The following is a 175,511-nucleotide window of genomic DNA, read 5'->3' as shown; positions in this document are numbered from 1 at the left end:
TCGTTGACGCCGTCTCCGGTCATGGCCACAAGTTTTCCTTGCCCCTGAACCTCCTTCACCTTATCGGCTTTTTCATCCGGAAGTACTTCAGCAAACACCTGATCAATGCCTAGTTCTCCAGCTACATAATCGGCCGTTTGTTGATTATCGCCCGTCAGCATGATGCACTCAATACCCATCTTGTGCAGTGCATGAATCGCATTCTTAGACGACTCTCGAATTTGATCTCCCAAAGCAATGGCTCCGGTCAATTGATCTTCAATGATCACAAAAACGACCGTTTTTCCCTGGGATGATACTTTTTCAACTTCAGCTGTTGGGTATTCCATTTCCTGCTCCCGAACATATCCGGGGCTTACTACTTTCACTGACTTTCCATTTACCTTGCCTTCAATTCCCATTCCGGTAATGGAATTAAACTCATCCGGCTCCCAGGTTTCGCCGGCTTTTTCGAGGATTCCTTTTGCAAGTGGATGTTCAGAGTTTTTCTCCAGCGAAGCTGCATATTTAAGTATCTCTTCATCGGAGTGATCATCCCCAAAATTCAGAATATTGGTTACCGTAAAGGTTCCTTCGGTTAGCGTACCGGTTTTATCGAAGATAATGGAATCCAAGTTTCTTGCCTGCTCAAAAGCAGACCGATTGCGTATAAGAAATCCATTGGTCGCAGCAATACTGGTTGAGCGGGAAACCACCAATGGAATGGCCAGACCTAACGCGTGTGGACAGGTAATCACCATGACCGCTACGGTTCGGTTCATCGCAAAGTCAAAGCTTTGTCCCGTAAAAAAGATCCAGGCTCCAAAGGTTATCAGGCCGGCTGTAATAGCAACGATGGTCAACCAAAAAGCAGCCCGATTGGCTAAATCCTGTGTACGAGACTTACTTTCCTGAGCTTCTCTTACCAGGTTAATAACCTGAGATAAGAATGAATCGTCCCCGGTTTTAGAAATTTGTATAGTAAGAGAGCCTTTTTCATTTACAGAACCGCCAATTACCTCATCATCTTTTTGTTTACTAACCGGCTTGGATTCTCCGGTAAGCATGGCTTCATTCACACTGGACTCACCTTTAACCACAATTCCATCTGCCGGAATTTTTTCTCCCGGCTTGATGAGGACTTTGTCACCCTGTTGTAATTCTTCCACAGGGATGTCTTCCGTTGATCCATCCTCATGTACACGATGGGCTTCACCCGGTATCAAAGCAGCTAACTCTTCCAACGCTGACGAGGCGCTCATCACAGAACGCATTTCTATCCAATGCCCCAGCAGCATGATTCCGACCAGGGTTGAAAGCTCCCAGTAGAGCAGGTCGCCTTCAAAGCCAAAGACCACAGCCGTGCTATAGAGATAGGCGATAGAAATAGCAAGGCCGATGAGCGTCATCATCCCCGGCTGCTTTTTCTTGAGCTCATCAATCAGACCGGTGAGAAATGGCCATCCGCCAAAGAAGTAAACGACGGTTGATAACGCAGCTAAAATCCAGCTGTCACCGGTGAATCTCCAATCCACACCCAGAAAATCCTGAATCATGGGTGATAGGGCCATGATCGGAATCGTGAGTGCAAGCACCCACCAAAATCGAAATTTAAAGTCCTGAACCATCATTTTGTGATGCTCATGATGGGAGTGCCCTTCATGCCCACCGTGATCCTGATTGTGTTTCTGATCGTGGTTATGCTCTTTATTTTGGTGACCATTGTGGTTATGGTCTTCGTGATTGTGATGTTCGTGGTTCATGTTTTACTCCGTTTTCATTAAATCGTTTGTTGCTTATCGGGATGACCAGTGAATGGCTGCGATTTTCCAATCCGAACCTGCTTTTTTCAATACAGCCAGTTCAAGTGAGGTCAGGTCAATTTTTCTCTCAGAATACGTTCCTTTCATTGAGCTAACCGTGCTTACCCATGCTGTATTCCCTTCAATACTGATTTTTTGAGTTAGTATTTTACGGTTAATGGCACTCAAAAATTTACCATCAGAGTGAAAGTGATGGGAAAGATATTCTTCCTTCGTTTCCATTCCGCTGCCTTCCAGTATCAAGGCATCATCAGCCATTACTTTCGATGCGGCCTCAGAATCATTATCAATAATGGCGGTTTTAAAGGTGTCAAGTGTTTCTAAAACCTTGGTTTCTTTTTGATTTGTTTGAGCCATCACCGTTCCCGATAAGAAAACAAGAACAGTAAATATTTTAATAAGTGATTTCATTGACATAGCTTTTTAGAGTTGCGTCATTTCAATTTTAGATATGAGCACGGATCCCTGGCCTTGTATTTTTAGCCCCACGCTTCCGCTTTTCGGAGCATCTCCGTGGCCGTGAACTTTCATCTCTCTGTTAATATATCCGCGAAAGTGCGTCTCATCTGCCACTACACGTAGAAATAACAGACCCTCGGTTTCATAGGTGCCTTCTTCGAAAATGGTTGTTTCCCCGTTTTGGATTCTGCCTTGACGAATAATCCCATCCGAATTCAGTGAAACAAAATCATAGTTATCGGCATCCTGCAGGTGATGAATGAGTTCTATTTCTCCATCTAAATCATCCAGATTGAGGTAGTAATCAACTTGTATGTTTTGGTATGATTGATGGGTTACAAATAGATTTGCTTGCCCGGAAGCCTGAAGCTGTAGTAGCGGATTGCCACTTGAAATGATAGTTTGCTTTAATGCCTGTAAAGAACCGTTCACCCAGTGAAAATTAGTGATCAGGTCACTTACTGAATTTGAGTTGATCTCCCAGGTCCAGTCTCCATTATCTTTAGTAATAAAAGAGGATGGAACAGTAGTACTGTCGGTGACTTCAGATGGGGCTGGTTCTTCTTGTTGTAATAATTGACCGGTTCCGGCTCCATATCCATATACCATTTTACCACCATACTCAGCCGTTTCATATACCATAAATAATCCAGGGAGTACTGTTATGAATGCAATGATTTTAAATGCTTTCTTTTCAAAAAGATCAAACCAATGAAAGGCGATTCTCAATAGAGCGTATATTACAAAGAACCATAGTAGATACTCTGCCCAGTCAGCATGTTCACTTAATACAGATTGAGCTTCTGTAGGTAAAAAGACGCTATCTGCAGCTAATGTACCACTGTAATAGGTGACACCGGCGAAAAGTGCTCCTGCTACATAAAGGATGGTATTCTTTGTTTCATCCCACCATTTTTCTTGAATAAAAAGGGATACAAAATTAGCCAATGCAGCCGTCACTAATAGCGCAATGGGAAAATGAACGATCAGTGGATGAATGTTGGGGGCCCATTCAGGAGTTAGTAAGGATTCCATAATTAGTTATCCAAAGTTTTAAATAATTGAGTTCAGAAATTAATTGTTGTGTCCAAAAGGTTATATAATCTCCAGATTAGCCATCATTCCGTTGTCTTCGTGTTCCAGGTTATGGCAGTGAAAAACGTACAGGCCTTTTGGCGCATTGAAATTCATGATAACCCTAACAGTCTCGCCGGGCATGACAAGTACCGTGTCCTTCCAGCCTGTTTCGGTAGGTGTTAATCCCCTGTTTCCACTTCTATCAAGAACTTTAAACTGAACGGCATGCACGTGCATGGGGTGAGGTACGTTTGAGTTATTGATAAACTCCCAAATTTCAGTACTTCCTTGCTCTACACGTTCATCGATTCGCTCCATCTCAAACTGACGCCCATTAATGGTATGGCCGTTCATCATTTGCATGTCCAACCGAATGGAGCGGGTGCGATCAGCAGATGAAGCTTCAGGAAAGGTCGATTCAGACAGCTGACCGGGAAGGCCCATCGATTCTTGCTTAGATTCTCCATCAATCCTGAATTCCATAAGATCAAAACCGGTGCCTTGTTCGGGACCGGAGCTACCCATCATATTTTGCATTCCCATCATACCGCCGCCGGAAGGCACATCAAATGGTTTACTGATAAGGTTAATACTATTTTTCTTCAATCCAGAGAAGTCTATCAGTATGTCTGCTCTTTCCCCGGGGGCCATTAGTAATTCATTCGTCTCAATAGCTTCAGGTAGAAGGCCTCCATCGGTGCCGATGACCATCAAGGAAAGATCATCTTGAAACGCTACATTATAAATTCGGGCATTTGAGCCATTTAGGACTCTTAATCGATACACACCCGGCTCAACTTCATGGTAAGGAGATGGTGCTCCGTTAATTAAGATTGTATCTCCCAAAAACCCGGTCATCATCCGTTCGGGCATAGACGGATTATATATTACCTCTCCTCTTTCGTTAACTCTCCGATCCTGAATAACGAGAGGTATCTCGTAGTTACCACCGGGTAAGTTGAGCGCTTTCTCCTCTTCATCTTCAATAATAAAAAAGCCTGCCAACCCCCGATAAACTTGTTCTCCGGTAATTCTGTGAGGGTGAGGATGATACCAATAGGTACCGGCTCTTTGATCAAGTTTGAAGTGATAATTGTAACTACCGCTTGATATAGCATCTATGGGATGCCCGTCCATTTCGGGGGGAACAATGAGTCCATGCCAATGAATAATGCTTTCCTGACCTATATTATTAGTAAACTTGATGTCAAGTTCCTGCCCCTTTACATGGCGAATTGTTGGACCGGGAACTGAGTTATTAAATTGAAAAGCAGCCAGACTTAGCGATTCTGGCAGCTCTATTTCTGCAGAAGAGGCAGATAAATTAAATGAAGGATCGGTTATTTGACCCGGTAAAGGCAATCTGTTTTTAAAAGAACCCTTCAACTCATCGTCAGAAAAAGTCAAGCAGGATGTTAACCAAGGTGATAGGGCTAATGCACCCGTTCCAAAACCTATCCTCCGTAAAAATTGTTTTCTTTTCATAAATTTGAAACTATAATGATTGTATTATTAAATACTTGATCACATCAGATCCTTTTTCCTCTTCTCGAATTCCTCTTGATCAATTTCTCCATCTGCATATCTTCGCTTAAGGATCTCAAGTGGAGTTTCATTATCAGATTCTTGTTGATTTGTCTTGAATAACGGCCTTGCCAAGACAATGACCAAAACAATTAGTAAGAACCACCAGAAGAACATCATCCAGCCACCTCCAAAAAATTGAAAATCATGCATAGTGCTATCATTTAAAGTTTTAGAATTCGGGGATGACTTTGAAGTGCATCCCCATTTAATTTTACTAATGATGGTTCATACCTTTATTATCGGTAGAATCTGATTTCATTTTCATTCCCGAATCCATCATATTCATCATTTTAGCGTGATCCATATCTCCATCCATCATAGATTGCATCATTTCCATATGCTTTTTCATGCGTTCTTTCATTTCAGGATTGTTCATCATGGAGTGCATATTTTCCATCATTTCAGAATGATCCATCTTTTGTGATTTCATCATTCTCTGCATCATCTTGGCACGCATTTCCGGGTTTTCCATCATATGATCCATCATCATGGATTGCATAGATGAGTCCTGCATCATGGTCATCATTTGCTGCTTTTTCTGCTCCATATTTTGTTGCTGAGCCACAGCAGTTATAGTTAGACCTAAACCTATTGCCAGTAACAGTGCGATTGATTTTATCTTTTTCATAATCTTATGGTTTTGTTAATGTTTGCTTTACTTAAAATATCATTTATCTAAGGGGTAAGCTTATACAATGATGATTAATACTTACCGTTTATTTAGTGTAAGCCTATTATTCTATTACTTTAGGTCCTTCCTCACCATCCCTGATTCTAATCATATTCTCAATAGGCATGACAAATATAATTCCATCTCCGCGCGAACCTGTTGAAGCAGTTTGTTGAATGATTTCAATAATAGAATTGACATCTTCGTCTACCGCTGCTATTTCTATTTTCACAACTTTGGAGTGCATCGCCGGGAATTGCAAAGAGCCATGGGCATAGTCAGGATCGGTATATTGACCTGCTCCTTCTCCTCTGAAAACCGTTATGCAACAATGGCCTTCAGAACGTAGCGCTTTATACACTTCTTCAAGTAGCATGGGGCGTATGTATGCTTTTACTAATTTCATGATACCTCTGTTTTTGATTTATACATTAATTCATCTGCTCAACTGTTTCTCCGCAGTTGTGCATTTGAGATCCATAAAAGGGGTTTTCAATATCTTCTTTGTCACTTATCCAGGTACTTCCTCCGCCGTACATAGGGCAATATTGCTTGAACAGTGCTCCTTCATATCCTTCTTCTTCAATTCGTGAAATAAGCGTTTCTGAAATGGATTTGAACTCGGCTCTGAGCTCTTCAATATCACTGAATGTATCCGTTGAGAACACTCGGACATGTTCTTTAGCCGTTTCAAAATCATCTTTGGACAGTGCCTCCCGAAGTTTCAAGTACTGGGGTACTACTACCTCAAGGCTTTTAACCATTTCATGATTTGAATGATCTTCAGTTGTATCCATAGTGGATTCATTCATATCACCGTTATTCATGTCCATAGCACCGTGATCGTGTGCCCCACGATTTGCTCCTGAGCCCGGTTCTCTATTCATCATACTGAGTTTATCGCTAAGCTGTGCGGCTGCGTCCACTTTAAATGTGCCGTTTGATACCACACGCTCACCAACTTCCAGTCCAGATTCAATTACATATTCGTTACCAGCCCTTTTGCCTAATACAACTTCCCTTGCTTCAAAAGCAGGAGTTTCAGCTGTGGAAACATCCACAAACACAATGGACCTTTCTCCGGTCCATAGCACGGCACTTCGGGGGACAAGAAGTTGCTGTTCTTGGTCTGATTGAGAAGAAATAACTCCTTCAGCAAACATGCCGGGTTTCATCTCATTTCTCGGATTATCCACAGTAATACGTATTTCTACTGTTCGAGATTTATCATTTAAAAAAGGCTGGATAAAGCTGACTTCCCCGGTATAGGTATACCCAGGAATGGAGCTCACCGTAAAATCAATTTTATCTCCGATTTTTAAATTATTGACTGACGATTCATACGCCTCAAATTCAATCCATACCTCAGAAAGCTTCGCGATCCGGTATAGCATTGAACCTTCCTGAATATGGTCTTCCCGAGAGATATTGATCTCTGATACATAGCCAGATACTGGTGAGAAAAAATCTAACTCTTCCATCACTTCTCCTGATTGTTCAATCTGGTTTATGGTCTCTTCCGGAAATTCCCAAAGCAATAGCTTTCGCCGGGCAGACTCATATAATCGAGGGTTTTGTTCTTTGAATCGGGCTGTTTCCAAAAGTTCACTCTGTGCCGTAATTAACTCCGAAGAATAAATAGAAACCAGTTTTTGCCCTTTACGAACGTAATCACCGGTATAATCTACATATAACTCCCGAACACGACCGGGGAAGTGAGCCGTCACATTCGATACCAAGTTCTGATTTACAGCCACTTTGCCAGGTAACCGGGTTTCAACCACTGGGACTCCTTTTCTAACCGGAGTGGTTTCAACCTCAGCAAGCGCAAGTGCGGCTTTCGAGAATGTAACAGCATTCGGGTTGAGCGATTCTGAGTCATTGTCATCAAGATCATTGGCCGGAATTAACTCCATGCCACAAATTGGACAATTTCCTGGCTCGCTTTCTCTTATCTGAGGATGCATACTGCACGTATAAACCACATTGCCTTCCTCATCAGTGTGGGTTTCTGATATATGCTCTTCAAGTGTTTGTGGTTCCGAAGTCCCTCCGAAAAAGAGGTAGCCGAGTAAGAGTCCACCCAGTATAAGTCCAGAGTAAATAAGTATGTTTTTTGTTTTCATAGTTGTAAGTATTGAGTTGTGAAATTAGAGTAGTGATTAGTTTTTCTCACTATTCATGGCTCAAATCACACGTCTATTTATTGTAGATTAATGTTGTGTTTGCCCGTCAGGTAATCGATGTAAGCCGATGAAACCTGCATATCCACCAAAGCCTGAATACGGTTGAGTTGATAACCCAAAAGCTTGCGCTGCATCCGTAGAATTTCTTCAAAATTGGAACTGTCGGTTGAATAGTTCTGTGTCATAATGCTCAGTGCCTGATTAACCCGTTGAATCTGCTTCTGGTCATACAAGTCAAACCGCCGCCGCGAATCATAATAGTCCCTCAATGAAGAGGATAAATCTGTTTCCAGCTTGTTTTCTTTGTCTGTTATTTGCGACTGTACTGATTGAATATTCAGCTCTGCTTGTTGAACCTTGGCATTGTATTTATTTCGGAACAGGGGAATTTTGAAACTGGCTCTGGCCATGATGGCATCTTTACCATTATCAGCTAGCGTTGGTACATCTGAGCGTTCTCCGGTGAAGATATAATCCAGACCTACGCCAAAGGATGGCTTTCCGTCTTTTGCTGCCAGCGTTTTCATTTCATGGGCGGAGTCCTTCTGGTATCTAAGGCGATTTAATGCCGGGTTTTGTTGAACCAATTTATTCAGTAGTTCCGGCTCGCTTTCTATACTCATTTCAGGCATTAACGTATCCGGCAAGGTGATCACCCGTTCTTGCTCAGCATTCAAAAGCTCATTCACTTTTTGAATTAACACGTTCCGATTGTCTTCAAGCAAAGCAATTTGCGTCTTCAGGTCTTCTTGCTCGATTTGAGCCCGTAACACATCCACCTGCGAAGCCTGATCTGTTTCATATCGGCTCAAACTTATCTCCACTAATGAGTTTAGGATGTCGAGGTTTTCGTTGGCAATCTCCAAGCTTTGGTCCAACTCATAAAGTTCAATAAGTGCTTTCTCGGTTTGATAAAACAGTCGATTTCGGGTCTCCTGAAACACTTCGTATTGTGCTTTAGCCTGCGATTCCGATATTGATCGTTTATCTGAGAGGCTCCCAAACCAGGGAAACATTTGGGTTAGTGAAATCCTTGCTTGTTGTGGTCCCAATCTGGTTTCAATCGGACTGATGAAATAGGCAAAAGCAACTTCCGGATCGGGCAAAGTACCAACAATAGGACTTTCTTCAAGAGCTGATAGATAGTGCTGATATTCAGCCTTCAACTCGGGATTATTCTTAGCTGCTTGTTGTTGGTATTCGGCAATAGTTTGAGCTTGCACGGTAAAAGGCAGTGCAATTATGCCAAGTAATACAATTAATAGCAGAGCGTGCAGATGTTTCGCAAAGAGTGCTGAAGACTTTCTTTCCATCCTGCTCAATATTGGATATTCAATGTTCCTTAATCGATTTTCTTCTTTCATGACAATTCTTTTTTCATTTTAAATTCTTTCCACATGTAATAAAGGACCGGTATAACCAGTAATGTGATGATTTGCAGGAACATGCCACCTACACTCGGGATTGCCATAGGCACCATAATATCCGAGCCTCTGCCAGTGGATGTTAGGACGGGTAACAAAGCAAGGATGGTGGTAGCTGTCGTCATGAGTGTCGGACGAATTCTGCGTGTACTTGCCTCTATCACCACTTCTCGTAATTCAGCCGATGTCTTCGGCTTCTTGCGATCAAACAATTGGTCGAGATAGGTTGCCATTACTACACCTCCGTCAGCCGCTATTCCAAATAAGGCGATGAAACCCACCCACACAGCCACACTTAAGTTTACGGTTCCCATTTGAAACAGATCCCGAAGATTTTGACCAAATAGATCAAAATTCAGAAACCATCCCTGACCGTAGAGCCAAACAAGTAGAAATCCCCCCGCCCAGGCCACAAAAATGCTACTGAAGATCATGGATGTAGTAGCCACAGACCGAAATTGGAAATACATGATCAGGAAGATAATGACTAGCGCAATAGGCAGAATAACGCTTAGCCGTTTCTCAGCTCGGACCTGATTCTCATAGTTGCCCGCGAATTCAAAATTGATACCTGCGGGAACCGCTATGTTACCGGAGTTCACACTCTCTTCAATAGCACGTCTGGCATTTTCTACCACTTCAATTTCAGCAAAGCCATCTAACTTATCGAAGATTACATAACCCACCAGGAACGTATCTTCGCTTTTGATAGCTTGTGGTCCTTGGCGGTATTTGATCTCAGCCAGTTGTGAAAGAGGTACTTGAACACCCGTCTTGGTGGGAACCAAAAGTTCATTTAAAGCCTCAGGGTTATCTCTTAACTCGCGGGCAAAACGAACACGAATAGGGTATCGCTCGCGCCCTTCAACGGAGGTTGAGACTGCCATCCCACCCACACCCATCGACATAAATTGCTGCACGTCTTGAACGGATAACCCGTAGCGGGCTAACTGTTCCCGGTTCCAATGAACTTCCAAATAGGGTTTACCAACAATACGTTCCGCAAATACCGATGAAGCTTTTACGCCTTCAGCATTCTTCAGGACATCTTCTAATTGTAAACCAAAATTTTCGATTTCTTGAAGATCACTTCCCTTTACTTTGACACCCATAGGGGCTCTCATGCCAGATTGCAGCATCACCAATCGTGTTTCAATGGGTTGAAGTTTTGGTGCCGAGGTAGTTCCGGGAATCCGTGCGGCGGCTACAATTTCATCCCAGATATCATCCGGGGAGTGAATATGATCGCGCCACTGGCGAAAATACTCACCGTTTTCATCCGGAATCAGTTCTCCATCTTCATCTCTTACAAACTCCCCTGAATCATTGACCTCGAATCGCATCCGTCGGCCATTTTCATCCGTTTTGTATTCCGATTTATATTGAATCACATTTTCGAACATGGAGATAGGTGCCGGGTCCAAAGCTGATTCAGCCCGGCCCATTTTTCCAACAACCATTTCAACTTCCGGTATGGAGTTAACAGACAGGTCTATTTTACGCATCACGTCTTCTGCCTCTTCTACACCGGCGTGAGGCATCGTAGTAGGCATTAAAAGGAAAGCTCCTTCATCCAGGGCGGGCATAAATTCTTCACCCAGTCCTGGAAAAGCTTCGGACGCTGAAGTCCAAACGGATGTTTCGCTTATATCAACCCCGACCGTATTAAAGCTTTTGGCTACAAATCCAAAGGTAGTTGCAAAGCCCAGCCAAATTACCACCCCAAAAATCACGAAAAAGGATGGAAGGGTTAGAAAAATCTTTTTATGATCCAGACACCAACTAATAATGGGTTGATAATATTTGATGATGAGCCAGAAGGTGGCAAGAATAAGGGCGATCACTAAAACGATAAAAAACAAATTACCTGCAAAAGAGACCGATGGCCCAAAAGGAAGCCAGTATTCTGTCAGTAGCCAGGTTACTACCACTACAGAAAGTACGTTGTTGAGAATTGGAATTCGTTTGTGATATTCTTCGCCTAAAAAGAATCCCCCGCCATTGATTAGTCCGAAGCCCATGATCAACAGACCACCCCAACCTGAAACAGTCAACATGGCAATGAATCCTCCGATCACCAGTAAACCGTTCCAGCTCAGTTTCAATTTCCGATTGTTGATCTTTAACCCAAAGAACCAATGGGCAAAGGGTGGGATCAGTGTGATTGTAATGATAATGGAAGCAATCAGCGCGAAGGTTTTAGTGTAAGCCAATGGTTTGAATAGTTTGCCTTCGGCAGCGATCATCGTAAAGACCGGGAGAAAACTCACAATGGTGGTGGTTATGGCCGTCAATACAGCCCCGGCTACTTCAACAGTAGCATTGTATATAACTTCCAGAAGTGATTCATCTTCCTCCATTTCTTCCAAATGCCGGAGCATATTCTCAGAAAGGATGACTCCCATATCCACAATGGTACCAATGGCAATAGCGATTCCGGAAAGGGCCACAATGTTAGCATCCACACCAAAATACTTCATGGCAATGAAGGTCATGAGTACAGCGATGGGGAGCATTGCAGAAATTAACACCGAAGTTCGCAGATTCAGTACCATTATAACGATCACGATAATGGTAATCAGTATTTGAAGCGTGAGGGCTTCTTCTAGCGTCCCCAAGGTTTCAGAGATCAGCGTTGAGCGATCATAAAATGGTACAATGGTGACTTGAGATTCGGTTCCGTCTTCAAGGGTTTTTACAGGCAGACCGGCAGAAATCTCTTTGATCTGTGCTTTTATATTATCAATTACCTGCTGGGGATTGGCACCTTGCCGGGCTACGACTACTCCACCAACGGCTTCTGCTCCGGCTTTATCCAGTACACCTCTTCGTGGAGCCGGCCCCATACTTACGAAGGCAACGTCCTGAATTCGAATGGGCGTATTATCCACTACTTTAACCACTGCCGATTCCAAATCTTCCAGATTCTCTATATATCCAATTCCCCGAACCAGATATTCCACGTTATTCATCTCAATAGTTCGGGCACCGGTCTCGGCATTGGTTTTCCGAACCGCATCAATCACTTCAGGCAGAGTAACCCCATACGTTTTTAGTTTGTTTGGGTCGATGTCGATCTGGTACTCTTTTACGTACCCTCCAATGGAGGCGACTTCTGCCACACCTTGAGCTCCTGATAGTCCGTATTTCACATAAAAGTCTTGTATAGACCGTAACTCCTGGGGGTCCCACCCACCTGCTGGCTCTCCACTTTGATCCCTGCCTTCCAGCGTGTACCAAAATATCTGTCCTAGTCCGGTAGCATCAGGACCAAGGGCGGGCTTTGCAGTTTGAGGGATAGTGCCGGCAGGAAGCGAGTTTAGTTTTTCAAGGATGCGAGAGCGGCTCCAATAGTAATCCACGTCTTCTTCGAAAATGATGTAAATGATGGAAAGACCTGTCATGGAATTACTTCGAACGGTTTTGATACCCGGTACCGTTAACAACTGAGTGGTTAGAGGATAGGTGACCTGGTCTTCTATATCTTGAGGTGATTGTCCTTCCCAGTCAGTGTAAACGATCTGTTGGTTCTCCCCAAGGTTGGGAATAGCATCCACAGGAACACGATCCCGAGGAAGAAAGTCAAGATTCCAATTAAAGGGAGCTACTGCAAGTCCCCAGCCTACTAAGACTAGCAAGAATAGTACAGCTACAAGTTTATTTTCCAGGAAAAACCGGATGGTTTTATTTAGCATGAGTTTATTATTGATGAATCGGTACAATTAAAAAAGCGGTCATCTCTCGATAGATATCTGAGACCTTGAAGCCTATTTTTTACAATAGATAGATAGTACAAGAATCAAGGTTCCTGACGTTACAGGAATGACTTTAGGGGAGAAAAGATATACCGATCCCTAAATCAGAAAGGACTCGTTGGCTAAAAAGATGGGTGGTTGTGAATAGGAATCCGAAGTTTGAATAGCGTGATAGTCGGATTCAGTTTGGTTCGTGTGATCTTCCGCAATTATCTGGACTACAGCCAGAACCTTGACTTTCACTTTTTGAAATAAAGGAGCTTCGGTCTTAACTGATAATTCCTCAACAGAGCAGGCACAAACAATACCAAGATCTTGATCTTCATTGGTTTCAGTATGATGTTGGTGTTCCGGTACTTCGGCAAACTCAACAGTCATTGGGCAATCTTCAGCATGTTCACTTTGAGCCTGCATATGGATTCCCATTTCCTGCAACTCTTCACATAGTTCATTTGACATAGCATGAAGTCCGGTTGGAACCGAAACCCCAATCAGGATACTCAGACTGAGCACCGATGCAATAAAGCGATATGTTAAAGAAATTTTCACGTTTCAAGTATATGTAATTAATTCTATCCATGAAAGATGGAACATAATTCGATAAACAAAATCCATAATTAGACAAATTTCAAATATTCTGTTGAACTAATTATGAGTCTAACCCAATTTTAAACGAAATTTATTGTCTTATCTCAAAAGTATCGTAAACGAATTATGTTATAAATCTATATCTAATCAACACTTTCAAAAATTCACTTATTGCCAAGGATGTTTTTATTTTCGCCTTCAAGAGCCTTTAAAATAGGACAGTCTCCTTTAGGTCCTTCCCCAGCACAAGAATCAATTAAATCTACCAGGGTATTCTTTATTCGTTGTAGGTCTTCGATCTTTTCCACCACATCTTGGTATTTTTCTTGCGCTTCACTTTTGATCTCTGAACAAGTGGTGTCCTCATCAATTCGTAGTTCCAGCAGTTCCTTGATTTCGCTCAGTGTAAACCCCAACTCTTGCGCCCGTTTGATAAATTTAATTTGATCAATGTGCCGCTGCGTAAATATACGGTAACCGGAACGCCTTCGGTCAGGTATGGGAATGAGACTGCGTTTTTCGTAGTAACGGACGGTTTCTTTATTAACTTTTGCACGGCGAGCTACTTCACCAATTTTGAAAGTGGTGATGCCTTGATACTTTTCATTCTGGTTTTCTCTCATCATTTCACTGACTTCTATTATACGTTCAACAAACCAATCAATTATTTAGAAAAGCCGGGCATAATACCCGGCTCATTAATTACTAATTATTATTCTTTCTTTTCCATAATTTTACCACAACAGCACGTTGGGTTTTGGTTACCACCACAACTGGGTGGTGCTCCTTTAGTTACTGTTACCTCGCATCCACAATTTTCATCTGGACATTTATAAACATCTCCTTTCTTAAATGGCATGATATTTCCTCTTTTTGATTCGAAACATAATTCAATACCAATATAAGACCTGGAGTATAGTACAGAGTCAAATTAAAAAATTGATAAATCAGGAGAGAGCTTTCATTTTATCCTTAAGTCTTTTCACAGTCAAATGGGTGTATTTTTCCGTTACTTTCTGGCTCGAATGTCCAGCCATATAACTCGCTTCAGCTGTATGAAAACCTTTTTCAATCCAGGTAGTAACCGCTTGGTGTCTCATCCCATGTAAAGTTCGAGAGGTTGGAATCCCAGCTTCTTTGCAGTAGCGCTTAAACTCCCGATACACTCTCATACCGCGAACCGGTTGGCCTTTTGTATTTCCACCTGTGTAAATAAATACATAGTCACTGGGACTTATCTTACCACGAACCTTTAAATGCGCATCCAGTTCTTTTTTCAATTCATTGATGATTGGAATCAACCGTTCTTTTCTGCCTTTAGTAGGTGGAAGTGAAATGTAGCTAAGCTCTCCATCTTCATAGATCAGATTTTCTCCTTTCAGTCCAGAGTAGGAAAGCTCCGGATCATAAGCAGCTTCATGTTTTCGGAGTCCGCCATAGAAATACAATGCCACAATCGGTTTGAACCAGTGTTGAACCAAATTTGGGTCAAATTCGGGTAATTCTTTCTTTCTGGCTAACTCTTCATCAAATTTCTTAAAAAGAATTCCAAGTTCTTCCTCAGAAATCATTTTTGGCCGGGTATTTTCTCTAATTCTCGGTAAATCCTGCTTAAGCATTGGAAAGTAATCCTTCTCCACAATGTTCTTTTTCAGAAGAAACTTCCACCATGATCGGAAATGTCGGAAATAGTAGTGCCTTGTAGCTGAAGTAATTCCTTTTTTGAAGATCACATTTTCAAAATGGTAGCTAAGAACATTGGTTGGGGGTACATCCGATAACTCATTTAATTCAACAAAATGATCTAAAGCTCGCTGGTAGGCTCCAATGGTTGCCGGAGAGAGGTGATTTTTTGATTTGTAAAATAATTCGATGGATTCACTGACCGTGTTGCAGTCAGTGGTTTCATTACTGGTTTTTCTTTGCAAAACCTTCTTGGGATTGAATCCTTTGGAGAAGGGATTGATCTTGCCTAATGAGTCCAGTTTTTCGAGTTCGGTTACCATTTTCTGAGCAACATCCTTGTGTCGGGTGCCCAATGATTTTCGAACATTCTTTTTACCCAGTTCTTCAGAGTAAAAATTTACATAGTAGTATTTGCCGCGTTTGATAAGAAATGCCATAGTAGGAGCCTTCTGAATTAAAGTTCGGTAAGCGAACTCTAAATTCAGCAGCCTTTGCGAACGGCCATCCCAAAATTGTACATAGTAGTGTACATAGTAGTTGGGAATGTAGGGGAATGAAAGTGTACACTTTCATTCCTTTGCGTTCGCTTACTTTGTGTAAGTAAGTAGGCTTTTTTTTGGCTTAGAAGGGAATTGAGAGGGTTTTTACACCCTCTCAATAATTGTGGGCCCGGCAGGACTTGAACCTGCGACCAATCGATTATGAGTCGACTGCTCTAACCAACTGAGCTACGGGCCCTTTTTGTATATGTCCGCAGTAAAACGAAATTGTTACGTGCGAGGCGCCAAAGATAAAAATCTTATTCTTCAGATTCGAATATTATTAATTCAATTTTTTAGAACGCATTGTGGGACACATCTGTTAAATTAACAGAAATAAAAATGAACACTAAACTAATTGCATTACAATGGAATACAGATTTTTAGGACGATCCGGACTCAAAGTTTCAGCTCTTTCTTTTGGCTCATGGGTCACTTTTGGTGAGCAGGTGGACACCGACCTCGCCTACAATCAAATGAAAACGGCCTACGATGCCGGAGTTAACTTTTTTGATAATGCCGAGGCTTACGAGAACGGAAAGTCTGAGACCATCATGGGAGAGGTAATACAGAAAGCAGGCTGGAAACGATCTGACATGGTTCTTTCTACCAAGATCTTTTGGGGTGGGGAAGGTCCGAATGATCAGGGACTTTCTTTCAAGCACATTAAAGAGGGAACCGAGGCGGCTCTCCAAAGAATGCAGACCGATTATGTGGATCTGATCTTTTGTCACCGTCCGGATATCCATACTCCGATCGAGGAAACCGTGTGGGCTATGAATCAGGTGATCAATGAAGGTAAGGCTCTGTACTGGGGAACCAGTGAGTGGAGTGCCGATCAAATTCGAAAAGCTTATGATTTTGCTAAAGAAAATCACCTGCGTCCACCGCTGATGGAACAACCGGAGTACAACATGTTCCGTCGGGACAAGGTAGAAAAAGAATTCAGTGCCCTGTATGAAGATATCGGACTGGGTACGACGATCTGGAGTCCGCTGGCCAGTGGATTGCTTACCGGGAAATACAACGATGGAATTCCTGAAGGGTCACGGCTTGATCTGGAAAAATACAGTTGGTTGCGCAAGCAATTGCTTGAAACCGAGGAAGGAAAAGAGAAGTTACGCAAGGTTGAGAAACTGGCTAAAGTTTCTGACGATCTTGGGGTTCCGATGCCACAGCTTGCTCTGATCTGGTGCCTGAAGAACCCGAATGTCAGTACGGTCATCACCGGTGCTTCTAATGTGAAGCAGGTGGAACAGAACATGAAGGCCATAGAGTTGGTCGATAAGGTGGATGATGCCGCCATGGAGAAGATCGAAGAGATCCTGGATAACAAACCGAAAACTGATATTGACTGGAGAAGAAACTAAGTCAGTTCTCGATTTAAACTCATTACATAAAAAAAGAGTCATTCAGTTTGTTCTGAGTGACTCTTTTTATTTTTTAAGATCTATCGTTCAGATCCGGTTCCTGATCAGGCTCTTTCTAAAACGGCAGATCATCATCCAGGTCTTGGTTGCCGTCCAGGGTTAGTCCCGGAGCACTTGGGGGTGGATCGGATACTTCACCGCCACCGGCGCCTTGCTCGATCTTCCAGGCTTTTACATCGGTGTACCAGTTTCCTTTGTACTCCCGGCTTTGAATGTCAATAAAGGCCGTGATCTCGTCACCTTCGTTCACTTTGTTTTGGTCGATATTATCTCCCCACTGTGTAATACAAACCTGTTTTGGATATTTGCCTTTGGTCTCAAGAATGAAATCCCGTTTTCTCCAGGGACCATTTTTCCCTTGTCCTGATTGTTCGTCTAAAAGTTTGGTGACTTTCCCTGCTATTTGAAGATCCATGTAAGTGTAGTGTGGTCAAATTGGTTTTAAATGTGTGAGGTGAATATAGGTATCCTGTCATTGAACTTCGAGTTGAGGATCTCTCTTCTTTATATTGTGATCCGATAATAATGCGACAGTTTATCCGGCCGATAAAGATTTGAGATCACTTTTGAATAACAAAAATAGTATTTTGTTTTGTTCATAAATGTGAAGACAAAATCAGGGTCTGAGCAGGTTTAAAGACAGTTATTTTGTGAATATGAAGATTTTCTTCACACAATCTTCATATTCGGGAGATACTTTCCTGACTCATGTGCCGGAAAATTTTAAGAAGTAATTTATGAGGTTTAGTGCAATAGGTATATCTCACTGGAAGAGTGAGGTTTCTATTCGTGAATTATTTTATTTGGACAATCATCGCAGGGAGCTCCTTGATTTTCATACCAGGGATATTCCCGGGGGTATCTTAATGCTGGATACCTGTAACCGCACCGAACTATACGCTTTTTGCGATCCCGATATTCTTATCTCCGCCCTGTGTAAATCCACCAATACGGACCGTAAGTTCTTTAAAGAGCATGGATATATTCATGTTCAGGATGATGCTTATGATCATTTGTATGAGGTGGGAACCGGGCTGGATTCACAGGTATTGGGCGATGTACAGATCATTCAACAGGTGAAACAGGCTTACAAGCAAGCCAAGAAAAAAGGACTTTCAGGTGAATTTCATCAGTTGATCCAATCCGTTTTCCGAGCACACAAACGGAGCCGTACTGAAACCGATTTTGGTAAAGGTACGGCCTCCGTCGGGTTTGCAGCTACTCAACTTGCCTTAGAGCATTTCAAGGATTTGAGTCAGGTTCGAATACTGCTGGTTGGAGCGGGTAAAATGGGAAAGGTATCAGCCAAGAATCTCATCTCAAATGGTGCAGAACACATATCGGTGGTGAACCGAACCATAGACCGGGCCAAGGAGCTGGCTTCTTCTTTTGATATCAAGGCCCATGCATTTTCAGATCTGGATGAAGAGATCAAAAAAGCTGATCTGGTGATCACCGCAACCGGGGCCAAAAACCCGATCCTGCATCCTCATCATTTTGAAGGAATAGAACACCATCAGCTGGTATTGGACCTGAGTGTTCCCCGAAATGTGGATCCGGATGTCAATAACGTGAATAACGTTACCCTGATCGATATGGATTCCATTCACGAAGCCAATCAGAAGGCGATCGAAAAGCGGGAAAGCTCCATTCCAAAAATCCGTGAGATCATTGATGAAGAGAAAAGTGATTTTATGAACCGGGTCAAGCGCTCCCGCTATTTGCTGCCCCGCATCAAGGAAATTGAACACCGTCTGAGTGACATTACGGATTCTGAATTAGACAGGGTGAAGCATAAAATGGATGAGGAATCTTATCATCAGATGGAAGAAGTAACCCGGCGCATCAAGAAAAAGATCATGGCTATTCACATCGACCGAATTGATAAGGAATTCGAGAAGGTGCAGAATGAAGCTTAGGATCGGCACCCGAAAAAGTACGCTTGCACTCTGGCAGGCACATAAAGTGGCTGAAGAACTAAGCTCGCACAATGTGGAATCAGAGCTTGTTGAGATCGAATCTTTTGGAGATAAAGTTCAGGATATTCCACTCGATAAACTGGGAGATAAAGGGGTTTTCACCAAAGCCCTGGATGAAGCCCTGCTTAATGGCGACATCGATCTTGCGGTTCACTCACTTAAAGATGTCCCTACAGTTTTGCCGGAAGGGTTGAAACTCATGGCCGTTCTTGAACGCGGTAATCCGATGGACGTGTTGGTCCAACCGGTTCAACCCCAAAAAACCGAAAAGAAAATTATTGCAACCGGAAGTATTCGCAGAAAAGCGTTTTGGTTGAACCGATTTCCGAATGATGAAGTGGTAGGGCTCCGTGGAAATGTGCCTACACGATTAAGGAAAGTGGATTCCAACGAATGGCACGGAGCTGTATTTGCATCGGCCGGTTTGGAGCGAATCGGTTATGATGACCGGATATCTGAAGTACTGGAATGGATGATCCCGGCACCATCTCAGGGAATTGTAGGCATTGTTTGTAAAGAGGGCAGTGAATTTGAGTCTGTTTTAGAGAAGATCGATCACCGGGAAACCCATTTATGTGGAGCTATAGAGCGAGCCTTTTTGAACGAATTGGAAGCCGGATGCTCGAGTCCGGTGGGCGCCCATGCAGAGGTTAAAAAAAACCTATTATGTTTTAAGGGAGCCGTATTATCGCTGGATGGACGTGAGAGACTGGATATCGAACGGTCAGTTTCTTTGGGTGATGCACATGCAGAGCTTGGAAGAGAGTGGGCGTTGATACTGAAACAGGAAGGAGCAGAAAAATTGCTGGAGCATCCTGAAAATGAGTAAGAAGCCCCGCATCTTATTTACAACCCAGCTTTCAGAACAAAAACGTATATTCCTCGAAAATGATGAGTTGCTGATCGAAAGCGAGCCCTTTATCACTTTCGAATATCTGATGCCGGCTTTATGGATGGATAAACTGCCGGATAAAGCAGACGCCTGGATATTCACGAGTAAAAAAGCGGTGAAGGCCTTTTCCCCTAAAATTCCGGAGCTCAAGATCCCGGATCATATATTTGCAGTAGGGGCTAAAACCGCTGAAAAACTGGAAGAACTGGGACTGGAGGTCTCTTTTCCGGAAGAGTATAATGCCTTGGCTCTTGCAGAAATGATGAAGAAGTTGGATTTCAAAAAAGTGGTCCATTTTTGTGGAAACCTGAAGGCAGCTGATCTAGGTAAACTGTTGGGTGAATCGGTTGAAGTGGTCAATATTGAAGTTTATCATACCGTTTTGACCCACCACAAGATGGATGACCTGAATGATTTTGACGCAGTCGTTTTTATGAGTCCAAGTGCGGTGGAATCTTTCAGTGAACTAAATTCGGTTTCTGAGGATCAGCAGGTTTTTTGCATTGGCCCTACCACAGAAGAGTCAGCCAGAGAATTTGGAATGAAGAACAGCATCACTCCGGAATATTTTACACTGGAATCGCTTATGGAATCTATTTCCCAATTCTACAACCTTCGTAGGGGTAATTCATGAATTACCCCTACGAAGGTTGAGGTAAATACCCCTGACTACAAATTTTTTTAATTAATATTGATCAATGTCATTTCCCGAATTAAAAAACAGATTACTACTAGACACACTGGAAGGCAAAGAAACCGAACGTCCACCGGTGTGGATGATGCGTCAGGCCGGCCGTTACCTGCCTGAGTATATGGAGATCAAGAAGAAGTATAGCTTTTTTGAGCGGGTCAAAACCCCTGAGCTGGCATCCGAGATCACCATTCAACCCATTGACATTGTTGGAACCGATGCGGCTATATTATTTTCGGATATCCTGGTGCTGATCGAATGCCTGGGTGTGGAAGTTCAGCTGAAACCGGGTTTTGGTCCTTATTTGCCTGATCCGATCCGAACTGTAGAACAGGTCAGTAACCTGAATATCACCCCGGCTGAGGAACAGCTCAGTTACGTGTACGATGCTCTGACTCTAACACGAAAGGAACTGGATGGGCGCGTGCCACTGATCGGATTTGCCGGTGCTCCGTGGACGTTGTTCTGTTATCTGGTGGAAGGGCAAGGCTCCAAAACGTTTTCAACAGCCAAGTCATTTTTGTTCTCCCAGCCTGAAGCAGCTCAGAAACTGCTGGAAGTGATGACAGACCAGACCATTGAGTATTTACATCATCAGGTGAAAGCAGGGGCACAGGCTCTTCAGGTGTTCGAATCGTGGGCTGCCGCACTTGGTCCGGATGATTTCAAGAAATTTGCATTACCACATTTGAAGCGTATTGCGAATGAGGATTACGGTGTACCACTGATCATGTTTTGCAAGGATGCAGAATGGAGCTATCCACTATTTGGTACCACAAACGTTTCAGGTTTTGGCATTGGCTGGGGATGCACTCCGGAATACGCCAGGCAGTTTGCCGGCGATAAAGTGGTGCAGGGAAATTTTGATCCCTCCAAATTATTGATGGAGCCGGCGCAGATCGAAGCGGAAGCAACGGAAATGTTGCAGCGGTTTGGTAAAGGGAATTACATTGCCAATTTGGGTCATGGTATTTTGCCTAATGTACCGGTCGAGAATGCCAAGGCTTTCGTTGATACCGTAAAGAATTTTAGATATTGAAACCATGCGGACCGGGTGGTCCGCCAATGCGTTCCAAACCGGGTGGTTGGGAACGAGCATAAAGCGCGAGTGCTATTGTAGGGGCGAATCGAATTCGATCGGTAAGACCATAATTCATTCACCGTAGGGGTAATTCATGAATTGCCCCTACGGTGAATAATAAATTTGATATGACAAATAGAAATTTCAGATCCATAAAACCACAATTCACACAATTTGTCTCTGATGTTCAACAACACATCTGTGATGAACTGGAGGCAGTGGAAGGTGCCCAAGAATTCCTGATAGAAAATTGGGAACGGGATGGGTTTGGAGGTGGCAGTACCCGCATTATTGCTGGCGGTGATGTTATCGAGAAGGGTGGAGTGAATGTGTCAACGGTGGGCGGACCTTTGCCTGAGGCCATGCAACACAAATTTGAAGTGCCCGAGTCTGAATTTTTTGCCACGGGTGTCTCACTGGTGATCCATCCCCGGAATCCATTTGCTCCTACGGTTCATGCGAACTACCGTTATTTTGAATTGTATGAAAAGGAGTCCGGAGAACTGAAAGATCAGTGGTTTGGCGGTGGAGCGGATATGACTCCGTATTATCTATTCTCTGAAGATGCCAAACATTTCCATGAGGTTCATAAGGATGTTTGCGATCGGTTCAACCCGAAATATTACCCGAATTTTAAAGCGGAGTGTGATGCCTATTTCTATAATCATCACCGGGAAGAGGCGCGTGGAATTGGTGGTTTATTCTTTGATTATCAGCGGCCGGACGAGCACCGCTCTGCGGATGACCTGTTTGAATTTGCCAGGGCCTGTGGATATGCATTTACCGATGCCTACATTCCCATTTTGAAGAAGCGGAAGGATATTGAGTACAATGATAAGCACCGGGAGTGGCAAGAAATCCGCCGCGGCCGATACGTAGAATTTAATTTGATACACGATCGCGGTACATTATTCGGACTTAAGACGAAAGGGCGGATCGAATCCATATTGATGAGTCTTCCGCCACAGGTGCGGTGGGTGTATGATCATCACCCTGAACAAGGCAGTCCGGAAGCGGAATTATTGGAACACCTGAAACCGATCGATTGGATTAATTATTAAAACCTGTAGGGACAAAAGATTTTGTGCCCTACTGGTTTTCAAAATTGACAGTTAAATTTTGACCATATGAAATACCCTACAACCCGTTTACGCCGAAATCGTCAGACATCTGCTATTCGAGAGATGGTGCTGGAAAACCGATTGCATCCATCTGATTTCATCGCACCGATCTTCATCATGGAAGGAGAAGATCAAAAAGAAGAGATCTCGAGCATGCCCGGATATTACCGGTATTCACTGGATCATTTGGGCGATGAGCTGGAAGAGTTGATCGACGTGGGAATACGGTCGGTGTTATTATTTGTGAAAGTGCCGGATTCCAAAAAGGACAATAAAGGTACCGAGGCCGTCAACGAAAAAGGGTTGATGCAGGAATCGGTTCGGTTCATTAAGAAGCAGTATCCGGACCTGTTTGTGATGACCGATGTGGCAATGGATCCATATTCCTCATATGGTCACGATGGCATCGTGGAAGATGGTGAGATCGTGAATGATCCCTCAGTGGAGGTATTGGCAGAGATGGCGGTAAGTCACGCCAAAGCCGGTGCCGATATGGTGGCTCCATCCGATATGATGGACGGACGTATTGGTGAGATGAGGAAGGCTCTGGATGAAGCAGGATTTATGACCACCGGAATTATGGCCTACAGTGCCAAATACGCATCTGCTTTTTATGGACCGTTCCGGGATGCACTGGATTCCGCCCCGGGATTTGGTGATAAAAAAACCTATCAAATGGATCCGGCCAATATTGATGAAGCCCTGCGTGAAGTAGAGCTCGATATTAATGAAGGAGCTGATATCGTGATGGTTAAGCCTGGCTTGCCATATCTGGATGTGGTCCGTGCCGTGAAGCAGAATTTCAATATCCCGGTTTCGGTATATAATGTGTCCGGCGAATATGCGATGATCAAGGCAGCAGCTGAAAAAGGCTGGCTAAATGAGGAAGAAGTCATGATGGAATCACTATTGGCTTTCAAACGAGCCGGCGCCGATCTGATCGCCACCTATTTTGCCAAGCAAGCGGCAAGGCTTTTAAAGACTTTGTAAATTAAATCGCTATCAGGTGGTCCGGGTGGTCCGGAGTGGCATTCTCCCGATTTGATCGGGATGGTTGGGAATGAGGGACAATACCGTAGTGGCGAATCGCATTCGCCCGTTGCTGATTCCAACGCAGAGCGTGGGGAACCAACAGATTAAATATTGAATATTCCGGCAGGCCATAGAGACACGATGCATCGTATCTCTTAATTCCATCACCATAGGGGCAATTCATGAATTGCCCCTATGGTGATGGAGATCAGAATTTGAATTTAAGGAATTATAATAATTGAGAAAATAAGGATATGAATACCCAAAACAGTAAAGACCTTTACGAACGAGCATCAAAAGTCATTCCCGGTGGAGTGAATTCTCCGGTTCGGGCCTTTAACAGTGTAGGTGGAACGCCCATCTTCATCAAGAAAGCCAATGGGGCTTATTTGTGGGATGAAGATGGAAATAAGTACATCGACTACATCAGTTCCTGGGGTCCTATGTTGTTGGGTCATGCGGAACCGGATGTGGTCAAGGCCGTTCAGGAAACCGCTGCAAATTCTACCTCTTTTGGGGCACCAACCCGACTTGAAGTGGAAATGGCCGAACTGATCACAAGTTCAGTTCCGGGAGTCGATAAGGTGCGTATGGTGAATTCAGGAACTGAAGCAACCATGAGTGCCATTCGTGTAGCCCGGGGTTACACAGGTAAGAATAAGATCATCAAGTTCAAGGGAAATTATCATGGTCATGGCGATTCATTCCTGATCGAAGCCGGAAGCGGTGCTTTGACCATGGGAGAACCCAGCAGTCCGGGAGTCACTGAGGGAACTGCCAAGGATACGCTCAATGCCAGGTACAACGACCTGGATTCTGTCAAGAAACTGGTGGAAGCCAATGGGGATGATATCGCGGCTATCATTCTGGAACCTGTTGCCGGAAACATGGGATGTATTCCTCCTAAGGAAGGTTTCCTGGAAGGTCTCCGGGAACTATGTGATAAGGAAGGTATCGTACTGATCCTGGATGAAGTGATGACCGGTTTTCGGGTTGATTTTCAGGGTGCACAAAAAGTATTCGGAGTAACTGCCGATATGGTGACGTATGGTAAGATCATCGGGGCAGGATTGCCGGTAGGAGCCTATGGTGGTAAAGAAGAGATCATGGATTATGTAGCGCCGACCGGTCCGGTGTATCAGGCGGGAACGTTATCAGGAAATCCCCTGGCGATGGCAGCAGGATATACGCTGCTCAAAAAGCTGAAGGATAATCCACAGGTGTATGAGGAGCTTGAGAAAAAGGCTTCGGTTCTGGCAAATGGGATCGGACAGATCCTCAGTGATCACGATATTCCCCATAGCATAAACCGAGTGGGCTCTATGGTGGGTGTATTCTATTGTGAAGGTCCGGTTGAGACCTTTGATGATGCCAACCGTACCGATAAAGAGTTGTTTGGTAAGATCTTCCACGGAATGCTGAACCGGGGAGTACATTTACCTCCATCACCATTTGAGGCTTTCTTTCTGAGTAATGCTTTGACCTCTGATGACATCAGTAATACCCTTACTGCGTTTGAAGAGACGATCAAGGAAATATCAGCTTAAGAAAGCAGTCAATTCAAGGTTTCAACAAATGGCTCTGGTTCTAATGCCAGCCTGATCATATCATCAAGATAGACACCGGGTTCAAAGGCTTGTGATTTCCACCCGGGAACCAACCGGTCAAGGATCTCAGACTGAGCCCAACCTGTGTAGTAAAAAATGGTATCGCTGAACCGGAAATCACTTTGAAGCTGTTTGATCTCCCGGTTATGGTTCTTTGATCCATTTTTGTAATAAGAGAAGTCTCCATCGTCTTTCATAGCGGATAGTGGTTCATATATGTCTGAATTTGAAGCCAGCATTAACGATTGGATCTCAGCGTATTTGGCAAGACCCTCCAGCCATTCACGTTCCCGTTCGTAATCAGTAAATTTGGAAGTGCTAAAGCTATTTCTTCGGCTTTCTCTTAGTACCAACCACTCTTTTGTGAGTTTTCGGAAGATTTGATCCTCAGTTGTTTTCAGGATCCTTCCCAAAAGTAATCGTTCATTCAGCCAGGTTTCCCTGAGATCCGGATCTTTCCATGGATAGGATCTTTCAAAGGTGTTTGAGGCTTCGGCTGAGTACACTCTTTCCGGAGCCTGTTCGGCCTGAAAAGCATGAAAGGACTCATGCATAATGGCAGATATATGCCAGTCGCTATCAAGTTTGTCGGTGATCAAAAAATAAGGAAATACAGGTTTAAAAAATGGAGGGAGATCATTCTTGATCATTTGTGTGAGCTGAATTTCAGTCCACTCTTTGGTGGTCATACTGGCGGCATAAGTGTCTCCTACTTTAACCGTAAATGCCTCCGGAATTTGTTCTGAAGAGATGATCGGTTGTCTGAAGTGCGGTGGTGTAGAATTAATGTAAGTCCAGGCACCACCCATTGGTTTATCAAAAGGCACCGTTTTCCAGCCGGCTTCGGGATTATTAATTCCGCTTAAAAAAACATAGGCTTCATTATACAGAATAACCGGGATGACCTGATCACTAAAGCCGGGCCAGATGAGTTCACCTACAGAAGCTCTTAAATGATCGATCTCCTGCAATCGGTCCAGCTCCGTAAAGCTTAGATTATCCAGGTGAACAGAACGGTTTGGTTTTTGATAATTTATGATCACTAAAGTGGAAAGGATAAGCCCCAGGATCAAAAATCCCCAAAGCATTCCTTTTTTAAATGAAGTGAGGCAGCCTTTTCTAAATGTATTCACAATACCTCCTTTCCCTTTTACTTATGTATTTAAAAAGAGGAAAATTTGTGAATAAATAATGAAACTGAGGGTTTTATATTTAAGTGGTTCACTCACTCATATTCGTTTCACCTTTGATCTTATTGTATTCCTCATCGTTGGGTTCCCACAGTTCGATCTTGACACCATCCGGATCCAGGATCCACCCGAATTTACCGTACTCAAGGTCTTCGATCTCGCCGACCACTTCAACGCCTTCCTTCCTGAGTTCCTTCAATAATGCTTCCAGGTCATCTACCCGATAATTGACCATAAATTCTTTGGTGCTCGGTTCGGTGTAAGTCGTGTGTTCATCAAAGATACTCCAGGCAGTAAATCCTTTTTTGTCTGGATCCTTTGCATGTCGCCATTCAAAAGTGCCGCCATATTTACCGTTCTCAATGCCCAAATGCTTTCTGTACCAGTTCCGGCTGCGTTCCGGATCTCTACTTTTGAAGAAAATTCCGCCTATGCCCGTTACTCTTTTCATGATCGTATGAATTGTTTAAAAATGACTTCAGTTATGTATTAAGGTAACAGCTTGAGTTAATTATTCTGAAAAATATTTATTCAGTTTATATATCCTTCATTTAGTTAGGTTATATAGAGGCACTCACTTACTCATTCAATGAACACATAACTCTCAATACAATGGGACAGCAAACTTTGGATCTATCCAAACAAAACATCACAGTAGAAAATATAATCAGGAATCCGAATCCTGCACGTTTTTATGAGGATGCCATAAAATTCGATTCCGGTTCAGCTATCAGCGATTCCGGGGCATTGGTCGTACGCTCCGGTAAAAGAACGGGACGAAGTCCGGCCGACAAAAGGGTGGTAGAGTCAGAAGGAATTAAGGATGATATCTGGTGGGGAAAGATCAACATCCCGCTGGATGAACGGACGTTCAAGATCAACTATCAGCGCGCAACTGATTACCTGAATACTCTTGATCGTTTATACGTCATTGATGGTTTCGCAGGATGGGACGAGAATTATCGTCTTAAGGTCAGGATCATAGCTGAGCGACCATATCATGGTTTGTTTATGCATAATATGCTGATCCGTCCTACCAAAGAAGAGCTGGAAAATTTTGGGGATCCGGATTTTGTGATCTATAACGCAGGTAAATTTCCCGCTAACAAATTTACGGAAGGCATGACGTCAGATGCGTCGGTTGATGTAAATTTCGAGACCAATGAAATGGTGATACTCGGAACGGAATATGCCGGTGAAATGAAGAAAGGGATCTTCACCGTCATGCATTATCTGATGCCGAAAAAAGATGTACTTTCCATGCACTGTTCAGCCAATGAAGGAGATAAAGACGATGATGTCGCTCTGTTCTTTGGCTTGTCAGGGACCGGTAAAACGACCTTATCTGCAGATAAGAATCGTAAACTGATCGGCGATGATGAACATTGCTGGAGTGATGATGGGGTGTTTAATATTGAAGGCGGTTGTTATGCCAAGACCATAGATCTCACGGAAGAGAAAGAGCCCGAGATCTTCAATGCCATAAAATATGGAACGGTCCTCGAAAACGTTGGGTATGACCCTGAAACACGAAAAGTGGATTTCAAGGATGTGTCCATCACTCAGAATACAAGAGCTTCCTACCCGATTGAATACATTGATAATGCCAAGATCCCATGTGTTGCGGGGCATCCGAAGAATATCATCTTCCTGACCTACGATGCATTTGGTGTGCTTCCTCCGGTCAGTAAACTCAGTCCGGAACAGGCAATGTATCACTTTATCAGTGGTTACACTGCGAAAGTTGCAGGAACCGAGGTAGGTGTTACCGAGCCTGAAGCCACATTTTCAGCATGCTTCGGAGCCGCATTTCTGGCCTGGCCACCGGCTAAATATGCTGAGATGCTGGCAGAGAAAATGCGTAAGCATAATGCCAAAGCCTGGTTGGTCAATACAGGACTTACCGGTGGTCCTTATGGTAAGGGGTCACGCATCGACCTGAAGAGCACAAGAGCCATTATTCAGGCTATTCATGATGGCAAGCTGGATGGTGTTGAAACGGTTAAAGACAATGTCTTTGGTTTTGATATCCCGACAGCCTGCCCTGAAGTTTCTTCTGAGATCCTTCAGCCTCGTAACACCTGGGGCGATGATGAGAAGTACGATGCCCAGGCTAAAAAACTGGGTCAGCTATTCGATAAGAACTTCGATCAGTATAAGGCTGACAGCAGCAAAGAGATCATTAACGCCGGTCCAAAATTCTGAATCGGTCAGTTATAAAACTCCAGATATAAGAAAGGCGGATCTAATATCCGCCTTTTTTTATGCACTTAATTTATCCTGAGATAGAATATCATTCGTTAGCTTCCACTACTTTTTCGTAAGCTGCTTTAACTTTGACACCGGCTATGGCCTCATTTACGTTAAAGATATGGTCACCGATCTTTTCCAATCGGTTCACGTAATCAAGAAATACAAACCCAACCTGATTGGAATAGGTTTTCTTTTCTAATTGACCATAGTAGTACTCAAGTAAGCCGTCACGACATTTGTTGATCCGGTTTTCGATCTCCATGGCGACACTCAGATCCGCTTCATCGTTATCCAGTTCCAGGTCCTGACGAACATGACGGATAGCCTCATGAATAAGATCAAGCAGGCTCTTGAGCTTCTCCATGGCCTCTTCAGGAAGGTGAGTTCCCTCATTTTCCATGCGCTCAAATGTTTTTGACATCTGGTAATAAATGTCTCCCACACGCTCCAGGTCGTTGATCATACTATGCATGCCGCGAATACGTCTGGTTGCATCTTCAGTGAGGTTATAACTGGATATTTTTGTCAAATATTCCGCGATCTCAAGCTCCAGATTATCTGTGATCTCTTCCCGTTTTTTGATCTTCTTCAGAAAGTGATCTCGCCTGTTTTGTTTGTTAAATAAAAGTCCTTCCATACTGTAATGCATTTTATCCACCAGCCGGGCAAACATCTCAATTTCCTTGTGTGCCTGTGTCATCGACAGCTCGGGAGATGACATCATACCGGAAGAGATATATTTGAGCCGATACTCATGATCTGTCTTGGATTTATCTTTTTGGTATTTCTCCACAAACTTCACGATACGGGGAACAAAGCCAACCATGAGGATCACATTGAGCACATTGAACGCAGAGTGAAAAAGAGATAACCCCAGTGTTGCATTACTTCTGCCGGCTTCATCGGTAATATTGAAAAGAGAGCCCACTTCCGGTGAAAAGTAACTCATGACCTGATCGATCATATTGAGGAAAGGATTCAGCAAGATGAGCATCCATATGACCCCAAACACGTTGAATACGAAGTGAAATCGTGCGGCTCGTTTGGCATACACATTTCCAACAATGGCCGCGATGTTTGCGGTAACCGTGGTTCCGATATTTTCACCCAATATCATAGCTGCAGCAATAGGAAAATCGATCCATCCCTGGAATAACATGACCAGGGTGATTGCAGTTGAAGCAGATGAGGATTGGGTAACGAGCGTTAACAAAGTTCCTGCCAAAACAAACAGCAAGATCGATAGGAATCCAAATTCTGTAAACTGATCCAGAAACATGAACATTTCCGGGTTTTCCTGAATGTTGGGTACTCCGTTCTTTATAAAATCGAGTCCAATGAAGAGGATACCAAAACCTATCATGGCCTCAGCCAGGTTTTTGAGTTTCTCCCGCCCAAAGAACATAAAGGGAAAGAAGATACCGATCAGCATAATGGCAATAGGAGTGATCTGCATCTTGAAACCAAAAATGGAAACCATCCAGGCCGTCACGGTGGTTCCGATATTAGCTCCCATGATCACACCGGTGGATTCAATGAATGTGATGAGTCCGGCATTTACGAAACTCACGACCATAACCGTGGTGGTAGAAGAGGACTGCGTGATAGTGGTAGTCGTGAATCCTGTGAGAATGCCTCTGAACCGAGTGGTGGTCATACCCTTCAGGATGGCGCGGAGTTTATTCCCGGCTACCTTCTGAAGTCCGTCACTGAACACCTTCATTCCATAGATAAAGATACACAGTGCACCAATTAGCTGGAGCAGGTCAAAAAATGAATACGTCATGTGCTGATCAATTAATTGTACGCTTTTATCTTAGCCGGGCTAATATAACAGATTTATATGTACTTATGATAAAGGAGCCTCAGGGAATGAGTTTCAGAGCCCGAGCTTTTTTGATGGCAACACTTCTGCGATTGACATCAAGCTTTGAGAAAAGATCCCGAACCTTGCTGTTAACTGTATTTACGGACATGGAGGTTTTGTTGGCGATCTCCTGATTGGAACAGCCGTCTGAAATATGAAATAAGATCTCGAGATCCTGTTGATTGAGCTCCAGATCCTTTACGACCTGTTTATTTCTCACAAATCGTTTTGTTTCGTTGCTGTTATCGTCCACATGCTTTTGAAAGGCGAACTTCTTCCAGATAAAAAAAGCGATGATGGCCAGGGCCACCAAAATGATCACAGAAATGAAAAAATTTGGCATCGATCTTTAAAGTTTCAGACTAAAATAGGTTCAACCTGAAATTAAGAAAGTGCACGGCTTTTTGGCATTAAATTACTCTTATATAGCCATGCACTTTCCAAAGGTTATTGATATCCATGAACCTTGATCAAAGCAGGTTTTCAGGATTCAGCCCTTTAAGCTCATCGGTTACAAATTTGCGTCCCTTTCGAACCAGTTCTCCATCCAGGTACACATCCGGGCCAATACAAACCAGATCCCAGTGAATGTTACTTGTGTTTCCGTTAGGGGCGATCTCATAATCCTTACCCAGAGTAAGATGGTTTGACCCGTAGATCTTTTCATCGAAGAGAATATCGTACATCGGGCTTTCGATCACGGGGTTTAGTCCGAAACTGAATTCACCGAAACGTCGGGCACCTTCATCTGTATCCAGGATATCTTTGAGGGCCTCGTTATTGGATGAGTCATAATCGACTACCACTCCGTCTTTGACCTCCAGTTTCACAAATTCAAAAGGCTTGCCCTGATAAACCGACGGGGCATAACTTATCACCCCATTTACGGAGTCAAGAATGGGAGAGGTGAACAGTTCACCATCCGGGATGTTTCTCTTGCCAAAGCATGGCACCCAGTTCTGTCCTTTTACAGAAAACTTGATATCGGTACCATCGCCTTTCAGGTGAATTTCATCTGTTGCTCTGAGTCGCTTTTCCAGCGGTTTCATGGCTTCCTCAAGGGCGGAATAATCGACGAGGCAGGCGTCGTAGTAAAACTCAGCAAACTTACGGGTAGGCATTTTGGCGTTCATGGCAAAAGCAGGAGATGGGTATCTCATAATGCACCAATTGGTATTATTGACCCTTTCGTCAAAATGTACCGGTTTCAGGAAATGTTCTGAATAGGCTTTGTTGGCTTCTTTGGATGCCAGGGAATTTTCGTAAATATTCTGCGAGGCCCGGATACCTACAAACGCATCCATCTGCTTCATCAGGGGCAGCTGATCAACCTGTGCCTGATTCTTCCAGAATGCTTCGTCACCGTTTTCTATCAGGATACGCTGTGTTTCAGCATCCTCGATCTTGATGAAAGGGTTTGCATCCTTGGCTCCGATCTGCTCAACCAGTGCCCGGAGTAGATCGATGCCATTCAATCCGATCAACTGAACCATCACATTGTGGCCTTTTTGTACTTCCGTGCTATGTTCTAAAATGAGTTGAGCCAGTTTCTGGTCTTGTTCTGAAATCATGCGTACGTCCGTTTAAATTTAATTTTTTAGAATTATTCGGATTAAAGGTACAGATCTGAAAAGCGAAGTAATAGGGTAAGCATGTAATTTTTAATTACAATAAGTTTTAAAAACCGCCTCATCACTTTATCACTACCCCGCTTCATCGATCCTCAAAACATCATCACAAAGAGAGATCTCATTCGGGTCGTTGGATGCAAGGAAAATAAGAGTGCCTTTTTCCGATTCTGTTTCAATAATACCTGATACCAAAGCGTGACCATCTTTATCGAGATTTGAGCCGGGTTCATCCAGCATCAGGATCTTTGGATCGTTGACGAGAGCGGCAGCAAGTTTGGCCCGCTGTTGTTGTCCGGTTGAGAGATTCCCAAAGAGCTGATCTTTGAGATGAGTGATCTGACATCGTTGTAACAAATGGTTAAGTGCTTCAGGTTCAGCCACTTTACCCCGGGCTTCCTTTAAAAAGCGAAGATTTTCAGCCACGGTGAGTTCAGCGTACAGATTTATATACGGAGCTGCATATCCCAGATAGGATTTGACTTCCTTTTGATCGAGTAAGTTACCCGATGCCATCCACTCTATGTTACCCGAGTTTGGGCGAAGCAAATAGGCCAGGCATTTCATTAAGGTTGATTTGCCGCTTCCATTATCTCCGGCAATACCAAATACACCAAGAGTATGCTCAAAACTGAGGCTCTGAAAGATGGTATTGGTGTTAAAATTCTTTGAAAGGTTTTCGACGCTGACTGATATCATGCCTCAAAGGTAGTAAGATTATCATTAAGAAGAATATTCAGCCGTTTTTTAAAGTTTTATAACAAAGGCCTATTTACTAAATCCTTAATTGTATTGCGACTCGGTAGGCTTTATTTTCAGTTTTAAGTTATATTTTGGGATATGCACGAATCGGTAGAACATATTATTGATAAACTGATGGGGGCGGTGAAAGCCGATAAACCCTATTATGTGCTCAAAGACCTGTTGGCTGCGGGTTTCCCATCTTTTATTGTTGAAAGAATTCGTATCGAGATCAATGAAAAGATCAAAAAAGAATACGAACTGAAAGAATCTGATTGGGTTGATACGGAAGAGATCCTGGTGGAAGATGCTTTCAATGATCTGCGGCATGCCCTGTTTGCAAACTCAAGGATCCCGAAGGATAAGCTTTACAAGCTGACCGGAGAGGTGATCACGGATATTGTTAAGGTATATCTGGAACCGCGTCACCACATGGCCGACTACATCTACAAAGGCGATGATGAACTTTCATTCAGGGAATTGATTGACCGCACAGAAAAGCTGACGATCTACAAACACTTTGGTCGTGCGATCCCGTTGTACATGCAAAAACGCGGTTTGCAAACCCTGGAAAAGAAACGTTGTAAACTGCTCATTCATAACCTGGATGCCAATCTGGTGGCCTCCTACACGGCCAAAGAGTGGGCACAGGTATTGGAGTTATTGTTCACGCTGTTTGGCGGTCAGATCGATGCCAAGCTGATACAGCTGTTTTTTGAAGACAAAGGGCTGTACCTGACGGCAAAGGCATTTAACGAACTGGATGAAGAGATTACCAAAGAGCGTTTTACTGAGATCCTATCCTATCCCGATCTGCTGGACGTCAAGTTGCAGGAGAAATTCCGGGATCAATTCCGGGAAGAACTGATCGCCCAAAAAAACCGATTCGATCAGCCCGACGAAGAAGAGATGGAGCAGATCGACGAAAAAGAGCAACGATTGCTGGACAGCTTTTTCGGGGATTATACCAGTGATGACCGGCAACTGACCGATCAGGAATCCTTTAACGAACTATTTAAGACCGAACAATCTGATAAATCTATATTCGAGGAATTCGAGGAAACTCCGGATGCTGAAAAGATCTCGAAATCCATCAAGGAAGGAAAATCATCCGATGAGATCCAAAAATTCCGTAAGAATCTGGTAACCGTTCTTGATCAGGCCGCTCATTCTTTCAAAAATCTATCCAGGGAAGAGGGGGAGGACGATGACGAATATGAAGAAGGCGAGGAAGACTCCCTCAATGATCTTATAGATGCCCCTGAAGAGTTACCCGAGCCTGTAGAAAATGAAAGTGAAGATCCGGAAATAGAAGAGGAAGAAGATACCTCAGGATCTGAAGTTTCAGATGATGAGGACGAACTGATCGATGAAAATGATGAAGCTGAAGCCGGTGACGGTGATGAACCGATGTGGAGACAATTCCTGAGACCTGACCAAATGGACGTATTGATGGGTGGGGGAAAAAATGAAGCAGAGGAAGAACTGCTGATCGATGAGGATACGCTCTTTGAAGAATCCTCTGATGATGGTTCTGATGAGTCCATTCCCGAGTTATCGGATTATATGATCGGTCAGGAAAAGCTATTCATAAAGAAAGTATTTGGGGGGAAAAAGAAAAAATATCACGACGCCCTCAGTTCCATTCAGGAGCTTGAAAGCTGGAATGAAGCAAGTGATTTTCTTCAGGAAGAAGTATTCAGAAAATATAATGTGGAAATGCTTTCAGATCCGGTGGTAGATTTTACAGATAAACTTCAATCCTATTTTGACGAATTCAAAAATCAATAATTAAATATTTATGGCATCCAACCCAAAAGTAGAACGACTCCAGAAATTAAGAGAAGAAGCATTAAAGGGTGGAGGTGAAGCCCGGATCAAAAAACAACATGATAAGGGAAAGCTCACAGCCCGCGAGCGTATCGACCTGTTGGTTGACAAAGGTTCATTCGAAGAGATCGACAAGTTTGTAACTCACCGCAGCTCAGCATTTGGGCTCGACAAGCAACAGTTTTTGGGTGATGGTGTTGTGACCGGAATGGGTAAGATCCATGGCAAGCCGGTCTATGTGTTCAGTCAGGATTTTACGGTTTTTGGAGGTTCACTTTCAGAGACCCATGCCGAAAAGATCTGTAAGATCATGGATCTGGCACTTAAAAACGGTGTTCCGATCATTGGTTTGAATGATTCAGGCGGTGCAAGAATTCAGGAAGGCGTTTCCTCATTGGGGGGCTATGCCGAAGTGTTCTGGAGAAATAGTATGGCATCGGGTGTGGTGCCTCAAATATCTGCGGTGATGGGTCCTTGCGCAGGCGGAGCGGTGTATAGTCCCGCTTTAACCGATTTTATCTTCATGGTAGAAAATACCAGTTACATGTTTGTAACCGGACCAAATGTGGTGAAAACCGTGACACACGAAGAAGTGACCTCAGAGGAACTGGGTGGAGCGTCCACGCACAGCACCAAATCAGGTGTGTCTCACTTTTCAAGTCCCAACGATGCCGTGTGTATTAACGACATTCGTGAGCTCATGAAGTATGTGCCTCAGAATTGTGAGGAAAAAGTGCCTATGATCGAATCCAAAGATCCGGATTCATCCAAAGCGAAAGCCCTTGATGAACTGGTGCCGTTGAATCCAAATAAACCCTATGATATCCATGATGTGATCAATGGGATTATGGATAAAGGGTCATTTTATGAGGTGCACAAAGATTATGCTGATAACATCGTGGTAGGTTTTGCCCGCCTGGGTGGACGCAGTGTTGGGGTGGTAGCCAATCAGCCGCTTTCTCTGGCCGGTGTTCTCGATATCGATGCCTCTCTGAAAGGGGCTCGTTTTGTGCGTTTTTGTGATGCATTCAATATTCCGCTGGTTGTATTTGAGGACGTGCCGGGCTTCTTGCCGGGAACCGATCAGGAGTGGAACGGTATCATCAAGCATGGTGCTAAGCTGTTATATGCATTCTGTGAGGCCACGGTGCCTAAAATGACGGTGATCACCCGTAAGGCTTACGGTGGTGCTTATGACGTGATGAACTCCAAACATATCCGGGCCGATTACAACGTGGCCTGGCCAACTGCCGAGATCGCTGTAATGGGAACCAAGGGAGCCGTTGAGATCATATTCCGTAAAGAGATCGCCAATGCTGATGACCCGGAAGCCAAGCAAAAGGAACTGGAAGATCAGTACAGTGAAAACTTTGCGCATCCATACCTTGCAGCCGGACGTGGTTTCATTGACGATGTCATTCTGCCATCCGAAACCCGCGACAAGCTGATCAAACAGCTTGAAGTGTGTGAAAACAAAGTGGATTCTGTGCCTAAGAAAAAGCACGACAACCTGCCGCTTTAGAACACCCACTCAACGCGAGATATTTTATACAGATGATGGTATCGGGAATACAATACTGAATATTCCCGATACCCTGTCATCTTGCTCTTCCCTAACTGCCCAAGCAATGGGTTTGTCTTTTGATACGAATTTTTTGCACCTTCCTTCATTCTGTGAATTCGGATGTTTTACGAACATCTTAGAGGCCTAACTTTTCGGGTAACATCCCACATTTTTTATGTACAAATAGATGAATCAGTACATCAACTTGTTTATTGGGATTTTGTTTGTATCTATCTCAGCAATTCTTCTTTTCCAGTTTTATAAGCTAAAAGGAGAGGGGTATGACAGAAATAGCCCTACGTATTTGATGGCTGTAGTTTTTTCGGGTTTGGGCTATACTTTACTGGTATTCGGTATAATAAATATCATATTATTTTTTGGCACAGTCCATTAAACGCTGGGGCGTTCTATCATCTCACCTAAAAGACTTGATAATATGTACGGAATGGCGTACGTTTATCAAAGAGTTAATTGAACAAAGTTATAGACTCATGAAAACACTAACAGCCACCCAGGCACGAAAAGATATCTATCGTTTGCTCGATGAAGCATCTGATACTCACGAGCCAATTCAAATTACGGGAAAACGCTCGAATGCCGTTTTGATCAGCGAAGATGATTGGCGGTCGATTCAGGAAACACTTTACCTGACTTCTATTCCTGGAATGCAAGAGTCTATTGTTGAAGGAATGAATACGCCTCTTGAAGAAACCGATGAAGAACTTGACTGGTGAGTACTTATAAACTTGTTTATACCAAACAAGCAAAAAAGGATGCCAAGAAAGCAGCTTCATCAGGCTTAAGATCAAAGATCGAAGATCTGCTGGAGATCATTGAAGAAAATCCTTTTGAGGAATATCCTCCCTATGAAAAATTGGTTGGTAATTTGGAAGGGGCTTATTCACGGAGAATTAATATCCAGCATCGCTTAGTGTATCAAGTCTACGAGAAAAAGAAAGTCGTAAAAGTAATTAGGATGTGGACACATTACGACTAGTATGGTAGCCTGCCACTAAATCTCGAAATGTTTGGTCCTACACTCCTAAAAATCCCGGATCAATCCTTTCACAAGCGAAGCGAATACTTCTTTCTTTTGGTCGGCGGCTTCTTTGACCTCATCGTGATCCAGTTTTTGGTTCACAACGCCCGCTGCGGCATTGGTAATAAGTGATATGGCTGCAGCTTTGACGCCAAGCTTGCCGGCTTCGGCCAGCTCCGGCGCGGTACTCATGCCAACGGCGTCTCCACCCATGTACCTGAATGCCCTTATCTCAGCTTTGGATTCATAACTGGGTCCTTTGGCAAACAGGTAGGTTCCCATCTGTGTGTCTATGCCCAGTCCGGTAGCGATCTCTTTGACCCGGGCAGCACTTTGTTCCAGGTCATACCGCCAGTTGTGGTCGGCCGGTTCAGAGATCATAAAGAATTGCTTGATGATACTGTCAATGATCATAAGATCCCCAACCTTGAAGCGTAAATTGATGCCACCGGCTGCATTGGAAATGATAAGTTTATCCACTTCAAAAGCTTTGGAAAGCTGCACCGGAAGGACGGTTTTGGCAAACGTATGCCCTTCGTAGTGATGGAATCTTCCCGAAAACGCCAGTACCGTTCGGCCTTCAATAGTTCCGAAGATCAGCGAACCTGAATGCCCTTCAACCGTTGAGACCGGAAAGGAGGGAATATCACCATAGGGGATGACAACCGGGTCTTCGATATGATCCCCAAAACTTCCCAGGCCTGAGCCAAGAATAACAGCGGCATCGATCTTGGCCGGAAGCCCTACTTCGGTAAGGTGTTCCTTGATTTCAGTAATATGTTCAGGCAGACTCATTGAGCTCGATGTTTTCGGTGGAATATCCGGTCTTATCATCAAAAGACGTCAGTTTATACATTGGATGCTTGTCTTCATGATAAGACATTATCACAAAACCTTCATCCAGGGCCAGTTTGGTGAGTTCTTCCCGGCGCTGTTGACTCACTTTGGGCTCAAAATCATATTTGGCCGCATACTTTCGGTTTACGGCACCCTTGGTTCCGATCACATCACCGGCCTGAAGGTATTTGTGCTCGCCGTCATCAAAAAGCAGTACCTGATGAAATTCAGTATGCCCGCCGATCTTTCTGACTTTGATCTCCGGGTAGGGCTGATCTTCTTCCTTCAGAAAATGCAGGTCTGCTTTGGCATCCAGGAAGGAGATGAACTCTGTCTTTTCTTCATCATAATACTCTTCTTTCTCTGTCACTTTCTTCCAGCCTTTTTCTGAAACCCAGATCTTTGCTTCGGGAAAGGTCAGTTCCCAATACCCATTTTCACGATGAGCCAATCCGCCTATGTGGTCATAATGAAGGTGACTCACAAAGATGTCCGTGATATCAAATTCTGTAAGGCCAAGCGCCTCAAGATTCTGCCGAACTATTTCGGGACCGGTATCTTCCCCGAACTCCCCAATGCCACAATCAAACAGGTAGTTTCTTTCAGGGGTGTGAATTAAAAATGGATTCAGAGATAACTTGAGAGCTCCTTTTGCCGGAGGATCATCCCGATCGATCCTTACAAATTTCTTATCAAGTCCGACGGAAAATGTCCCCTCATAAAGGGGGGTCGCGTAGGTTTTCATATCAACTAAACTAAATTTCTTTTGGTGAGGTTTGTTGGAAAAGTCGGTTATTTATCCTTCTTCTTGTCCTTGTCCTCAAATTTCTCATACGCTTTGATGATATCCCGCACGAGCTTATGGCGTACCACATCTTCTTCTCCCAGGTACACAAAATCGATGCCATCAATGTCCTGCAGGATCTTCTGAATTGAGATCAGACCGGAATGCTGACGACGGGGAAGATCCGTTTGAGTGATATCACCCGTGATAATAGCCCGGCTGTTAAACCCGATACGGGTCAGGAACATCTTCATTTGTGTATTGGTGGCATTCTGTGCCTCATCCAGGATCACAAAAGCATTGTTCAGGGTTCTTCCTCTCATGTAGGCCAGCGGAGCGATCTCGATCACATTTTTGGTGAGATTTAGATCCAAACGATCCCGATCGATCATGTCCTCAAGGGCATCATATAAAGGCCGAAGGTAGGGATCGATCTTTTCTTTCAGGTCACCCGGAAGGAAACCAAGGTTTTCACCGGCTTCTACAGCAGGCCGTGCAAGGATGATCTTCCGTACCTTTCGGTTCTTCAAAGCCCGGACAGCCAGTGCCACAGATGTGTATGTCTTTCCGGTACCGGCAGGTCCAATGGCGAATACAATATCATTTTTAGAAGTCGACTCCACGATCTGTCGCTGTCCCGGTGTTTTAGCGGAAATAGCTTCACCGTTATGCGTGTGAATGATCGTATCGCCCGTATCATCAAGGTCTCTGTATTCAGGTCGGTTTGCTGTGCTTTCTCCGGATTTCAGGTTGACCAGTGTGTTTACATCACCTTCAGCAACTTTACTTTTGCGGTCCAGGAGTTCCAGCATGCCTTCAATAACCTGAGTTGCTGTTTCAACTTCTTCAGCAGGTCCGGTTAATTTCAAGCGATTGCCGCGTGCATTGAACTTGGTTTCCGGGAATGCTTTATCTAAGGCAATGAGATTGTGGTCGTGCAATCCAAACAGAGCCATGGGGTCGGCTCCCTGTAATTCTATGACTTTATCGATAAGAGTTCTGTCGTCTTTTATGGCTTCAAAATTAAATTATTGGAGAAACCATAAGATAAGGATTTAACAGAAGAAATGAGATGGCCGGAATGATATCGAAATGTGATGATTTGGCCGTTTATTATTGAATTTTTTCAGTTAACTCCTGCACACGGGCGGTGATATCTTCTGCACTGAACACACTACTGCCTGCCACAAGGATATCGGCACCGGCTTTGGCTACTTTTTCAATATTTTTAAGATTCACTCCGCCATCTACCTGAATAAGAAAACCAAGATCTTTACTGTCTCTGAGGGCCGCCAGTTCCGAAAGTCGTTTGTAGCTCGACTCAATAAAGCTTTGCCCGCCAAAGCCCGGATTTACGCTCATGATCAATACCAGGTCAACATCTGCAAGAATAGGTTCAATAGAGCTGACAGGCGTGGCAGGATTAATGACCACTCCGGCCATCAAGCCATATTTCTTGATATTCTGAATGGACCGGTGGAGGTGGGGGCAAGTTTCGTAGTGAACAGAGATAAGGTCAGCTCCGGCTTCCACAAAATTTTCGACGTATTGATCCGGATTCTCGATCATCAAATGAACATCAAAAAATGCTTCAGGCGCTGCTTTCTTTGCCGCCTTCACAATACCGGGTCCATAGCTGATGTTGGGCACAAAATGCCCGTCCATAATATCACAATGGATCCATGAGGTTCCACCTTTCAATGCATCCTGAATATTTTCGCCCAGTTTAGTAAAGTCTGCTGCAAGGATAGAGGGTGCAAGGATCGGTAGTTCGAAGTTCATTTAACTTAGTTATTTGGATTAGATGGATTATTTAAAGAATCTGGTGGTGTGCTTGAGGACGTTCCGGTAGAATCGATAATGACGGCTCCGCCTTCACTTTCTTCTTCCACTTCAAATCGTTCTGAAATGGTAAGGTCCAGGGTTTCACCTTCCCTGAGTTGTTCCTGCTTAGGGCTAAAATCGAGTACAGTGTTTGGGAGGACATCACGGGTTGGCCTGAATTGAACTTCCCCCACATTTAAACCGGCTTCTCTTAATTTAACTTGTGCTTCAGAAAGACTTAATCCCACTATTTCAGGCAAGGTAACCATGCGGTCGCCCAGGCCATCACTGATCACGAGATCCACAACTGTCCCTTTTTCAACCGTGGCCCCGGCCGGGACAGATTGCCTCAATACCACATTCTTGAACCGGTTAGATTCGTAGGTCCGGCTTCCAACTTTAAGTCCGTAGTTCTGCAACTGTATCTCAGCGTTGCGGAGTGAGAAGTCGACTACTTTTGGAACCTGAACCTGTGGTTTTACTTCTGTATTTACGGTAAGATAGATCTTGCGGTTTGGCTTCACAATGATAGAGGCTTCCGGATTCTGATCGATCACATAATCGGCTGGGTAAGCGGCATTCGCACGGCGTTCAGCCACTTCAAAGCGAAGTCCATAGTCCGTTAACAATGTCTCAGCTTCTTCGAGAGAAACTTTGGTAACATCAGGTACTGTGATCCCTTCATTGTAATTTGTGTAAGAGGGAAGGATCCATTTATCGGCTATGAATATTGAGGCCGCTACAAACAGAACCAAACCAAAGATGCTGATATAGAAGTACTTATTTGTGAGAATAGTTTTTAGCATGTCCATAAAATACGGGAACTATTGGCAGGTTAAAAGTGCCAGGTTACTGAAAATTGTTCAAGCCGTAACAAGTTGGTGTTCGTTTCAATACGGCTGTTTGTTAACTGAACAGTGAAAAAGGCATCGAATGCCGACACCACATGATTTACCACGATCAGTTTCAGTATGTTCCCTGCAACGCGATAGTTCTCATTAAATTCTGCTGCGCGATCCCTTCCCTCATAAAAGAGCGAGAAAGGTTCATCGGTTCCATTCCAGAAATAACGGTACATGTCAACGGTCTGGGTGGGTGAAGTTGTTACCTGATCATACCAATCGCGCCAGCCGGGCTGAAACTGATAGTATTTACTGATCAATTCGTAATATTGCTGAGAGCCGTATGCCGGCAATAGGTGGGAAAAATTACTACCCACGCGGTCTTTAAAAATAAAGGGAGTGGAGGCTTCCACATTATGCAGTACGTTAAGAGGAACCTGATCCCAGTCTTCTCTGGTATCACTCCAGTTTGGGGTGTTTCCAGGGAGCTGTGCCTCTAACGATTGCCAGTTATTATCGAGTCCATGGATCTGTGAATAATTGACCAGCCATTCCGCATAGGCGACCACACTCCAGTTTTGATGGGTGAATTGCTCATAGGCCCGTTCCTGATCCCTGGCTCTGGCGTTCCGGTTCAAATGGTAGATCAAGCCAACGACCTCAACGGTAAAATAAACACCTGCTCTGACCCATTTCTTATTGGCAGCTTGTCCGGCACCGGGAATGATGGCCGAGGCCAGAAAGGCTGCTCCGGGATTAGTTTTAGGAAGATCGAGTAGGGAATTGGAACTCACGAACGACCTTTCTGATAAGGGTAACTCTTTTTCTGCTTTAATTTCCGTTGTTGGTTCTTTGAAGATCCCATTGGTGAAATTAGCTGTTTGTTGTGCCTTAACCGTTGTGGGGATCATTAAAAACATAGCACATGATATGTGGAGTAAAAGCGATCTCATAGCAGTTCAAAATCAAACGTTAAGCCGAAGTGAAAAAGAAGTTCCCTTCCATAGGTAACCTGATTTGAACCCGAGTTGGTAATGAAATCATCCGGAAGGGAAAGGGTAAACTGATCGAGCCCATAGGAACCACTGACAAAGAACTTGAGCGGAAAGAGGTAATAGCCATTCATCGCGATCCGCAGTTCAGCGCCCAGGCCGGATTTCAACTTTTGTCCGGTATCGAAGGGACTCTTCCATCCGTTTCCGGTCTCAAAGAAAAAGCGGGCGAATATTTTGTCGATCATGAAGGGCCCTTTTTGGGTATGAATACCCCGCCATAGTGGTGCAAACCACGACAGGGAACTGAAAGCCGTGGTGCTGCCGCCTAAAGCAAAATAAGGGTAGCTGCGCATGCCCATGAACCCGCCGATATAATCTGCATAAAATGAGTCATCCGGATCATTGAAATAGTGAAACCCTCTCACTCTGGCTTGGAAGGCCTGATCCCCAATCGTTTTAAATCCGTACCTGAGATGTAACTCTGTGGAGTGATTCTGTTGTTCGTTAAAAACGGGAGACAGCGTTCCGTCTTCGATCTCATACTCCTCAAGCAACTTTGAGGGTTGATACTGATATCTCAAATACCCTTTCAACCCAAGTGGGGCAATATCAGCATCGTTAGAATACAGGTAGTAATCGAAAGTGTAAGAAGCTGACAAAGTGGTTCCTTTAAAATACTCGGATGAACTTCCGCTCACTTGTTGCTGAAGTTCGCGGGAGTAAAATCCCTCAGTGGAAACCCTATACGGACTGTAAGAAACACCCAATTCAAGCATGCTTCGGCGATTGAGTTTACTTCTAAAAAAAATACCGGCTTCCCAGATATTATAGGCAATATCGGTATAGGTGGTGTCGGGCAGGCAGGAGGTACATGGAAATTCCTCAATAGACAGTCCGTCAGATACATTACGCCGCATATTGTAAACTTCAATGGCAACCGTTGGCGACCAGCTTTTTTCTATGAATGGAAGTCCCCGGTGTTCGGCGATCAAAAAGGCATCCCGGTCTAAACCAAATAATCGGTCGGGACGAAAGAATCCCCCAATGCTTTCAGCCGGTTGTGAGGCAGGTCCAACCATCAATCCACCAAAAATACTAAGCCGGTCGATCACATCTCTGGAGGAAAAATAGGTGCCCACCTTGGCATCTCTGAGTAAATTTTGCCCGACCTTTCCGACATATCCATTCTTTATGAGTGAGCCGTTACTGCCATATTCCTTGGAGTAGTTATCAAACCGAAGAACCGGAAAGAAACTAAAACCGGTGTAGGTGTTTTCATATTCACTGAACGTTCTCTCTTCGGTATCAGAAAGGTCTGTGAGAGTGAAAGTGTGACTTCCTGTATCAGCCATGGCCATTGCTCGGGTATCAAAGGGTCTTACATCAGAGTCGTTGAACTGATTGAGCTTTTGTATATAGGGATCCGGCATTTCGTAATCAGTCTCTTCTTCCGGATAGGGAAGATAGTATGAACCACTTTGATCATGTTGCAGTAGTTGTTTGAGATCAGCCGATCTGACCTGATATCCATTATCAGAGTATTCTGAAAAATACAGAGTGCCATCGTTACTGACTGAAGGCATAAAGGCTCCTCCGGTAACTGATGTCAGTTTTTGAAGATCCCGGCCATCCAAAGCACTTCTGTAAATGTTATGGATACCATCTGTGTTGGCTGAAAAGTAAAGGTATCTGCCCTCAGGACCGATGTGTGGATCCCTGAAATCGATATATTCATCTTCCAGAACCGGTACGGTTTCGGTTGTCTGAAGATCAATTTTGTAGATGTTTCTGTTACCGAGATCTGAACCGGCAAAATATATGGTGCTATCGTTGGGCGTCCAGGTTGGGGTAGAAACCGTCTCACCGGATCTAAAGTTGGTGATCTGTGTAATAGAGTCGGGGTGATCAGGGTAAAGTAATACCAGGTTTTGGGTTCCCCCTTTATTTTGAACAGCTGCAATGTGTTGACCATCATGACTCCAGGTAGGGAATTGTACACGGGCACTGTTCGTCAGCCGTTTCGATTGTTTGGTATCAAGGTCGTAGATGAACACGTCCCGGTAAAACTCACCCAGTGCATTCCGTTTGTTGGCTGCATATGCGATCTTCTTACCGGTTGGATCATACGAAATAGAGCTTTCAAGGAATAAAAGCCGGTTCTCCAGAAAACTCAGGTGCGACCGATCTGCATCACCCGCAAGTTCACTCACAAGAGCAATTTCTGTCCCCATATCGTCCTCATTTTTGATATACAGCGAGAGTATGCCGCTATCAAACCCCTTATTGGAGAGGTAAGCAACAGATCCATTAGCCGGGGATGGTTGAGGATAGAAATTGAAAAATCCGTGTTCCTCAATAATATCTGAAGGAGAGGGGGTGATCTCCTTAACCGCTTTCTCATAAAAGGTTTCCAGCTCATTGATCCATTTGGTATAGAGTTCATGGCCGGGAACACCGGTAGCGATCTCCATCGCCGTCGAGATATCGTAAACGCCTTTTTCTCCAAGCGCTTCCGTGATGTCACGCAGTATATCCTCCCCAAATGTATCAGCCAGATATATTACAAAAGCATAGCCCATATTATAAACCGTCTCCCGCTCCAGGCTGTTCTTGGAAGAAAAGGTACCCATTTCATCTAAGGTAAAAGGTGTACCGGTAAGAACACGTGAACGGAGGATCATGTCGCGATGGCTATCCCATGTATCGTAGAAAAGGCCATTGGTTTGATATTGAGCAGTTCCCTCTGCAAACCAGGCAGGCACATTGACCGTGGCAAATGGGTAGGTGATCAGTCCGTTTGGGAAACCGTACAATACATCGGGCCGTCGTACATCTTCATATGACAGCCACTGAAAATAAAAAGCAGGGATCTTTCTGGATCGCTTCATGCCTTTCTGAATCTGAACAATGTGTACAAACTCATGAGTGATCACATTACGAAGCCAGTTGTGAGTACCCCTGAGTGGAGAATCTAAAGCGGGTAACCAAATATCGATCTTGTTATCAAAGAAGTAAGCGGCTCCATTCGAATAGTCTTCGCGGTCCTTTAAAACTATGCTGACCTTTTCATCCGGTTCATGCCGGTACAGTTCTGTTAATGGGGTATATACTTCTTCAGCAATGCGCGAGACCACTTTTGCCGATCTACTATTCCCTTCCTGAAAATGCACGAGAAAATGGTCACTTTCCACGGTGTACCACTTAAGATGATTTTGAGGGTAATCGTATAGCCTGACATCGGTTTGAGCCCGTGCAAACTGTGCCGTTGCCATCAATAGGCAGGCTGTGATCCATATGTGAATTTTCAGTGATCTCAATGCACGATCCCGATCTTATAGGTCTTTGTGTCGGTTTTACCATTAACGGTCGCTTTGACCCTGGCAATATAACCACCGCTATTCCAATTGCCGGTATTGATCTCAATGTCTTCAGGGAATCCACCCGGTGAAGAAAAGGAGTTTTTATATATGACCTGACCTGCTGTAGTTATGATCGTGATCTCAATCGTGCCACCCGGAGGGGCGATCTGAAAACGCAGGTTTGTGAAGTCATCAGCCGGGTTCGGCCAGTTATAGGTTTCAGAATGGTTCAATACGCCAAACGAATTATCATTTTGATCTCCGTTATCCTGTAAGGTTACAGCATGCTGGTTGAAAATGAAATTACCGTACCTGGAGCCCCATTCTGTGCTATCAAGGTTCTTAAGTTTCCAGGACCTGAGGGTACCATCGTGTGAAATGCCAAAGATCTCATCGTTGTAAATAACCGGATGTATTGGGTGTAGTTCAGCACCAAGTGAAGCTCCCACATACAACGGAAAGCCTTCCACCAGGTCACCTTGTGAATTGTAGGCAAACAAGTTGATGGAGGTCTCATTTTGTCCGGTGACGATGAATATCTCTTCGTTTGAATTTGCGTTGGTCACAACGAGGAGAGTGCCAATAAACTTAACGCCTTCGGGAGCAGAGATCGGGGTGTTAGGTTCAATGCCGCCTAAACGGTTCAACCCAATGAGTTGGTTTTTCTGTCGGTCAACGAAAAAGAAACGGGTATTCTCTATAATTGCCGGCCACTCGATGTTGGAAGTCTCGTAAAGGTTTATAAAAGGATCGGTGGCATTTGGATCTATCAGGGAAAAGGAGTCGTCTTGAAATAAAGTAAACAGGACCTGATCATCGATCTGAATGGAACCGGTTTGTTCACGATAAGAATCGGGATCAAGTTGGATATTTATGGTTGATTCATTGGAAATGGTCAGCTCAGAATTAGTGATCTCAGAGTAAATGCCGTTGATGATAGATGAACGCTGAAACGGTTGGCTTTGAAGATTTTGCAAGCTCCCATCATTTAAATTGATTCCTGTGGTTGTATGTTCAGCATGCAAAAGTTGATCGGATTGAGAGCTCAAAAAACCCTTGTTTGCAGGTATTGTTGCTGTCCAGGTAGTATCAAATGTGTTGGTGGTTCCATTCCATGAATGTGCTGACACATTGATGTTTTGGGAGTTTATTTCAGGTTTCTCTCCTAAAATGAGTTGCTCTCCAATATAGGGTTGTTGAACCGGTACATCGGTCAGTTGATGAATGTTTTGATCCGGATCAGAAAGCTGAACGGAATATGTGCCTGATCTTGTGGGGACAACGAGAAAAGTATCATCCTGAGCTTCATAAAATGAAAGAGAAAGCGGAAAGTAGGTGTAGTAAGGATCGCTTGCGGTGAAGTAGTCTGTATCCGGATCCAGTTGCAGGTTCAATCCTGAAGTATATATGTCAGCATATGGCTCAGCCTTTCTAATGCTGAAGGTTGAAACAGGCAGGTTGTCTGAGAAATCATAGAGTTCGAAAAATGAGGGTGAACCGGAGTTGCTGTTATTATTGGGTTCAGTTTCAGGTCCGAACCGGTTTTCATAAAGGGTTATTTCTGAGCCGGTTTCAAGGATCACACGGTAATCATTACCTGACCACCAGAAATCGAAGGCGGTCCCAAAGCTTGCGTTGTTATTCAGGGCTCCGGGAATTTCAAAGCCGATATCCTGTGCTCCATCGGCTTCCTCAAGATCTATTCCTCTGAAATTGGGGTCAGCATTCACGGTTCCTGTTCTTAAATTCTCGCTGATCACCCGTTCATCTATATGCCAGATTAGTATTCCACCATTGAGGTACCGGCCGTTTTGGGAATTACCGGTGTCCAGATCTCCTTCACGGCCACCGGGCAAACTAAAATCGAAATTGGAGACATCGACCACAACCCCTGCTTCCAGTAATTGGTCGAAATTCTCTTGCTGAAAGACAAAATTCTCATCGTCATTGGAGAAGGTCTGTTGAACAAGGTCACCCGCCGGGGTTTGAATGGTGAGTGTAACTCCCTCTCCCTGCAGATCCCGATGCCGGTTCTCAATTAAAAAATACTCAGATCCGGATAAGGATACACGGGCGATACTGTTCCGATCATTTAATGCGGCTGCCGGCAGTTCTATGGGATTATCAGAGTCTGAATCCACTTCAAATGGGGTTTGCCACCCTAAGTAAGTTTTCTCCCATGCAGAGGGCTCGGGTGGGAAGAGTCCGTTATAGGAGAAGAACCCGGCTCCATCCATAAGACCAAATCGTCCGATGCCGGGTTCACCCGTTTCCGTATTAAACAGATCCGGCAGCCCGAGGTGATTGGCAATGGAGGCTACCAAGAGTCCATTGATCGATAGAGGCAAGACAAATTCGTTATCCTGAATATCGAGTCCGCGCCGACTTTCGGTTCTTGGGATGATCATTGAATTGGTTACCCTAAAGGTTCCGTTGTTTACAGGAAAGCCATTAAATGTAACTTCATTCAACAGGTTTCCAAGGTCATCCTTGCGAAGATAAATAGATGGAATATCGTATGGGGTGATATCCAGATTGGTTCCGGTTAGTTCAATATCGCGTCCTACCCCTGCGTGAAAGATGACGAAGGCGGTATTATCGGGGTCCAATCCTGAAACATTGAAATCGGGACCGTTTTCGACTTCATTCCAGGCATCCCGGGTTAAAGCCGCTAATTTTTCGAGCGTAAAGGTCTCTCCGGTCGGAGAATACTCAGACATTTGTTTTGGGAGTCGATAGATATCAGGTAATACCTGATAGTTGATGGTAAGCTGCCCGTCAGAAGTTTTTTCAAAATAGTTCTTGGCGAACTCAAGGTGTGCCACAAAATAGGTTCGATCGTGAGGCAAAGGCTCGATGCGAACGTCTTCAGCCCGTGATAAGTAAGGAAGGCCATCGCTACCATCAGGACCAAAGATCCCTGTGCCGGTGGTAAGCCGGTCGTCATCAGGTTGAAATTCAACCATGATGGCTACGATATTAAGGGTTCCTGTTGCATCAAGGGGTCGCAGGTCAGGGGTAGAGGAGTATTGGGCAGATATCGCATGGCTACGCTTAACAGGCGTATTCTGTGCCTGAAGGCTGGTAGCATATCCATAAAAAACAAAGAGCATGCTAAAATATAACATGCTCTTCATGAGATACCTTAATGGGTGCATGGATTAAAAATCGATGAGTAAACTAAATCGTAAGGTATTTGCAAGGGGGTGATCTGTTTCAAGTGTTTTGATATAACTGAAATCAACCCCAAGAATATTATACCGGATACCGGCTCCAAAAGTAATATACTCTCTGTCACCGTTTTGCGGATCTTCAAAATAATAACCGCCGCGTAGTGCAAACTGATCAGCATACCAATACTCAAGACCGGCACCGATCATGAATTGTTGCATCAAGCCAACTTCCACTAATTCATTACCATCAAGGCGCGTGTAGCTGCCCCATGAGTTGAATAAGGCCTTGATAGGGCCGGAAGCAACACTGGTGGTATCACCATTGCTGGTTTCAAGTTCAGTTCTGGCCATGATCTTGGAAATATCATTTGCAAAGGTAATTCGGTTGATGCCTTCGTCATCAAGATCGAGGTCAAAGGCCCATCCAAATCTCAGCAGGGTTGGCAGGGGATCTTTCTGTGCATTATCGGTGTACTGAATTCCCGGCCCCAGGTTCGATAAGTTAGTACCGAAGCTGAATTTAGCTTCGCGTCCACCAACAAGGAATGGATCTGTTTTATACATCAGGGCAAGGTCTAAGGCCACGCTGCTTCCCGGATTAACTTTCTGTGCACTGATGGAAGTTCCACTGGCCAAACTTGAGTAGATCAATCTAAGGCTGGTACCACCGGCAAAATTATCGGTGAATTTATACCCATAGGAAGCACCAAAGGCGATCTCATAACTGTTGAATCTGGAGATCGGCTCTGGACCGGTTTCGTCAGTTACAACCTGTTCACCCATATTCAGATAAGTCAGGTGGGTTCCTATGTTTCCAATGCCCGGGATATGGAATTTACCCACTACATTGTCGTAAAAAAGATCACTTACGTTGAAATTAGCCAGCCAGTTGGAGTGAGTAATACTTGCCTGATTATAATCTTCCTGAAAAGCTAAACCGGCCGGGTTCCAGAAAAATGCGGATGCATTGTCAGCGATGGCAACACCGGTATTACCCATACCCGCAGCCCTTGAATCCGGTTCGATCTGTAAGAATGGTACGGCGGTTATAGCAACCTGTGCCTGTGTAATGACCGGAATGGATAAAAATAATCCGGTAAAGAGTAATGATAATATCTTTTTCATAGGGATAAATTTTAAAATAAATATACGTGTTTTAGGATAAAGTTATGAGGTCACCGAATGATCACGAGTTTCTCAATTTTTTCTGTTCGTTGTCTTCCATTGGGGGTATCTGATGCCACCCGAAGCACATAAATATAAGTACCGTTACCCAAACGATCATTATCACGGTCACGGCCGTTCCATGTAATACTGGCATAAGAACTGTTTGTTATGATTTGATTTTGAAGATGCTGAACGGGCCGGCCGCTCAGTGTATATATTTGTATCGATATATCTAACGGATTTCCCGGCTGATTGTGCTCAAAATAAAATCGGGTGACATCATTCATCGGGTTCGGATAGTTGTAAACATGCCTGATCGTTAGATCATCCTGAGAGGCTACCTCAAAAAAGATCTCCTTTTCAGAGGGATTATTGTGAACATCCCAGGCTCGGACTTTCAGGGAATAACTACCTTCAGGTAGCTCATCTAAAGGAAATTCAATTTTTCCTTTGGTGTAGTTGTCAATATCACCTTCATAGTAATCATTGAGAACGTAAGTTTGTTCCGGGTTGGTATCAATTACTGCAAGGATCTCGTGCCCAATACCCGTGCCGGTCGTGTTGATACCGGATGGATCTTCAAGGTCAATGATCAAATTCGGGGAATCGTTGACGAGGGCTCCGTTCACAAATCTCTCATCATTCAGGTAAATATCCATGTCAGGACCGCGCCCGTCATTTACGGCATTTTCATTGATCCCGTTGAACCGGATATTCGTAAATGAACCGCTGGCTGCGTAGTTATCATTTTCGGCATAGATGATTATTCGTCCGGTACTGTCAGAAAACGAGATGTCTTTGGGAACAACAAATGTGGAGCTAAACATACCGTTGTGCACTTCTGCTTTTCCTTTAAAGAGCACGTCCTTTTCTACCGTGTATCTGCAATCATCCAGAAAACACCGCTCTTCCTGAACCCAATTCCGGTCAGCGGGGAGAGGCACACTTCGCTTGGCATCTAAGACGGACACGTCAGCAAGTCCGGTGAAATCATTGATCACATTCCCTGAAAAATCGGTCATTTGCCCGGTTAAGGTAATGGTATCGAGGCCCTTAATGGTGATCACGGAATCCTGCCCGGCTACATTGATATCATTGATCGCATTGATCTCGGACTTTTGCACCGGAAGCTGGAATTTCCCGGCGGGGTCACCCAGAAAAATGAATTTCTTACTGTTTCTTGAGGTAATAATGGGGGAACCGTTCAGCAGGGTGTTTTTAGTATTCACAAAAATATCTCCAAACCGCAGGGCTTCGTTATTTTGATCACGCTCAACCATTTTTTGAGATAAAGCCACATTCAATCCAAAGTTATTTCTGGATGAAATCCCCGCACCGGTATAAACCACCCGTGTTGTGGTAAATGCACCAATAACGCCTCCATTATCAGTGAAAAGCAATTGTTCGGCTCCTGACTGTGCATCGGTATCATCATAACGACCAAACTGACAGGTGGCGGTTACCAACACAGGAAGCCGGTTTTTATTGGTGAGATTAGGTATGCTTTCGGTTACGAATAGCTGTTCATCTGAAAGTGTCTGCTCGTTACCGTGGCCGGAGTAGTTAAGCACCAGTGATCCCTGATTAAAAGCGTTGATAAAATCTTGTGTGGCTCCGGGTATTCTGCGCCCGGCTCCGGTGATCTCTTCATTGTAGGCAAACTGATAGATCTTGTTTAAGCGCACACCCGGCTCATAGATGTCCATCAGGTTTGCTGTTTCATCGGCATTTAAGACATGGAGATCTCTGTTCAATTCCACATCCGGGAAATCATCATCGGCGGCAAAGGTAAACAGGTTTTGCCAGTTGCCGTGATTTGCAGGGTCTTCATATATTTTGATCTTTTGAACCGCGATGGAGGCCTCCTGAACAGTTTGAGCAGGAATTCTCCCAACCCCTGCATCAAGTAAATAATCAGATGGGGTGACTCCGCTTCCGTTCACATCCAAGTCACCTTCATTGTCATCCAGAAAACCAAAGAAATCATCGGTTGCGTACGACTCTGTGCGGTGAAGCGATTCCTCACTTTGATAAGTCATCACGTAATTCGTGTGGCCGCTATCTATGATCTTTTTGTAATCAAAGGTCGTATCCCCAAACAGCAGAATATATCTTGGGGGATTTTCGCCATCTGCCAAAGCCCGATCATAGAGAAATTTCAGGTAATTCCTAATCGCTGAAGGATCATTGACACCTCCGGAGAATTCATTAACGATCTGACTCTGCGTTACAACCACTGAAGCCAAACCATCTTCTTGTTCCCGATACTCTGCCAGTTCCTGCGCCTGTGATCCAAATTCTTCAGCAGTCACGATCACATAATCCGGGTAGATGTTAAGGCTTTTAAGATCCTGAGGAGGAAGGGGAGTGCCTGAGCCCGGAGTGTAAAACCCGGATTGGGCTAAAAAAGTCAGATCATCTCCCGAAGCATATTTAAATCGGTATTCATTATTTGTAGAGGAAAGGTCCATCATCTTAGGAGCCAACGGGTCTGATATCTCCAGAACTAATGGGATATCAGTGAATCCCGTCAGTCGGTACTCGGCAATCTCGTTGGCCTGTCCGTCTTCAGGTGAGCGAAACATCAGGTAGTCATCTTCAGCCTGAAGGGTTCGTGATGCTGTGATCCTTAACCAATCAAAAAATCCGGTTGAACCGGTAGCATTATGATCGTAGGCGGCATCAAACCTGAGTATCTCAGTCCCTGCCTGAACGGAGGCTGTGGTGCTGAATGAGGATGCAACCCCCGCACGCCCTTCACTGCTTGTATATGAACCGGATGCAGGTATGAACAAGGCCTGAATTGAACTTCCATTCATCCTGACGTTAAATGATGCAGATGACGTGGATCGGTTCACAAACTGTCCTTCAATCTCTATGGGTTCGGTGGCGATCAGCCCGGGCAGGGTATCAGAAAATATTTCCTGAAAAATTCCATCAGAAGTGGTTGAAAAACGTTGGCCAAGCCAGTTTCTGCCTGACTTTATGCGTTCCTCAGCTTTATACAATTCTTCTTCGATCCAGATAAAATCTCTGAATGAAGTTACCGTGCGATCCGGGCTATCTGGGATAACTACTTCATTCATTCGTTGTCCGGGTGTATTCCCGAAGGTCAGGAATACATAGTTTTCGTTGGAGTATGGGTGAACTGAGTGAGTGAATGAGTCATTTTCCTTAAGTATTCTGTGGGGCGAGTTTCCATAAAACAAGATGCGGTCGCTGGAGTCAAAGGTTCCGTCATTTCCCCCCTGAACCAGAATTGGAATTTGGGTCAATTCTGGTTTGGCAGCACTGTTAGATTCAGTTAGGGGATATCCCGGTGTAGTCCAGAGCTGTATGTTGGCCGGGTTGATAGATGAGGGAGTTATGCCCATAGTTTCCAGGTACTCAGTATCTATTTGGTAAATACCATTTTTTTGGACGGGTATTTTGAACCATTCACCCGAAGCAAAGATGCCTTCGTTCACAACAGCTGAAGAAATTCTACTTCGGCTATCAGTGGAAATTCTGCTTTTGTAAACCCTGATCTTAAGATATTCCGTGATCAGTAGTTCTTTCTCTGCATATCGCGTTAGATTGATACTGACAGGGAGGATGGTTTCTCCCGCTTTGGTGCCCGTTAGTCCGGTATCGATGAAGGGTGCATCGAGTTCTTGCAGATTTAAGACCAGAGCTCTTTCGGGGCTAATGGTTCTTTGAACCGTTACGATATTTTGTTCCAGAACCTCAAAGGCATTCGAATTCCCGTCGACAGAGATTGACATACCGATCGGGGGAATGATCTTATGATCCTTGTTTACAAACTCGTAATCTGTAAAAGTGCTTGTTTCTGCGACTACCTTAAGCTGCCGGGCTTGTGAGTTTCCGGTTAAAAGCAGGCATATCAAACCACTGAAAAATAGTAGTTTGTTGAACATATAGGTGTTTTGATGATTGTATTTACAATCGCTTAACGTTTTGTAGCGGTTTTCCTATATAAAGTAGTACTTCAGATTAAAAATTAGTTTGAGAGAGGTGATGTAGATCTCTGCAATAACTGATGAATTGTAATAGCTTTTGTATAGTGCAACCCAAATGTGCACGCATTCATTATATGTTGGTCTGGGAATAATGTCAATAAAAAAAGAGCCCGTCTGTAAACGGGCTCTTTTATAGAATCAAAATGATCCTTTAAAGCATTTCTATGACCATGGAAGAAGCTCCACCGCCACCGTTGCAAATACCGGCACACCCGTATTTACCTTTGGTTCTCTTAAGAGCATGGATCAGTGTCACTAATATTCGGGCTCCGGAACAACCAAGCGGATGACCTATACTGACCGCCCCACCGTGGATGTTTACTTTCTCAGGGTCCAGTTCCAGGATCTGATTGTTAGCAAGAGCCACAACTGAAAAGGCCTCATTGATCTCAAACAGATCAATTTCATTTTTAGTCAAGCCTGCTTTTTTAAGAGCTATTGGAATAGCGTCAGCCGGGGCTGTTGTAAACCATTCAGGGGCTTTGGCTGCACTGGCACTGCTTAATATCTTAGCCAATGGTTTTAGGCCCAGTTCCTTGGCTTTATCTGCACTCATTACCAACAAGGCTGCGGCTCCATCATTAATAGAGGAGGCATTTGCCGCTGTAACCGTTCCTTCCTTGTCGAAAACCGGTCGCAGTTGAGGGATCTTTTCAAATCTGACTTTCCCTAATTCTTCATCTTTATCTACTTCGGTGACATTCCCTTTACGGTCTTTCACTTTCATAGTGATCATTTCATCTTTGAAATAACCTTTTTCAGTAGCTTCAATGGCACGCTTGTAGGAAGTAATAGCGTATTCGTCCTGCTGTTCACGACTGATGTTGCACTCTCTGCCACAGAGGTCGCCGGCGTTACCCATCAGGTAGTCATTATAGACATCCCAGAGACCATCTTTCACAATTCCGTCTTCTACTTTAGAATGGCCGTATTTGGCTCCGAATCGCTCTTTTGGAAGATAGTAGGGAACATTACTCATACTTTCCATTCCACCGGCTACAATGATATCAGCCTCTCCGAGACGAATTTGATCTGCGGCGATCATAACTGATTTCATACCCGAAGCACATACTTTATTTACAGTGGTTGAGGGAGTTCGCTCATGGAGTCCGGCTTTCAGAGCGGCTTGTCGGGCGGGTGCCTGGCCAACACCGGCTGACAGTACATTACCCATTAAAACTTCCTGTACGTCTTCGGCTTTGATTCCTCCGGCTTTTACAGCCTCAAGAATGGCAGCGGCTCCTAATTCGGGGGCAGAAAAGGAAGCAAGACTTCCTCCAAAACCACCCATTGGGGTTCGTTTTGCTGATACTATTACTACTTCTCGCATGATCTAATAATTTAATTGTTTGTTCTGAAAGCGCTTTTTTGAGCAGACATAAAAAAATCTGCCTTACTAAATATTCGTGTTTAAAATGCCTGATCTAAGTCAGCGATCAGGTCTTCTGCATCTTCAATACCCACAGAAATTCGGATCAAGGAATCCTGAAGCCCGGCTTTTTCTCTCACCTCTTTCGGAATGGAGCCATGGGTCATAGAGGCCGGGTGACTGATAAGCGATTCAACCCCACCCAGGCTTTCGGCAAGGGTAAATATCTCGGTATTACTCATAAAGTTTACGGCCGCTTCAATGGAATCATCTTTTAGTGTAAATGAAAGCATCGCTCCAAAGTCATCCATTTGTCTGGATGCCAATTCATGCTGTGGGTGAGATGGTAAACCGGGGTAATTGACGGAACCAACCTTTGGGTGGTTGTCAAGAAATTCGGCGATCTGCTTGGCATTCTCTACAGACCGTTGCACACGAACGCTCAAAGTTTTGATTCCTCTGAGAGTCAGGTAGCAATCCATAGGTCCCGGAACCGCACCCGACGTTTTTGTCTGAAAGCGCAGGTTCTCCATGATCTCTTTGTTGGAACTTGCAACGGCACCGTGGATCACATCGGAGTGACCGGCTAAGTATTTGGTCGCTGAATGCAGTACGGCATCTGCTCCTAATTCCAATGGTCGCTGAAGGTAGGGGGAGGCAAATGTGTTATCAACAACAGTCAATATGTCGTTTTCTTTTGCCAGATCTGATAATGCTTTGATGTCAACTACCCGAAGAAGTGGGTTAGTTGGGGTTTCGATCCACATCAATTTGGTTTGATCGGTGATCGCAGACTCGACCTTACCAATATCCGTCATATCCACAAAAGTAAAATCGATACCATACGGTTCAAAGACCTTTGTAAACAATCGGTAGGAACCACCATAAAGATCGTTGGTTGTAACGACGTGATCACCAGGCCTCAGCATTTTCATGAGAGCATCCATCGCTGCCACTCCACTTGAAAAACAAGCGGCTTCATCGGCTCCTTCAAGTCCCGCTATCATTTGTTCAAGAGCGGTCCTCGTTGGATTTCCAACCCTTGCGTAGTCGTACCCTTTGTGTTTGTTCGGAGCCTCCTGTGCATAGGTGGATGTTTGAAAGATAGGAGGCATCACCGCTCCGGATGTTTCCTCTGGTTTTTGTCCGGCGTGGATCGTCTTTGTATTAAATTTCATGATGGGATTAAAGCCGCAGGTATTTTAATTATTACTTTTCAGTTTGTTCAGGGTAGTGAGTTTATTTTGATATCCCGAGTTATTCGGATCCATCTCACTTAACCGGCCATAATAATCAATGGCAAAATCTATCAGGTCGTGAGCCCGGTTCCTTAACTCAGGTTTATCTTCCTCAAAAGCTACCTTTTCAATAGATAGATAATTACCGGCAAGGTTGTTGTAAAAAACAGCAAGACTTTCGAGATACTCTGTATTTGATGTGTCTCTCTTAAAAGCCTCAATGAGTTGGGTTTCTGCTTCTTCGCCCATTCCAACCGCTTCAACCTTTATCTGATCGGCAAGTGTCGCATCATTATCCTGGTAAGCTTCTCTGAGGTCGGCCATAATATCTGAAGTGATCTCATAAAGCTGAGTACCGTAAACATTTCTGAGATTCGCATTATCCGGATACTCATCCACCAGGGTTTCCAGCAGAGAAACAGCAGCTTCATGATTTGAGTTGGATATGTAGGCATTAACCAATCCGTAAGCGAGGTTAATATCCTCATTTACATCAGTGTTGGCCATTTCATAGTAATCTGCTGCAGTGGCAGGATCTCCTTTTTCCAGGTACAGGTAACCAAGATTTTCATAAAGTTCAACCAATGGCTCACTTGTGTGATCAAGAGCGTTCTCCAAACTGTTGATGGCAGCATCAAGATTACCCAAATTAAATTCAGCAACAGCCAGGTTCTTGTAGGAACTGACCGCATCAGGACGTATGATCAAGGCATTTTGAAAATGATCCTTAGCCGTTTCATATAGGTTTGCTCCCTTACTGTTCTCAAAGATCCGTAAACCGGAGTTATGTTCCGTTTTCCAGTATTGCTGCCTGAGGCTGTCAATGGTAGCCAGTTGTGTATCATTGGCTCCCATCTCGGCTGAGGTCTCAAAATCAGCTACAATTTGGTTGTAGTGATCTGTTCTGAGTTCCGGTGAGGCATCCTGCGCCATCATGGCTGTGATCTCAGCCCGTTTGATATAAAGATCGGGTTGTTCGGGATCTTCTGCGATCCGGTTGTCGATCTCGGTCAAGGCCTGATCGTAATTATTATCGGCCACTAACTGGTCGATGTTAATGTTTGATGATCCGCAAGAAATAAAAAACCCGGCCACAAGTAGTAAGCCTGCAAGCCGGGTAAAATGTGAAATTTTCATAAGGTTGGTTTTAGGTGTATGCAATTACATACCTGCTTTATCCATCGCTTCCTGTGCCTTATCCTGCATATCTAAAGTAATATATACGTTAGACAGGCTTCTCCAGGCGGAAGTATTTTCAGGATTGATCTCAACAGTTTTTTCGTAGCTTTCCATGGCTTTGGTTAGCTCTTCTTTAGCCGCTTTGTCAAAAGCATCAACCTCATCGAGGTCTTCGGCATAATTACGTTGGCTAAATAATACTGCTGCTTTGTTTTGGTACAGAATACCAAGTGCATTGTATGCTGTTTCGTCTTCTGGTCTTAACTCTGTGGTTTTAATAAGTTCAGACTCAGCCAGGTCGTTGTACTCTGCTACAGTCTCCAGGTTCCGGTCGATCTCACTTTCAAGTTCAGCAATCTCTTCATCGATCTCTTCAGATCTGCTGGAAGAGGCATCTCTTTGTTCTCTTTGCAGGTCATAGATCTCTTCGTAGATCTCAGTAATTCGGTCTGTGAACTGCTCAGTTTCCTGAAGCATAACAGTTCCCAATACCAGGTGGTATTGTGGGTTGTTAGGATCGCTGGCGATCAAGTCTTCAAGGACGCTAATGGCGCGGTCACGTTGACCAACGGTCATGTAGTTGTCAGCAAGTTTTTGGGTCAGGCTAACAGTATCAGGATAGATCTCAAGTCCTTCTTCCAGATATTCAATGGCTTTTTCAGGTCTTTCTGACTGTGCAAAGAATACAGCAACACGGTCATAATCGCTGGCTGGAGCAGGGTCCTTCATTTCCATAGACTCAGCAAGAGCATCAGCTGCACCGGCAAAGTTGTTATCCATGTAGTGGATCTGTGAGAGTACATCATAAGAAAGTGTACTGTCAGGATTTACAATAATAGCATTTTCAAGGTGAGCAATAGCGATCTTCAGAGGCTCATCAACAGTGGCCATAACGCTGTCGTTAGTGGCATAATCAAGTGATGAGTTGTGCTCGTAACCCCAGGTTGTCAGGATCAGGTCTGTGACTTCCCCGGCTTCTGATGGAGCTTCTTCCATGCCCGAAAAGAGGTCACGTGAAGTAACTGCATTTTCACGGAAATCACGGTATACAGGCTTTCTGTCGCTTGGGGGTTGAATAGTTTTTGCCTCTTCTGCATTTGCGAGGGCTTTGTAATAGTATCCTAAGCCGTTATCAGGGTTTTGTGCGATAAATCTATCGAGTCCTGCATAAGCACTATCAAAATTTTGAGTGTAGATGTTTAACTGGGCTTGATCAATAACAGGGTCGGTAGTTTCACAACCTGCAAGTAATCCCACAAACAGGAAAACAGGAATAAGGTTACGTAATAGCTTTTTCATTTTATTTATAGATTGGATTTGGTTGTAATCAGAACAAATTAATATGTTGATGAAAATAACCATATGTGTTGCTTTCTGCAATTTATTAGAACACATGGTTTTGTTCATTAATAAAAACAACTTATAAAAAACGGTTTCATGAAAAAAATACATTCAACAGATAAAGCTCCCGCTGCTATTGGCCCGTATAGTCAGGCTACGTCTCATAACGGAATTCTTTATTGCTCAGGACAGATCCCATTAGATCCAAAAACCATGGAGATCGTGGGGGATAACGCCAAGGAACAAGCTGAACAAGTAATGAAAAATCTTGAGGCTGTTCTTACCGAAGCCGGAATTGATTTTTCTCACATCTTGAAGACTACCATATTTTTAGCCAATATGGATGACTTTGCGACGGTAAATGAAGTTTATGGAGCACGATTTAAATCAGATCCTCCTGCGCGAGAGACCGTTGCGGTAAAGACCCTGCCAAAAAATGTATTGGTAGAAGTAGGCTGTATCGCTTATCTGTAAATACTGATGTCATTGTCCGGTTAATGGGAGCGAGGAAACCATCTCGATCTCATTGCCGGCTTTGTCTTTTACATAGAGCCTGACAGAATTTTCATTTTCAGGTGTAAAATCAGGATGATAGTACCTTATTAGCTCCTCTTCGTAATCATATTCTGCAATACCCCTTTCATCGTTAACCTCAAAAATGGCGCTTGAGGAATCAATACCACTCAGCTCATCCGTAGCCTTTACGGTTATAAACCACTTGCCATAATCCGTTCTCATTAGCTTCATGTCAAAGAGTGTAGGCGGCTCGTTATCTGCTACAATTTCAAAATTCCCAAACTCAGAGGGAAATCCCCACAGGGTTTTACCTTTCAGCTCAGAATCAACATAACTGAGGTCTCCGTCTTCGGGGTTGATCCGGTAAAAGCCGTATTTGTGATCTTCTTCAAAATGATCACCTAAAAAATATTCGATCATATAATTTTTCTTCAGGGGGGCATTTCCTGGGAGGATAGAAACCACTCGGTTACTGTCTGCATTCAGAGTTCTGGCGGTAGCGATCAAGGTAGTATCAAAGAATGTATTTGGCTTGAACCGAATGCGCAGATCCTTATCCCCTGTATCGATCCTATAATTAGAATCAGGTTTTACCCTAAGGAATTCAAACGCTGAATCGTTGTCAGGTTGGTGCACTAACTTATGATCAGAGCTTAAAAATAACCCCCCAAGGTCCTTAAAAGAAAGGGTAGAGTGCTGATCAGGAGAGAACCAGTTTTCGCTCCAATACCATTCATTTGGATTCAACCAATCTGAACTCTCTGAGTTTGAGTCATAGGTTGCAAAGGTTGAGTCTTTGATCAGTGTCACATTTGCAGTAGAGGTATTGCCGAAGTAATCCTGTGCAACTATGGTGTAGGTTGTTGGTTTAGATGGTGCCTCAATTCGACTTTCTTTCTTGTCGATGAGGTAAAAGGGATTATTGTGGCCTTCTTTGCCATAGAGTCTTTGGTGGCCTCTTTTTTCAGAGCCGAATGGAGCGATACGATCCAGGAACATTTCTTCTTCCTGCTCAAATTGAAAAGAATCCAGTACTTCATGGAAAAGAGTATCGGTTCCCTGTATCAGGGTGAGTTGGTGGACGGCATAGGCATTGTAAACATCATTTGCCTGATCGTAAACATTTACGGCCAAGCCGGCTATTCCATCCATTTCAACGGTTCCGAAATCATAACCATTACCCGATTTTTGGACTCTTTTGTATAAAGAGGTCGCCTTTTGTTCTACCCGACTTTCTTTTGAAAGTGGTTCAATGATAATAGAACTGAAAACAGGAGGTAGGTCATCCTTGATGGGGTAGTCTGCGCTTAAAGCATTGATCGGATTTTGCAGTGAATCTCTGATCTCAAAATGAAGATGGGGTGGCCCGATACCGGTAGAGCCGGTGTATCCTATTACCTCACCTTTTTTTACAGGAATGGCGTCCGATTCAAAATTTACATCCATTTCAAATGAATGATCTTGTATGCGAACGGAGTCTGCAAGGGATTGAAATTCGGAATTAAATCTCTGCAAGTGAGCGTAGGTAGTATAGGTGTTGTCAGGATGTTTAAGGTAAATAGCGTTGCCATAACCACGTTCAGTAACAGCCAAGCGATATAATATGCCGTCTTTGGCTGCAAATACCCTGTAAGCCTCACGTCCCCAGGTCTTAATATCGAGGCCGGCATGAAAATGAGCCGATCGTGTTTCTCCAAAAGTAGCGCTCAAATAAGTACCTGAATCCGTTGGCCAGAGATAATTCTGAGCATACACCGTGTTCAGGGATACTGAGGAGATCAGAAATAAGATCAGAAAAATAACTCTCAAGATTATTCTACAGTTACTTTTAGAGATTGTTCACCATTGTTCAATAACACCTCAAGCTGATCGCCTGATGAGACCTTGCCAACACCTTCGGGAGTGCCCGTAAAAATGAGGTCGCCGGGGTGAAGGGTGAATAGTTGTGACAGAAAGGTGACCAGATTAGGTATTGGAAAGATCATTTCGGAAGAATTTCCGTGTTGTTTAACAAAACCGTTTTGGAATAATTTGATATCCAGTTCAGAAAGGTCCTGTTCCGGCGTTAGTTCTGTAAATGAACTGATGGGAGCAAAATTATCAAAGCCTTTGGCGATGGTCCACGGTTGACCCTGCTTTTTTGAAATGGACTGTATATCTCTGGCTGTAAAATCGATTCCCACACCAACGCCGCCAATATGATCATTGACCCTGGCAGGAGAGATATCCTTTCCGTTTTTAGTGATGGCTAATACTATTTCTGCCTCAAAATGCACATCACTGGATTGTTTGGGGAGTTGAATGCTTGAGCCGTCATAACAGATGGTTCCAAGAGGTTTTAAGAATACCAATGGGATCTTGGGAACCTTATTACCCAGTTCTTTGGCATGAGAGGCATAATTTCTGCCGATACAGTATACGTTGCGAACCGGAATATCTAAGCCGGGTATAATTGGTGTTTCCATAATTGGAAGATATAAAAAAACCCCGCACATAAAATATGAGCGGGGTTTGGAAATTCATTAAATGGAGATCAGTTTACAGGATCTACATTTACATGCTTCCGTCCACCAGAGCGAACGGAGAAGTTTACTGTGCCGTCTTCAGTAGCAAACAATGTATCGTCTCCGCCACGCTTAACGTTTAAACCTGGGTGGAATTTAGTGCCACGCTGACGAACAATAATTCCGCCTGCACGAACAAATTCTCCACCGAATTTTTTCACGCCAAGTCTTTTGGAGTTTGAATCACGACCGTTTCTTGTTGAACCTTGACCTTTCTTATGTGCCATAACAGTAAGGGTTTTGTATTAAAAAATTATTTAAGTGCGTCTATGAGCTCTGCTTTTTTCAAGCTTGAGTAACCGGTTAGACCTCGTTCTTTAGCCAGTTCCTTAAGTTCGGCAACTGTCATTGATTTCAGGTCTGTGGTTTCTTCTTTCTTGGCTTCAGCTTTTTTGGCCGGAGCGTCTTCTTTCTTAGCAGCCTTCTTAGATGAAGCGCCGGAAGCAGTAATGCTATCGATCTTGATCTGAGACATTACCTGACGGTGACCGTTAAGCTTTTGATATCCTTTTCTGCGCTTTTTCTTAAAGACCAATACTTTGTCAGCCTTCACGGTATCAAGGATAGTGGCCGAAATTTCAGCACCTTCAACAACCGGTGTGCCGACATTCACATTTCCATTATCATCCTTGATCAACAACACTTTATCAAATGTAAGCTTTTCGCCATCAACGTTTTGTTTGTCAACAAACAAAACATCGTTTTCTGCTACTTTGTACTGGTGCCCGCCGATTTCAACAATAGCGTACATATCTGTTTAATTTCTTATTTGCATTTAATTGAGAGCTTGAAAAGATAAGGGATAGTTCTAAGAAAACAAAGTGATTCTGCTGCATTTCATTCAATTTATTGCAACCTTTTCAGGGCTATGAAACATTCATGCATAAATGTAGGAATCGAACCCTGGATTCACTGACTAGGGAGTCATGTTGCCACTGCAGTCAGTTACCTGACCCGGTAGTTACGCTACCTTAGGAATTGCTCTTTGAAAACCCTGACGATTCACGTGACCAATATATTTACCGATCACTTTGACTTCCTCAAATACATCCGGTTCAATAATGATGTCATCATATTCAGGGTTGGCGGGTTCCAGTCGTAACCCGTTATCATCCCAGTAAATTTTCTTCAGGCTGGTTTCACCATCATACAGGACGGCCCCGATATCTCCATTTTTGACATCGGTATCCATCAATAGCACAAAATCTCCATCGTATATCCCAACATCTTTCATACTGAAGCCGGTAACCCGTAACGCGAACAGATCATCAAGATCAGGGAACAGGGTCTCCATGGTAATGCTTCCAAGATTGGCTTCAACGGCTTCCTGAAGGGAACCGGCAGCGATCAACCCCCTAATAGGGATGCCTTCCTGCTCTTCGGTTTCACCTAATAAATTCTTCTTTTCGGAAGGCAGGTCATATTCTTCATCATTTGTCTTAACTAAATAGCCTTTCTTAAGTAGCGCCTGTATATTTTGGGTAACGCTGTTTGGTGAGGCATACCCAAAATGATCGGCTATCTCCCGATAAGTGGGCCACACTTCGTGATCTTTTTTATACTCAACTATAAAAGTGAAGAATTCGTGTTGCTTGCGAGTTAAATGTGCGTTGTCCATGATGATAATTTTTCTATGTAAAATACATGTGTAATAAAAGGAGTTTAGGTATGAAGTTCAATAAAGAATGTGTAAAAGATATGTGCAAATTGCTCTGTGTGGTACCGTTGTTGATTTTTGTTGGGTGCCAGAAGGAGAGTGCCTATTCAAAATTGTTGACCGATGAATACCCTGCGCTTTATGAACATATCTACGAACGGGATGCTGACTCCCTGTTGAGTTTTGTGGATCACCCCAACGATTATATCAGAACTCAGGCTTGGCGTGGTTTGATAAATACACCTGTAGCTGATGTTGACGATATGATCACTAAGGTGCAGTATAGTAACAGTAAAGAAGCCTGGATGGCGTTGAGTGAGCAGGAATTGAATGAAGAGCATCTTTCAAGATTACACGATCTTTGGCTGGAAAGAGTTTCACTCAGAAATGGGATCAGTCTGGTTTTGGGTAAACAAGGTGATCAGAATTCGTTGAATCTGTTGGTACAAAACTTCAATGAGATCATCGGGGAAGATTCTGATTATGAATATGACGCTGCACTCGCCATGGGCAGATTGATGATGGAGTACGATATCAATGCTGTTACCAAAAAAAGTTTGTTGCGTTATGCTGCTATTTTAGAAGACGAGGACCTGTATAAAGCTTATTTTTACGGATTGTATCGCGGAAATGGTGTGATTGAGGATGAAGAACTTCAGACCAATATCTGGAATGCGTACACCTGGGTAGAAAGTCCCGAGATCAGGCAGTATGTAGTGCGTATGTCCTTTAACAGCGCTCCGAACAAAACACTTGAAAAGCTGCCAACCTCTGATATTGCGGAAATGAACGTGCAACTTGCCGTTGAATTGGCTCAGCAGGTTAAAAAGGCAGACTGGAACAGTAAGCTGGCTGAGGTTTATGGCCTCTTGTTGGATCATGATAATCCGGTAGTCAATATCACGGCACTGGAGCAGGCTGCAACTCATCCAGAAAAAGAAGCTTCATTTGATGATGTGATCCTTGAAAAGATCATAAATAATGAGGGTAAAGACGCTACGGTCAGACTTTCAGGCATCGAAGCACTGAACGATCCGGAGGAGTTTCAATCACTGACTGAATCATTAGCTGAGGGAGATCCTTACCTGTTGATCAAGAAATTCAGGATAGAGCAAAAGATACTGGAACCGGCTGAATATCTTGAAAGAATGATGACTCAATCTGAGAGCGAAGATCGTTTGGAAGCATTGTTCGCGGCACAATCGCTGCAAAGCTGGTGGAACGGTCTGCAAGAGGGTGATAAAACGAACGCATTGGTAGAAGAATTGAAAACACTATTGTTCAACTTTCTGAACCGTCAAGATCGATCCATCACGTATACCACCGTATCGTTCATGGAAGATGCAGGGATCATGAATAATGCTGATTTTGACCGTATAAGAGATCTGTTGGAGGCTTATGAAATGCCGGATGATATTGAGGTCTTTCAGGCTTTTGGGGGATTTTTTAAGCAGCATTTTGAGGAACAAGCTGTTTCGGTGATCAGGGAATGGTCAGCCTGGGGAAGCACAGCTTTGAATAATACCCTAAGTCAGCAGGGCTGGGAAGTGGATTCGGTTTCAGCCTCAAAACCTGAATTCAGAATACCTGACTGGGAGCGACTTGGAAATCTTGGGTTTGAACCGATCTGGGTACTTGAAACGGACAAAGGTATCATAAAAATAAAAATGGATGCTCTTTCAGCCCCGGTCACTATCGCAGGAATGGATAGTTTGATCACTGTAGGCGCCTACAACAATATTCCGTTTCACAGAGTGGTGCCAAATTTTGTGATCCAGGGTGGGGATGTAGAATCTCAGGATGGATTTGGCGGGCCGGATTATGTAGTGCCAACTGAGGGATCAGAAAAACATTACTCTCGTGGAGTTGTTGGAATAGCGAGTGCAGGAACTGATACAGAGGGAAGTCAGTTTTTTATAATGCATCAGTGGAGCCCGCATTTGAACGGGAACTACACTGTGATCGGCGAAGTCCTTGAGGGGATGGAAGTTGTAGATAAGATCACAGTGGGTGACTTAGTAATGGAAGCTTACTGGCAACTCGCAGAAAACTAAATACCGGAAAAAGAACGCAAAGAATTGAACTGATATGCTTTCAGCATCTTATCGTTCGCCTGACAACTTTTACACTTTCAAGAACGAATTTATAGCAACAAACCGTTATCTTGGAAGCGTTTCCAATAAACAAATTTAATAAGATAGTATTACAAGATATGGACCCCGTTTTAGAGAAAGATTTATCATTTGAGTTAACGAACGATCAAAAAATGATCCGTGACAGCGTGAAGGAATTCGTTGAAAGAAAAGTGGCACCAACGGTCATGGATAGGGATAACAGTAAAGAATTTCCGCATGAGATCGTTAAAGAGTTAGGCGAGCTGGGTATGTTGGGGATCTATCATGAAGAACAGTACGGTGGCGGCGGATTTGATGTCGTAAGTTTTTGCCTGGTACTTGAGGAGATCGCACGATGGGATGCTTCATTAGCATTAACAGTTGCTTCTCACACTTCACTGGGAACAGGTCATATTGCCCTTGCCGGTAATCATGAGCAGAAAATGAAATACATGCCGGATCTCACCTCCGGGAAGAAACTGGCCGCCTGGTGCCTGACCGAGCCGGGTTCTGGAAGTGATGCTTCCGGAATGAAAACCACAGCCATAAAAAATGGCGATAAATATATTCTTAACGGTTCCAAGATCTTTATCACACAGGGTTCTGTTGGAGACACCTATGTGGTTCTGGCAAAAACCGATCCCGATAAAGGAACCAAAGGTATTTCAGCCTTTATTGTAGAAAGAGAATGGGACGGTGTAAACCCCGGTGCCGGAATGCATAAGCTGGGAATGAACTCATCGGATACCACAGAAGTGGTGTTTGAAAATGTAGAAGTACCGGCCGAAAACCTGCTTGGGGATGAAGGCATGGGCTTTGTTGACACCATGAAGGTTCTGGATGGCGGTCGTGTTGGAATCGCTGCACTGTCTGTTGGTATTGCCCGCGGTGCGCTGGAAGAATCATTACAATACTCCATGGAGCGTAAGCAATTTGGAACAGCCATTGGAAATTTCCAGTATCTGGAAGGCAAAATGGTGGACATGGCCACTGAAATTGAAGCTGCCCGGCTATTGACCTTAAGGGCCGCCTGGATGAAAGATAATGGCAAACCGTACACCACAGAAGCATCGATGGCAAAACTGTTTGCATCCGAACTTTCTGTAAAAGCTTCACTTGAAGCCGTTCAGATACACGGTGGCTACGGCTACACCAAAGAATACCATGTAGAGCGATTCCTGCGAGACTCCAAACTGATGACCATCGGTGAAGGAACCTCAGAGGTACAACGCCTGATCATAGCCAGGGAATTGAAGAAGTCACTGGCATAAGAGGATAAATTTGTTGTTGGAGACCACAAAGAAGCCTGCATTCGATGAAAGATGCAGGCTTTTATTTTATAATCATTTTAAGTTGTGAGGATGATCAAATAATCAGCTCAAATTTTTCAGCCTGAAGTATATTTTTCTTACTATCCATCAAAATAATTAAAGCCTAAAGCAGTAAACCCATGCCAAAGAATTTATTCAACATCGATGACGCTTATCTCCTTGAATCAGAACTAAACGAGGAAGATCGCCTGATCATGGAAACGGCTCGCGATTATGCCCAGTCAAAACTGGAACCGAGAGCTCTGAAAGGAAATACCGAAGAGTATTTTGATCAGGATATTGCCCGGGAAATGGGAGAAATGGGTTTACTGGGAGTGACCATACCTGAAGAGTATGGAGGGTCAAGTGCCAGCAATACAGCCTATGGTTTGATCGCGCGCGAGGTTGAACGGGTTGATTCAGGTTATCGGTCATTTATGAGTGTGCAATCATCACTGGTGATGTATCCTATTTCAGAGTTTGGAACCGAAGCACAAAAGCAGAAATTTCTTCCCAAGCTTGCTACCGGAGAAATGATCGGTTGTTTTGGGTTGACGGAGCCTGATCACGGTTCAGACCCGGGATCTATGGTAACCACAGCGGTTAAAACAGAGGGTGGCTGGAAGTTGAACGGCGCCAAGATGTGGATCACCAATTCCCCGATCGCTGATCTTGCCGTGGTATGGGCCAAGGCTAAGGAAGATCCTAAGGATGAGGGAGTGATCAGAGGATTTTTAGTAGAAAAAGGCATGAAAGGGTTTTCAGCTCCTCATACAAAATATAAAATGAGTTTACGGGCATCTGAAACAGGAGAACTGGTATTTGATGATGTATTTGTGCCCGATGAGAATGTATTTCCGGATATCAAAGGACTTAAAGGTCCATTTATGTGCCTCAACTCAGCCCGTTATGGCATCGCCTGGGGAACAGTCGGTTCGGCAGAATTTTGTTATCAACGGGCAAGGCAGTATGTGCTGGATCGCAAACAATTTGGTAAGCCACTGGCTGCCAATCAGCTGATCCAAACTAAACTGGCCAACATGTTAACGGATATTACTTCCATGCAGATGCTGGTTCTTCGCCTTGGTAAACTTAAGGATGAAGGACGTGATCACCCTTCGATGACCTCACTGGCCAAGCGGCATAATTGCGGTAAAGCCCTTGAGATCTCCCGGATCTCGCGGGATATGCATGGCGGAAACGGAATTGTAGGAGACTACCGGGTGATCCATCACGTTATGAACCTGGAATCCGTAAATACTTATGAAGGAACCTACGATATCCATGGTTTGATCCTTGGACGGGAGATCACAGGCATTCAGGCTTTCACGCCAAAGGGTAACGACTAAGGCCAATAAGACCTATCGAATTTCAGTCAAGAAACATGGACCTGAAGGAACAACTCAATAATAACACCGAGGCGTTACTCTCCAAGATCGGACAGATCGCTGATGAGCAGTTTCATGCCAAACCGGATGATGAAACCTGGTCACCGGCTCAAGTCCTTGAGCATTTATACCGCTCAGAGTTTGGGATCCCAAAATTGTTTATGGGAGAGGCAGAACCTGATCCGGATCGTGATTCTGAAGCGATTATTGAAAAAATGCGAAAGCAGTTCCTTGAATCAGATAAAAAATATAAAGCGAGTGGCGTGATCCTTCCCGGAGAAGAAAAAAAGTCAAAGGAAGAACTCACTTCAAATTTCCGAAGTTTGAGGGAAAAGATCGCTGTGTTGGCCGACCAATTTGACAGCAAGGAGGTATGCAAGGCCTACGAGCATCCGGTATATGGATACCTCACACGTGAGGAATGGCTGAACTTCAATATCATCCATACACAAAGGCATATGGCACAGATCGATCGTATTTTACAAAGACTTTGAGCGAAGATCATTCCACAAAAAATAAACTCATAACAGGCTATTTATCAGAATGACAAAGACAATTAAGTGTTTAGCAGTTGTTTTAATTGTTGCCATTTCTACGCTGACCTCAAGTGCTCAGGATTTCCAGAGAGAAGAAGTAGTTTTTAAAAGTGGTGAAATTGTACTGAGCGGAACCCTGGTGCTTCCTGAGGTAAATGAAAACGTACCGATCATAGTCTTTATGGGTGGAATGTATGAGTGGGGAGAAGCCCATCCACAGCGAGTCAGTTTTATTGAAGAAAATCTGGAAGCGGTTTTTCCGGAAATGGGTGTTGGTATCTTTTATTATGATCCCAGAGGAGTGGGTGAATCAGATGGCAGGTGGGGACGTACCACTCTTAATGATTTCGCGGACGATGCGGTGGCTGCCATTGATTATTTGAGCCAAAGAAAAGAAGTGGATCCTGACAGAATTGGGATTGTGGGCCACGGTGAGGATGCATGGGTGGCTCAGATAGTAGGAGCCACAGCTTCAGATAAAGTCAGATTTACGGCTTCCATTGCCGGCCCGACCTTTGATCCCAAAATGCAACTCGTGAATGAATACCATAGCGAGTATGTGTGTGAGGGAGAAGAGGACTCGGTGGCTTACGAAAAAGCAGTTCAAAAGGCGCAATCACATCAAAACTGGGTTTCAGTGATCGCCATCACAAAAAAATGGCGGCACATGAAAATGAAATTAGGCTTTGAACCGGCTGAGTATTTGTCCCAGATTGATATTCCGGCCTTATTTATGTTTGGAGGAAATGACAATCATGTTTACCCGGAATGGGCTATCGAAGAATTGAACGATGTATTTTCAGATCAGCTGCCTGTCAATTTTACTGTTTATGAGATCCCAAATGCCAACCACTTCTTCCACGTGGTGCCTCCTTGTTTTGATTATGAAGAAGAGGAAGAAAGCCTGATGAAAAATTACTCGTTCAGGTTTCGGGAACTTTTCACCGAATGGATCATAAGTAACATATGATCAGGATTTACCCGACTTCTGTCGGTGGTTCTCTTATCGGCTTTTATTACAGCATTTAATGTTCATATTAAATGCACGAAGCTTTATCTTAGCTTCACGTAAAACGCATATTAATTATGATCTGGGAAAACGCATTACATCTTTGGTGGCTGCTTATCATACCTGTTGGTATTGCTTTGTTATGGTGGCGCTCTGCCCGTGTAAGACATATTCAAAGAAAGTACTTTAGTGAAGAATTGTTTAGCTCACTCAGGGAAGGATTCTGGCCATTAGGAGAGAAACTCAAAAATATTTCCATGTTTGCTGGGATCTTTTTTCTGATCGTTGCCCTGGCCGGACCAAAAATTGGTACGGAAGTAAGAGAGATCAAACGGCAGGGAATTGATATGCTTGTGGCCCTGGATCTTTCAGCCAGTATGAATGCGGAAGATGTTCGGCCCAGCCGTCTTGAAAAAGCAAAATTTGAGATCAACCGACTGATCGAAAGGCTCAGGGGTGACCGGGTTGGATTGATCGTGTTTACCGGAGAATCTTATCTTCAGAGTCCCATGACCATGGATTATTCAGCGCTCCGTTTGTTTTTGGATATTGCCGATACTGAACAAATGCCTAGTTCAGCTACAGCTTTTAAACCGGCGCTGGAAACGGCGCTTGAGGCCTTTCAGTCATTGGAAGAAAATGGGACGGAGGCTTCCAAAGTTTTACTGATCATATCCGATGGTGAAGATCATGGGGAAACCTATGAAGATGCATTGAATTCACTGACCAACGAAAATATTCTGGTTTACACGGTTGGTGTCGGAACCACGGAAGGAACCACCATTCCTCTATATGAAGAAGGAACCGGTGACCTGATCGGTTACAAAAGAGACAATCAGGGACAGGTGGTAACCACGAAACTGCAAAGTCAGATCCTGAGAAACATTGCCCGAGAGGGGAAGGGCGAATATTATTCAATAGAACGGGGTAACGACGGAATTGATGCATTCCTGGCAAGAATGGATGAACTTGAGAAGGGGGAATTCGCGAGTCAGGAATACGCAGATTACAAAAATCAATATCAGTGGATGGGAGCGTTAGCTTTATTGCTTTTATTGACCTCAGTAATGCTGCCTTCCGCACGATCGCACTAAAAAGATCAATACAAAATCATATCTATATAAAAAGAAATGTCTGAGAAGAAAGAACGATTTGAGAGCATTGAAGATAAATTAACTGAACAGGGTTTTAAAATTGAGGCCCGCGACTTTGATCGACCCTGGGGTGGGTTTTTCGTGATCGATGAACAACAGGCTAACTTATTCATCGAAACCTATTTCAATGATGTTGAGATGTCGGATGCTAATTTATCCGGTAAACTAAGCCCAAAGATCTTATTGGTTGAACCGGGTAAAAGACTGTCGTGGCAGTACCACCACCGGAGAGCAGAAATGTGGCAGGTGGTTCAAGGTCCGGTTGGGGTGATCCGCAGTTTAACTGATGAACAAAGGCAGATCAAGACCTACAATGAGGGAGACCGTATAACGCTTCAACAGGGTGAGCGACATCGATTAGTTGGTTTGGATGATTGGGGAGTGGTGGCAGAGATCTGGCAGCATATCTATTCAGATCATCCGTCCAATGAAAAAGATATCGTAAGGATACAGGATGATTTTGGCAGATAGAATTCAGCCGTTTATCGAATCCACTTATTAAAGTCACCCACAAAATGATCAAATTATTTATAACTGACCTTGATGGATGTATGGCTCATCCATTCATCAGCCCAAATTGGAAAGCGGTAACACGCATCAGAGAGCTGATCGCTGAAAGTAAAGAAGATGACACGATTCCGGCCATGACTATCTGCTCCGGCCGGCCATTTCCTTATGTGGAAGCTGTTGGGCAGTGGTTGGGTGTGGAAGCCCCCATGTTATTTGAAAGCGGAGCAGGGATCTATGATATCAAGGTCAATAAGATCACGTGGAATCCACATTTTAATGACGAAGCCAAACAAGCGGTTGAGGAGATAAAAGAATGGCTGGTAAGTACCCTCATACCCAATTATGATGGCACGTATCCTGAGTTTGCAAAATATACCGATGCGGGTTTGGTGAATCCTGATCCCTCAAAGATCGCGATGATGCATCAGGAAGTTCTGAATCATATGGATGGTAAGTATCCGATGTTTGAGGTTCATGCCACCGATGTGTCTGTTAATATCATCCTCAAGAAAGCAAACAAGGGGCATGGTATCAAAATGCTTTGTGACCAACTTGGTTTGAACCTGGATGAGGTGGCTTACATTGGTGATAGCAGCGGAGATCTGCCGGGGTTGACCATAGTCGGCCGTTCTTATGCGCCTGTTAACGCCAAATCCTTCGTGAAAGATAAAGTAGATGTTGTGACCAAAGAAACCACAGAAGGTGTTTTGGAAGCCTATGAGGATATCATAAAACGTAACAGAACCGAGGGGTAAACTTACTTACGGTATTTGCCGATCCTGCAGTTCTTTCAACAGCTCAAAATAATTTTGAATGAGCCTCTGATAATCAGGCGAAAACTTCGTGAAATTCGGATCATTCAATCGATTCCGGATCTGCTTTTCAAGCTCCTCAATGGTCAGTTCGGGTGGGGAAGCCTGTTGAAGTTCTTCCGGGCGCTGCCCTTCGCGTTTATCCTCTTCATCCCGTTCCTGAATCGCTTTTTCGGCTTCAAGCATACGTGATAGAATATTCTGCTGCCTTTCGATCATAATAGCATCGGTACTGCCGCCCCTTAGATCGTTGATGGTATCTTCCATCTCTTCGATCATACGCTGAAGTTCACTGCCGAGCCGGTCACCGTCAAACTCTCCGCTTTGCTGTAACTGCTGAAGCTGTTTACGGATCCTGTTCTGTTGCTCAGCCAGTTGATTCAACCGCTCCATCTGATCCTGTGTGAGCCTATCACCCTGAATATCGTTGATGAGATCCTGAATTCTCTGATTAAGTTGCTGTTGTTGCTGACCGGATTGCTGCAACTGTTCCATGATCTGCTGAGAGGATTGGCCACTTCCGCTTCCCTGACCATCACCGTCAGAATTTTGAAGCTGTTCCAGCAGATTAGCCAGCATAAATGCGATCTCGTTAATTCCTCCCAACGACTGCCGGGAAGCCACGGAAGATTGCCTTTGATCCCTTTCTGTGAGTTGAGTCAAAGACCGAGACAATTGTTTTTCCACCTCGAGTTTTTTCTCATTGATCCTATTTGAGAATTGAGGGATCTGAGAGGAAAGGGTAAAGAGGGAATCCGAAAGGGTTGAAAAAATGGTCTCCACATTTTGCTGTTCGCGGGCATAATTCACATAAGCCTGACTACGGTTTTCCGTTGTGGCTACCAGGGTGGTAAGATCTTCCTGTACGTTAGAGAGGTTAATGATCGAATACAATACATATTGTAACCCCGCAACATTGATCTGCATCTGCTCCCGATTGATCCTTTCCATGAGGTCACGGGTGTTTTCTGACATCCGGTTGTAGGTATCAATACGTTCCTGCTTTTGATCCTGTGGGGCTGATTCCGAGTTCTCACCCTGTTCTCCAGATGTATTTGGGTCAGACTGTTCAAGTTCTTTTTCTAATTGTTCAGTTAATTCGTTCAGACTTTCCTGAGTTTCCTTTTGGAAGTCCTCAATTTCTTTGCGATTTGAATCAGAGGTATTCTCTGAAAGGTCATTGACCTGTTCACTGACCTTGCCATGCTCCTCAATGGTTTCCTGTTTTTGAACCGGCTGCTCTGCATCAGATTGTGATTCTGCTTCCTTTCTGGAAAGATCATCAAAAGCTTTGGCGATCTTGTCAAGATCAGAGGTCAGCTTAAGTTTCTTAAACAACTCCAGGGTACGTTTCAGCCTTTCCTGATAGAGTTCTTCGTTGAACTCCAGATTTTCCATGGCTTGCCTGAGTTGCTCGGGATTCATGTTGCCGAGTTGCTCCTGCATTTTTTCCAGGGCTTCACGAAATGCCGGGTCATCAATTTCCTCAACCAATTTTTGAAGTTCTTCGTAAGCCTTTTGAGTTTCCTCAGATAACACGTTATCCCGACTCATTTCCTCTTTGAGTTCCTCAAATTTCTCATTGAGTTCATCGATCTGTCGTTGTACTTCTTCTTGTTGCTTGCGAACCTGCTCAAGTTCACTCTGTTCCTCATACCCCGCATTCTCAGGGTTATCCTTCAGCTTTTCCTTGAACCGTTCATACTGCTCTCTGGTTTGCTGAAAAGACTCTGAGATGTCCTCAAGGTCGTTGGATATATCATCTTCCTTGTCACCGACTTCCTCAAGGTAATCCACCATTGAGGGCACCTCAAGTGTGATGCGTTGTGAATCAGTTCTTTTATAACCGGCATAGGCATCATTATCAAAAACGGTGACCCAAAAGGTCAATACATCCTGGGGTTTGAGGGAGAGCTCATCCAGAGACCATACATAAGGACTCAGATCGTTTGAATTGGGCGTATTTAATTTTATTGAACCGGTAACAGGATCGTTGGTGTAAGCCCGTTTCAGTTCATAATTCAATCTGGCGGAGGTAAGTCCAAAATCATCTGCTGCCCGATATAAAAGATCGATCTGCTCAGGGTTTACCTGCTTTAAATTTTCTTCCGGCTCAAGTATCTGTACGACCGGATACTCATCCTCAAGCGGAGATATGACAAGCTGGAAAGTGTTGTTATTGGTTAGCCCTGTTTGATCCTCGATATGAAACTGAAGTGTATCAGGTTTCGTGATCATTAGAGAATGAGCAAATGAACTGTCAGGCCGGCTTTCTATGATCACTGAATCACTTGTAGAGTGAACCGTCAGCTTACTGATATCTTTATTCAATAAACCATTGATGACAAGTTCTGAGCCTCTGTATGCCTTTATTTGGGAAGTAGGATAGACAAAGTGACTTAGCCCCATTTCCGTATAATCAGGAGGTGTGATCTGACCCGTCAATTCAACAAAGCGCGGCCTCAGTTGCACGTCAATGGCATAGATATCACTTTGGTACCCATCCATGCTGATGTAGTACTCAAGGTCATTGTAAGCTTCGATCGGCATGGATGTAAACGTTTGATCGTTCCTCTCCATAGCCCGGTCTCTGAAGGACTCTTCAATGGGCGTCTTAATGTGAAGTGAAACATCTTCAGGCAATTCCTGTCCGCCAAATGTGGCTTCAATTTTCAGTGGTTCCCCTTGTTCGAGGGTAACCATTCCGGGTTTTACAGTATATTGATAGGGATTTGGTTTTTGAAAAGATTCCCAAAATGTGACCGTTCGATACGCAGCCTGCTCAAAATTGAAGGCCGTAAACCCAAAAACAAGCAAGGTGCCCAGCGCTGTGGCCAGGGTATATCTGTATGTTTTATACAGGAATGAATTCCTGAGATGTTCTTTTAGCTCAGATGATAGAACCTCAGGCTTCACCTTGCTCAGGCTTTGCAGGATCGCAGCGTTCACTAAACCGCTGTTGCCGGATCCTGAATTTTGAAGGTCTATGGCATCCTTTAATTCAGGAAGATCACTTTTACGACTGAAGTTTCTGTAAAAGGTCTCGAAGCTTATGAATCGGTTCTCGCCCTTTTTGTAGAAAATGGCATAGGAAGAAGTGATCAACGCCAACAACATAACCAAGCCTTTTACGGATACTGAAAGATAAAACGTTTGCTCAAACAGTATCAAAACGGTGAAAGTAGCAAAGAATACGATGGCCGCATTCAGGTACTTCTTGTTTTGAAAAACGGAAACGGAACGATCATAGGCAGATCGAAGCTTGGCCTTTACCTCGTTGATGTCAGTATGTTTACCGTTTCTGCTCATGCATTATTTATGCTTTTATCACAATTTTATTATGAAGAAGGGGTATCAAAGTTCATTTAGGGTGAAATGATCACTGACTTTGAACCGGCCATTATCTTCTTCAATGCGGATCATTTCCTGCTCTGCGTCATGTTCCAGATATAAATTCCATTGTTCGGAAGCAGCCTTCTGTAAAAACTCCTTTTTTTCACTGAGCGTTTGAGCAGGATACATATCATATCCCATAACCCATGGAAGGGGTACATGCACATGCGTGGGCAGTAAGTCTGCCACGAATACGATGGAGGTATCACCATGGGTGATCTTAGGCAGCTGTTGTCCTTTTGTATGACCATTCACTGTAATTGCACTTAAACCGGGTTCATACTCATGAGCGTCATTTACTAAGTTCAACTTTCCGGAATCTTTGATCGGGTTGATGTTTTCGGGCAGAAAACTGGCTCGTTCCCGAGCATTTGGGTCCGTTGCTGTTTTCCAGTGAGAATCTACAACATGGTAGGTAGCATTTGGAAACGTGTGTTGTAATTCAAGTTCTTCATTATAAAAACTAGTTCCCCCACAGTGGTCAAAATGAAGATGTGTGAATATGATATCAGTTACATCATCAAATGAAAACCCATGTTCATTAAAAGAGTTTTCAAGATTCTTTTTGGATTGATCCAGCTGATAGATGTTGGTCATCTTATCATCGAACTTGGTGCCGGCCCCATTATCGATCAAATAGATCTTCCCGGTGTTGGTAGATCTTATGAGAAGGCAACGCATGGTCATAGGAATACGGTTTTTATCATCTGCAGGGATCCCTCGTTCCCATAATGTTTTGGGAACCACACCAAACATAGCGCCTCCATCCAGGCGAAAATCTCCGGTTTCTATAGTATATAGTTCAAAGGGACCGATGGTCGTTTTAGATAAGCTCATAGTGTGTATAGATCTATTTTTTAAAATGAATATAACAATCAGAAGAGAGGAATCAGAATACCCGGGCGTTAAATCATGGTAACTGCGAGGTATAAAAAAAGCTCCGGATCAGATAACCCGGAGCTTCAAATTTGGTGTGATGATCGCTTCTAAAAAGAAGGTACTACATCATTCCGGTACATCGTATCCAGTAGTGTGATGGAGATCATCAGAATAAAGAATGCAACAGCCATGAATAACAGTATGGTGTTGAATTTTGTATCCCAGTAAAGGTTCATGAAGAATGCAGCTACCAGGAATGCCTTGACCAATGCGATAGAGATCGCTGTGATCACATCAAAGGGTGGTGGTATGGATATAAACTTTGCCACTACCACTGTGATGATAGTCAGAATAAATAAGGCTGTTGCAACGGCCCAAAGCTGGCCTGCTGTTGAAACGTGATGTTCGTGATTATGTTCGCTCATAGTTCAGTAGGTTTAAATAATTTCTGTCATTCAATAAGGTATAGGAGCGGGAATAGGAAGATCCAGATGAGGTCAACCAAGTGCCAGTACAGTCCTGTGATCTCAACAGGGGTATAATACTCACTGTTGAATTCACCTTTTCTGGCACGGAGATATATCCAGAAGATCAAACCAATTCCAATCAAAACGTGAAGGGCGTGAACGCCGGTTAGCATGTAGTAGATCCCAAAGAATACATTGGCTTGTGGGTGATCTAAACCTTCGTAGGTGTAAAAGTCACCGGGGAAGATGCCTAACTCAAACTTATGAGCATATTCAAACCCTTTAATGACCATAAACACTACGGCCAGTGCAATAGTGATCAACAGGTTGATCTTTAAGCCTTTCATCTGATTCTTTTGGGCAGAACGGATAGCCATAGCTACCGTTAAACTACTACCAATAAGTACTACCGTATTGACGGCTCCCCAGAATGTGTTCAGCTCAAGGGCTGCCATTTGAAAGAGTTCCGGATACCATGCTCTGTAAACGATGTAAGCACAGAATAAACCGCCAAAGAATAGGATTTCGTTAACAAGAAACACCCACATACCCAATTTTGCGGTATCAAATTGTTGATCAGAATCAACAAAGTGATGTTGCACATGCGTGGGGTGTGAAGTCGAATGATTCGCCATTACTTCCCGAGTTGTGTTTTATAGTTAAAATTAATTGTTGAATTAGGTTTGAATAGTCTTTTAATGCTTCTCATCGTGAGCATTTGCCAGACCAAGCTGGAATTCTTCCATAGGCTTGTGATAGTCGTAAGGACCGTTGATCACAACCGGTGTATGGTCGAAGTTGTGCAGATCAGGTGGGGAGGTTGACTGCCATTCCAGGCCGCGGCTTCCCCATGGGTTTGAACCTGCTCTCTCACCACTCATCAATGATTTAGCCAGATAATAGGCGATCAACAGGAATCCAACACCCAGGATGTAGGAACCTATGGTTGATGTTTGGTGGAAAATGGTAAACTGATCAATATAGTTGTAATATCGTCGTGGCATACCTTGTGAACCCATGATAAACTGAGGGAGGAAGGTCATGTTAAAGCCGATGAAGATCAATGCAGCACCGATCTTGGCCTGAAACTCATTGTACATTTTACCGGTCATTTTTGGCCACCAGTAGTGAAGTCCTGCCAACAGGGCGATCAATGTTCCGCCCATCATCACATAGTGAAAGTGAGCGACCACATAGTAGGTATCGTGTAGGTGAATATCCGCAGACAGGGCACCCAGCATAATTCCTGTAAATCCACCGATCGAGAAAAGGAAAAGGAAGACAAATACGTAAACCATCGGTGTCTTCATTTCAATGGAGCCTTTGTAAAGTGTGGCTACCCAGTTCAGGATCTTGATACCGGTTGGAATACCTACCAGGAAGGTCAGGAATGAGAACACGGAAGTTGCAACTGCAGACTGACCGGAAGTAAACATGTGGTGACCCCATACGAGGAAACCGATGAATGCAATAGCCAGGGATGAAAGGGCAATGGCCCAGTATCCAAATATGTGTTTCTTAGAGAATGTGGTAATAACCTCTGATATAATTCCAAAACCAGGCACGATCATAATGTAAACCGCAGGGTGGGAATAGAACCAGAAGAAATGCTGGAACAGAACCGGGTCACCACCCAAAGACGGGTCAAAGATACCGATGCCCAGGAAGCGCTCCATGGTAAGAAGCAAAAGAGTAATGGCAAGTACCGGGGTTGCAAGAACCTGCATAATGCTGGTGGCATAAAGGGCCCAGATATTCAGAGGCAATTTACTCCAGGTGATACCGGGAGCTCTTAATTTATGAATGGTTGCAATAAAGTTGGTTCCCGTCAGAATAGAAGAGAATCCAAGAATAAACACACCCATGGTTACCCAGATCACACTGGAGGTGGATTCTGTACTGTAAGGAGTGTAGAAGGTCCAGCCGGTATCCAGGCCGTTGCTTGCAAGAGCTATGAATGTAAAGATGGCTCCAATGATATAGATGTATAAACTGGCAAGGTTAAGCCGGGGGAATGCTACATCCTTTGCCCCAAGCTGCATAGGTAACACAAAGTTACCGAGGGCTGCGGGAATAGAGGGGACCAGCACAAAGAATACCATAATGGCACCGTGCAGGGTAAAGAACTGATTGTAGGTATCAGCCTCTATAAAGGTTTGAGCCGGGGTAAGGAGTTCGGTTCTCAGTAAGAGTGCCAGGATTCCACCAAGAAGGAAGAAAAAAGTCACTGAACCAAGATACATGAGTCCGATCTTCTTGTGGTCAACGGTAGTTAACCAGGCCCAAAGCCCTCGTTCCTCTGTAAAAAAGGTCTTTTTAGGGTTTTCGCTAGGAATATAGCGTTTTACCTTGAACGTCTTTTTTGTACCAGTAGATGCTGGTGATACTTCAGCTGTAGCCATGTTAATCTAAAGTTTTTATGTATTCAATAATATCAGAAATGTCGTCATCGCTTAAGCGACCTTCGTAACTAACCATTTGGTTTTGGTATCCTTCCACGATCTTAGCACCGGGATCCAGAATAGACTCTCTTATGTAGTTTTCGTCTACAGTTAAGGTGGTACCGTCAGTCATTGTTTCCTCACGGCCAAACAGTCCCTGGAAGGTAGGTCCGATCTTTTCAGAACCATCCACAGAGTGGCAGGTTATACAGCCCTGAAGGGTTAACAGGCTTTCACCTCGTTCAACAGGGGTTCCACCGCCACCGGTGTTTTGTGAAGCTAACCAGTTCTCAAAATCACTTTGAGTGTGAACAATTACCTTGGCAAGCATGTCAGAGTGTGATGTTCCGCAATACTCGGTACAAAAGACCTGAGATTCTCCGGCTTCATCAGCCTGGAACCAAACATAGGTATAGCGGTTAGGGAGAACGTCTTGCTTGATGCGATAATCAGGTACAAAAAAGGAGTGAAGTACATCCTGTGATTTCATCACAAGCTTTACAGGGCGACCGGCAGGTACATGAACCTCATTCCCGACCTGAGCACCGTTTTCGTAGCTGAATGTCCATCCCCATTTGTATGCAGAAACTTGTATTTCATACGCATTGTCGGGTACGGCTTTCAGATTCAGCCATCCTGAATATCCCCATCCAAATACAATGAATACGAGTATTAGAGGAATAACTGACCAGGTAAGCTCCAGAGTGTTGTTATGTGTGATAAGTGGTGTTTGGTCATCATCAGATTTGCGTTTGTACTTGATTGCAAAGTAGATCATTGCAATGGTAACACCGGCAAGAATGATAAAGCTTACAAGGTGGATGAAACCCATCAATGCATCGGTACTTGCCCCGGTTAAAGGAGATTTTAATTCCGGGAGCATGAAGTCGAATAAACTGCCCATTAGTTAAATTCAGATTTTGAGGTTGTGTTTTTGCGTTTTTCGCGAAGCCAGAGGAGGCCTAAGAATATACCGAGAAATATCAGTGTAGCCAAGCCACCAAGCTTCATAATGTTGAACGCCATAGGTACATAACTGCCGGAATCAGGATCGTATTGATAACAATACATCACTACCTTATCGATGGTGCTTCCTATCTTTCCATCGGCAGATTCATACAGTGCGTTTCGTACGTCAAATTCGTCATAGGAGATACCGTATAAATATCTGGTGATCTTCCCTTTAGGACTCAGTAAGATAATAGCAGCACTGTGCGCATACTCACCGGTCTCTTCAATTTCTTTGTATTTAAAGCCCGCAGCTTCAACTACTTTATCGATCTCAGTTTTATTTCCGGTCAGAAAATGCCATCCACTTTTAGTCGTGGAATCCATTTGTGCCAGATAATTTTCTTTGGTCTTTCTGGCTAATTCGGCGTCTTCTTCCGGATCAATACTGACCGAAATAACAATAAAATCTTTACCGGGCTTCCAGGCGAGATCCTCGATCACATTCAGGGTCCCGTCAAGCACAAGTCCACATAACATGGGACATTCATAGTAAAGAGGATTCAATAAAACAGGTTTTCCTTCCTCCAATAAATCACCAATGGTCACACTATCGCCGGTCGAGGTCGCAAATTTGGCATCAAGGGGGATGAAATCACCCAAATGCTCGTCTATGCCCAGGTTTTGCAGCGCGTCCGGTTCTTCACGATTAAGCTGTGCAAAAGCAGAAAGTGAATTCAGAAACACTGCTAACAATACAAATATTGCCGGCAGTGTAATACGTCTCATAGGTGGTTATTTAATCTATAGCAATTTTACTAATTGCACTGTCAATAGGAATGCGGTAGATGCCTTCTTCAAGGTCTACCACTCCAAAACTGTTTAACTCTTGTTCTTGTTCGGCTCTCAATTCGGAAAAATCAGAATAAGTTACTCTCAGTGAAGCTTCTTTTTGTGCTTCAAATAAACTGTATTGTGAGAAAAAAACCATAGAGATCACAAATATTATAACAAGTGAAGTTCCAATGGTTGACCAGAATATCAGTTTGCTGTAATTGAGATTGTCACTCATCACACCATGCGAAACACCGGATGCTAACTCATCATCTTCTGTTGTAAGATCTACATCTTCAACGGATCCTTCATCATTTACCATTGCAGCTTCTTCAGCCTCGTTAGGTTTGTGTTCTGAATTTTGCTTATCTGACATCGTAAATAAATTATTTATTGGTGATATGATTTGGAGAGACAGTCTTCAAGTTTTGGATCATTCTTAGGGATCATGTCATTCTGTTTGAACTGACGGAAGAATAATCCAAAGAATACACCACCTAATCCTAAGAAAGCAGTTATATCCATCCAGCTGAAGCTGAAACCGTGATCATAAAGGGTTGGCATTGCGATCCAGTAGATCTCTGCAAAATGAATGATCAGAACCAAAGCTGACATTCCACCCAATATCATTCTGTTCTTCTTAGCTTCTCTGTTCAGAAGTACTAAGAATGGAACGGCAAAACGGAAGATCAGAGATCCGTAAAGCAGATACTGCCATCCACCTTCCATTCTGTGATAATACCAAAGAGTTTCTTCAGGAAGGTTAGCATAGTAGATCAACAGGAACTGTGAAAATGCGATGTAGGCATAAAAAACTGTAAAGGCAAAGAACCATGCCCCCAGGTCATAGATATGTACCTGACGGATCGTGTTAGTCAATAATCCCTGTTTATGCAGGTAAAACACGATAAGGATCATGATAGGCCAGAAAGCCTGGAAATTAATAGCAAAGAAATATACACCAAACATGGTAGAGAACCAGTGTGGATCAAGGGACATTAACCAGTCAAAGCCGGCAAAAGCCACAGTAAAAGCAAATAGAAGGATGCCGGGAGCACTTACCTTTCTCAAAAGAGCAGATAACCCCCAATCGTTGGTCTCATCCATTTGTACAGAAACCTTGTGGAGTTTATAACCCAGGAATCCCCAGATCGCAAAATAGATCACCTGACGAATGATAAAAAAGGTAGAATTCAGGAATGGAGACTTTCCGGATACGATCTTGTCATACTCTTCGGTACCATACTCTAATAATTCAGGGTGACTCCAGTGGTACAGATTGTGGATTCCAAAGAGAATCGGCACTACAAAGATAGCCCATATCCAGATATTGGCAGTAAATGATTCAGAGATCCTTCTGAAGACCACACCCCAGCTGGATTTGGTGATATGGTGTAACATGACCATGATCAATGCTGAAAGGGCAATTCCCGAGAAAAAGGTAAAGCTGACCAGGTATGAAAAGAAGAACTGATCAGCATCCAGGAAATACCCAATGATCGTGGCTATTAATCCAACAGCACCAACGCCAAAAAGTGCACCTGGAACTTTGCTGTCGGCTGGAAATTGTAGAGTATCTGTTATAGTAGGCTTATGACTCATTTTATAAGTTTGTTAAGCAAAGTTCTTAGTTATTAAGATTTTTGATATAGAGGATGATGGACTCAATTTCATGATCAGCCAGATAGCTGTATGAAGCCATCACCATTTGCTCAAAACCAACAGGTTTTTTGGCATTAGGTTCAACAATAGACTCGCGAATGTAATCTTCATCTTTGGTAACTGTGATGGTCTCGCCATCAGCCGTTACCACTTCACCCTCACTGCCAAATAATCCTGCCCAGGTTGGTCCGATTCCCGCAGAACCGTCTTCACTGTGGCAAGTTCCGCAGGCATTAGCCGTGATAGCTTGTTGTCCAATTTCAATAGATGGTTCAGGAGCTTCCTGTGGTTGTCTTGCTGCGGCAATGGAATCTGCCTTTGCTTGTTCTTCATTAGCTTTTGCCTGAAGTGAAGCGATATCAACATCAAATTCTTGTAATTCCTGTTCAGATACATTTTGACTGGCTTGAAGCGCACGTATGTAACCTACAATTGCCCATCGGTCTTCAACCGGGATCTGTGTGGCATAGGAAGGCATGGTTCTGACACCGTTATAGATGGCAGAGTATAATGCTCCATCAGATAATTCACGTACACGCTGCTCATGATAGGATGGAGCCGGAACATAACCGTATCCACCTTCCATGATCACCCCATTTCCTGCTCCGGTTTGTCCGTGGCAGGGAGTACAAAAGATCTCATAACGCTCTTTGCCCCGGTAGAGGAATGATTTTGTCAGATCTACGGGGATGTAGTCAATGAATTCACCGTTTTCGTCAACGCCTTGATACAAAGCTTTATCAGTTTTGGCTAAGCCTCGGGCAACGGTTCCTTCCACAGGGGTACGCATGGTGCGTCCATCAGCGAAGAAATTATTTACTTCCTGAGCTTCTTTTCTTGGCTGTTGATCCATATTCATATTTGGATGAATAGGAGGTTTTTCACTGATCTGTCCCTGGCAGGCTGATAAGGAGATACCCAATGCAAATACACTGGCTACCTTAAGTAGTCCTTTTACGTTCATTCCTGAAAATGGTATATGTGTAGATTTCTTATTCATAAACTTCCTCAATGTGGGTAGCACCGGCTTCCTGAAAAAGTGCTTTCACTTTTTCTGCCTCAAACATGTCATCATCTGCTTCAATGCATGCGAAGAATCCGTCATCAGTGGCTTTTTTGAACCGTTCTGAATTGAAAAGAGGATTGTGCAGTTTCGGAAGTCCGTTCAGGAAGAACATCCCAAAAACAGCTCCGAAAGCGGATAAAAGTACCGTTAATTCAAAAGTAATAGGCACCCAGGCCGGTGCATTGAAAAATGGTTTACCACTTATGTTCAGTGGGTAATCAATTACAGACATAAAATACATCATCGCAATGGCAATACTGAAACCAAGTATGCCGTGGCCAAGTACGATCCAGCCTAATTTAGACTTTTTCAGATTCATGGCCTTATCCATACCGTGGATCGGGAATGGACTGAATGTATCGAACTTGCTGTAACCGGAGTTCACCATTTTTTTGGCTACATCTGTGAGTTCCTTGGGATTTCTAAATTCCGCAAGAATACCGTGTATTTTTTGATCTTCTGTAGTACTCATATTCTTAAACCTTCTCAGATTGAGGTTCAGGGACTTCAACTTTAGGGGCAACGTATTCATTGGTTTCCTCATCGTAATTATGAGGATCTGCCAGTGGGATGACTGCTTTAACTTCTGCTAAAGCGATCATTGGTAAAAAGCGCAGGAAGAGAAGGAACATGGTAAAGAATAGACCGAATGTTCCAACATAAGTCATGACATCCCAGATCGTTGGGCTGTAATAATCCCAGCTCGAGGGCAGATAATCGTTTGCCAGTGAGGTCACAGTAATAACAAATCGCTCGAACCACATACCGATGTTCACCACAATAGAGATGAAGAATGTGAATCCGACGCTTCTTCTTAATTTCTTGGACCAGAAGAACTGGGGTGAAAATACATTACAAGTCATCATCGCCCAATATGCCCATGCATATGGTCCGGTCGCTCTTAACATAAAGATCGCTTTCTCATATTCAACGCCACTGTACCAGGCAATAAAGAACTCCATGATATAGGCAAACCCAACCATGGACCCGGTAACAAGGATCACAATATTCATTTTTTCCATGTGATCATCGGTCATAATATCCTTCATTCCGTAAATCTTACGGGCTACGATCATCAGCGTAAGCACCATCGCAAAACCTGAGAAAATAGCACCAGCAACAAAGTATGGAGGGAAAATAGTAGTGTGCCATCCAGGGATCATGGAAACGGCAAAGTCAAAGGATACAATGGTGTGAACCGAAAGTACCAGTGGAGTAGCCAAACCGGCTAAGATCATATAAGCTTTTTCATAGTTCCACCAGTGGCGGTTTGAGCCTGTCCATCCCAGTGAAAAAATACCGTATGCAACTTTTCTGATCTTATCAGTTGCGCGGTCACGGATAGTTGCAAGGTCAGGAACCAATCCAACATACCAGAATAGCAGAGAAACTGTGAAGTAAGTAGATACGGCAAAAACGTCCCACAAGAGAGGGGAGTTGAAGTTTGGCCACATTGCCATTTGGTTAGGAATTGGAAACATCCAGTAGACAACCCAGATACGGCCAACGTGAATAGCCGGAAATACCCCGGCACACATTACGGCAAAGATGGTCATCGCTTCCGCGAAACGGTTAATGGCGGTACGCCAGTCCTGTCGGAAAAGGAAAAGGATCGCTGAGATCAGCGTTCCGGCGTGGCCAATACCAACCCACCATACAAAGTTGATGATCGCCCAACCCCAGCCAACGGGATTGTTAAGGCCCCAGATTCCGGTTCCTTCCCATATCAAATATCCAATGGCAACTACCATTAACATTAGCAGGGCATTGGCTCCCATCATGGCCAGATACCATGCTTTGGGAGTTTCACGTAAATTTATATCAGTAACCAGTCGTGTAAGGCTCGAAAAGTCATGGTCGCCTTTTACAAGAGCGGGTTCCGGTACGTATTGGTATTTACTCATGTTTTGGATGTATTCCTGATTAATATCTTAAGCCAAAGCTGGGTTTGGGTTCGTAAGTTTAGCCATATAGGATGTTCTCGGACGTGTATTCAATTCCTCGAGCATCTGGAAATTTCGTTCGTTGCGCTTCATTCGGGCAACTTCGCTGTTATCGTCGGTCAGATCGCCAAAATAAATGGCATCGGCAGGACATGCTTGCTGACAAGCTGTCTTCACGGTACCATCAGCCGGCTTCGGAGAACCGGTTTCTTTCTTGGCTTCGATCTTGGCACGGTTAACACGCTGTACGCAATACGTACATTTTTCCATCACACCGCGGAAACGAACGGTAACTTCCGGATTCATAGCCATCTGGATGATATCCGGGTCATCGCCCGTAGTTAAATATTCTTTTGGATAGTTGAAGAAGTTGAAACGGCGAACTTTGTACGGACAGTTATTTGCGCAATAACGGGTTCCGATACAACGGTTGTACGTCATTTGGTTCATGCCGTCTTCACTGTGGGTCGTGGCTGCAACAGGGCAAACCTGCTCGCAAGGTGCCAATTCGCAATGCATACATGGCACCGGCTGGTGTACCGCTTGTGGAGAATCAGCATCATCACCGACATAGTATCGGTCATTACGGATCCAATGCATCTCACGGCCACGTTTTACTTCTTTCTTACCGATAACCGGTATGTTATTCTCACTTTGACATGCTATCACACACACCCCGCAACCAAAGCAAGAGTTCAGGTCAATAGCCATTCCCCATTGTGGTTCGTAGTCAGGATAGGTTTGTTCGTCAAAGAGTGAGATAGGTCCATCCGTATCGCCATTTTCTTTCGCTTCAGCCATTCCCGGTACAGGGTAGGTGTGAACCGATTCAAAAGAGGCGAAATCCGGATTCTCTTTATATTCTGAAATGGAAGCCTGACGGTACATATCACGGCCTTCAAGGCTATGATGATCTTGCACACAGGCAATTTCGTAAGTATCGCCGGTGTTAGAAACGTCTGCAGAGGCGTAGAACATCGTATCCGTTCCTCTGAGCGGATAAACATCAACACCGCCGGCGGTATAATCCATATAAGAGTTGGCAACACGGCCAATTCCTTCACGACCATAACCGGTCGTCAGTGTAATAGAATCGTCGGCATGACCCGGTTGTATCCAGGCTGCGATCTTCAGAGACTTTCCATTAAGTGTAATTTCAACAACGTCAGTAATGTCTTTTCCGGCTGTTTGTTCGCTTACACCTAATTTTTCAGCCGTAGCAGGACTCATCAGGGCTACGTTGTCCCAGGTGATCTTGGTCATTGGGTCAGGCAGTTCCTGAAGCCAGCCAAGATTAGCAAAACGTCCATCATATAATGTGGCATCCGGACGAATAACCACTTCCATTCCGGAGGTCGTTGATACATTAGAGGTAGCCTGATTCATTGCAGAGGCAAAACCCGAGGCAATTCTCACATTAGCTGCACTGTAACTATCAGTTGTATCAATACCATCGTGCAGAATGTTGGTCCATCGCGTGTCAAATCCGGAGCTGTAATATCCTTTGAATGTATTTTGAACCAGATCGTAACCGGAGGTCAATTCACCGTTAACAATGGTGTTCAGGAATTCAACTTCGCTCAACCCGTTGTGTAATGGCTGTATCTGAGGCTGAATAACTGAACGGGCACCGCCGTAAGAGTAGCCGTCGCCCCAGGCTTCGAGGAAGTGAGCGCGATTTACGTGCCAGGTAGTCTTCTTGGCGGTTTCGTCAACGTAGTCAGATAGGTTAACAACCGTTTCTACATTTGTAAGTGCGTTTTCAAAATCAAGATCAGCAGGGGCGGTATGAACCGGGTTCACACCAACCATTACAACTGTGTCGATATTTCCGGCTTTCATTTCAGCCACAACATCAGAAAGTGCCTGATGGTTGTTCTGATCATCAAAATGTGGAACCTCAAGATAGTTAACTGTGCTTCCTGCGTTTCCAAGAGCCTGATTGATGGCTGCCACTGCAGCCTGTACTTCAGGTTTGTATTGAGAGCCTACAGAAAGAGCCGATGATCCTGCATTAGAGGTCAATTCGTCAGCCAGTACAGTGATCCACTTGTGATCAAAAAACTGATTAGAATATCCGTTGAATGCACTCAGGCCATTGATTCGTGTTGAAAGAGCCGCTGCAAGTGCATAAGTAAATGCTTCGATCTCGCTGGCTTTGAGTCTGAGTCTGTGATCCGCATAGGAACCGGTCAGAGTAAAGGCATCTTCAACCGCATAAATTCGGTTCATTTCGCCATTAGTATCTGTGACCTTACGTCGGGCAGACACTTGTTTGGCGTATTCCACACTGTTTGGATGCGTGGAAGCCATGAAGTCATCATTCAGAGAAACGATGACATCAGCATTAGTATAATTATAATGTGTTCTTAAGCGGTTACCGAAAGCAATCCGGTTTCCTTCAATAATGTTATCCTCACCAAAAGGCTCGTAAGTTACCCAGGTAGAGTTACTGAACCTGGATCTTACCTGTTCCTTTAAACTGTTGTAAGTAGGAGAGGAGTTGGCTTCCGAAATAAATGCCACTCTTTGGCCGGTATTGGCAAAATGAGAGGCTGCAAATTCAGCAAAATCTTCTTTGGTCGCTTTCTTGCCATTATTTAAAGGAGAACGAGAGCGGTCAGGATCGTAAAGTCCAAGAATAGCCGCCTGATTAAAGATACTGGTTCCACCTTTACTGGCAGGATGAAGGTCATTTCCTTCTAATTTAGTAGGTCTTCCCTCGTGGTTCTCTGCGATCAATCCAACAAGGTTACCCTGAACCGGCATTGCGGTTGCATAATATAAAGGTACACCCGGCACCACATCTTCTGGTTGTTTGGAGTAAGGGAGAATCTTTTGAACCGGACGACGGCAAGCCGCTAATCCGGCAAGTGCCACTGAGGCACCCATTACCCTTAGGAAACCGCGACGGGAAACGCCATCGATTAACTCGGTGGCGTTTTCAGGGAATTCACGCTCAGCAAACTTTTGGTACTCCTTATTGTTTGCTAACTCTTTTAAGCTTTTCCAGTATGTAGTTTGTTTAACTTCTTCGCTCATCTGTTGATCTGTAATTTCTGAATCCTTCACATTATTAATAATGGCAACCCTGGCAGTAGGTTGGAGCATGAATATTTTTCTTGTCTACCAATTCTTTTCCGATCTCAAGCTGATTTTCAACCTGATATCCCATAGTAGTCACTTCATCTACAGGACGGATGTATTTTTCAGGCTCACGGTGGCAATCAAGGCACCAGCCCATACTTAATGGTTCCGTTTGGTATACAACTTCCATCTTGTCAATTCTTCCATGGCAGCTTTCACAGCCAACCCCCACATTTACGTGTGCAGAGTGGTTGAAATACGCATAATCCGCCAGATTGTGGACTCTAACCCATTCAATGGCTTTTCCTGATTGCCAGCTTTCACGTACTAAATCAAGCTTTTCACTGTCAGTCTGGATCTGATTGTGACAGTTCATACAAGTTTGAGTAGCCGGAATGTTGGCTTGTTTGGAATCAAATACGCTGGTGTGACAATATTGGCAATCAAGTCCAAGCTGATCCACATGAAGTTTGTGACTGTATGGAACCGGTTGTTCCGGAGCATAGCCTACATCTGTGTATTCAGGTGAGAAGAAATACCAAACGCCGAATATGATCGCGTTAAGTAAAACAATTAATCCAATTAAGATTTTTCGGGGAACTTGATTTGTCCACTTGGGGAAAATCTGCGCCATAAAGATTGCTTATTTTATGTTTAGGTATAGAGCAAAATGCTCCCATTAAGAAGCCGCGCAAATCTATCAATTTTTTCATTCTAAATTGAACAAAAAGAGGTGATAGCTGATTATTTAAAACTGTTCTAAATAGGAAATACCGCGACTTACAATACACATGTGTAATGTGAAGTCGAAAAGATAGTATACATTTGACAAAAATGCCTCAAAATGAATTGAAAAACTCTGTATTTAGTTTTGTTTGCCTTAACTTTGCCCTATAACCGAATAGAGGATTATCATCATGAGTGAAAATGTAAAATTTCCTGAATCTTCGAAGATCTTAGAGCAGGTCAGTGCGAAAAAAGCGCTTTCCTTTATCATTGGGTTGAGCACAATTGCGATCCTGTTTTTATTCTGGCTGATCTATTTTAACGAGGGAGCCGAGGCTCCGGTAAGCTGGATCGGAAATTTATCAGCCGTTAATGCCGCACTCAATTCTTTGAGTACCGTTTTTCTTTTACTGGCATTCAGGGAGATCAAAAGACGGGATTTTCAAAAGCATATGAAATTCAACCTGGCTGCTTTTGTGACCTCTGCTTTATTTTTGGTGAGCTATGTGGTGTATCATCATTTTGTAGGGGATACCAGGTTTCTGGGGGAAGGACTTATAAGACCGATTTATTTTTTCATCCTGATCAGTCATATTATACTGTCAGTATTTGTGGTGCCCCTGGTGCTTGCAAGCTTTTACTTTGCCTTCAGTGGAAAATTCACCACTCACCGGAAAGTATCCCGCTGGACATTCCCGATCTGGCTCTATGTATCAGTGACCGGGGTGGTGGTCTTCTTTATGCTGAAGATCTGGGGGTGATGAATATCGAATATTGAACAAAGGAACATTCAATGTTGAAGTACAAAGAGTATGAACAAAAGTAACTTCTTAATTCGTAATTCAGAGTTGAATATTCAATATTCCTCAGGCCCCACCCGGGGTTGCTCCACCGGCGATCAGGTAGATACCCAGTGCGATCAATACCAACGCAAGCGATACCTGTAATTTGCTGGCTTTTATTCGTTGTGCGATATACCATCCGGAAATGGTGCCTATTAGTAAAGGTACAGTAAGAAAAAGAGCCAGGTACCAATCCACGGCATCATGGATCATATACCCGACAGTGGCGAATCCCGATATAAATATGGACTGAACCTGGGCAAGTGCCACCGATAGTAACATTGGAACACCGAGGACAACCATCAAAGGTACGGCCAGAACAGGTCCGCCAACGCCTAATAATCCACCGGGCAGGCCAACGGCAAGTCCAACCCCACCAAGCCAAAGTAATCCTCTTGATGAATCCATCTTCAATTTACTATCAGGTTTAAGTTGCTTTTTCTGGCGATAGAGGATCAGGATCCCTGTAAAGAATACAAACAGACCCAATAGTACAGCAAACAGGGATTTATCTAACAACGTATTGATCTGTGCTCCGGCAAATGCTCCGATCACAGAAGTCAAGCTCAGTACACCGGCTGCTTTACCGGCCACATTTCCCTTTAGTTCACCTGATTTTAAATACCCCAGGCTACCCACAATGCCTGTGGCTATGAAGGTGGCACTGGCTGTACCGGCTACTGTGCTTGGGTCGAGTGGAAGCAAGGCAAATAAAGCGATGGTCACAAAGATACCTCCTGGCCCAATGGTTGTTATACAAATACCTCCTACTAATGCGATCACGAGCAGCAGGATCATGATCTCTGTACTCATTGCAGTCATTGCAGTTAAAAAGAGGCTTATATATAAGTACATAAAAGGCAGAGGGTTTTTGGTTTATGTCAGATCGTAAGGTTGCAGATAATTAAAAACAAACACCTGATACCATTGTGGTATCAGGTATAAGATGAAGTTTCGTTTACTGAAACATTCCGCCAAAGATCGCAGAAAGTACGCCCTGGGCTGAATTTATTGCAATGTAAGCCGAAAAAAGTACAAGAGTGACATTGGCAACATTCAGCTTCCATGAGTTGGTGTTGGCTCCCATGAGCTTTTTATCGTTCATCGCCCAGAATAAGAGTGCAGCTGTGATGGGTAAACCAAACACCCCATTATAGGCAGGGAACAGGGTGATCATTTCCACAACACTTAATCCGGTTACTTTTGCTACAAGCGGAGAAAACATTCCAATAAGAATTCCACCTGCAAAGATCATTTTGAACTGCTTGCTGCTTCCTTCCTTGTGGTCAATGTCGAGGGCTTCAAGTATCATATAAGGCACGGTCCACATAATTGGAACGATACTGTTGAAGGCAGCGGCTATCACTCCGATCAGGAAGACGATCATCGCCCATCGCCCCAATACGATCTCAAGGGCTTCACCGGGTGCCACAAAGGTGGATAATTCAGTATATCCGGCAGGTCGTAATACGGCAGCAGATACAATTATAATTGCCACAGTGATCAAACCTCCAACGGTATAACCCATGGTGAGATCAGTTCGCATACTCTTAACGTGCTTGTCACTGTTCCACCCCTTTCTTTTAACAAGAATGGATTCAAGGAAAAAATTTGGCCATAAAGCTGTCGTTCCCAGAATGGCAGCCCCAAGCAGCATGGCTCCTGTGTCAGGAATGGAAGGAATGAAACCCTTTGCAACTTCTACCATATCAGGACCACTAGCCCCGGCTACCACCAGGTAAAGAACCAGAAGCAAAAACATCATTCCGGTCATAACCTTTTCAACATACCCGTAGTGAAGGGTACCAACTATGATGGCAACGATCCCGGTTACGACAGCCAGGGGTTGCCATGCAACGGCACCACCTGTTAGTACCTCAAAGCTCATTCCCACCGCGGCTGTTAATGCCAGGGTCCAGGCAATACACCCAAGTGATAAAAACAAGGCGAGAATAAGAGCTCCATTTTTACCCAGTTTCTTTCGAATGAAGGTCATTAATGTATCACCATAAATACCAAGCCGGGCACTCATATCCTGTGCCATAAAACCAAGCATCACTGCCCCAATAACAGCCCATATTAATATGTATCCGTATTCTACCCCGGCTTGACTTGCAATAAAGATAGAACCACTGCCAAAGTAGCTGGCAACCATGATGAATGACAGTCCATATTTATCAAAGAAGTTTGCGAAAAATTCTTTCATGTATCAGTATTTAAAATTGTTGAATTATATGTGTTTAGAGTGGCTTATGTGAGAGAACAGGCAACTATAATGGTTGGTAAATGAAATAATTATACCGCCTGTACTAAGTAAAGCAATAATAATATTGAGAATAGGCAGAAGTTATTTTACTGCCATGATTAAGCCGCGCTTATGGTAAGCATTTCAGCTGTAAAGTCGAAATAAAAAACATTTATGGAGTTGATCAGAGGGGTATTTGTTGAGGGTATTCAAAGATTCACTAAATCTTAATATAGGTGTGGTATCATGCGAATCTAAACTATGAGGAACGATGGACATTGAGCTGATACGAAAATACAACGTACCGGGGCCGAGATATACCTCTTACCCAACGGTCCCTTTCTGGAATGAGGAGCAATTTACAGCAGCTAAGTGGGAATACACGCTGTTGAGATCCTTTGAAAGCTGGAAAGAAGAGGGGATCTCCTTATATATACACCTGCCTTTCTGTGAAAGCTTATGTACGTTTTGTGGCTGCCATAAAAAGATCACCAAGCGCCATGAGGTTGAAGATCCCTATATCAAAACCGTTCTAAAGGAGTGGGATCTGTATCTGGAGCTGCTTCCTGAAAAACCGAAGATCAAGGAAATTCATTTAGGGGGCGGAACCCCCACTTTCTTCAGCACCGAAAATCTAAAACAGCTCATCAATGGAATACTTGAAGGGGCGGAACTGAAAGAAGATTTCGAATTCAGTTTCGAAGGTCACCCTAATAACACCTCAAAAGAACACCTGCAAACCTTATATGATCTGGGTTTCAGAAGGGTGTCTTACGGAGTGCAGGATTATGATCCTCAGGTTCAGCTGGCGATCAACCGGATACAGCCGTTTGAGAACGTAAAGAAAGTTCATGAATGGTCTAAGGAGATCGGCTATACCTCTGTAAATCATGACCTGGTGTTTGGGTTGCCACATCAAACGCTGCAGGGGATTGAGGAGACCATCAACAAGACGAATGAATTGAAGCCGGATCGGATAGCTTTTTACAGTTATGCGCACGTACCATGGATCAAAGGCAACGGGCAGCGTGGTTTTAATGAAGATGACCTGCCGAAAGATGATGAAAAAAGAGCCCTGTACGAATTGGGTAAGCAGATGTTCTATGATAACGGATATGTTGAGATCGGGATGGATCATTTCGCTTTAAAAACAGACAGCCTGTACAAAGCCATGCAAGATGGAAGTCTGCACAGAAACTTTATGGGTTATACCGCCGGTGCCACAAAGGTGATGATCGGCCTGGGAATGTCTGCAATCAGTGACAGTTGGTTTAGTTTTGCCCAGAATGAAAAACAACTGAAGGATTATGAGGAACGCGTTGAGAGGGGAGAGATCCCGGTATATCGTGGCCATATCCTAAATGAGGAAGACCTGCAGATACGTGAGCAGATCCTGAATGTGATGTGTAATTTTGAAACCGAATTTCACGGTGAAAATGAACAGTTCGACCTAATAAAACACCGGTTGAAAGACCTGCAGAAAGACGGACTCGTTACGATAGACGGGCGTCATGTTTTTGTAACGGAGAAAGGGATTCCATTTGTGAGGAATATCTGCATGGCCTTTGATCTGAAGATGGATCTTTCGCGCCCCAAAGAACGAATGTTCTCGAAAACGGTTTAAAGTTGTAAAATCCACAAAATGAATAATAATACCATGGTATTTTGAGTAATTATGTGTAATTTCAGACAAAGAAGTCTTAAATAAGTTTATGTTACTATCCAAGTCTTGCGTGTACGGTTTACGAGCCTCCTTGTACCTGGCTTCAAAAAGAGGAAATGAATACCATTCCCTGAAAGAGATCAGTGAGGAACTGGAGATCTCCTTTCATTTTTTGACGAAGATCCTTCAGCAATTAACCGCAGATGGGTACGTGGAGTCCTATAAAGGGCCTAACGGCGGGGTAAGGCTTTCATCCAATGGGCAGAATGCCACCTTATTCGACTTGGTTATTGCAATAGATGGTCCCGGTTTATTTACACAATGCGCGCTGGGATTACCCGGTTGTGGATTACAGGAACCTTGTCCCCTGCACGATCATTGGGTGGGAGCCAGAGGTAAGATCGAGAACATGCTGAAACGAATGACGCTGAATGAGATCGCTGAAGAAGGAAAAGAAAAGCATTTCAGATTGACTGCAGAGGGAGAGTTCTCCTGGCAGTAGTAGAGAAAAGTCAGAACTGACAAAAAATTTAATTTTAAATAAGATATAATACTCTTAAAACATAAAACCATGAATAATTTAACACAAAAGCCGGTTGGAGAAATTGTAGCCGAAGATTACAGAACCGCACAGGTGCTCAGGTCGCATGGACTTGATTTCTGCTGTGGCGGAGGTAAGACACTCGGGAAGGCGTGTTCTTCTAAAAAAGTTGACGTCGAAGCTGTTATAAATGAGCTTGAAGCCCTTAAGAATACCGGAGAAACGGAGCATAATTACAACGATTGGTCGCTGGATTTCCTGGCTGATTACATCGAGAACAACCATCACAGTTTTGTACGGAAGATGTTACCTGAACTGGCATTTTATGCTGAGAAGGTATCACGTGTACATGGTGACCGAGATCCGGAACTGAACGAGATCAGGGAATTGGTCTTTGAGCTTAGAGCAGAAATGATGGCTCATTTACAGAAGGAAGAAGAAGACCTGTTTCCTCAGATCAAAGAATTGGTTAGAGAGAATAAAAAAGGATCGGTGAAGGATGCCATCGTCGAAGCCTTAGAAGATGAACATGATAGTGCCGGAGAGATCATGGCGCAGATCGAAGCGTTGACGAATGGATTTAATCCTCCATCAAATGCGTGTTCATCATACCGGGTGTTATTTCAAAACCTACAGGGTTTTCAGGATGATCTTCACAAGCATGTTCACCTGGAGAATAATATTCTGTTTCCAAAAGCACTCAAGCTTGAAAAAAGCTTGAACTAAACTGTCAGTTGGGGCCGGTCATTTCAGCTTTGTTTTGGGGCTGGTGACCGGTTTTTTAAGGTATAAAGATGCTTCATCATACCTTCATATCTAAAGTATATCATAGTTTGGGTTATGGCGTAACGTAATCCGCAATTTCACCTCCAATAATTTATGCAAAACGCACTTCATACATTTTCAATCCCCGTAATGGGGACCGGACACTCTATAGATTCCCCCATCCGTGTGGCACCATACGGTATTAACTCCGTTATCTCCATTGTGGATGACCTATTGGTGGAACGTATCCGGAAACATTACTCTAAAGTATTTGATCTTCCCTATACCAACATTCCCAGAAAAGCCGTGGATGGAAGAGCCAAACGGATCACAGCCTATCTTGATATGGTTCAGGACCTGGTTCAGCAGAAATTTGAGGAGATAAAGGCTCAGCCATTTTTTGAGGACAACGAGAAGGCCAGGTATTTTGAAATGCTTCCTGATTCATCAGATCTGCGAAGACTATACCTGAAGCTGATGGGGACACAGGGTGAAGATGATGCAGACGTACTGTCTGAAAGGCTTACTGAACAGATGAGAATGGGATCCATTGATGTCAATATCATGGCGAAGGTGGATGGTTTCAGTTATACGAATAATGGTCAACCCATGACCTCGGAATTCAGTGATGGCAGTGCGGCTTTACGTGGCTATGCTAACAGTAAGGTTTCTTCAAGTCTGATACTGTCAGCCGGATTTAATCCACGCCTGTATAATTACCTTGCAGAGTTCGAAGATTTTTATCGCGATGTGAAAGGAAATATAAAAAAGAAGATCATTCTTAAGGTGAGTGATTTCAGGTCAGCTTTGATACAGGGTAAATACCTGGCAAAAAAAGGACTGGAGGTGTTTGAGTACCGAATTGAGTCAGGATTGAATTGTGGGGGACATGCCTTTGCCTCCGACGGCTATTTGTTGCCGGCATTACTGAAAGAATTCAAGGAAAAAAGAGAGATGCTGAGTTCTGCTATTCAGCCTTTGATAGAGAGTTTTTATGAAGAAAACCAGGATGGAGGTTTTGATCCATCATGGGATATGAATGAGCCGCGTTTAACGGTTCAGGGCGGAATAGGAACACATGGTGAAGCAGAGCGCCTGCTAAAGGATTTTGATATGGATGCCACGGGATGGGGAAGTCCTTTTCTGATGGTGCCCGAAGCTACCACGGTAGATGAGCCGACTATGAAATTATTACAGGATGCCAAAGAAAAAGATCTTTATCTGAGTGGGGTATCTCCATTGGGGGTGCCGTTCAATAATGTCAGAAACACCGGTTCAGAAAAATGGCACAAAGAACGCATTGAAAAAGGTAAACCTGGATCTCCGTGTCCAAAAGGTTTTCTGGAATCTAATACGGAGTTTACTGAGAACCCGATCTGTACCGCATCCACTCAGTATCAACTATTGAAGATCAATCAGATCAACGAGAGTGATGTCTCTGACGAACAAAAAGAAAAAGCCCGGAATAAAGTACTCGACAAGGCCTGCCTGTGCGATCACCTTGGAAACGGAGCCTTAATAAGCCTGGGAATTCTGAAAGAACACCGGGCTCCTCAGGCTATCTGTCCCGGCCCAAATATTGCCTGGTTCGACCGTCAGTATTCCCTTCGTGAAATGACCGATCATATCTATGGCCGTCTGAATCTGGTGCCGGATGAAAGGCCGCATATGTTTGCCAAAGAAATGATCATGTATGTGGATTACCTGGAGGAACTCATGGATCAATCGGAAGATCCGGTTGCTGACATGAAAAGCCTGACCCGCTTCAAAAATAACCTTGAGAAGGGAATGGCGTATTGTGAGGAAATTGCCACATCTGAACCATATGAAGGTGAAAATCTGAGTTCAATTCTTAGAACGGTGGAAGAACAACAAACCCGACTTCAAAGCATATTTGAAAAATTTGAAGAAAAAGTACTGGTAGCAGGATAATTCTTCATTCATCCTTAATGTTATAAGGATAGGTTTTAAGGAATTTAAAACACTCAAACTCACACAATGAATTCGCTGGCGAAAGATTCTAAGATCTGGCAGTGGGCAATTTTCAGTTTCATCATCGCAGGGCTAACCGGTTTTTTATATCGACTGGGATTTGTGACATCACTGCCTTTTGAGCTGAATCTTGAAAATGTCAGGCACGCTCATTCCCACCTGATGTTTTTTGGGTGGGCTTCGTTACTGCCGCTTTATCTGATCAAGGTTAGGATGGTACCGGGTTATCATGCGGCAATCGGTGTAAAGCTAATGAAAGGGGCGCTATGGAGTGTGTTGGTATTCGGGATACTGTCTTATCCGTTTTTCATGATCTGGGGCTACCGTTCGGTGCCGGTTGGGGAAGCATTTTTACCTCTTTCAACCATCTTGTCCGGGTTGGTGATGATCGGTTGGTATGCATTTATGATTGGGTATATCATCACAAGGGTGAAAAAGAGTGATCACAGTCCGAATGTTTGGTTTGAAGCAGCACTGGTTATGCTCTTCATCAGTTCACTGGGAGCTTGGGGGGTAGGAACCGTTGAAATGTTGGATCTCGGAGGTCCACTGTTCGGTAAAGCCCTCACTCACTTTTTCCTGGCTACATTTGTAGAAGGCTGGGTGGTGCTGGTATTGCTGGGGTTGATCTCAGAATCGCTCAAATTGAATGAAGAGGATTATGTTATCTCTCCAACCATTTTAGCCGGTCTCATTGCCTGTGGAGCTCCGTTAACCTTTCCCTATGGTATTTCAGAGTCGATGATGGATCTGAATTTATCTGTTACAGCAAGAATTGGAGGGATCCTGATTGCAGAAGGTGTCTTACTGTTCCTGTATTCTATTCTTCAGAGAAAAGACAAGATCCAAAAGATCTGGCTTTGGCCACTTGCTTTATTAGCCTTAAAGTCATTAATGCAGCTTATTGCTGCCGTTATGCCTGCCGATCTATGGCTATCGGAACACAGCATCCGTATCCTGTATTTACATGTGTTGCTTCTTGGGAGCTTTACCTTAGGAGTGGTCGCTTACATGTCGCGAGAAGCAGATTTACATCCGGTTTATTTCTATGGTTTAGTACTTTCAGTGATGCTTTTACTCATCAGCCTGATCTGGATGACCAGCCTGTGGCCTCTGTTCTTAAGCGGGGTATGGATCTATACGGCTATGGCAGCTATTGCAATAGTCCCGGTATTTGCTATGTTATGGTTTTGGTTTGGCATCCGCAGGACCATTCAAAAACTTTAGACATGTAACCCACATTGAACTCATGCCGTTAATTACCCGATTATTTATAAAATCAGGCCTGATCTACTTTCTCATATCCTTATCATTTGGGGTCGCTATGCAGATCGATGCATTAGCTCTGGCAGGAATGAGCCCCATATTCTGGCATGCCCTCATGGTTGGATGGATCACTCAGATCATCATTGGAGTATCCACCTGGATGTTTCCCGGTCGCATCAAGGAAGAAAGTTTCCGGAATCAAAAATGGGAGTGGATCGCCTTTGCGGGATTGAATTTGGGTTTGCCTATCAGGTTTATTGCTGAACCGATGGCCTCGGCCTTTGAACCTGATTTTTGGAGCTATCTGTTGATACTTTCTGCGGTTCTGCAATTTATAGGAATACTGAGTTATGTGGCGGGAATCTGGCCAAGGGTTCAATCCAAACAACAGCGCCGCCGACAACGCGCTAAAGCCACATCCTGAGATGCCACTTGTTAGCCGCATACTTATAAAAGCTTCGTTTATATACCTTTCAGTGGGTTTATTATTGGGTGTGTTGATGCTCATAAACAAAGCGGTCTTTATCTCACCGGTGTTTTGGTTTTTAATACCGGCGCATATCGAGGTCATGATCTTTGGGTGGATCATTCAATTCACTCTTGGAGTAGCCTATTGGATCCTCCCACGATATCTGGAGGATAAAGGAAGAGGGTCAAAGCCAATGGCTTACCTGATCCCGATCTTTTTGAATATTGGGATCGTGACCATGGTCTCATCAGATCTGTTAAACTGGAATGGGATGAAATTAACCGGCAGATTGTTTGAGCTAATGGCTGTTCTGACCTTTGTTATTTTACACTGGAAACGGGTAGTTACATACAATAAGTAGGTTCTTTGGAAACGAGTAAAAAATGAAAAAGCCGCGAATATGAAACCCGCGGCTTGTGCTGTTAAGAAGCTATTTTGAGAGTCAAATCAGCTGATCTTGATTTTTTTAGCTGCTTTTTCTTTTACTTTTGGGATGGTAACGTTCAGTACACCATTATCGTAAACAGCCGATATTTTATCCTGATCTACCATATCGTGTGGCAGTGGTAAAGATCTGCTAAATTTACCAAACCGGCTTTCAATACGGTGATAACGTAAACCTTTGTCTTCCTTGTTCATTTTGCGCTCACCACTGATGGTAAGTACACCTGAGTTAAAGCTGATGTCGATGTCATCTTTACTCATTCCGGGAAGGGCAGCAGATACTTCAAATTCTGTATCGGTTTCGTAGACGTTTAACTCGGGCATAAAACCGGAAGTCCTCATTTTAGGCCAGCTGAGTGCGTCTTCAAAGACCTCGTCAATCCAGTCTGAGATCTTTATCGGAGTAGTTGTTGAGTTTTCATTCCAAAGTGTTGGTGTATGAGTATTTGTTCGCATTAACATAGGTTTATCCTCCTTTTAAATAGATTTTATTTAAAGATCATAGGGTGTTACCCAAATCAACACGAAGGTTGACACTCACGTTATTTCAAAATGCGTGCCAATTTCAGATACAAAAAAATCCTGTCTGACATTTTATCCATGTGGATTACAAAATGACAAACAGGATTGTAAAACCGTCATATTTTGAAGGGACGGTCTTTATAGTCGGTCTATGGCTTTTTTCAGCATATCGCGAACGTCAGCAGCCACTTCACCAAGGGCGTCGTTTTCGATGGCCTGCATGGAAGTAACCGGATCAACGGCAGAAACCTCTACCTTCCCATCTTCATGCTCCTGAACGATCACGTTGCAGGGTAGCATCAAGCCTATATGGCCTTCGGCTTGAAGGGCTTTATAAGCGTTTGGTGGATTGCAGGCTCCCAAAATTCGATAATTTCGGAAATCAACATCCAGCTTTTTCTTCAGGGTTGCTTTGATATCGATCTCGGTCAACACACCAAATCCTTCCTCTTTGAGTGCGGCTGTTGTTTTTTCGATGACCTCATCAAAGCCAAGATCTACTGTTTTACTAAAATGGTACGACATAATTTATCCTCGTTTATGAAATTCACATTCTTAAAATACCAAAGAGTGAGATCTTATCACACGTTATGGGCGTATGAAGAATACATCCAAACAAGTTTTTCCTGCTCAGTGATATAATCACTCATCATTGCATTGGTCCCTTCATCGCCGGCTTCGTCCGACAGATCCAGGATCTCACGCTGCAAGGATATTAACGCTTTAAACGAATCAAGAATTTCATCCACGGCCTTATCTCCATCTACCACTTTGCCGCTTTCCTTGATCAACGAATCTGAAGCATATTCAGAATATCGGTGTTCAGGAGTGAAACCGAGTGTCAGAATTCTTTCTGCAACGTCGTCAATTTTCACGAAAAGGTCGTTGTAGAGCTCTTCAAACTTTACATGGAGCTCAAAGAAATTCTTACCTTTGATGTTCCAATGGTAGCCCCGTGTGTTTTGATAAAAAACGGTATAGCTGGCTAATAATACACCAAGTTTATCGGATAATTTTTTTGATTGGTCTTTATCAAGACCAATGTTATTTAGGTTACTCATAATGTTCTTCTCTCTATTTAATTTAATGCCGCTATGGCAATTGTTGGTTCAAGTTTAACCTCAGTTTTAATGGAACGCGTAATGAGGCAGGCTTCTTCCGCCTTTTGTAATATTCTTAACGCTTTGTCTTTTTGGTTATCATCTTGTATAACCAGTTTAGGACTTAATACGATCTCTGTGATCGCAAATTTTCCGGTTTCGTTACTCATAAGTCCGGTAGCCGGAACGGTAAGTTCTTCAAATTTAAGCTTAGAATACTCTGCAATGGCTGTAAAGGTTGTCATGAAGCAACTGCTTACAGAGGCCACAAATAGGTGCTCAGGACTCCAGATCCCTTCAACACCACCGGGAAATTCGGGCGGTGTAGCCACTTCAATGGTGTCGTCAAGCTTATATGAGTTTAACTCACCAATGCGGCCTTCTTTCCATTTAAGGTCCACATCATAAATATGTTCTACGGTCTTACTCATGATTGCTCCAGTTTCTGTTCAATGATCTGTTGCAGCTGTGGCATTTGTACCACGCCCGCTTGTTGCCATAAAAGCTGACCTTTTTTAAACAAGATCAGGTTAGGAATACCACGAACCTGATATCTGATGGCCACATCCGGGTTTTTCTCGGTATCGATCTTAATGATAGTGAGTTTGTCTCCCATAGCACTTTTAAGTTGCTGAAGGATCGGGGTCATCATCTTACAAGGGGCACACCAGTCGGCATAAAAATCTACCAATACGGGGGTGTCTTCGTTTATAATTTCGTTGAACGATTTTTGTTTAGCTTCAGTGCTTTCCATGATGTTTATTTAACCTCAGTGAATTTAATTTCTTTGTCTTGATCAGATCTGTTTTCAGGTTGATTGGTTTGTGGAACTCCACAAGACTGAGACACCATACATCCGGTGTTGGTTACAGCCTGGAAGATGAAAAATCCACTGAACAGACCTGTTACGGCATCCTGATACCATACAGCCATTACGGCTAAAAATATCCCGACGGAGAGGGCTACCCACCGCATAGTATGCCAGTTAGAAAACATGGTTTCTTTATTTATCGAGCTCATAGTTATAGATAGTCTTTTATTATGAAGGATATATTAACCTTTACAGGAGCCAAACTCAGTGACATTTATCACACTAACTATAAGCCCTTCTCTAACCTCGATTTGAAAAGGATTTTCTTAGAGGATTACGATGGAGTGGTAATAGTGATGCGGTTTCTCCCCAGTTCAACGAGTCCTTCACTTTCCATTTGTTTGAGCAGTCTTGAAATGACTTCCCTGGCGGTTCCGAGTTCCTGACCTAATTGCTCGTGGGTCATTTTAATGTCTTTTGAACCGGAGACCTCAGCTTTTTTCTTAAGAAATTGCAGTAACCGCTCATCCATCTTTTTAAAGGCAATGGCATTGACTACATCGAGTAACTCTTCAAAACGTTTGTGATAGATCTGAAACACGTAGTTGAGCCATTTTGGATCCTTACTCATCAGTTCACGCATTTTGCCGATCTGTATAAAAACAACCTCAGTATTTTCCTCAGCCACGGCTTTTACTTTGCTGGTGTCATTATATAAAGCAGCCAAAAACGACATCACACACGTTTCGCCCGGTTGCAGGTAGTACATCACCATTTCCCTGAATTCATCGTCCGATTGCATCACCTTCAGGCTTCCTTTCAACACAATGGGAATAGATTGAATAGGGGCATCTTCACTGACGATCTCATCGCCGGCTTTGAAGGATCGGGTGATCCCATAATTTTTTAAAGAAGAACGGTCTGGCAGCATTTGCTTCATGTAATTTCTGTTTAGTTGAAGTAAACCTACTGAAATTTTTTCATTCCGTTAGGCTTAAAATGGTGATCTAATCTGTTAATTATAACAGGTCTAAATATCTACTTCGCAGGTATTTATCATAAAAATTCACAAATACTTCACATAAAAAAGACAATTTGATCCTAAATAATAAAGACAAAAAAGTCTTTAAACATTAAAACAGGTCAAATCATCATGAAATTATCTAAAATTTTGATCGCTGTAAGTTTGTCTCTCGCATTTATGCTAAGCGGTTGCGGAGGCAGCGGAGATGGCGGCAATCAACAGCAAACACAAGCTCAAAAGCAACAGAACGAAAGCGGATTATCTGATTTCGAAATGGAGCATGGAATAGGTCCGGTCACTGAAACCATCTCATTAGGAGATGAAGTGGATATGGAACTGGCTCAAAAAGGAAAAGAACTGTTCGAACTGAAATGTTCTGCCTGCCACAAAGTGAATGAACGTTATATAGGTCCGGCCATGAATGATGTGCTTGAGCGCCGTTCACCTACCTATGTCATGAATATGATTCTTAATCCGGATGGCATGACCAAGAATCACCCGGAAGCCAAGAAGCTGCTTCAGGAATTTATGAGCCCTATGCCTAATCAGGGGTTATCACAGGAAGAAGCACGAGCTATCGTAGAGTTCTTTGCCTCAGATCTTGAGTGATAGAAATTTTAGAACAAACAACTAACCAACCCACCAATCAAAAACAGGAATACTATGAAAAAACAAACGCATAGTCATCGGTTTTGGATGCTACCTGCTGTGGTACTGTTAAGCGTTACGCTTTTCGGTTGTAATGGCAGTAATGGCAATTTCAGTTCCAATTCTGATGCCGCACAAAAAGTATATGTAGCTCCGGGTGAGCTCGATGAATTCTACGGATTTATGTCCGGAGGGTACAACGGCCAGCTTGGAGTGTATGGACTACCTTCGGGGCGCCACATTTTTACTGTGCCGGTATTTTCGCAGGCAGCCGTAAACGGTTACGGTTACAGTGAAGAAACCAAAGCCATGCTTAACACTTCTCACGGATTTGTACCCTGGGGAGATGCTCACCACCCTGAATTATCTCAGACCAATGGTGAGACTGACGGACGCTGGATCTTTATCAACGAGAATAACACCCCGCGTGTAGCTCGTATCGGTCTGGATGAATTCAAGACTCAGGAGATCATTGAGATCCCCAACTCAGCCGGTAACCACGCTTCTGCGTTTGTAACTCCAAACACAGAGTATGTATCTGCTGCTACGCGTTTCAGTATTCCAATGGATGAGAATATGCAGGGAATGGACGTCTCTATCGATTCTTACAAAGACACCTTCCGTGGTACTATTTCATTCATTAAGGTATCTGATGAAGGTAAAATGAACATCGATTTCCAGATCCTTATGCCTGGTTTTGACTATGACTTGTCTCATTCCGGCAAAGGTCCATCTGATGGCTGGGCATTCTTCACCAGTTACAACAGTGAGCAGGCTCATACTTTACTGGAGATCAATGCTTCCAAAAATGACAAGGATTTCATTGCAGCTATCAACTGGAGAAAAGCAGCTGAGTATGTGAAAGAGGGTAAAGGTACCATGATGCCCGGTAAGCACGTGCGTAACTACATCGACCATGAAGAAGGCGGTATTGCCAAATCAGAGACCATTGATGAAGTACGTGTACTTGACCCCCGCGAACTGGAAGGCATTGTGTACTTCCTGCCAACTCCTAAATCTCCACACGGTGTGGATGTTGACCCAACCGGTCAGTACATCATAGCCGGTGGTAAACTTTCAACTGTTATTCCGGTTCACTCTTTTGATAAGATGATCAACGCTATTGATAGCGAAGATTACGAGGGTGAGGTAATGGGAATTCCGGTACTGAAGTACGACTCCATCCTTCACGGTGAGGTTGAAGATCCCGGTTTAGGACCTCTGCACACCGAATTTGATGGCAAAGGTTTTGCTTACACCACAGCTTTTATTTCATCTGAAGTTGTGAAGTGGGATATCGAGAATACTCAGGTAGTTGACCGAATTGACACGTATTACTCACCGGGTCACCTTATGATCCCGGGTGGTGACAGTCAGAAGCCTGACGGAAAATATCTGGTGGCACTTAACAAGATCACCAAAGACCGTTACTTACCAACCGGTCCTGAAATGTTCCACTCAGCTCAGCTGATCGATATTTCCGGAGACAAGATGCAACTGTTGCTTGATTTCCCAACGGAAGGGGAACCTCACTATGCACAGGGTATCAAGGCCGAAAAAGTGATGGAGCGTCAGAAGCGTTTCTACAAACTTGAAGATAATACGCACCCTTACCGTGCAACCAGTGAAGCTCAAACCAGGATCGAGCGTGATGGCAACGAAGTTCATGTTTACATGACCACGATCCGTAGTCACTTTGCCCCTGATAACATTGAGGGTATCAAAGTAGGTGATAAAGTGTACTTCCACGTTACGAACCTCGAACAGGACTGGGATGTACCACATGGTTTTGCGATCAAAGGAGCAAATAATGCTGAACTATTGATCATGCCGGGTGAAACCTTAACTATGACCTGGGAACCACAACAAGTAGGCGTGTTCCCATTCTACTGTACAGATTTCTGTTCAGCCCTTCACCAGGAAATGCAGGGTTACGTGAGAGTATCGCCTGAAAATTCTGATCCTGAAATTAAATACGGAACTGGTCAATGATGATTTGACCTCCATCATGGTTGGGGAGCTGATACCTCCCCAGCTTTTTCAATTTTTTTATTTAAAAACGAGGTAATTATGAAAACATCACACAAAATATGGATGGCAGTCGCCGCACTTTTATTGATCGGAGTTTACCTCGTTCCTATCTGGAGCATCAGCATGGAAGCTCCACAGTACCCGGAAGGTATTGGAATGAACATCACGGTCAATAACATTGAAGGTAAGCAACCCAATGACCTTAAGAACATAAACGGACTGAACCATTACATTGGGATGAAACCCATTGAGCCCGCATCCATACCCGAACTACAGGTCATGCCTTATATCTTTGCATTTTTGATGGTTACGGGTTTGATCATTGCAGCTACCGGTAAGCGCAAACTCATACTTTTTTGGCTTGGAATTTTCATTCTATTGGCCGTAGCCGGACTGGTTGATTTTTATTTGTGGGGATATGATTACGGACATAATCTGAACCCGGACGCCCCGATCAAAGTACCTGGTATGACCTATCAGCCACCTTTGCTGGGCAGTAAACAGTTGTTGAATATCAATGCGACCTCACTTCCCCATATCGGTTTTTATTTTGCATTACTCTCTATGAGTATAGCCGGTTTGGTTTGGTGGAAAAGTGGGGATAAGTAAACCGCTTTACCCTAAGAGTTTTTATTAATTAATGGAGGTCGGTAATGAAGTTATTTAAACTAACTAAGTATGCATTTTACGCTTTTGCACTGTTGTTTTTGACGGCAGCCTGTAGTCAGGAACCGGTTGAAATTCATTATGCAAGTGATGAATGTGCCCATTGCAAAATGATGATCACAGATGATCAATTTGCCTCTCAACTGGTAACGGACAAAGGGAAAGCCCTGAAGTTCGATGCCATTGAGTGCATGGCTGTCTATCATCGTGAAAATGAGGAAGAGCTGAAAGGGGCCCGGCTTTGGGTCAGTAACTACAACGAACCCGGCACCTGGCTGGATGCTTTTGAAGCTCAGTATGTGAAAAGTGAGGTAGTCAAAAGCCCTATGGGTGAATCACTGTTAGCCCTGCCAGGTAAAGAAGTCGCAGAAGAACATGTTAGTGAAAGACCGGGGCGATTACTGCTCTGGGATGAGGTTGCCCAAACCGAAATGAAAATGGGCATGGGAATGCGCAAATAGCATTCAGTTTTAAAATAAATGGAGGTCAAAAATTGAAAGGTTTTAATCACATAGCCCTGGCAGGAGTATTCCTGCTCATCGGTTCCGTGGCTTCAGCGCAAACGATAACGGTGTCTCCAAATGGTGAGGTAAAAACCATTGCTGAAGGTCTGGAATTAGTACAACCAAATGACACGCTTATCATCAGGCAGGGGACCTATCTTGAACACAATCTGATGGTTGATAAACCGGTTACGATCATTGGAGAAGGTCGCCCGGTACTGGATGGCGAAAAGAAAGGTTTTATCCTGGTCATAACCGCTGATGATGTAACCGTGAAAGGCCTGGAGGTTCGGAATACCAGTACCAGTTTTATGGAGGATTATGCCGGTATTCTCATAGAAGAAACCCGGAACACAGTCATTGAAGACAACCGACTCATCGATAACTTCTTTGGGATCTATCTGGCTGAAACTGATAAAGCAGTGATACGAAATAATTACCTTTCTGCCTCGGGAGAACGGGAGACCTCCTCCGGGAATGGTATTCACCTGTGGTACAGCAAAGACACAAAAATTGAAGACAACTATGTGCGGGGGCATCGCGATGGCCTGTATTTTGAATTCGTGGATGGCGCCCACATCACCAATAATCTGAGCGAAGAAAATATCCGTTACGGTATTCACTTCATGTATTCTGACAATTGCAGTTATGTGGAAAATACCTTCAGGGATAATGGAGGAGGGGTAGCGGTGATGTACACATCGAATGTTGAGATCATCGGAAATCGGTTTGAGGATAACTGGGGATCTTCTGCCTACGGTATGCTACTGAAGGAGATCAATCGCAGCCGCATTGAGAACAATCATTTTGAGAATAATTCGGTAGGCCTGTATATAGAAGCCACCAGCCGAAATGAAGTGAAAGGAAATACTTTTCGCCAAAACGGATGGGCGATAAAGCTGATGGCGAATTCCACAGACAACATGTTCAGTGAGAATAACTTCATTGCCAATTCTTTTGAAGTTTCAACCAACAGCCGCCGTAATTTTAATGAGTTTACAGGGAATTACTGGAGTCAGTATGAAGGCTACGACCTGGACCGGGATGGTGTTGGAGATGTGCCGCATCATCCGGTACGGCTGTTCACCATATTGGTTGAAAAGCAGCCGCAGTCCTTACTGCTACTCAGAAGTCTGCTCATCGATATCCTCGATGCCGCAGAAAAAGTAATGCCGGCGCTAACCCCGGAAACCCTCATTGACATCAAACCACAAATGGATCAGATACCATGATTGAATTAAAAGGATTAAAAAAGAACTTTGGTCGGTTAACCGTACTGGATGACCTTGATCTGGAAATTCCTTCAGGTCAGGCAACAGGCATTGTGGGTCCAAACGGTTCAGGAAAAACAACAACGATCAAAAGTATTCTGGGGCTGGTCAAGCCAACAGATGGGGAGATCCGGATCGACGGCGAGCTGGTAAATAACCGATGGGAGTACCGGGAGAAGATCGGGTATATGCCACAGGTTGCCCGCTATCCGGAAAACATGACTGTTGAAGAACTGTTTCGGTTTATAAAAAATATCAGGGGAGATCAGCCTTCCAATGAGGAGGAACTGATCAAGCACTTTGGGCTGGAATCGGAGCTCAAAAAACGCATGCGAACGCTTTCCGGCGGTAACCGGCAGAAAGTTGGGGCGGTGTTATCCATGATGTTCAACCCGGATATCCTCATCTTTGATGAGCCAACAGCAGGACTTGATCCGCGCTCAAGCGTTCAGTTCAAGAAAAAAGTAAGAGAACTGAAAGATCAGGGAAAGACCATCATGCTGACCACGCATATCATGAGTGAGATCGAGGAGCTGGCCGATCACCTGATCTTTATAGTGGAAGGTAAGATCAAATATCACGGACCAATGGATGAATTACTGAATGAACATAAAGAGCAGCGCTTAGAAGGAGCCGTTGCCAAAATGATGGAGGAAGAAGCCGCATGAAAGCTCTAACTATTTTAAACTACCAATGGAAAGACCTGATCCGTGGAAAATGGATCTTTGGATATGCTCTGATCTATTTATTGATCACGGATGCACTTATTCGATTTGGTGGAGCCGGTCCTAAGGCCTTGCTCAGTATTTCCAATGTGATGCTGCTATTGATCCCTCTCGTGGGGATGATCTATGGGGCTTTATACCTCTATCAATCCCGTGAATTCACTGAACTGCTTTTAGCTCAGCCACTGAACCGAAAAACCCTCTTTTGGGGATTATATGGTGGTTTAGCGGTACCTCTATCAGCTGCATTCATTCTGGGTACCTTATTACCGATGCTGTATAACGGCATGTTCTTTGGTGAACAGATCGCCTCAATTCTTTTGCTGTTGGGTTTAGGATTGATCTTGACGCTGTTGTTTACCGGGATCGGATTCTGGCTGGGGCTTGCTTTCTTCGAGGATCGTATCAAAGGACTGGGTTTTGCCCTGGTTGGATGGTTGTTTTTGGCGGTTCTGTATGACGGACTGGTACTGCTGACCATCTTTGTATTGGGCGATTATCCCATCGAAAAACCGATGCTGGCATTGACCATGCTGAACCCGATCGATCTGGCTCGTATCACGGTGTTGTTAGAGTTTGATATCTCTGCCTTGATGGGTTACACCGGCGCAGTATTCAACCGATTTTTCGGGAGCTTTTACGGGATGATCACCGCTGTAACAAGTATGCTTATCTGGCTGGCCCTTCCGCTTTACGGGGCAACCAAAAGATTTCGAAAGATGGATTTTTGATAGCCATTTTATGAGATCCGTTTAGAAGATCCATCTGACGGACCTGCCGTCTGATGGATGAACCAGAATAAGTCAAAACCTCAAAAGTTTTCTGTTACAACGGGGTTCTTTAGCAATTCTTAAACAGAATTAAAGAGCGGTATCGAGCTGATCATTAAACCGCAGAGGGCGCAGAGGATTTGCTGAGTTCGCAGGGTTTAATAGATTGGTGGTGTAACTACGGCAACTTTGCGGGATCCGACGTTAGACTTCCTGCTTTCATAGTAGCTCGAACGCTGCGAGGTCTTGGGGACGCTCGCAGGTTCTTTTAGTGTCTTAAATCATGCAAGCAATTGATTGGATCTTTATAGCTCCATCCTCCAAAATAAAAACCCCTCTCCGCTTTTACGCGAAGAGAGGTTTCCTCTTAACCAACCAACCATCGATCAACTCGTTAGAATTGATAACTTAGGGATATCATTAAATTTCGTCCGGCTTCGGGGATATTCCCGATGCTGGTGTGGGTGTGATAGTAGTGATCCAGTATGTTGTTCAGGCTGACGATGCTTGTCAGGTCACCGTCCATCCATCTGCGTTCAAATGTAAGATTGAATATTCCGTATGCACCGGTTTGGTCTTCAATAGAAGAGATTTCTGCAATTCTGTTTTGTTCCGCAGCCCATTCAAGATCAGCCATGAACATATTCCGGCCCCGGTGAAAGTGTAAAGTGGTATTTCCTTTCAGGGGTGGCATGAGGGGTAACGGCTCATCGAGTGTTTGATTGTGGGCATAGAGATAGGAAAGCCTGTTTTCCAGGGTGATCATCATCCCCAGATCGTTAAAGCTTCGAAATTCTCCACCTGTGATGACCGCATCGCCCACATTGGCATATTGCTTGAAACGGAAATCATTACTGCCCGAATCGGTTCCTAACACGCCATCGATATAATTGAAATACTGTTTGTGAAAGAGGGTGAAAGAAAGGGAATGTCCGGTAGTTTCCCAGGTAGCGTTTATGTCTGTATTGATACTGCGTTCGGTTTTCAGCCAGGGATTACCGTCATAGAAAAAGCCATCGGTGTAGTTGTAGATGTAATGTCCGAATAATTCCATGTGGTTCCCCATGCGCTCTGAGTAAACCAGGCTTCCGGAAAGGCTCCAGTTATTGTTCATCATCCAGAGTACACTGCCTGAACCTGAGAGCAGGAATTTAGCACGTGTACCGGGCGCTTCTCCGTAAAGTCCCTGAAAGAAGGAGGCATGAGATTCACTGTCCGTTCTGAGTGTCTTATATCGGATGCTCTCTTCGATCTTCATCAATACGTTGTCCGACAGTTGAATACGGTGTCTGAAACCCAGGCTCGCGTTGTTGGTCTTAACCTCATCCAGATTGTAAATGAGCATATCCTGAATAGATGGATCAAGACTTTCCATGAGCATGTCCCCGAAAGCGTCAGACATATAGGCGTCCATGAACCAATCAAATTGATGGTCGAAAAGGGTGGCCGCTCCATTCAATTTGGCACCATAGGTGGTGGTGGTACCATACATGGGCATATACATGCCTCTCATGACCTGTCGGTTTGCCACATCCCGGCCATAATCATCCATCCAGTGCCGGACACCGTTGGCATATACCTGCGCAGTGTTGAATTGAAAATCATTATTGGATGGAGCAAAATTGAAGCGGATCTGCCCGATGTCTGCCAAAGCTTTTGTGGCATCCATAAGCAAGGCAGGGTAGCCGATGTCATAGGCTTTATCCATGATGTAACCGGCCTCCAGAGAATGCTGGGAAGGGAATGTATGGCGGTAGTTGACGTTCAGGTTTAATTTTTCGTACTGCGTGTTCTGTATGGTTCGATCGTTTCCGGCACGAAAATCATCGGCTTTTTTATAGCTTCCTGAAAAACGCACGGCATTACGTCCGGATGCATCAGAAGTGTTGCCACTTAAGCTGACCGTTCTGTACTGATCAGGGGCACGATATGAAGTGCTAAAATTAAAAGAGGTGGGGGCACTTTCTGCTTTTTGTGTGACCAGATTTACCGTACTGACACCGGTACCGTTTTGTGCCACACCACTTCCGCTTTTATCGATCTGAAGCTTTGAGAGGTTATTGGTTTCCACATAAGAGGTGATGGGATCCATTTTATCAACACAGGCTTTGAAAACCTGCATTCCGTCGATCACCAGGTTCATACGCTGATCACTTTGTCCCCGTACGGCCGGCTCCCATCCAAATGCACCACGTTTGGTGGTAGAAACCCCATCGATGTTATCGAGGAACTGATCCATGCCCTGATCGGCGGTTCGGTTATGGTAGGCGTGTACGTTTTGCTCGCCTTCTTCATTGGCAAGCACCAGTAATTCGGTCTGATCACGGAATACTTCAGGGTTTAGGTAGATAACCTCCATTCCGCGCTGAAGGTGAATATTTTTTGGGGCATACCCAACGGCTGTGATCGTGAGGTGTGAGTATTTACTCAGATCGACAGTGAACATACCGTTGACATCAGTTACCGTGATCACGGAATTAGGACCGTCTTTTATATGAGCCTGAACAATGGGTTCTTTGGTTGTCATATCCGCCACTTTCACGGATATCTGTTGAGCCATCAACGCTTCCGCTCCGGTGAACAACAAGCCAATTATTAGGATTAAATGTTTCATGACCTCAGGATATTTTTTTGAAAATAAGTAGCTGCCAGCCTTTTAGTTTTGCCGGCAGCCTATCTAATTAAACAGATGTTATTTGGCTATAACTGAATACTCGAAGACCATTTCCGGAAGCGTATCATTTTCTACAACAAGCTCAACCGTGGTTGTCCACAGGCCACTCATGCTGTAGTTGATGTCGCCTTCATAAAAACCATTACCTGTAGCCACAGGGGGTGTAAATGGTGTTGAATGTCCGGTTCCACCACCCATGCCCATGTATGGATAAACGATCATTTCAGCATCCGATACAGCCGGAAAGTTCATCATGGTTTCGCGGGTATGTACCAAAAAGGTCAGGTCGTTATTCCCACTCATTGGGCGTTGCGGTTCAAACCAGGTAACGAAGTATTTTTTACCGTTGCCATCTTGCGTATTCATGATCTTCCAGGAGGAATTAACGTTAATGGGCATTTCTCCTGAAATGTCTGAACCGGATTGGGTTGTGAATTGAAAGTTGATTGTCCAGCTCCCCATATCTCCACTTGGCATGATAAACACCGCGAGGTTGCTTAGGTATGAATCATCGATCGCATCCGTTTCGGGCTGATCGAAAGGCGTGGAGTGAGACATGGTTGCCATGTCCATGATCGGGGAAATGGTAAAACTTTGAGGTGTGATGGTATCATCGCCTTGCTTGATCTTCCAGAAAAGCTGATTGGCTCCGATCTCAAGTTCATTTGTAGCTTCCAGAGATACCGTATAGCCATCCACTGTGACTGAATTTATGGGGATCAGATCCAGTTCTGGATCGTTATTGTCAGAAGAATCACAGGAAACGGCAAAGACCAATAGGGCTGTTACGGCCATTAATCGACCTAACATAGATTGAATATTCATGATATAGAACGTTTAGTTTAATTGGGTAATTAAAAGAATAGGATGAGTTGCTCTGATCGGATCAGAACATCGGTTCACCTATGTAAATAAGAGGGAATCTAAACTAAACGCGGGGAGGCCGAAGCAGGTCTTTATACACCCCATTCAAAGCTTGTTCAGCAGGCTGGATGTAATCGATCTCTCGTTCTTTGGGGTAAGCTTGAACGATATCCGTTGCACAGGTGGCATTTACTTTTGACGAAAAGATCAATGCCTGAGTAGTGTCTGTGTTATTGTTATGAGGCAGATCATAGAAACAATATTCACCGTGAGTGTCTTCACCATGATGATCATCGGTTGTAGCCGGAGCATTGTGATGACAGGTACACATGGTTTCGCCTTCATCGATCTCGCAACTGCAGAAGGTGATCTCACAATAAGTGCCACTTTCTTGTGAATGGCTATGATCTAAGATGAGTCCGAAGCCTAACCAACCCACAATATTCCATAGCAGCACCAACAGGGTGGCGTAGCCGGTAAGCTTGTGATATGTACTATTCAGACTCATGACTCTTTAAATTACATCATCAATATGAAGAAATATTGAACCTAAAGATAATTGAATTATTCCAATTCCCGAGGTCTTGTTACAACAATTAATATAATTGGATTGGGCTTGTAGCGGTATGAACCGGAAACCGGATTAGTTTACAGACCGGGCCCGGATGATCTCATTTCTGAAACTTGCATGGCAGCTGACACATCCCTGCTGTATGATCTGATACTTATCCAGTACGCTTTCCATATTGCGTTCGGCGGCAGCTACCTTTAGAGAATCGGCAGTATCATGAACTAACTTATCGTACTGCCCAAATGCCGGCATACGTTCTCCCAGGGTTTTCTTGACCAAAGCTCTGGTTTCATCCGATAATGGTGGGTGTTCGTTGATGGCCGCAGCTCCCTGTTCAATCAGCTTAAAATTCTCGGTATAGATGCCTTCATTGATGATCTGCATATCAGCATAAATAAGCCGCATGATGGTTTGAAGATCCAGTGACTCATCTTGTTTTGGTTCATCAAAGGTCAAACCGGTGAGTATTGATCCTGAAATTAAAAGCAGTGTAAGTACAGTGATTCGATTCTTCATAATTTTAGGTTGAGTGAAAAGTTTATTTTTTAGGATTCTTTACGGTCATTTTCAGGCTCATGAATAGCAATAGCCAGACTACGGTTCTGAAAGTCATGGCACCAAGACTATCTGTGGCAACACCTGAACCTATCAGGTAAACGACGGAAATCGTGATCAGCACGATTAGGTTTATCAGAAAAACTACGAAAGCTGCCATTTTACCTTTGTGGCTGTATCCCCAAATAAGATATCCTGCTATCAAATAACAAATTCCCATGATGTGGTTGAAGATCAGGAGCGGCATAAAGACCACATACCCGGGGTCCGCTCCCAGATATAGAATGCGGGAACTTGCGACCAGAGTTAGTACTCCAAAGGTCGCTGCTATGATTGAGGCTATTTTCTGGATCATACCATCCATTTCAGGTTTACTTGTCAAAGATCAATTTACCGCTTAAATAAAGCAGGGTAGTTTCGGTAAGTTTGATCTTATACTGAGTTTCAGAGATCTTTAATCGGGCATTATGCAGAGATAACTGAGCACTCCTTAATTCCACACCGGTTATCAAACCTCTTTGGAATGAATCTTTGGCCCGTTCGTAATTTCTTTCATAGGTCCTGAGATTATCCATTTCAACAGACAGTTGTTGTTTATGGAATTGATATTGCTCCCAGGTATTATCGAAGGTGGTCTGAAGCTGAAGTTTCGTCTGATCGGACAGGATCTGTGCCTGCCTGATATCCGCTTTTGCATTTTGAACAGCCGTTTTGGTTCGTCCTCCGCTAAAAATGGGAATGCTTAAGGTTAAGCCACCGGTAACCCCAAGTTGTTCCTGCGTTTCAAACTGCCCTTCTGTGGCCGTTTGGTAAGCATATCCGTATTGAGCGTTTGCTTTAAGTGTTGGATACAAATTGCCCTTTGTAAGGCTCTCTTCAAGTTCAGCCTGTTTTATTCTCTCCTCTCGCACACTTAAAAGGGTATTGTTCTGTTCAAGTGAGAGGGATAGTTCTTCGTAGTTGGTTTCAAACGTGGTGGATAGATCTTCTTCCAAAGGGTTTTGAGAGGAATCATTCCAGCCGATCTCTGCATGAAGGTCCCTGTATGCCGTACGGAAGTTCAGCTGCAATTCCCGGAATTCCGTACTGTCTGTTTTCAGATCTACCAAAGCCTGCAGGTACTGCTGCTCGTTGACCTGTCCAAATTCTTTTCTGTTCTCTACGATCCTGAACCGGTCAGAACTTTGTTCTAAAGCTTCTGATTTTAACTTGATGGCTTTTTGTAGTGAGGCAAGCTGAATGTATTTTTGAGTCACATTTAACACAGTCTGTTCCATCTTAGCCTTATGATCAAGGCCAGAAACCACCTGACCGGTTTTCAGTATTTTGTAGCGATATTGCCCCTTCATACCGTCAAATATGACGAACTCGGTTCCAATCCCCGCCTGCAACTGAGTTGAGTAAACGCCATCGTATTCAATGGAAGTCGGTGGCTGGGAACCTGACTGCGGGTTGAGTAAATTCTGAAAAAAAGTACCGGGTGTCAGTTCAACATCATTGTACGCCCAGTTCATGCTGCTGATGATCCCCAGGGTGGGAAGCTGACCTGCATTTCCACGAGTGGCTAAATTTGCGGCTTTTTCAGCTTCGATCTCACTGATCAAAACATTGTGATTATGCAATAAAGCGGCATCAAGGGCTTCGTTTAAAGTGAAAACCTCCTGTGCTTGTGTAAGCTGTGTGATCAGAGAGATCAGGGTAAGAAATAAGACACGTTTCATAGTTTAGTGCGTTTTTGATGTTCCATAAGCTGAACAGCGGGTTCAATGGTTTCCTGTGTGGCCTCTTTATTGCCGGTCAACTTCAGCAGTTTAAGTTTGAGCTCATTCCAGATCACCAGAAAGGCCGGGGCAAGGGTCAGAGAAATGAACAGCCCAAAGATCAATCCATAGGCGATGGCAATGGCCGGGGGACGTAAGAATGCAGAAGCTAATCCCCCAACAAATATCATAGGAACGAGCCCGGCTACTGTACTTAAACTGGTCAACAGAATGGGCCTGAACCGGGATCTGACGGCATCTTTCAGGGCATCCTCAAAACTCATTTCAGCCGTGAGATTATCATTAAAGGCCGTAATGAGGACAAGCAGGTTATTGATCAATATCCCTATCAAAGCGATCATACCGATCAAAGAAAAGATGTTCATGGTTGCCCCGTGAATCAGGTGTCCAATAACCACCCCAACAAAGGCAAAGGGCAGTGAAAGAAGCACTAAGAAGGTCTGACTAAACGACTGAAAGTTGATAATGATCAGTGCCAGCATGAATACCAAAATAAAGGGAGCCACGGTTTTCATGGCTTCGGTTACCCGGGCTGATTCCCGGTTCTGTCCTTCGATCGAAAACGTGATATCAGGGAAATCTTCGCTTAAACTTGAAATAATGTTCGTTTCAATGTCAGCCAGAATGGCCGGGGCTGAGAGGGAAGGATCCGCCAGGTCTGCATCCACCCGGATGGTACGGTTACCATTTATGCGACTGATCTGCATCAGCTCATCGGTAGGATAAATGGTAGCTACTTCGTTCAGAGGATAGGCACCGGCAGGAGTGCGGATCTTCATGGTTTTAAGAGCTTCAAAATTTGATTGTTCTTCATTGGGGAACCGAAGCCAAACCCTGACATCATCACTGCCACGCTGCAGGTTCTGAACCTCCATGCCAAAAAAGGCCGTTCTGACCTGCATCATCAGATCTTGTAAGGTCAGCCCAAGTTGCTCTCCAGCTTTGGTCAGTTCCAGATGTAGTTCAGGATTCCCACGCTGATCGGTATCGGCCACATCAAGCAGGTCATCCCGCTGCTTAAGCATTGATTTAAGTTTGTCTGATGCTTCCTGAATGTGAGCCAGACTTTGTCCGGAAACGGAAATATCGACCGGCAACCCACCAAAACGATGTTCAGCGGTAGATCCCATATAACGAATGTATTTGGCTTCAGGGATCACTCCCACTTCGTCACGGAACATATTGTTGACCTGATAAGCCGGGATTCCCCGTTCTTCCCCGCCAAGCATAACGACCCGAAGCATACCCTGATGCGAGTTTGGTCCCAGTACCAATTCAATATTTTGAATCACCTCTTTGCCGTCTGTGCGCTCGGAACTAAGGCGATCACCTACAGCAAGAATGCCTTTTTCGATCTGTTCCAGCTTTTCTTTTACTTCGGCTTCGGGAGTTCCCGGTTCAAGTTCCATGGTTACGAGTTGGATGTCATCATCCAGGTAAGGAAAAAAGGTTACAGGCAGTATACCGGTTCTCAACAACAGGATCGATCCAACCATCAGTAAAACAAAAGCTCCTACGTTCAGCCATTTAAAGCGGTGAGATATGATATCGGTGAATGGCATGAACCATTTATCCCTGAAAGTCATGAGGCTCTGTGTGAAAAAGATCTCAAACCGGGTTTGGGTATTGTCTTTGGTCAGTACCTTTGAGCGCGTCATTTTTGCCGGCAGAAACAGGAAGGTGATGATCAAAGCTGCCAGCAGGGCACTTGTTACCACAAATGAAACTTCTGAGAAAAAGGCTCCGGGTTTGCCGGGTAAGAAGAAGAAAATACTGAAGGCAACCGCGGTGGTTAACAGTGATATCGTCATGGGAGCGGCCACTTCAGCAGCTCCGTCTCTGGCTGCGAAAATAGGATGTTTGTTGAATTCAGAGTAGTGCCGGTACACGTTTTCAGCCACTACCACTCCGGTATCAACCAGCATCCCAAGCACCAGAATAAACCCAAAGATCGACACCACATTTATGGTGAGGTCGTAACCAAGCAGGGCAAAAATGAAGGATCCCAGCAGGGAAAGCGGAATGGTTAGTGAAACCCAGAACGCAATGCGTTTATCCAGGAAGAGAGTGAGGATCACTAAAACGAGGATCAGTCCGGCCATGCCGTTTTCCCATAACGCGGCGGCTCGTTCGTTCACAAACTCCGATATATCTTCGATGATGACCAGCTCAACCCCGTCGTGCGTTTGGTTGAAGGTTTGCATATAGGCTTTGGCTTCTTCAGCCACTTCAATCAGATTCTCATCATTGGTGGTCACTACTTGAATGACGACCGACTGTTTTCCATTCAGGTACCGTTCATAAGCCCGGTCGTTGAATTGTTCTTTAACAGTGGCAACGTCTTTTAGAAGTACGCGCTGCCCGGCTTTCCCGGATCGTATGGGGATCTCCCCAATTTCGAGTGCAGTACTGGATTTATTCTTTGTCCTGATCTGCCAATTCGCCTCATCAAGGTTTAGTTCTCCACCGGTCATATCAATGTTATGCGCCTTCACGGCAGCCGTGATATGCTGAAAGGTGAGCCCAAATCGATCCATTCGTTGGTCGTCCAGCTCTATCACTATCTCTTCTTCTGAAAAACCGGACAGGATCACATTCGAAAACCCTTTGTTGATCATGAACTCATCCCTGATCTGTTCGGCATAATCTTTTTTCAGCTGATGCGGAATATCACCGGACAAGGCAAGGGTGATGGTAGGATTCAACATTTCCTGCTTAAAAATGACCGGCCGATCCATCTCTGCGGGGAAATCACTGATCTGATTGACGGCATTTTCCACATCGGTCATTACCTCATCGATGTCTGCCCATTCGAAGATCTCAACCGTGATTCTCCCACTATTCTCTTTGGATAGAGAGGTGAACCGATCCATTCCTGATATGCCTCGCAGGTTTTCTTCGATCCTTGAGATAGCCCGTTCCTCAATTTCCTGAGGTGATGCCCCGCGGTAGATGATATTTATGTAAACTTCTTTAGGGTCCTCGGCCGGGTTTAGGGTGTACCTCACCTGACTAAAACTAATGTATCCTACCAGCAGAGTGAGCAGGAGGCCAAGATTGACCATGGCCGGATACCGAACAAAAAAGTTGATAAGTTTTTTCATGATGTGATCTTATTGTAAGATGAGTCCGGCATAAGCGAATTCAGCATCAGCCACTATTTGGTCACCGTCCTCAAGGCCGGTGACCCTGATGTATTCTTTTTCAATATCCAGCACCTGTACCGGTTTTAAACCGATCTTGTCTCCGTTTGCAATATAAACCTGACCGGTTCTGATCAGTGCTGATTTCGGGATCCTTGCTGCCTGAATTTCCTTGTCTGATTCGAATACTCCTTCGAGATAAAGACCTTCTCTCAGGTTCTCTCCACTTACCTTTAAGTACACGGATATCATTTGTGAAGTAGGGTCCAAAGTTGGATTCACTTGGTCAACCTGCGCGCTCCATGAGTTCCTTTGACCCTGATCCCGAACTGTGATCTCAGAACCAATATTAACCAGTGCGATCTGGTTCCTTTCCATTGAAACCTGAAGGATGTAGGAATCGGGATCTACTAAGGTTCCAAGGTGAAATTGTGGGCCTACGGTTTGACCGGGTTCCGCATTTGCTACCGAAAGAATCCCGCTGAATGGTGCGGAGATGGTAAATTTCTGTAGACGAGATTCAGCACTTTTGACCTGATAATATGCATCATAGATACCCCGCGAGCTCAGGAATTGTTGAAGCTGAGGATCATCCGTTTCCGGCATATTGGGAAAGGGTTGGTCCGGGTGAATATCTGTATACCAGGTATGGATCTGCTCAAACGATCCCGGGTAATCCATTTTAATGTCCGGAAGCGTTCGCGACAGTAAAGTCCGAAAATTGCTTTTTGATGACTGAAGCTGAAACTGAATCTCTTTACTGTCTACTTGTAGCATCGTCTCACCTTTTTTAAACGAGACTCCCTCTTTGAATGGTTTAGCGGGAGGAAGGATCTTGCCCTGAACTTCCGGAAAGATCATGAGTCTGTTTTCCGCTTTGAGCCGGCCGCTAACCGCTACAGTTTGTGGGTGTGAATCCAGCTCAATAGTAATGAGTTCAAGGTTTTTCAGGTCGGTGGACCGGCTATCCTGACTTTGTAAAGCTGTGGCTGCTTCGTTTTGGTCAGTATTGCATCCTGTCAGTGTAATTAACACCAGGAAAATGGCGTGTGTAATTTTCATATAAATTGTTTTATGAGGAATTCGTCAAACATAGTTTAAAGGTATTAATCACATGATTCAACCAAATGGTTGAAATGTAACCAAGGTCATTTAAATTCTTTCAAATTCAATTAAATCAGTAAGTAGTTACTAGAAAGAAGCCAATAGTTTTGCGGCATATATTAGGAGCTAAACAAATAATTCAACCATTTGGTTAATTTTTGTGCGGGACTTTTGTATGTTTGGTCATCAGAAATTGAAATTTTAGAAGTTGAGTTGATGGAAGACAAGACGACGGACCAATCATCTACAGAACTAAAAATATTTGAAGCGGCGAGAGAAGTGTTTCAGGCAAAGGGACTGGAGGGAGCCCGCATGCAGGAAATTGCAGATAAAGCTGAGATCAATAAATCCATGCTTCACTACTACTACCGTTCAAAAGCCAAGCTTTTTGAAAAGGTATATCAGCTTTCCATCATAAAGGTGATTCCCAAGATCGCTGAACTCTTAAATGAGAACCTGCCGCTGGAACAAAAGCTCAGAAGCTTTGTGGATAAATACCTCGAGATCGTTAAGGCAAATCCGGATATACCCCTGTTTGTTTTGCATGAGATGAACAAGGATCCAAACCGGCTCCGAAATTTTATGATCGATCAGATCGGGAAGAAAGTTCAGCCCTTCCTGCAACAGATCAGGGAAGAGCGTGAGAAAGGTAATACGGTAGATCTGCCTGCTGAACAGATCATGGTTAATATTATGTCTCTGATGATATTTCCATTTATAGCTCGCCCGGTATTCAAAACTATACTGGATAAAGATGACGAAGGCTATGAAGCATTTATTGAAGAAAGGCATCGCATATTGCCGGATTATGTCGTAAGTATTGTGATGAAAAAGTCGTCCTGAACGGCTCAATTCACAACATATTCACAATTGAATGGTATTTAATAGTGTATTATTAACAAAGATGGAGGAACATCATGGGAGTATTAAATGACAAGGTAGCGATCGTAACCGGAGCTGCAAAAGGAATTGGCAAATCAACAGCTTTATTGTTTGCAAAAGAAGGGGCAAAAGTAACGGTTTCTGATATTGACGAGGAGAATGGCAAAAAAGTAGTGGAAGCCATTAAATCAGATGGCGGGGAAGCCATATTTGTAAAAGCAGATGCCTCAAAGGCTGAAGACCACAAAAACTTGGTCAGTGAAACAGTTGAAGCATTTGGCAAACTGGATGTTGCGGTCAACAACGCCGGTATTGGTGGTCCGTTATCAAAAACGGCCGATTATCCAATTGACGGATGGGATACAGTGATCAAGCTCAACCTGAGTGGTGTGTTTTACGGAACCAAATATCAGATCGAGGAAATGCTGAAAAATGGAAGTGGCAGTATCGTGAATATTGCTTCCATACTTGGTCAGGTTGGAACCGCCAATTCTCCTGCTTATGTGGCAGCCAAGCACGGTGTAGTCGGTTTTACTAAAACAGCAGCTATTGAGTATGCCAAAGAAGGGATCCGGGTGAATTCAGTGGGACCGGGTTATATCAAAACCCCTTTGTTAGAGGGTCTGGATGATGAAACTCTGGAAATGCTGGTTGGATTACATCCAATTGGTCGCTTAGGAAAACCTGAAGAAGTAGCAGAGATCATACTCTGGCTTGCTTCCGACAAGGCCTCATTCGTTACCGGTAATTACTATGCAGTAGATGGAGGTTATTTGTCCCAATAGTCACCGGTTCAACAGAATTAACAGAACTAAAAAAAGCTCCTCAAAAATATTTGGGGAGCTTTTTTGCTTCAATTGATCTCAGGGTAAAAATTTCGGTACTTCATTTTATGCCAGAGGGCCAATAAAATACCCCAGAATATGACGGCAATGGCCTGATGCAGCACTCCAAGTGAAATGGGTACACTGTAGATGACGGTGAATATCCCGATCAAATATTGAAAGACGATCACACCCAAAAGAGAAGTTCCTAAGGTCATCAGGTCTGTGGTGTGGTCATTCTTGAGCATCTTCCACCAGAAAGCGGCTACCACTCCCAATAGGATCGTACCGTTAAGCCGGTGCAACCATTGAACAGTCCCGGGATTTTCAACAAGGTTTCTCATGAAGGGATCAAGCATTGAAAACGTAGGGGGGAGCCATTCACCTCCCATTTTAGGGAAGCTGTTGTACATGAATCCCGCATCGAGTCCGGCTGTGAAAGCTCCATAAATGATCTGTATCCACAGAAGTACACCGATGGAATACATCCATTTTTTGAAGGGGATTACGTCTGCTTCTCCTTTTTTAAGGCTGCTGTGGTATTTCACATCCAAAGCCAGCCAGAGGCAGTAGGCAAACAGAATGAGGGCCAGCGAGAAATGGATGGCCAGCCGATAATGACTTACATAGGGTACATCCACCAATCCGCTTTTAACCATGATCCAGCCCATGGCACCCTGTGAGGCTCCAAGTAACAGCAGTACCCATAGTCGTTTTAGCAGTCGCTTGTCAAAATACCCTTTCACCCAAAACCAGATAAAGGGTACGATGAAAACGATGCCCAAGACGCGCCCTATCAATCGGTGAAAATACTCCCAGAAGAAGATGGTTTTGAATTCATCGAGCGACATGCCCGCGTTGATCTTCTGATACTGAGGAAATTCCTTGTATCGTTCAAAGGCTTTATCCCATTCCACTTCATTCATCGGGGGGATGGATCCCATGATGAGGTTCCAGTCACTCATGGATAGACCGGAATCAGTCAATCGGGTGATGCCGCCGATCACTACCATGAGGGTGATCAGGATCACGCCCGACCACAGCCAGATATACACGGGGCGCTTATATTCGTTTGTCATGTCATTCAATTGTTTAAATAATTTATTCGTCTTCTCCGTAGATGAGGTCCAGGAATTCCTGCCGTTCAATGTTTCCGAAGTAATCCTTCACATCGATCTTTTCTATGGATGCAGCGATATCTTCCGGCTCATACCGAACATCCTGCAGCATATCTTCGATCTCATGCACGGATTCCTTGCCAAAGAAATCTCCGTAGATCTTCAGGTTCTTGATGTGGCCTTTCTGAACATCCAGCCGAAGGTCGATCTCGCCAACCGGAAATCGTTTCGATCGTTGAATGTTGAATTTCGGTGACTTCCCGTAATTCCAGTCCCAGTTACCGTATTTTTCTTCCTTCAATTCGTGAACCGATCTCCACTCATCCTCGGTCAGTTTGTAAGTTTCAAAATTCTCTCGGTCCTGATATAATCCATCAAGAATGTTTTGTTTGAAGTCGGCAAGCGTCATATTCTTTTCATCAATGAATTCAATGATGTTGGAAACCCGGCTACGCACAGATTTGTGTCCCTTTGACTGTATCTTACTCATCTTCACATTCAGGGCATTGGCTACCTCGCCAAGGTCGCTGTTAAAGAGAAGGGTTCCATGGCTGAACATGCGTTTACCGGTGGAGAACTGAGCATTTCCGGAGATCTTTTTACCATCAGCCAGGATATCATTTCGTCCACTCATTTCAGCAGGCACACCCATTTCCTTTAGGATGCGAATCACCGGTTCGTTGAATTTCAGGAAGTTATTCAGGTTCTCTTGTTTGTATTTGGTGATAAAACTGAAGTTCAGATTACCCAGGTCGTGATAAACGGCTCCACCGCCACTCATTCTGCGTACTACATGAATGCCGTTGCTTCTCACATATTCATCATTGATCTCCTCAAGAGTATTTTGGTTACGCCCAATGATGATGGAGGGTTCATTCACATAAAAGAGCAGATAGTCCTCCGATTCGCCAAAGTTTCTGAGTGCAAATTCTTCGAGTGCAAGGTTAACCTGAGGTTTGGTGATCCCCTCGTTATCAATAAATATCATTCTGTATAGAATTTTTGGATTTTGGTTTCAAAGGTTGCCTCCGCGAGAGCAGAGCTTATGATGTATCTAAAGGAAAATTCTCGGGACCAACTGAATTCCCGCCTTCTTAAAAGTGAACATTTGTAGGCGTAGTAACATCTTTGAAAAATTAACCATTCAGTTCACGTACACCGGCAACTTTCAATGATTGAGTTAGCACCAGACCATATACCACATGCATCAGAAGTCCGGCCAGGATGAATTTACCGGGCACCCAGGTGTTGGAATAAAAGATCCCGAACGATTCACCGGCAGCAGCTGACACAAAAGGAGAAACAAAAAGTCCGGCAAAAATGGAGATCATCACTCCGTAGATCAGCCCCTGGATCAACCAGTTTCCGGGAATACGGTCTTTCAAGTAAACCACCCAGATCATTGCCAGAAGTATGCCACCGATGTTAAATGCCAGGTTTCCAAATATGATATGATACGTTCCGGTGCCGTGGACCTCATTGAAGCTTTCAGTGAGAATATGCCCAACATCTATGACCGGAAGGCCGATACCACTTTGCAAAAAAGCCACCATAGCCATGGCAAAGGTTGCGATGAATCCACAAATGACGGTCCGGAAAAAGGTAGATGCACTCATATCAGAAGCCCTGTTTTAGTTGGATTTTCAAACGGCTTCAAAGTTACGAATTTTAGCGGTCACACTCTTTACAATTTAAAGTGGAACCGATCTTTGCCTTCCGGCCCTCTTTTGTTTTGACCCAGGGCCTGAGTTGCCAGGGTGGATTGTGCCGCACATGCTGTGTGTGCCCGCATTTAAGATCGGCTACCCAATCTCCCTCTTCATCTTTGTGAAAACCAATGATCGGCTGTTTCATTTTTGCCCTTAACTAAATGGTCATGGAACACGAATGAAGCGGATTCTGAGGATCGTTGCAGAAATAATGAAGATCCATGATCATCCGCTCTATCTGTGTTATCCGTGTTTAATTCCTTTTTTATCTATAAGCTGCTCAACATCCAGTGATTGAATCGCACTGATGGCTGCTTCCATGGCTCCTTCAGCACACAATCCACTCATGGAAGCGTGCATGAATCCTTCTTTGGCAGCTTCTATGCAGGCCTGCCTGATTGTTTCGGCTAATTCAAGTTCAGTGTTCATGATCTGCGGGGGTGTGTGATATTGGCCATTTCTTACCCAAGTATAAGGTCATGCAGGCAAAGAGAAAATGTTAAGGGTGAATCAATTCGGGTGGTTCACCCTGCTGATCAAAAATAAAGTTGGGGTTCCTGAAAAAACTTTCCGAGAAATTCTACCGATGCTGAATTAAAAAGCTTAACTTTGGATGTTTACAAAGAGCGCAACCATTTTTTTGTAACTAAAACTCACTCAGTCATCAAAAAATTTAGTTTAAGTCCGGTTACGGCTGTTGCCCATTCCAACATTGCAATGATCAAGTATTGGGGCAAGCGGTCGGTAGAGTATAATCTTCCGGCAGTGGGTTCTATATCTTTGACCCTTGATGCTCTTCACACCAGGACCACTCTTCAGTTCAGTGATACGCTTAAAGAAGATCAGCTCATATTGAATGATCAGGATGCATCTGCAACAGCCCTGAAGCGCTTATCAGATTTTTTGGATACAGCCGCCGGTAACAGTGACCGACCTAAAGCAAAAGTGATCAGTGAAAATAACTTTCCGACCGGTGCGGGTTTAGCCTCTTCGGCCTCGGGTTTTGCGGCCCTTGCACTGGCAGCCGGTAAAGCAATGGGACAATCACTTTCTGATGAAGCCCTCTCAAGGCTGGCACGGATGGGATCCGGTTCGGCAGCCCGCTCTATCTACGGAGGTTTCAGTGAAATGCAGTTGGGAACTAAAGATGACGGAAGTGAAGATTTTGCCGTTCCCCTGCAGGATGAGAATTACTGGGATGTGAGATTACTGGTAGCAGTCACGTCCGATGAAAAAAAGGAACTCGGTTCAACCGAAGGGATGTTGCGAACAGCCAAAACGGCACCTTACTATGAGCATTGGGTATCATCTCACCCTAACGACCTGAGGGAGATGAGACAAGCAATTGCTGACAAGGATTTTGAGAAAACGGGGGAACTGACGGAACATAGCTGCTTTAAAATGCATGGTTTAGCTATGGCTGCCAAACCTCCTATACTTTATTGGAATGCTGCGACCACAGAAACGATTCATAGAGTGTGGATTTTACGAAAAAATGGTATACCGGCTTATGTAACGATCGATGCCGGACCCCAGGTAAAAATATTATGTTTACCTGAATCTGTGGAAGCTGTAAAAAGTGCTCTTTCAGAAATTGACGGCGTAAGATCTGTAATTGAAGCTAAACCGGGGCCTGGTGCGTACATCATGGAAACGGTGAATGAAACGATCATATGATGGACCAAACGACAATTAACGTTAAATCTCCCGGAAAGTTGATCCTCTTGGGTGAGTATGCCGTGCTGGAAAAAGCTCCTGCGCTTGTTGCTGCTGTAAACAGGCATTGTAAGGTTCGCATTGAGTCACTTTACAACAGCACGTTTCAGGTACGAACCCCAAATCTGAACATTCCTGAGATACAGTTCATCCTGGATCAGGATGGGGATGCCCATTTCAGAACTAATGTTGATTCGAAAACTCAGGAGCAGCTTCATTTTGTACTTGCCATACTGAAATATGTAAGTCAGAAAGCAGGAAAGATTCCCGGTGCTTCTATCAGTATCGATACCACATCATTTTATCACAGGGTTACTGGGAATAAGTTTGGACTGGGTTCAAGCGCGGCTTTAACGGTCTCATTGCTCTCAGGTTTGATGGAGTACATTGGTAAAAATATCTCGGATGAAGACCTGTATCGAGAGGCCTTTCTGGCTCACCGTTTTGCTCAGGGAAAAATGGGTAGCGGAGTGGATATAGCAGCCAGTGCCACCGGAGGTATCATCAGTTACAGCATGCCTGAAAATGCAAACAGGTTAAATGGCAATATTCAAAAGATCGGTCGCCCCGATAACCTGTACATGGAATGCATCTGGGCCGGTTATGCGGTTTCCACACGCAATTTTGTACGGAATGTTCATACCTATAAAAATGAGCATCCAAAGGATTATGATAAGCTGCTTGACACCATGGGTATGCTTTCCAAAGAAGGAGTTAAGGCTTTTGCCGGCAATGATACTGATGCCTTTCTGAATATTATTTCTGATTTCTTTGAATGTGAACGCGAGCTTGGCCTGAGAAGTGGAACGGAGATCGTATCAGATGTTCATGAAGAGATCAACTCCATCGTGAAAGCTCAGGGTGGAACCTACAAACCATCAGGTGCCGGCGGTGGTGATATTGGAATTGCCTTCTGCAATAACCCCGATTGTATTGAAAAGATCCGGCGTGCCATCAAAGAGAGTATGTTTGATCTGATGAATCTTGAAGTACAACCCAAAGGGGTCCAGATCTCAGCCCGAAAGGAAATTGGATAAAAGAACGTGTATGGATCTTTGGATCTGAGCCAACAAGCTTCCGATCCATCCTGGAAACGTGTGTGTAAATTGATTTTTGATGAGTAACAACGATAAATCCCGCATCCCCAAGTTTTATAAGTATAGTGTAGAAAACCGGCTGGATATTCTCCGTGAAAAGGAGATCCTGAGTCAGGAAGATTACATTGCCCTTCGCGAACAAATGCATCTGCTTTCGCAGGATGATGCCGACAAGATGATCGAGAATGTGATCGGGGTGTTTGGCCTGCCCATGGGATTGGGACTGAATTTCCTGATCAATGAAAAGCCCTACATCGTGCCAATGGTAGTGGAAGAACCATCCATTCTGGCAGCAGTCAGTTCAGCGGCCAAGGTAGTGCGTAATGCCGGTGGTTTTGAGGTTGAATCGGATGACCCGATCCTAATCGGTCAGATACAGCTGGTGGATGTTCGGCATCCAATGAAAGTCCGGCATACCATTCTGCAGGAAAAGCAAGAGATCCTGAACCTGGCAAACAGCCTGCATCCTAACATGGTTAAACGTGGAGGGGGAGCCATAGATCTTGAAGTGATGATCCATCAGCAGGATCGGCATCCGGGAAGTATGGTGGTTGTGCATCTACTGGTTGATACAAGAGATGCAATGGGAGCCAATCTGGTAAACAGTATGTGTGAAGGCGTAGCTCCACTCATCGAGAAGATGTCAGGCTCAAAGGTATATCTGAGGATCTTATCAAACCTGACCGACCGGGCTATGGTTCGGGCAAAATGTGTGATCCCGACGAAGTATCTGGATTTCAACGATTCTTCCGGAAAGGAGGTTAGGGACGGGATCATTCGGGCAGCTGAGTTTGCTGCTATCGATCCATACCGGGCCTCAACCCACAATAAAGGGATCATGAATGGCATAGATCCGCTTGCCATCGCTACCGGTAACGATTGGCGGGCCATTGAAGCCGCCGCTCATGCCTATGCCTCAAGAAGCGGACGATATACCTCACTGACCAACTGGTTCAAAAATGAACAGGGTGATCTGGTGGGTACTATTGATATTCCTCTGAAGGTTGGAACCGTTGGCGGGTCACTCAAATCCAATAAAGCGGTGGGGATTGCTCACCGGATCCTTGGGATCGAGTCGGCTACCGAACTGGCTGAAGTGATGGGAGCGGTTGGACTGGCGCAAAACTTTTCGGCTCTGCGTTCACTTGGAACTGAAGGTATTCAGCGTGGACATATGACCCTGCATGCACGCAGTGTGGCAAGTACAGCCGGCGCTCCGGCAGAGCTATTTGAGGAAGTTCTTGAACGATTGGTGGAAAGTGGCGAGATAAAAGTCTGGAAAGCCAAAGAGATCATAGATGAGCTTCAAAAAGAGAAGAAGATCGGAACCATTTCGGCTCCCACTGTGGATAAAGATGAGGACATGTCCTTTGGTTACGGCAAGATCATCCTGACAGGAGAACATTCTGTGGTGCACGGTACTCATGCCGTCGCGGCCCCAATCACCCTTAAAATGAAAGCGAAGGTTTGGGATCATGACAAAGGAGTCAGGCTACTGATCCCAAGATGGGGCGTGGAGCAGACCATTGAATTCGGAGCCGATCACAAGTATTCCATTTACAAATCCCTTGAAATGATCCTTGATCACCTTGATCTGAGGGATAAAGGCATGAATATCGAAGTATTTCCCGAAGTACCGAGAGCAATGGGTATGGGAGGATCTGCGGCATTGGCCGTTGCGATCATACGTGCCCTGAACAAACATTTTGAATTAGGGCTGGGAGATGACGATGTAAGAAGATTGTCTTTTGAGTCTGAGGACATCGTGCACGGCGGAGCTTCGGGGATCGATAATACCGTATCGACCTATGGTAACCTGATCGCCTTTCAGAAAGGTACTCCACCCGATATGCAGACCATCACTCTAAACGAATCCATCCCAATTGTGATCGGATTGAGTGGGGTTGAAAGCATGACCTCCAAGATGGTGAAGCAGGTGCGTGAGCAGGCTGAAAAATATCCTAAATGGTATAAGCAGATATTCAATCAAATGGATGAGCTGGCCATTGCATCCAAAGCAGCCATTGAGTCACGTGACCTTGATGAACTTGGTATGATCATGAATATGAATCACGGTTTCCTGAATATTTTAGGGGTTTCCTGTCCTGAGGTAGAAGAGCTGGTTGAGATCGCCCGACAGAATGGAGCATTAGGCGCCAAACTGACCGGAGGCGGTGGCGGTGGAGCTATGATCGCCCTGTGTGATTCTGAAAAAACTCAGAAGACCATTCAAAAGGAAATGCATCAGGCAGGATATGATGCACTTATTACAGAGATCAAAAGTAATAACTGATCTGTACCCTGTTTTCCGGATCGGGTAAGTTAGGCTGATCTCAACAGCTTCATATTAAGTACACATAACAACGGCAAATTCAGTTAAATGGAATGGACCATCATTCCGCGAATGAATCAAGAATTTGCACAGACCTATGAGTACACCATTACAAGAGTCACTTACGGAAACAAAAGATCTAAAAAGAAAAACAGAGATCATGGCTCCGGCGGGTGACTGGGCTTCGTTGAGAGCGGCCATTCAGGGAGGAGCCGGATCGGTTTATTTTGGGATCGAACAGCTTAATATGCGGGCTCGTGCCAGTAATAATTTCACGATGGATGATCTTCCCGAGATCGCCGAACTGGCAAGAAAAGAAAACATTCGTACCTACCTGACGCTGAATACCGTGCTGTACGATCACGATCTGCCATTGATGAAGCGTATTATTGACGCTGTGAAAGAACATGGAATTACCGCCATCATCGCTGCAGATCAGGCCGCCATTTTGTATGCAGCAAAACAGGGAGTGGAAGTCCATATATCGACCCAAGCCAATATTTCAAATATTGAAATGGTAGAGTTTTACAGCCACTTTGCCGATGTGATGGTTCTTGCAAGAGAACTCAGCCTCGGACAAATGAAAAAGATCGTTGAAGGCGTAAAGGAAAGACATATTACGGGTCCTTCCGGTAAGCCGGTTCAGATCGAGGTATTTGCCCATGGGGCTCTTTGTATGGCGGTATCAGGTAAATGCTACCTGAGTCTTCATACCTATAATTCATCGGCGAACAGAGGGGCTTGTAAACAAAATTGCCGACACGCTTACCGGGTTACCAACGATGAAGGTGAGGAGCTGGTGGTTGATAATGAGTATATCATGTCGCCCAAAGATCTGTGCACGATCGATTTTATGGATCAGCTGCTGGATACCGGCGTGGAAGTCCTGAAAATTGAAGGACGTGGCCGATCACCGGAGTATGTTAAAACCGTGACCCGTTGTTACAGGGAAGCCGCCGAAGCAGTGGCAGAGGGAACTTTCTCAAAAGAAAAAGTAGTCGGCTGGAAAAAAGATCTGGAAGAGGTATACAACCGTGGTTTCTGGGACGGATATTACCTGGGAAGAAGGCTTGGAGAGTGGAGTGAAGTTCACGGTTCAGCAGCTACTAAAGAAAAACGGTTTATCGGGAAAGTGCTGCATTACTACCCGAAAGCAGAGGTTGCCCATGTGCGCATCAAAGCCGGGGGACTGAGCAAAGATGACAAGCTGCTTATCATAGGCAATAAGACTGGGGTAGCTGAGCCAACTATCCATTCTATCTGGATGGAAGATACGCCTGTAGAAAGCGTTGAAAAAGGCAACGATTGCACACTTAAAATAGATTGCGTTGTTGATGACGGAGATAAGATCTATGTGTGGGAGGACAAGCAGTAATGCGGATCACATTTTACAGAGATCGATGTATTGGATGTAACTACTGCGTGGAGGCCTGGCCCGAACGGTGGCAAATGTCAAAGCGGGATGGGAAGTGTGTACTCATCGGAGGTAAGCAAAAGGGGAAGGTTTTTTCAGTTGAGGCGGGTGAATTTGAGAGAGAATTAAATGAACGGGCAGAAGAAGTCTGTCCGGTAAACGCTATCAGAGTCAGTAAATAACTCTCACTTTTTGGTGATAACAGCGACTCGCTCAAACACCCCCTGAAGTTATGTGACCAATGTCACAGAGTTGTCTTAACAGGCTAATTTCATCATTTCCATAAGTGTAGTAAATACAATATTTAAAACGGCATAAAAATACCAATATCTTCATTCAATAAATTTATTGAATGAAGTTTGAAGACTGTGTATTCTTTATCGCATTAAAATTTGATGATAGATGAAAACACGCGAGTTCAAAAAGAAATTATATAAACAGTTAGCGGTGGTCACCAAGGCACTGTCTAACCCAACACGATTGGAGATACTGGATCTGATCGCGCAAGGACCGGTACCCGTAGAGTACATTGCCGAACATATTGATCAACCGGTAGCCAATGCTTCACAACACCTTCAGGTTTTGAAGAAGTCAGGCTTGGTTGAAACCGAAAGAAAGGGAAAATATAACTACTACCGGATGGCCGGAAAGCAGGTGTACGATGTGTGGAATTCTCTGAGGGCTATTGGGTTCTCAAGAAATTCTGAGATCGAAGACCTGCTGAACGATTACCGCAGTAAGAAGTCAGGATTGAAAACCATATCGAGGGATGAACTACTGAGGAAAATGGAGGAAGATGATGTATATCTCATTGATGTTCGTCCATCTGAGGAATTTGAGTTAGGGCATATCAAGAATGCTGTTTCTCTTCCGAAAGTGGAGTTAGGGGAACGCCTCGATGAATTACCAAAAGACAAAGAAGTTGTAGCCTACTGCCGGGGCCCACTTTGCCTGATGGCAGATGAAGCTGTTCGGTTTTTGAAGGAAAACGGATTTAATGCAGTCAGATTAGATGAGGGTTTTCCTGAATGGAAAGCCATTGACCTGCCGGTAGATTGATCTTTAAAGATATTATTAAACAAAAAGAGGTAAACATGGATAAAGCAAAATGTTTGGTGAGGTTATACCTGGGGTTTCGGTGATACACTTCCTTCAGATCTTTGAAAACGTCGGCTGGGTCACGCCACTTTAAGCCGAAGAAATAAATTTCATAACTAACTAAAAAATAATCACTAAGATGAATTACAGAAATTCATATGTACCAAAGGTATATCTGATGGCAGCAATGTTGCTGTTACCATTACAGCTATTTTCGCAGGGTCAGGTTACAACTGATCAGACCCTCTCGCTTTCACTACAGGAAGCAATGGAATTAGCCGTTGATCAAAACTTTAACCTTGAACAGGCGGGCTACGATGTGGACAAAACCAAAGCTCAATTCCGGCAAACCAACGCCGTGTTTCTGCCACAGGTCTCGTTCGAGTACAACGCTATTTCAACCGATGACCCATTAAATGTATTTGGGTTTAAGCTAAAACAGGAAGTGGTCTCTCAACAGGATTTCAATCCGGTTTTGCTGAATGATCCGGATGCCTATGAAAACTACAGTGCCAAATTTGAAGTTCGTCAGCCATTGATCAACCCTGACATGTTCCTTCAGAGAAGTGCGATGAAAAGTCAGCTTAATTCAGCAAATGAGCAGCTGGAAGGCACAAAGAATTATGTACGCTATCAGGTTCGGCAGCAATACTACAACCTGATCCTGCACAACGAACAGATCGAGGTACTTGAATCGGCTCTTAAAACAGCCGGTGAGCACCGGAGACAGGCACAAAACTATTTTGAAGAAGGACTGATCAGCAAAGAGGATTATTTATCCGCCAAAGTTTATGAGCTGGATATGGAGAGCCGCATGCTTCAAACAAAAAATGCACTCGAGAAGGTACAGGAAGACATGGCTTTGCTACTTGGCCTTGAAGGGAATACAACGGTTCAACCAACCGACGAACTGAATTATGAATTACAGGCAGATGCCGCCGTTGCAACTAACGACTTCGAAGTGAATAATGCTCAAACGCGTGCCATTGATTACAAAGTTCAGGCCGCCAAAAAAATGGTCAGAGCTTCGGAATTTAGTTTCATCCCCAAGATCAATTTGTTTGGGAGTTACGAGTTCAATGATAATGAATTTGCGGGTTTTGACGCCTCCTCGTACATGATCGGGGCCAATTTAAGATGGGATATTTTCTCAGGCTTCAGCAAGGTAGGCAAAGTAATGGAAGCTAAAGCAGATTACCGAAAAGCTCAAAGCATGCAGGAAAGTCACAGGCTGGATCAGGAAAATAAGGTTCGTCAGGCAATGCGTTCGATTGATCACGCGACCAAGCAGATCTCGTTGACCGAACAAGCCATCGAGCAATCCACCGAGGATGTGAAGATCCGCACCAACCGATACGTGGAAGGCATGGAAAGAACCACTGACCTGCTGGAGGCAGAAACCAAATTAGCAGAAGCCAAACTGAAAAATGTGATGGCCCTGTATCAGTACAATATGAGCATTGCTGCCCTTGAAATGCTGCTCGAAAATGATCTTAAAAATTAACCGACTAACACGAACTACAATGAATTATTTATTAAAAGACCGTATGAAAACTCTTTCGGCACTGCTGGCACTTACATTTTTGATCACATCAGCCACCGGATGCAGTTCAGAAACAGAAACTATTGAAAACACTCGATCTGTGAATGTTAAGGTTGAGACAGCCTCCAACACGTTGTCTGCTTCAACGCAGTCTTTCCCAGGCATGGTGGAAAGTGACAATCAGGCCAACCTGAGTACGATCGTTATGGGAACAGTAACGGAAGTCCCGGTTGAGGTGGGTGAACAAGTGAAGAAAGGCGATGTGCTGATCCGGATCAAAGACGATCAGATCCTGGCCCAGAAATCACAGCTTGAAGCCAACATGGTTCAGGCCAAAGCCAACCTTGAAAACACCGAAAAGAACTATAATAGGATCAAAAACCTGTATGCAGAGGAAAGTGCTACTTCCAAAGAACTGGATGATATCTCAACCATGTATGAGATCGCCAAAGCCAATATGGATGCACTGAATGCCCGTATGAATGAAGTGAACGAAATGCTGGCATACACCACCATTCGTGCTCCATTTGACGGTATCGTGGCGCGAAAGTTTGTGGCAGAAGGCGATATGGCCGCACCGGGACATCCATTGGTGGCCGTTGCAGATCCGGGACAGATCAAGATTACAGCCAACGTACCTGAGCAGTGGATCGGTGAGATCTCTGAAGGGGATGCCGTGAAGGTAAGTATTGAATCCGCCGGAGTTTATAACGCAGCAGCAACACTGATCGCTGTAAGTGAAGCCGGTGACCCTATGAGTCGACAGTATGCTGTGGAAGCAAAACTTGAGGATGCTGAGCTCTCGTCTAAACTAAAAACAGGCATGTTTGCCCAGGTGGGCATGAACTTAGGCTCAAGCGAAGCTCTTTTCATTCCTAAAACGGCACTTGTAACGAGAGGGCAGCTGACCGGGGTTTATACCTTAACGGACGATAATAAGGCTGTACTGAGATGGGTACGTCTGGGACAAAGCTCAGGAGATCGGGTTGAAGTATTATCCGGTTTAACAGCGGGTGAGCCATACGTAACTGAAGCGAATGAAGAACTCAGACAGGGTTTGACACTGAACATTCAGTAAAACGATCTGTACATCACACAATCAAGAATTTTAAGGATATAGAATAAAATGAATACCGGATTAGCAGGTAAAATTGCACAGGGTTTTATTGATTCGAAGCTGACGCTGCTTTTGATGATCGCCTTTTTAGCAATTGGAGTATATGGAGTCTGGCTGACGCCAAGCGAAGAAGAACCGCAAATTGATGTACCCATGGCCGACATCTATGTTGGTTACCCGGGGGCATCGCCGCAGGAAGTTGAAAACAAGATCGCCATTCCTTTAGAGAAGGTGCTTTCAAATATTTCCGGAGTTGAGTACGTGTATTCAACCTCCATGCCGGAAATGGCCATGGTATCTGCCCGTTTCTTTGTTGGGCAGGATGTGGAAGAAAGCCTGGTGAGACTTTACAACGAGATCATGAAGTTCATGGACAAAAAACCCGAAGCGGTGACCATGCCTATGATCAAAACCCGATCGATCAACGATGTGCCGATCGTGACCCTGACCCTTTGGAGTGAAACACAGGATGATTATCAGCTGCGAAGAGTAGCTCAGGTGCTCGATAATGAGATCAAATCCATTACCGATGTTGCCGAGACCAAGATACACGGAGGCCGTTCACGAACCATTCAGGTGGTATTGGATAAAGAGAAAATGGCCGCTTTATCAGTTGATCCCCTGAGAATTGCACAAACCGTTAAGGTTGCGAACCGGGAATTCAATTCCGGTTCTTTTACATCCGATGATGAGGAATTTCTGGTACAAACCGGAAGCTTTCTGGAAACCGCTGAGGATGTAGCCAATCTCGTGTTAGATGTACGGGGAGGAGATCCTATTTTACTCAGGGATGTGGCCGAGATCAAAGACGGACCTGGTGAACCCGCAAGTTATGTGTCGTATTCACCGGGACCGGTTGCCGCTGAAGAGAAAGGAATTTCAGCCGGCGGAGCCTTTCCTGCTGTGACGATCTCTGTAGCCAAACGACAGGGAGCCGACGCCATGACCATTGCCACTGACATCGACCGCATGGTTGAGGAACTTCAGGGCACGGTGGTTACTTCTGATATTCATGTGGAAAGCACCCGTAACTACGGAAAAACAGCCACGGAAAAAGTAAACACGCTGATGATCCACTTATTGGTGGCGGTATTATCCGTTTCATTTGTGGTATTTCTGGCGATGGGTTGGAGAGGAGCATTGGTGGTATTCATATCCGTGCCCATCACTTTTGCCCTGACGTTGTTCTTCTATTACATGTATGATTATACCTTGAACCGGATCACCTTGTTTGCCCTGGTATTCGTGACGGGTATTGTGGTGGATAATTCCATTATTGTGGCCGAGAACATGCACAGGCACTTTAAAATGAGAAACCTGCCGTTCAAACAGGCAGCCATTTATGCCATCAATGAGGTGGGTAACCCAACGATATTGGCTACCTTCACCGTAATTGCCGCTGTAATTCCTATGGCCTTTGTATCAGGATTGATGGGACCTTATATGAGTCCGATCGCCATTGGAGCCACGGTTGCTATGATCCTGTCACTGATCATCTCACTGATCGTAACTCCATGGCTCGGGTACAGATTACTGAAAGCATCCCGGGTGCAGGCGATCGACAGTTCAGGAAAACGCTATAAACTGGAAGACACCATCATCTACAAAGTGTACGACAAAACGATGCGTCCACTCATGGAAAGTTCAGCCAAACGCTGGGGATTCCTGATCGGAACCACGATCGTATTGTTCGGAACACTGGTGTTATTCTACACACGTTCTGTGGAAGTTAAGATGCTTCCGTTCGATAATAAAAATGAGATCCAGCTGATCATAGACATGCCGGAAGGGGCAACTCTGGAACGCACTGAAGCAGTAGCTCAGGAGGTTGGATTGGTTTTGTTGGATATTCCGGAAGTGTATGACTATCAGGTTTACTCAGGAACTAATGCCCCCATTAACTTTAACGGGTTGGTAAGAAGTTACGACCTCCGCCAAAATGCAAATGTGGCGGATATACAGGTCAACCTGGTGGATAAGAGCCTGCGGTCAGACCAAAGTCACGACATTGCCAAAAGAATGCGCCCAATGGTGCAGAAAGTTGGTGAGAAATACGGTGCCAATGTTAAAGTCGTTGAGGTTCCACCGGGACCTCCTGTGATGTCAACTTTAGTTGCCGAAGTTTATGGGCCGGATCTGGAAATGCAGCGTGAGATCGGAGAAGATATCAAAACCATATTTTCTGAAACTCCCGGTATTGTGGATGCCGACTGGATGGTGGAAGCCGATCAAACCAAGTATTATTTCAATGTAGATCGTCAAAAAGCGGGGATGAGTGGTGTGATGCCAAATCAGGTTACAGAAGCTTTAGGCATGATCCTTGGGCAGCATCCGGTAACTTCCTTGTATGATGAAAAGGAATCATCACCTGTGCCGATCACCCTCAAACTGGATGAAAGTGACCGTGCTGGTATTCATAAACTGGGTGGACTGAATGTTCAGTCCCAAACCGGAGCCATGATCCCGATCACTGATCTGGTGGTGGAAGAAGAAAAAACGCTTGAAAAAAGCATTCACCGCAAGAATCAGCGTCGCGTGGTGTACGTGACGGCAGAAGTGGCCGGCGAGATAGAAAGTCCCGTTTATGCCATCCTTGATGCCGGAGATGAGATCGATGGACTGAATGTGCCGGAAGGTTACGCCCTGGCCCAACAGTTCTCAGGTCAGCCGTTTAACAGTGAAAATCTGACTGTTAAATGGGATGGTGAATGGCAGATCACACTTGAAGTATTCCGTGATCTGGGTATTGCCTTTGGGGTAGTACTGCTCATCATCTACATCCTGATCGTAGGCTGGTTCCAGGATTTTGGAGTTCCAATTATCATGATGATCGCGATACCACTGTCATTGATCGGAATTCTGCTGGGGCACTGGTTCACGGGAGCTTTCTTTACAGCCACCTCAATGATCGGGCTGATCGCCTTGGCAGGGATCATGGTAAGGAACTCAGTACTGCTGATCGACTTCATTCAGATCAGTTTAAGGCAGGGTAACAGCCTGCAGGATGCCGTAGTGGAAGCCGGAGCTGTGCGAACCATGCCAATTTTATTGACGGCCGGAACCGTTGTGATCGGTGCGATAGTGATCCTGTTCGATCCGATCTTTCAGGGATTAGCCATTTCACTGATGGGTGGAGCGATCGCCTCCACAGCGCTGACACTGGTTACCGTTCCTCTCATCTATTTTATGGTGAAGAACAGACTGAGCCGTGAAGAGATCATCAGGTAACATCAGAACCTGAAGTACAGGTTGTGGAAGAAGGAGTTATGTGTTAATGACTCCTTCACCCAAACCTGATCATTAAACATTACTTTAAAAAGAATTGTCATGAAATTACTAATCATACTTAGCATCGCTGAATACGCGAATGAAGTCAGAGAATTGATGGTGCGCAATAATGTACCCGTTTACAGTGAGACCGAGATGTATGGCTTCAGAACCGAGCGACATCAACCCGATATCAGAAGCTGGTTCTCACAGGGAGATCAGGGGATCTATTCAACTCTTTTCTTTTCCTTTCAGGACGAGAAAACCGTGAAAACCATACTTAAGGAAGTCGAAGCATACAACAAGGATCACGATCACAATGGTGATAATCCCCTACATGCCTATCAGGTAGCCGTAGAAGATTTCGCCTGATCGATACGATCGATCTAAATCCCAACTAACAATCTCCTATCAATAATCTCCGAAGGCTACGCCTTCCGGAGATGAGCAAAAGGAGGCTTAGCTTCCACATTTATGACCCATAGTCAGAACACGGCATAGCCTTTAAAGTTGTGCAACGGAACTGCTATCTTTACTGTCAATTAAAACAGTCAAGCCAATTACAAATTAGCTTATATGCCCGATTTTGATGTAGCCGTTTTTGGAGCCGGAATAGCCGGAACAGCCATTGCCAATGAAATGAGAAAGCGGGGTCAGTCAGTACTCATAATCGACCCTAACGCTTCAGAAGATGCTCCCGGACCACCCGGTGCTTTGGTTAACCCGGCAACGGGCAGGCGGGCCAAACTGACCTGGCAGGCTGAAAAATGCTACGATGCCTTAAAGGAACAGATCGAGGATATTTGTGCGGTGACCGGCAGGGATGATCTGATCGTTGAGACCGGGGTGATCCGGCCTGCTATCAGCGAGTCGCTGGCCGAAAACTTCAGGGATGCTCTCACCAAATACGCATGGCCGGAAGGCTGGATCGAGTGGCTGAAAGAGGATGAGATTCGTGAGATGAATTCACATGTGGCTGAGAATCACGGGGGTATTCATGTCAAAAGTGGGTACACGGTTTTTGTGGATAATTATCAGAATGCCTACCGAACCTATCTCAGATTGAAAGGGGTTGAGTGCAAATATGAAACTGCCCAATACGAGCATGATCAGGAGAACGATCAGTTCGTCATTCAATTTGAGTCCGGTGAACAGTTAACCGCCGGTAAGGTGATCATGGCGATCGGATATAAGATCCGTGATAATGCCGATTGGTCTTTTTTGCCATTGAATTTTGTAAAAGGACAGATCGTGCATTTTGAGGCAGAAGAACCACTGAACTGGGATCATGCGATATCGGCGAGAGGGTACAGCATTCGAAGAGGGGAACGTGAGCTTACCGTCGGTTCCACCTACGAACATAATTTTGAGAACCTGGATATCAGTGATAAAAGCTACGATCAAATACTCAAGAAGCTTGATCTGATGTTACCTAAACTGACCGGTAAGGTCAGGAAGATTGCGCAGATGGCCGGAGTCCGGGTTACCACACAAAACCGCTTGCCGGTGATAGGGGAACATCCGGAAATACCGAAACTGTTTGTGTACACCGGTATGAATTCTAAGGGATTCCTGTTTTCTCACTACGTGGGTGAACTGCTGGCGGAACATATCTTGAATGGAAATGAAGTACCCGATGAACTAAGTGTACAAAGGTTTAGCGAATAGAACCTCAGAAGATCACTTCTTAAGAATACTGCTATCCAATACGTCATGCTCATCAAACACAAAATAGTTGCTTAATCGGATTCCCAGATAAACGGATAGAACGGTTCCCGAGAAAATGGCCAGCATGATCATGATCTGATATTTGATGGCAATAAGGGGGGAACTGCCACTCAGTATCTGACCGGTCATCATGCCCGGAAGGGAGACTAAGCCAATGGTTGCCATGGAAGCAAGGGTAGGGTTGGCTGATTTTTTGAGGGCATCCCTGAAAAAGGGAAACACCGCTTCATTCCGAGTAGCCCCGCAGCATAGATAAAAGCGATAGCGTTCTTTATGCTCATTAAGGCTGTGATAAAAGGCATTGATGCCGATCACATTACTTCGGAGACAATTCCCCAATACCATACCCGTGATCGGTATCGTGTACTGTGCAGATAAGAATGTAGGCAACTGTATCACAGCCTCCAGGAAGAACATGTCGATGACAATAATGCCGAAAAAAGTGGCGAGGAAAATGGGGATCACCAGGGACCGTTGACGATTCAGTTCACTTCGGTCGATGGTGGCAAAATCAGCTACCAGAACCATGACCATGATCCAGGCCGCATTCAGCCACGCATTATCCAATTCGAACAAATACTCCAGGTAGTAACCAACAAACAAGAGTTGCAGGGTCATGCGGACCGTTGCAATGCCGAGTTTTTTGTTCAATCCTGTTTTATATCGCCAGAGGATCCACGCAGGAATGATAAGAATGAAAAAGCCAATACCAAGTTGCCACCAGCTAAGATCTATGATATCCATGGTTCGGTGATTAAGAAATATTATTTAATTCAATGACCCGGTCGCATTTCTCTACCCACCAGGGATCATGAGACGTGGATATGACCGTTCGATCGTTATTCAAAAGTAACTCAGCTACTTTCCGTTTTGATTCCAGATCAAGGGCTGATGTTGGTTCATCCAAAAGGATCACCTTTCGGTTCAAAAGCAGGCAACAGGCCAGTCCTATCCGCTGCCGTTGACCCGTTGAGAGTTCACTGAAGTTGCTGGCAAGAGTGCCGGCTTCCAATCCCAGTGCTTCCAGGGTGTCAATAATCTCAGGTCGTGAAGGTTTGTTTTGGCTGTTCGACTGAAATTCGAAGATGAAATCCATGAGTTCAGCGGTTTTGCCCGTACCAAGGTTCAGATCCTGTGGCAACCAAACGACCTCCTTTCTCATAGTACGGATGATGGTATCAGTATACACGGATCCCTTGAAGGATATGCTTCCCTTGTCTGGCGTTTCAAAGCCAAGCAGTAATCTGAACAGTGTGGTCTTACCTGAACCTGATTCTCCCTTAATAACGACCTTTTCCCTCTGGTTTATGAGGAGGTTGAGACCATCAAACAGCTGTTCGCTATCATAGCTGAACCGGATATCCGAAAGTTTGAACAGAGTATCTGATTTCATAATGGCATTTTGTTAACGGAAAGGTAGAGTATAAGAATTTTGTTGAATGATTAAAGTGATCGTCTTAATTGAACATTTCGATCGGACGGATCCAACAAATGATCGGAATATTTATTAGTTTAACATTAAACAAATAAAGCAATTATCATTATGGAATTAGGTATTTACACCTTTGTCGAAAACACACCGATAGAAGGAACAGAGAAACGGATCAGCCCATCAGAACGCTTAGAGAACCTTCTTGAGGAAGTAGAATTGGCCGAGGAGCTGGGGCTTGATGTGTATGCGATAGGGGAGCATCACAGAGAAGAGTACGTTTCTTCCTCACCATCAACCTTGCTGGCAGCTGCTGCAGCTCGCACTAAAAACATAAAGTTAAGCTCAGCAGTAACGGTATTGGGTTCAGAAGATCCTGTGAGAGTGTATCAACAGTTTTCAACGATCGATCAGCTATCCAAGGGTCGTGCTGAGATCATGGTCGGTAGAGGGTCATTTGTAGAATCCTTTCCATTGTTTGGTTACGACCTGAAAGATTATGAGGAGCTGTTCCTGGAAAAGCTTCAGTTGTTAATGCAGCTGAGAGAAAACGAGGTGATCAGTTGGGAGGGTAAGCATCGGCCTTCGATCAATAACCGTGGCATATATCCACAGCCGTATCAGGATAAATTGCCGGTGTGGAGAGCTGTGGGAGGAACCCCAAAATCAGCCTATGAAGCCGGCGCTATGGGGATGCCAATGGCGATCGCGATCATCGGTGGGATGCCTAAACAATTCAAGCAAATGGTGGATATCCATAAACAAGGAGCCGCCGATTACGATCAGCCTGAACAGCGCGTGAGTATCAACTCTCACGGATTTATCGCAGAGACCACTCAGGAAGCGGCCGATACAGCATTCCCTGCCTTCAAAATTACCATGGATAAGATCGGAAAGGAGAGAGGCTGGCCCCCGATGTCACGCCAGCAGTTTGATGCTTCCATCACGCTGGAAGGAGCCAATGCTGTGGGAAGTCCACAGGATATCATTGATAAGATCATGTATCAGCATGAGATCTTTGGTCATGACCGCTTTTTACTTCAGATGAGCGTGGGAAGTGTTCCTCATGATAAACTTCTGAGATCCATAGAATTGTTTGCAACCGAAGTGGCACCGGTTGTACGTGAGAAGATCAACCGGGAAAGTGTGGCTTGATCGGGATCATGATCTGATCTCACCTTCAGAAATTAATTTCCTGAAATTTATCTAATATTCATAATGAACGTGTATCATGGATTCAAAGTCGATTTAAGCAGATTTATTTAAGATAAAATACTCTTAAATCTTTATAACTAACCAAACCAATGATCCTATGAAAAGCGCAATTACCAAATTCACATTACTGACAGCACTGCTGATGTTCGGCATGACCTCATTCTTGTCGGCACAAACAGAGGAGTACAAAATTGATGGCATGACCTTCGGGATGCCGGAAGCAAAAGTTTACACAGAAGACTATAACGGTTCACCGGTTGTAGGTGAATATATAACACAAGCCCCGAATCTGGCACCGTTAGATTATGAGGGAAATAAACATCATGAAGTGCGATTGGATATCATCGTGCAGGAAGTGGAAGTAGCGAGTGGTGTCCGATATCAGGCATGGACGTTCGGCGGAAGCGTGCCGGGACCGGTCATTCACGTTCGTGAGGGAGACCGCATCACCTTTACCATGAAGAATCGATCTGATGAAATGGTGGAGATCAATGAACCTATGAGTCAAATGAGAGTGAATGGAAAGCGGGCAATGGGTCCATCTGATCTTTCTGCAATAAGTAATGATGGCGACTGGACAAGTACTTCACCTTTTATGAAGCAACTGAGAGAGAATAATTTCCAGAAAAACAAAGCCGGTATCATGCCGATGCCGCACTCCATGGATTTCCATGCCGGTACCGTGGCTAAGGATGACAAATGGAGAACCGTAGGTCCCGGTGAAACCATTACATTTGATTGGGTAGCAAATTACCCCGGCACATACATATACCACTGTGGTACTCCAAGTGTACTGATGCACACGGCAATGGGACAACATGGTGTGGTAGTGGTATCTCCTAAAGACGGATATACAGAAGACTATGAAGTGGATCGGGAGTACGTGATCGTACAAAGCGAATATTATCTGACCAAAGGCGACGGCGACCTTTATCAATTCGATTTTGATGCAGCTTACAATAACGATCCTTCACACGTGGTCTTTAACGGTCACCAAACCATTCTGCACGATCAGCCATTGAAAGCTAATGCAGGTGAGCGTGTTCGTTTTCACTTCAGTAATAACGGACCAAGTGGAACGTCCAGCTTCCACGTAATCGGTGGAATATTTGACAGAGTTTGGTTGGAAGGACATCCTGCCAATGAAATGCGCGGAATGCAAACAGTTCTGATCGGTGCCTCCGGTTCAGCCACTTTGGATATGATCGTACCTGAAGAAGGAAAATATATCCTGATCGACCACGAGTTTGTGGATGCTGAAAAAGGTGCAACCGGTACCCTGAAAGCCGGACCCCGCAAGAAATAACGAACTGAGTAGAAAAAATCTCCCGGGGCGAAATGAATTCGCCCCGAAGGTTTGAATAGAAACTAAAGTCATGATGAGATCCCAAACGAACATATTCGCTTTCACCATTATTACATTCGTTATGATGATGCTCTTCACGCCAGAGAAAGCGTCTTCACAATCGGTGAGGGTACTTGTTCCGGCGGGATCTTTTCATTCCGTTTTACCAGAAGTTGAGGGAGAGCCCATACAGGTAGATTCTTTTTTCATGGATGAAACAGCGATTACCAACGAACAATACGCTGAGTTTCTGAGAGAAAATCCGGAATGGAGGCGTTCAAATATTCCGCCCATTTTTACCTATGATGGCTATCTCAAAACCTGGAAGTCAGATCTTGAACCTGACTATGAGGAAGTCGGAGAAAACAGACCGGTTACCCGCGTCTCATGGTACGCAGCGAATGCTTACTGCTCGGAGCAGGGAGGTCGGCTCCCGACATTAAATGAGTGGGAATATTCTGCCCAGTTGCTGGGTATAGAGGACGAAGCTGAAATGAATCGATTCAGCAGTAAACTGATCAGCTGGTACTCTGGTATTGATGCCAACAATTTACCTGAAGTGGGTTCAACAGGCATAGAAACCACGACCGGTGTAAAGGATCAATTTGGACTTGTTATGGAGTGGGTGGCTGACTTTAAACCCATTATTGCAGACGAGATCTCCCTGGATTGCGGTACAGTGGGACGAATGCAAACACTGAACAGCGTCTATAGTTATGCCGCTTCCATCAGGTATATCACACGCATGAGTTTTAATCCAAAGATCACGACGGGTATGGTAGGTTTCCGGTGTGCCTATGATGAATCGGACCGTTCTGATCAAACCAAACATGAGGTAACATTATGAGGTCGGTATTTATCTATTTAATCCTATTTTCAGTACTTGGAATTGTGGAAGTGAATGGGCAGGATATGCATCATCAACACGATCATAAACAGGAAGCATTGAAGGCGGGCGAGGTTCAATCCGGACATTCACTGTATCACCTGGATAATGAGTTTATCACCCATAGAAATGAAAAAGTAAAACTCTCCGATTTTGCCGATGAACCGGTTATTGTGGTCATGTTTTACGGGAACTGTACCCAGGTTTGCCCGATCTTGATTCAGGATAGTTGGAGGCTTTACAGTTCGCTGAGCGAATCAACAAAGAAGACCGTAAATGTACTGGCTGTTTCATTCGATACAGAAAATGATTCTCCGGAGGTTTTAGCAGAATATGCCAAAGATGAGCAGCTGGATATCTCAGGGTGGCACTTTGTGACCGGTAAAGATACGGATATCCGGATGCTGGCCATGATGCTGGGAGTGAAGTATCAAAAAGACAGCAATGGTGACTTTGCCCATTCAAACCTGATCACCGTTCTTGATGCTGAAGGAAATGTGGCAAAAAGAGTAGAAGGGCTGAACCAACCCATGGATGAAGCGGCCTGGTTGATCGAGTCTGTATCGAAGAATTCTGATGAAACTAAATAATGATCATAAATACACCGTAGGGTTAATTCATGAATTACCCCTACGGTGAAATCCCAACCGGACTGAAACAGGATAGAAAATGAAAGCTTGTATCATCACAGCTATTTTCATTGTATTTGGGATATCCCTGTCATTACATGCGTTTCCAACCGATACCCTGACCGTTCGTGTGTTGGGAACCGCAGAAGATGCCCGTTTTGAACCGAGAGTTATTAAGGCTCAGCCCGGTGATGTCGTTAAATTTGTAGTGGAGGAGGGACTGCATACCGTAACGGCCTATCATCCCCAAAACCGGCGCCCGCAAAGGATCCCGGAAAATGCCGTTTCCTTTGATTCGGGTATGTTGACGGAAGGAGATATCTGGTTCCTGGAACCGAAGGTAGAGGGAGTGTACGATTATTTTTGCCTGCCACATGAACGTATGGGGCACGCCGGCAGGCTACTGGTTGGAGAGGTGAAACAGGTTCCGGCTTATCCGTTAGGCAGAATAGCTCCCTCAATAATTGAAGACCTGGACACCGAAACAAAGCTTTTAATTGATCAAAAAAGCTTTGATCTGTAGTGAAAATGATACTTATTCCCGACTGTCTGAAGAGCGCAGTTTCTTCCGTCTCAGTTTCAGGTCCTGGGAAGCCTTGGCATAACCGCCGTTGGAACCGTCAACAAAGTGAATATGATTGTGTTGGTAATTTCTGACATAACAGGTTACCATGGCCGCAAATGACGGGTGCACGCCATAGGCTAATTTTCCTTCCCTGAACATATCCTCCAGGAATTCTGTGAGTTGCATGCGTTGAGCTATTGTACCGGAGGCCACAAAACGAAGTCCGTCTCCAAATTTCTTATAATCTGCATGGCGAACGAGGTCGGGTTTATAATCACCCCAGTTTGTTTGGGACGTCTTTTTGTTGAACCGCATCAGGTAAACCCCGGTAACGAGTTCAAAAATCATGTTCAAAATATACCGGGCCTTTTTGAGAAGGGTGGGAGGCTGAGTTCTGAGTTTCCATTCCACTCCAAGCAAAGAAGGGTTAGCAGTCATACTCAGGGCTTCTTCACGAACCGGATGGTAATCCTCTTCCATTCCGTAGATCTCTTCGATCTTGCCAAAACAGGCTTCGTAGATCCTGACCTGTTCACTGTCGGTCCCAACTGCCTGAATGAGATAGGCTGCTACCTCATCCTTATCGCTGGATATCTGATTCCATCGGCACTCTAATCCTGAAAGATCTGCTTCAACCGGAGCAACCCCTTCAAGGCGATTCTTTTCCTTTACGAGGTCCTCTGCATAGGTCACCCCGCTGCCCCAGAAAATGGTTTGATCAATGAATTCAGATAATTTGAGTCGAGCCACTCCAACATCGTGCCTATGATCCCTGAGCTCCTTCATGGATACAACACCAACGGACATTTCAAGACCATAAGCATTTTTAACAGCCTCTTTGCAAAAAGCCAGAATGCCTTTTACTGTATCAATGCCGTGATCGGGCAAAACGAGCAGCGAGCCGTCACCTCCGAACAGGTAGGGTAGCAGGTCGTTTTCAGAGTAAAAGTTATTCAAAGCTGCAATAATGGATGCTCCGGCCATGTTGACTTCCTTGTACTTACCCAAACGTATGGCATCCGTCGAACCACGCACATCAGCGATGGCAAGGTAGGAATCATCAGGCAGGGAAGTGTAAACCTCAGGTTTTGAAACGTCCCTGAAAGTGGTAACCACATTAAGTGAGTTATAAAACTCCCGGCTTCGCATGATCTGATCTTAATTCTGTGTGACAGTGGAGCCGAAAATAGATAAAATTATGTAACCCGTGGTAATTATTGGAAAGGAATAATGTAAGAAAAAGAAAAGCCCGCCGGTTTTAATGGCGGGCTTTGTATAAAAGATTGGTGTAGAAACTTAGTTACCGGAAGCTTCGAGTTGAATAGCTTCTTCGAAGGAGTATTGCACTCCGTCTTCTAATTCGATGCCTTCAACAAGTGAATCGGCATAGGCTTCAGAAGTTGGTTCAATGAGAACATTATAAGTTCCTTCATTCAGGCCAACCAATCGGAAAAAGCCCTCATCATCGGTTTGTGTTCCCACGGTATCTTCACCCATGATCGCGTACACAAATGGTTCGGCTTCAAGGGGAAGTACGGTTCCTGAAATACTGCCCTGCTCCTGCAGATTCACGGTTCTGAGAACCGGCTTCAGGATATAACCACCGTTTCCGGTTTGCACAATAGATTGTGAGGCATCAAAATCAATGACCAGATCATATACCTGACCGGATTCTACATCAGCCTGAACATTGAGTTTGTAGCCTGATTGTTGGGCACTTGGAGTTTGTAATGGAATGGTTTCTCCATCTACAACCACATTGTTGTTATCGCCAAGAAGCAAACGGATCTGATTATATCTGCCGGCTTCAAGTTCGGCTTCACCAAGCTCAAGTACGGCACCGTTTTGATAATCAAGCAGGTTAACAACCATGGAATCTTCCATGATGGCTTCCCAACCGGAGTCGGTGGTGTCATCTGCGCTTCCGTCTTTGTTTACAAGTACCTGAAGCACTTCAATGTTTACCTGCTCATAGTTCGCAGGGGCGTCGGTTAATGATACCTTTAATGTACCTGTGCCGGCGTCTTCATTGGTGCTGCAGGCAGCAAATACAAAAACTGTCAGAACTGTTAATACTGATAATAAATTTGATCTCTTGAATAAACTACTCATCGTGATAGTATTTGTTTGGGGTTCAGATACTTGAACACGTTAAAATTCTCTTTGTTCCAAAAGAGTTGTCACAAAAAAATCTTTTTAACCTGCCCCACCTGAAGCACCTCCACCGGCCGATCCGGCTGAAGCCCCGCCACTAAAACTACCGCCTGAAGCAGAAGTTGTGGCTGTTGCTGCAAGGTTTGAAAATGAGCCGGCTATTTCAGCAGGTGATGATGTGGTTCCGGGCAGTATCACGATCCAATACAACGAGGTTGCCGCACCCGGGTGTTGCTCAAATATCGGTTCGATCTGTTGCTTGCCCAAACCTAAAGCGATGGAAAAAATGAAATGCCGGCCCAGGTGTTCTTCACTGATCGTATGTTCTTTAGCGTTTTTCAGTGCATTTTGGTAGGCTTTCCAACGTTTGTAAGTCTCTTCCCCTTTAGGGGTTTTTCGTATTATAGTCAACGAAAGGACCATCATGATAAAGGTGCCGGCAAGAGCCATAGCCATCAATGGATGAATGAAGAAGATCCCGGCCAAGGCAACCCCTTCGATCACAAATTGAACGCCCAGATTCCAGTACATACCCTTGTAACTTTCTTTATCGATCCACTCCTTGGAGTCACAATATTTCTTTAATTTTTTCTTCCAGGCATAGAACCATTTAGAAGCTTCAGATTTCTGAAAATTAAAGATCTCATCAAATTTATTACCATCAGAGGAGATCCTTTTATTCACAAAATTCAGAAGACTAACCTCAAATTCTGTGAGTTCATTTTCTTTTGGGTCTGAATTTTTGGAGTGAATCGTATAGTAGTTGTCTTTTGATGAAAAGAACCCTTCTTCTTCCGCTTCATTTTCCTTGAGTTCAAAATAGCCCATTCTTGCCAGGTCGAGCAGGGTAGCGATCATATGTCCGGTGGTCACGGTTCGGTTCATCAGTAACCAACCAATGGCGGCCGGTTTTTCGCGTCCGGGCAGCATGATACTTTCCGAAACGGATATGTGCATTTTGTGGCGTAATCCATATTTCCGGTAAATGAGAATAAAGGCGATCAAACTGAGACCCGCCAGAATAATAGAGTATTCAATTGCAGCATTTTTCCGGCGCTGTTCATCTTCAGCTGCCAGACGTAATTTCTCACGATAGGCTGTTTCTTCGTTCTCCGCCTGTTCTAGGGTGAAAGTGGGGTCTGAGATCTGGATGAGATTTTCATCAAATACCGAGGAGGGAAATAAAGTGCGAATGACCACAGACTGATCACGACCTATGTTTTGTCCCGAAAATTGAAATCCGTTATCAAACGGTGTGCCGTCCATACTCCATGCCGGTTCACGTACCCAGTAGTGCAGGTCAGAAAGTGTGACCAATTCGGGTAACTGAACCAAAATTTCCATTTGGTCTGTGGATTTCTCCCGTCCGGCAGCAGCATAGGTCCAATAGAATTCACTCCAATCGGGACCTATTACCACAGCATTTTCAAGGGTGTAGGTAATGCTGTAGGTACGGGTTTCATCATCTGCACGATAATGCCATACGATATTGTATGCCTCGTCCGATTCTTCCACCAAAAAGGTTCCGGGTTCCTCGGTATTCAGATTAGTGTATGACTCCCCATTTTCCGATACGGAAATATCACGAATAGCGGAGTACCCTGATTTTGGCAGTCGATAATTTGCCCAGGTATAGCTGCCATCATAAACATAGGTTCGATGTTCAGTGATGGTTATGGTGCCATCTGCGTTGATCTGAACATCAACCTGAATTTCAGGGATGGAATATTCTTTTGCTGAAATATCAGATAGAGGAAGAAAAACGCCTATCAGTAAAAACAGACAGGCGTAAAGGTTGAATGATCTCATAGTTATTTCCGAATTTATTTTATGCCCTAATGCATATAACTACGGAAATTTTATGAGATTTGTTACGAAATAAGTAGGATTGAATGGGTTAACCGAAATTCCAGGTTACACCACGACCGATCTCAGGATCCGGGAAGTTCCAGTCAACGGCTCCCTGATCACAAGCATACATACAGGTGCCACACTCGATGCAATCTTCTACCTGAAAATGGACCTGATCGTTGTCATCCATCGTGTAGCAGTTGGCCGGGCATACCCAGGTTGTACATTTATGCGGGCAGGTTGAGTTACATACATCCGTATCCACTACAATATGTGGTTTGATCTCAGATTTTGACTGATTACGGTAGCTTACAAGTCCGAGTCGTTCGGTTAATTTAAGATTTTTCATAGCGGTTATATATCCTTTAGACCTTACACTTACAGTGATTTACCGGCTTTGAAGCCAAGTTTTGCTAATTCCCAGAAGGAAGCATGCCGTTTAACAGCGCCCTTCAGCATATCTTTAGATTTCGGTGTTGGTTCATTTTTGATGGTAAAGAACTGTCGGCCGAAATCACACAGAAGGTTTGGCACTTTCTGCTGCATGGTTTCAGTATGAAGGAGGTGAACGGCGTCCTGGAATCCGTTAATGTCTTTCATGACATAACTCTGATCCATTGCTGAACGATATTCTTTCAGCGTTGCTGAGCTGAAGTCCCCTTTCTCTTTGGCTTTAACGATCGTTTCAGCCGCCAGAATTCCGGAGCGCATGGCATAATCCATTCCCTGAATGGCTTTACCCGCATTCATTAACAAGTTGGCTGATTCTCCGGCTAGCAGAATACCGTCTTTGTATAATTCCTTAGGCATAACCCGGCTGTCTCCGGATGATACCACGTGAGCCGAGTATTCCACAACTTCACCATCTTTGATGATGTCAGCAATGGCGGGATGTGTTTTGAAATGATTCAGAACATCATGCGGACTTTTTTTCTTCTCACGCATATCTTTGATGCTGAGCACCAGCCCAAGTGAAATAGTGTCACGGTTGGTATAAAGGAATCCACCGCCTTCAACACCATCAGTGGCTGAACCGACAAACTCATTACTCATGCCACTGAGGCCGTTCAGCTGAAATTTCTGCTCAAGTACTTCCTGATCGAATCGTATGATCTCCTTGATACCGGTCAGCATGTGGTCGGCAGGTACATATTTATCCTGAAGACCCACCTGACGGGTAAGTAGGTTATTCACACCCTCAGCTATGATCACTGAATCAGCGTGGAATTCATCTTCGCCCGTGCGAATACCTACGGCCTTGTCATTTTCCATGATCACTTCATCCACCTTGATGTTAGTGGCAATGAAGGAATCCATGGCGTAGTCGGAGGCATCGATGGCTTCCTGAACCTTACCGGATAGCCAGTTATCAAATTTTGACCGAAGAACCACCACGCCGGTATAAGGCGTTTCGTTGAAGTGAGATGATTTGAAATCGATGGTAAAAGCTGATTGCTCGTCCATGAGAGTCAATCGTCGGTGGTTGATGAACCGTTCCCATCCGCCGTCTTCTTCTTCCCAGTAGTTAGGAACAAGTTTCGCGAGGTCGCTGCCCCACAAAACCCCGCCGGATACATTTTTGGATCCTGCAAATTCGCCCCGCTCAATGAGCAGGAATTTCATGTTATTTCGGGCTAGGGTCATGGCTGCAGCCAATCCCGCTACACCTCCACCAATTACGATACAATCAAACTTTTCGTCCATAGGGAGTAGTTTTGAGTTATTAGTGAAAAGTTTTGAGTGTTTGGTGTTGGTTTCAACACATCACTCAAAAATAAACACTCGGCACTAATTTTTAATTTTTTTCAACTCGTCGATAAAAGGAGGGAGTACTTTGTATAAGTCTCCGACAATTCCATAATCTGCGATCTCAAAGATCGGCGCATCAGGGTCTTTGTTGATGGCAACGATCACTTTAGAGTTCGCCATTCCGGCCACGTGCTGAATAGCACCTGAGATACCGACGGCAATATAAAGCTGTGGGGAAACCACTTTACCGGTCTGCCCGATCTGAAGACTAGGGTCATACACTCCGGCTTCTGTCAGCGCTCGTGAAGCACCGATTCCGGCATTTAGCAATTCTGCCAGTTCAGAGATCAGTTTTTGCCCTTCTTCATCTTTAACACCCCGGCCTGCTGCCACAATGGCTTCCGCTTCGTTAAGGTCAATAGTGTCGCCGGAAGCGGAAATGATCTCCTTAAGAGTGGCTTTCAGTTCGCCATCTTCCATACTGAAATCAATATTTACAGTTTCCGCTGAGGTTTCATTTTCGATAAGGTCGTATGAACCGGAACGAACCGAGACGAGTACGGTGTCACCTTTAGCTTCAGTGCTTGCAATGATCTTTGCAGCCATTACCGGCCGTTTGGCTTTGATGCCTCCGTCGATCAACTCAAAAGAAGATACATCCGGAAGTACCGCTGCATTTCGATTGGCTGCCAGGGCTCCTAAAATATCTTTGGTTCCTTCGGTGGATGCAAAGGCAAATACAGCAGGATTTGCAGCTTCCATGACATTTGCAAGGGCTTTAAGCAGAGGAGTGTTCATGTGGTTCTTGAAGATCGGATCCTCAACAACATAAACTTTCGACGCTCCGTATTTTTGAATTCCCTCAACAAAGGAAGAGGCATTAGCGTCCACAACCACGGCTTCAACTGTGTGTCCGTTCTGGTCCGCAAGCTGCTTGCAGTGTGAAAGTACTTCTAATGATGAACGTTTGATCTTGCCGTCAGCAATGGCGATGTGTGTTAAAATAGTACTCATTCGATTTCTCGTGGTTTTAAAAAATTTGTTGGCTTATTTCGATGTTAAATGGAGAAGGTTGATCGGGGTGAAACCCGTATAACCTCAATATCACACATTTAACAGGATCTATATCACGTTAGCTTCGGTGTCAAGCAATTGTGCAACTTCGCGGGCGATCTCTTCAGCTTCGCCTTCATATTTTTTACCGGCTTCCCGTTCAGGTTTTTCTTCATAACCAAGAACATTGGTATTAGCCGTTAATTCGTCTTCACTCAGTCCGAGATCGGATAATTCAACCTGTTCCATAGGCTTCCGCTTGGAGGCCATAATACCTTTTAGGTTTGGGATACGCGGTTCGTTCATATCGTTAGAGCAGGTAACTGCACATGGTGTTGGCAGCTCGATCATTTCCTGTCCGGTATCACCCTGTCGTTTCACGATCAGTTTACCGTCTTCAGCTTCCAGTCCAACAGCGTTTGTTGTGTACGGAAGGTTCAGCAATTCAGCGAGCATGCTTCCGGTTAGTCCGGCGTCCGTATCCTGAGATTGCTTTCCAAGCGAAAGTACATCGTACTTTTTGTCTTCAAAGAATTTGGCTAAAACCCGTGCGTATGATCCGGAATCATAGGCTTCATCACCGGAAGTCACAATATGAGTTGCCTTGTCAGCTCCCATAGCCAATGCTTTTCTGATGGTTTCGGACGCTTTGGAAGCACCAATGCAAACAACTTCAACTTCACCGCCATGCTTTTCCTTTAAAACAAGGGCTTCTTCAACGGCGGAGGCATCGTAGGCATTTAACACCATCCGGTCTGCATCCTGAATTAGTTGTCCGTCTTTGATCTGTAATGGTGCGTACACGTCGGGCACCATTTTTATACATACGTAAAATTTCATTCTATTCTGATTTCAGCTTGAAAATTTCAGTTATGGAACCGCTTTTTTGGGCGCCCAATATACAAAACCATGATACAAATATCTTAGTTCTGAAGGCTTTCGTATTCACTTAAATGTCCCTGATCGGTTTGTCGTAAAATGTTGTAGGCCTCCAGGCGTACATCGCGCGGGGCAGACTGAAAAATACCGGCTATTTCACGGGCTTTGGCATCAAAAAAGATATCATAGAGCCAGTTACTTGTTGACCGCCGTTTAGCCGTTTGAATGTTCCGGAGGGTTGTTAAAATTTGTTGTCGTGCCTGCTCGGGTGAGTCAATAAAGGTATCCAGTCCGAGCCGATGATAGCTATAGTATGCTCTGCGCAATGCGTTGTAGCTTCCTGAAGTCAGATCACTGATCAGTGTGTTTCGGTTTCGCTGATTGTTTGAGTTGCGGCTCCATCCGGCTGCGTTGGTGGTCTGTGCCAGGTTTAAAATATTTTGAGCTCTGACAAAATACTCGGAGCCACCCAGTTCAGAAAAAGTATCAAAATCATATCCGAGCATCACATAACTGTAAAAGTCCAGAAACCCGGTCAGGTCGTCAAACTGTAATTCATCATGGATCATCGTGCGCCCTTCAGGATAGCTGAATTGCCAGCCGTTGTCGCTGATCAGTAGTGTTGAGGTTTTATTCGTGGTATTGTAGATGGGGCGCTGGACCTGTATCACCGTTTCGGCACTAAACAAGTAATTGGATGTTCCACTGACGATCACTATCTGCATCAGGCATTCTATTCGTTCGTGATTCTGATAGTCAATTTCAGTCCAGTTATGTTCGTTCAGATATTCTTCAATATCCGGCTTCAGGTTACTTAAGTACTGATAGGAAGAGCCTTCAAGGCGATCTGTGTTGACCTCAACCGTGCAATTAAGCTCCTGAGCCCTTCCTTCAAATGTCAAAAAGACAAAAAATACTCCGCAAAATAGGATCGTCTTTATTACATTATTAAAAAATAGAGGGGTCTTCATATAAGTATTTATTGTTTCTCAATGATACGAATACAACATATACTATATAAAATAACTTTCGGGATTATTTTAGCATTGTTCTCGTTTCCTGTTCATGGTCAACTCATCATGGGAGCAAAGAGTCTGGGTATGGGGCAAACTTCTGTCGCCTTACCTCAAAATAACTGGGCTATTTTTGCCAACCCGGCCACCATCAATACCGATAATACATCCATAGGCTTTTATGGATTGAGGAATTACGGTTTTTCTGAACTGACGGATATGGCCGCTGCAGCAACCATCCCCACCAAATTCGGTGTAGCGGGATTTGGCTTTCACCGTTACGGAGATAATCTGTTCAACGAAATGAGAGTTCGCATAGCGTATAAACACGAGTGGCGAATGCTGCATTTTGCCATAACGGGCAACTATAATCATATTTCATTTGGATCAGGCTATGGATCAGGCTATGGCTCAGGCGGTGCGTTGGGGGTTGATGTAGGCCTGGCTGCAGAATTGACGGAAGATCTTTGGATAGGAGCCCGCTCCAGCAATGTCAACAAACCGGAATATCAGGATATTGATGAGGAGCTGCCACGGGATATTATCATTGGTTTTAGCTACAGCATGAATGAACTGGCCCTGTTCGCATTTGATGTGGCCAAAGATGTTCGGTTTCCGGTTTCTTACCGGGGTGGTATCGAGGTTGATATCTTTCAGGGTTTGCTTGGCAGAATTGGCGTGACAACAGAGCCGCTGAGCTTCTCAGGCGGGTTCGGATTCAGTCAGGAAATGTGGGCCGTCAACTTAGCGGTTCAAAAACATGAGTTACTGGGATTTAGTCCCGGTTTAGATTTCATGATCAAATTTTAGATGAGGAATTGTGTAACTATCATATCTTTAGGTCTTGTCATGACCTGCGGAATGGTACCTGAGAGAGCCTATTCTCAGGATTCCACGAGTGTGGAAGAACAACTTGAAAAAGCGTTTGAGGAATTGGATCCGGAAGAATCAGGCTTAACCGGTGAACAGCTTACACAATTTCTGGAAGACCTTGCGGCAAATCCCATCAACATAAACAGAGGAAAACTAGATGACCTTCTTCAAATTCCGGGTATCAATTTAAAGATCGCCCGTGCCATTGTTGACTATCGGTCAACCAAGCCATTTGAAACCAAAGAAGAGTTGCTGGAAGTATCCGGTATTGGTCCTGCTACTTATAGAAGGATGCAACCTTATGTGAGCATAGGAGGATCCGGAGAACGATTTCGTGACATGTATTTAAGACCGGAGTACTGGCTGGCAAACAGACGGGTAGAGGTCTTTTCACGCTACCAGCGGGATCTGCAGGAAAGCGAAGGGTATATTCGTCCTGATAGTCTTGGAGGCTACCTCGGTTCACCCATGAAATACTATCACCGCATAAGGATGAACACCAATCACCTCTCCGTGAATTTTACGCAGGAAAAAGATGCCGGAGAGCCGTTGGATGGAGTAACAGGATTTGATTTCAACTCCGGGCACATAGCACTGGTTGATAACGGGAAATTGAATGAACTGGTAGTGGGGGATTACAGCCTCAGTTTTGGGCAAGGTTTAGTGCTTTGGAGCGGGGGAGCCTTTGGCAAGGGCAGGGAAGTGGTCGGAACGATCTCCAAGAATGAAAGAGGGATCAAGCCTTACAGTTCGGCACAGGAAACGGATTTTTTCAGGGGTGTAGCGGCTTCTTATGGTGATAAGATCGAACTGACCGGATTTTATTCTGAACGGCCGAGAACGGCTTCGGTTACCGGGATCGATACCACCCGTTTCCCAACCTCAACCGGATTTCACAGAACCGAAAATGAATTGGGTCGGAAAAACAATATCTACCAGATGACGACCGGTGGCCGGCTTAGGGTGGATTCGAGACTTGGATTGATCGGGGTGACCGGATACTACAATCGGTTCAGCAGTTACATTGATAAGGGTACTTTATTGAGTAGTGCCTTTGATTATGAAGGAAGAGAACATTCCGTATTTGGGGTGGATTATCGTGGGTTGATCAGAAACAGTTTTTTATTTGGTGAATTTGCCAGAAGTGAGAACGGTGGGTTTGGGGGTATTGCGGGAGTAGAAACACCCATTGGAGATAATTCGGAACTGGCTCTTGCGTACAGGCATTATGAGAAAGATTTTCAGTCATTTCTGGCAAGCGGATTTGGGGAACAGTCATCAGGATCTCAAAATGAAGAAGGATTTTATGTTGGCCTAAGGCATATTCTGAATCCTAAAATTATCCTGAGCGGTTATTTTGATCAGTATCAGTTTAATGCCCCACGATTTGGTACTTCACAGCCCACCGGAGGCTTCGATGTACTGGCGCTTAGTGAGATCAATTTCAACCGAAGCCTGAATGTGTACTTTTTGATACGTTCTGAAACCAGGGATGATGAATATGTGGTCTTGAATGAAATGGGAAACGAGCAGATCCGAATGGGAGAAGAGACCCGTTCAAGCATCCGTACGAATCTTGAGTATCAGGTAAGTCCGGATGTTCGATTGAGGTCAAGATTGGAACTGGTTCGAAACAGGGAAGCCGGAGGGGAATGGGAAACAGGATTTCTGATTTATCAGGATCTCCGGGTTGAGCCAACACGTAGACTGCGCATCGATGGGAGGGTTACACTATTTGATACAGATAGTTTCAATACCCGGGTGTATCAATTTGAAAGTGACCTGTTGTATGTGATGTCCAACACGGTACTGTACGATCAGGGGCAGAGAGCCTATGTAGCGCTTAGATACATTGCAGCTGACTTTATGGATGTCTGGTTTAAATATGGAGTCACTGTTTTTGAAGACCGGCAAACCATCAGCAGTGGCCTGAGCGAAACAAAAGGGAATGTCCGGAATTCGATAGGCCTTCAGGTTCGGTTACTTTTTTAAAGTAATAAGAGAATTAATTTATCATTTTCGAACCTTAATTTTTAAATAAATCAAGAGAGTGTAAACAAATATACTTTGTAATAGTAAAAGTGGAGGATTTAGTTCAAGGTAACCTATTTGACAATTCAAATCAGACCCTAACATGGTATTGATAAGTGATATAATCAATACTGGTGTTATTAGTACAAAACCTAAAGTAATACCTAATTTTAACTGCTTACCAGTAAAAATTGAAACTGCAATAATTATCTCTGCAAGAATCACAGTCCATTTAATCATATAATAAGAGTTTGAATCAGCTAAAATAAACGTTAAATCTTCTTCTGAGATCATTCTATTGATGGATGAAATGAGGAAGTAAAAGGCTAAAACAATCTTTACATATTTCATAGTGATAGCTCATATTTTATGATTTTATAGAAGCCATCCACATATGATAAAGCGTAGAGATAATTACCTGAAACCGTGATATCTTTTGCCATTTCGGGTAGCTCAATACTTTTTATATAGTTTCCCGTTCGCTTGTCAAAGATCTGTAATTCTGTAGTATTATCTGACTTTTCAATCTCATCAGCAATTTTACCTGTAATAGTTTTTACAGCCATCATAAATGGTTTAATCTCAAACTTTTTTCCTGAAAATAAAACGTAGACATATTTATCGTCAGTAGCGATGCTTAGAGTTCCTTCAGGGGAGATTGCATGATCAGGTGCTGAATACCCGTCATCGTATTCTACAGTAGGTAAAATAAACGAATTGGGTGTTTTGAGTGTATCAACCGTACCGTTAGAAGAAATTGTAAGGACGAGGGTAGAATAAAAATAACCAATATACGCTTTATCAGTGTCGGTAATCATTGGGCCTTGGTCTACCATAAAATTAATTGAAATTGGTTTTAGGCTGTTATAGTAATCGGTATCAATTTTAAGTAAGACCTTATCAACGATGTTATTGTTATTGAATCGTCGTATTTCAGCTGCTGTTTCAAAGTTGTAGAATTTTCTGACCACAGCTATTGAATCGTTTAGAATGACAGCAGAGCTGATTGAGCGATCATTATATCTAATATCTGTTACATAAGTCAGATTCCGGTCATATACCATGCCTTTTCTTTGATTGTTATCCCACAGTAGAAACAAATTGTTGTTTATATTTGAAATAAGTTTTCGTCCTTTCTGAGAAAGTTCTCCCGGACCCCGGCCGGCTCTGTGTGAAGCAATAACGGTCTTACTTTTTAGATCATGCATACTTAAAACTGCATCCCTATTGCTTAAGTCAACCACAATAATAGTATCCTCATTCAACGCGTAAATGTTGGTGGGGCTGTAAATATTGTCCTGATAGACTAGTGTTTTCTTAAGTTCCTGTCCATTAGCTGGATGAATAACCAGAGATAGAAATATTAATAGAAGTAGTCTCATAGTGCTTTATTAAATGAAAAGCTCTTTCATGATCTTCATGAAAGAGCTCCCAGTTTCTATTTGCATTTGGTTTTACAGGTAGTTTCACTTCCCCAGCATCCAAGGAAAAGTTTTCGATTTCCATGAATGATTTCGTCAACTCCATCTTCGCCGCAAGGGCCTTCTACCTTAGATAGGTTGTAATTTTCTGTAGCAGTTGTTTGGGCAGTCAGATTGGATTGGGGTAATACAAATAATCCCATACTGAATGCAATACAACCCATTGCTACTAATACACTTTTAATTTTTGATGTAATAAGTGTTTTCATTTGAACCTCGCTAGTTTTGTTAGTAATTGGATACCAACAACATTCTAAAGAGGTAGATTATATTTTGCTTGAAATAAGCTCTGAAAATTGTTCCAAAAAAAATCTCAACTTTTGTTCGTACTTCTCCACTCGGAGGGAGACAAAGCGGTCACATTACTAAATGCTTTGCAAAATGAAGAGTTTGAACGAAAACCAAGTTCAATAGCAACCAAGGTAATTGATTCGTCAGTTTCTCTCAGTAAAATCTTTCCTGCTTCAATGCGATGATGTAGAATGTATTCTTTTGGATATCTATTTGTAAATCGCTTAAATCTGGCTGAAAAGCATTTTCGATTTATTTTACACACTTCTTTTAGTAGGTTGATATTTAATTTTTCATCAAAACAATATGTGTGTATATAGTTAATGGCTCTTTGAATATCGTTGGGATATTGAATTTGCTGCTCAGATATTAACTGCCTATAGTTATTCAAAAGAACTTTAGTCCCTATTTTATTACTCATAATGTTGTACCCAGTTTTATACCCAGTGTTTTAATCTATAAAGTAGAGTTAAACTAACTAATAGATACTTCTCACTACTTTTAAGAGGATGAACTTATTTGTTTGTTACAATTTTTTTTAAAAATATATTCAATAATACAATTTTAGGTAAGGTTGGGAAGTTTGGTAAAGTTGATAGGCTGACCGAAAAAATAGGAGTCACTGTTTTTGAAGACCGGCAAACCATCAGCAGTGGCCTGAACGAAACACAAGGGAATGTCCGGAATTCGATAGGCTTTCAGATTCGGTTACTTTTTTAAGACCATTCAGCTATTCTTGACCCTAAAAGTAGTACCCAATATTAATGTTGAACCGTGTGTTCCATCGGGCATCATTCAGTCCTTGTCCAAGTCCCTGACCAAACGTTTCGGTTAACCACGGGTGATTACTGCCTCTTGCTATATCAAAGTAGGTGTACACATTGCCCGCCGTCAGCAAAAATCCGATCACATTTTGATGAGCGTCATTGAAGCTATCAATATGTTTTTGGAAGTAGGTGTAATCGTTATAGAAATTCAGGTTGGTGACCGGCCCCCAGTTCACGTCATAACTGTAGCTGAGTCCGGCTGAGTACATACTCATTTCCGTGGTTACCGGATAGGTGGAAGCATAAGCGCCCATTTGAACGGCATCTATGGGCTGACCGGTGTCATCCTGTGCATTGATATCGTATGTGGTATACTGCCCTTTGAAATTCCAGTTGCCGTAATCAACATCGGTGTGAGCTGCTATGGCATACCGGCGATCAGTTTCATTCAGTACCTGATTCCAGGTTTGGCCGATCACTCCACTCACTCCAAGTTCTACGGTTCCTCCATCGATATCAAAACTACGGGTGGTTCTGACATTCAACTGATTGCGTTCGTAGTTGGTTTGGTTACCGGACGGAACGATATCATAGGAATATCGACCGGAACCGCCAAAGCCAAATGAACCTGCTCCTGCTGCGGGGCCTGCCGGTTCAGGCTGAAAGAAATAGGCCGCCATGATATCCCAGTTTTCGGCAGTGTGCGTAAATTTGATTCCCATATCGTGATCATCCTCAAGTCCGACATAATAGGGCCCCTGAAACCACCAGTTGTGGGAATTATACTGAAGGTTGCCAAACGGAATCTGAGTAACACCGATCTGAATATTGTTCTTTTCATTAAGATCGTATCCTAACCATCCCTGCTTTATAAAATGCGTGTTGAAGGTAGGGTAGAACCGGTATTCAAAATTAAGCTTCACCCCATTTTTAACCGCATTCACGTTGATACGCCAGGTGTCCCAGGTAAACTGTCCATCGTTGTTGTCGATATTGCCGTCTTCATAATCAGTCAATATGACGTTATACCTGACGGCCCCGCCAACGCTTAGTGAAGATTCATCATCCTGAGCAAACAGATAGGCAGGAATCATCATAAAAATTGAAGTGAGCAAAATAGTGAGTTGTTTCATTGTTCATCCGTTTATTGAATTATTCCGTTAACATGTGAACCTGAAAACTTCTTCCGGTCAATTTTTTTTGGAAGAAGAACACGGTGAAATCCTGCTCAGTTTTTCACTTTGACTTATGTGTTTTGGATAAATCTCTTACATTCAGTTTTAACAAACCACAAGCTGGTTAAGTGGAGATTCGATATATCAGATCGATCCATTCATCCGGTTAGGTGTGGTTCAATCATCAGGTATAAAACCCGGTTTTTTAGATTTATGTACTTCTTACACAGCTATTTAAAACAAATGATATCAATAAAGTTCAGATCGATACCAATTTTTTTGGTCTGCTCCTTATTCTTTGGATTGACTGAAGTTATTGCACAGCAAGAATTTTCACGACAGGATACGCTCAGGGGAAGTATCACTGAGGAGAGAGCCTGGTGGGATCTTAATTATTATCATCTTGAGGTGAAAGTAAACATTGAAGACAGCTCCATAGCCGGCAGTAATTTGATCCGCTACACCGTACTTGAGCCGGGGCAGACCATGCAGGTCGATCTTCAGGAGCCACTTGAAATCACAGACTTCCAACAAGATGGGGAAAGTCTGGACTTTGTGAGAGAGGGCAGTGCGTTTTTCGTAACTCTTGAGAAGAAACAGGTAACAGGCGATGTAAATGACGTTGTTGTGGAGTATGCCGGAAAACCGGTGGTAGCCGAAAATCCACCCTGGGACGGTGGCTTTACCTGGACAGCCGACAGTAACGGAAAACCATTTGTGGCCACGTCCAATCAGGGGATTGGGTCAAGTGTGTGGTGGCCGAACAAAGATCACCCGTATGATGAAACCGATAGTATGCGGATCAGTATCACCACTCCGGGTGATCTCATGGATGTTTCGAATGGCCGGCTGGAAGGTGTGGATGAACATTCTGATGGAACTAAAACCTGGAATTGGTTCGTCAGTAATCCCATCAATAACTATGGAGTGAATATCAACATCGGCGATTATGTGCATTTTGGTGAGATCTATGATGGCGAAAAAGGCGAATTGACCCTCGACTATTATGTGCTGCGCGATAATGAGGAAAAAGCCCGGAAACAATTCAAGCAGGTAAAGCCCATGTTGGATGCCTTTGAGCACTGGTTTGGTCCGTATCCATTTTATGAGGATGGATACAAGCTGGTGGAAGCTCCATATCTGGGAATGGAACATCAGAGTTCAGTGACCTACGGCAACGGATATGAGAATGGATATTTGGGTCGCGACCTGAGTGGGTCAGGCTGGGGATTGAAGTTCGATTTCATCATCATTCATGAAACCGGCCACGAATGGTTTGCCAACAATATTACCTATGCCGATGTTGCTGATATGTGGGTACACGAGGGATTCACCAATTACTCAGAGAGTTTGTACCTGGATTACCATTTTGGAACACAGGCTGCCAACGAATATGTGCAAGGACTCCGGCTTGGCATTAACAATGACCGGCCTCTGATGGGGACGCATGGCGTATATCATCGCGGATCGGGCGATATATATAACAAAGGAGGAAATCTGCTGCATACTTTACGTCAGGTTGCTGACGACGATTCCCTTTGGAGAGAAACCCTTCGTGGCCTGAACCGTGAATTTTACCACCAAACGGTACATTCCAAACAGATCGAAAATTTTATCAGTGAGAGTTTTGGACACGATCTTTCAAAAGTATTTGATCAGTACCTGAGAGATACGCGTATTCCAACTTTAGAGTATGCATTCAGAAATGGCTCTCTTTCATACCGATGGGGGAATGCTGTGAGTGGATTTAATTTGCCGGTTGATGTTACTGTAAACGGAAAAGACATCCGGCTCAACCCAACCACCGGCTGGCAAAGAATGGAAGTTGAAGAAAAAGAGACGAACCAATTAGTGGTTGATCCGAATTATTATGTCGGCAGTTTTGATCTGTTAGGCGAATAAGGAAATGTGACGCCCGTCGATTTCCAGTTTACTGAAATTGAAAGCTTTTTTGATCCACCGGAATGTTTCTGGGTGGTAGAAGAAAACGTGGGTTTCATCACTTTTGTAATACCATGCATGGAAATCAACATCCTCGGTATAGACGTCGGTTTTCAGGAATAATGCTCCTCCGGGGTTTAACATGCCTCGTAATCGCTCAAATTCCATGTGGGGTTCATGAAAATGTTCAATAACCTCACAACTGACTATGTAGTCAAAGGTTTCATCAAATACGGTAGTGTTGTTATCAAAAAAGGGATCGTAAGTGATAATATCGTACCCTTCATCTGTCAGCATTTTGGTGATCACCGGTCCGGTTCCGGCACCAAAATCGAGTCCTTTGTTGTCAGGGCTGTAATGCTCAAGGATCTTATCAACCAGCGGGGAAACAAATTTTTGGTACCGGGGATCTTCCACGTCGTTATTGTGGCTTTCATACCTGTGGATCTCCTCATCAGGAGTCGGATAATCGCTGATATCCATCAAAACCGCTTTACAATTCGGACACCGGTGATATTGCCGTTCTTCTTTTTCATAGAAATAGAACGGTTCCGTTTTTATTGAACAGAGCGTGCAGTTCATACCTGTTTTTTCTTTTGAAGGTATGATTTATGCAAAACAGATGTGAAGCTTACTGTTCCGGATACCAGTTCTTCAGGCGTACGTCAATATCTTTTCTTTCCCAGTCCACTATTTCCTTGAATCGCTCAATATCCTGACCACGGTGGTGATAGGGATACATGACTTTCGGTTCAAACTTCAGCACTCCACTGGCAGCCTGATAGATATCCATGGTGTAGGGGAGGTTCATGCAGACAAACGCGATGTCAATATTTTCGAGCTGACGCATTTCGGGAATATCCTCAGTATCACCAGACACGTAGAGCTTTTTACCGCCCATGGTTACCACATAACCGTTGCCCCAGCCTTTGGTGTGCCGTGCTCCCTCATTGGGAAGGTTGTACATCGGAACGGCCTCGACATTGATTCCCTGATAGTTTTGGGATTCACCATTTGCAAGAATAATGGGTTGACTGGAATAAGCTTCAGGCATTTGATCTGCTACAACCTTAGGGACTATAAAGGTGGTATTTTCTGTATCTAAAGCTGCAAGGGTCTCAGGACTCAGGTGGTCTCCGTGCGGATGGGTGATCAGGATCAGTTCCGGGGCAGACTTGCCTTCATAAAGATCTGCAGAACCCCAGGGATCAACATAAACATCCAGTCCATTCCACTCAAAAATGACGCTTCCGTGCAGGATCGGGTGGATCCTGAGATCTCCGTTTTCAGTTTGAAAGGTATCCGGAGAGTTCGTCAGTTGTGCAAAAGCTGAGGTAGTTAAAAAGGTAAATGAGAGCAGTAGGATTATGATAAATCTGAGCATGATGGCAGTGTAGGTTGAGTTTAAAAATTAAACCCTATCATCCCCAAAACCATTCATTTTAATTTGTAGCTTCGGGGATGCTCTGGCAAGATCTTAGCCATCAATTCAACCAGTGAAAGGTAGTTTCGAAGGCTTTTTTACGAACCTCATTTCGTGATAGATAAACGTCATGTATGGCATCGTTTACCGGTTCCAGTGTAACTTTAGGTCCAAGCATAACACCGTATTTTCTGATGTGGTCCACATTCAGAACCATATCTGAACGCATGAGAATATCTTTCCATTTATCCGGCCGGACCGACCGTTCTGAGTGAAGGATCAGAATGGGGATGTTGATACGGGAATGCCTTCGGAGCTTCTTCTGAGCCCGGTTCACAGCATATACCCACTTATAATAGGCAGGGAAGCCTTTCATGGGCTTCCATTCTTTGTTGTATTCCCATTCTCCATATTTTGATTGCGAAATACTTGCCCCATATAGATGTGAGAAGGGCTTCTTTTGGGCCGCATATGGAAACAAGAAAGAGATGAAACCTGCCAAAGGAAGAAGAAACACCCGCTGAAACAGGTTGATGTTGAAATCCAGGAAAGGGGAGTTTAGAATGAGCCGCTCAAAATGGTCGCGGTATTTTCCAATGTTGAGATACACAGAGGCAATGAGTCCACCGGTGGAGTGACCGATCAGTATAATTTTCTGACCGTGATCTTTCTGTATGATCTCAACGGACCGGTTGATCTCTTCAAAATATTCGGTGATCGAACGGCAGTAATTGGGATGCTGATGAGGTAATAAAGAGCGGCCGTACTTTCTCAGATCAAGGGCAAAGAAATTGTAGCCGTTTTTGTTGAATTGTTCGGCAACGTGTGTCTGAAAAAAATAATCATTGAAACCGTGCAGATATAACACCGGTTGGTTGCCGGAGACATTTTTCGGTGATCCAATAAGTGTGGAGATCACTCTGCCTTCGTAGTCATCCTCAAGTTCAAGGGTGGTGGTTTTGAATTCGGTGATCGTCATAGGATCTCTTTCACTCGTCCAATTTGTCCGTCTTCAAGCCGTACCTTAATGCCGTGGGGGTGTGTGGCACTCTTAGTTAAAATATCCCTGACGATCCCATAAGTGATCTTGCCTGAACGCTGATCTTTCTTCAGTACGATCCCAACTTTCAATCCCGCTTTGATGTCCTGTCTCTCTGAGCCTTGTTTCATTACTGATTATAGGTTTTATTCATGTATTCTACTGAGGATCGAATCAATGTTTCAAGTACTTCCATATCAATATCACTCAGTTTTTTGATGTATAAACAAGACTTCCCTGTTTTGTGTTTGCCAAGTTTTGCCATCAGTTCATCGTAGCGCTTAAAACCTGACATGATGTAAAGTGAGATCTGTTGCTTCCGGTTCGCAAATCCGGTAATGAACCAGTCGCCTTCCCGGCCGCTGTCGTATTTATAGTGATAACTTCCGAATCCCACAATGCTGTCACCCCACATGTTTGCATCTTCACCCGTTATATCAGCCATTAAGTCATGGATCTTGATGCAATCCTCTTTTCGCTGAGGGTCTTCAATAGCGTTGAGATGCTCAGAAACATCCATTTCGTTTTGTTTGGTCTTCAGTTCGGCCATCACATTTTTTTAAAATATTACCCTTGTCGGATTTGGGATTTTAACTCCTTCATACTATATACTCAAGCATGAAAAATCCACTGAAAAAATACTTTGGGCCCAGCACCCTGGTTGCTGCAGCATTCATTGGCCCCGGAACCGTCACCGTTTGTACCCTGGCCGGAGTGAGGTCGGGCTATATGTTACTTTGGGCGCTGGTTTTTTCGGTTATTGCAACCATCACACTTCAAGAAATGACCGGTCGCCTTGGCATTGTTACCCAAAAAGGCTTCGGTGAAGCGATACGGGAACAGCTTGGGCACCCCATCTTAAAAATTGCGGGTATATTACTGGTCATGAGTGCCATTGTGATCGGAAACATTGCTTATGAGGGCGGTAATATATCAGGGGCCGTACTGGGGTGGGAAGAATTCTTTGTAGGTCTTGATGTTACCATCAACGGATTTACGTTGAGGCTCACGTCAGTTCTGATTGGAGCGGTTGCGTTCACATTGCTTTTTTCGGGAAGTTTCAAGCGTATCGTGAATGTGATGACCGCCCTGGTTGGAATAATGAGTGTTGTGTTTGTGACCACAACGATCGTCATCAGTCCGGATATCACAGGCATATTGAAGGGCATGTTCATCCCCCGGGCCTCTGCGGATGAGTTCCTGACCGTGATCGCCCTGATCGGTACCACAGTGGTGCCCTATAATTTGTTTTTACATGCCTCAACAGTACAAGAACGATATTCCAGTTACACACAACTTTCCGATATGCGAATCGAGAATGCGGTGGGTATTATTTTAGGTGGATTGATCTCAATATGTGTAGTGATAACGAGTGCTGCCGCTGCAAACGGAAGTTTGGAAGAAGTGAAAAGTGCTGCAGACATGGCTCAACAACTTGAACCCTTACTGGGAAGCTGGGCCAAAACTTTTATGGGAATCGGTCTGTTTGCCGCCGGCATCACTTCGGCAGTTACCGCACCACTTGCTGCAGCTTATGCCACTAAAGGCTTATTGGGATGGAACGGTGATCTTAAGGATACAAAATTCAGAGTGGTGTGGATGCTGGTACTTTTTACCGGGGTTATATTTTCCGCCGTCAGTTATAATCCCGTTAAATTGATCGAATTTGCACAGGTAGCCAATGGAATTACACTGCCGGTCATAGCTGCTTTTCTGCTATATATCATGAATAAGCCCTTATTTCTGGGAAGTAACCGAAATAATCTTCGTCAGAATGTGTTTGGGGTGATTGTGATTCTTGTAGCATTACTTGTAGGTTTCAGGAGCTTGAATTCCGTTCTAAACATCTTGTGATCATGATTACAAAATTAGACCTCAACTGCGATCTCGGCGAATTTTATGGTATGTATGACGAGAAAAGGGATTCCGCCATCATGCCCTATATCACCAGCTGCAATATTGCCTGTGGGTTCCATTCCGGTGACCCGGTGGCTATCTCAAAGACCATCCTGCTTGCACAAAAACATGATGTAGCCATTGGGGCACACCCATCCTATCCGGACCTTCAGGGTTTTGGTCGCCGCATTATGAACCTAACCGTTGATGAACTGCAAGCCTGTGTACTGTATCAGGTGTCCGCCCTCAAGGGAATGGCAGTAGCACAAGGGGCTGAACTGCATCATGTAAAACCTCATGGGGCCCTGTATAATTTTGCAGCCAAAGATGAGAATACCGCAGTTGGAGTGGTAAAGGCTGTGGTTCAGGTGAAACAGGATATGATCCTATACGCTCCCGAAGGTTCCGTTTTAAAGGAAGTGGCAGAAGATGCCGGATTGATCGTAAAGAATGAGGTATTTGCAGATCGTCGGTATGAGGATGACCTGTCACTGAGATCCAGAAAGCTGGATGGGGCAGTGCTGACTGATAAAGCATCGGTTTTAAAGCAGCTGAAAGGATTTCTCGATGGAAAGGTTACTACGTATGATGGACTTGAATTACCTACTTCAGCCGATACACTTTGCCTGCACAGTGATACAGAAGGAGCTACAGAACTGGCGAGAACCATCCACGATTTTTTGACAGAGCATGATATCGAGATCACTGCAAATTGAACAAAGTGAGTGGCAGCTTATTCCATTGGGAGAACGAGCCCTTGTTCTGGAACCTGTAGCTGAGGAGCCCGGATTATCTGTCATCCACAAGATATGCTTTTTGATAGAACAGTCAGGTTTGGATGGACTGACGGATGTGGTCCCCACCTACAAATGCATTGCACTTCTTTTTAAGGAATCGATAACTGATACGGGAACCATCACGGCGAAGCTTTCAGAGATCTTTGAACACGCCGGTGACTATACACCGAGGAATGATCTCATTCGTGTACCGGTCTGTTATGAACTGGGTTTGGATTGGGATTCTATGGAGTCTCAAACAGGATTAAAGAAGGAGAAGATCATCCAGATTCATTCAGGTACAACCTATACGCTTGCTATGATGGGGTTTATCCCCGGCTTTCTTTATCTGGAGGGATTAGATAACAAGATCATCTGCCCACGTAAAAATGAACCGAGGACAAAAGTGCCGGCAGGTTCGGTAGGAATTGGAGGAGACCAAACCGGGGTATATTCTCTTGAAAGTCCGGGCGGTTGGCAGATCATAGGTCGAACGCCACTTAACTTTTTCAACAAAGATCAGGATCCTCCGGTTTCAGTTTCACTGGGGGATAGGATCCGGTTTGAACCGATCAGCGAGGAAGAATTTAGGAAAATGGAATCAGGTGGTAACTCATGATAAGCACACTTGAAGTCATTAAGGCAGGTTTGCTTACCACCGTTCAGGATATACCGGGGCGGAATGGGTTGCGAAAATATGGGATTCCAACGAGCGGAGCCCTGGACACTCACCATGCAGAACTGGCTAACTGGTTGGTTGGAAATCCAATGGAAAGTCCGCTTCTGGAGATCACCCTTGGGAATGCCGAGTTCAGGTTTACCAAAGGAACAGTTGTTGGGGTTACCGGTGGAATAGCAAAGTTATATGTCGGTGACCGATCGGTTCAAACCAACCGAAACATTAAGGTTGAACCGGGGCAAACTCTCAGAATTGAAAGGGTAACCAAAGGTGCCAGAATGTATCTGTCTGTGGCCGGTGATTGGAAACTAAAAAAGGAACTTGGAAGCTGCTCAACCTATCGAACGGCTGAACTGGGAGGATTTAATGGGCGAGAGTTAAGAACGGGGGATAGAATTGAGGTGGACGTTTCAGGAGTAAAATTTACTGAGAAAGTAATTCCGAAAAAGCTCATGCCACATTATAGTCAGCATCAAATGATCCGGGTGATGGCCGGGCCTGAGTGGAAATGGCTCACCGAAAAACAACAGGAAAAAATACTTGAGCTCAGGTTTGGGGTTTCAAGTACAAGCAATCGAATGGGCTTACGCCTGAACAGTAAAATGGCTCTCAATATTCAGGATTCAGAGTTTAGTTCGGTTCCTGTGGTTCCCGGTATCGTGCAATTGCCACCCGGTGGGAATCCCATTGTTTTGATGAATGATGCCCAATCGGTGGGTGGATATCCCAGAATACTAAAAGTAGCCGATGCTGATCTTTGGAGATTAGGACAGGTGTGGCAGGGAAACGAAATAAGTTTTAGTTTAATTGACAGGAGAGGTGCCCTTGAGTTGTTTGATTATTACAGGGAATTAAGAGCATCCTATCTAACATAATTTTATTAAATCATCGGATTTGAGACTGCGAGAGCAAACAGCCGGTGGCTCACTATACTATTTTATATGAAAAGAACGATACGATCATTTATCACGATTCTGGGATGCGTGTTCATTGCATCATCTACCGCTATAGCACAATCGAATAATGCTACTTCAACTACTCTGCACCGTCTGGCCCCTGAACAAGATCAGGTCTGTACCTTTGAGCCCACTTACCGGGATGTATTCTTTTATAAAGGAGTGGAAGCATTCAGAAAGAAAGGTGATTTCAGGGCTAAAACAGCCTCCATTCAGGTAGATTATGTAGGTAACTGGCCACAAGACGCCCGAACCGCTTTTGAGTATGCCATGACCATCTGGGAATCACATATCACTTCTTCTATACCGATCAAAATTGAGGCCAATTGGATTGCTTTAGAGGGGAGTACGCTTGGCAGTGCGGGTCCAACCCTAATATATCCGATCGATAATGTTTGGTACCCGATCGCCCAAGCCAGTGCTATGGAAGGGGAAGATCTTTTAACCGGAAATGGATTTGGGGTGGAGCATGATATCGTAGTTAATATGAATTCAACGTTTGGGTCCTGGTACTACGAAACGGATGCCAATACTCCGGGTGGGTTTATTGATTTTGTTACGGTTGTGATCCATGAGATCGGTCACGGGCTTGGATTTACAGGTTCAATGAGCGGTGACCCGGACTCACAATTAGCACAGTGGGGATTAGGCGACGATCCGGTTCTTCCCTTCGACTACGATACCTTCATTGAAGATGGATTCAGTCAGTCTGTGCTCAACGAAAATGTATATCCTAATCCATCGAATGCTCTTTACAATGCAGTGACGGGAAATAATGGAGGACTATTTTTTATTGGTGATCAGGCAAATGAAGCATTTGAAAATCTCCCTGTTCCGATCTATGCCCCTCCGACCTGGCAAGGAGGTTCCAGTTATTCACATCTGGATCAGGTTACTTTCACAAATACCGATAACGCTCTGATGCGACCTCAGATCGACAACGCATTCGCCATTCACTCCCCCGGACCGGTTATGTGTGGGATATTTGCTGATAAAGGCTGGCCTTTGGGAGGAGGTTGTTTTGCCTTGCTGGGTGCCACATCCATAGTTGAAGTGGATGAGTCTGAAATTGACTTTGGAGTGACGAATGTCAACACCCGACTGGATACTACCATTGTGATCAGCAATGATCCCAATTCTGAAAATGCGCTGGTGGGGAGAGTAGAGTTGTCTTCAGGCAGCAGTGCATTTTCGTTGAGCAGCAGCACTATTTTCTTAAATATTGAACCGGGAGAAAGTCAGGAAATTCAGGTCCGTTATCGTCCACGGTTTGCCCGAAATAATGCCGGTGAGATTAGAATTTCTCACAATGGGGTAAATCGTCCGAATCCGATCCTGATCCCTCTGAATGGAGATGCCCTGGAGGAGGACCGGGTGGTAGAACTGCTACAGAATTATCCCAACCCGTTTAATGCTTCTACAAATATTACCTACAAACTGCCGCAAAATTCCTATGTGAAGCTCGAGATCTTCGATATGTTAGGTAAGCTGGTGGAAACGGTGGTGGATGGAGAACAAAGTCGCGGCCGGTATGTGCAAAGAGTACAGGCCGACGATTGGTCAAGTGGGGTTTATATCTATCGTATATTAGTAGAAGGACGTGCCGAAACCGGCAAATTAATGTTGGTAAAATAGACTGCAGAATGCTATTGTTAGACTTCACCAGTTGGCAGGCACGCATTGGATATCACAAACTTAAAATCAAGATTACTTCTCTCAGTATTGATTGGATCTTTATTCAGCCTGGGAGTGGTACTTTTGTGGTACACCAATCAGCAGGAACAGCAGCAGGTCAGAGTTGAGACGGTACAGGATACGGGGCAACTTATCAGGCAACAAATTCAGGGACAGGTCCTTCAATCCCTGAAAACACTACAGAACCTAAAAAGCAGAATTGAGGTTACTGATGGTGAATATTTTGACTATTGGGATTATGATGCCTCTCTGACCATGGAGCAGGATCCTTCATTTCTGCTTGTGGAATGGATCGATCAGGATATGATCATTCAGCGGGTTGAACCTGAAAAAGGCAATGAAAATGCGATCGGGCTGGATATTTCAGAACTGGAATACCGGCGGCCTGACTGGGAAGCTGCGCGAGATGATTCGGTTCTGAACCTGACACACTGGCTGGAGCTGGTGCAAGGACCTAAGGCTTTTCTGGTGGATGCCCCGGTGTATTATCAGGGATCTTTCAAAGGCAGCATCACGGCTGCCCTCAATTTTCAGGAGAGATTTGATGAGATCATGCAAGGGCTGGATCAGTATTATGTGCGCATTCAGGATGAGTTTGGGGAAACCTTCTATGAGTTTGGCCGGGAACAAGCATACACCGAGAATGGTGTTTTTGAAAGCATGATCACTTTTGATCCATCCCGGATAAATTCAGGAAACTGGTCGATCAGGGTGGTATCAAGTCATTCCGAAGAAAGCCGAAATGCCGAAAATGGTTTGATCCTGAATTTGATCCTGGGATTGGTACTGAGTCTCACAACCGGATTTTTGATGTATTATGTGCTAACAGCAAATGCAGCTCGCGTAGAAGCCAAATCTGCCAATCAAAAGACAAGGGCATTGATACAGAACTCTCCGGTAGCCATCTATTCGATCAATCGAAAAGGTATCATTACTGATTTTTGGAATGAGGCAGCTGAAATGCTGTTAGGCTGGAAAAGGGAAGAGGTGATAGGCCGTTTTTTACCACATGTTTCTGAGGAAACCAAAGCTGGGTTTGATGAGCTCATGCAGGAGCGTGATGCGGAAGGTAGTATCTATAACAAGGAAGTGATCAGAACCCGAAAAGATGGTAAAAGTATATACCTGCGGTTGAGCGTAGGACAAATGGTGAGGGATTCTGATAATGAAAAACAAATGTTGGTGACCCTCGAAGACATGACCCGTGAAAAAGAATATCAGAAACGGCTTGAAAACTCTCTGGAAGAAAAAGAGGTATTGCTGTCGGAAGTGCATCATCGGGTAAAAAATAATCTTGCCATCATAACCGGACTGATCGAATTACAAAAATCAGGAATCACTGATGACGGGCTTAACCTGATACTTAAAGAAACGCAGAACCGGATCTATTCTATCGCTTCGGTACACGAAATGCTGTACAACACAGATAGTTTTATCAATGTTTCGTTTGAGGAGTATGGAGAAAAACTGGTAGAACGAATTCGTGAAATGTTCGCATCAAGTGATCAGAAAGTAGAGATCAGGCCCCGGTTCCGGGCAAAAGAGATCAATATCAATCAGGCGATCCCTCTGGGTTTGCTATTGAACGAGCTCATCACAAATTCATTCAAGCATGCTTTTTCAGGAAAAAGTAAGGGGAGTATCGATATTACAGTTACAGAGGTGGATGGGATCATTGAAGTCATCTATCAGGATGACGGAATCGGTTTTGATAAGAGTAAGTTTGAGCAATCAACCTCGCTTGGGGTTACGCTCATTAAAACATTGATAGAGCAGTTAGAAGCGGAGTTTGAGTTACATACATCAGAAGGATTCCGGCTAAGCCTGCGATTCCATAAGAATGAAAAGGGCGCACATTCAGGAATGTAGGAGTATCAAACATTGTGATCTTAACATCTCTATAATTCAGTACCTGTAGGGGCCATTCATGAATGACCCCTACAGGTACAATAGAAAAAGAAAACAAAAAAATAGCCCTACCGACCAAAGTCAGCAGGGCTAAGTACCCGAGAGAGGACTTGAAC

Annotated in this window: 161 protein-coding genes and 1 tRNA gene; 64 read left to right on the top strand and 98 right to left on the bottom strand. The window is 44.2% G+C overall.

Going from position 1 to position 175,511, the window contains the following annotated elements; translation table 11 throughout:
* The 15 genes from C3B73_RS09440 to C3B73_RS09375 all read right to left on the bottom strand — a co-directional run.
* Positions 1-1,742, bottom strand: a 1,742-nt coding sequence (locus C3B73_RS09440; RefSeq protein WP_103665350.1) for a heavy metal translocating P-type ATPase, incomplete at its 3' end; no start/stop codon positions are given.
* A gap of 33 nt (positions 1,743-1,775) precedes the next feature.
* Positions 1,776-2,213 (bottom strand): YybH family protein, encoded by a 438-nt coding sequence (locus C3B73_RS09435; protein ID WP_103665349.1) that lies wholly within the window; start codon positions 2,211-2,213, stop codon positions 1,776-1,778.
* 12 nt (positions 2,214-2,225) lie between these two features.
* Positions 2,226-3,296, bottom strand: coding sequence for a DUF2231 domain-containing protein (locus tag C3B73_RS09430; RefSeq protein WP_103665348.1), 1,071 nt, complete (start codon positions 3,294-3,296; stop codon positions 2,226-2,228).
* A 60-nt stretch (positions 3,297-3,356) separates the two neighbouring features.
* The gene (locus C3B73_RS09425; RefSeq protein ID WP_198597326.1) at positions 3,357-4,745 is read right to left on the bottom strand and encodes a multicopper oxidase family protein; all 1,389 of its coding nucleotides are present in this window, start codon (positions 4,743-4,745) and stop codon (positions 3,357-3,359) included.
* A gap of 117 nt (positions 4,746-4,862) precedes the next feature.
* Positions 4,863-5,075, bottom strand: a complete 213-nt coding sequence (locus tag C3B73_RS09420; protein WP_103665346.1) for an SHOCT domain-containing protein — start codon at positions 5,073-5,075, stop codon at positions 4,863-4,865.
* A 64-nt stretch (positions 5,076-5,139) separates the two neighbouring features.
* Positions 5,140-5,553 (bottom strand): hypothetical protein, encoded by a 414-nt coding sequence (locus C3B73_RS09415; RefSeq protein WP_103665345.1) that lies wholly within the window; start codon positions 5,551-5,553, stop codon positions 5,140-5,142.
* Positions 5,554-5,659: 106 nt separating this feature from the next.
* Positions 5,660-6,001, bottom strand: a complete 342-nt coding sequence (locus C3B73_RS09410; protein ID WP_103665344.1) for a P-II family nitrogen regulator — start codon at positions 5,999-6,001, stop codon at positions 5,660-5,662.
* 25 nt (positions 6,002-6,026) lie between these two features.
* A complete protein-coding gene (locus C3B73_RS09405) occupies positions 6,027-7,721 on the bottom strand; it encodes an efflux RND transporter periplasmic adaptor subunit (RefSeq protein WP_103665343.1) in 1,695 nt (564 codons plus the stop codon).
* 77 nt (positions 7,722-7,798) lie between these two features.
* Positions 7,799-9,145, bottom strand: a complete 1,347-nt coding sequence (locus tag C3B73_RS09400) for a TolC family protein (RefSeq protein ID WP_103665342.1) — start codon at positions 9,143-9,145, stop codon at positions 7,799-7,801.
* A complete protein-coding gene (locus C3B73_RS09395; RefSeq protein ID WP_103665341.1) occupies positions 9,142-12,900 on the bottom strand; it encodes an efflux RND transporter permease subunit in 3,759 nt (1,252 codons plus the stop codon). The genes C3B73_RS09400 and C3B73_RS09395 overlap by 4 nt, the downstream gene beginning before the upstream one ends.
* 159 nt (positions 12,901-13,059) lie before the next feature.
* Complete coding sequence (locus C3B73_RS09390; protein WP_103665340.1) at positions 13,060-13,509, bottom strand: hypothetical protein; 450 nt, start codon at positions 13,507-13,509, stop codon at positions 13,060-13,062.
* A 203-nt stretch (positions 13,510-13,712) separates the two neighbouring features.
* The gene (locus C3B73_RS09385) at positions 13,713-14,174 is read right to left on the bottom strand and encodes a MerR family transcriptional regulator (protein ID WP_198597325.1); all 462 of its coding nucleotides are present in this window, start codon (positions 14,172-14,174) and stop codon (positions 13,713-13,715) included.
* Positions 14,175-14,260: 86 nt separating this feature from the next.
* Entirely contained in the window at positions 14,261-14,407 is a 147-nt protein-coding gene (locus C3B73_RS14090) for a hypothetical protein (protein WP_232803124.1), read from the bottom strand.
* A gap of 88 nt (positions 14,408-14,495) precedes the next feature.
* Positions 14,496-15,671 (bottom strand): tyrosine-type recombinase/integrase, encoded by a 1,176-nt coding sequence (locus C3B73_RS09380; RefSeq protein ID WP_103665339.1) that lies wholly within the window; start codon positions 15,669-15,671, stop codon positions 14,496-14,498.
* Positions 15,672-15,898: 227 nt separating this feature from the next.
* Positions 15,899-15,972, bottom strand: a tRNA-Ile gene (locus C3B73_RS09375).
* Positions 15,973-16,141: 169 nt separating this feature from the next.
* Between C3B73_RS09375 and C3B73_RS09370 the strand changes: the two genes are divergently transcribed.
* Positions 16,142-17,143 carry a potassium channel beta subunit family protein gene (locus C3B73_RS09370; protein WP_103665338.1) on the top strand — a complete coding sequence of 334 codons (1,002 nt, stop codon included), beginning with the start codon at positions 16,142-16,144 and terminating at the stop codon, positions 17,141-17,143.
* Between the two features lie 115 nt (positions 17,144-17,258).
* Here C3B73_RS09370 and C3B73_RS09365 read toward each other — a convergent pair whose 3' ends face one another.
* Positions 17,259-17,618, bottom strand: a complete 360-nt coding sequence (locus C3B73_RS09365; protein ID WP_103665337.1) for a DUF3127 domain-containing protein — start codon at positions 17,616-17,618, stop codon at positions 17,259-17,261.
* Between the two features lie 322 nt (positions 17,619-17,940).
* Here C3B73_RS09365 and hemA point away from each other — a divergent pair, with 322 nt between their 5' ends.
* The 6 genes from hemA (at position 17,941) to hemB (ending at position 23,957) form a co-directional block, all read left to right on the top strand.
* Positions 17,941-19,122 (top strand): glutamyl-tRNA reductase, encoded by a 1,182-nt coding sequence (hemA, locus tag C3B73_RS09360; protein ID WP_103665336.1) that lies wholly within the window; start codon positions 17,941-17,943, stop codon positions 19,120-19,122.
* Positions 19,112-20,011, top strand: a complete 900-nt coding sequence (gene hemC / locus C3B73_RS09355) for a hydroxymethylbilane synthase (protein ID WP_103665335.1) — start codon at positions 19,112-19,114, stop codon at positions 20,009-20,011. Before hemA ends, hemC begins: the two co-directional genes overlap by 11 nt.
* Complete coding sequence (locus C3B73_RS09350; protein WP_103665334.1) at positions 20,004-20,708, top strand: uroporphyrinogen-III synthase; 705 nt, start codon at positions 20,004-20,006, stop codon at positions 20,706-20,708. The genes hemC and C3B73_RS09350 overlap by 8 nt, the downstream gene beginning before the upstream one ends.
* A gap of 64 nt (positions 20,709-20,772) precedes the next feature.
* A complete protein-coding gene (gene hemE / locus C3B73_RS09345) occupies positions 20,773-21,804 on the top strand; it encodes a uroporphyrinogen decarboxylase (RefSeq protein ID WP_103665333.1) in 1,032 nt (343 codons plus the stop codon).
* Between the two features lie 170 nt (positions 21,805-21,974).
* Positions 21,975-22,907, top strand: coding sequence for an oxygen-dependent coproporphyrinogen oxidase (gene hemF / locus C3B73_RS09340; RefSeq protein ID WP_103665332.1), 933 nt, complete (start codon positions 21,975-21,977; stop codon positions 22,905-22,907).
* A 66-nt stretch (positions 22,908-22,973) separates the two neighbouring features.
* Positions 22,974-23,957 carry a porphobilinogen synthase gene (gene hemB / locus C3B73_RS09335; protein ID WP_103665331.1) on the top strand — a complete coding sequence of 328 codons (984 nt, stop codon included), beginning with the start codon at positions 22,974-22,976 and terminating at the stop codon, positions 23,955-23,957.
* Between the two features lies 1 nt (position 23,958).
* On the opposite strand, the gene C3B73_RS13935 is transcribed toward hemB, so the two are convergent.
* Positions 23,959-24,183, bottom strand: coding sequence for a hypothetical protein (locus tag C3B73_RS13935; RefSeq protein WP_157939468.1), 225 nt, complete (start codon positions 24,181-24,183; stop codon positions 23,959-23,961).
* Positions 24,184-24,253: 70 nt separating this feature from the next.
* On the opposite strand from C3B73_RS13935, the gene hemL reads away from it, so the two are divergent.
* On the top strand, positions 24,254-25,546 hold the full coding sequence (gene hemL / locus C3B73_RS09330; protein WP_103665330.1) for a glutamate-1-semialdehyde 2,1-aminomutase: 1,293 nt from the start codon (positions 24,254-24,256) through the stop codon (positions 25,544-25,546).
* Positions 25,547-25,554: 8 nt separating this feature from the next.
* Here hemL and C3B73_RS09325 read toward each other — a convergent pair whose 3' ends face one another.
* On the bottom strand, positions 25,555-26,739 hold the full coding sequence (locus C3B73_RS09325; protein ID WP_157939467.1) for a hypothetical protein: 1,185 nt from the start codon (positions 26,737-26,739) through the stop codon (positions 25,555-25,557).
* Positions 26,740-26,827: 88 nt separating this feature from the next.
* The gene (locus tag C3B73_RS09320; protein ID WP_103665328.1) at positions 26,828-27,247 is read right to left on the bottom strand and encodes a VOC family protein; all 420 of its coding nucleotides are present in this window, start codon (positions 27,245-27,247) and stop codon (positions 26,828-26,830) included.
* Positions 27,248-27,408: 161 nt separating this feature from the next.
* Here C3B73_RS09320 and pckA point away from each other — a divergent pair, with 161 nt between their 5' ends.
* Positions 27,409-29,001 (top strand): phosphoenolpyruvate carboxykinase (ATP), encoded by a 1,593-nt coding sequence (pckA, locus tag C3B73_RS09315; protein WP_103665327.1) that lies wholly within the window; start codon positions 27,409-27,411, stop codon positions 28,999-29,001.
* An 88-nt stretch (positions 29,002-29,089) separates the two neighbouring features.
* Here the strand turns inward: pckA and C3B73_RS09310 are convergent, their stop codons facing one another.
* The 4 genes from C3B73_RS09310 to C3B73_RS09295 form a co-directional block, all read right to left on the bottom strand.
* Positions 29,090-30,835, bottom strand: coding sequence for a Na/Pi cotransporter family protein (locus tag C3B73_RS09310; RefSeq protein ID WP_103665326.1), 1,746 nt, complete (start codon positions 30,833-30,835; stop codon positions 29,090-29,092).
* 79 nt (positions 30,836-30,914) lie between these two features.
* Entirely contained in the window at positions 30,915-31,259 is a 345-nt protein-coding gene (locus C3B73_RS09305; RefSeq protein ID WP_103665325.1) for a response regulator transcription factor, read from the bottom strand.
* 127 nt (positions 31,260-31,386) lie between these two features.
* On the bottom strand, positions 31,387-32,487 hold the full coding sequence (locus tag C3B73_RS09300; RefSeq protein ID WP_103665324.1) for an aminopeptidase: 1,101 nt from the start codon (positions 32,485-32,487) through the stop codon (positions 31,387-31,389).
* Between the two features lie 132 nt (positions 32,488-32,619).
* The gene (locus C3B73_RS09295; protein WP_232803122.1) at positions 32,620-33,243 is read right to left on the bottom strand and encodes an ABC transporter ATP-binding protein; all 624 of its coding nucleotides are present in this window, start codon (positions 33,241-33,243) and stop codon (positions 32,620-32,622) included.
* Positions 33,244-33,384: 141 nt separating this feature from the next.
* On the opposite strand from C3B73_RS09295, the gene C3B73_RS09290 reads away from it, so the two are divergent.
* The 4 genes from C3B73_RS09290 to C3B73_RS09275 all read left to right on the top strand — a co-directional run bounded on the left by C3B73_RS09290 (position 33,385) and on the right by C3B73_RS09275 (position 37,676).
* Positions 33,385-35,076 carry a hypothetical protein gene (locus tag C3B73_RS09290; protein WP_157939466.1) on the top strand — a complete coding sequence of 564 codons (1,692 nt, stop codon included), beginning with the start codon at positions 33,385-33,387 and terminating at the stop codon, positions 35,074-35,076.
* 10 nt (positions 35,077-35,086) lie between these two features.
* Positions 35,087-36,637, top strand: coding sequence for an acyl-CoA carboxylase subunit beta (locus C3B73_RS09285; RefSeq protein ID WP_103665322.1), 1,551 nt, complete (start codon positions 35,087-35,089; stop codon positions 36,635-36,637).
* 533 nt (positions 36,638-37,170) lie between these two features.
* The gene (locus tag C3B73_RS09280; protein WP_103665321.1) at positions 37,171-37,413 is read left to right on the top strand and encodes a type II toxin-antitoxin system Phd/YefM family antitoxin; all 243 of its coding nucleotides are present in this window, start codon (positions 37,171-37,173) and stop codon (positions 37,411-37,413) included.
* Positions 37,410-37,676 (top strand): Txe/YoeB family addiction module toxin, encoded by a 267-nt coding sequence (locus C3B73_RS09275; RefSeq protein ID WP_103665320.1) that lies wholly within the window; start codon positions 37,410-37,412, stop codon positions 37,674-37,676. The genes C3B73_RS09280 and C3B73_RS09275 overlap by 4 nt, the downstream gene beginning before the upstream one ends.
* A 45-nt stretch (positions 37,677-37,721) precedes the next feature.
* On the opposite strand, the gene C3B73_RS09270 is transcribed toward C3B73_RS09275, so the two are convergent.
* The 14 genes from C3B73_RS09270 to C3B73_RS09205 all read right to left on the bottom strand — a co-directional run bounded on the left by C3B73_RS09270 (position 37,722) and on the right by C3B73_RS09205 (position 59,803).
* Positions 37,722-38,513, bottom strand: coding sequence for a purine-nucleoside phosphorylase (locus C3B73_RS09270; protein ID WP_103665319.1), 792 nt, complete (start codon positions 38,511-38,513; stop codon positions 37,722-37,724).
* Complete coding sequence (locus C3B73_RS09265; RefSeq protein ID WP_103665318.1) at positions 38,500-39,300, bottom strand: MBL fold metallo-hydrolase; 801 nt, start codon at positions 39,298-39,300, stop codon at positions 38,500-38,502. Before C3B73_RS09265 ends, C3B73_RS09270 begins: the two co-directional genes overlap by 14 nt.
* 47 nt (positions 39,301-39,347) lie before the next feature.
* Complete coding sequence (locus C3B73_RS09260) at positions 39,348-40,295, bottom strand: PhoH family protein (RefSeq protein WP_103665317.1); 948 nt, start codon at positions 40,293-40,295, stop codon at positions 39,348-39,350.
* Between the two features lie 157 nt (positions 40,296-40,452).
* Complete coding sequence (rpe, locus tag C3B73_RS09255) at positions 40,453-41,121, bottom strand: ribulose-phosphate 3-epimerase (protein ID WP_103665316.1); 669 nt, start codon at positions 41,119-41,121, stop codon at positions 40,453-40,455.
* 5 nt (positions 41,122-41,126) lie between these two features.
* On the bottom strand, positions 41,127-41,975 hold the full coding sequence (locus C3B73_RS09250; protein ID WP_103665315.1) for a PASTA domain-containing protein: 849 nt from the start codon (positions 41,973-41,975) through the stop codon (positions 41,127-41,129).
* Between the two features lie 23 nt (positions 41,976-41,998).
* Positions 41,999-42,925, bottom strand: coding sequence for a DUF5683 domain-containing protein (locus C3B73_RS09245; RefSeq protein ID WP_103665314.1), 927 nt, complete (start codon positions 42,923-42,925; stop codon positions 41,999-42,001).
* A gap of 29 nt (positions 42,926-42,954) precedes the next feature.
* A complete protein-coding gene (locus C3B73_RS09240) occupies positions 42,955-46,317 on the bottom strand; it encodes a hypothetical protein (protein ID WP_232803120.1) in 3,363 nt (1,120 codons plus the stop codon).
* Positions 46,314-49,496 carry a T9SS-dependent M6-like inactivated metalloprotease gene (locus tag C3B73_RS09235; RefSeq protein ID WP_157939465.1) on the bottom strand — a complete coding sequence of 1,061 codons (3,183 nt, stop codon included), beginning with the start codon at positions 49,494-49,496 and terminating at the stop codon, positions 46,314-46,316. Before C3B73_RS09235 ends, C3B73_RS09240 begins: the two co-directional genes overlap by 4 nt.
* Positions 49,497-49,520: 24 nt before the next feature.
* A complete protein-coding gene (porV, locus tag C3B73_RS09230) occupies positions 49,521-50,657 on the bottom strand; it encodes a type IX secretion system outer membrane channel protein PorV (RefSeq protein WP_103665311.1) in 1,137 nt (378 codons plus the stop codon).
* A gap of 50 nt (positions 50,658-50,707) precedes the next feature.
* Complete coding sequence (porU, locus tag C3B73_RS09225; RefSeq protein ID WP_103665310.1) at positions 50,708-54,616, bottom strand: type IX secretion system sortase PorU; 3,909 nt, start codon at positions 54,614-54,616, stop codon at positions 50,708-50,710.
* A 253-nt stretch (positions 54,617-54,869) separates the two neighbouring features.
* Positions 54,870-56,048: an acetyl-CoA C-acyltransferase gene (locus C3B73_RS09220; RefSeq protein WP_103665309.1), complete on the bottom strand. Its 1,179-nt coding sequence runs from the start codon at positions 56,046-56,048 to the stop codon at positions 54,870-54,872.
* Positions 56,049-56,128: 80 nt separating this feature from the next.
* Entirely contained in the window at positions 56,129-57,265 is a 1,137-nt protein-coding gene (locus C3B73_RS09215; RefSeq protein WP_103665308.1) for a cystathionine gamma-synthase, read from the bottom strand.
* Positions 57,266-57,289: 24 nt separating this feature from the next.
* Positions 57,290-58,462, bottom strand: coding sequence for a tetratricopeptide repeat protein (locus C3B73_RS09210; RefSeq protein WP_103665307.1), 1,173 nt, complete (start codon positions 58,460-58,462; stop codon positions 57,290-57,292).
* A gap of 24 nt (positions 58,463-58,486) precedes the next feature.
* Positions 58,487-59,803 carry a tetratricopeptide repeat protein gene (locus C3B73_RS09205; RefSeq protein ID WP_157939464.1) on the bottom strand — a complete coding sequence of 439 codons (1,317 nt, stop codon included), beginning with the start codon at positions 59,801-59,803 and terminating at the stop codon, positions 58,487-58,489.
* Positions 59,804-59,941: 138 nt separating this feature from the next.
* Here C3B73_RS09205 and C3B73_RS09200 point away from each other — a divergent pair, with 138 nt between their 5' ends.
* A complete protein-coding gene (locus C3B73_RS09200; protein WP_103665305.1) occupies positions 59,942-60,319 on the top strand; it encodes a RidA family protein in 378 nt (125 codons plus the stop codon).
* Positions 60,320-60,328: 9 nt separating this feature from the next.
* Here the strand turns inward: C3B73_RS09200 and C3B73_RS09195 are convergent, their stop codons facing one another.
* From C3B73_RS09195 to lexA, 5 genes are all read right to left on the bottom strand, one after another.
* A complete protein-coding gene (locus C3B73_RS09195) occupies positions 60,329-62,170 on the bottom strand; it encodes a M23 family metallopeptidase (RefSeq protein WP_108722914.1) in 1,842 nt (613 codons plus the stop codon).
* Positions 62,171-62,172: 2 nt separating this feature from the next.
* Positions 62,173-62,826 (bottom strand): fumarylacetoacetate hydrolase family protein, encoded by a 654-nt coding sequence (locus C3B73_RS09190; protein ID WP_232803116.1) that lies wholly within the window; start codon positions 62,824-62,826, stop codon positions 62,173-62,175.
* A 68-nt stretch (positions 62,827-62,894) separates the two neighbouring features.
* Positions 62,895-63,152 carry a 50S ribosomal protein L27 gene (rpmA, locus tag C3B73_RS09185; protein WP_103665303.1) on the bottom strand — a complete coding sequence of 86 codons (258 nt, stop codon included), beginning with the start codon at positions 63,150-63,152 and terminating at the stop codon, positions 62,895-62,897.
* Positions 63,153-63,178: 26 nt separating this feature from the next.
* The gene (gene rplU, locus C3B73_RS09180; RefSeq protein ID WP_103665302.1) at positions 63,179-63,676 is read right to left on the bottom strand and encodes a 50S ribosomal protein L21; all 498 of its coding nucleotides are present in this window, start codon (positions 63,674-63,676) and stop codon (positions 63,179-63,181) included.
* 210 nt (positions 63,677-63,886) lie between these two features.
* The gene (gene lexA, locus C3B73_RS09175; RefSeq protein WP_103665301.1) at positions 63,887-64,543 is read right to left on the bottom strand and encodes a transcriptional repressor LexA; all 657 of its coding nucleotides are present in this window, start codon (positions 64,541-64,543) and stop codon (positions 63,887-63,889) included.
* A gap of 50 nt (positions 64,544-64,593) precedes the next feature.
* On the opposite strand from lexA, the gene C3B73_RS09170 reads away from it, so the two are divergent.
* From C3B73_RS09170 to C3B73_RS09135, 8 genes are all read left to right on the top strand, one after another.
* Complete coding sequence (locus tag C3B73_RS09170; protein WP_157939463.1) at positions 64,594-66,636, top strand: peptidylprolyl isomerase; 2,043 nt, start codon at positions 64,594-64,596, stop codon at positions 66,634-66,636.
* Positions 66,637-66,794: 158 nt separating this feature from the next.
* A complete protein-coding gene (locus C3B73_RS09165) occupies positions 66,795-67,967 on the top strand; it encodes an acyl-CoA dehydrogenase family protein (RefSeq protein WP_103665299.1) in 1,173 nt (390 codons plus the stop codon).
* Positions 67,968-68,146: 179 nt separating this feature from the next.
* The gene (locus C3B73_RS09160) at positions 68,147-69,355 is read left to right on the top strand and encodes an acyl-CoA dehydrogenase (RefSeq protein WP_103665298.1); all 1,209 of its coding nucleotides are present in this window, start codon (positions 68,147-68,149) and stop codon (positions 69,353-69,355) included.
* A 35-nt stretch (positions 69,356-69,390) separates the two neighbouring features.
* Positions 69,391-69,888 (top strand): DinB family protein, encoded by a 498-nt coding sequence (locus C3B73_RS09155; RefSeq protein WP_103665297.1) that lies wholly within the window; start codon positions 69,391-69,393, stop codon positions 69,886-69,888.
* 49 nt (positions 69,889-69,937) lie between these two features.
* Positions 69,938-70,900: an alpha/beta hydrolase family protein gene (locus C3B73_RS09150; RefSeq protein WP_103665296.1), complete on the top strand. Its 963-nt coding sequence runs from the start codon at positions 69,938-69,940 to the stop codon at positions 70,898-70,900.
* Positions 70,901-71,016: 116 nt separating this feature from the next.
* The gene (locus tag C3B73_RS09145; protein WP_103665295.1) at positions 71,017-72,033 is read left to right on the top strand and encodes a VWA domain-containing protein; all 1,017 of its coding nucleotides are present in this window, start codon (positions 71,017-71,019) and stop codon (positions 72,031-72,033) included.
* Positions 72,034-72,069: 36 nt separating this feature from the next.
* The gene (locus C3B73_RS09140; protein ID WP_103665294.1) at positions 72,070-72,564 is read left to right on the top strand and encodes a cupin domain-containing protein; all 495 of its coding nucleotides are present in this window, start codon (positions 72,070-72,072) and stop codon (positions 72,562-72,564) included.
* A 44-nt stretch (positions 72,565-72,608) separates the two neighbouring features.
* A complete protein-coding gene (locus tag C3B73_RS09135; RefSeq protein ID WP_103665293.1) occupies positions 72,609-73,358 on the top strand; it encodes an HAD hydrolase family protein in 750 nt (249 codons plus the stop codon).
* 6 nt (positions 73,359-73,364) lie between these two features.
* Here C3B73_RS09135 and C3B73_RS09130 read toward each other — a convergent pair whose 3' ends face one another.
* The 14 genes from C3B73_RS09130 to C3B73_RS09065 form a co-directional block, all read right to left on the bottom strand.
* Positions 73,365-76,724 carry a DUF4175 family protein gene (locus tag C3B73_RS09130; RefSeq protein ID WP_103665292.1) on the bottom strand — a complete coding sequence of 1,120 codons (3,360 nt, stop codon included), beginning with the start codon at positions 76,722-76,724 and terminating at the stop codon, positions 73,365-73,367.
* A gap of 45 nt (positions 76,725-76,769) precedes the next feature.
* A complete protein-coding gene (locus tag C3B73_RS09125; protein ID WP_103665291.1) occupies positions 76,770-77,645 on the bottom strand; it encodes an MBL fold metallo-hydrolase in 876 nt (291 codons plus the stop codon).
* 149 nt (positions 77,646-77,794) lie between these two features.
* Complete coding sequence (locus C3B73_RS09120; RefSeq protein WP_103665290.1) at positions 77,795-78,112, bottom strand: cytochrome C oxidase subunit IV family protein; 318 nt, start codon at positions 78,110-78,112, stop codon at positions 77,795-77,797.
* A gap of 26 nt (positions 78,113-78,138) precedes the next feature.
* Complete coding sequence (locus C3B73_RS09115) at positions 78,139-78,789, bottom strand: cytochrome c oxidase subunit 3 family protein (protein ID WP_103665289.1); 651 nt, start codon at positions 78,787-78,789, stop codon at positions 78,139-78,141.
* A gap of 60 nt (positions 78,790-78,849) precedes the next feature.
* Positions 78,850-80,556, bottom strand: a complete 1,707-nt coding sequence (ctaD, locus tag C3B73_RS09110) for a cytochrome c oxidase subunit I (protein WP_103665288.1) — start codon at positions 80,554-80,556, stop codon at positions 78,850-78,852.
* A 1-nt stretch (position 80,557) separates the two neighbouring features.
* Complete coding sequence (gene coxB, locus C3B73_RS09105) at positions 80,558-81,499, bottom strand: cytochrome c oxidase subunit II (RefSeq protein WP_103665287.1); 942 nt, start codon at positions 81,497-81,499, stop codon at positions 80,558-80,560.
* Positions 81,499-82,332 carry an SCO family protein gene (locus C3B73_RS09100; protein WP_103665286.1) on the bottom strand — a complete coding sequence of 278 codons (834 nt, stop codon included), beginning with the start codon at positions 82,330-82,332 and terminating at the stop codon, positions 81,499-81,501. Before C3B73_RS09100 ends, coxB begins: the two co-directional genes overlap by 1 nt.
* A gap of 10 nt (positions 82,333-82,342) precedes the next feature.
* The gene (locus C3B73_RS09095) at positions 82,343-82,753 is read right to left on the bottom strand and encodes a hypothetical protein (protein ID WP_103665285.1); all 411 of its coding nucleotides are present in this window, start codon (positions 82,751-82,753) and stop codon (positions 82,343-82,345) included.
* A gap of 14 nt (positions 82,754-82,767) precedes the next feature.
* Entirely contained in the window at positions 82,768-83,979 is a 1,212-nt protein-coding gene (locus C3B73_RS09090; RefSeq protein WP_103665284.1) for a hypothetical protein, read from the bottom strand.
* A 25-nt stretch (positions 83,980-84,004) separates the two neighbouring features.
* On the bottom strand, positions 84,005-85,039 hold the full coding sequence (locus tag C3B73_RS09085; protein WP_103665283.1) for a c-type cytochrome: 1,035 nt from the start codon (positions 85,037-85,039) through the stop codon (positions 84,005-84,007).
* Positions 85,032-85,577, bottom strand: a complete 546-nt coding sequence (locus C3B73_RS09080) for a DUF3341 domain-containing protein (RefSeq protein WP_103665360.1) — start codon at positions 85,575-85,577, stop codon at positions 85,032-85,034. Before C3B73_RS09080 ends, C3B73_RS09085 begins: the two co-directional genes overlap by 8 nt.
* 4 nt (positions 85,578-85,581) lie before the next feature.
* Complete coding sequence (gene nrfD / locus C3B73_RS09075) at positions 85,582-87,009, bottom strand: NrfD/PsrC family molybdoenzyme membrane anchor subunit (protein WP_103665282.1); 1,428 nt, start codon at positions 87,007-87,009, stop codon at positions 85,582-85,584.
* 27 nt (positions 87,010-87,036) lie between these two features.
* Positions 87,037-90,159 (bottom strand): TAT-variant-translocated molybdopterin oxidoreductase, encoded by a 3,123-nt coding sequence (locus C3B73_RS09070; protein WP_232803114.1) that lies wholly within the window; start codon positions 90,157-90,159, stop codon positions 87,037-87,039.
* Complete coding sequence (locus tag C3B73_RS09065) at positions 90,125-90,769, bottom strand: cytochrome c3 family protein (RefSeq protein ID WP_103665281.1); 645 nt, start codon at positions 90,767-90,769, stop codon at positions 90,125-90,127. Before C3B73_RS09065 ends, C3B73_RS09070 begins: the two co-directional genes overlap by 35 nt.
* A 283-nt stretch (positions 90,770-91,052) precedes the next feature.
* Here C3B73_RS09065 and C3B73_RS09060 point away from each other — a divergent pair, with 283 nt between their 5' ends.
* The gene (locus C3B73_RS09060; protein ID WP_103665280.1) at positions 91,053-91,622 is read left to right on the top strand and encodes a DUF420 domain-containing protein; all 570 of its coding nucleotides are present in this window, start codon (positions 91,053-91,055) and stop codon (positions 91,620-91,622) included.
* 105 nt (positions 91,623-91,727) lie between these two features.
* On the opposite strand, the gene C3B73_RS09055 is transcribed toward C3B73_RS09060, so the two are convergent.
* The gene (locus tag C3B73_RS09055; RefSeq protein WP_103665279.1) at positions 91,728-92,516 is read right to left on the bottom strand and encodes a sulfite exporter TauE/SafE family protein; all 789 of its coding nucleotides are present in this window, start codon (positions 92,514-92,516) and stop codon (positions 91,728-91,730) included.
* A gap of 145 nt (positions 92,517-92,661) precedes the next feature.
* Complete coding sequence (locus C3B73_RS09050) at positions 92,662-93,909, bottom strand: Nramp family divalent metal transporter (RefSeq protein WP_103665278.1); 1,248 nt, start codon at positions 93,907-93,909, stop codon at positions 92,662-92,664.
* A 310-nt stretch (positions 93,910-94,219) separates the two neighbouring features.
* On the opposite strand from C3B73_RS09050, the gene hemN reads away from it, so the two are divergent.
* The 7 genes from hemN (at position 94,220) to C3B73_RS09015 (ending at position 101,005) form a co-directional block, all read left to right on the top strand.
* A complete protein-coding gene (hemN, locus tag C3B73_RS09045) occupies positions 94,220-95,572 on the top strand; it encodes an oxygen-independent coproporphyrinogen III oxidase (RefSeq protein WP_103665277.1) in 1,353 nt (450 codons plus the stop codon).
* A gap of 88 nt (positions 95,573-95,660) precedes the next feature.
* The gene (locus C3B73_RS09040) at positions 95,661-96,113 is read left to right on the top strand and encodes an RrF2 family transcriptional regulator (protein ID WP_103665276.1); all 453 of its coding nucleotides are present in this window, start codon (positions 95,661-95,663) and stop codon (positions 96,111-96,113) included.
* A 69-nt stretch (positions 96,114-96,182) separates the two neighbouring features.
* The gene (gene ric, locus C3B73_RS09035; protein ID WP_103665275.1) at positions 96,183-96,878 is read left to right on the top strand and encodes an iron-sulfur cluster repair di-iron protein; all 696 of its coding nucleotides are present in this window, start codon (positions 96,183-96,185) and stop codon (positions 96,876-96,878) included.
* Between the two features lie 153 nt (positions 96,879-97,031).
* Positions 97,032-98,849 carry a hypothetical protein gene (locus tag C3B73_RS09030; protein ID WP_157939462.1) on the top strand — a complete coding sequence of 606 codons (1,818 nt, stop codon included), beginning with the start codon at positions 97,032-97,034 and terminating at the stop codon, positions 98,847-98,849.
* A 66-nt stretch (positions 98,850-98,915) separates the two neighbouring features.
* Entirely contained in the window at positions 98,916-100,136 is a 1,221-nt protein-coding gene (locus tag C3B73_RS09025) for a hypothetical protein (RefSeq protein ID WP_103665273.1), read from the top strand.
* Positions 100,137-100,158: 22 nt separating this feature from the next.
* Positions 100,159-100,599 carry a hypothetical protein gene (locus C3B73_RS09020; RefSeq protein ID WP_103665272.1) on the top strand — a complete coding sequence of 147 codons (441 nt, stop codon included), beginning with the start codon at positions 100,159-100,161 and terminating at the stop codon, positions 100,597-100,599.
* Between the two features lie 76 nt (positions 100,600-100,675).
* Complete coding sequence (locus tag C3B73_RS09015) at positions 100,676-101,005, top strand: hypothetical protein (protein WP_157939461.1); 330 nt, start codon at positions 100,676-100,678, stop codon at positions 101,003-101,005.
* Between the two features lie 86 nt (positions 101,006-101,091).
* Here the strand turns inward: C3B73_RS09015 and C3B73_RS09010 are convergent, their stop codons facing one another.
* The 7 genes from C3B73_RS09010 to C3B73_RS08980 all read right to left on the bottom strand — a co-directional run bounded on the left by C3B73_RS09010 (position 101,092) and on the right by C3B73_RS08980 (position 104,461).
* Positions 101,092-101,550, bottom strand: a complete 459-nt coding sequence (locus C3B73_RS09010) for an Hsp20/alpha crystallin family protein (RefSeq protein ID WP_232803113.1) — start codon at positions 101,548-101,550, stop codon at positions 101,092-101,094.
* Between the two features lie 198 nt (positions 101,551-101,748).
* A complete protein-coding gene (locus C3B73_RS09005; protein ID WP_103665269.1) occupies positions 101,749-102,135 on the bottom strand; it encodes a DUF302 domain-containing protein in 387 nt (128 codons plus the stop codon).
* Positions 102,136-102,191: 56 nt separating this feature from the next.
* Entirely contained in the window at positions 102,192-102,671 is a 480-nt protein-coding gene (locus C3B73_RS09000) for a Dps family protein (RefSeq protein ID WP_103665268.1), read from the bottom strand.
* A gap of 17 nt (positions 102,672-102,688) precedes the next feature.
* On the bottom strand, positions 102,689-103,141 hold the full coding sequence (locus C3B73_RS08995; RefSeq protein ID WP_103665267.1) for an OsmC family protein: 453 nt from the start codon (positions 103,139-103,141) through the stop codon (positions 102,689-102,691).
* Positions 103,138-103,464 carry a thioredoxin gene (gene trxA, locus C3B73_RS08990; protein WP_103665266.1) on the bottom strand — a complete coding sequence of 109 codons (327 nt, stop codon included), beginning with the start codon at positions 103,462-103,464 and terminating at the stop codon, positions 103,138-103,140. The genes C3B73_RS08995 and trxA overlap by 4 nt, the downstream gene beginning before the upstream one ends.
* Positions 103,465-103,469: 5 nt before the next feature.
* Positions 103,470-103,730: a hypothetical protein gene (locus C3B73_RS08985; protein ID WP_103665265.1), complete on the bottom strand. Its 261-nt coding sequence runs from the start codon at positions 103,728-103,730 to the stop codon at positions 103,470-103,472.
* A gap of 125 nt (positions 103,731-103,855) precedes the next feature.
* Positions 103,856-104,461, bottom strand: a complete 606-nt coding sequence (locus tag C3B73_RS08980; protein WP_103665264.1) for a Crp/Fnr family transcriptional regulator — start codon at positions 104,459-104,461, stop codon at positions 103,856-103,858.
* Positions 104,462-104,674: 213 nt separating this feature from the next.
* Here C3B73_RS08980 and C3B73_RS08975 point away from each other — a divergent pair, with 213 nt between their 5' ends.
* The 7 genes from C3B73_RS08975 to C3B73_RS08945 all read left to right on the top strand — a co-directional run bounded on the left by C3B73_RS08975 (position 104,675) and on the right by C3B73_RS08945 (position 111,120).
* Positions 104,675-105,154: a c-type cytochrome gene (locus C3B73_RS08975; RefSeq protein WP_103665263.1), complete on the top strand. Its 480-nt coding sequence runs from the start codon at positions 104,675-104,677 to the stop codon at positions 105,152-105,154.
* A gap of 54 nt (positions 105,155-105,208) precedes the next feature.
* Complete coding sequence (gene nosZ / locus C3B73_RS08970; RefSeq protein ID WP_198597323.1) at positions 105,209-107,185, top strand: Sec-dependent nitrous-oxide reductase; 1,977 nt, start codon at positions 105,209-105,211, stop codon at positions 107,183-107,185.
* A 78-nt stretch (positions 107,186-107,263) separates the two neighbouring features.
* A complete protein-coding gene (locus C3B73_RS08965) occupies positions 107,264-107,833 on the top strand; it encodes a hypothetical protein (protein WP_103665261.1) in 570 nt (189 codons plus the stop codon).
* Positions 107,834-107,877: 44 nt separating this feature from the next.
* Positions 107,878-108,351, top strand: a complete 474-nt coding sequence (locus tag C3B73_RS08960) for a nitrous oxide reductase accessory protein NosL (RefSeq protein WP_103665260.1) — start codon at positions 107,878-107,880, stop codon at positions 108,349-108,351.
* Positions 108,352-108,383: 32 nt separating this feature from the next.
* Positions 108,384-109,625, top strand: a complete 1,242-nt coding sequence (locus C3B73_RS08955; protein WP_157939460.1) for a nitrous oxide reductase family maturation protein NosD — start codon at positions 108,384-108,386, stop codon at positions 109,623-109,625.
* Positions 109,622-110,332 carry an ABC transporter ATP-binding protein gene (locus tag C3B73_RS08950; protein WP_103665258.1) on the top strand — a complete coding sequence of 237 codons (711 nt, stop codon included), beginning with the start codon at positions 109,622-109,624 and terminating at the stop codon, positions 110,330-110,332. The genes C3B73_RS08955 and C3B73_RS08950 overlap by 4 nt, the downstream gene beginning before the upstream one ends.
* A complete protein-coding gene (locus tag C3B73_RS08945) occupies positions 110,329-111,120 on the top strand; it encodes an ABC-2 transporter permease (protein ID WP_103665257.1) in 792 nt (263 codons plus the stop codon). The genes C3B73_RS08950 and C3B73_RS08945 overlap by 4 nt, the downstream gene beginning before the upstream one ends.
* 433 nt (positions 111,121-111,553) lie before the next feature.
* On the opposite strand, the gene C3B73_RS08940 is transcribed toward C3B73_RS08945, so the two are convergent.
* The 8 genes from C3B73_RS08940 to C3B73_RS08905 form a co-directional block, all read right to left on the bottom strand.
* A complete protein-coding gene (locus C3B73_RS08940; protein ID WP_103665256.1) occupies positions 111,554-113,773 on the bottom strand; it encodes a TonB-dependent receptor in 2,220 nt (739 codons plus the stop codon).
* Between the two features lie 78 nt (positions 113,774-113,851).
* A complete protein-coding gene (locus tag C3B73_RS08935) occupies positions 113,852-114,658 on the bottom strand; it encodes a FixH family protein (protein ID WP_103665255.1) in 807 nt (268 codons plus the stop codon).
* Between the two features lie 103 nt (positions 114,659-114,761).
* The gene (locus tag C3B73_RS08930) at positions 114,762-115,205 is read right to left on the bottom strand and encodes a hypothetical protein (protein ID WP_103665254.1); all 444 of its coding nucleotides are present in this window, start codon (positions 115,203-115,205) and stop codon (positions 114,762-114,764) included.
* A gap of 135 nt (positions 115,206-115,340) precedes the next feature.
* Positions 115,341-115,784, bottom strand: coding sequence for a cytochrome c (locus C3B73_RS08925; protein WP_103665253.1), 444 nt, complete (start codon positions 115,782-115,784; stop codon positions 115,341-115,343).
* Between the two features lie 22 nt (positions 115,785-115,806).
* Complete coding sequence (locus C3B73_RS08920) at positions 115,807-116,205, bottom strand: hypothetical protein (RefSeq protein WP_198597322.1); 399 nt, start codon at positions 116,203-116,205, stop codon at positions 115,807-115,809.
* A complete protein-coding gene (locus tag C3B73_RS08915; protein WP_103665252.1) occupies positions 116,195-117,544 on the bottom strand; it encodes a TolC family protein in 1,350 nt (449 codons plus the stop codon). Before C3B73_RS08915 ends, C3B73_RS08920 begins: the two co-directional genes overlap by 11 nt.
* A complete protein-coding gene (locus C3B73_RS08910; protein ID WP_103665251.1) occupies positions 117,541-120,708 on the bottom strand; it encodes an efflux RND transporter permease subunit in 3,168 nt (1,055 codons plus the stop codon). The genes C3B73_RS08915 and C3B73_RS08910 overlap by 4 nt, the downstream gene beginning before the upstream one ends.
* Before the next feature lie 9 nt (positions 120,709-120,717).
* The gene (locus C3B73_RS08905) at positions 120,718-121,809 is read right to left on the bottom strand and encodes an efflux RND transporter periplasmic adaptor subunit (RefSeq protein WP_103665250.1); all 1,092 of its coding nucleotides are present in this window, start codon (positions 121,807-121,809) and stop codon (positions 120,718-120,720) included.
* 258 nt (positions 121,810-122,067) lie between these two features.
* Here C3B73_RS08905 and C3B73_RS08900 point away from each other — a divergent pair, with 258 nt between their 5' ends.
* Both C3B73_RS08900 and C3B73_RS08895 read left to right on the top strand, forming a co-directional pair.
* Positions 122,068-122,694 (top strand): TetR/AcrR family transcriptional regulator, encoded by a 627-nt coding sequence (locus C3B73_RS08900; protein ID WP_157939459.1) that lies wholly within the window; start codon positions 122,068-122,070, stop codon positions 122,692-122,694.
* A gap of 74 nt (positions 122,695-122,768) precedes the next feature.
* Positions 122,769-123,518, top strand: a complete 750-nt coding sequence (locus tag C3B73_RS08895) for an SDR family NAD(P)-dependent oxidoreductase (RefSeq protein ID WP_103665248.1) — start codon at positions 122,769-122,771, stop codon at positions 123,516-123,518.
* A 68-nt stretch (positions 123,519-123,586) separates the two neighbouring features.
* On the opposite strand, the gene C3B73_RS08890 is transcribed toward C3B73_RS08895, so the two are convergent.
* The 5 genes from C3B73_RS08890 to C3B73_RS08870 all read right to left on the bottom strand — a co-directional run bounded on the left by C3B73_RS08890 (position 123,587) and on the right by C3B73_RS08870 (position 126,813).
* On the bottom strand, positions 123,587-124,636 hold the full coding sequence (locus C3B73_RS08890) for a COX15/CtaA family protein (protein WP_103665247.1): 1,050 nt from the start codon (positions 124,634-124,636) through the stop codon (positions 123,587-123,589).
* A gap of 22 nt (positions 124,637-124,658) precedes the next feature.
* Complete coding sequence (locus C3B73_RS08885; RefSeq protein WP_103665246.1) at positions 124,659-125,663, bottom strand: lipoate--protein ligase; 1,005 nt, start codon at positions 125,661-125,663, stop codon at positions 124,659-124,661.
* Positions 125,664-125,811: 148 nt separating this feature from the next.
* Positions 125,812-126,291: a hypothetical protein gene (locus tag C3B73_RS08880; protein WP_103665245.1), complete on the bottom strand. Its 480-nt coding sequence runs from the start codon at positions 126,289-126,291 to the stop codon at positions 125,812-125,814.
* 52 nt (positions 126,292-126,343) lie between these two features.
* Positions 126,344-126,529, bottom strand: coding sequence for a DUF3565 domain-containing protein (locus tag C3B73_RS08875; protein ID WP_103665244.1), 186 nt, complete (start codon positions 126,527-126,529; stop codon positions 126,344-126,346).
* Between the two features lie 98 nt (positions 126,530-126,627).
* Positions 126,628-126,813 carry an acetyltransferase gene (locus tag C3B73_RS08870; protein WP_103665243.1) on the bottom strand — a complete coding sequence of 62 codons (186 nt, stop codon included), beginning with the start codon at positions 126,811-126,813 and terminating at the stop codon, positions 126,628-126,630.
* 180 nt (positions 126,814-126,993) lie between these two features.
* Between C3B73_RS08870 and mvaD the strand changes: the two genes are divergently transcribed.
* The 11 genes from mvaD to C3B73_RS08815 all read left to right on the top strand — a co-directional run bounded on the left by mvaD (position 126,994) and on the right by C3B73_RS08815 (position 141,636).
* Positions 126,994-128,061, top strand: coding sequence for a diphosphomevalonate decarboxylase (mvaD, locus tag C3B73_RS08865; RefSeq protein ID WP_198597321.1), 1,068 nt, complete (start codon positions 126,994-126,996; stop codon positions 128,059-128,061).
* Positions 128,058-129,137: a mevalonate kinase family protein gene (locus C3B73_RS08860; RefSeq protein WP_103665242.1), complete on the top strand. Its 1,080-nt coding sequence runs from the start codon at positions 128,058-128,060 to the stop codon at positions 129,135-129,137. The genes mvaD and C3B73_RS08860 overlap by 4 nt, the downstream gene beginning before the upstream one ends.
* A 79-nt stretch (positions 129,138-129,216) precedes the next feature.
* A complete protein-coding gene (locus tag C3B73_RS08855; RefSeq protein ID WP_103665241.1) occupies positions 129,217-131,490 on the top strand; it encodes a hydroxymethylglutaryl-CoA reductase, degradative in 2,274 nt (757 codons plus the stop codon).
* A 136-nt stretch (positions 131,491-131,626) separates the two neighbouring features.
* Positions 131,627-132,904, top strand: a complete 1,278-nt coding sequence (locus C3B73_RS08850; RefSeq protein ID WP_103665240.1) for a peptidase U32 family protein — start codon at positions 131,627-131,629, stop codon at positions 132,902-132,904.
* On the top strand, positions 132,904-133,125 hold the full coding sequence (locus C3B73_RS08845; protein ID WP_103665239.1) for a ferredoxin: 222 nt from the start codon (positions 132,904-132,906) through the stop codon (positions 133,123-133,125). The genes C3B73_RS08850 and C3B73_RS08845 overlap by 1 nt, the downstream gene beginning before the upstream one ends.
* A gap of 220 nt (positions 133,126-133,345) precedes the next feature.
* A complete protein-coding gene (locus tag C3B73_RS08840; RefSeq protein ID WP_103665238.1) occupies positions 133,346-134,002 on the top strand; it encodes an ArsR/SmtB family transcription factor in 657 nt (218 codons plus the stop codon).
* Positions 134,003-134,180: 178 nt separating this feature from the next.
* Positions 134,181-135,545 (top strand): TolC family protein, encoded by a 1,365-nt coding sequence (locus C3B73_RS08835; protein WP_103665237.1) that lies wholly within the window; start codon positions 134,181-134,183, stop codon positions 135,543-135,545.
* A gap of 19 nt (positions 135,546-135,564) precedes the next feature.
* Positions 135,565-136,662: an efflux RND transporter periplasmic adaptor subunit gene (locus tag C3B73_RS08830; protein ID WP_157939458.1), complete on the top strand. Its 1,098-nt coding sequence runs from the start codon at positions 135,565-135,567 to the stop codon at positions 136,660-136,662.
* Between the two features lie 48 nt (positions 136,663-136,710).
* The gene (locus C3B73_RS08825; RefSeq protein ID WP_103665235.1) at positions 136,711-139,929 is read left to right on the top strand and encodes an efflux RND transporter permease subunit; all 3,219 of its coding nucleotides are present in this window, start codon (positions 136,711-136,713) and stop codon (positions 139,927-139,929) included.
* A 99-nt stretch (positions 139,930-140,028) separates the two neighbouring features.
* Positions 140,029-140,340, top strand: coding sequence for a hypothetical protein (locus C3B73_RS08820; protein ID WP_103665234.1), 312 nt, complete (start codon positions 140,029-140,031; stop codon positions 140,338-140,340).
* Between the two features lie 204 nt (positions 140,341-140,544).
* Positions 140,545-141,636 carry an NAD(P)/FAD-dependent oxidoreductase gene (locus tag C3B73_RS08815; RefSeq protein ID WP_103665233.1) on the top strand — a complete coding sequence of 364 codons (1,092 nt, stop codon included), beginning with the start codon at positions 140,545-140,547 and terminating at the stop codon, positions 141,634-141,636.
* 12 nt (positions 141,637-141,648) lie between these two features.
* On the opposite strand, the gene C3B73_RS08810 is transcribed toward C3B73_RS08815, so the two are convergent.
* Both C3B73_RS08810 and C3B73_RS08805 read right to left on the bottom strand, forming a co-directional pair.
* On the bottom strand, positions 141,649-142,440 hold the full coding sequence (locus C3B73_RS08810) for an ABC transporter permease (RefSeq protein ID WP_103665232.1): 792 nt from the start codon (positions 142,438-142,440) through the stop codon (positions 141,649-141,651).
* Between the two features lie 10 nt (positions 142,441-142,450).
* Positions 142,451-143,089, bottom strand: a complete 639-nt coding sequence (locus C3B73_RS08805; RefSeq protein WP_103665231.1) for an ABC transporter ATP-binding protein — start codon at positions 143,087-143,089, stop codon at positions 142,451-142,453.
* Positions 143,090-143,239: 150 nt separating this feature from the next.
* Here C3B73_RS08805 and C3B73_RS08800 point away from each other — a divergent pair, with 150 nt between their 5' ends.
* The 5 genes from C3B73_RS08800 to C3B73_RS08780 all read left to right on the top strand — a co-directional run bounded on the left by C3B73_RS08800 (position 143,240) and on the right by C3B73_RS08780 (position 147,723).
* Positions 143,240-144,280 carry an Atu2307/SP_0267 family LLM class monooxygenase gene (locus tag C3B73_RS08800; protein WP_103665230.1) on the top strand — a complete coding sequence of 347 codons (1,041 nt, stop codon included), beginning with the start codon at positions 143,240-143,242 and terminating at the stop codon, positions 144,278-144,280.
* Between the two features lie 157 nt (positions 144,281-144,437).
* On the top strand, positions 144,438-145,646 hold the full coding sequence (locus tag C3B73_RS08795) for a multicopper oxidase domain-containing protein (RefSeq protein ID WP_103665229.1): 1,209 nt from the start codon (positions 144,438-144,440) through the stop codon (positions 145,644-145,646).
* Positions 145,647-145,716: 70 nt separating this feature from the next.
* Positions 145,717-146,532, top strand: a complete 816-nt coding sequence (locus tag C3B73_RS08790) for a formylglycine-generating enzyme family protein (RefSeq protein WP_103665228.1) — start codon at positions 145,717-145,719, stop codon at positions 146,530-146,532.
* Complete coding sequence (locus tag C3B73_RS08785; RefSeq protein WP_103665227.1) at positions 146,529-147,161, top strand: SCO family protein; 633 nt, start codon at positions 146,529-146,531, stop codon at positions 147,159-147,161. Before C3B73_RS08790 ends, C3B73_RS08785 begins: the two co-directional genes overlap by 4 nt.
* A 79-nt stretch (positions 147,162-147,240) precedes the next feature.
* On the top strand, positions 147,241-147,723 hold the full coding sequence (locus C3B73_RS08780) for a cupredoxin domain-containing protein (protein ID WP_103665226.1): 483 nt from the start codon (positions 147,241-147,243) through the stop codon (positions 147,721-147,723).
* Between the two features lie 12 nt (positions 147,724-147,735).
* Here C3B73_RS08780 and C3B73_RS08775 read toward each other — a convergent pair whose 3' ends face one another.
* From C3B73_RS08775 to porD, 8 genes are all read right to left on the bottom strand, one after another.
* Positions 147,736-148,914 (bottom strand): DUF3095 family protein, encoded by a 1,179-nt coding sequence (locus C3B73_RS08775; protein WP_103665225.1) that lies wholly within the window; start codon positions 148,912-148,914, stop codon positions 147,736-147,738.
* Positions 148,915-149,061: 147 nt separating this feature from the next.
* Positions 149,062-149,877: a DUF4382 domain-containing protein gene (locus tag C3B73_RS08770; protein WP_103665224.1), complete on the bottom strand. Its 816-nt coding sequence runs from the start codon at positions 149,875-149,877 to the stop codon at positions 149,062-149,064.
* Positions 149,878-149,961: 84 nt separating this feature from the next.
* A complete protein-coding gene (locus C3B73_RS08765) occupies positions 149,962-151,728 on the bottom strand; it encodes a DUF2207 domain-containing protein (RefSeq protein ID WP_103665223.1) in 1,767 nt (588 codons plus the stop codon).
* Positions 151,729-151,816: 88 nt separating this feature from the next.
* Positions 151,817-152,119, bottom strand: a complete 303-nt coding sequence (locus C3B73_RS08760) for a ferredoxin family protein (RefSeq protein ID WP_103665222.1) — start codon at positions 152,117-152,119, stop codon at positions 151,817-151,819.
* Between the two features lie 29 nt (positions 152,120-152,148).
* Entirely contained in the window at positions 152,149-153,474 is a 1,326-nt protein-coding gene (locus tag C3B73_RS08755) for an FAD-dependent oxidoreductase (protein ID WP_103665221.1), read from the bottom strand.
* An 84-nt stretch (positions 153,475-153,558) separates the two neighbouring features.
* Positions 153,559-154,533, bottom strand: coding sequence for an electron transfer flavoprotein subunit alpha/FixB family protein (locus C3B73_RS08750; protein WP_103665220.1), 975 nt, complete (start codon positions 154,531-154,533; stop codon positions 153,559-153,561).
* Positions 154,534-154,641: 108 nt separating this feature from the next.
* The gene (locus tag C3B73_RS08745) at positions 154,642-155,412 is read right to left on the bottom strand and encodes an electron transfer flavoprotein subunit beta/FixA family protein (RefSeq protein ID WP_103665219.1); all 771 of its coding nucleotides are present in this window, start codon (positions 155,410-155,412) and stop codon (positions 154,642-154,644) included.
* 83 nt (positions 155,413-155,495) lie between these two features.
* Positions 155,496-156,422 carry a type IX secretion system protein PorD gene (gene porD, locus C3B73_RS08740; RefSeq protein ID WP_103665218.1) on the bottom strand — a complete coding sequence of 309 codons (927 nt, stop codon included), beginning with the start codon at positions 156,420-156,422 and terminating at the stop codon, positions 155,496-155,498.
* Between the two features lie 108 nt (positions 156,423-156,530).
* On the opposite strand from porD, the gene C3B73_RS08735 reads away from it, so the two are divergent.
* The gene (locus C3B73_RS08735; RefSeq protein ID WP_103665217.1) at positions 156,531-157,274 is read left to right on the top strand and encodes a hypothetical protein; all 744 of its coding nucleotides are present in this window, start codon (positions 156,531-156,533) and stop codon (positions 157,272-157,274) included.
* 39 nt (positions 157,275-157,313) lie between these two features.
* Positions 157,314-159,329, top strand: coding sequence for a ComEA family DNA-binding protein (locus C3B73_RS08730; RefSeq protein ID WP_157939456.1), 2,016 nt, complete (start codon positions 157,314-157,316; stop codon positions 159,327-159,329).
* Positions 159,330-159,350: 21 nt separating this feature from the next.
* On the opposite strand, the gene C3B73_RS08725 is transcribed toward C3B73_RS08730, so the two are convergent.
* The 5 genes from C3B73_RS08725 to C3B73_RS08705 form a co-directional block, all read right to left on the bottom strand.
* Positions 159,351-159,662, bottom strand: coding sequence for a hypothetical protein (locus tag C3B73_RS08725; protein ID WP_157939455.1), 312 nt, complete (start codon positions 159,660-159,662; stop codon positions 159,351-159,353).
* 53 nt (positions 159,663-159,715) lie between these two features.
* Positions 159,716-160,750, bottom strand: coding sequence for a BF3164 family lipoprotein (locus tag C3B73_RS08720; protein ID WP_157939454.1), 1,035 nt, complete (start codon positions 160,748-160,750; stop codon positions 159,716-159,718).
* Between the two features lie 56 nt (positions 160,751-160,806).
* Positions 160,807-161,058 (bottom strand): hypothetical protein, encoded by a 252-nt coding sequence (locus C3B73_RS13930; protein ID WP_157939453.1) that lies wholly within the window; start codon positions 161,056-161,058, stop codon positions 160,807-160,809.
* Positions 161,059-161,162: 104 nt separating this feature from the next.
* Complete coding sequence (locus C3B73_RS08715) at positions 161,163-161,561, bottom strand: helix-turn-helix domain-containing protein (RefSeq protein ID WP_103665213.1); 399 nt, start codon at positions 161,559-161,561, stop codon at positions 161,163-161,165.
* Positions 161,562-161,882: 321 nt separating this feature from the next.
* Complete coding sequence (locus C3B73_RS08705) at positions 161,883-163,040, bottom strand: hypothetical protein (protein ID WP_157939452.1); 1,158 nt, start codon at positions 163,038-163,040, stop codon at positions 161,883-161,885.
* A 285-nt stretch (positions 163,041-163,325) separates the two neighbouring features.
* Here C3B73_RS08705 and C3B73_RS08700 point away from each other — a divergent pair, with 285 nt between their 5' ends.
* On the top strand, positions 163,326-164,984 hold the full coding sequence (locus tag C3B73_RS08700) for a M1 family metallopeptidase (protein WP_103665210.1): 1,659 nt from the start codon (positions 163,326-163,328) through the stop codon (positions 164,982-164,984).
* On the opposite strand, the gene C3B73_RS08695 is transcribed toward C3B73_RS08700, so the two are convergent.
* From C3B73_RS08695 to C3B73_RS08675, 5 genes are all read right to left on the bottom strand, one after another.
* A complete protein-coding gene (locus C3B73_RS08695; protein ID WP_232803111.1) occupies positions 164,973-165,605 on the bottom strand; it encodes a class I SAM-dependent methyltransferase in 633 nt (210 codons plus the stop codon). The two genes, C3B73_RS08700 and C3B73_RS08695, sit on opposite strands and share 12 nt — an antisense overlap.
* Before the next feature lie 49 nt (positions 165,606-165,654).
* Positions 165,655-166,407 (bottom strand): MBL fold metallo-hydrolase, encoded by a 753-nt coding sequence (locus C3B73_RS08690; RefSeq protein ID WP_103665209.1) that lies wholly within the window; start codon positions 166,405-166,407, stop codon positions 165,655-165,657.
* Positions 166,408-166,507: 100 nt separating this feature from the next.
* Positions 166,508-167,425, bottom strand: coding sequence for an alpha/beta hydrolase (locus C3B73_RS08685; RefSeq protein WP_103665208.1), 918 nt, complete (start codon positions 167,423-167,425; stop codon positions 166,508-166,510).
* Positions 167,422-167,616 (bottom strand): YwbE family protein, encoded by a 195-nt coding sequence (locus tag C3B73_RS08680; RefSeq protein ID WP_103665207.1) that lies wholly within the window; start codon positions 167,614-167,616, stop codon positions 167,422-167,424. The genes C3B73_RS08685 and C3B73_RS08680 overlap by 4 nt, the downstream gene beginning before the upstream one ends.
* Entirely contained in the window at positions 167,616-168,035 is a 420-nt protein-coding gene (locus C3B73_RS08675; RefSeq protein WP_103665206.1) for a DUF1801 domain-containing protein, read from the bottom strand. Before C3B73_RS08675 ends, C3B73_RS08680 begins: the two co-directional genes overlap by 1 nt.
* A 68-nt stretch (positions 168,036-168,103) precedes the next feature.
* Between C3B73_RS08675 and C3B73_RS08670 the strand changes: the two genes are divergently transcribed.
* The 6 genes from C3B73_RS08670 to C3B73_RS08645 all read left to right on the top strand — a co-directional run bounded on the left by C3B73_RS08670 (position 168,104) and on the right by C3B73_RS08645 (position 175,356).
* Positions 168,104-169,339 (top strand): Nramp family divalent metal transporter, encoded by a 1,236-nt coding sequence (locus tag C3B73_RS08670; protein WP_103665205.1) that lies wholly within the window; start codon positions 168,104-168,106, stop codon positions 169,337-169,339.
* 2 nt (positions 169,340-169,341) lie between these two features.
* The gene (locus tag C3B73_RS08665) at positions 169,342-170,097 is read left to right on the top strand and encodes a 5-oxoprolinase subunit PxpA (RefSeq protein ID WP_103665204.1); all 756 of its coding nucleotides are present in this window, start codon (positions 169,342-169,344) and stop codon (positions 170,095-170,097) included.
* Positions 170,072-170,776 (top strand): 5-oxoprolinase subunit PxpB, encoded by a 705-nt coding sequence (gene pxpB / locus C3B73_RS08660; protein ID WP_103665203.1) that lies wholly within the window; start codon positions 170,072-170,074, stop codon positions 170,774-170,776. Before C3B73_RS08665 ends, pxpB begins: the two co-directional genes overlap by 26 nt.
* Entirely contained in the window at positions 170,773-171,711 is a 939-nt protein-coding gene (locus C3B73_RS08655; protein ID WP_103665202.1) for a 5-oxoprolinase subunit C family protein, read from the top strand. The genes pxpB and C3B73_RS08655 overlap by 4 nt, the downstream gene beginning before the upstream one ends.
* Positions 171,712-171,777: 66 nt before the next feature.
* Positions 171,778-173,427 (top strand): T9SS type A sorting domain-containing protein, encoded by a 1,650-nt coding sequence (locus C3B73_RS08650; protein WP_103665201.1) that lies wholly within the window; start codon positions 171,778-171,780, stop codon positions 173,425-173,427.
* Between the two features lie 87 nt (positions 173,428-173,514).
* Complete coding sequence (locus C3B73_RS08645; RefSeq protein WP_103665200.1) at positions 173,515-175,356, top strand: sensor histidine kinase; 1,842 nt, start codon at positions 173,515-173,517, stop codon at positions 175,354-175,356.
* The last annotated feature ends 155 nt before the right edge of the window (positions 175,357-175,511 follow it).

It is taken from the genome of Gracilimonas amylolytica (assembly GCF_002911695.1).
Taxonomy (GTDB): Bacteria; Bacteroidota; Rhodothermia; order Balneolales; family Balneolaceae; genus Gracilimonas; species Gracilimonas amylolytica.
The sequence above is the reverse complement of the archived record's forward strand: the minus strand, read 5'-3'. Positions and strand labels throughout refer to the sequence as shown.

Excerpts from the sequence above, each read along its gene's own strand:
- C3B73_RS09245 (WP_103665314.1), bottom strand. The coding sequence starts at position 42,925 with ATGTTTTTAATGATCCCCACAACGGTTAAGGCACAACAAACAGCTAAT.
- C3B73_RS09125 (WP_103665291.1), bottom strand. The coding sequence starts at position 77,645 with ATGAGCTTATCTAAAACGACCATCGGTCCCTTTGAACTATATACTATA.
- C3B73_RS09365 (WP_103665337.1), bottom strand. The coding sequence starts at position 17,618 with ATGGATCTTCAAATAGCAGGGAAAGTCACCAAACTTTTAGACGAACAA.
- C3B73_RS08785 (WP_103665227.1), top strand. The coding sequence starts at position 146,529 with ATGAGGTCGGTATTTATCTATTTAATCCTATTTTCAGTACTTGGAATT.
- C3B73_RS09350 (WP_103665334.1), top strand. The coding sequence starts at position 20,004 with ATGAGTAAGAAGCCCCGCATCTTATTTACAACCCAGCTTTCAGAACAA.
- C3B73_RS09030 (WP_157939462.1), top strand. The coding sequence starts at position 97,032 with ATGCAAAACGCACTTCATACATTTTCAATCCCCGTAATGGGGACCGGA.
- trxA (WP_103665266.1), bottom strand. The coding sequence starts at position 103,464 with ATGGAAAGCACTGAAGCTAAACAAAAATCGTTCAACGAAATTATAAAC.
- C3B73_RS09085 (WP_103665283.1), bottom strand. The coding sequence starts at position 85,039 with ATGAATAAGAAATCTACACATATACCATTTTCAGGAATGAACGTAAAA.
- C3B73_RS08690 (WP_103665209.1), bottom strand. The coding sequence starts at position 166,407 with ATGCTCAGATTTATCATAATCCTACTGCTCTCATTTACCTTTTTAACT.
- C3B73_RS09280 (WP_103665321.1), top strand. The coding sequence starts at position 37,171 with ATGAAAACACTAACAGCCACCCAGGCACGAAAAGATATCTATCGTTTG.
- C3B73_RS09155 (WP_103665297.1), top strand. The coding sequence starts at position 69,391 with ATGGACCTGAAGGAACAACTCAATAATAACACCGAGGCGTTACTCTCC.
- C3B73_RS09205 (WP_157939464.1), bottom strand. The coding sequence starts at position 59,803 with ATGAAAAAGCTATTACGTAACCTTATTCCTGTTTTCCTGTTTGTGGGA.
- C3B73_RS08670 (WP_103665205.1), top strand. The coding sequence starts at position 168,104 with ATGAAAAATCCACTGAAAAAATACTTTGGGCCCAGCACCCTGGTTGCT.
- C3B73_RS08695 (WP_232803111.1), bottom strand. The coding sequence starts at position 165,605 with ATGAACTGCACGCTCTGTTCAATAAAAACGGAACCGTTCTATTTCTAT.
- C3B73_RS08795 (WP_103665229.1), top strand. The coding sequence starts at position 144,438 with ATGAAAAGCGCAATTACCAAATTCACATTACTGACAGCACTGCTGATG.
- C3B73_RS08965 (WP_103665261.1), top strand. The coding sequence starts at position 107,264 with ATGAAAACATCACACAAAATATGGATGGCAGTCGCCGCACTTTTATTG.
- hemN (WP_103665277.1), top strand. The coding sequence starts at position 94,220 with ATGGACATTGAGCTGATACGAAAATACAACGTACCGGGGCCGAGATAT.
- C3B73_RS08825 (WP_103665235.1), top strand. The coding sequence starts at position 136,711 with ATGAATACCGGATTAGCAGGTAAAATTGCACAGGGTTTTATTGATTCG.
- C3B73_RS09305 (WP_103665325.1), bottom strand. The coding sequence starts at position 31,259 with ATGCCAAATTTTTTCATTTCTGTGATCATTTTGGTGGCCCTGGCCATC.
- porV (WP_103665311.1), bottom strand. The coding sequence starts at position 50,657 with ATGAAAAAGATATTATCATTACTCTTTACCGGATTATTTTTATCCATT.
- C3B73_RS08840 (WP_103665238.1), top strand. The coding sequence starts at position 133,346 with ATGAAAACACGCGAGTTCAAAAAGAAATTATATAAACAGTTAGCGGTG.
- C3B73_RS08675 (WP_103665206.1), bottom strand. The coding sequence starts at position 168,035 with ATGGCCGAACTGAAGACCAAACAAAACGAAATGGATGTTTCTGAGCAT.
- rpmA (WP_103665303.1), bottom strand. The coding sequence starts at position 63,152 with ATGGCACATAAGAAAGGTCAAGGTTCAACAAGAAACGGTCGTGATTCA.
- hemA (WP_103665336.1), top strand. The coding sequence starts at position 17,941 with ATGAGGTTTAGTGCAATAGGTATATCTCACTGGAAGAGTGAGGTTTCT.
- rplU (WP_103665302.1), bottom strand. The coding sequence starts at position 63,676 with ATGTACGCTATTGTTGAAATCGGCGGGCACCAGTACAAAGTAGCAGAA.
- C3B73_RS08790 (WP_103665228.1), top strand. The coding sequence starts at position 145,717 with ATGATGAGATCCCAAACGAACATATTCGCTTTCACCATTATTACATTC.
- hemB (WP_103665331.1), top strand. The coding sequence starts at position 22,974 with ATGAAATACCCTACAACCCGTTTACGCCGAAATCGTCAGACATCTGCT.
- C3B73_RS08705 (WP_157939452.1), bottom strand. The coding sequence starts at position 163,040 with ATGAAACAACTCACTATTTTGCTCACTTCAATTTTTATGATGATTCCT.
- C3B73_RS13935 (WP_157939468.1), bottom strand. The coding sequence starts at position 24,183 with ATGAATTGCCCCTATGGTGATGGAATTAAGAGATACGATGCATCGTGT.
- C3B73_RS09000 (WP_103665268.1), bottom strand. The coding sequence starts at position 102,671 with ATGAGTAACCTAAATAACATTGGTCTTGATAAAGACCAATCAAAAAAA.
- C3B73_RS09090 (WP_103665284.1), bottom strand. The coding sequence starts at position 83,979 with ATGAGTCATAAGCCTACTATAACAGATACTCTACAATTTCCAGCCGAC.
- C3B73_RS09235 (WP_157939465.1), bottom strand. The coding sequence starts at position 49,496 with ATGAAGAGCATGTTATATTTTAGCATGCTCTTTGTTTTTTATGGATAT.
- C3B73_RS08870 (WP_103665243.1), bottom strand. The coding sequence starts at position 126,813 with ATGAACACTGAACTTGAATTAGCCGAAACAATCAGGCAGGCCTGCATA.
- C3B73_RS09250 (WP_103665315.1), bottom strand. The coding sequence starts at position 41,975 with ATGGACATGCTAAAAACTATTCTCACAAATAAGTACTTCTATATCAGC.
- C3B73_RS08800 (WP_103665230.1), top strand. The coding sequence starts at position 143,240 with ATGGAATTAGGTATTTACACCTTTGTCGAAAACACACCGATAGAAGGA.
- C3B73_RS09265 (WP_103665318.1), bottom strand. The coding sequence starts at position 39,300 with ATGAAAACCTACGCGACCCCCCTTTATGAGGGGACATTTTCCGTCGGA.
- C3B73_RS09055 (WP_103665279.1), bottom strand. The coding sequence starts at position 92,516 with ATGAGTACAGAGATCATGATCCTGCTGCTCGTGATCGCATTAGTAGGA.
- C3B73_RS08930 (WP_103665254.1), bottom strand. The coding sequence starts at position 115,205 with ATGAGTCTGAATAGTACATATCACAAGCTTACCGGCTACGCCACCCTG.
- C3B73_RS09410 (WP_103665344.1), bottom strand. The coding sequence starts at position 6,001 with ATGAAATTAGTAAAAGCATACATACGCCCCATGCTACTTGAAGAAGTG.
- C3B73_RS08700 (WP_103665210.1), top strand. The coding sequence starts at position 163,326 with ATGATATCAATAAAGTTCAGATCGATACCAATTTTTTTGGTCTGCTCC.
- hemL (WP_103665330.1), top strand. The coding sequence starts at position 24,254 with ATGAATACCCAAAACAGTAAAGACCTTTACGAACGAGCATCAAAAGTC.
- C3B73_RS09215 (WP_103665308.1), bottom strand. The coding sequence starts at position 57,265 with ATGAAATTTAATACAAAGACGATCCACGCCGGACAAAAACCAGAGGAA.
- C3B73_RS08730 (WP_157939456.1), top strand. The coding sequence starts at position 157,314 with ATGACCTGCGGAATGGTACCTGAGAGAGCCTATTCTCAGGATTCCACG.
- C3B73_RS08665 (WP_103665204.1), top strand. The coding sequence starts at position 169,342 with ATGATTACAAAATTAGACCTCAACTGCGATCTCGGCGAATTTTATGGT.
- C3B73_RS09150 (WP_103665296.1), top strand. The coding sequence starts at position 69,938 with ATGACAAAGACAATTAAGTGTTTAGCAGTTGTTTTAATTGTTGCCATT.
- coxB (WP_103665287.1), bottom strand. The coding sequence starts at position 81,499 with ATGGGCAGTTTATTCGACTTCATGCTCCCGGAATTAAAATCTCCTTTA.
- C3B73_RS08995 (WP_103665267.1), bottom strand. The coding sequence starts at position 103,141 with ATGAGTAAGACCGTAGAACATATTTATGATGTGGACCTTAAATGGAAA.
- C3B73_RS08715 (WP_103665213.1), bottom strand. The coding sequence starts at position 161,561 with ATGAGTAATAAAATAGGGACTAAAGTTCTTTTGAATAACTATAGGCAG.
- C3B73_RS09435 (WP_103665349.1), bottom strand. The coding sequence starts at position 2,213 with ATGAAATCACTTATTAAAATATTTACTGTTCTTGTTTTCTTATCGGGA.
- C3B73_RS09135 (WP_103665293.1), top strand. The coding sequence starts at position 72,609 with ATGATCAAATTATTTATAACTGACCTTGATGGATGTATGGCTCATCCA.
- C3B73_RS08720 (WP_157939454.1), bottom strand. The coding sequence starts at position 160,750 with ATGAGACTACTTCTATTAATATTTCTATCTCTGGTTATTCATCCAGCT.
- C3B73_RS08915 (WP_103665252.1), bottom strand. The coding sequence starts at position 117,544 with ATGAAACGTGTCTTATTTCTTACCCTGATCTCTCTGATCACACAGCTT.
- C3B73_RS09100 (WP_103665286.1), bottom strand. The coding sequence starts at position 82,332 with ATGAGACGTATTACACTGCCGGCAATATTTGTATTGTTAGCAGTGTTT.
- C3B73_RS08950 (WP_103665258.1), top strand. The coding sequence starts at position 109,622 with ATGATTGAATTAAAAGGATTAAAAAAGAACTTTGGTCGGTTAACCGTA.
- C3B73_RS09210 (WP_103665307.1), bottom strand. The coding sequence starts at position 58,462 with ATGAAAATTTCACATTTTACCCGGCTTGCAGGCTTACTACTTGTGGCC.
- hemE (WP_103665333.1), top strand. The coding sequence starts at position 20,773 with ATGTCATTTCCCGAATTAAAAAACAGATTACTACTAGACACACTGGAA.
- C3B73_RS08835 (WP_103665237.1), top strand. The coding sequence starts at position 134,181 with ATGAATTACAGAAATTCATATGTACCAAAGGTATATCTGATGGCAGCA.
- C3B73_RS09170 (WP_157939463.1), top strand. The coding sequence starts at position 64,594 with ATGAAGTTCAATAAAGAATGTGTAAAAGATATGTGCAAATTGCTCTGT.
- C3B73_RS09200 (WP_103665305.1), top strand. The coding sequence starts at position 59,942 with ATGAAAAAAATACATTCAACAGATAAAGCTCCCGCTGCTATTGGCCCG.
- C3B73_RS08685 (WP_103665208.1), bottom strand. The coding sequence starts at position 167,425 with ATGACGATCACCGAATTCAAAACCACCACCCTTGAACTTGAGGATGAC.
- C3B73_RS09025 (WP_103665273.1), top strand. The coding sequence starts at position 98,916 with ATGAATTCGCTGGCGAAAGATTCTAAGATCTGGCAGTGGGCAATTTTC.
- C3B73_RS09320 (WP_103665328.1), bottom strand. The coding sequence starts at position 27,247 with ATGAAAAGAGTAACGGGCATAGGCGGAATTTTCTTCAAAAGTAGAGAT.
- C3B73_RS09385 (WP_198597325.1), bottom strand. The coding sequence starts at position 14,174 with ATGATGAGAGAAAACCAGAATGAAAAGTATCAAGGCATCACCACTTTC.
- C3B73_RS08815 (WP_103665233.1), top strand. The coding sequence starts at position 140,545 with ATGCCCGATTTTGATGTAGCCGTTTTTGGAGCCGGAATAGCCGGAACA.
- C3B73_RS08735 (WP_103665217.1), top strand. The coding sequence starts at position 156,531 with ATGGGAGCAAAGAGTCTGGGTATGGGGCAAACTTCTGTCGCCTTACCT.
- C3B73_RS08945 (WP_103665257.1), top strand. The coding sequence starts at position 110,329 with ATGAAAGCTCTAACTATTTTAAACTACCAATGGAAAGACCTGATCCGT.
- C3B73_RS09190 (WP_232803116.1), bottom strand. The coding sequence starts at position 62,826 with ATGGAAACACCAATTATACCCGGCTTAGATATTCCGGTTCGCAACGTA.
- C3B73_RS08895 (WP_103665248.1), top strand. The coding sequence starts at position 122,769 with ATGGGAGTATTAAATGACAAGGTAGCGATCGTAACCGGAGCTGCAAAA.
- C3B73_RS09080 (WP_103665360.1), bottom strand. The coding sequence starts at position 85,577 with ATGAGTACTACAGAAGATCAAAAAATACACGGTATTCTTGCGGAATTT.
- C3B73_RS09095 (WP_103665285.1), bottom strand. The coding sequence starts at position 82,753 with ATGTCAGATAAGCAAAATTCAGAACACAAACCTAACGAGGCTGAAGAA.
- C3B73_RS09220 (WP_103665309.1), bottom strand. The coding sequence starts at position 56,048 with ATGCGAGAAGTAGTAATAGTATCAGCAAAACGAACCCCAATGGGTGGT.
- C3B73_RS09300 (WP_103665324.1), bottom strand. The coding sequence starts at position 32,487 with ATGATTTCAGAACAAGACCAGAAACTGGCTCAACTCATTTTAGAACAT.
- C3B73_RS09430 (WP_103665348.1), bottom strand. The coding sequence starts at position 3,296 with ATGGAATCCTTACTAACTCCTGAATGGGCCCCCAACATTCATCCACTG.
- C3B73_RS09115 (WP_103665289.1), bottom strand. The coding sequence starts at position 78,789 with ATGGCGAATCATTCGACTTCACACCCCACGCATGTGCAACATCACTTT.
- C3B73_RS08805 (WP_103665231.1), bottom strand. The coding sequence starts at position 143,089 with ATGAAATCAGATACTCTGTTCAAACTTTCGGATATCCGGTTCAGCTAT.
- C3B73_RS08750 (WP_103665220.1), bottom strand. The coding sequence starts at position 154,533 with ATGAGTACTATTTTAACACACATCGCCATTGCTGACGGCAAGATCAAA.
- porU (WP_103665310.1), bottom strand. The coding sequence starts at position 54,616 with ATGTTCAACAAACTACTATTTTTCAGTGGTTTGATATGCCTGCTTTTA.
- ctaD (WP_103665288.1), bottom strand. The coding sequence starts at position 80,556 with ATGGCTACAGCTGAAGTATCACCAGCATCTACTGGTACAAAAAAGACG.
- porD (WP_103665218.1), bottom strand. The coding sequence starts at position 156,422 with ATGAAGACCCCTCTATTTTTTAATAATGTAATAAAGACGATCCTATTT.
- C3B73_RS08765 (WP_103665223.1), bottom strand. The coding sequence starts at position 151,728 with ATGAGATCATTCAACCTTTACGCCTGTCTGTTTTTACTGATAGGCGTT.
- C3B73_RS08940 (WP_103665256.1), bottom strand. The coding sequence starts at position 113,773 with ATGAAACATTTAATCCTAATAATTGGCTTGTTGTTCACCGGAGCGGAA.
- C3B73_RS08770 (WP_103665224.1), bottom strand. The coding sequence starts at position 149,877 with ATGAGTAGTTTATTCAAGAGATCAAATTTATTATCAGTATTAACAGTT.
- C3B73_RS08985 (WP_103665265.1), bottom strand. The coding sequence starts at position 103,730 with ATGAGCTCGATAAATAAAGAAACCATGTTTTCTAACTGGCATACTATG.
- C3B73_RS08780 (WP_103665226.1), top strand. The coding sequence starts at position 147,241 with ATGAAAGCTTGTATCATCACAGCTATTTTCATTGTATTTGGGATATCC.
- C3B73_RS08810 (WP_103665232.1), bottom strand. The coding sequence starts at position 142,440 with ATGGATATCATAGATCTTAGCTGGTGGCAACTTGGTATTGGCTTTTTC.
- C3B73_RS08650 (WP_103665201.1), top strand. The coding sequence starts at position 171,778 with ATGAAAAGAACGATACGATCATTTATCACGATTCTGGGATGCGTGTTC.
- C3B73_RS08860 (WP_103665242.1), top strand. The coding sequence starts at position 128,058 with ATGATGGACCAAACGACAATTAACGTTAAATCTCCCGGAAAGTTGATC.
- C3B73_RS09120 (WP_103665290.1), bottom strand. The coding sequence starts at position 78,112 with ATGAGCGAACATAATCACGAACATCACGTTTCAACAGCAGGCCAGCTT.
- C3B73_RS08850 (WP_103665240.1), top strand. The coding sequence starts at position 131,627 with ATGAGTACACCATTACAAGAGTCACTTACGGAAACAAAAGATCTAAAA.
- rpe (WP_103665316.1), bottom strand. The coding sequence starts at position 41,121 with ATGAACTTCGAACTACCGATCCTTGCACCCTCTATCCTTGCAGCAGAC.
- C3B73_RS09370 (WP_103665338.1), top strand. The coding sequence starts at position 16,142 with ATGGAATACAGATTTTTAGGACGATCCGGACTCAAAGTTTCAGCTCTT.
- C3B73_RS08820 (WP_103665234.1), top strand. The coding sequence starts at position 140,029 with ATGAAATTACTAATCATACTTAGCATCGCTGAATACGCGAATGAAGTC.
- C3B73_RS09415 (WP_103665345.1), bottom strand. The coding sequence starts at position 5,553 with ATGAAAAAGATAAAATCAATCGCACTGTTACTGGCAATAGGTTTAGGT.
- C3B73_RS08880 (WP_103665245.1), bottom strand. The coding sequence starts at position 126,291 with ATGAGTGCATCTACCTTTTTCCGGACCGTCATTTGTGGATTCATCGCA.
- C3B73_RS13930 (WP_157939453.1), bottom strand. The coding sequence starts at position 161,058 with ATGAAAACACTTATTACATCAAAAATTAAAAGTGTATTAGTAGCAATG.
- C3B73_RS08755 (WP_103665221.1), bottom strand. The coding sequence starts at position 153,474 with ATGGACGAAAAGTTTGATTGTATCGTAATTGGTGGAGGTGTAGCGGGA.
- C3B73_RS09380 (WP_103665339.1), bottom strand. The coding sequence starts at position 15,671 with ATGGCATTTCTTATCAAACGCGGCAAATACTACTATGTAAATTTTTAC.
- C3B73_RS09015 (WP_157939461.1), top strand. The coding sequence starts at position 100,676 with ATGCTCATAAACAAAGCGGTCTTTATCTCACCGGTGTTTTGGTTTTTA.
- C3B73_RS09310 (WP_103665326.1), bottom strand. The coding sequence starts at position 30,835 with ATGACGTATTCATTTTTTGACCTGCTCCAGCTAATTGGTGCACTGTGT.
- C3B73_RS08905 (WP_103665250.1), bottom strand. The coding sequence starts at position 121,809 with ATGAAAATTACACACGCCATTTTCCTGGTGTTAATTACACTGACAGGA.
- C3B73_RS09400 (WP_103665342.1), bottom strand. The coding sequence starts at position 9,145 with ATGAAAGAAGAAAATCGATTAAGGAACATTGAATATCCAATATTGAGC.
- C3B73_RS08855 (WP_103665241.1), top strand. The coding sequence starts at position 129,217 with ATGAGTAACAACGATAAATCCCGCATCCCCAAGTTTTATAAGTATAGT.
- C3B73_RS09065 (WP_103665281.1), bottom strand. The coding sequence starts at position 90,769 with ATGGCGCAGATTTTCCCCAAGTGGACAAATCAAGTTCCCCGAAAAATC.
- C3B73_RS09420 (WP_103665346.1), bottom strand. The coding sequence starts at position 5,075 with ATGCATGATTTTCAATTTTTTGGAGGTGGCTGGATGATGTTCTTCTGG.
- C3B73_RS09165 (WP_103665299.1), top strand. The coding sequence starts at position 66,795 with ATGGACCCCGTTTTAGAGAAAGATTTATCATTTGAGTTAACGAACGAT.
- C3B73_RS08830 (WP_157939458.1), top strand. The coding sequence starts at position 135,565 with ATGAATTATTTATTAAAAGACCGTATGAAAACTCTTTCGGCACTGCTG.
- C3B73_RS09270 (WP_103665319.1), bottom strand. The coding sequence starts at position 38,513 with ATGAGTCTGCCTGAACATATTACTGAAATCAAGGAACACCTTACCGAA.
- C3B73_RS08910 (WP_103665251.1), bottom strand. The coding sequence starts at position 120,708 with ATGAAAAAACTTATCAACTTTTTTGTTCGGTATCCGGCCATGGTCAAT.
- hemC (WP_103665335.1), top strand. The coding sequence starts at position 19,112 with ATGAAGCTTAGGATCGGCACCCGAAAAAGTACGCTTGCACTCTGGCAG.
- pxpB (WP_103665203.1), top strand. The coding sequence starts at position 170,072 with ATGATATCGAGATCACTGCAAATTGAACAAAGTGAGTGGCAGCTTATT.
- C3B73_RS08885 (WP_103665246.1), bottom strand. The coding sequence starts at position 125,663 with ATGATATTTATTGATAACGAGGGGATCACCAAACCTCAGGTTAACCTT.
- C3B73_RS08760 (WP_103665222.1), bottom strand. The coding sequence starts at position 152,119 with ATGAAAAATCTTAAATTAACCGAACGACTCGGACTTGTAAGCTACCGT.
- C3B73_RS09060 (WP_103665280.1), top strand. The coding sequence starts at position 91,053 with ATGAGTGAAAATGTAAAATTTCCTGAATCTTCGAAGATCTTAGAGCAG.
- C3B73_RS08960 (WP_103665260.1), top strand. The coding sequence starts at position 107,878 with ATGAAGTTATTTAAACTAACTAAGTATGCATTTTACGCTTTTGCACTG.
- C3B73_RS08935 (WP_103665255.1), bottom strand. The coding sequence starts at position 114,658 with ATGAATATTCAATCTATGTTAGGTCGATTAATGGCCGTAACAGCCCTA.
- nosZ (WP_198597323.1), top strand. The coding sequence starts at position 105,209 with ATGAAAAAACAAACGCATAGTCATCGGTTTTGGATGCTACCTGCTGTG.
- C3B73_RS09395 (WP_103665341.1), bottom strand. The coding sequence starts at position 12,900 with ATGCTAAATAAAACCATCCGGTTTTTCCTGGAAAATAAACTTGTAGCT.
- C3B73_RS09140 (WP_103665294.1), top strand. The coding sequence starts at position 72,070 with ATGTCTGAGAAGAAAGAACGATTTGAGAGCATTGAAGATAAATTAACT.
- C3B73_RS09005 (WP_103665269.1), bottom strand. The coding sequence starts at position 102,135 with ATGTCGTACCATTTTAGTAAAACAGTAGATCTTGGCTTTGATGAGGTC.
- C3B73_RS08900 (WP_157939459.1), top strand. The coding sequence starts at position 122,068 with ATGGAAGACAAGACGACGGACCAATCATCTACAGAACTAAAAATATTT.
- C3B73_RS09295 (WP_232803122.1), bottom strand. The coding sequence starts at position 33,243 with ATGATATCAGTCAGCGTCGAAAACCTTTCAAAGAATTTTAACACCAAT.
- C3B73_RS08775 (WP_103665225.1), bottom strand. The coding sequence starts at position 148,914 with ATGCGAAGCCGGGAGTTTTATAACTCACTTAATGTGGTTACCACTTTC.
- C3B73_RS09050 (WP_103665278.1), bottom strand. The coding sequence starts at position 93,909 with ATGAAAGAATTTTTCGCAAACTTCTTTGATAAATATGGACTGTCATTC.
- C3B73_RS08980 (WP_103665264.1), bottom strand. The coding sequence starts at position 104,461 with ATGAAGCAAATGCTGCCAGACCGTTCTTCTTTAAAAAATTATGGGATC.
- ric (WP_103665275.1), top strand. The coding sequence starts at position 96,183 with ATGAATAATTTAACACAAAAGCCGGTTGGAGAAATTGTAGCCGAAGAT.
- C3B73_RS08845 (WP_103665239.1), top strand. The coding sequence starts at position 132,904 with ATGCGGATCACATTTTACAGAGATCGATGTATTGGATGTAACTACTGC.
- C3B73_RS09260 (WP_103665317.1), bottom strand. The coding sequence starts at position 40,295 with ATGGCTCTGTTTGGATTGCACGACCACAATCTCATTGCCTTAGATAAA.
- C3B73_RS09020 (WP_103665272.1), top strand. The coding sequence starts at position 100,159 with ATGCCGTTAATTACCCGATTATTTATAAAATCAGGCCTGATCTACTTT.
- C3B73_RS09130 (WP_103665292.1), bottom strand. The coding sequence starts at position 76,724 with ATGAGCAGAAACGGTAAACATACTGACATCAACGAGGTAAAGGCCAAG.
- C3B73_RS09070 (WP_232803114.1), bottom strand. The coding sequence starts at position 90,159 with ATGCTCCAACCTACTGCCAGGGTTGCCATTATTAATAATGTGAAGGAT.
- C3B73_RS09160 (WP_103665298.1), top strand. The coding sequence starts at position 68,147 with ATGCCAAAGAATTTATTCAACATCGATGACGCTTATCTCCTTGAATCA.
- hemF (WP_103665332.1), top strand. The coding sequence starts at position 21,975 with ATGACAAATAGAAATTTCAGATCCATAAAACCACAATTCACACAATTT.
- pckA (WP_103665327.1), top strand. The coding sequence starts at position 27,409 with ATGGGACAGCAAACTTTGGATCTATCCAAACAAAACATCACAGTAGAA.
- C3B73_RS08875 (WP_103665244.1), bottom strand. The coding sequence starts at position 126,529 with ATGAAACAGCCGATCATTGGTTTTCACAAAGATGAAGAGGGAGATTGG.
- C3B73_RS09405 (WP_103665343.1), bottom strand. The coding sequence starts at position 7,721 with ATGAAAACAAAAAACATACTTATTTACTCTGGACTTATACTGGGTGGA.
- C3B73_RS08655 (WP_103665202.1), top strand. The coding sequence starts at position 170,773 with ATGATAAGCACACTTGAAGTCATTAAGGCAGGTTTGCTTACCACCGTT.
- C3B73_RS08925 (WP_103665253.1), bottom strand. The coding sequence starts at position 115,784 with ATGAAGAATCGAATCACTGTACTTACACTGCTTTTAATTTCAGGATCA.
- C3B73_RS08745 (WP_103665219.1), bottom strand. The coding sequence starts at position 155,412 with ATGAAATTTTACGTATGTATAAAAATGGTGCCCGACGTGTACGCACCA.
- C3B73_RS09010 (WP_232803113.1), bottom strand. The coding sequence starts at position 101,550 with ATGTTAATGCGAACAAATACTCATACACCAACACTTTGGAATGAAAAC.
- C3B73_RS09145 (WP_103665295.1), top strand. The coding sequence starts at position 71,017 with ATGATCTGGGAAAACGCATTACATCTTTGGTGGCTGCTTATCATACCT.
- C3B73_RS09040 (WP_103665276.1), top strand. The coding sequence starts at position 95,661 with ATGTTACTATCCAAGTCTTGCGTGTACGGTTTACGAGCCTCCTTGTAC.
- C3B73_RS14090 (WP_232803124.1), bottom strand. The coding sequence starts at position 14,407 with ATGCCATTTAAGAAAGGAGATGTTTATAAATGTCCAGATGAAAATTGT.
- C3B73_RS08725 (WP_157939455.1), bottom strand. The coding sequence starts at position 159,662 with ATGATCTCAGAAGAAGATTTAACGTTTATTTTAGCTGATTCAAACTCT.
- nrfD (WP_103665282.1), bottom strand. The coding sequence starts at position 87,009 with ATGAGTAAATACCAATACGTACCGGAACCCGCTCTTGTAAAAGGCGAC.
- C3B73_RS08680 (WP_103665207.1), bottom strand. The coding sequence starts at position 167,616 with ATGAAACAAGGCTCAGAGAGACAGGACATCAAAGCGGGATTGAAAGTT.
- C3B73_RS08890 (WP_103665247.1), bottom strand. The coding sequence starts at position 124,636 with ATGACAAACGAATATAAGCGCCCCGTGTATATCTGGCTGTGGTCGGGC.
- C3B73_RS08975 (WP_103665263.1), top strand. The coding sequence starts at position 104,675 with ATGAAATTATCTAAAATTTTGATCGCTGTAAGTTTGTCTCTCGCATTT.
- lexA (WP_103665301.1), bottom strand. The coding sequence starts at position 64,543 with ATGGACAACGCACATTTAACTCGCAAGCAACACGAATTCTTCACTTTT.
- C3B73_RS09290 (WP_157939466.1), top strand. The coding sequence starts at position 33,385 with ATGCACGAATCGGTAGAACATATTATTGATAAACTGATGGGGGCGGTG.
- C3B73_RS09285 (WP_103665322.1), top strand. The coding sequence starts at position 35,087 with ATGGCATCCAACCCAAAAGTAGAACGACTCCAGAAATTAAGAGAAGAA.